This window comes from Staphylococcus sp. GW823-FHT05F06 (genome assembly GCF_058795495.1).
Map to the genome: position 1 here is coordinate 57672 of NZ_JBXAHW010000002.1, position 230268 is coordinate 287939.

The following is a 230268-nucleotide window of genomic DNA, read 5'->3' on the forward strand; positions in this document are numbered from 1 at the left end:
CACTTGCTATTACTGCTCTCATTGAATTAAATGAAAGACAAATCATAGAATTAGATTTTAATAAAATGATAGACGGTATAGAATCTGTGAATTGGACAGGTAGAATAGAACAAGTAAAAGAACAACCATTAATGGTTATTGATGGTGCTCATAATAATGAAAGTATTGATGCGTTAGTAGACACAATAAGACATTATTATGGAAGAGATAAAATTGATATTTTATTTTCTGCAATTAAAGGAAAGCCAATTCATAGTATGATTAACAAATTAAATGATATTGCATCAAAATTCTATATAGCAGATTTTGAGTTTCCAAAAGCATTAGCTAAAGAAGAAATTGCCGAAGAATTGAAATTAGATAATTTACATTTAATTGATGATTATGTTGATTTTATTGAAAATTACGAAGGTGATGGGCTGATTATTACTGGAAGTTTATACTTCATCAGCGAGGTAAAAGCAAAAATTAATTTTAATTAAATTCAAAAGAGTGACAACTGCAGTTAAAACTGTAAGTTTCACTCTTTCTTTGTATAATCTTCTTTAATAATTTATGTTTATAAAAGTCTAGAAAGAAGACATACTCATGAACGAATTGTAAAATTCTTCTCATATTTACTTTTGTTTAAGACTGTTTATAATAAATGTTGAGGAGTGTGATATATGCTATTACTTGCCTATACTTGTAGCATTATATTTAGTTTTCTTTATCAATTTTGCAATCAAAATATATTAAAACTTCAATATCTTTATTCTAGGTCTCACTGTGATTTTTGTCATACTATCATAAAACCCTTAGATTTACTGCCTATTATAAGTTTTTTAAAACTTCGTGGACAATCTCGTTGTTGTAATCAACCATTACAACGTTTATATTTAATCGGAGAACTCGTTTCGTTTGGTGCTATTTTCCTCTATTATCCTACTCATTTTAATATACACTTCACATTATTTTTAATAACTTTCCTGTTTCTACTGACGATGTGTCTTTACGATATTCACTCAATGCATATTGATATGAGACTCTTATTTGTATACACAGTCGTATCTGTTTTTACAACCCAAACCTATTTTGGTAATTTTATAATGATATTTTTGATTTCACATGTTATTTATCTATTCGCATCTAAATTTATAGGGTATGGAGACATATTGCTTTTTAATATATTGGGACTTATATTTCCGTTAAATTTTTTCTTTTTTATTGTTGTATTTACGTTTATCATTGGGGGGATTTTTGCCATAATTTTAAAAATTTTTTCTTTTAAAGATATTAAATATTTACCTTTAATACCATTTATATTCTTATCATTCGTAGTAACTTCATCAGTTTATCACCAACTTTTATTTCTTTTAGGGGGAGAATTTTATTGAGAATAAATGAAATGGCACTGCATGAAAAACCTAGAGAACGTTTAATTACATATGGCGCTAAAAGTCTATCCAATGTTGAACTTTTAGCAATTCTCTTAAACACTGGTAGAAAAGGATTTTCTAGTATTGACATTGCAAACGAATTACTGAAGCAACAATCCACTATTAGAGATTTAAAAAAATTGTCTATAAATGATCTACTGAAAATAAAGGGCATTGGACTTTATAAAGCTGTAATATTACAGGCTGCATTTGAACTAGGTGAACGTATTAATTCTACAAGCACTTTTGACAAAGTACAGATTACACATCCTAGTGATGTTGCTAGTCTGATGATGTCGACAATGAAAGATTTAGAGCAAGAACATTTTGTTGTACTTTTACTTAACTCAAAAAATATAGTCACAAAACAAGCTTGGGTATATAAAGGCACATTGAATAGTTCGATTATTCATCCAAGAGAAGTATTTAATATTGCAATAAGAGAGTCTTCTAATTCAATAATAGTTGTACATAATCATCCTTCAGGTGATGTAACACCTTCGAAAGAGGATATTACTACAACGTATAGACTTAAAGAGTGCGGAGATATATTAGGTATAAATTTACTTGATCATATTATTATTGGTGATAATAAATTTACGAGTTTAGTTGAAGCGGGGTATTTTGATAAATAAAAAAGCTAGCTAAATACATTAAAAATTTTAATTAAAAAATTTGTATAGCTAACTTATGATTTATTATTGAATAAAACCTGAAAAGTTTTGAAAATGTTCAAATAACCATAATACACCTTGATAACCTAAATAGATACATAACAAAACAATGCCTACTGAAATCAAAAAGCGTAATATAGATAATCCAACTTTAAATAAGAGGATGACTAGCAAAACAATTAAAATAATCGTTAAAATGCTCATTATGTTGAACCTCCTTAAATCACTTATATTGTATATGTAGTATTATATATTATATTAACTGATTTGCCATCGGTCTATAGATACATCATCTATACGGCTATAGTCTGATGTAATGAAAAATATTTTAAATTATACTAAATTTGATTTGTAAAAGGAGGGCTTATATGAGATATATCTTTAGTGTTATTAAAAATATTATTGCAGTATTAGCGATAATATTGATTATATATATAGCTCTTCAACATGCACCATTTCTCAAAAATCAAGAATGGAACCCACTTAATGATATGAACAATCATCATCAAAATATCACACAGAAAGTGAGTCAAAAAAATAATACACTCTATTCACAACCTAGTAACGATAAAAGTTACATTTTAAAAGAAAATGATATCATCAATAATGTTCCAGCAGGTCAAATTAAGACAGTTTTTAATATGATTGATAAGGCAGAATTTATGTCTGTTTCAGGTTTAGAACGTATGGGATTCAATGACGAATATCTTGCTGGCCAACAAGGTGACGAATTTATTATTTATAAATTCGGTGATGATTATATCCGAGTTTATAATACTGAATTCGAAATGAACGAAGACCTAAATCAATTAAAACAACCTATTAATTTGAAGCCAATTGAAGCCTATCAATAACAATAGGAATGATTCATTTGAAAACCAGTTTTAAATGCGTTAGGGTTTATATAGATTATTTATAAAGGTTGGTGTGATTCAAAATGGCTGAACAATCAAAAGAAAAACAAGCTAATGAACAAGCAAAAGCGCAAAATCTTTTTGCTCGCTGGAGAAAAGAAGAAACACTTTATAGTGAAGATGAAAAGAAAGATAAGTCTTCAAAGAAGAAAGATAAAGAATAACTTACCAAAATAAAGTGAATCAGTAAGCGTTATAAAGTAAGTAAAATTACTCAGTTTAGAATGATGTAAATATTTTATCATTTTAATTTAATATAATTTAATAGAAATAAAATTTTGATGATTTGTGTTAAGCCTGGGACAATGAATTTTGTTCCAGGCACTTTTATGTTCTGACAGTTAATGATTATATTAAAAATTTATTTGAAGTCTAGTTATATCAAGATTTAGTGAAGTTTTCCATAGCTCGTTTACTCTATCTATTTTATTAATCAGTTTGATTAATGTTAGCTCTATAGTCACAAATAATAAAATAGAATCAATTTCATAAAGTTAGTGCTTTATTTAACTGAATGAGTAATATAAAATATATTAAGATACTAATTTTAGTCATATAGAGGTGTTCTGGGTGCTTAAGTTTTTTAGAAATAACAAGCTCATTGTCGTTTTATGTGCAATGATTATTTTTATTGCATTAATAGGGTTATCGATACGTTCTCAGACCCAATCTCCAGCTGAACAATACGTAGGAGACTCTGTATCATTTGGACAAAGAGTAATCAGTTATCCAATTCAATTTGTTACTGGATCTATTGGTGATTTATTTGAAAAAGGAAGCTCAAAAAAGGATAAAAATAAAATCAAACAACTTGAAGCTAAAAATGAAGAGTTAGAATCAGAAAATAAGAAATATAAAAAAGAACTTGATATCAAAGATTTATCAAAATATGAACCTATTTCTACTTCAGTTATTGCGAGAAACCCAGATCAATGGATGAATACGATATTAATAGATAAGGGCTCCAAAGCAGGTATAAAAAATAATATGGCCGTCATGACAACAGAAGGATTAGTTGGAAGAGTAACCAAAGTTAATCAGTTTTCATCACAAGTAGACCTTATTTCCACTCATACTCGAGCAGGAAAATTATCTGTTAATATTCATCACGGTACTAAGAATATTTTTGGTTTAATCGATCGATACGACAATAAAAACGAAGAATTGATCATAAGTGATATTAATAACAAAGATAGCGTTAAAAAAGGCGATAAAGTAGTAACAAGTGGATTAGCAGATCAATTACCGAGTGGGTTATATATTGGTGAAGTAACAAAAGTCGAAAATGATCAATATGGGCTTGCTAAACAAGTACGGGTCAAAACTGGAGCTGATATGACAGATTTAACTCATGTGTATGTTGCTAAACGTGATGTCAGTACTATACCTGATGAAGGTAGTGATAATTAATGCGTACTTTTTATTACTTTCTAATAGGTATACTTCTATTTTATATTGATACCATTATAGGGCTTACCATCCCCATGCATTTCGGGAAAATTGATATTATTTTTGTACCACATTTAACTATCATGTACATTCTTATCATGACGGTTTACCGAGGTTTTGGCGTTGCTATGTCTTTAGCATTCTTTTTCGGAATAGTAACTGATTTATATTTTGGAAGTATATATGGTTTATATATGTTTGGTTATATCATTTTAGTTGTTATAGTTGATAAATTTTTTAAAATCTTTTATCGAGATTATTCTGTATTATTTTTTATCATTTTATTATCCACAATGTTTTTAGAAGTATATGTGGCTATGATCTATGGAGTAATAGGTTTCATTAAATTTAATTTAATAGAATTTGTATTATTAAGACTTATTCCAACTCTCATCATTAATTTTTTATTACTGATTATGTTATTTCCTATTATTATTAAATTTACTAAAAAAGTAAAAAACACAATTGACAGTAAGGCATAGTGATGGTAAGATGCAGTAGTTGAGTAGTTTCAAGCTACATACAACCGCTCGCATACAGGTTGAAGTACAATCATATTGTCACCTGTATATGGCGTGACTTATTATATAGGAGGTGCAAAGTATGTTTGCTATAATTGAAACAGGTGGAAAACAAATCAAAGTAGAAGAAGGTCAAGAAATCTACGTTGAAAAATTAAATGCTAACGAAGGTGACTCATTCACTTTTGATAAAGTTTTATTTGTAGGTGGCGACTCAGTTAAAGTTGGTGCTCCAACAGTTGAAGGTGCATCAGTAACTGCGACAGTTAATAAACAAGGACGCGGTAAAAAAATTACTGTCTTCACTTACAAACGTCGCAAAGACTCTAAACGTAAAAAAGGCCATCGTCAACCATATACTAAATTAACAATCGATAAAATCAACGCATAATCGTATGATTACTGTTGATATTACGGTTAATGACGAAGGTAAGGTCACAGATGTAGTCATGGATGGTCATGCTAATCATGGTGAATATGGTCATGATATTGTCTGTGCAGGAGCATCAGCAGTCTTATTTGGAAGTGTTAATGCTATAATGGGATTAACATCAGAGAAGCCAGATATCAACTACGAAGATGACGGCGGATATTTTCATATAAGAAGTGTTGATACGAATAACAAAGAAGCTCAATTAATTCTTCAAGCAATGTTAGTTTCTTTACAAACTATAGAAGAAGAATATAATGAAAATATCAAATTAAATTATAAGTGAGGTGTATCCCGATGTTAAAATTAAACTTACAATTCTTCGCATCTAAAAAAGGGGTAAGTTCTACAAAAAACGGACGTGACTCTGAGTCTAAACGTTTAGGTGCAAAACGTGCTGATGGTCAATATGTATCAGGTGGTTCTATCCTTTATCGCCAACGTGGTACTAAAATCTACCCTGGTGAAAATGTAGGTCGTGGTGGCGATGATACATTATTCGCTAAAATCGACGGCGTTGTTAAGTTTGAACGCAAAGGTCGCGACAAAAAGCAAGTTTCTGTATACGCAGTTGCTGAATAATTTTGTCTAGTAAACACCAGAAGTGAATACTTCTGGTGTTTTATTTTGTTTAGGTAAAAATACAAATTGACTATAGTTTTTATATCACTATATATAGTGATATAATTAAAAAGATTAAAATTTCGGAGTAAAAGAGGTGAGATATATGTTCGTCGATCAAGTGAAAATATCTCTAAAAGCTGGTGATGGAGGTAATGGCATCACTGCTTACAGAAGAGAAAAATATGTACCTTTTGGTGGTCCAGCTGGTGGCGACGGTGGTAAAGGTGCTTCTGTGGTATTTGAAGTGGATGAAGGATTGAGAACTTTATTAGATTTCAGATATCAAAGACATTTTAAAGCTAAAAAAGGCGAAAATGGTCAAAGTAGCAACATGCATGGTAGAAATGCGGAAGACTTAGTGTTAAAAGTACCACCAGGTACAATTATTAAAAGTGTTGAAAGTGAAGAAGTGCTTGCAGATTTGGTTGAAGATGGCCAACGTGCTATTGTAGCTAGAGGAGGACGCGGCGGGCGTGGTAACTCAAGATTTGCTACCCCTAGAAATCCTGCGCCAGATTTTAGTGAAAATGGTGAGCCAGGCGAAGAATTAGAAGTGACTTTAGAGTTGAAATTGTTAGCAGATGTTGGATTAGTTGGTTTTCCTAGTGTGGGTAAATCTACATTGCTTTCAATAGTTTCTAAAGCGAAACCTAAGATAGGTGCTTATCACTTTACGACAATAAAGCCTAATCTAGGTGTTGTTTCAACTCCTGATCATAGAAGTTTTGTTATGGCAGATTTACCAGGATTAATTGAGGGCGCTTCTGATGGTGTCGGCCTTGGACATCAATTCTTAAGACATGTTGAACGAACTAAAGTGATTGTTCATATGATTGATATGAGTGGGTCAGAAGGTCGAAACCCATTAGACGATTATAAAATTATTAATCAAGAATTAATCAATTATAAACAACGCTTAGAAGATCGTCCACAAATTATAGTCGCAAATAAAATGGATTTACCTGATTCACAAGGGAATTTATCGCATTTTAAGGAACAATTAGATAACGATGTGACAGTTGTTCCTGTTTCAACTATTACGAGAGACAATATTGATCAATTATTATATCAAATTGCCGATAAGCTCGAGGAAGTTAAAGATGTTGACTTCTCAGTTGAAGAAGATGAGAATTTAGGTGTTAATCGTGTATTATATAAACACACACCATCAGCAGATAAATTTACTATTTCTAGAGATGATGACGGCGCATATGTAGTGAGTGGCAATGCTATTGAAAGAATGTTTAAAATGACTGATTTTAATAGTGATCCAGCTGTAAGAAGATTCGCAAGACAAATGCGGTCAATGGGTATTGATGATGCTTTAAGAGAGAGAGGTTGTAGCAATGGTGATATTGTTAGAATCTTAGGCGGAGAATTTGAATTTGTCGAATAGGGGTGTCTAAATTGGACAATAAAGACAATCGAAAATTTTATTTAATTAGAGAAGATGTACTACCAGAATCTGTCATCAAAACTTTAAAAGTTAAGGATGCTTTAAAAAATAATTCGAATTTGTCCATTTATGATGCTGTAAAACAATTCAATCTCTCTAGAAGTGCATTTTACAAATATAGAGAGACAATATTTCCAGTAGATGAAAAAATATTAGATCAAAGAGAATTTACTTTGATTTTATATGTAAATGATATTGTTGGAATGTTAGCCCAAGTTCTTAATGCAATCTCTCAACTTCAATTATCAGTGTTGACAATTCATCAAAGTGTTCCAATTGAAGATAAAGCGACAATCACACTATCTTTAAATGCGAGAAATTCTAATTTATCCATTGATGAGGTCATTGAATCATTAAGAGAGATAAATCATGTAACTAAAGTAGACTTAATAAGTATGACTATGTAAAGGAGTACTGACATGTATGCATATATTAAAGGAACATTATCTCAGTTGTTCCCTACACATGTAGTGGTTGAGACATGTGGCATAGGTTATGAGATACAAACGCCTAATTCCTATCGTTTTCAAAAATATCTTGAAAAAGAAGTCCAAATTTATACTTCACTAATTGTACGAGAAGATGCTCAACTACTATATGGCTTTATTAATGAAGAGGAAAAAGAAATGTTTCTTAGCTTAATAAAAGTGACTGGGATAGGACCTAAATCAGCTTTAGCGATACTTGCTTCAAGTACACCACATGAAGTTAAATTGGCTATCGAAAATGAAAATGATGCTTATTTAACACAATTTCCTGGGATAGGAAAGAAAACTGCAAGACAAATTGTGTTAGATTTAAAAGGGAAGGTTACAATTACTGAAGAAAATAGTGACGATTTATTACAAACTCAAGTTAATGGTAATGAACAAAACCAAATAATATCTGAAGCACTATTAGCTTTACAAGCACTGGGCTATTCTAAACGAGAATTAACCAAAGTAGAAAAATCCTTAAACAAACATAATGTGAATAGTGTGGATGAAGCCGTTAAAATAGGACTACAAACACTAGTTTCTTAATGGAGGAAGTCAAATGGATAAAAGAATGGTCGATCAAGAATTTCATAATGAAGATACTGACTTGGAATTATCACTAAGACCAACACAATTAAAGCAGTATATAGGTCAATCCTCTATAAAAAGTAATTTAGAAGTCTTTATCAAGGCTGCCAAACTTAGACAAGAGCCACTCGATCATGTCTTGTTATTTGGTCCTCCAGGACTAGGTAAAACGACGCTATCAAATATCATTGCTAATGAGATGGAGGTAAATATTCGTACCATCTCAGGACCATCTTTAGAAAGACCAGGTGACTTAGCAGCGATATTATCTGGGTTACAGCCAGGTGATGTGTTATTTATCGATGAAATTCATAGATTAAGTAGTGTTGTTGAAGAAGTTCTGTATCCTGCTATGGAAGATTTTTTCTTAGACATCATCATCGGTAAAGGCGATGAAGCAAGAAGTATTCGAATAGATTTGCCGCCATTTACATTAGTTGGAGCAACGACAAGAGCCGGTAGTTTAACGGGGCCATTAAGAGATCGTTTTGGTGTGCATCTTAGATTAGAGTATTATAATGAAAATGATTTAAAGGAAATAATCACGCGAACTGCAGAGGTCTTAGGAACGGACATCGATAAGGAAAGCGCCTTAGAATTAGCTCGTCGTTCTAGAGGTACACCTAGGATAGCGAATAGGTTACTAAAACGTGTAAGAGACTTCCAACAAGTAAATGAAGACGATCAGATATATATTGAAACGACTAAACGAGCATTACAATTACTGCAGGTCGACCAACACGGTTTAGATTACATTGACCATAAAATGATGAATTGTATTATTAATCAGTACAATGGTGGTCCTGTTGGATTAGATACAATTGCAGTTTCAATAGGTGAAGAACGAGTGACTATAGAAGATGTATATGAACCTTTCTTAATCCAAAGAGGTTTCTTGGAAAGGACTCCACGTGGGAGAAAAGCAACTGCTTTAGCCTATGAACACTTTAATACTACTAACGAAAAGAGGGAATAATTTGAATATCGAAGATTTCGATTATCATTTGCCAGAGTCTCTCATTGCACAAACACCACTAAAAAACAGAGACCAAAGTAGATTGTTAGTTCTTAGCAAAGATACTGGTGAGCTGACACACTTACATTTTAGAGATGTCATCCATTATTTTGAGCCTGGTGATACATTGGTTCTTAATGATACACGTGTTATGCCTGCTAGATTATTTGGCCTAAAAGAAGAAACTGGTGCTAAAGTTGAAATGCTAATGCTCACCCAAATTGAAGGTAATGATTGGGAAGTTTTACTTAAACCTGCAAAGAGAATTAAAAAAGGTCATCGTCTAAATTTTGGAGATGGTAAAATCGTTGCTGAGTGTATTGAGGAACTTGAACAGGGCGGGCGTATTATGCGTCTACATTATGAGGGTATACTCCAAGAACGCTTAGATGAATTAGGCGAGATGCCATTACCTCCATATATTAAAGAAAGATTAGATGATCCTGATAGGTATCAAACGGTTTATGCTAAAGAGAGTGGATCAGCAGCTGCACCAACAGCGGGTTTACATTTTACTGATGATTTGCTAAATAAAATTAAACAAAAAGGGGTACATATCGCTTTTATTACATTGCATGTTGGATTAGGAACCTTTAGACCCGTAAGTGTTGAAAATATCGATGATCACGAAATGCATAGTGAGTATTATCAAATGACACAAGAAACGGCTGATTTATTAAATAAAACAAAAGAAAGTGGGAAGCGTGTGATATCAGTTGGAACAACATCAACGCGTACATTAGAAACGATACGTCGTGATCATCCTCAATTTGTTGCCACAAGTGGATGGACTGATATCTTTATTTATCCTGGCTTTGAGTTTAAAGCGATAGATGGGTTAATTACTAATTTCCACTTACCTAAATCAACGTTAGTCATGCTAGTATCAGCATTTAGCAATAAAAAATATATTTTAAACGCTTATCATAAAGCTGTTGAAATGGAGTATCGATTCTTTAGTTTTGGAGATGCAATGTTAATTATATAAAAGAATGTGAGGTTTAACATATGCCTGCAGTGACATATGAGCATATAAAAACATGTAAACAATCCGGTGCCAGATTAGGAATTGTACATACACCGCATGGATCTTTTGAAACACCAATGTTTATGCCGGTTGGGACAAAAGCAACAGTTAAAACAATGAGCCCGGAAGAATTAAGAAACATAGAAGCAAAGATTATATTAGGAAACACATATCATTTGTGGTTACAACCTGGAAATGATATTATCAAGCACGCTGGGGGATTACACAAATTCATGAATTGGGACGGTCCAATTTTAACAGATTCTGGTGGTTTCCAAGTATTTAGTTTAAGTAATTTGCGTAAAATTTCTGAAGAAGGTGTAGAATTTAGACATCATACCAATGGCTCAAAACTATTTTTGAGTCCCGAGAAGTCTATGCAAATACAAAATGATTTAGGTTCTGATATTATGATGGCATTTGATGAATGTCCACCAATGCCAGCTGAATATGATTACGTCAAAGATTCAATCGAACGTACAACTCGATGGGCAGCCAGATGTTTAAAAGCACATCAACGCCCTGGAGATCAAGCACTGTTCGGTATTATTCAAGGTGGAGAATACAAAGACTTAAGAGAACAAAGTGCTAAAGAGCTAGTCAGTCTTGATTTTCCAGGGTATGCAATAGGAGGGCTGTCTGTAGGTGAGCCAAAACCTGTTATGTATGACATGGTTGAACATACAGAACAATTTATGCCGAAAGATAAACCTAGATATTTAATGGGAGTAGGTTCTCCTGATGCTTTGATTGAATGTAGCATTAGGGGCATGGATATGTTTGATTGTGTATTACCTACTAGAATTGCTAGAAATGGTACTTGTATGACATCAAATGGTCGATTAGTTGTTAAAAATGCTAAATATGCAGATGATTTAAGACCACTTGATGAACAATGTGACTGTTATACATGTCAACATTACACAAGAGCTTATATTAGACATCTAGTTAAAGCGGAAGAGACTTTTGGTATCCGTCTTACTACTATTCATAATTTACATTTTCTGCTAAAATTAATGGAAGATATTAGACAAGCCATTCGAGAAGACCGTCTTTTAGATTTTAAAGATGAATTCTTTGAACAATATGGATTAAATGTAGAAAACCCTAAAAACTTTTAAAGAGGAGTAACTAAAATGGAATTAACTTCATTGATTATACCAATTTTATTATTGGTCGTAATGTATTTCTTATTAATAAGACCACAACAAAAACGTGCAAAAGAACATCGTGCAATGATTAACCGTGTTGAAGCGGGTCAAAAGATTACTACAATCGGTGGTATTAAAGGAACTATAAAAGCTGTAGATGAAACTTCTGTAATCATTACAGTAAATAGTAATGGAACAGAAATGACTTTTGAAAAACCAGCTATAAAACAAGTAGATCCTTCATAAATACAGATTGATATCTAAATGTAGGGGATAGAATGTTTTATCTTTCTACTGTAATAGAATTCTAATCTTAAATGATTAAAATAAATTTATTTTAACTTCTGTATTGATTGTTATAATGTTAAGAATGCCTGGGACAATTTCTGTCTCAGGTTTTTTTAGTATTTTTTAAACATAATAATTATTATAAAATTGTTGCATTTTTAGACAATAATTTCACTATTTCTATGAGTATGTTAATATAAGTAAGTCCGTTAAAGTGAACGTAATATCATTTTAACTTGCACGATAATTTATTCATCGAGTATTCTAGATACATAAGTAAATAATGAGGTGTTCATGTGAAGAAAACGAGTAGAATAATTGCATTCATACTCCTCATAGCTCTACTATTCACAGGAATGGGTATGACGTATAAGAATGTAGTTAAAAATGTTAATTTAGGTCTAGATTTGCAAGGTGGTTTTGAAGTCCTCTTCCAAGTAGATCCTTTAAATAAAGGAGATAAAATTGATAAAAAAGCACTTCAAGCTACATCTCAAACATTAGAAAATCGTGTAAATGTTCTAGGTGTATCAGAACCGAAAATACAAATCGAAGATCCAAATCGAATTCGTGTACAATTAGCAGGTATCAAGGATCAAGCACAAGCGCGTAAATTATTATCGACACAAGCTAATTTAACAATTAGAGATGCTGAAGATCATGTTTTAATGTCTGGTTCAGACATTAAACAAGGCTCTGCTAAACAAGAATTTAAACAAGAAACTAATCAACCAACAGTTACATTTAAAGTAAAAAGTAAAGATAAATTTAAGAAAGTAACTGAAAAGATTTCTAAAAAACGTGACAATGTCATGGTAGTTTGGTTAGATTTCGAAAAAGGCGATAGTTACAAGAAAGAAGCTAAAAAGCAACAAGAAGGTAAAAAGCCTAAATTTATATCTGCAGCGAGTGTAGACCAACCTATTAATTCTAGTAGTGTTGAAATTTCAGGTGGCTTCAATGGGAAAAAAGGTGTTGAAGAAGCGAAACAAATAGCTGAGTTATTAAATGCCGGCTCATTACCAGTTGATTTAAAAGAAATTTACTCTAACTCTGTTGGTGCACAATTTGGTCAAGATGCTCTTGATAAGACCATGTTTGCATCAATTGTAGGTATAGCATTAATTTATTTATTTATGCTTGGTTTCTATCGTTTGCCTGGTTTAGTTGCAATCATTGCCTTAACCACTTATATTTATTTAACTTTAGTCGCATTCAATTTCATATCAGGTGTATTAACTCTACCTGGATTGGCGGCATTAGTTTTAGGTGTAGGTATGGCTGTCGATGCCAATATCATAATGTATGAACGTATTAAAGATGAACTAAGAATTGGACGCACGCTTAAACAAGCGTATTCAAAAGCAAATAAAAGTTCATTCTTAACTATATTTGATTCCAACTTAACAACTGTCATCGCTGCAGCTGTGCTTTTCTTCTTTGGAGAAAGTTCAGTCAAAGGCTTCGCAACCATGTTACTCTTAGGTATTTTAATGATATTTGTAACCGCAGTATTCTTATCAAGAGGGTTGTTATCATTACTGGTATCTTCAAACTTCTTTAAAAAACAATACTGGTTATTTGGTGTTAAGAAGAAGGATAGACATGATATTAATGAAGGTAAAGATGTACATGATTTAAAAACATCATATGAAAGGTTAAACTTTGTTAAATTAGCTAAGCCACTTATTTCACTTAGTATTTTAATTGTAATTATTGGTTTGATTATCATTTCAATATTTAAATTAAACTTAGGTATTGATTTCTCATCCGGAACAAGAGCAGATATTCAATCTAAAAATGCTATAACACAAGCACAGGTTGAGAAAACTGTAAAATCAGTTGGATTGGAACCAGATCAAATACAGATTAATGGTAGTGGAAATAAAAATGCCACAGTTCAGTTTAAAAAAGATTTATCACGTGAGGAAGACAATAAATTAAGTGCTAAGGTGAAATCTGAATTTGGAGATAATCCACAAATTAATACCGTTTCACCTCTCATAGGCCAAGAGCTAGCTAAAAATGCTGTAACTGCATTAATACTTGCTTCTATAGGCATTATTATCTATGTTTCACTAAGATTTGAATGGCGTATGGGTCTATCTTCTGTACTTGCATTATTACATGACGTATTTATCATCATTGCAATCTTTAGTTTGTTTAGATTAGAAGTAGATTTAACATTTATTGCAGCAGTATTAACTATCGTTGGTTATTCAATCAATGATACAATCGTAACTTTCGACCGTGTTCGAGAAAATCTGCATAAAGTTAAAGTAATTACGCATACTGATCAAATTGATGATATAGTCAACCGCTCTATTAGACAAACTATGACACGTTCTATTAATACAGTGTTGACTGTAGTTGTAGTTGTAGTTGCAATATTAATATTAGGTGCACCAACAATATTTAATTTCTCTTTAGCATTACTAATTGGATTATTATCTGGTGTATTCTCGTCAATTTTCATTGCTGTACCATTATGGGGCATGCTTAAGAAACGACAGTTTAAAAAGACAAAAAATAATAAATTAGTAGTACACAAAGAGAAGAAATCTAACGATGAAAAAATCTTAGTTTAACTTCTTCACATTTTAATAATTTTAAAAATTTACAAGAGGCTGGAACAAAAAGGTCCAAGATAAGTAATTAAAGACAATTTCTATTGAAATAATATAGAAATTGTCTTTTTTATAATTTTTTGATTATTTTCAGCTCGTTGAGCTATTATTTTTTATATTAAGCCACGATGATGTCTGAATTCATCGAATTCTGTATCTGGAATTATTTCTACAATATCATTTACATGTCGTGAAATATCATGTGTGGGGATAAGAACTGAAATTTCCATTGGTAGAGTAAGTTAAGTCATATTATAATCTTTATACATAAGGCACCTCGTTAATTTAGTTTATTGCTATTTATTAAATTATACGAAAGACCTTATTTTTTAAAGTATTTCAATGTGAAATTACATATAAACACAAAGTATTTTGGCGAGACTCTTGAGGGAGCAGGACAAGTTGAAGACTACAGGCTGAAGCTGTCCCCTAAGAAAGCGAGCCAACAATACGAGGTATTGTAAATAAAGAAGCCAGTAAATGAATTTATAAAAAACTCATTTACTGTCTATTTTGCTAGGAATTATGCCCCTGCCTCTTGATTTTATATATTAGCGTTTAATCATAAAGATAGCAGTTAATGAACAAATTGAATGATAAAAGTTTTGTGAAGAATTGAAATGATATATTCTTTTAAAAAATGCAAGTACTTTTTATTTCAATAAAATTTCGGTATAATGACCTGTGGAAATGAGGACGATTATAATGATTAAATCAAAATATAATTGGGATATAACTCAACCGAATACCTTTATAAGTGAGAGTAGCAGTGATCAATTTAAACTTTCACCTATAGTAAAAAAGGTATTAGAGAGTAAAAATATTGTGGATAATCAGGAGATTCAAAATCTATTTGAAGGCACTAACATTAGTCATGATTATATGTTATTAAGTGATATGCAAAAAGCCATTGATCGTATTAAATTAGCTATCGATCAAAATGAACGAATACTAGTATATGGTGACTATGATGCAGATGGTGTTACATCTACTACAATTCTAGTGTCTACTTTACGTCTACTTGGCGCTCAGGTGGGGTGGTATATTCCCAATAGATTTACAGAAGGATATGGACCTAATGAATTAGCATTTAAAAATGCTTATGACGAAGGGATTTCCTTAATAATAACTGTAGATAATGGGATACAGGGACATCATGAAATAAGTACCATACAAGAATTAGGTGTAGATGTTATAGTGACAGATCATCATGAAATAGGAGAAACTTTACCTGATGCTTTTGCAATTGTACATCCGATGCATCCTAATTTTGAATATCCTTTTAAATATTTATGTGGTGCGGGTGTTGCTTATAAATTGGCCCAAGGATTGATAGAGCATCCACCTCAACATTTCATAGCATTAGCTGCCATAGGTACAATTGCAGATTTAGTATCATTGACAGATGAGAATAGATATATTGTAAAGCAAGGATTAAAGATATTAAACAATCATACACCATCGTCCATAAAGGCTATCTTAAATCAAGCGGGTTTTAATGATGAAATAACAGAAGAAACAATTGGTTTTATTATTGGACCTCGATTAAATGCGGTTGGTAGACTAGAAGATGCATCATTAGCTGCTGAACTTTTATTGTCCGATGAATTTGAAGAGGCGGAATTTTTAGCTGAACAAGTTGAACATTTTAATCATGAACGTAAAGATATAGTATCTAAAATTACTGATGAAGCATTGTTATTAGCAGAGGAACAAATCAAGCAAGGCCATTTGTTTCTTTTACTTGCCAAAGAGGGGTGGCATGAGGGTGTATTAGGTATTGTTGCATCTAAAATTGTAGAAACATATGCACTACCTACATTAATTTTAAATATTGATGAAAATCAAAATCATGCCAAGGGTTCTGCGAGGTCAATTGAACAAGTTTCCATGTTTGATATTTTAAATGACCATCAACAGTTAATTGATAAGTTTGGTGGTCATCACATGGCTGCAGGAATGACAATGTCTATCGATAATATTGAACATTTACATAAAGAGCTAGATATGTGGATGAAAGAACTAACTGTTACCACTTCATTAGAGCCTTCAATAAAGGTGGATGCACAACTTGAAGAAAAAGAAATTAACATTAAAAATATTAAAGATATATTTCAATTAAGGCCTTTTGGTACGGACTTTAATAGTCCTCTTTTTATGGTTAGAGATCTAATTGTCAAGTCAACAAAGGGAATTGGACAGGATAATAAGCATCTTAAGTTAACGCTTGGTCATTCAGGTTTAACTGCTTTATTTTGGAATCATGGACATTTGGCAAGTGAACTTGAACCAGGTCAACCGATTCATATAATAGGAACATTGCAAATTAATGAATGGAATGGTAATCAAACACCTCAATTTATCATCAAAGACATTGCTATAGACCAATTACAAATTTTAGATTATCGTAGTAAACGTAAAAATATACAATTTAAAGAATCTGAATCAAATGTTGCCTATGTCATTCATCCGAAACTTAAAAAAAGCAATTCACATTACTATCATTATGGTGAGGCTATTGATAGACCTTATGATAAAATAGTGTTTAGAGATTTACCTAATACTATGGTTGAAATTGAACAAACCTTAGAACATTCACAAATTTCTCAACTATATTTAGTTCTGCAGCATGAAAAGTCAATATATTTTGAAGGTATCCCTAGCAAGTCGCTTTTTAAAAAGTGTTACAAAGCTTTAATAAACAAAAAAGAAACTGACTTAATTAAAGAAGGTATGCTGCTTTGTGAGTACTTAAATATTAAGCCAGAAATATTAACATTCATGCTTAAAGTCTTTAAAGAATTGGAGTTTATTTACGACGAAAAGGGATTGATTAAGATAAATCCAGCGCCAAATAAACAAGATATAGAAAATAGTCGTATTTACCAAATGAGACGAGCACGTATGGAAGTAGAAGAACGTCTTCTCTATGATGATTTTTTAAATATAAAAGAATGGATAATATCAAAGTTAACATAGCTTTCAGGAGGAAAAACAATGGATTTAAAACAATATGTTTCAGAAGTAAAAGATTGGCCTTCAGCAGGTGTAAGCTTTAAGGATATAACAACTATAATGGATAATGGTGAAGCATATGGATATGCTACGGATCAAATTGTTGAATACGCAAAGGAAAAAAATATAGATATAGTAGTTGGTCCTGAAGCCAGAGGATTCATAATAGGGTGTCCAGTTGCTTACTCAATGGGTATTGGATTTGCTCCAGTACGTAAAGAAGGAAAACTACCTCGAGAAGTTATTCGTTATGAATATAATTTAGAATATGGAACTAACGTATTAACTATGCATAAAGATGCGATTAAACCAGGACAACGAGTTTTAATTACTGATGATTTACTAGCTACAGGTGGAACAATTGAAGCAGCAATAAAACTTGTTGAACAATTAGGTGGTATAGTAGTAGGTATTGCGTTTATTATTGAACTTAAATATTTGAATGGTATTGATAAAATAAAAGATTATGATGTGATGAGTTTGATTTCATATGATGAATAAAAATAATAAAATTTAGATTTTTATGAGCCTGAAAAATAATATCAGGCTCATTAATCTTTTTAAAAAGCTTAATGTCTTAGTGTATTAAAATGATTATCAATGTTATTATAGTTTACTTTATAACTGCTATGAATATCAGCTAAGTATTCATCTCTATTTATCTTTGACATTGCTTTAAAACGATATTAAATAAAAATATGTGTTTTAATTTTTTAATTGGAATCGACAACTTAAATGTAAAATTATATATGTGATTAAAGTTTAACATCATTTATTTATTTGTAAGTCATATTGTAGTATCATGAAACTATTATTTAGAAAGTTAATAAATGAGTTTCAATTATATAGTTGAACATGATAATTTGATATATGTAGAACCTTTCTACTTTCTTAAGCTATAAATGATTTATGGTAAAATGAATACAAAACAATGAATAAGTACTTTCATGTGGTATGTTAAACATCTTTGCAACATGAGTACTAAACGAAAGTAATGAATTGAGTGGGGTGTCATTAAAGTGAATAACGAGTATCCATATAGCGCGGATGAGGTGCTTTATAAAGCTAAATCATATTTATCAACAAGTGAATATGAATATGTTCTCAAAAGTTATCATATAGCTTATGAGGCACATAAGGGTCAATTTAGAAAAAATGGCTTACCTTATATTATGCATCCTATTCAAGTTGCAGGGATTTTAACAGAGATGCGTTTAGACGGACCCACTATTGTCGCTGGATTTCTACATGATGTGATTGAAGATACTTCTTATACATTTGAAGATGTTAAAGATATGTTTAATGAAGAAATTGCACGAATAGTAGACGGAGTAACTAAACTTAAAAAGGTTAAGTATCGCTCTAAGGAAGAACAACAAGCAGAAAATCATCGTAAACTATTTATTGCTATTGCTAAAGATGTACGCGTAATTTTAGTGAAGTTAGCAGATCGGCTTCATAATATGAGAACTTTAAAGGCAATGCCAAGAGAGAAGCAGGTAAGAATCTCTAAGGAAACCTTAGAAATCTATGCTCCTTTAGCACATCGTCTCGGAATCAACACGATAAAGTGGGAACTTGAAGATACAGCGCTGAGATATATTGACAGTGTGCAATATTTCCGCATCGTTAATCTTATGAAGAAAAAACGTAGTGAACGCGAAGCTTACATTACAAATGCAATCAATAAAATTAAAAACGAAATGACTAAAATGAATCTTTCGGGCGAAATTAACGGTAGACCAAAACATATTTACAGTATATACCGCAAAATGATAAAACAAAAAAAGCAATTCGATCAAATATTTGATTTGCTTGCTATACGTATTATAGTTAATTCGATAAATGATTGTTATGCGACACTTGGTTTAGTTCATACATTATGGAAACCGATGCCTGGACGTTTTAAAGATTATATAGCTATGCCTAAGCAAAATATGTATCAATCACTACATACCACTGTAGTTGGACCCAATGGCGATCCTTTAGAAATACAAATTAGAACGCACGAAATGCATGAAATCGCTGAACATGGTGTTGCTGCACATTGGGCTTATAAAGAAGGTAAGACAGTTAATCAAAAAACACAGGATTTTCAAAATAAGCTTAATTGGTTAAAAGAACTTGCTGAAACCGACCATACTTCTGCAGATGCGCAAGAATTTATGGAATCCTTAAAATATGATTTACAGAGCGATAAGGTATATGCATTTACTCCAGCTAGTGATGTTATAGAGTTACCTTATGGTGCAGTACCAATTGATTTTGCTTATGCAATACACAGTGAAGTAGGAAATAAAATGATTGGTGCTAAGGTTAATGGTAAAATCGTACCTATAGATTATGTTCTACAAACTGGTGATATTATAGAGATTCGTACAAGTAAACATTCTTACGGTCCAAGTAGAGACTGGTTGAAAATTGTAAAATCTTCTAGTGCCAAAAGTAAAATCAAAAGTTTCTTTAAAAAACAAGATCGTTCTTCTAATATTGAAAAAGGTAAATTTATGGTAGAAGCGGAGATTAAAGAACAAGGATTCCGTGTTGAAGATATTCTAACTGAGAAAAATTTAGAAGTCGTTAATGAAAAATATCATTTTGCTAATGATGAAGATTTGTACGCAGCTGTTGGATTCGGTGGTGTTACATCAATACAAATCGTCAATAAATTAACTGAACGACAAAGAATATTAGATAAACAAAAGGCATTAAATGAGGCGCAGGAAGTTACAAAATCTGTACCTATAAAAAAAGATATTACCACAGACAGTGGTGTATATGTTGAGGGATTAGAAAACGTCTTAATCAAGTTATCAAAATGTTGTAATCCTATACCAGGTGATGATATTGTTGGTTATATCACTAAAGGACACGGTATTAAAGTTCATCGTACAGATTGTCCAAATATAAAAAATGAGACAGATCGATTGATTTCGGTAGAGTGGGTAAAATCTAAAGATTCAACACAACAATATCAAGTTGATTTAGAAGTTACTGCATATGATAGAAATGGCTTGCTTAATGAAGTATTACAAGCTGTAAATTCTACTGCTGGAAGCTTGATTAAAGTATCTGGGCGTTCAGACATTGATAAAAATGCAGTAATTAATATTAGTGTGATGGTAAAAAATGTCAATGATGTGTACCGTGTCGTTGAAAAAATTAAACAACTAGGTGACGTTTATACAGTATCTAGAGTTTGGAACTAGAGGTGCAAAAGATATGAAGATAATTGTACAAAGAGTTAAAAATGCTAGAGTTACGAATGATACAATTGATAACCAAATTAATAAAGGCTATTGTTTACTTGTAGGAGTAGGTCAAAATTCTACTGAAGAGGATGTAAAAGTCATCGCAAGAAAGATTGCTCATGCACGTCTCTTTGAAGATGAAAATGACAAATTGAATTTAAATATTCAACAAGTTGAAGGAGAAATTCTTTCAGTTTCCCAATTTACTATATACGCTGATGTTAAAAAGGGGAATAGACCTGGATTCTCAAATTCTAAAGCTCCAGAACAAGCTAAAGACTTATATCAAAAATTTAATAAAGAATTAGAAGGTTATGGCTTAATTGTCAAAACAGGTGAGTTTGGAACACATATGAATGTTGAAATTAATAACGATGGACCTGTCACATTGATTTATGAATCGCAGGATGGGAAAATAATATGAAGAAAATAGATTCATGGCTAACTAAACATGGTCTAAAAAATCGACTTACGCTCGTAGTAATTGTAATTTTTATTATATTTTTAATTTTACTTTTTATGTTTGTTAATTTAAGTGATGAAGATACAGGTCAAATTACTATAACTGAGAATGCTGAGTTAAGAACAGGACCTAATGCCGCCTATCCTGTTATTTATAAAATAGAAAAAGGCGAAAGTTTTAAGAAAATAGATCGAAAAGGGAAATGGATTGAAGTTCAAAATCACGCTGGCACTGAGAAAGGCTGGGTTGCTGGTTGGCACACAAATTTGAACATTCCAGCTGATCAATCACTTTCGTCAAACCCTCTAAAAGGAAAAACAATTGTACTTGACCCTGGTCATGGTGGAAGTGATCAGGGCGCCTCAAGTAGTACACCATCTAAAAGTCTCGAAAAAAATTACACACTTAAAACTGCTAAAGAATTAAAAAAGTTATTAAATAAGGAAGGTGCTCATGTAAAAATGACTCGTTCCAATGATAAATATGTGTCCCTAGATGATAGAAATATAAAGGGTGACGCATTTATTAGTATACATAATGATGCGCTTGATTCTTCAAATGCCAATGGAGTGACTGTTTATTGGTTTAAAGACAAGCAAGAAACACTTGCACAAACTTTAAATTCTGCAATTCAAAAGAAGGCATTATTGACAAATCGAGGTTCTAGACAACAAAATTATCAAGTGTTGAGACAGACAGATATACCAGCAGTACTGTTAGAGTTAGGCTATATAAGTAATCCTACTGATGAATCAATGATTAATGATCAATTACATAGACAAGTGGTTGAACAAGCTATTGTTGATGGTTTAAAACAATATTTCTCGTCCTAGACCTTGCAAATTATTCTAAAAATCGTTATCATTATTGTTGAACTTTATAAATAAAACCGATATGATTCTTGAAATTTTAAATGAAGTAGGTAGCATTTAATGCGTAGAAATACAATCCTTGGCTGTAAGATTGTACTTAGTAATTTAAAAATTTGAACGCAAGAAGAGGTACTTTTAATTAAAAGTCGGATAGCGCACGTTAAGCGTTTTGAGTGGATTATGCTTTTATCAGTATAATCAAATAGGGTGGCAACACGGTGAATCGTCCCTTGTATAGTTTTGCACTATACAAGGGACTTTTTAATTTTTTATAACCCATATGAAAATAAAAGACTATTTTAATCTTTTTTAATAATAAAGGAGAGAGTTTTATGATTAAGATGCCAAGAGGTACCCAAGATATCTTGCCGCAAGATTCTGCTAAATGGCGTTACATTGAAAATCGATTACACACATTAATGGAATTGTATAATTATAAAGAAATAAGAACGCCAATTTTTGAAAGTACTGAACTTTTTGCAAGAGGCGTGGGGGATTCTACTGACGTTGTTCAAAAGGAAATGTATACATTTAAAGATAAAGGGGATCGTAGTTTAACATTACGTCCTGAAGGAACTGCAGCCGTTGTACGTTCATATATTGAACACAAAATGCAAGGTGAACCCAATCAACCTATCAAACTTTACTACAATGGTCCTATGTTTAGATACGAACGTAAACAAAAAGGAAGATATCGCCAATTTAACCAATTTGGTGTCGAAGCAATAGGAGCGGAAAATCCTAGTATTGATGCTGAAATACTCGCTATGGTTATGCATATATATGAGTCTTTCGGATTAAAGCATTTAAAGTTAGTTATCAATAGTATTGGTGATAGTGAATCACGTAAAGAATATAACGAAGCATTAGTAAAACATTTTGAACCTGTGATTGATACATTTTGTTCAGATTGTCAATCAAGATTACACACTAATCCTATGAGAATTTTAGATTGTAAAATCGATAGAGATAAAGAAGCAGTAAAAAATGCACCCCGTATCACAGATTATCTCAATAATGATTCTAAATCTTATTATGAACAAGTTAAATTACATCTTGATAATTTGAACATATCTTATGTTGAAGATCCTAACTTAGTTCGTGGGTTAGATTATTATACTCATACTGCCTTTGAATTAATGATTGATAATCCAGAGTATGATGGAGCTATCACTACATTATGTGGTGGTGGTCGATATAATGGGTTGTTACAATTATTAGATGGTCCAGATGAAACAGGTATTGGGTTTGCACTAAGTATTGAAAGATTATTGATGGCACTTGATGAAGAAGGTATTTCATTAGATGTAAGTGAAGATTTTGATTTATTTGTTGTGACAATGGGAGAAGATGCCGATCGTTATGCTGTTAAGTTAATCAATGATTTAAGAAGAAATGGAATAAAAGTAGATAAGGATTATCTAAACAGAAAAATTAAAGGACAAATGAAACAAGCTGACCGTCTTAATGCTAAATATACAGTAGTAATTGGAGATCAAGAGCTTGAAAATAATGAAATTGGTGTGAAAAACATGATTTCAGGCGAATCAGAAAATGTACAATTAGACGAATTGGTTAATTATTTTAAAAGTAGAAAGGAAGTCTAAAAATGAATAAAAGAACAACGTATTGTGGTTTAGTCACAGAAGAATTTTTAAACGAAAAAGTAACATTAAAAGGTTGGGTTCATAACAGACGAGATTTAGGTGGATTAATTTTTGTTGATTTAAGAGATCGTGAAGGTATTGTCCAAATAGTTTTTAATCCTGACTTTTCCGAAGAAGCATTGCAAGTTGCTGAAACAGTACGCTCAGAATATGTAGTCGAAGTTGAAGGTGTAGTAACAAAACGTGATGCTGAAACTATTAACCCAAAAATCAAAACAGGTCAAGTTGAGGTTCAAGTTTCAAATATTGAGATTATTAACAAATCAGAAACACCTCCATTTTCAATTAATGAAGAAAATGTAAACGTTGATGAAAATATTCGATTAAAATATAGATATTTAGATTTACGTAGACAAGAATTAGCGCAAACTTTTAAAATGAGACATCAAACTACGCGTTCTATCCGTCAATACTTAGATAATAATGGCTTCTTCGATATTGAAACACCAGTATTAACAAAATCAACACCTGAGGGTGCGCGAGATTATCTAGTACCTTCCCGTGTACACGAGGGTGAATTTTACGCGTTGCCACAATCACCACAATTATTTAAACAACTATTAATGATAAGTGGTTTTGATAAATATTATCAAATTGTTAAATGTTTCCGTGATGAAGACTTACGTGCAGATCGTCAACCAGAATTCACTCAAGTTGATATTGAAATGAGTTTTGTCGATCAAGAAGATATCATAGCCATGGGTGAAGATATGTTACGTAAGGTTGTAAAAGATGTAAAAGGAATAGACGTTAGTGGCCCATTCCCACGTATGACATATGCAGAGGCTATGGACCGTTTTGGTTCAGATAAACCTGACACTCGTTTCGGTATGGAACTTATCAATGTGTCACAGCTTGGTAAAGAAATGAATTTTAAAGTTTTTAAAGATACGGTAGATAACAACGGCGAAATTAAAGCAATTGTCGCAAAAGACGCTGCAAATAAATATACACGTAAAGACATGGATGCATTAACAGAGTTTGTAAATATATATGGTGCAAAAGGATTAGCTTGGGTTAAAGTTGTTGATGATGGTTTAAGTGGCCCAATTGCTAGATTTTTCGAAGATGTTAATGTTGAAACACTTAAACAGTTAACAGAAGCTAAACCTGGAGATTTAGTAATGTTTGTAGCTGATAAACCTAATGTTGTTGCTCAAAGTTTAGGGGCTTTAAGAATTAAATTAGCAAAAGAATTAGGTTTAATTGATGAATCAAAATTAAATTTCTTATGGGTAACTGATTGGCCGTTATTAGAGTATGATGAAGATGCAAAACGTTATGTAGCAGCACATCATCCATTTACTTCACCTAAAAGAGAAGATATCGAAAAGCTAGACACTGAACCTGAAAATGTACAAGCCAACGCTTATGATATTGTTCTAAATGGTTATGAACTTGGTGGTGGTTCTATAAGAATACACGATGGTGAATTGCAACAAAAAATGTTTGAAGTATTAGGATTTACTAATGAACAAGCTCAAGAACAATTTGGTTTCTTATTAGATGCTTTTAAATACGGTGCTCCACCTCATGGTGGCATCGCGTTAGGTTTAGATAGACTTGTGATGTTATTAACAAATAGAACAAACTTGAGAGATACAATTGCATTCCCTAAAACAGCATCAGCTACATGTCTTTTAACTGACGCTCCAGGAGAAGTATCTGATAAACAACTCCAAGAACTCTCACTAAGAATCAGACACTAGGGCCCCAACAAAGAGAATTTCACAAAGAAATTCAACAGGCAGAGCAAGTTGGGACTAGGGCCTTAATTTAATGTTTCTTAAGAAATTAGCACAGAGAGCTTAATTGTACGAATTGAATATAAAACATCGGTGTGTAATATAATTAATCAGACATTATATTATAATTTTGGTAACTAGTTTAGAATACACGAGAAAATAATACACATTTGAGTTAAATGATAAGTCTTTAAAATTTACTTCTCTTTTTAAATTGTGGTATGATATTTTCATAAGATAGTCATCTGTGGTGTTCGTAAGTTTGCTTTTTATTTGGGCCTAACACTCTTTGATCAGGGAGCCCAATAGGTTTTCTCGCAGCGCACACGCCTCTATAGGAGGACTTGCAAAACGAGAAACAGGGCACCCACCTGTATATAGCAGGCCGAATGATCAAGCTATTTATAACTACGGCATCAACGGACTCTATCGGTACGCAAGACTTTTGTCTTGCGTATTTTTATGTATATAATTATAAAGAAGCATAGATATAATGAATTGGAATCAAAGGAGCTAAAGATGAAACATCAATTTTCAAGGAATGAATTAGCAATAGGACAAGAAGGGCTGAACTTACTAAAAAATAAGACTGTTGCAGTTTTAGGTGTTGGTGGCGTCGGGTCATTTGCAGCTGAGGCATTGGCTCGGACTAATATAGGGCACATCATACTTATAGATAAAGATGATGTCGATATTACAAATGTGAACAGGCAAATTCATGCACTGACTTCAACTATTGGTCAAAGTAAAGTCACGCTAATGGAAGAAAGAATCAAATTAATAAATCCCGATTGTAAAGTAACTTCTTTGCATATGTTTTATACCGAGGAAACATACAAAGATATCTTCAATAATTATGATATTGATTATTTTATTGATGCAAGCGATACAATCATTTATAAAGTTCATCTCATGAAAGAGTGTTTAGAAAGAGGAATTGAGTTAATTTCAAGTATGGGTGCAGCAAATAAGACTGACCCGACACGTTTTGAAATTGCAGATATTTCAAAAACACATACTGATCCTATGGCTAAAGTAATTAGAAATCGTTTAAAACGCCTTGGTATTCGTAAAGGTGTTAAAGTAGTATTTTCTGATGAAAGTCCTATTGTTATTCGCGAGGACGTAAAAGAAACAGTAGGAGATAAAAATGCAATCAATAGAAAAGGGCAAATGCCTCCATCTTCTAATGCATTTGTTCCAAGTGTAGTAGGCCTTATTTGTGCAAGCTACGTTGTCAACGATATTTTAAAAGATATACCTGTAAGGCGAATTAAAGATAAAGGACAAAATTAAAGTTATCTATCTCATTGCAAGAAAATCATCATCTTCTATTTTTGTGAAATTTGATTCATAGTTTAAAAAAAACAAAATGTATTTTAAATAAATCTACAACAACTCATAGTAAAAAAACCTGAGGCATCAGTATTGTCCCAGGTTTTTTGCATCTAAGATATTAATTTCAACTACATATTTTCAATGAATAAAATTATGTTTTATTTCGTAAGTTATCGTAAATTGTTTTAAATTGTTGTTCACTTTTTGATGTGGTTTTTGGTTCATAATACACTCTGTTTTTTAATTTTTCTGGTAAGTACTGTTGTACAACATGACCATTTTCATAGTTATGAGGATATTTGTAACCTATAGCCCGTCCTAACTTTTTAGCACCTGAATAATGACCGTCTTTCAGATAATCCGGTATTTGACCTATATGTCCATTTCTTATATCGCCAAGAGCTTTATCTATTGCTGTGATACCAGAATTTGATTTAGGTGATAAGCATAATTCTATTACAGCTTGACTAAGGGGAATTCGTGCTTCTGGAAAACCTAGACGTTCAGCTGATTGTATTGCTGCTAAAGTCCTCTGACCAGCATTAGGTGATGCTAACCCAACATCTTCATAACTAATTACAAGTAATCGACGTACGATTGTAGGTAAGTCACCAGCTTCAATTAGACGTGCTAAGTAGTGGAGTGCTGCATTGACATCACTACCTCTAATTGATTTTTGAAAAGCGCTCATGACGTCATAATGCATGTCTCCATCTTTATCACTTACAAAAGCACCTTTTTGTAAGCAATCTTTTGCGTCATCTAATGTAATATGTCTTTCGTTTTCTTCACCAATATGAGCACTTAGTACAGCTAATTCCAAAGCGTTTAATGCACTCCTAACGTCGCCTTGGCTTTGCGTTGAAAAATATTCGATAGCATCTTCATCTACAATAGGATGATAAGTACTTAAACCTCTTTCCTTATCATTTATAGCTCTATCTAATGCCAATCTTATATCATCTTGATCTAATGGGTAAAGCTCAAATATTTGTGCTCTAGATCGTATCGCTGGATTTATCGCATGATAAGGATTTGAAGTTGTTGCACCTATTAATACAATTTTGCCATTTTCAAGATGTGGTAATAAAAAATCTTGTTTAGCTTTGTCTAAACGATGAATTTCATCTAATAGTAAGATAACTTGTCCTGACATCTTAGCTTCTTCGACAATTAGCTGCATATCTTTCTTTGTATTTGTTACGGCATTTAATTGTCTGAATTTAAATTGTGTACTGCCTGAAATTGCTTTTGCAATACTTGTTTTACCAATTCCAGGTGGACCATAAAAAATCATAGAAGAAAGACGTTTAGTATCTACCATCCTTCTTATTATACCTTTCGGACCAACCAGGTGTTGTTGAGATATAATTTCATCTATATTTTTCGGTCTCATTCGAGAGGCTAATGGTTCTGTACTCACATTTTTCACACCTTTCTAATATTATATTAACGTAAAAAATGATAGAATGGTATCAGATACTATTCGAATTAAGTGAGGTTATACAATGAAAATATCAACAAAAGGGAGATACGGATTAACATTGATGATATCTCTTGCTAAAAGAGAGGGTCAAGGTTGTGTATCACTAAAAACAATTGCTGAAGAAAATAAACTAAGTGATTTATATCTTGAACAATTAGTAGGCCCTTTAAGAAATGCTGGATTAATTCGAAGCGTTCGAGGTGCTAAAGGTGGTTATCAACTTAGAGTTCCATCAGAAGAAATTACTGCAGGAGATATTATCCGATTACTAGAAGGACCGATTACGTTTGTAGAAAGTATTGATTCAGAACCGCCTGCACAAAAGCAACTATGGATTAGAATGAGAGATGCTGTAAGAGATGTTTTAGATCATACTACATTAAAATATCTTGCAGATTACAAAGATACGAATGAAGACTTAGAGGGTTATATGTTCTATATTTAAATTTTATAGTGGTTAAATAGATACATAGATATCTCCATTCATTATTTACTCGTAAAAATTTTACCTGCAATGTTTAACTAACATTTTATAAGGTTATAACAAAGCATAGCAATCATGGATTCACATTTTTAATCCATTTTAATGTTGCTATAAATAAACTTTTATAACTGAGAGGAGTAAATTTTATGAGTTTTATGGATAAAGCTAAAGAAGCTGCTGAAAAATTTAAAGATAGTGATAACGAACAAGTTAACAAAGTAAAAGATAAAATAAATGAATATACAGGTGGCGAAGACAACAAAGATAAAAAGGACAAAAAGGATAAATAAAAAGTCTCTAATTATTTTAAAAGGTTAAATAGCTACCAACAAAGTTTCAAACTTTGTTGGTAGCTATTAATTTTTTAATACAAAATGACTTATAAATAAGTTATGAAAATCATATTTAATTTATTAAAATTCATCAAAAGAGTGAGACAATAATGATTGTCTAATCCCTTATAATCATTGGTAAGATGTTAACATTTTACTATGATTTAATTGCACGTTCTAATCTTCGATATGATTCTATTTGTTTGTCTTGATCATAGATATAACTAATTGCCATAAGTTCATCGATATCCCCGTACTCTTTTATGAACGATTCAAGTTTTTGTTTAACTGTATCTTCAGATCCTATAAGTGACCCTTTTAAACGTTGTTGTGCTAATTCATATTCGCGTGGTGTTAATAGGGCCTTTAAATCATCTGTTGGTGGTTGGACAGGTTGCATTTTTCCTCGTGTTATACTTACCATTATTTGAGACATCGTAGTTGCTAAATATTCTGCTTGTTCATCAGAATCTGACACAATTGTATTTAAACAAACAATTACATAAGGTTTATCAAGTACTTCTGAAGGTTCAAATAATTCTCTATAAATTTGTAGTGCTTCCTTCATTTGTTGTGGAGCAAAATGTCCTGCAAAAACATATGGTAACCCTTTACGTGCAGCTAAATGTGCAGAATCTGTAGATGAACCTAGAATATACATTGGGACATTTTTATCTACCGCAGGATAAGCACGTACATATGCTTGTTGATGACTCGGTCCAAAATATTGTTGCAGTTGTTCAACTTCTTCAGGGAATTGATAAACACCATTATGCTGATCTCTTCTTAATGCGCTCGCTGTCATCATATCTGTACCAGGAGCACGTCCTAATCCTAAGTCCACACGTTGAGGGAATAATGTTTCCAATGTCCCAAATTGTTCTGCTACGACTAGTGGTGCATGATTCGGTAACATTATGCCTCCAGAACCTACTTTGATAGAATGAGTATGTTCTAATGTATGTTGAATTAATAGAGAAGTAGCTGAACTAACTAAATTTGGAGCATTATGATGCTCTGCAATCCAGTAGCGCTCATAATCTAAATCATCTAATGCTTGAGCGAGTGTAACCATATCGTTAATTGCATCTTTATCTTCTTGACCTTCACGTATAGGTACTAAGTTTAACGCAGATAATTTTATATTTTTCATACATGATGCTTCCTTTCCATAATTAATAATAATTGAAGTATAACAATCATTTTTGATTTTCAATATTGAATTGCTCAAATTATTTTAATTTTATATACAAAAATGATATTCGATAAATTGGTAGGTTAGATGTTAAAATTTAAATGACATAAATTTTTTCATTGGTAAAACAGAAAAGTAGAAATAAACAAATAATGGTGCTATTATAGGAACATTGATAATTTGACAAGGAGTGTCCAAACATGGAAGTATACGCAGATTATGCTGCGACTACGCCAGTAAAACCAGAAGTAATAGATGCTATGATGGAAATATATCAATCTCATTTTGGTAATCCATCGTCAATACATTCTATTGGTAGAGATGCACGCAAATATCTTGATCAGTCACGTCGTACAGTTGCACAATTGTTGGGAGCGAATCCGAATGAAGTAATATTTACAAGTGGTGCAACAGAATCGAATAACACTGCTATTAAAGGATTAGTGAAAGCGAATGAACAATTAGGTAATCATATTATTACTACCAAAATTGAACACCATTCAGTATTACACGTATATGAGCAACTTGAAAAAGAAGGTTATGATGTTACGTATCTAGATGTAGATGATACTGGTGCAGTTGATTTAGACCAATTAAAAGAAACAATTAATGATAGAACAATTTTAGTATCAATTATGTTTGTAAATAATGAGATTGGAACAGTACAAAATATTTATGATATTGAAGATATTATTGGAGACACTCATGCGTTATTCCATGTTGATGCTGTTCAAGCAATTGGACATTTAGATTTAGATTTTCATAATTTTAAAATTGATACAATGAGTATTTCAGCACACAAATTTGGTGGTCCTAAAGGTGTTGGTCTACTATTAGTAAAAGAGCATACACCAATAGCATATAATCAACTTGGTGGTGAACAAGAAACCAAACGTCGAGCAGGTACAGAAAATTTACCTCAAATTGTTGGATTAACAAAGGCACTTGAATTAGCTATAACCAATCAAGATGTAAATAATGTTCATTTAATGAATTTAAAAGAATTATTTTTAGTTCAGTTACAGGAAAGGGCAATTCCATTTGAATTAAACGGTTCAATGACAGATTCAACGGGTCATATTTTAAATATTTATTTTCCATTTATAGATGTTGAAACAATGTTAACATTATTGGATTTAGCCCATGTATATGTATCTTCAGGTTCTGCTTGTACAGCAGGTTCAACGACTCCATCTCATGTACTTGCAGCTATGTTTGAAGATGAAGAACGAGCAAAACATTCAGTACGTTTTAGCTTTAATGAACAAACAACAACGCAAGAAATTAAATATATTGTAGCTGAAATTCATAAAATCTATCATAAATTTAAGGAGGAATCATAGTGTCTAACAAAGATATACGCGTAGTTGTGGGCATGTCTGGTGGAGTGGATAGCTCTGTTACTGCATACTTGTTAAAAGAACAAGGTTATGATGTAATAGGTATATTTATGAAAAATTGGGACGATACTGATGAAAATGGGGTGTGTACAGCCACTGAGGATTATAATGACGTGATTGCAGTATGTAATCAAATTGGCATCCCATACTACGCTGTTAATTTTGAAGAACAGTATTGGGATAAAGTATTTACTTATTTTCTTGATGAATATAAAAAAGGTCGTACACCTAACCCTGATGTGATGTGTAATAAAGAAATTAAATTTAAAGCATTTTTAGAACATGCTTTAAAATTAGGCGCTGATTATGTCGCTACAGGTCATTATGCTCGTATACGTCGTCATGATGATGGGCATGTTGAAATGCTAAGAGGTGTTGACAATAATAAAGACCAAACCTACTTTTTAAATCAATTATCCCAAGAACAACTATCCAAAGTCATGTTCCCAATTGGAGATATTGAAAAAAGTGAAGTAAGACGTATTGCAGAAGAGCAAAATTTAGCTACTGCCAAGAAAAAAGACTCAACAGGTATTTGTTTTATTGGTGAAAGAAACTTTAAAGAATTTTTATCACATTACCTACCAGCTCAATCTGGTGAAATGTTGACATTAAATGGAAAAAAAATGGGACAGCATAGTGGATTGATGTATTATACAATTGGTCAACGTCACGGCTTAGGCATCGGTGGAGATGGAGATCCATGGTTTGTTGTAGGTAAAAATTTAAATGATAACGTATTATATGTTGAACAGGGATTTCACCATGATGCACTTTATAGTGATTATCTCATAGCTTCTGATTATTCATTTGTTAATCCAAGTGAAATTGATTTGGAAAAAGGTTTTGAATGTACAGCTAAATTCCGTTATCGCCAAAAAGATACTAAAGTTTATGTTCAACGCGAAAACGAGAATTCTATTAGAGTAACTTTTGCTGAACCAGTTAGAGCGATTACACCTGGTCAAGCAGTTGTCTTCTATAATCAAGAAGTATGTTTAGGTGGCGCTACAATTGATGATGTTTATAAAAACGAAGGTCAATTAAGTTACGTTGTATAAATTGTTTATACCGTTAATTCATGAGAAATTCTTGTATTAACGGTTTTTTTATGACTTGTTTTTTCATGAAAATATATAAATAAAGAAAAATTAACTTAAATATCCTGAAAATACATATTTAAAATAATCATGTTATAATCGTGTAGAAATGAGGGAGAAAAGATGCACGAACAAAGTAAGATATACCAAAATATTAAAGATGGTAAATTAGATACCGCTTTGAAAGACTTGTTTGAAAATATAGAAGAAAATCCGGCCATTGTTGAAAATTATATTAACGCAGGTATTGTATTATCAGATGTTGGAGAAATTGAAAAAGCAGAACGTTTTTTCCAAAAGGCATTAACTATTGAACCTGAAAATGGTGCTGTTTATTATAACTTGGCAAATATTTATTATAATGAAGAACGTTATAACGAAGCGATAAAGCTATATCAAACTGCACTACAATATGAAGTAGCGAAAAAAGATTGTAATTATATGATTGGTATGTCGTTTAATCAACTAGGTGCTTTTAAAGAAGCTTTACCATTTTTAATGACTGCAGCTGAAATGGACGATGATAGAGATTTAGAAGTACAGTTTCAATATGGGTTAGTACTATGCCAACTCGAAATGTTTGATGAAGCTATTAAACAATTAAATAAGGTTCTTTCTATCGATTCACAGCACGTAGATGGTATATATAATCTTGGTTTAGCAACATATATGAAAAATGAAAATTTAGATGAAGCAATTGCATATTTTGAACAAGCAATATCAATTGATGAAAAACATTTACTTAGTCAACATGCATTAAAGACATTCAAAACAATGAAAGAGGAGGAATAATATGTCTGACCCTACACTTTTTGATTATTCAATGATCAAAGGTACAGTTGATGCTATTTTATTTCAAAATACGGATAATTTTTATACTGTTCTAAAAGTAGATACTATAGAATCAAATGAAAAATTTGATAGTATGCCAACTGTGGTAGGGTTTCTTCCCAATGTAGTTGAAGGCGATGTTTATACTTTTAAAGGGCAAGTCGTACAACATCCACGTTATGGTAAGCAATTAAAGGCTGAAACATTTGAAAAAGAATTACCTCAAACTAAAGAAGCCATTATTAGTTACTTATCAAGTGATTTATTTAAAGGCATCGGTAAAAAAACGGCTCAAAACATTGTAAATACACTAGGTGAAAATGCTATAAATGATATTTTAACTCGTCCAGAAATCTTAGAAAGTGTACCTAGTTTACCAAAGAAGAAACAAAAGCAAATTGCTGATCAGATTAATGCAAACCAAGAATCTGAGAAAATTATGATACGTTTACACGACCTAGGGTTTGGTCCGAAATTATCAATGGCTATATATCAGTTCTATATGGGTGATACTTTAAATGTCTTAGATAAAAATCCTTACCAATTAGTATATGACATTAAAGGTATTGGTTTTAATAAGGCTGACCAACTTGCTCGAAATGTCGGTATTGAGCCACATTCACCTGAAAGATTAAAAGCAGCATTATTATTTACGTTAGAAGAAGAATGTATCAAACAAGGACATACATATCTACCTCGTACAATTGTTATAGAAACAACACAAAATTTACTCAATGAAGATATTGAGAAACCAATTGAAACAGAGCAATTACTAGAAATCATTGACGTTTTATCAGAAGAGAAAAAATTAATATCTGAAGCTGATCAGGTATCAATTCCAAGTTTATACTATTCAGAATTGAAAAGTGTGCAAAACTTATACCGAATTAAAACAAACACATCTAAATTAAAAGAAATAGAACAGTCTGATTTACAAATACATATTGGTGATATTGAGTCACAAAATGAGGTTAATTACTCTGCCTCTCAAAAAGAAGCGCTTGAAACAGCAATAAATTCTAAAATTATGCTTTTAACTGGTGGTCCGGGTACCGGTAAAACCACAGTCATTAAAGGTATAGTTGAATTATATGCAGAAATACATGGGCTCTCGCTCGATTATGATGATTACAATGAAGATGATTATCCAGTAGTGTTAGCTGCACCCACTGGTCGTGCTTCTAAGCGCCTTCACGAATCGACAGGTTTAGAAGCAATGACAATTCATCGTTTAATCGGTTGGAACCAAGATACACAACCACAGGATATTTTAGAAAATGAGATCAATGCAAGACTCATTATCATCGATGAAATGTCAATGGTAGATACTTGGTTGTTCCATCAATTTTTAAGCGCTGTGCCTTTAGAAGCACAAATTGTATTTGTCGGAGATGAAGATCAGTTACCATCAGTAGGTCCAGGACAGGTATTTAAAGACCTTATTGATTCTGAAATAATACCGCGTGTTAATCTTACCGAAGTATATCGTCAGCAAGATGGTTCCAGTATTATTGACTTAGCTCACCGTATGAAATTAAATGAACCTATCGATATTACTAAACGTTATCATGATCGTAGTTTTATTCGTTGTGGTACGAATCAAATTCCAGACGTTGTTGATAAAGTAGTTAAAAGCGCTGTAGCTAAAGGCTATGATATGAGTGATATACAAGTTTTGGCTCCTATGTATAAAGGTAACGCTGGTATTAAGAGACTTAACCAAGTTCTACAATCTATTCTTAATCCGAAGCAACAAGATGATCGTGAAATAGAATTTGGTGAAGCTGTGTTTAGAAAAGGGGATAAAGTACTTCAGTTAGTTAATCGACCTAATGATAATATATTTAATGGGGATATAGGTATAATAGTAGGTATATTTTGGGCCAAAGAAAATGCTCTAAATAAGGATGTGTTAGTTGTAGATTTTGAAGGTAATGAAATTACATTTACTAAACAAGATTTAATGGAACTAACACATGCATATTGTACATCTATCCATAAATCACAAGGTTCAGAATTTCCTATTGTAATTATGCCTATTGTTAGACAATATTATAGGATGTTACAACGTCCCATTCTTTATACAGGATTAACTAGAGCTAAACAATCACTTGTTTTGCTTGGTGAACAAGAAGCATTTGATATAGGTTTAAAAACAAATGGACAAATACGATTAACGCAATTAAATGATTTGTTAAAATCGTATTTTGGACAAAACAAAAATAATTTAACTACAAATAAACAAACGATTAACGAACAAAAAGAAAATAACAATCATCTGGATTTGAAAAATGAAAAAGAAAATGATATCCAATTAAACGAGTCGACAATTTTCCAAATCGATCCAATGATTAATATGGGGGAAATGACGCCATATGACTTCGTTGAACGTTGACAAATCAATAAAAAGAAAATAAAATGAAATTAAGTAAGTATAGAGACGAGTAAATAACTTTTGAATTATAGAGATGTACTGGTTGGTGAAAAGTACAAACAAAATTATTGAATGCTACTCTATATTAGTTAAATAAAGTATACAAAGTGATAAGAAATAGTAGACAAACAAAATTCAAGTATGTAAATAGGTCACAATTCTTATAACTAGGGTGGTACCGCGATAACGTTCGTCCCTTTGTGGATGAACGTTTTTATATTCTTGAATAATACTCAACTATGACTATCTAACTGCGATAACAAAAACGTATGAAGGAGAGTTTTTATTTATGAAAAAAATGAAAGCTAGTGAAATTAGGCAAAAATATTTGGATTTCTTTGTAGAAAAAGGACATATGATTGAACCGTCTGCACCACTTGTACCTATCGATGATGATTCATTATTGTGGATCAATTCTGGTGTAGCTACCTTGAAAAAATACTTTGACGGACGCGAAACTCCTAAAAAACCAAGAATTGTCAATTCTCAAAAAGCTATACGAACAAACGATATAGAAAACGTCGGTTTTACTGCTCGCCATCATACTTTTTTTGAGATGCTAGGTAATTTTTCAATCGGTGACTACTTTAAACATGAAGCGATTGAATTTGCTTGGGAATTTCTAACAAGTGATAAATGGATGGGCATGGAACCTGAGAAGCTATATGTGACTATTCATCCTGAAGATACTGAAGCTTTTAGAATTTGGCATGAAGACATTGGTTTAGAGGAAAGTCGCATCATTCGAATAGAAGGCAATTTTTGGGATATCGGGGAAGGACCATCTGGACCAAATACAGAAATTTTCTATGATCGTGGATCGGCTTATGGAAAAGATGATCCTGCTGAAGAAATGTATCCTGGTGGTGAAAATGAAAGATATTTAGAAGTTTGGAATCTAGTGTTTAGTGAGTTTAATCACAATAAAGACAATACTTACACACCACTACCAAATAAAAATATTGATACTGGCATGGGATTAGAACGTATGACGTCTATCTCACAAAATGTAAGAACAAATTATGAAACAGACTTATTTATGCCTATAATTAAGGAAGTAGAACATGTTTCAGGAAAAAAATATTTAATTGATGATGCACAAGATGTTGCATTTAAAGTTATCGCAGACCACATTAGAACGATTTCTTTCGCAATTGCTGATGGCGCATTACCAGCTAATGAGGGTAGAGGATATGTATTAAGAAGATTATTACGCAGAGCAGTTCGCTTTAGCCAATCATTAGGAATTAATGAACCATTTATGTATAAACTTGTTGATATAGTCGCTGATATCATGGAACCATATTATCCAAATGTCAAAGACAAATCCAACTTTATTAAACGTGTCATTAAATCAGAGGAAGAACGCTTCCATGAAACGCTTGAGGAAGGTCTTACGATTTTAAATGAACTGATAAAAGAAGCGAAGAATAGTGATCAGGTTATTAAAGGTCATGATGCTTTTAAGTTATATGATACTTATGGATTCCCAATAGAATTAACTGAAGAATTAGCAACTCAAGAAAATTTGTCTGTTGATATGCCTACTTTTGAACAGGAAATGCAACAACAGAGAGATCGAGCTAGACAAGCTCGACAGAATTCTCAATCAATGCAAGTTCAAAGTGAAGTACTAAAAAATATTCAAGATGAAAGTCAATTTGTTGGCTATGAAACTACGGACTATCAATCATTAATAACTCATATCATATACAATGGTGAAGAAGTTAAACATGTTGAAGCAGGAGAAACAATTTACTTTATTTTAAGAGAAACGCCTTTCTATGCAGTAAGTGGTGGACAGGTCGCAGATAAGGGAACAGTTGGTAATGAGAGCTTTGAAATAAATGTAACTGACGTAACTAAAGCGCCTAATGGCCAAAACTTACACAAAGGTATTGTGCAATTTGGTGAAGCAACACAGAACGCGAAAGTAGAAGCACGTGTTAACAAAGAGGATAGACGACTTATTCAAAAAAATCATAGTGCTACACATTTATTACATGCTGCATTAAAAGAAGTATTAGGAGATCATGTTAATCAGGCTGGTTCGTTAGTAGAACCTGAAAGACTACGTTTTGATTTCTCACATTTTGGTCCTATGACACAAGAAGAAATTAATTTAGTAGAACGTAGAGTAAATGAAGAAATTTGGAGAGCTATCGACGTCCGTATTCAAGAAATGAGTATTGAAGAAGCTAAATCAATAGGCGCTATGGCTTTATTTGGTGAAAAATATGGAGATATTGTTCGCGTTGTCAATATGGCACCATTTTCAATAGAATTGTGCGGTGGAATACATGTGAATAATACTGCGGAAATTGGTCTCTTTAAGATTGTGAGTGAATCTGGAACAGGTGCCGGTGTTAGAAGAATTGAAGCTTTAACAGGTAAAGGTGCATTCTTACATCTTGAAGAAATTGAAACACAGTTTAATAATATTAAAAATCATTTAAAAGTTAAATCCGATAACCAAGTAGTTGAAAAAGTTAAACAACTTCAAGAAGAAGAAAAAGGACTGCTTAAACAATTAGAACAACGCAACAAAGAAATAACATCACTAAAGATGGGGAACATTGAAGAACAGGTTGAGTTGATTAATAATTTGAAAGTTTTAGCAACAGAAGTAGAAATTCCAAATCCAAAAGCGATACGTTCAACTATGGATGACTTTAAATCTAAACTTCAAGATACTATTATAGTGTTAGTCGGACAAGTTGATGGAAAGGTTTCTGTAATTGCTACAGTACCAAAATCACTTACAAATCAAGTAAAAGCTGGAGATCTTATCAAAAACATGACACCAATTATTGGTGGAAAAGGTGGAGGTCGTCCTGATATGGCTCAAGGTGGCGGAACTCAACCTGAAAAAATAACAGAAGCATTACGCTTTATTAAAGATTACATTAAAAATCTATAACTCCAATGAATAATGGTGTAGAATTAAAGTGAGTCAGAATACGCTTATTAAGGAGTGTCGTATATGGAAAATTTTGATAAAACAATGAAATTTAGTTATGAAGAAATTCCAAAGGAAGATGTCAAATCAGTTCTTCAGAATGTCCATCGTACATTAGAAGAACGTGGATATAATGCAGTTAATCAAATAGTGGGTTACTTATTATCTGGAGATCCTGCATATATTCCACGTCAAAATGAAGCAAGAAACCAAATACGTCATATAGACCGTGATGTAATTATGGAAGAACTCGTTTCAAACTATTTAAAAGAGTCTAAGAATTAATATGCTAAAGCATAAAATTTTAGGACTAGATGTTGGAAGTAAAACTGTTGGCATTGCTATAAGTGACCTTATGGGTTGGACTGCTCAAGGGTTAGACACACTCCGTATCAACGAAGAACAAGATGATTTAGGAATTGATCAACTCGTGAAGATTATTAAAGATAATCAAGTTGGAACTGTTGTTATTGGCTTGCCCAAGAATATGAACAATTCAATAGGTTTTCGGGGAGAGGCTTCAATAAAATATAAAGAAAAGTTACAAGAGTCTATCCCTTCTATTGATATTGTTATGTGGGACGAACGTTTAAGTACAATGGCTGCTGAAAGATCTTTACTTGAAGCAGATGTTTCAAGACAAAAAAGAAAAAAGGTAATAGATAAAATGGCAGCTGTATTTATTTTACAAGGCTATTTAGATTCTATTCAATAAAGGAGAAATTAAAAATGACAGAACATAATCACGATGCTGAGTTAACAATAAATAATGAAGAGGAATTACTTACGTTATATGATGAAAACGGAAATGAAGTTTTATACCGTAAAATGTTAGAATTTTATCATCCAGAATTCAAAAAAGAATATGTCGTTCTTGCAGAAGAAGGTGCACAATCAGATGACGAAGATATGATTGAACTTGTACCAATGATAAATGAACCTGATGAGTCTGGTGATGGTGGGAAATTAGTCCCTATTGAAACAGATGAAGAATGGGATATGATTGAAGAAGTTGTAAATACTGAGATTAACGAATAATCTTTAAAAGATGTTGTATGAGAAGTGTAATTGAGATTCTAGGTCTCTTACATCAAGGAATTATATTGAGAGGGAAAGTTTAATATTATTAAATTTTCAACTTAGTTACCATCTTAAATTACTTTCAAAATGCCTGAGACAATCAATGCTGTCCCAGGCATTTTAATATTAGAATTATTTAAATTTACCCTACTAATAATAATGCTTGGAGACATATTCGTATAATTGCCTCTTATAAAAATCTTTGAATTATGGTAAAATGTCTAAAGTTAATTTCTATGAATACTCATATTTACTTCTAATATAAAAGTATAGAAGAATTACTATTATAATCAGTCATTTTCATTGATTAACTATCAACATAATCAATACATGGGCTGATTTATTTTGTTTTTGTAATTGTTAATGATAAAGGAAGTTTTAATGATATGGATTCAAATCAAAAATATTTAGCACAATTACATCAATCAATTGATACTGAAATCGAAGAACTTAGAGTTTATGCTGAAGAAAATCAAGTTCCTATTGTAGATAAATTAACACTTGATTTGATAAGACAACTCATTCGAATGAATAGAACTAAAAATATTTTAGAAATTGGTACAGCCATTGGTTATAGTTCAATGCAATTCGCTAATATTTCGAAAGATATAAATGTAACAACAATTGAACGAAATGAAGACATGATTCATCTTGCAAAAAAGTTCATAAAAAAGTATCGATACCAGAATCAAATCCGTTTAATTGAATACGATGCTTTGAATGCATTTGAACAAGTCAATGACAAACAATATGATATGATATTTATCGACGCAGCTAAAGCACAATCAATGAAATTTTTCCAACTATATACACCGTTATTAAAAAAAGGTGGAATTGTGGTTACTGATAATGTTTTATATCATGGATTTGTTTCAAATATAGACGTTGTTCGTTCGAGAAATGTGAAACAAATGGTTAAGAAAGTGCAACAGTACAATGAATGGTTGATGGAGCAATCTCAATTTACAACAAACTTTATAAATATGGATGATGGATTAGCAATATCTATAAAAGGAGAATGACTATGGTTGAATTATTAGTTACTCCTAAGTCAATAACTCATATGGAAACACTAATAGATAAAGGTGCAGACGCATTTGTTATTGGTGAACAAAAATTTGGTTTAAGACTGCCGGGAGAATTTAATCGTGATGCTATGCAAGAAGCTGTAGCATTAGCCCATAAAAATAACAAAAAAGTATACGCTGCTGTGAATGGTATTTTCCATAATTACCACTTAGATGCCTTGGAAGACTATATTAACTTTTTACATGATATTCAAGTAGATCGCATTATATTTGGTGATCCAGCTGTCGTTATGTATGTTAAACAACACGAGCATCCAATTCCATTAAATTGGGATGCTGAAACTCTTGTAACGAATTATTTTCAGTGTAATTACTGGGGGAAAAAAGGTGCAAATAGAGCAGTTTTAGCTCGAGAACTTAGTTTAGATGAAATAATTCATATTAAAGAGCATGCTGATGTAGAGATAGAAGTTCAAGTTCATGGTATGACTTGTATGTTTCAATCCAAAAGAATGCTATTAGGAAATTATTATACTTTCCAAGAGCGACAAATGAAGATAGAACGCCAACATGATCATGGAGACTTATTATTATATGATGAAGAAAGAGATAATAAATATCCAGTTTTTGAAGATTATAATGGTACTCACATCATGTCTCCAAATGATATCTGTTTAATAGAAGAATTAGAGCCTTTTTTTGAGGCAGGAATAGATGCGTTTAAGATAGATGGTATTTTACAAAGTGAAGAATATATAAATGTAGTCACAGAGCAATATCGAGAAGCTATAGATTTATTTAATGAAGATCCGGATGCATATGAAGATGAAAAATTCATGCTCGTTGATCCTATAGAAGAAATACAACCTGAACATCGTCCATTCGACGAAGGTTTCTTGTATAAACAAACAGTATATTAAGGAGGCTTATCATTAAAATGAAAACTTTAGAAGAAGTTAAATCCAAAACCCAAAAGATAATGAAAAAGCCTGAACTACTTGCACCAGCTGGTAACTTAGAGAAACTTAAGATTGCTGTTCATTATGGTGCAGATGCAGTGTTTTTAGGTGGCCAAGAATATGGATTACGTTCTAATGCTGATAATTTTACTATGGAAGAAATTGCTGAAGGTGTAGACTTTGCTAATCGTTATGGCGCTAAAATTTATGTTACAACGAATATTATTGCACATGATGAAAATATGGAGGGACTAGAAGAGTACTTACAAAACCTTGAATCTACAGGTGCTACTGGTATCATAGTAGCGGATCCTCTTATCATAGAAACTTGTAAAAAAGTTGCGCCCAGATTAGAAATTCATTTATCAACACAACAATCACTTTCAAATTATAAAGCTGTTGAATTTTGGAAACAAGAAGGATTAGACCGTGTTGTACTTGCACGTGAAACTGGTGCAATGGAAATGAGTGAAATGAAAGAAAAAGTTGATATTGAAATAGAAGCGTTTATACATGGCGCAATGTGTATCGCATATTCTGGTCGTTGTACTTTAAGTAATCATATGACAGCTCGAGATTCTAATCGAGGTGGTTGTTGTCAGAGTTGTCGTTGGGACTATGATTTACTTGAAGTTGATAGTGATGGAGAATTAGATTTATATTACGACAATAGTGATGTTACTCCTTTTGCAATGAGTCCTAAAGATTTAAAATTAATAGAATCTATACCTCAAATGATGGAATTAGGCATCGATTCGTTAAAAATTGAGGGACGAATGAAATCTATACATTATATTGCCACAGTTGTTTCTGTATATCGTAAAGTCATTGATGCATATGCCGAGGACCCCGAAAACTTTAAAATAAAAACGGAATGGTTAATGGAATTAAATAAATGTGCCAATCGTGACACAGCACCAGCTTTCTTTCAAGGTACACCTGGTTATGAAGAGCAAATGTTTGGTGAAGAACAGTCTAAAAAATCATCTTATGATTTTTGTGGCCTCGTGCTAGATTATGACCATGAAACACAATTAGCAACAATACAGCAGAGAAATCATTTTAAACCAGGACAAGAAATTGAGTTCTTTGGTCCAGAAATTGATAGTTTTAAACAAGTTGTTGAAGCGATTTACGACGAAGAAGGTAATTCTTTAGATGCAGCACGTCATCCATTACAAATTGTACAAATTAAAGTAGATAAGCCTATTTATTCTAACAACATGATGAGAAAGGAAATTGGCTAATGAATCAGACAACGATTATTGGCATTGCAGGGGGTTCAGGCTCTGGGAAAACCACAGTTACTAATGCAATCATGAAGAATTTAGAAGGTCATAGTGTCGCACTCTTAGCACAAGATTATTACTATAAAGATCAATCACATTTAACTTTTGAAGAACGGCTTGAAACAAATTATGACCACCCATTTGCATTTGATAATGATTTACTTATTCATAATTTAAAAGATTTAAGAAATGGAAAACCAGTAGAGGTACCTACGTACGATTATTCTCAACATACACGTAGTAAAGAAACAATTGCATTTGATCCAAAAGATGTTATTATCGTAGAAGGTATCTTTGCTTTAGAAAACAACACATTACGAGACATGATGGATGTGAAAATTTATGTCGATACTGATGCTGATTTACGAATTTTACGTAGGCTTACAAGAGATACTAAAGAGCGTGGTCGTACAATGGAATCAGTAATTAATCAATATCTTAATGTAGTAAGACCTATGCATGAGCAATTTATTGAACCTACAAAAAAGCATGCTGACATCATAATTCCTGAAGGAGGCAGCAATAAAGTTGCCATAGATATTATGACTACTAAAATCCAGTCACTCGTAAGCAAAAAATAGTAATTTTTATAGTAAAGGAAGATGAGATTTATGGAAAACCAAAAACAATATCCTATGACTCAAGAAGGTTATGAGAAACTTGAACAAGAATTAGAAGAATTAAAAACGGTTAAAAGACCTGAGGTAGTTGAAAAAATAAAAGTAGCTCGTTCATTTGGAGACCTATCTGAGAACTCTGAATATGATGCTGCTAAAGATGAACAAGGCTTTATTGAACAAGATATACAACGTATTGAACATATGATTAGAAATGCGTTAATCATTGAAGATAACGGTGATAACAATGTAGTTCAAATTGGTAAAACAGTTACTTTTATTGAATTACCTGGAGATGAAGAAGAAAGTTATCAAATCGTTGGTTCTGCTGAAGCTGACGCATTTAAAGGAAAAATTTCTAACGAATCTCCAATGGCAAAAGCACTAATCGGTAAAGGATTAAATGATCAAGTACGTGTTCCACTTCCTAACGGTGGCGAAATGAATGTTAAAATCGTTGAAATTAAATAATTTACTAAATGGGGGAAATCGAACTTAAATATCATTGAAGTACTTTCCAAACTCGGTTCCGGATAGTAATATATATAAATTTTGAGTTCAATGAGTCTGGGATATAATTCCTAGCAAAATAGCCAGTAAATGAATTTTTTATAAATTCATTACTGGCTTCTTTATTGTATAAAGAAAACCATGCGCTATGCGTATGGTTCAGAAAAGGTTTTACCGTTATCTAAAAAAACATCTCATCATGCTAGAATATATATTGGTCAGCCAACCAAAATATTCAACACGAGGAGATGCTTTTTTATGTCATCTGACACAAACAGTTTAGCACATACAAAATGGAATTGTAAGTATCACATAGTCTTTGTACCAAAATATAGAAGACAAGTGATATACGGAAAAATCAAAAGAGATATTGGAGTTATTTTACGTCAACTATGTGAAAGAAAAGGCGTAGAAATAATAGAAGCAGAAGCATCTAAAGATCATATTCATATGTTAGTTAGTATTCCACCTAAATTAGGAGTATCCTCATTTGTTGGATATTTAAAAGGTAAAAGCAGTTTAATGATTTTTGATAGACATGCTAATTTAAAATATAGATATGGAAATAGAAAGTTTTGGTGTAAAGGATTTTATGTAGATACAGTAGGTAGAAATAAAAAGGTAATTGAAAATTACATTCGTAATCAATTACAAGAAGATATCGTTGCAGATCAAATTTCAATGGAAGAATACCTAGATCCCTTTACAGGAGAAGAAATTAAAAAAAGACGAAAAAAATAGTACCCCTTTAGGGGTGCTGGGAAAGTAGTGCAGTTGGCTGACCTATCAGTGCCCTTTTAGGGCTGGCCAGTAAGAAAGGCTTATAGCCGTAGAACAAACCACCCGTTCATACGGGTGGTTTTGATTTACTTATCCTGGAACTTTATGTCCCTGACTCATAAAAAGTGCATTATACTTGTAGTTTGATAGTTATGATTACACTTCAATGCACTTTAAAAGTTGAGACTATTTTCGATGTCTCAGGTATTTTGTGTAATTTGAGAATGGTTTAAATAAATGTTTGATGAGGTTTTATCCACCAAAATATGACAAACTGTTATCAATATGATTAAATGATAATAGAAATTTAATGTTTGGAAGTTTGCAATAATTAAGATAACCCAATAACTTTAATTCAATTTATTATTTGTTATTATTAGCTATTTGAATTAATTATTAAACAACATCTTTATTGCAATGGTACAATAAAATTGTTGTAACAAATAATTCCTTAGTATTTTTAAAAGGAGGGATTTTGTTTTGAGGACACAATTTATTAATGAACAAACAATGATGATTTACTTTGAAAATGAAATTAGTGAATCAACTTTCAAAAAGGTACAACAAACAATTCAATATATAAAATCGAAAAATTTATCTGAAATAACAAACATGATACCTTCATATCGTGCTATTCTAATTTACTTTGATAATTCGGGGATAAACGGAACTGAATTATTAGAAAATTTAGAACTCGATGAAAATTCGAACAGTAGAAAACAATCACATTTTAAACAGCGTATCATTCATATACCTGTATTATATGGTGGAGATTTTGGTCCAGATTTATCAGAAGTAGCTAACGTTAATAAATTAAGTCAGGAAGAAGTTATTCAAATACATACACAACAACCTTATCTAATCTATATGCTTGGGTTTATGCCGGGTTTCCCATACTTAGGTGGATTGGATGCTAAGTTGCACACACCTAGACGGTCTGAACCTAGAATCAAAATTAACGCTGGTTCTGTTGGAATAGCAAATAATCAAACAGGTTTATATCCTATGGACTCACCTGGTGGTTGGCAGATAATTGGTCGCACACCAATAAAAGTCTTTGATTTAAATAGGACACCAATGACGTTATATGAAGCTGGTGATTACATACAATTTTATAGTATAAATTATCAAGAGTTTGAAAAAATATCAAACGATATTAATAAAGGAAAATTTGATATAGATAAGTGGGTGACATATCAAGATGAGTATTAAAATTTTAAAGCCTGGCCTGTTTTCAACAATTCAAGATATAGGTAGATTAGGGTATCAGGATTTAGGATTTTCTGAAGCAGGTGCATTAGATTACTATAGTTTATCTATTGCCCAAAAACTTATCGGAAATCATGGACCAGCAATTGAATATACTTTAGTAGGTCCTAATATAGAATTTTTAACAGACAATACTTTTGCCATTGTCGGTGGTGATTCAGAACCGAAACTTAATGGTAACAAAATTGACTTATTAACTGTTTATCATGTAAGAAATGGAGACCAATTAGACATTGGTCAAATCACTGAAGGAGCAAGAGGATATATTGTTTTTGGACACCCACTTAAAATTAATAAAGTGGCTCAAAGCTATTCTACACATGTTAGAAGTGGAATGGGCGGATTTAAAGGTCGTGCATTAAAGAAATACGATGTTATTGCAACTCAAGTAAATCATAACTATAAAACTAATTTAGGAAAAACAATTGATTTCTCATCTATACCTGATAATAATTACATACACGTCATTGAAGGACCTCAGATCAATGAATTTGATGAAGAAACGATAGCTAAATTCGTAAATAGCGATTTCAAAATTTCTGATCAATCAGATCGAATGGGATACAGATTAAAAGGTAATACAGTAGCACCTAAAAATAGTGCTGATATCATTTCTGAACCTGTCGCTTTGGGAAGTATTCAAGTACCTAACGATGGTAATCCCATTATTCTTTTAAATGATAAGCAAACAATTGGTGGTTATACAAAAATTGCAACGGTAACACAATTAGATTTAAGAAAATTAGCACAGATGAAGCCTGGAGACATTATACAGTTTAAATGGATAACTGTTGAAGAAGCTTCAAAAAAGCTTAAAGAATTTAATACTAAATTTGAACAATTATTAAAGCGTTTTGATGAGCAACCATTGTTTAACCTAAATCAACTTAGACATACTTCTAATAAAATCGCAGAAATAATTAAGGAGGATAGATAAATGGATATTAAAAAAATTGAGGAAGTCATTAAATTGGTAAAAGCTAATGATGTAAAAAAATTTAAGTATAAGGACTCTCATAATGAAATAGAACTTGATTTTACTAATGGAGCATCTCAACAACATTCGCAACAATCATCTCAAGATATTCAACAAGAGAATATTAAATCCTTAGATGAAAAGCAAGAGTCCATATCAAATGACCAGCAAGAGATTAAATCTCCTATGGTTGGAACATTTTTCTTACAAGATAGTAAAGAACTAACAGAACCTAAGATTAAAGTTGGCGATACTGTAACTGAAGGAGATATTATCGGTTACATTGAAGCTATGAAAGTTATGAATGAAGTAACTACGGATGTTACTGGTGAGGTCACTGAAATATTAGTAGAACATGGAGACAATGTTGAATATGATCAGCTACTAGTCAGAGTTAAATAGGAGGAATTCAATGATGTATCGATGTTTGATTGCAAATAGAGGCGAAATAGCAGTAAGAATTATAAGAGCTTGTAGAGAGCTTAACATAGAGACAGTTGCCATTTATGCAAAAGGTGATGAAAATAGCTTACATGTAAGTTTAGCCGATCAAGCAATATGCATAGGTGAAGCAAATCCATTAGACAGTTATTTAAATATTGATCGTATTATATCTGCTGCAAAAGTTACAGAATCAAACGTAATTCACCCTGGCTATGGTTTCTTATCGGAATCTACGAATTTTGCGAAAGCCGTTGAAGACAATCATATACATTTTATTGGACCTAGTAAGACAACTATGGAAATGATGGGGGATAAAATTACTGCCAGACAAACTGTTAAACAAGCAGGAGTACCTGTTATACCAGGTTCTAATGATGCTGTTCAAAGTGTAGATGAAATTAAATTATTATCCAAAGAAATAGGATTTCCAGTTGTACTAAAAGCAGCTAGTGGTGGTGGTGGGAAAGGCATCAGAATTGTTAAAGAAGCATCTCATTTGGATCAGGCTTTGAAAGAAGCTAAAAGTGAAGGACAAAAATATTTTAATGATGATCGAGTGTATGTAGAGGCGTTCATACCAGTAGCAAAACATGTAGAAGTGCAGATTATCGGAGACGGTAAAAATAACTATGTTCACTTAGGTGAACGCGATTGTTCTGTTCAACGAAAGAATCAAAAATTAATAGAAGAAGCGCCTTGTGCTGCATTAACTGAAGAAAGAAGAACAAGAATATGTGGCGACGCAGTTAAAGTAGCTCAAGCTTCAAGATATCGTAGTGCTGGAACAATAGAATTTTTAGTTACAGAAGATGCACATTATTTTATTGAAATGAATGCTCGTATTCAAGTTGAACATACAGTTACAGAAATGCGTGCTGATAGAGACCTATTACAAGCTCAGTTATATTTATTAACACACGGTGAATTACCATTCACTCAGAAAGATATTTTATTTAATGGTCATGTAATTGAGGCGCGTATAAATGCTGAAAATCCTGAAAAAAACTTTTTACCCACTCCAGGAAAAGTTAATAAATTACACTTACCACAAGGATTTAATATACGTGTAGATTCTTTACTTTACACAGGTTATCAGGTTTCTCCTTATTATGATTCACTTGTAGCTAAAGTGATTGTAAAGGATTCTAATAGACAAACTGCTATTAATAAATTAAAAGTTGCGTTAGATGAAATGGTCATCGAAGGTTTTACTACTACAGCTGACTTTTTATATGCGGTTTTAAATTATCCAATATATGCAAAAGGCGATGCCAGTAAAGTAGATATAAAATTTCTTGAAAAACATCAAATCATTAAAGAGGTGAAATGAAGTTGAAAATTGATTTAAATTGTGATTTAGGAGAAGCTTTTGGTAACTATACATTCGGTGGAGATCAGCACATTTTACCATTAATAACTTCTGCTAATATTGCTTGTGGTTATCATGCAGGTGATGAAGATGTTATGAATGAAACTGTTCAATTAGCGAAAAAAAATAATATAAGTATTGGAGCACATCCGGGTCTTCCTGATTTGAAAGGCTTTGGTCGTCGTAAAATGGATCTTACTCCAAATGAAATTTATAACTTAGTTATATATCAATTAGGTGCGTTAAGTGGCTTTTGTAAAATCAATCATGTAAAAATGATGCATGTTAAACCTCATGGTGCCCTTTATCAAATGGGGGCTAGAAATAAAGAAATTGCACATGCAATTGCTCAAGCAGTTTTTGATTTCGACTCAAATCTAATTTTCGTCGGCTTAGCGAATACATTACTTATTTCGGAAGCTGAATTAGTGGGGCTTAAGGTAGCTTCGGAAGTATTTGCTGACCGTCGTTATGAAGATGACGGACAATTGGTAAGTAGAAAAAAAACCGATGCCACTATCACTAATACTGACGAAGCAATCCAACAAGCATTAAAAATGGTTTTGGAAAATAAAGTTGTAAGTAAAAATGGAAAAATCATCGATTTGAAAGCTGATACAATTTGTGTTCACGGAGATGGAAAACACGCATTAGAATTTGTTACGCAAATTAGAAATGAATTAATGAAAGAAGGCATTGATATTCAATCCTTATAGGGGGTCAAAAGATGGGGGAAAATACAAAACAAGATTTCAATCAAAAAGGACAAAATTTTAAATTCACAAAAAAACATAGACGATTATTATATGGTTCAGTTTTTTTAATGGCTACATCAGCTATTGGTCCAGCATTTCTGACTCAAACTGCAGTGTTTACTGCACAATTTTATGCTAGTTTTGCATTTGCAATATTAATTTCTATTATTATAGATATAGGCGCTCAAATAAATATTTGGAGAATATTAGTGGTAACTGGATTACGTGGACAAGAAATATCTAATAAAGTATTACCTGGACTTGGTACTATTATCTCCATACTAATTGCATTTGGTGGTCTCGCATTTAACATAGGTAATATTGCTGGTGCAGGTTTAGGTTTAAATGCAATGTTTGGTCTTGATGTAAAATGGGGTGCTGCAATAACAGCTATTTTTGCGATACTTATCTTTGTTAGTAGAAGTGGTCAGAAAATAATGGATGTTATTAGTATGATTCTAGGTATCGTAATGATTTTAGTAGTCGCTTATGTCATGGTTGTTTCAAATCCCCCTTATGGAGATGCATTAGTACATACATTTGCACCTGAACATCCTTTCAAACTTATATTACCTATAATTACATTAGTTGGTGGTACAGTAGGGGGTTATATTACTTTTGCAGGTGCACATAGAATTCTAGATTCTGGTATAAAAGGTAAGTCATACCTTCCTTTCGTAAATCGATCTGCTGTAGCAGGTATTTTAACAACTGGTGTCATGCGCACCTTATTGTTTTTAGCTGTACTAGGTGTTGTTGTAACTGGCGTTACGCTTAGTTCAGAAAATCCACCAGCATCAGTTTTCCAACATGCATTAGGTCCTATAGGTAAAAATATTTTTGGCGTAGTAATATTTGCAGCAGCAATGTCCTCAGTAATTGGTTCTGCATATACAAGCGCAACATTTTTAAAAACACTACACAAATCGTTACTCAATAAAAATAATCTTATCGTTATTACATTTATTGTAATTTCAACTTTTGTTTTCTTATTTATTGGTAAACCGGTGAGTTTACTTATAATAGCTGGTGCGATTAATGGTTGGATTCTACCAATCACATTAGGTGCAATTCTCATTGCAAGTAGGAAAAAATCTATCGTTGGTAATTACCAACACCCAACATGGATGCTTGTTTTTGGTATTATAGCCGTAATTGTCACAATAATGACTGGTATCTTTTCATTACAAGATTTAGCAAGTCTTTGGAAAGGTTAATTGTATAATAAAGTTCTATGACTACCCGCAACTGTTTTTAAATCAATTGCAGGGTAGTTTTTAATTATAAATAAGAAGAGATATTATTTAATCATAGTGATTTAAGCATTGATACTTTAAAACTAGCTATCGTGGAGATATTTAAAATGTGATAAAATACTTATGCTAATGCTTTATAAATGAGGTGTGAAAAGATATATGATAGGAATTATTGGAGCAATGGAAGAAGAAGTGACGATTTTAAAGCGTAAATTGAATGATATGAATGAAATAAATATTGCGCATGTTAAATTTTATGTTGGCAAGCTAAACCACAAAGAGGTGGTTTTAACACAAAGTGGTATAGGTAAAGTTAATGCTTCTATCTCAACGACTTTGTTAATAGAAAAATTTAATCCAGAAGTCGTCATTAATACTGGATCAGCAGGTGCACTAGATCAAACACTATCTATTGGAGATATATTAGTGAGTAATCATGTATTATATCATGATGCTAATGCTACAGCGTTTGGTTATGAATATGGACAAATACCTCAAATGCCTAAAACTTATACTACTGATCCTACTTTGTTGAAAAAAACAATGCATGTATTAGAACAACAACAACTGAATGGTAAAGTAGGTATGATTGTTAGTGGTGATAGTTTTATAGGTAGCTCAGAACAGCGACAAAAAATTAAGCAACAATTTCCAGAAGCTATGGCTGTCGAAATGGAGGCAACTGCAATTGCGCAAACATGTTATCAATTTAAAGTACCATTTATCGTAACTAGAGCTGTTTCTGATTTAGCAAACGGTAAAGCCGATATTTCTTTTGAAGAATTTTTAGATAAAGCAGCTTTATCATCTAGTGAGACAGTTTCATTATTAGTAGAATCATTATAAAGGTAAAGGTGAAAAGATAGTGGGAATCATAAAAAAATTATTTATGCCAAATGCATATGTGAAATCAATATTTGAAATTGATATAGAAAAACTTGCCGATAGTGGTGTTAAAGGTATCATAACTGATTTAGATAATACACTTGTTGGTTGGGATGTTAAAGAACCTACTAAGGGTGTTAAATCATGGTTTGCTAAGGCTAAAGATTTAGGAATAACTGTCACAATTGTGTCAAATAATAATAAAAGTCGAGTATCAAGTTTCTCAAGTAATTTAGGTGTAGATTATATATTCAAAGCACGTAAACCGATGGGGAAAGCCTTTAAGATGGCTATTAAAAAAATGAAAATTCAACCGAGAGAAACCGTTGTTGTAGGAGATCAAATGCTTACTGATGTGTTTGGTGGCAATTGTAATGGTTTATATACAATTATGGTAGTACCTGTTAAACGGACTGATGGATTAATTACAAAGTTTAATCGATTAATTGAAAGACGATTATTAAATCATTTTAGAAAAAAAGGTTATATTAAATGGGAGGAAAATTGATTGAATGAAATACTAAAATGTATTGGATGTGGTGCACCCCTACAGTCAGAAAATAAAGACGCACCCGGCTATGTTCCAGAACATAATATGTTTCGAGAAGATGTCATCTGTAGAAGATGTTTTAGATTGAAAAATTATAATGAAGTTCAAGATGTGGGTATGGAAAGTGAAGATTTTTTAAATCTACTTACTGGACTATCTGAAAAAAAAGGAATTATTGTCAATGTAGTAGATGTGTTTGATTTTGAAGGGTCATTCATCAATGCAATACAACGGATTGTTGGTAATAAAAAAATTATATTAGTGGCAAATAAAATAGATTTATTACCTAAACAAATTAATCATCGACGTGTAAAAGAATGGTTGAGAAAATCTGCTCGTAAATATGGATTAGAAGCAGAAGATGTCGTTCTTATTTCTGCAAATAAAGGTTGGGGGATTGATGAATTATTGCAATCTATAAACCATGTAAGAAATAAAGATGACGTATACATTGTAGGTACAACGAATGTTGGAAAATCTACATTAATTAATAAATTAATTGAACAGAGTGTGGGAGAAAAAGATGTAGTAACTACATCACGCTTTCCAGGAACAACTTTAGATATGATAGATATTCCATTAGACGAAAAATCATTTATGTTTGATACACCAGGTATCATTCAATCACATCAAATGACAAATTATGTATCTGAAAATGAGTTGAAAATCATTATACCTAAAAATGAAATAAAGCAACGTGTGTATCAACTTAATGAAAAACAGACATTATTTTTCGGAGGATTGGCACGCATTGATTATGTATCTGGTGGTAAAAGACCACTTGTTTGTTTCTTTTCAAATGATTTAAATATTCATAGAACTAAAACCGAGAAAGCTAATGATTTATGGAAATCCCAATTAGGCGCATTGCTTTCACCGCCTCAAGATGCACAACAATTTAATCTTAATGATGTAAAAGCAGTAAGACTGGAAACTGGTAAAACTAAACGTGACATCATGATATCTGGTTTAGGATTCATAACTATTGATGCTGGTGCAAAAGTGATAGTTCGTGTTCCAAAACATGTAGATGTTATTTTAAGAAATTCAATTCTTTAAAAAGAGGTGATAAAAGTGAAATTTGCAGTAATTGGAAACCCCATTTCTCATTCATTATCGCCATTGATGCATCATGCTAATTTTCAATCTTTAAATTTGGAAAACACGTATGAAGCGATAAATGTACCAGTTAATCAATTTCAAGACATTAAAAAAATAATTTCAGAAAAGAGCATTGATGGATTCAATGTTACTATTCCACATAAAGAACGTATTATTCCGTACCTAGATGATATTAATGAACAAGCGAAATCTGTTGGGGCGGTAAATACAGTTTTAGTTAAAGATGGTAAGTGGATTGGTTATAATACTGATGGAATTGGTTATGTTAATGGTTTAAAACAAATATATGAAGGTATAGAAGACGCTTATATATTAATTTTAGGTGCAGGTGGAGCAAGTAAAGGTATAGCAAATGAATTATATAAAATCGTTCGTCCGACTTTAACAGTTGCAAATAGAACGATGTCTCGTTTTAATAATTGGTCGTTAAATATTAACAAAATAAATTTAAGCCATGCAGAAAGCCATTTAGATGAATTTGATATTATAATAAACACTACACCTGCTGGTATGAACGGCAATACAGATTCTGTAATTTCTTTAAATCGTTTAGCTTCACATACTTTAGTAAGTGATATTGTTTATAATCCATATAAAACACCAATACTAATAGAAGCTGAACAAAGAGGTAATCCAATCTATAATGGTCTTGATATGTTCGTTCATCAAGGTGCTGAAAGTTTTAAAATTTGGACTAATCTAGAACCAGATATAAAAGCAATGAAAAACATAGTAATTCAAAAATTGAAAGGAGAATTATGATGTTAACTGGTAAGCAAAAAAGATATTTACGTAGTTTAGCTCATAACATTGATCCAACTTTCCAAATAGGTAAAGGTGGTATTAATGAAAATATGATTCAACAAATTTCTGAAACATTAGAAAAGAGAGAATTAATTAAGATTCATATATTACAAAATAATTTTGATGATAAAAAAGATTTAGCAGCAATAGTATCTCAACAAACGCAAAGTGAATTGGTACAAATAATCGGGTCAATGATTGTGTTATATAAAGAGTCTGAAGAAAATAAAGAAATCAAATTGCCACAATGAATAAAAAAATCGTTCTCTTTGGCGGTCAATTTAACCCGATTCACACTGCTCACTTAGCAGTAGCAAGTGAGGTTTATCATGCTATTAAACCAGATATATTTTTCTTTTTGCCTAGTTATATGGCTCCTTTAAAGCATCATAATACACAATTATATTCTGAACATCGAGTGAAAATGATACAGCTCGCTATTAAGGAGATTGGATTTGGTGAAATTTGCACTACTGATTTAGATAGAAAAGGTCCAAGCTATACGTATGAAACCATTTTGCATCTCAAAGAAATATATCATAATGCACAGTTATACTTTATTATTGGAACAGATCAGTATAATCAATTGGATAAGTGGTATAAAATTAATGAATTAAAAAAACTTGTAACCTTTATTGTAGTGAATAGAGAAACTGATAACCAAAATGTAAGTAAAGAGATGATTTCTATAAAGATACCTCGAATAGATATAAGCTCAACAATGATTAGAAATAGAGTGAGAATGAACCAATCTATAAAAGTTTTAGTACCTAAAAGGGTAGAGAATTATATTAAAGAGGAGGGGTTTTATGGAGATAAGTAGAGCTAAAGAACTGGTAAAAGAAAAACTGCCTGATAAACGTTATCAACATTCATTACGAGTGGCGGATACAGCAGTTAAGTTAGCAGAAATATACGATGGTGATATCAAAAAAGCTGAGTTGGCAGGTATATTACATGATTACTGTAAATACGAAGACTTAAGTACAATGTATCAAATTGTTAGACAATACGAACTTGAAAGTGATTTGCTTAGCTATGGTGGAGAGATTCTTCATGGACCAGTATGTGCGGCACTTATGAAGCATGAATTTGATGTAAATGATGAAGAAGTTTTACTTGCTATAAAATATCATACGACTGGGCGTCAACAAATGACTAAAACAGAGAAACTTGTTTTTATTGCAGACTATATAGAGCCTGGTAGAAAAACGCCTGGAGTTGAAGAAATTAGAGATATGGCATACAATCAAGGTAGCTTAGATAAGACAATTTATGAGATTTCTAAGCGTACTGTATTATTTTTAATAGAAAAGGATATTACTGTATATGGCGCCACAATTGCGTGTTTAAATTATTATAATTATAGCGATGAAAGAATAAAGGATGATTAAATGAATTCAGAAGAATTATTAAATATTGCTGTCGAAGCGACAGAGAATAAGAAAGCAGAAGATATTATTTCTCTCAATATGAATGAAATTAGTGATATGACAGATTATTTTGTAGTCTGTCACGGGAACAATGAACGTCAAGTTCAATCCATTGCTAGATCTGTTAAAGAAGTGGCACATAAACATGATATTGACGTTAAACGTATGGAAGGCTATCAAGAAGCTCGATGGATACTTATTGATTTAGCAAATGTAGTTGTTCATGTTTTTCATAAGGATGAAAGAAGCTATTACAATTTAGAGAAATTATATCAAGATGCACCTATTAAAGAATACGGTCAGGCAGTATTTTAGTCATGAATCAATATGAAGATATGAGTTTAGTATATGACAAACTTACTCAAGATCAACCGTATCATTCGTGGTTTAATATTGTTGAGCATTTCTTACCTTCTGATAGTCATGATTTGTTAGATATTGGTTGCGGTACTGGCAACTTAACACAATTACTAACGTCACTAGGTGAAGTCACTGGTATGGATATTAGTGTAGATATGTTATCAATAGCTAGACAAAAAACAAATCAAGTGAAGTGGATCGAAGGTAATATGACTCACTTTAATTTGAACAAAAAATTTAATATGATTACAATATTTTGTGATTCACTGAATTATTTAGAAACATTAAATGACGTAAAAATGACATTCAAAAGAGTGTATCAACATTTAAATAAAAATGGTGTTTTTATTTTTGATGTACATACTGTTCATAAAATGAAAACATTATTTAATAATAAAAGTTATATTGATGAATCTGATAATGTTTTTGTAGGTTGGGATGCAATATGTGGGGATGAACCATTAAGTGTTTATCATGAAATGACTTTCTTTGTATCACAGCAAAATGGATTGTATCAACGCTTTGACGAATCACATTATCAAAGAACATATGAGGAACAAATTTATCGAAATTTACTAAAAGATGTTGGGTATCATAGTGTTAAGACTTTTACAGACTTTAACATTCACAGTCATGAAGAAGATGCCCATCGCTTGTTTTTTGTTGCTAAAAAATAAATTTTTAAAAGTAAAATCACTTCTCAGTACGTTAATAATACTGAAGGAGTGATTTTTTGTGTTTAATATTAACAGACGATATATCGATTTTTTTATGAAATGGAAGTTGTACATCTTGATTATATTAATAATGTTAACAACATTCTTTTTTTACTTACTCAATGATAACAATAATGATTTGATACAGAATAGTCAGGAAAGACAATCTAAAATATCTGACCAGCAAATAAAAAATAGCAAAAAGTTAAATAAAAAAGAAGTGTCTATTCAAAAAGATAATACAAAAGAAACTAAAATATTTATCGATATTAAAGGTGCTGTTAAACATCCGAATGTATATGAAATGTCTTCTTCGAATAGAGTCATTGATGCTTTAAATAAAGCAGAGGTATTAAAGGATGCAGACTTATCACAATTAAATCTTTCTGAAAAATTAGTTGATCAAAAACTTATCTATGTTCCTAAAAAGGGTGAGAATAGTATGAAAATCAACTCACAGCAATCAACATTGAATTCGAGTGACGTAAAAATCAACACGAATCAACCTTTAAATTTAAACTCTGCTACTGAAGAACAATTGAAAAACATACCAGGAATAGGTCCAAGTAAAGCTAAAGAAATTTTAAATTACAGAGAACAAAATCATGGATTTAATAGTATCGATGACTTAATGAAAATAAAAGGATTCGGAAAGAAAACATTTGAAAAACTGAAAGAACATTTTACTATTTAAATTATCATTCATTGCAATATTAAGTCTAAATGATTAAGCTATAAATATTACAACTACTTAATTTAAGGAGGCATAGTTAATGGAACGAATTAAATGGGAAGAATACTTCATGGCTCAGAGTCATTTACTGGCATTAAGATCAACGTGTAAAAGATTATCAGTTGGTGCTACAATCGTAAAGGATAATAGAATAATAGCGGGTGGATATAACGGCTCAGTAGCTGGAGAAGTGCACTGTATTGATGAGGGGTGCTTAATTGAAGATGGACATTGTATACGTACTATACATGCAGAAATGAACGCACTACTACAATGTGCAAAACAGGGTGTATCAACAGAAGGAGCAACGATTTACGTTACTCATTTCCCTTGTTTAAACTGTACGAAATCAATAATACAAGCAGGTATCAAAACGATTTACTATGCACAAGATTATCATAATAATGACTATGCCATTAAATTATTGAAGCAATCAGGAATTGAATATAAAAAAATTCCGTTTTCACCTGAATATGTTGCTCAATATCTGACTCAAGAATAACCAATGTTTTACATTGCTCTTGCTTTTTTGGTAGGGGTACTTTGGATAAAATTCAAAGTAATCTCTATCTCCTTAATATTAACTCTTTTGTTACTAATTATGATAAAAAGGCTTAATATTATAATACTATTATTAATGTTTATTTCAGCTATAAGTTCATTTTTTTTAATAAGTTCCTATAACCAAACCGAAATTAAAAACATAAATAGTTTATATAATGAACCGTTTATTGATGATTTTGTTACTTTCAAATCTTTTACGCCTAAATCAACATACTATACTGGCATATTAAATTATAAAAATAAAGACTATAGATACTTTTACAAAATATTAAAGTCAAATTTCAAGCAAGATTTAACTCATAAAAGTTGTCGAGTTAAAGGAGAATTTAAATTCGAAAAAGAGTTGTCCTTGTTGAATATTTCAACAGTTCAATTTAAGTCTTGCCAAGAAAACAATATTTTCACTCCTATATATCATCATCAAAATTATATCACCAAAATAATTCATAAATCTGGGGTCACGCATCCTGAAAGAATATTAGCGTTGATAACAGGTGATACCTCTCTAATTGATGAATATTACAAATCTAACATCAAAGATATAGGTATTTACCATTTACTAGCTATAAGTGGTACACATGTTGGTACAATTATTGTCCTCGTTTATCAACTGTTAGTACGTTTAAATATACCTCTAGTTCTCATTAAAGGTGTAACTATTTTACTATTATTAATCTACGCTGTTTATACTGGATTTGTACCTAGTGCCATGCGTGCCATTTCAATTGCAATCATTATACTTATGTTGCCAATCCATTTTAGGAAAAGTTCTATACATGTGCTTTCATTTATATTTGTGTTAATGATTCTCTTAAATCCTCAATTTATAAATCACATTGGTTTTCAGTTCTCTTTTTTGATAAGTTTATTTATTATATTGGCAAAACCATATATAAGTGCTTTAAAACCACTTAAATGTTTGTTTATTATTAGTTTTTTGGCTCAATTAGGTTCAATTGTAATTAATACCTATCATTTTAATCAATTTCAATGGATAGGTTTGCTATCTAATTTTATATTTGTTCCATTCTATTCTTTTATATTATTTCCTTCGGTCATTATCTACTTTATTTTAATTCACTTTTTTCAACATAGCTTCCTATTAAATACTTATATAAATATGCTTTTTAAAATTCATGACTGGCTAGTTCAATTATTTTTAAATTTAAATCATTTAAAGTGGTACATTCCTAAATTAAACCAATATAGTTTACTTATTTTGATTATACTAACGTTAATTTTTCTTTACATACTTGTCTATAGAGGGTTTGTTACATCCGTACTAAGTTTTTTAATTGTTTTAATCATTTTTACACATTTAATTAGACCACATTATGCCGAGTTAACACTTTTTGATGTGGGTCAAGGAGATAGCATTTTATTCAAAACAAAGTCAAATAAAAGTGTTTTGATTGATACAGGAGGTAAAAGAAATGAAAATGTAAGTTTTAAACATAATAATATTGCCAAATATAAAATTTTACCAAGTATTAAGAAAAAGGGTATTACCACTATAAATTATTTAGTAATTACACATCCTCATGCCGATCATATGGGTGAATTAATATATTTTTTAAATAATATTAATGTGAATAATCTCGTTTTAAATATTGAAAGTTTCCCATTAGAATTACTTAAAGAGGTTACGACAAAATGCAAGGAAAAAAAGATAAATATCTTGGATGTAAATCAAGTTAAAAAAATAGATATTGATAATAGTAAGATAAGCTTTTTAAATAGTTTTATACCATTAAGTGATGATAAAAATGAACATTCCATTGTTACATTAATTGAATATAACGGCATTAATATTCTACTGATGGGAGATGCAACTGTTAATAATGAAGACATTCTATTGAAGAGATATAATTTACCAAAAATAGATATTCTAAAAGTTGGTCATCATGGAAGTAGGACAAGTAGTTCGAAATTATTTATTAAAGATATAGAACCTAAAATCAGTCTTATATCTAGTGGTAAAAATAATAAGTATCATTTACCTAATTTGGATGTTATTCAAAGATTAAAATATTATGGTAGTAAAGTTTTTGATACTCAAGACAACGGGGAATTAACTATAAATTTAGATGAAGAAGTTTACATAGTCTACCGTGATAATTTAAATCAAAAGAGTTTAGCTAGAGAAAGTGTATCGTAAAGTGATATAATTCATGAGTATGATATATAGAGGAAGGTGTACGTATGAGCAACAATATCTTCACTGTCTACGGTGAAGTACCAGAATTAGTCGAAAAGAAAACAAAAGAAATTGTAAATGATTATCTAGGACAAGAGATAGATGACTTTAATTATGTAAAATACAACTTGTATGAGAGTGACCTAACTCCGATTATTGAAGAGACACTTACTATGCCTTTTTTCTCAAATAAAAAAGCAATTGTTGTAAAGAACTCGTATGTTTTTACAGGGGAAAAATTTTCTAAAGATTTAAATCACAATTCTGACGAGCTTATAAAATTTTTAGAAAAATATGATGGTGAAAATCTCATTATCTTTGAAGTGTATCAGCCTAAACTAGATGAGCGCAAAAAACTCACGAAAACGTTGAAGAAAAATGCACAACTTAAGAAAATTGAACAAATGTCTGAAAAGGAATTAAAGCATTGGATTAAAAATACACTAAACAATAATTATAAAGATATTAAGCAAGATGCTCTTGAATTATTTATTGAATTAACTGGTGTTAACTATAATATTGTTTCTCAAGAATTAGAAAAATTAATTTTATTCATAGGTGAGAGACCTATAATTAATAAAGAAGATATCGATTTAATTATTAATAGAAGTTTAGAACAAAATGTATTTCTACTAACTGAATACATTCAAAAAGGTAATAAGAATAAAGCTATACAATTAGTCAATGATTTAATCATTATGAAAGAAGAACCTATAAAATTACTGGCATTAATTACTAGTAATTATAGATTATATTATCAATGTAAAATTCTTAGTCAAAAAGGCTATAGTGGGCAACAAATTGCAAAGACTGTAAATGCACACCCTTATAGAGTAAAACTAGCACTCAATCAATCCCGACATTATAAACTAGAAAGTTTGTTTAACATCATAAACGCTTGTGCAGAGACTGACTACAAACTAAAATCATCTTATATGGATAAACAACTCATTTTAGAATTATTCATACTATCTCTATAAAAAATTTGAGGTAGGAGATATAAAATAAATCCTATCGACAATAGAAATATTGGTTGTAAAGTAATAAAACAGAGCCTAGGACAATTCGTTTTGTCCTAAGCTCTGTTTTAATAATCATTATTTATTAGCTGACATAAGTTTAGATTTAATACGGTCAGCTTTATTAGAATGGATTAAATTACTTTGAGATGCTTTGTCAACTTGTTTGATAGCAAATCTTAATAATTCATCTTTGTTTTCAGCATCAGTAGAGATAGCTGTTTTAGCTCGTTTCACAGCTGTACGCATAGCGTTTTTCTTAGAAATATTTCTTTCTTCAGCTGTTTCAGTTGTTCTTACACGTTTGATTGCAGATTTAATATTTGGCATTACTGTCACCTCCTAAAAGTGATCATAACTTATCAAAATTTATTTGATTACAACAAGAAATATTTTATCAAATGTCTTATATTTGTGCAATCATTTATTTAAAAGTAACTTCATTTGAATTTATTACTTTTTAATTGTTGGAATGAACTACTGAACTAGATATAATAGTTATGTTAGAATTTACATTTAATTAATTATGTCAAAGATATATTGCATTAAAGTAATAAAAACGTTACTATATCAAAGATACATAGAAGTGACAGGTTATAAAGATGAAAGCGAGAAGGATAAAATGGATAAGCAAGAACGATACAATAGAAGAGAAAATATTAGAAATTTCTCCATTATTGCTCATATAGACCATGGTAAATCGACATTAGCTGATCGAATTTTAGAGAATACAAAATCAGTTGAAACTCGAGAAATGCAAGATCAATTACTTGACTCTATGGATTTGGAAAGAGAACGAGGCATCACTATTAAACTAAATGCTGTTCGATTAAAATACGAAGCTAAAGATGGAGAAACTTACACATTTCATTTGATAGATACACCAGGACATGTCGACTTTACATATGAGGTTTCTCGCTCATTAGCTGCATGTGAAGGTGCAATTCTTGTAGTTGATGCTGCCCAAGGTATAGAAGCACAAACCTTAGCAAACGTTTATTTAGCATTAGATAACGATTTGGAACTTTTGCCAGTTGTTAATAAAATAGACTTGCCTGCAGCTGAGCCCGATAGAGTTAAGCAAGAATTAGAAGATGTTATAGGTATAGATCAAGAAGATGTAGTACTTGCAAGTGCTAAGTCAAATATAGGTATTGAAGAAATTTTAGAGAAAATAGTTGATGTTGTACCAGCACCGGACGGTGATCCAGAAGCCCCACTTAAAGCACTTATCTTTGATTCAGAATATGATCCATACAGAGGAGTAATATCTTCAATTCGAATTATTGATGGTGTTGTTAAAGCTGGAGATAGGATTAAAATGATGGCTACCGGTAAAGAATTTGAAGTTACAGAAGTCGGAATCAATACACCTAAGCAACTACCGGTAGAAGAATTAACAGTTGGTGATGTGGGTTATATTATCGCAAGTATCAAAAATGTTGATGATTCTAGAGTAGGTGACACAATTACTTTAGCTGAAAGACCTGCTGACAAACCGTTACAAGGATATAAAAAGATGAATCCAATGGTATTTTGTGGTCTATTCCCTATTGACAATAAAGACTATAATGACCTAAGAGAAGCTTTAGAAAAATTACAACTTAATGACGCATCCTTAGAGTTTGAACCAGAGTCTTCACAAGCACTTGGTTTTGGATACAGAACTGGATTTTTAGGAATGTTACATATGGAGATTATTCAAGAAAGAATTGAAAGAGAATTTGGTATTGAACTCATTGCAACAGCGCCTTCTGTTATCTATCAATGTATCTTAAAAGATGGTTCTGAAGTTTCAGTTGATAATCCAGCACAAATGCCCGAAAGAGATAAAATAGAACATATTTATGAACCATTTGTCAAAGCTACGATGATGGTGCCGAATGATTATGTAGGTGCAGTGATGGAATTATGTCAACGTAAAAGAGGTCAATTTATAAACATGGATTATCTTGATGATATAAGAGTTAATATTGTTTATGAAATTCCATTATCAGAAGTAGTTTTCGATTTCTTTGATCAACTTAAATCTAACACAAAAGGGTATGCTTCTTTTGATTATGAATTTATTGAGAATAAAGAAAGTAATCTTGTTAAAATGGACATATTACTGAATGGAGATAAAGTTGATGCTCTAAGTTTTATTGTCCATAGAGATTTTGCATATGAAAGAGGGAAAGCGCTTGTCGAAAAATTAAAAACATTAATTCCACGACAACAATTTGAAGTGCCAGTTCAGGCGGCTATTGGTCAAAAAATTGTTGCACGAACAAACATTAAATCTATGGGTAAAAATGTTTTATCTAAATGTTATGGTGGAGATATCAGTCGTAAACGAAAACTTTTAGAAAAACAAAAAGCAGGTAAAGCTAAAATGAAAGCAGTAGGCAATGTAGAAATTCCGCAAGATGCATTTTTAGCAGTATTAAAAATGGACGATGAATAATGTAGATTAATGGGGTATAGACATTCTTAATGTCTTACCTCATTTTATAATGTCTAGAATGATATAAATATATAATGTAAAAACTATACTAAATGATTTAAAGATTGGTGGTTATAAAGTGAATGTAAAAAGTGCATATATTCATATTCCATTTTGCTATAGAATTTGTACTTATTGTGATTTCAACAAATACTTTATCGATAAACAGCCAGTTGATGAATACTTAGACGCACTTATTAGCGAGATGCAAGTTAAAAATAATAGAGACCTTGAAACAATGTATGTCGGAGGTGGTACACCGACAGCCTTGAATATGAGACAACTTGAGAAGCTACTTAGAGCAATTAATCAAACATTTACAATTAGCGGAGAATTTTCTTTTGAAGCTAATCCTGATGAGTTAACTTATGAAAAAGTTGCACTTTTAAAACAATATGGCGTAAATAGAATATCGATGGGTGTACAAACATTTAAACCTGAATTATTAAAAATTTTAGGCAGAACCCATAAAACTGAAGATATATATGATGCTGTTAGTCATGCCCGAAAGGCAGGTATTGAATCAATAAGTTTGGATTTAATGTATCATTTACCACAACAAACTATCGACGATTTTAAAGACAGCCTGGAGCGTGCCATTGCATTGGATATTGATCATATTTCAAGTTATGGATTAATTCTTGAACCTAAAACTCAGTTTTATAATTTGTATAGAAAGGGACATTTAAAATTACCAAATGAAGATTTAGGGGCAGAAATGTATCGGTTTTTAATGGAGCGTATGAAAAACTCACCATTTCATCAATATGAGATTTCTAATTTTGGTAAACTTAATCATGAATCAAACCATAATAAAGTATATTGGTTAAATGAAGAATACTATGGCTTTGGTGCTGGTGCAAGTGGTTATGTAAACGGTGTACGTTACACAAATCTTAATCCAGTAAATCATTATATTAAAGCGATAAATGAAGGGAAAAAACCAATACTATCTGAAACGTCTCCTACTTATAACGAAAGAATGGAAGAAGAAATGTTTCTTGGTTTAAGAATGAATCAAGGTGTGAGTAAAAGCCGTTTTAAGAAAAAGTTTAATAAATTAATCGATGAGGTGTTTGGTGAAACTATTAAAGATTTGAGGTGTAGGGGACTCATAAAAGAAGAAGGAGAATTTATATCTTTAACCGAACGCGGAAAAGTTATAGGTAACGAAGTTTTTGAAGCATTTTTACTAAACTCATAAAAAGTTAGAAATTTTAGTGCTTTAACATTGACTTACTTTGACCAATTTGATAGATTATAATTAGCACTTGAGATAAAAGAGTGCTAATGAGGTGAAAACATGATTACAAAAAGACAATTAAGCATCCTTAATGCTATTGTTGAAGATTATGTTGATTTTGGACAACCGATTGGATCTAAAACTCTAATTCATCGTCATCACTTGGATGTGAGTCCAGCTACCATTAGAAATGAAATGAAGCAACTTGAAGAAATGCATTTCATTGAGAAGACACACACATCTTCTGGAAGGGTGCCATCTGAATCAGGGATTAGATATTATGTCAATCGCCTTTTAGAACAAACATCTCATCAAAGTCAAAACAAAATTCAACGTTTAAATCAATTATTAATTGAGAATCATTATGATAGTTCGACTGCACTCACAAACTTTGCACACGAATTATCTATGAAATCTCAATATGCAACGTTGGTAGTCCGCCCTAATCATAAACAAGATGTTATAAATAATATACATCTTATTCGTGCTAACAACCATTTGATTATTTTAGTAATGGTATTTTCCTCTGGACATGTTGAAAATATACATTTTGTATCACATGCTCAACTAAATAATATTAATTTAAATAAAATAGCAAACTTTTTGACCGAACATTTCAGTTTTAATCGTAAAGTACTAACTCAAAACATTGAGTCTTACTTTAGTCAAAAAGAAGAGCTATTACTTGCAAATGAAGTAGTTGAGATGATAAATTTACAAATTGGTAATCAAAGTAATAGCATTTATATGGGTGGAAAGGTTAAACTTATTGATGCGTTAAATGAGTCCAACGTTTCATCTATTCAACCGATTCTTCAATATATAGAATCAAATAAAATAACTGAATTATTAGAAGATATATCAACATCTCAAATCAATGTCCGAATTGGTAAAGAGATTGATGATAGTTTAAGCGATATATCAATTGTGACTAGTCAGTATCATTTTGATGAGTCACTAAAAGGTCAAATTGCAGTAATCGGACCAACTGCAATGCATTATCAAAATGTAATTCAATTATTAAACCGTATATGGTAGTAATTGGAATTGTATTGGAGGTCAGACTATGTCAGAAAAAGATCAGTCAGTGAATAATACTGAGGAAGATTTCAATGTAGAAACTGAAGACAATCAGAATGATACAAATATTGAAAACTCAGTATCTAACACAGATAATAGTGAAGCTAATGCTAGCGATTCAGAAAATAATTCAGAAGAAAGTATCAAGGATGAAGAGTCAGAGTCTCAAGATACTAAAATTAAAGAATTAGAAAAGCTTGCAAATGACAATGAAGAAAAATATTTAAGATTATATGCTGAATTCGAAAATTATAAACGTCGAATTCAAAAAGAAAATCAAATTAATGCTACTTATAAAGCTCAAGGTGTTTTAACTGACATTTTACCGTCTATAGATAATATTGAGCGTGCACTACAAATTGAAGGTGATGATGAATCGTTCAAATCACTTCAAAAAGGAGTGCAGATGGTTCATGAAAGTTTACTAAGAGCTTTAAAAGACAATGGTCTTGAAGAAATTTTAGCTGAAGGTAAGGAATTCGATCCTAATTTACATCAAGCTGTCGTTCAAGATGACAATCCTGATTTTAAATCAGGAGAAGTTACTCAAGAATTACAAAAAGGATACAAACTTAAGGATCGTGTTTTAAGACCATCAATGGTAAAAGTAAATCAATAATTTGATTGAAAATACATTGAAATAAATAAAATGATTAAATTGGAGGAATTATATTATGGGTAAAGTAATTGGAATTGATTTAGGTACAACTAACTCTTGTGTTTCTATCTTAGAAGGAGATGAACCAAAAGTAATTCAAAACCCAGAAGGTGCACGTACTACACCATCAGTGGTTGCATTTAAAAATGGTGAAACTCAAGTGGGTGAAGTAGCAAAACGACAAGCTATCACAAACCCTAACACTGTACAATCTATTAAACGTCATATGGGTACAGATTATAAAGTAGATATTGAAGGTAAATCATATACACCACAAGAACTTTCAGCAATGATTTTACAAAATTTAAAAAGCACTGCAGAAAACTATTTAGGGGATACAGTAGACAAAGCTGTTATCACTGTCCCTGCTTATTTCAATGATGGTGAACGTCAAGCAACTAAAGATGCTGGTAAAATTGCAGGCTTAGAAGTTGAACGTATTATCAACGAACCTACAGCTGCTGCACTTGCTTATGGTTTAGATAAAACTGAAACAGATCAAAAGGTTCTCGTATTTGACTTAGGTGGGGGAACATTTGACGTATCTATTCTAGAGTTAGGCGACGGCGTATTTGAAGTATTATCAACTGCCGGAGATAATAAACTTGGTGGCGATGACTTCGACCAAGTGATTATTGATTATCTTGTTTCAGAATTCAAGAAAGAGAATGGTGTAGATTTATCACAAGATAAAATGGCATTACAAAGATTAAAAGATGCTGCCGAAAAAGCTAAAAAAGATTTATCAGGTGTTTCTCAAACTCAAATTTCATTACCATTCATTTCTGCTGGAGAAAATGGCCCATTACACTTAGAAATTAGTTTAACTCGTTCTAAATTTGAGGAATTAGCTGATTCATTAATCAAAAAAACTATGGAACCGACTCGTCAAGCATTAAAAGATGCTGGTTTATCTACTTCAGAAATAGATGAAGTTATTTTAGTTGGTGGTTCAACACGTATTCCGGCCGTTCAAGAAGCTGTTAAAAAAGAAATTGGGAAAGAACCACATAAAGGTGTTAACCCAGATGAAGTTGTAGCAATGGGTGCTGCTATTCAAGCTGGTGTAATCACAGGTGATGTTAAAGATGTAGTATTACTTGATGTTACGCCATTATCTTTAGGTATCGAAATTATGGGTGGACGTATGAACACATTAATTGAACGTAATACTACTATTCCAACTTCCAAATCACAAGTTTATTCTACAGCAGCTGACAATCAACCAGCAGTAGATATTCATGTATTACAAGGTGAACGTCCAATGGCATCTGACAACAAAACTTTAGGAAGATTCCAATTAACTGACATTCCACCTGCACCACGTGGTGTACCTCAAATCGAAGTAACATTTGATATCGATAAAAACGGTATTGTTAACGTTACAGCTAAAGATTTAGGTACTAATAAAGAACAAAACATTACAATACAATCAAGCTCATCTCTATCTGATGAAGAAATCGATCGCATGGTGAAAGATGCTGAAGAAAATGCTGAAGCAGATAAAAAACGTCGTGAAGAAGTAGACTTGCGAAACGAAGCAGATAGTCTAGTATTCCAAGTTGAAAAAACAGTTAAAGACTTAGGCGAAAATATTAGCGATGAAGATAAGAAAAATGCTGAAGAGAAAAAAGATGCACTTAAAACAGCATTAGAAGGTGAAGACATCGACGATATTAAAGCTAAAAAAGAAGAACTTGAAAAAGTAATTCAGGAATTATCTGCAAAAGTTTATGAACAAGCTCAACAAGCACAACAACAAGGCCAAGAAGAACAAGGTTCTCAAGATAGCACTGTTGAAGATGCAGACTTTAAAGAAGTTAAAGATGACGAAGATAAAAAATAAGTTTAGTATCTAACTTATAATTATCTATTAATTTTTAGTAAAAAAAGTCAAAGTCAATCGATCATTGACTTTGACTTTTTATTTGGATATTAAGAAACAATTAGATAAACTATTCTTGTTAAACGTATAAAAGGAGAGGTAATTATGGCCAAAAGAGACTATTATGAAGTCTTAGGCGTAAACAAAAGCGCTTCTAAAGACGAAATTAAAAAAGCTTATCGTAAATTATCAAAAAAATACCATCCAGATATAAATAAAGAAGAAGGCGCAGACGAAAAATTCAAAGAAATCTCCGAAGCATATGAAGTTTTAAGTGATGAAAACAAACGTGCAAATTATGATCAATTTGGTCATGACGGACCACAAGGCGGATTTGGAAGTCAAGGCTTTGGTGGCAGTGACTTTGGTGGATTTGAAGATATTTTCAGCTCATTCTTTGGTGGCGGTTCACGTCAAAGAGATCCTAATGCACCTCGCAAAGGTGATGACCTTCAATACACAATGACAATAACATTTGAAGAGGCTGTATTCGGGACAAAAAAAGAAATATCAATAAAAAAAGATGTAACATGTCATACATGTAACGGTGATGGGGCTAAACCTGGTACAAGTAAAAAAACTTGTAGCTATTGTAATGGCGCTGGTCGTGTTTCTGTTGAACAAAATACTATTTTGGGTAGAGTGAGAACTGAACAAGTTTGTCCTAAATGTGAAGGTAGTGGACAAGAATTTGAAGAACCATGTCCAACATGTAAAGGAAAAGGTACTGAAAATAAAACAGTTAAACTAGAAGTAACTGTTCCTGAAGGTGTAGATAACGAACAACAAGTTCGTTTAGCTGGAGAAGGTTCACCTGGTGTTAACGGAGGACCACATGGTGACCTATATGTGGTGTTCAGAGTTAAACCATCCAATACATTTGAACGTGATGGAGACGATATCTACTATAATCTAGATATTAGCTTTTCACAGGCTGCACTAGGTGATGAAATTAAGATACCTACATTAAAAAGTAATGTTGTTTTAACCATTCCGGCAGGTACACAAACGGGTAAACAATTCCGACTTAAAGATAAAGGTGTAAAGAATGTTCATGGTTATGGCTACGGGGACTTATTTGTCAACATAAAAGTGGTTACACCAACAAAATTAAATGACCGTCAAAAAGAATTATTAAAAGAATTTGCTGAAATTAATGGTGAAAATATAAATGAACAGTCCTCTAATTTCAAAGATAGAGCGAAAAGATTCTTTAAAGGAGAATAGTCAATGAATTGGATGGAACTCTCAATTGTAGTTAATCACGAAGTAGAATACGATGTTACAGAAATTCTTGAAAGTTATGGCTCTAATGGAGTTGTAATTGAAGATTCAAATATTTTAGAAGAACAACCTGTTGATAAGTTTGGAGAAATTTATGACTTAAACCCTGAAGACTATCCTGAAAAAGGAGTTCGATTAAAAGCTTACTTTAATGAGTTCACTTATAATGAAAACTTAAAATCTAACATCAATTATGAAATATTAAGTCTTCAGCAAATTGATAAAACAATTTATGATTACCAGGAAAAACTTATTGCCGAAGTAGATTGGGAAAATGAATGGAAGAATTATTTTCATCCATTTAGAGCTTCAAAACAATTTACGATAGTACCAAGTTGGGAATCATATGTTAAAGAAAATGATAACGAATTGTGCATTGAATTAGATCCAGGTATGGCTTTTGGAACAGGTGATCATCCAACGACAAGTATGTGTTTAAAAGCAATTGAAACTTTTGTAAAACCAACTGATTCAGTTATCGACGTTGGAACAGGGTCAGGCATTTTAAGTATTGCTAGTCATTTACTTGGAGTTCAAAGAATAAAGGCATTAGATATAGATGAAATGGCTGTAAATGTGGCAAAAGAAAACTTTAAGAAAAATCATTGTGATGATGCAATTGAAGCAGTTCCAGGTAATTTATTAAAAAATGAAAATGAGAAATTTAATATCGTTATTGCAAATATTCTTGCTCATATTATTGAAGAAATGATTGAAGATACTTATAATACTTTAATTGAAGATGGTTATTTTATCACATCAGGTATTATTGAAGAAAAGTATCAAGATATAGAATCACAAATGAAGCGTATTGGTTTCAAAATTATTTCAGTAGAACATGACAATGGCTGGGTTTGTATAGTTGGTCAGAAAGTGAGTGGATAATTTGCAAAGATATTTTATGAATCAAAGCGCTGATGAAAATCAGTGCTTTTTTATTGAAAACAAAGAAGACTATCATCATATCGTGAATGTTATGCGCTATAAAGAAGGACAAAATATTATTGTCACTTTTTCAGATGAAAATGTATTCAAATGTAAAATTATTTCAATAAACGATCAATCGATTGAAATTAAATTAGTAGAAAAGCAACAAATTAACACTGAACTACCTCAGAACATTACAATATGTAGTGGTTTAATCAAAGCAGACAAATATGAATGGATGATACAAAAAGCAACTGAAATGGGGGCAAATGAGTTTATAGCTGTAGCCATGGAACGTTCTGTGGTCAAGCTCAATGATTCTAAAGTAGAAAAGAAATTATCGAGATGGCAAAAAATTATAAAGGAAGCTGCAGAACAAAGTTATCGTTTAACAATACCAAATATAAAATTTAAGTCGAATTTAAAAGAAATTTATGGTATGATAAGTCAATATGACTATGTTCTTATAGCATATGAAGAACAAGCAAAGCACGGTGAATTAAGTCAATTTAAGCAAACAATTAAACAATTTAAGACACAGGATCGTGTTTTAATCATATTTGGACCTGAAGGTGGGCTATCAGATAGTGAAATTTCATTATTCGGTGATGTAAGTACTATAGTTGGATTAGGTCCACGTATCTTGCGTGCTGAAACTGCACCTCTTTACGCTTTAAGTGCAGTAAGTTATGAAAAAGAATTATTGGGGTGAAGATTATGTCAACAGTTGCGTTTCACACATTAGGTTGTAAAGTAAACCATTACGAAACTGAAGCAATTTGGCAATTATTTAAAGATGCAAATTATGAAAGAGTAGAATTTGAAACAAATGCTGATGTATTTGTTATTAATACATGTACGGTGACAAATACAGGGGATAAAAAAAGTCGTCAGATAATAAGAAGAGCTATTAGACAAAATCCTGATGCAGTCGTTTGTGTAACTGGGTGTTACGCACAAACATCATCTGCCGAAATTATGGAAATCCCTGGTGTTGACATCGTTGTAGGTACTCAAGACCGACATAAATTGTTAGACTATATACAACAATTTCAGGACGAGAGACAACCTATTAATGGTGTAGGCAATATCATGAAAAATAGAACTTATGAAGAATTAGAAGTTCCTTACTTTACTGATAGAACACGTGCTTCATTAAAAATACAGGAAGGCTGCAATAATTTTTGCACGTTCTGTATTATCCCGTGGGCACGTGGATTGATGCGTTCTAGAGATCCAGAAAAAGTAGTAGAACAAGCTACTCAACTTGTTAACTCTGGTTATAAGGAGATTGTATTAACAGGTATTCACACTGGTGGTTATGGGCAAGACCTTAAAAATTATAATCTAGCACAATTGCTAAGAGATTTAGATACTATTGAAGGGCTTGAACGTATACGTATTTCTTCTATTGAAGCAAGTCAACTTACTGATGAAGTTATTGATGTCATTGGAAACTCAAATAAGGTGGTACGTCATTTACATATACCGCTACAATCTGGGTCTGATGATGTGTTAAAACGTATGAGACGTAAATATACCATGGCACATTTTTCAGAAAGATTGACAAAATTACATCAAGCATTACCTGATTTAGCAGTTACTAGTGATGTAATCGTTGGTTTCCCTGGAGAATCTGAAGATGAATTCCAAGAAACTTACGATTTCATCGTAAATCATCATTTTTCAGAGTTACACGTATTCCCTTATTCTCCTAGAATAGGAACGCCTGCTGCAAGAATGGACAATCAAATTGATGAAGAAACAAAAAATGTTCGTGTACACAAACTAATTAGTCTAAGTAATCAATTAGCCAAAGAATATGCTTCTAAATTTGAAGATGAAGTTTTAGAAGTTATACCTGAAGAAATGGGTGAAGAACCACATACACTTGTTGGCTATGCTGACAATTATATGAAGGTAAGATTTGAAGGAGATGACTCATTAATAGGTCAAATAGTAAAGGTCAAGATAGTTAAAGCCAATTATCCAATTAATGAAGGCAAAGCAATACGTGTTGTTAAACATGCAACGAATCAATCTGAAAAAGAAGTACTTGTTTAATTAATAAAAAATTGTAAATTTTACTGATTGACCGTCATTTAGAGTTATATTATACTAATAACTGCATAGTTTTACTATGCAATGACTATAAAGTTCCGTTGATATTTGGAGGGAGGGAAATACAGATGTCTAAAACAGTAGTACGTAAAAATGAATCACTAGAAGATGCTTTACGTAGATTTAAACGTTCAGTATCAAAAAGTGGAACTATTCAAGAAGTACGTAAACGTGAATTTTACGAAAAACCAAGCGTAAAACGTAAAAAGAAATCTGAAGCTGCACGTAAACGTAAGTTCAAATAATTAATAGCTCTGTTGACTCCCTCAACAAGAATGTTAATTATATATTAGGACAGAATTTGAATTGAATTCACTGTTCTATCGAAAAATGAAGACTAGAACTGATTTATTTGTTTTTAACTTATTTCAGTTCTGGTCTTTAATTGTTAATAAGTAAAAAACTTGGGACAATGTCCCAAATATCGAAAAAAACACTTTCGTTGAATTCATATTAAAATTGATTCATGCGAAAGTGTTTTTCTATTAAAAGGAAATCTTATTCAATAGAAACAAAATATCAAGTAGTTGAAATGAAAGTAGATGAGTATAATTTAAAACAATTATGGAACCATTGAATATTCAAAATCATACACAAGTTAAGTATTGTTGGCGATGATATAAAAATATTATAAGCTACACATTTTCTCAACATACTAGAAAATATCAGAAAAGATATAGAATTGGAGATTAAAAGAGTATAAGGTAATGAAAAAACGGTATCAGCAAAAATGATTGAATTAGTGGAGCACTTAAAACTAAAATATCTATCCAAACTGATAATAAAAGTATTGTGCATATCTAAATTACCATAATACTATGATAGAAAGTTTCCATTCTTTTCAAGCGTGTGTTATTAATTATGCTCAGTTTTTTATTTTTATGCCCCGACTTCACGCTTGTACCTATAACAAACTGTTGTAACTAAATCTAAATGCGTTTGAGTAATAGTTAAAATGCTTTGATTTTATATTGTCTAATATTGCGTTTTTATTTTACTAAATTAACATACTATTTTTATTATAGATAAGTAAATGACTATATGATATGTTTCATTTCATGTATAATTATTTTGAGGGCGAGGTGAAAAAATGGATAACTTACATCTAATACATATGCTATTTATGGCAAAACCTTTAAATGGAATGAATTGGGTTGAAAACCTTGCACAGTTTATCACTCAACCTTTTGTTTCTCTTATTTTCACTTGTATTATATTTATTGGCTTTTTATACCAACTATATTCAAAGCGCATAAACTTAATGGGAATAATAGCATTACTTGCTTTACTACTTTTATTTTTAGCATTCCTAATTAATGGCGATGTCAATGTGATGTCAGTATTACTGTTTACAATTGGCCTCATACTACTGATTGTTGAATTATTTGTTATAGGCGCTGTAATAGGTATTATTGGTATTATTCTAATAACACTAAGTATTATTATACTTGGTGACAATATTTTATTAATGCTTGGAAATGTTATAGTTGCATTAATATTATCAATTGTAGAATGGGTGATTTTAGTGAAAATATTCAATAGAAAAATTCCATTTTTAGATAAAGTTATTTTAAAGGATTCAACAAATTCTGAAGCAGGTTATCGTTCACATGACGACCGCTCTCATCTTGTAGGAAAAACTGCACATACTGTTACCGATTTAAGACCAGCAGGAATTATAACTTGTGACAATGATCGAATAGACGCAGTATCTGATGGATCATTTATTTTACGTAATCGACAAGTTAAGATTCTTGAAGTTGAAGGTACACGTGTTGTTGTTAGAGAAATCGAAAAATAAAAAGGAGCGATTTAATGTTTAGTATTGGTTTTATAATCATTGCAGTCATTATAGTAGTTGCACTACTCATTCTGTTTTCATTTGTTCCGGTCGGATTATGGATTTCAGCACTAGCTGCTGGAGTACATGTTGGAATAGGCACACTTGTGGGGATGCGTTTAAGACGGGTTTCACCAAGAAAAGTTATCGCACCTCTGATCAAAGCGCATAAAGCTGGTTTAAACTTAACTACAAATCAACTTGAGTCTCATTACCTAGCAGGCGGTAATGTTGATCGTGTTGTAGATGCAAACATTGCAGCACAACGAGCAGATATCGACTTACCATTTGAGCGAGGCGCTGCCATTGATTTAGCAGGTAGAGATGTATTAGAAGCAGTACAAATGTCAGTTAATCCAAAAGTTATTGAAACGCCATTTATTGCAGGTGTAGCGATGAATGGTATCGAAGTTAAGGCGAAAGCTCGTATTACCGTACGCGCTAACATAGCAAGACTTGTTGGTGGTGCTGGTGAAGAAACAATCATTGCTAGGGTCGGAGAAGGTATAGTATCTACAATTGGTTCTAGTGAGCATCATACAGAAGTGCTCGAGAATCCAGATAATATCTCAAAAACAGTACTAAGTAAAGGTTTGGACTCTGGAACTGCATTCGAAATTCTATCTATCGATATTGCCGATGTTGATATTAGCAAAAACATCGGTGCTGATTTACAAACAGAACAAGCACTTGCTGATAAGAACATTGCACAAGCTAAAGCAGAAGAACGTCGCGCAATGGCTGTTGCTTCTGAACAAGAAATGAAAGCGCGTGTTCAAGAAATGAGAGCTAAAGTTGTTGAAGCTGAATCCGAAGTGCCTTTAGCTATGGCGGAAGCATTAAGATCAGGCAATATTGGAGTTAAAGATTATTATAACCTTAAAAATATTGAAGCGGATACAGGTATGAGAAATGCAATAAATAAGCGCACTGATCAAAACGATGATGAATCACCACAACAATAATGAAGAGGTGATAAGATGAATATTGGCATTATCATTTTCATCATATCTGTGATAATTACAGGTGTTAGCGCATTACGAGATAAAAGTCACGAGGACAGACAAAATCAAAGACCCAATCAAAAAACCTCAAACGAGCAACATCAAGAAGGTGGTTTCTTTGAAAAATTAGAAAAAACTTTTCAAGAAATTAGTGACGAATTAAATGATGAACCTGAAAAAAAACAGAGTAAACCTTTTGAAACTTCATTACCACCACTGAACGAAGATTGGAATGAAAATGAAAAGAAAAAAACATCACATCATAAAGAAAAACAAAATACTTCACAATCCAAACGTCAAACAACGTCTACTCATGAACATCAAAATATCCCTCAGCCAGATAAAACAACATCAAGAGATGATAATTATGAAAAACTTAAGCAAGAACTTGAACAAGATGTAACTAAAAATTTAATTGACGTACGTAAAGAAATTGATAAAGAAAAAGAAAAGCAACTTGTTATGATTGAGAGGAAAGCTCAAGACATTATCAACGATAAATATCTTTCAGAAAGAACAAAACGATATAGAATAAAACAACTACTAAATTCTAGGAATGTTGAGAAAAACATGTCGCGCTCTGCTTTTCAATATGATAGTGATGAAGTTATTAATGGTATTATTTGGTCAGAAATTTTAAATAAACCAAAACAGCTTTAATTATTTTTTTCAAACATTAATTTAAATATTTAAGCATATAAGAGAGTATATTGTAATTTATTACGGTATACTCTCTTTTTAGTTTGTCTAAAAACACGTATTTTAGTAAAATTTAATTAAGATTTAAAATGAATTTTAGCTATGAATGATAATAAGAGTTTAATTCAACATTTATTTATAGCAAGCATGATACAATATTGATGTATCAAGCTAAAATTTATATTATGAAATTTATCTCATGTTGATGAAACATTAAATTTACGTAACTTGAAAAGGAGCGCGTTTATGCCAGGAATAATTCAAATTGACGATATTAATCAATCTCAAGCTTTAATAGGAAATAACGATGAAAACCTAAAAGCGATTGAAGCACATTTTAATGTCGTAATACATGCTAGAGGTCAAGAAATTGCTGTTAAAGGTGAAAAAATAGAGCATGTTGAAAAAGCAGAATTAGTTCTAAAGAATTTACTTAAAGTAATTGAATTAGGTAATACAATTACGCTTAAAGATGTAGAAGCTGCTATAAAAATGGCCGACAATAATACAATTCATCATTTATTAGATTTATACGATGAAGAAATTACAAAAGATGCTTATGGTAAAACAATTCGTGCTAAGACTATGGGACAACGTATATATATTAATGCTATGAAACGTAATGATTTAGTATTTGGCATTGGTCCAGCTGGAACTGGTAAAACCTTTTTAGCAGTCGTATATGCGGCTAAACAACTACGTAAAGGATCTGTTAAGCGTATTGTTCTAACGAGACCTGCTGTTGAAGCAGGTGAATCTCTAGGATTTCTACCAGGCGATTTAAAAGAAAAAGTAGATCCATATTTAAGACCTCTTTACGATGGGTTAAATACTGTTTTAGGTAGAGAGCAAACTCAAAGACTCATCGAACGAGGTGTAATAGAAATTGCGCCATTAGCATATATGAGAGGTAGAACCCTAGATGATGCATTTGTTATATTAGATGAAGCTCAAAATACGACACATGCACAAATGAAAATGTTTCTTACCCGCTTAGGATTTGGATCAAAAATGGTTGTCACTGGTGATCAAACTCAAATCGATTTACCAAAAGGTGTAAAAAGTGGTTTGAAAGAAGCGGTAAAAAAACTAAGTGGTGTCAGCGGCATAAGTATCATGAAAATGGATCAAAGTGATGTAGTTAGACATCCACTTGTAAGTAAAATTATTAATCGTTATGAAGGAGTTGAATAAATGTTTACTATAGATTTTAGTGACCATACAGGTCTAGTAGAAACGTCTTGGTTTGACCAAATAGATCAATTATTAACATTCGCTAAGAAGAAAGAAAATATTCATAATGATGCCGAATTGTCAGTAACTTTTGTAGATAAAGATGAAATTCAAAATATAAATAAAGTATATCGCGACAAAGATAAAGTTACTGATGTCATCTCATTTGCTCTAGAAGAAGATGAACCAGAAATAGATTTCAATGACTTTGATATACCACGTGTTCTAGGTGATATTATTATATGTACAGATGTTGCCAAAGAACAATCAGAAAGCTACGGACACTCATTTGAGCGTGAATTAGGATTTTTAGCATTACATGGCTTTTTACATTTGCTAGGATATGATCATATGAATGATAATGATGAAAAAGAAATGTTTGGTCGACAAGATGCTATACTAAACGAATTTGGTCTAACTAGAAATTAATATGAAACGTTTTAAATATGCATATGAGGGTTTTTGCGCAATTTTAAAAAAAGACCAAAATTTCTTATTACACATTTTAGCGGCCATAATTATTATCATATTAGGATTTGTGTTAAATATTGATCGTATAGATTGGATATTAATCATCGTAGCTATAGGACTTGTTTTAAGTTTTGAAGCTATTAATACCTCAATTGAATTTGTTGTTGACCTAATTACAACTGACTATCATGAATATGCAAAATACGCTAAAGATATAGCTGCGTTTAGTGTTGTCATCGTTTCAATCGTTTCAATATGTATTGGGTTAATCGTTTTTTTACCATATATATTAGAAATATTTAAGGGAGGAATGTAATGAGTTATCAATCACACTACTTTAAAGAAGTCCGAGAGGCACAAAAAAATGCTTACGCACCATACAGTAACTTTAAAGTTGGTGCTTATTTAAAGACGAAAGATGGTCGATGTTTTTATGGAGCAAATGTTGAGAACGCTGCATATCCGATGGGAATATGTGCAGAAAGATCAAGTTTAGTAAGCGCTATATCAGAAGGTTATCAACCAGGTGATTTTGAATCCATTACAGTTACTGTCGATGCTGATAAACCATCATCCCCATGTGGCGCATGTCGCCAGGTGATGATGGAACTTTGTGATAAAGATATGCCTGTATATATGACCAATCAAAACGGAGATATGATAGAAGCTACAGTTGATGAATTATTACCATTAGGATTTTCTGGAAAGGATTTAAATTAATGACAGAACATAAATCAGGATTTGTTTCAATTATCGGTAGACCTAATGTAGGTAAATCTACCTTTGTAAACAGAGTAATAGGACATAAAATTGCTATTATGTCAGATAAAGCTCAGACGACTAGAAATAAAATACAAGGTGTGATGACAAGAGATGATGCTCAAATCATCTTTATCGATACACCTGGTATCCATAAGCCTAAACATAAATTGGGAGATTACATGATGAGAGTAGCTAAAAACACACTTTCTGAAATTGATGCTATTATGTTTATGGTTAATGTAAATGAAGATATAGGTAGAGGAGACGAGTATATAATGGAAATGCTAAAAAACGTCAAAACACCTATATTTTTAGTTTTAAATAAAATTGATTTGGTTCATCCAGATACATTGATGCCAAAAATTGAACAATATCAGTCATATATGGATTTTACAGACATAATTCCAATTTCTGCTTTAGAAGGGTTGAATGTTGATCATTTTATTGATGTATTAAAATCTTTTTTACCAGAAGGGCCTAAATATTATCCTGACAATCAAATTTCAGACCATCCTGAGCAATTTGTGGTGAGTGAAATCATTAGAGAAAAAATTCTACATTTGACTAGTGAAGAAATTCCACATGCAATTGGTGTCAATGTCGATCGTATGATTAAAGAGGATGAAGATAGAGTACGTATTGAGGCGACAATTTATGTTGAAAGAGATTCACAAAAAGGTATAGTAATAGGTAAAGGTGGTAAAAAGCTTAAAGAAGTGGGTAAACGTGCACGTAGAGATATCGAGATGTTACTTGGCTCGAAAGTTTATCTTGAATTATGGGTGAAAGTACAACGTGATTGGAGAAATAAGGTTAATTTTATAAGACAAATTGGATATGTTGAAGATCAAGATTAATCAATAGAAGGTTGGTGATCAACTGATGCTAATGAAACAAAAGGGCATCATTATCAAATCTGTTGATTATGGTGAATCAGACAAAATTATTACAATTTTAAATGAATACGGAGCTAAAATACCACTAATGGCCAGACGAGCAAAAAAAGTTAAGTCTGGACTTCAAGCAAATACACAGCTTTTCGTATATGGCTTATTTATATATAATAAATGGCGAGGCATGGGAACACTAAATTCTGTTGATGTGATTAATCAACATTATGAACTCCAACTCGACTTATTTGAAAGTAGCTATGCATCTTTATGTGCTGAAACAATTGACCGATCAATGGAAGAGAATGAGGTTTCAAAATATAATTATGACTTACTTCAATTTGTTCTTTCCAAAATTAACGAAGGAACCCCTGCACAATTAATGTCTGTAATCGTCTTATTAAAAAATATGTCTAAATTTGGATTCACAGCTTCATTTGATCACTGTGCAATTACCGGCATTCAAGATCAATCAAAACTTATAGCGTATAGTTTTAAATTTGACGGTGCTATTTCAGAATCTGCATTATATCAGGATCAACATGCTTTTCATCTCTCTAATCGCACCTTATATCTTCTTAATATCCTGCAGCAATTACCTATAAGTAAGATGAATCATTTAAATATTCAGCAAGACATATTAAATGAAATGTCTGAACTACTTATCATGCTTTATCGTGAGTATGCTGGTATGTTTTTTAAAAGTCAAAAATTAATAAATCAATTAAATAGATTAGAAAAAGATTCATTGTAAAAAGATTTCTATTATAATGAAAGATCTTAAAATAAATTTATCAATAAAAAGCTCCTATCTTTTGTTGTTAAAACTTAAGATAGGAGCTTTATTCGTATTCAAAATTTTTACTTATAACTAAATAGTAAACTAAAATTTAACTTTCTCAGCTAAAAATGTTTCAAGTTCTGATATTGGCATACGTACTTGTTCCATACTATCTCTGTCACGCACTGTTACTTGGTTGTCCTCTAATGAATCAAAATCAAAAGTAATACAATATGGTGTACCTATTTCATCTTGACGACGATAACGTTTACCAATAGATTGTGATTCATCAAAGTCTATTGCAAAGCTAGAGCTTAGTTGTTCAAAAATTTTAATAGCTTCACTTGATAATTTTTTACTTAATGGTAATACTGCCGCTTTATATGGTGCTAAAGCAGGGTGGAAGTGCATAACTGTACGTGCATCTTTACTACCTTCAACACCTTCTTCAGCATACGCGTCACATAAAAATGCTAAAGTCACACGATCTGCACCAAGAGATGGTTCAATACAATAAGGAATGTATTTTTCGTTTGTTTCAGGATCGTGATATTTAAAATCTTCACCTGAATGTTCACTATGTTGTCTTAAATCATAGTCTGTACGACTCGCAATACCCCATAATTCACCCCAACCAAATGGGAATTTATATTCAATATCAGTAGTAGCATTGGAATAGTGTGATAATTCATCTTCATCATGATCTCTAAGGCGCATATTGTCTTCTGAGATGTTTAAATCTGTTAACCATTCACTTGCAAAAGTTTTCCAATAATTTTGCCACTCAATTTCTTCGCCAGGTTTACAGAAGAATTCAAGTTCCATTTGTTCGAATTCTCTTGTTCTGAAAATAAAGTTTCCTGGTGTGATTTCATTACGGAATGATTTACCAATTTGACCAATACCAAAAGGTAATTTTTTACGCATAGAACGTTGAACATTTTTATAGTTCACAAAAATACCTTGAGCTGTTTCAGGTCGTAAAAATAATTCATTAGTAGAATCTTCAGTAACACCTTGGAAAGTCTTGAACATAAGATTAAATTGACGGATATCGGTCCAGTTTGCAGTCTTACTGACCGGACAAACAATTCCTTCATCATCTATAATTTTTTTCATCTCATCAAAACTTAAGCCATCTGCTATAAAGTTTTCGTCACCTTTTTCATTTTGCATATAATCTTCGATTAATTTATCTGCACGATAACGAATTTTACTGTCCTTATTATCAATCATAGGATCATTAAAATTTCCTAAATGTCCTGATGCTTCCCATGTTTTTGGATTCATAAGAATCGCAGCATCAATACCCACATTGTAAGGTGATTGCGTAATAAATTTTTGCCACCAAGCTTTTTTAATATTATTTTTTAATTCAACACCTAACGGACCATAATCCCATGTATTCGATAATCCACCATAAATATCACTACCAGGGAATACAAATCCTCTATGCTTCGCAAGTTGTACAATTGTATCCATATTTTTAACCATAAAAGCCTCTCCTTATACATAAAAACGCCCCAAGACAATACACATAGATTATGCAATATTATCTTGGGACGAGTTTAAATTATTTAAAACACATTGTTGTAATAACATGTGTTTATTTACTTTTCAACCCGCGGTTCCACCCAAATTAGTGTAAACACTCGCTTTTATAAAAATTTAATCATATGCCAAAATATATTTGTTAAGCTCACACCATCCTTAACTCGCTTATTAATAATTCTAATTGAAATAATTTTTAATAGCAAGTGTTTATATGTATTTGTAGCAATTGAAAATAAAAGTTATAATGAGTAAGTATTAAAAAGGGGTGAAGACCTATAGAATTAAGTCAAAGACAAGAACAAATAATAGAGATTGTTAAATCGGAAGGACCTATCACGGGCGAGCATATAGCTGAAAAAATCAATTTAACTCGTGCTACATTACGTCCTGACTTGGCTATACTCACGATGTCTGGTTTTATAGAGGCACGTCCTCGAGTAGGTTATTTCTATTCTGGTAAATCTAAAAATAAAATCATAAACGAAAAATTACGAAAATATGTTGTAAAAGATTATATGTCGCATCCTGTTGTCATAAAAGAAAACATGACTGTTTATGATGCTATATGTACCATCTTTTTAGAAGATGTCAGTACATTATTTATTACAAATGAGAATAACGATTTTGTAGGAGTATGTTCTAGGAAAGACTTACTTCGTGCCTCAATGATTGGTGAGGACATACATACAATGCCTATCAGTGTAAATATGACTAGAATGCCTCATGTTTCATATTTAAAAGAACAGGAACTCGTTATTTATGCTGCAAATCAAATGATTGATAAAGAGATAGATTCATTACCAATTGTTAGACCTAAAGAAAACGACAAATTTGAAGTAATAGGTCGCATCTCTAAAACAACAATCACTAAATTATTCGTTTCATTATTTAAAGAATAGGTGGTAAGTACATGGATAATATAAAGATAATTGTTGCCTCTGATTCAATTGGTGAAACTGCGGAACTCGTTGCAAGAGCAGGCGTTTCACAATTCAACCCTAAACAATGTAAGCATGAATTCCTTCGATATCCATATATCGAATCATTTGAAAATGTTGATGAAGTGATTCAGGTTGCTAAAGATACGAATGCAATCATTGTTTATACATTAATAAAACCCGAAATTAAAAAGTATATGATATCAAAAGTCAATGAACATGCATTGAAATCTGTTGACATCATGGGTCCACTAATGGAATTGTTATCGAATTCTATTGAAGAAACACCTTATTATGAACCAGGAATGGTTCACCGATTGGACGATGCTTATTTTAAAAAGATTGATGCAATCGAATTTGCTGTTAAATACGATGACGGAAAAGATCCTAAAGGATTGCCGAAAGCAGATATTGTGTTACTTGGCATTTCAAGAACATCAAAAACACCTTTATCTCAATATTTAGCACATAAAAGCTATAAAGTAATGAATATTCCAATAGTACCTGAAGTGACTCCACCAGACGGTTTATTTAATGTTGATCCATCAAAATGTATTGCGTTAAAAATTAGTGAAGAAAAATTAAATCGTATACGTAAAGAGAGATTAAAACAATTAGGATTAGGTGACAAAGCTAGATATGCAACTGAAGCAAGAATTCAGGAAGAATTAGATTACTTTGAAAAGTTAGTCGATAAGATTGGTTGTCCTGTTATTGACGTTTCAGATAAAGCCATTGAAGAAACAGCAAATGATATTATTCATTTTATCGAACAAAATAAATCGAAATGATTTCTTTTCCAATAAATTGAAGGTATAATAATAGAACTTTAATAAGATTGCTACCATAGAAATAAATGTATTTTATAGGTGGTATTTAATGTTTGAAATATATTCCTTCATTCTTTTAGCAACCACATAAAAATAAACAATTAGCAATTATGAATATTGATAGGTGATGTCTTTTGCGTATAGATCAATCCGTCATTGATGAAATAAAAAATAAAACTGATATATTAGATTTAGTTAGTGAATATGTAAAACTTGAAAAAAGAGGACGCAATTATATCGGTTTGTGTCCTTTTCATGATGAAAAAACACCCTCATTTACAGTTTCAGAAGATAAACAAATTTGTCATTGTTTTGGATGTAAAAAAGGTGGTAATGTTTTTCAATTTACGCAAGAAATTAAAGACGTATCATTTGTTGAAGCTGTAAAGGACTTGGGTGAACGAGTTAATATTCAAGTTGATATCGGGCAGAACCAAACAAATTCCTCGACAAAAATTGCGTCTGATGAGTTGAAAATGATTGAGATGCATGAACTCATTAAAGATTATTATCATTATGCTTTAATGAAAACAGTTGAAGGTGAGGAAGCCCTAAATTATTTACATGAACGCGGCTTTACGGATGACCTTATTAAAGAAAGAGAAATTGGATATGCACCTGATAACTCACATTTTTGTCATGATTTTCTTGAAAAAAAAGGATATGATATAGAACTAGCATTTGAAGCGGGTTTGTTATCTCGTAATGAAGAGAATTTCACATATTTTGATAGATTTAGAAATAGAATTATGTTTCCATTAAAGAATGGACAAGGACGAATTGTTGGGTATTCAGGACGGACATATACTGATCAAGAACCAAAATATTTAAATAGTCCAGAAACACCTATTTTCCAGAAGCGTAGAATTTTATATAATTTAAATAAAGCACGTAAATTTATTCGAAAGCAAGATGAAATTATTTTATTAGAAGGTTTCATGGATGTAATTAAATCAGATTATGCTGGTTTAAAACAAGTTGTCGCTAGTATGGGTACACAGTTATCACAAGAACATATTACTTTTTTACAAAAACTAACGCAAAATGTAACATTAATGTTTGATGGTGATTATGCTGGTAAAGAAGCTACTCTAAAAACTGGACAAGCACTGTTGAATCAAGGCTTAAATGTGTATGTGGTTCAACTACCTTCAGGTATGGATCCTGATGACTATATTAGAAAATATGATAACGAACAATTCTTAAAATTTGTTCAACAAGACAAACAATCATTTGTGCTATTTAAAGTTAAAATGTATCAAAATGAGATTAATCATAATGATCTTGCATACGAAAAACATTTTAAAGAAACTGTGCGAGACCTTTCTTTAGTCAATTCAGGTATCATTCGTAATAAACTTATTCAAAACATAGCTGATATATTTAAAGTTAATCCAGAAACCATTCAATATGAGTTAGATGCAACTTATCAACATCAGATGTCGTCGAACACTTATCCCACTTTTCAAGATGAGCCAAGCAAACAACAATTAATACTCGGTCGTCTGACTAAAAATGAGAAAGCAGAAAGAGCTTTAATTAAGCATTTAACGAAAGATAAAGATACTTTTTTGAATTATTATCAAAAAATTGTGCCAGAAGACTTTACAAATAGCTATTTAAAGCGTATATTTAGTTATTTGTACGACTATTATTCAAAAAATGATTATTATACAATTAGCGATATGATGCAATATATTGAATCTAATGAATTGAGAGAAGTTCTTATTGAATTAGATCAATATCATCTAAATGATGAACCTTATGAAAACGAAATAGAGGACTATATTCAAATTATTAAAAATAATAATAACGAAGATTCCTTAGAAAGTTTGAATTATAAATTAAGGGAAGCATCGCGTATTGGAGATTCAGAATTACAAAAATATTATTTGCAACTTATCGTTAACAAAAATAAAAATCGAATGTAAAAGCAATATTTAAAAGGATTTAATTTAAAATTCAAGAGTAGTTAATCGAATATGGTTACTTTAATTATTTATCGGGTAAATTTGTTATATCAGAACTTCAAAAGTGTATATTTATTCAATTGAACACCGCTTATTTAAGGTAATATCACTTGATTTTCACTTACTCAGTGTAATCTAGTGATTATTTAGAATATACAAATCATATTAAATTGATATAATATATAATTATTAATAGATTATCAGTATTTACTAAAATCGGGAGGCCTTTTCATGTCTGACAACCAAGTTAAAATTAAAAAGCAAACAATTGATCCGACTTTAACACTAGAAGATGTTAAAAAACAATTAATTGATAAAGGAAAAAAAGAAGGTCATTTAAGTCACGAAGAAATCGCTGAAAAACTGCAAAATTTTGAAATGGACTCAGATCAAATGGATGATTTCTTCGACCAATTGAATGACAATGACATTACACTTGTTAATGAAAAAGATAGTTCTGACACGGATGATAAAATCAATCCTAATGATTTGAGTGCCCCTCCTGGTGTCAAAATCAATGACCCAGTGCGTATGTATTTAAAGGAAATTGGTAGAGTTAATCTTTTAAGTGCTCAAGAAGAAATTGAGCTTGCAAAAAGAATTGAACAAGGTGATGAAATTGCTAAATCACGATTAGCTGAAGCAAACTTGCGTTTAGTTGTTAGTATTGCTAAACGATATGTTGGTCGTGGAATGTTATTCTTAGATTTGATTCAAGAAGGTAATATGGGCTTAATTAAAGCTGTGGAAAAGTTTGATTTTAGCAAAGGATTTAAATTTTCAACATATGCCACTTGGTGGATTAGACAAGCTATTACACGAGCAATTGCTGACCAAGCACGTACAATTCGAATACCAGTACACATGGTAGAAACGATTAATAAATTGATTCGTGTTCAACGTCAATTATTGCAAGATTTAGGAAGAGATCCAGCTCCTGAAGAAATTGGAGAAGAAATGGATTTACCACCAGAAAAAGTCAGAGAGATTTTAAAAATTGCACAAGAACCCGTTTCATTAGAGACGCCAATTGGTGAAGAAGATGATAGTCATTTAGGAGATTTCATTGAGGACCAAGAAGCTCAAAGTCCATCTGACCATGCAGCATACGAATTGTTAAAAGAACAATTAGAAGATGTTTTAGATACACTTACTGACAGAGAAGAAAATGTTTTACGTTTACGTTTTGGTTTAGATGATGGACGAACAAGAACACTAGAAGAAGTTGGAAAAGTATTCGGTGTAACACGTGAAAGAATTCGTCAGATTGAAGCAAAAGCTTTAAGAAAACTAAGACATCCTAGTCGAAGTAAACGTCTTAAAGATTTCATGGATTAAATTAAAGGAATAAGACATTGGCGTTTGAATTATTAATTAATAGTAATGTCGTTTAACTAAATCATCACACTAAAGAAGGGTGGGATAGTGAATTCAAATTTCTTATTACTGAATTCTATCCTACTCTTTTTTAATACATATAAGGAGTTTAAAAATGATTAACCTTAACCAAAGATTATCAATTGTATGCTCATTTATTAAAAGAGGAACATTGGCTGATATTGGCTCAGACCACGCATATCTACCTATATATGCAATTCAAAACGACTTATGCACAAAAGCAATAGCGGGAGAAGTGATTCAAGGACCTTATAAGGCTGCTAAAAGAAATATTGCAAATTATGAATTAAATCAACAGGTTGATGTACGTCTAGGCGATGGTCTAAGCGTTATAAACTCAGAAGACCAAATTGATAATATAACTGTTTGTGGTATGGGAGGGCCATTAATTGCAAAAATATTAAACGATGGAAAAGATAAATTAGTTAACCATCCAAGACTCATACTACAAAGCAACATACAAACTCAAGCATTAAGACAAACTCTTAATAAACTTTCATATGAAATCGTTGATGAAAGAATCATTGAGGAAAAGGGTCACATATATGAAATCGTGGTAGCTGAGTTTAATAATAACTTAGTTAAATTAAATATATTACAAGAAAAATTCGGACCATTTTTACTTAGAGAATGTAATAACATTTTTCAAAAAAAATGGCAAAGAGAGTTAGAAGCACTGCGTGATATAAAATCCCAATTGAATTCAACATCACATCATGAGAGACTAAAAGAAATAGAAGATGAAATTAACTTAATACAAGAGGTGTTAATTAATGAAAATTAGTGAACTGATGGAAGTTTTAAATAATCACGTTCCATTTCATCAAGCTGAATCATGGGATAATGTAGGATTATTAATTGGTAATGATAAGTTAGATATTACAGGTATTCTGACAACACTCGACTGCACCGATGATGTTGTTAACCAAGCAATTGAACTTAATACCAATACCATCATTGCTCATCATCCACTTATTTTCAAAGGAGTAAAACGTATCGTTGAAGATGGATATGGTAGTATAATTCGTAAACTTATCCAAAATAATATCAATCTTATAGCATTACACACTAATCTTGATGTAAATCCTAAAGGTGTCAATCGAATGTTAGCGGATCAAATAGGTTTAGAGAACATATCAATGATTAATACAAATAGCTCATATTATTACAAAGTTCAAACTTTTATACCTAAAAATTATATTGAAGATTTCAAAGACAGTTTAAACGAACTTGGATTAGCTAAAGAAGGTAATTACGAATATTGTTTCTTTGAAAGTGAAGGTAAAGGGCAATTTAAACCAGTAGGTGATGCAAGTCCTTATATAGGGAAGTTAGATAGTATCGAATATGTTGATGAAATAAAACTTGAGTTTATGATAAAAGACAATGAATTAGAAATAACTAAACGTGCTATTTTAGATAATCACCCATACGAAACACCAGTTTTTGATTTTATTAAAATGAACAAAGAAAGTGAGTATGGATTAGGGATTATTGGACAATTAAACCAAACTATGACTTTAGATGAATTTTCTGAATATGCCAAAAAACAGCTCAATATACCGAGCGTACGATATACAGGTCAACATGATAGTCCAATTAAGAAAGTAGCTATCATAGGTGGTTCAGGTATAGGATTTGAGTATAAAGCTAGCCAACTTGGAGCAGATGTTTTTGTTACTGGTGATATTAAACACCATGATGCTTTAGATGCTAAAATCCAAAATGTAAATTTATTAGACATCAATCATTATAGTGAGTATGTTATGAAAGAAGGATTAAAAGAATTATTAGAAAAATGGTTATTTAAATATGAAAATCAATTTCCAATATATGCTTCTGAAATCAACACAGATCCATTTAAATATAAATAAATGTTATTGATAAACATTTAAAGGAGAACAAATTATGTCAAAACATCCATTTGAACACTTTAATTTAGATGAGAATTTAATTGAAGCTGTTAAAAATCTCAATTTTGAAAAACCGACTGAAATCCAAAATAGAATCATACCGAGAATTCTTAAAGGAACAAATTTAATAGGACAATCTCAAACTGGAACTGGAAAGTCACACGCTTTTCTTTTACCATTAATTCAACTTATAGAAAGTGACATTCAAGAGCCACAAGCCATCGTAGTAGCTCCAACACGTGAACTTGCTCAGCAACTATATCAAGTTGCTATGCATTTAGTAAAATTCAAAAAAGGTATAAATGTAAAACTTTTCATTGGTGGTACCGATTTAGAAAAAGATAAACAACGATGTAGCCATCAACCACAACTCATTATTGGTACACCAACAAGAATTAATGATTTAGCACATTCAGGTTATCTTCATGCACATTTAGCGTCATATTTAATTATAGATGAAGCTGATTTAATGATTGACCTCGGTCTCATTGAAGATGTTGACCATATTGCAGCGAGATTAGATGATGAAAATGCTCATCTAGCGGTATTTAGTGCAACAATACCTAAATCATTACAACCATTTTTAAATAAATATTTAAGTCAACCAGAATTTGTAGAAGTTGATGGCAAAGCTCATAATAAAGAAAATATCGAATTTTATCTAATTCCTACAAAAGGTTCTGCTAAGGTAGATAAAACATTGGAATTGATAGATATATTGAATCCTTATCTATGTATTATTTTCTGTAACAGTCGTGAAAATGCCGATGAATTGGCAGACACTTTAAATAAAGAAGGAATTAAAATAGGTATGATTCATGGTGGTTTAACACCAAGAGAACGTAAACAACAAATGAAAAGAATAAGAAATTTAGATTTTCAATTTGTCATTGCAAGCGATCTTGCTTCTAGAGGAATAGATATTGAAGGCGTAAGTCATGTTATTAATTTCGATGTACCCAATGATATCGATTTCTTCACACATCGCGTAGGTCGAACAGGAAGAGGTAATTATAAAGGTGTAGCCATTACATTATATAGTCCTGATGAAGAAACTAATATTACTCTTATTGAAGACAGAGGTTATAAATTTGAAAATGTAGATATTAAGAATGGTGAATTAAAACCGATAAAGGCATACAATATGCGTAAATCAAGACAGCGCAAAGATGACCATTTAACAAATGAAGTTAAACACAAAGTAAGAAGTAAATCAAAACGTAAAGTTAAACCAGGCTATAAAAAGAAGTTTAAACAAGAAGTTGAAAAAATGAAACGTCAAGAAAGAAAGCAGTATAGTAAAAAGCAAAATAGACAAAAACGAAAAAATAATAAAGGATAGGTGAAATGAATGTTAATAGGATCACATGTTTCAATGAGTGGCAAAAAAATGCTGCAAGGGTCAGCAGAAGAAGCACATAAATATGGTGAATCTACATTTATGATTTATACAGGTGCGCCTCAAAATACAAGACGTAAAAATATTGAAGATTTAAATATCGAAAAAGGCCAGCAGGCAATGAAAACATATGGCTTATCAAATATCGTTGTACATGCACCATATATCATTAACATTGCAAATACAACCAAACCTGAAGTATTTAATTTAGGAGTCGACTTTCTACAAAAAGAAATCGAAAGAACTCAAGCGCTCGGAGCGAAAGATATTGTACTGCATCCTGGAGCGCATGTCGGAGCAGGTGTAGATAAAGGAATTCAAAAAATTATTGAAGGACTTAATGAAGTACTCACACATGATAATGATGTAAGAATAGCACTTGAAACTATGGCGGGTAAAGGAACAGAAGTAGGGAGATCTTTTGAAGAAATTGCTCAAATAATTGATGGTGTTACACATAATGATCGCTTATCAGTATGTTTTGATACGTGCCACACTCATGATGCCGGTTATAACGTCAAAGAAGATTTCGATGGTGTACTAGAAAAATTCGACAGCATAATTGGAGTAGATCGAATTAAAGTAGTACATGTTAATGACAGTAAAAACCTAAGAGGTGCTCAGAAGGATCGTCACGAAAATATCGGCTTTGGTCATATTGGCTTTGATGCACTTAATTACGTAGTACATCATGATACTTTTAAAAATATTCCCAAAATATTAGAAACTCCATATGTTGGTGAAGATAAAAAAAATAAAAAACCACCGTATAAATTAGAAATAGACATGTTAAAATCACAAAAATTTGATCCAGAACTCAAAAACAAAATTTTAACTCAATAAAATATTTATAAAATTAAGCCATTCATCGTCTTTTCATTCAGTGAATGGCTTAATTATTTCATCATGTTAAATAAAAATAACATCGTTTTAATTGCGACTATAAAGTCACTAGACTAATTATAGAACAAGCAAAACTATATGTAATTTAAAATAGTCGTAAACATTACTATTTACATAAAAATTAATAAGTTGTATAGTTATATGCGAGGTGAAAACCATGACAACACCAGTTTTTGAATTACGAAATTTAGATTATTATTTCGATAATAAGCATGTATTAGAGAACATAAATATCAAAATTAATCAGGGAGAATTTTTAGCAATTGTTGGTCCGAACGGGGCAGGCAAATCTACTTTACTAAAAGTTATACTAGGGCTATTGCCTATACAAAAGGGCGAGATAATTGTTGATGGAAAACCATTTAAAGGTAATAAATCTTCATTGAAAATTAGCTATGTTTCTCAAAAAGCTTCTGCCTTCAATGCAGGTTTCCCAGCTAGTGTAAAGGAAGTTGTTTTAAGTGGTCTGACTAAAACAAAAAAATTATTTCAAAGATTTAATAAAAATGACTATCAAAAAGTCACAAAGGTATTAGAGAGATTAAATATATCTCATTTAATAAATAAAAATATAGCTGAACTATCTGGTGGTCAACAACAACGTGTACTTATTGCTAGAGCACTTATTTCAGACCCAAGTGTGCTAGTGTTAGATGAACCTACAAACGGAATTGATGCAAAACATGTAAGCAAATTTTACGATACACTTGATAAATTAAAAAAACAGGGGATTACAATAATTTTAGTCACTCACGATATTGGCGTTGTAGCAGATACCGCTACTGAAGTAGCATGTTTAAATAAACATCTTCATTTCCACGGTTCCACAGAAGCATTTAAGTCTTTAGATGAAGTTGAAATTTCAAAAATTTATGGTCATCCTATTCAATTTGTTGATCATCAACACAACCGAACATGTTGTAATGAGGGAAATGAATAAATTTATATTAGAAACAAAGAGGAAGTGTAACTTTTGATAGATGCGTTATTAAATTTTGATTTTATTAGATATTCTTTGATTAGCGGTCTGCTTATTGGCTTTATCGCACCATTAATAGGTGCATTTATTGTAGTTCGGAGACTATCTTTAATTGCTGACGCTTTAAGCCACGTGACATTAGGTGGTATTTCCTTTGGTATGTTTTTGCTTACCATTATTCCAGTTTTCTCAGTAATAAACCCTATGTGGTTTGGTATTCTTTTTGCTGTTATTGGAGCGTTATTAATTGAAAAATTAAGGACTTCGTTTTCTAATTATCAAGAAATTGCAATTCCTATTATAATGAGCGCTGGTATTGCTCTAAGTGCTATTTTTATTTCTCTAGCAGATGGTTTTAATCAAGAAATCGTAGGCCTACTATTTGGATCAATTAGTGCAGTAAATATTAGTGATTTAACTACAATTATTATCATTACAATAATTGTTCTCATATTTATTGTTTTATTTTATAAAGAATTGTTTATTTTATCATTTGACGAAGAATATAGTAAGGTCATAGGTATACCAAAGTGGATTCAATTTTTATTTATAGTAATTGTTGCTATGGTAATATCTGCATCAATGAGAGTTGTAGGTATATTATTAGTAAGCGCGTTAATAACTCTTCCTATAGCAATTTCAATGAGAATAACTAAAGGATTTAAACAATTAATAGCATTAAGTGTTATATTAGGAGAATTATCTGTAATTCTAGGATTAATTATAGCTTTTTATATGAATATATCACCTGGTGGCGTCATTGTTGTACTATTGGTATTAATGCTCATACTAACGATGATTATTCAGAAGTTAAAAATTAAGTTTAAAAAGGGAGTCGTTTAAGAATGAATACAAATGATGCAATTAAAGTTTTAAAGGAAAACGGACTTAAATATACTGATAAACGTAAAGATATGCTAGATATCTTTGTTAAAGAGGATAAATATTTAAATGCTAAACATATTCAACAACAAATGGATAAAGACTATCCTGGAATATCATTTGATACTGTATACAGAAATCTTCATTTATTTAAAGATTTAGGCATTATAGAGAGTACCGAATTAGATGGAGAAATGAAATTCAGAATCGCATGCACAAATCATCACCATCATCATTTTATTTGCGAAAATTGCGGAGAAACTAAAGTGATTGATTTTTGTCCAATAGAAAAGATTAAAAGTCAATTACCCAATGTAAATATTCATACTCATAAATTAGAAGTGTATGGTATTTGTGAAGAATGTCAACGTAAAGCAAACTAAAATATCATTCGGATTATAATACTGGCACATTTCATCATTTAAATTTAAGATTTTCAATCATCGAATTTTAAATATTTAATTCTTAGCATAAAGTGAATACTCATGATTAGTAGGAAAAGAACCTAGTGACAATAACTGAGGTTCTTTTTATTAATTATAGGCCATTGGTCGTATTTATTAAAATTTATGCATTTTTATGTTTAATCTTCACAAATTTGAGATATATTTATAGTATATCAATTAGTAGGTTTAGAAAAATATTAACAAGATTCACATTAACAATTTTGTTTAATTGTCGTGTGAGTCGGGAAAATAATTTAATAATTAAAACTTTTTTGAAAGCATATTCTTTGTTGCTTATAAATCTACTTGTTATGATATAGTTATAGACAATTTAGGAGGATGATTATTTATGGCTTTTGAATTACCAAATTTACCTTATGCATATGATGCATTAGAACCACACATCGACAAACAAACTATGGAAATTCATCATGACAAACATCATAACACATATGTTACAAAATTAAATTCAGCAGTTGAAGGGACAGATTTAGAAGCTAAATCAATCGAAGAAATTGTTGCTAATTTAGATAGTGTGCCATCTAATATTCAAACAGCTGTTCGTAATAATGGCGGTGGTCACCTTAACCATTCATTGTTCTGGGAACTATTATCACCAAATTCTGAAGAAAAAGGTGAAGTAGTAGATAAAATTAAAGAACAATGGGGTTCTTTAGATGAATTTAAAAAAGAATTTGCAGATAAAGCTGCAGCACGCTTTGGTTCAGGATGGGCTTGGTTAGTTGTAAACAATGGACAATTAGAAATTGTTACAACACCAAATCAAGATAATCCAATTACTGAAGGAAAAACACCAATTTTAGGTTTAGATGTTTGGGAGCATGCTTATTATCTTAAATATCAAAATAAACGCCCAGATTATATCAATGCATTCTGGAATGTTGTTAACTGGGAAAAAGTTAATGAATTATATAATGCAACTAAATAATCAATATTAAATAACTTTAGAACATAAAAATTCTAAAAATCAGTTTGAACAATACCTTATATTTATTGTCATAGCCCTTAGATGATTTGCATCTAAGGGCTAATTACATATATAACTATATACTATCTACAACACGTGAGAAATGAGATTCATTACTTAATATCCATTTTTATTAAAATCTAAATGAACATAAAAGTATATACATTTAGTTTGAATTACAATACTGATGAAACCGATGTAAAAATTTTTGTTATTGATTATTGTTTAAAAGTATATTTATAAATTTGACTATCAATTGATAAAGGAATTTTTCTGCGCTTCTTTTTTGTTAAAATGATAGAAAAATAATCTAATATCATATATCATTTGTATGAGAGACTTTGAATAGAGGTAGGTTGTTTTGCTAAAAAGATTAAAAGAAAAATCAAATGATGAAAAAATGAGAAACACCATGAATAAAAGAATCAATTTCATATTTGGATTTATAGTATTTATCTTTGCTATAGTCGTATTGAGATTAGGTTATTTACAAATAGCACAAGGATCTCATTACAAACAATTAATCAAAAACGATGAAAACATAACTGTTAATGAATCAGTACCAAGAGGCCGAATACTAGATAGAAATGGCAAAGTACTAGTTGATAATGCTTCAAAGATGTCTATTACATACACTAGAAACCGTAAAACATCACAAAAGGAAATGTTAAATACTGCTAAGAAACTGACAGATTTAATTAAAATGGATACAGATAAAATTACTGAGAGAGATAAAAAGGATTTTTGGATTCAAATGTATCCGTCATCTGCTAAAAAGTTAATGAGAAAAGAACAATTAATGTTAGAGGATGGCAGTATTTCACAAGACCAATTTGATACCCAACTTAGAGATAAAATAGGAAAAAAACAATTAAAACAGTTAACTAAAAAAGATTTGCAAGTTTTAGCAATTTATCGGGAAATGAACGCTGGGTCAACTCTAGATCCTCAAACAATTAAAAATGAAGACGTAAGCGAGAAAGAATATGCAGCCGTATCACAACAGCTTTCTAAATTACCTGGTGTAAATACTACAATGGATTGGGATAGAAAATACCCATACGGTGATACTTTAAGAGGCATATTTGGAGATGTGTCGACTTCGACTGAAGGTATACCTAAAGAATTAACTGAACAATATTTATCAAAAGGTTATTCACGAAATGATCGGGTCGGTAAATCTTATCTTGAATATCAATACGAAGATGTTCTTAAAGGCACGAAGAAACAAATGAAATATACAACTGATAAATCTGGAAGAGTAATAAGTTCAGAAGTACTTAATCCTGGCTCAAGAGGTCATGATTTACAATTAACTATAGATATTGATTTACAGAAAAAAGTAGAATCTTTATTAGAAAAACAAATTTCTAAATTACGTAGTCAAGGTGCTAAGGATATGGACAATGCGTTAATGGTTGTCCAAAATCCTAAAAATGGAGACATTCTCGCTATTGCAGGAAAGCAAATTGATAAGCAAGGTAAACTCAAAGATTATGATATCGGCAACTTTACAGCTCAATACACAGTAGGTTCTTCAGTAAAAGGAGGAACATTATTAGCTGGATACCAAAATAAAGCTATTAATGTTGGAGAAACTATGGTAGATGAGCCATTAAAATTCCAAGGTGGTTTAACTAAGCGTTCTTATTTTAATAAAAATGGTCATGTATCTATCGATGATAAACAAGCACTTATGCATTCATCAAACGTATACATGTTTAAAACCGCACTTAAATTAGCAGGTGACCCCTATACTTCAGGTATGTCATTACCTAATAATATAGCAGATGCTGGTCGTAAATTGCGTAAAGGGTTAAATCAAGTAGGTCTTGGCTTAAAAACAGGTATTGACTTACCGAACGAAACGCCAGGCCAAATAGAACCCTTAACTAATAATCCTGGTAACTATTTAGACTTAGCTATTGGACAATACGACACATATACACCACTTCAGTTGTCCCAATACGTATCAACTATTGCTAATGATGGCTATAGAATTCAACCACATATTGGATTGTCTATTTATGAATCTACTAATAAAGATGAAACTGGTCCATTAAAACGTAAAATTAAGGGTAATGTTTTAAATAAGGTAAATAACTCAAATGACGAAATTAAAGAAGTTCAAGAAGGCTTCAAAATGGCTTTCAATGAAAAGCAAGGTACAGGTTATGCTAGTTTTAGAAATACTGTAGTACCTTCAGCTGGTAAAACAGGAACTGCTGAAGTTTTTCAAGACGGAGAACCTAGAGTTAACTCAACATATATCGGTTATGCACCCGTCGATGATCCTAAATTATCTTTTTCAATTGTCTATACAAATCAACCTGTTCCACCACCTTGGTTAAATGGTGGAGATTTAGGTAGAGACGTAATCAACTACTATTTTAAAGATAAGGATAATAAAAAAGATGACTCTCAATCTAATAACGAAGAGAAAGAAGATTAATTTAAATTGTCAACTCAACTAATCACGAAATTATACTTTGCAATTAGTTAAGTAATTGGTATAATAAAAAAGTCGTATTTTGAAAAGGTAAGGAGGAGAAACTCATGCGCGTAAACGTTACATTAGCTTGTACAGAATGTGGAGATAGAAACTATATCTCAACAAAAAACAAAAGAAATAATCCTGAACGTGTAGAAATGAAAAAATATTGTTCACGTGATAACAAACATACTTTACATCGTGAAACTAAATAATAAATTTTTTAAAATTTGTACATGACAATATAAAATCGATTTAATCCCTTTAAAGTAACCACTTATAAAAGTGAAAACTTTGAAGGGATTTTTCATTTACTTTTTTTATCATTAAATACCAACTTAATGACATTAGTAACTATAAACGTTATAATGTTAAGTGAACGAAATGGGTGAATAAAATGGATAAAAAAGGACTACGTAGAAATATAATTAAAAAGATGAAATCTTACGACAAAGAACAAAAATATTTGGCTGATGAATGGTTGGCTAAGAAATTATATCAAAGTGAAGCTTATCGCAAAGCTAACACAATTGGTTTTGTTTTATCGATGCCTCATGAAGTTAATACATATCCAATTATTACTCATTCGCTAAACAATAATAAGAAAATTTTTGTTCCTGAAACAAATTATCAACAGCAAGACATGACTTTTAAGCAACTATTATCAATTGAGGATATCGAGAAAGATAGCAAAGGTATTTATCATTCTATTTCCCCAGTCGGTACAACGAATAAAATGGACTTAGTTGTAGTACCGGGGGTTGCATTTGACAAATTGGGCTATCGAATAGGATATGGTGGTGGTTATTATGACCGATTCCTGAGCCAACATAAATGTAATACAGTTAGTTTACTATACGATTTTCAGTTAGCCCAATTCAATATAGAACCACACGATCAACCTGTAGAGCAATTAATTATTTATCACAATAAAGTGGTGGAGGAATAAATGAATATTAATAAACTTTATTGGAAGGCTTTATACTACTGGATTAGGTATCTTAATTATAATGTAATTTATCGTGATAAAGAGGACGATGAAATATGGTTGTCTCATAAGAGAAAACATTCAATTGTTGTATTTAGAAAAGATGTCACATCTACCCAAGAGATTAGGTTTGATAAATCAAAAATTATGGAACGACCTGAAGAAATACAACAATTCATCGGTTATATACCTGAATCTTATGAATTTTATTATTTTACGGATAAAGAGCTTTCAAAAGAAAATTTAAATGAAGAAAAACCAATTAAACTGAAATTTAAAATTATAAGCAATGAGCAAAGCTTAAATTCACTCCCTATAAACTTTTTACTTTTAAAAATGCTAATTAATAATGAAGATAAAAGGACTTACCTTCATTACAAAAGAAAAGTTTTAACACAAAATCTTGTTGATAAACATATGCAACGTTTTACCCCTATTACATATACACTTATCTTAATTAATATTGTGATATGGTTATGTATGATTTTATACTTAAATCGATTTTCTGATGTTAAACTATTAGAAGTAGGTGGACTTGTTCATTTTAATGTTGTTCACGGAGAATGGTATAGACTTATTTCGTCAATGTTTTTACATTTTAATTTCGAACACATTTTAATGAATATGCTCTCTCTATTTATTTTTGGTAAAATTGTCGAATCAATCATTGGATCATGGCGAATGCTAATAATTTATATAATATCCGGATTATATGGAAATTTTGTTTCTCTATCATTTAATACGACTACAATTTCAGTCGGTGCTAGTGGAGCAATATTTGGTCTAATTGGTTCTATTTTTGTGATTATGTATTTAAGCAAGAATTTTAATAAAAAAATGATTGGCCAGTTATTAATTGCTTTGGTTGTTTTAATCGTTTTTTCACTTTTTATGTCTAATATTAATATAATGGCACATTTAGGTGGATTTATCAGTGGTGTATTAATTACATTAATAGGCTATTATTTCAAAACACAACGCTCTTTATTTTGGTCATTTTTGATTGTATTTTTACTTATATTCATCATTTTACAAATTAGAATATTTACTATAAGTGAGGATAATATCTATGATAAATTAATTCGGGATGAAATGATTAAAGGTAATTATAGCGAAGCAAAAAATGTTGTAAAACAAACACTTAATAATAATTACGCCGATGATGAAACATATTACCTTAGTGGTTTGATTACTGCAACTAAGAGTTCGCAAGCAGAGGCCGTATCAGAATGGGAAAGAGGTTTAAGAAAATTTCCAAATTCAGGTGTACTTAATTATGAATTAGCTATAGCTAATCGTTCTTTAAGTGATGATAAAAAGGCTTTAAAATATATAAAAAAAGCTGTAGCAATTAATCCTAATAATAAAAAATATGTTAATTTAAAAAAAGAGTTGAGTAAATCTAATGACACGAAAAATTAAAAGTTTTTATGACGTGTTACAATTACTTAAAACATATGGTTTCATTATATATTTTAAAAATCCAGATGATATGTATGAAATGATGATACAAGAGATTAAATCCTTATATAGTTATCAATTGTTAACGAAGGATGAATATCTAAATTGTATACTGATAATTAATCAAAGAAGGAATGAAAAGTAATGACAGATATTATTTTAGCTGCTGATATAGGCGGAACAACTTGTAAATTGGGGATATTTGACAAGGATTTAGAACAATTGCATAAATGGTCTATTGATACTGATACAAGTGACCACACTGGTGAGTTACTTTTAAAAAACATTTATAATTCTTTTACTGAAAAGATTGCAGAATATAAATATGATTTTAACAATGTAGTTGGAGTCGGTATTGGTGTTCCTGGGCCTGTTGATTTTGATACTGGAGTTGTATACGGAGCTGTTAATTTACATTGGCCCGATAGTGTCAATGTAAGAGAAATTTTCAAACAATATGTTAATTGTCCAGTTTATGTTGATAATGATGCTAATGTTGCTGCTTTGGGAGAAAAACATAAAGGTGCCGGCGAAGGTGCTGATGATGTAGTAGCCATTACTTTAGGTACCGGCCTAGGTGGAGGTATAATTTCTAATGGAGAAATTGTACATGGACACAATGGGTCTGGCGCTGAGATTGGACATTTAAGAGCTGATTTTGATCAACGTTTTCAATGCAATTGTGGTAAATCAGGTTGTATAGAAACAGTTGCTTCTGCTACTGGTGTAGTAAATTTAGTTAATTTCTATTATCCTAAATTAACGTTTAAATCATCAATTTTACAACTTATTAAAGATAACCAAGTAACTGCAAAAGCTGTATTTGATGCGGCTAAAGCTGGCGATCAATTCTGTATATTTATAACTGAAAAAGTGGCAAATTATATCGGTTATTTATGCAGTATCATTAGCGTTACTAGTAATCCAAAATATATTGTTCTAGGAGGGGGCATGTCTACAGCGGGACTTATCCTTATAGAAAATATTAAAACTGAATACCGTAATTTAACTTTTACTCCAGCTCAAAATAATACTGAGATAGTACAAGCTAAGTTAGGGAATGACGCTGGTATTACTGGTGCAGCTGGGCTTATCAAAACATATATCATAGATAAAGAGGGTGCTAAATAATGGCAATTGTTGATGTAGTAGTTATTCCAGTAGGAACAGAGGGACCTAGTGTAAGTAAATATATAGCTGAAATCCAAACAAAGTTAAATGAATTTAAACAACAAGGGAAAATTGATTATCAATTGACACCAATGAATACATTAATCGAAGGTGATTTGAAAGACCTTTTTGAGGTGATTCAAGCGATTCATGAATTACCTTTTGATAAAGGGTTAGATAGGGTTTGTACAAATATTAGAATTGATGATCGTCGAGATAAATCAAGAAAAATGAATGATAAATTAAAATCAGTACAAAAACATCTAGACCATAGTGGTGAATTATAATGCGAATTTCAAATTTAACATTAGGAATAGTTGATACTAATACGTATTTCATTGAGAATGAAGAAAATGTAATATTAATCGATCCCTCAAGTGAAAGTCAAAAAATAATAAAAAAATTAAATCAAATCAATAAACCTTTAAAAGCAATTTTATTAACACATGCACACTATGATCATATCGGAGCATTAGATAATATTATTGAAAAATATCAGGTTCCAGTTTATATGAGTAAAGATGAGTTTGATTTTTTAACTGATCCAGATAAAAATGGCTCATCTAAATTTACACAATATGGTTTATCTAAAATAGAAAGTCACGCAAATCCCTTAAGTTTATCAGAAGGTCCTGCAGAGATTGAAGGATTTAAATTTAAAGTATTACATACGCCAGGTCATTCGCCAGGTAGTCTTAGTTTTGTTTTTAATGACTTTGCTGTTGTTGGCGATACTCTGTTCAAAAATGGTATCGGTCGTACAGACCTTTATAAGGGAGATTATGAAACATTAATTGATTCAATAAAAGATAAATTATTTGAATTAGAGGGTGATATGCCACTTTTCCCTGGACATGGGCCTTACACTACAGTTGACGATGAGCAACTCAATCCGTTTATAAATGGTTAAATATTATAGAGTAAAAAAATCACCTCCTACGTTTATATATGTAGGAGGTGATTTTTTTGAAAATTTTATTTGAACAGATTATCAATCATGCAATTAAGCAAGAAGCAAGTGACATACACTTTATACCATGTGAGGAACACACTATAATTAAGCTAAGAATTAAAGATGAGCTCACAATATATGATAGACTTTCATTTCCAATTTATAAAAAATTACTTATATACATGAAGTTTCAATCTGGCTTAGATGTATCAACACAGCATAGAGCACAAAGTGGTAGATATAGTTATAAGATGAAGCATTTATATTATTTAAGAATCTCTACATTACCTTTATCATTAGGCAATGAAAGTTGTGTAATTCGTATAGTACCTCAATACTTCCAAACTACACGAGAATCATATGAATTTAAAGATTTTAAACACTTTATGAAAAAGAAACAAGGTCTACTTTTGTTTAGTGGACCAACTGGCTCTGGCAAAAGTACTTTAATGTACCAAATGGTCCTTTATGCACATCAAAAATTGAATTTAAATGTAATATCAGTTGAAGATCCAGTTGAGCAAATACTTAATGGAATCACACAAATATCAGTCAATGAAAAGGCAGGTATAAATTATGAAAGCTCTTTCAAAGCCATTTTAAGGTGTGATCCAGATGTAATTTTAATTGGTGAAATCAGAGATTCTACCGTAGCTAAATACGTGATTCAAGCCAGTTTAAGCGGGCATTTAGTTTTGTCGACAATGCACGCGAATGATTGCAAGGGAGCACTATTACGATTATTAGAAATGGGTATTTCTGTCCAAGAGTTGTGCCAGGCAATCAATTTAATTTCTAATCAAAGATTAATCACTACTACTACAAATTATCGTCAACTAGTATCGGAATTAATGTTTCAAAGCCAAATAAATTATTTTTTTGAACATAATCATTCTTTACCTAAAAATTTCACAAAATTAGCTACACATTTAAACAAAATGTCTAAAGAAGGTGTTATATGTGAAGAAGTTGTCGATAAATACATTTAAATATAAGAGGAATAAATATCTTACTGAAATACAATCAATAGACTTACTACAGAGATTACAACAGCTTTTAAGTCACGGATTCACTTTATATCAAAGTTTTAAATTTTTAAACTCCTATTTTAAATATAAAGAGCGAACAATAAATAAAAAGATTATCCAACATCTACAAAACGGTGCTACATGTTATGATATTTTAAAAATAATAGGGTATCCAGAATTAGTTCTTCTTCAAATAAAATTTGCTGAAAACTACGGCAACATTGAGGAGGCTCTCGTTGATACTGTTCAATATATGAAAAGAAATCTGAAAGCTAAAAAACGACTCATCAAAACCTTACAATATCCTGTTGCATTAATTTCTATCTTCTTATTCATATTAACCATTTTAAATATAACTGTCATACCTCAATTTCAACAACTTTATGAGACTATGAATGTTAAATTATCAACATTTCAAAATCTACTAACTCTTATTATTACCCGTCTTCCCAAACTAACTTTCATTTTTATCTTTATTAGTGGTATAGCATTTTTTATCACTTATAAATTCTACTATTATCTACCAATTGAGAAAAAGTTAAAATCTATTTTAAAAATCCCAATGATTAATACGTATTATAAAATATATAGAACTTATCAACTTTCCAATCAACTTTCTTTATTTTACAGAAATGGTACAAGTCTTCAACAAATTGTCCGTATATATCGTAATGAGCAAGATAACGATTTTCTTAAATTTCTGGGTGATTATCTTTTTAAAGAAGCTAATAAAGGGCTCCCGTTACCTGTTATATTAATGAATTTAAAATGTTTTCAAAATGATTTGATTAAATTCATAGAACAAGGAGAGAAAAATGGGAAATTAGATATAGAATTAAAGTTATACAGTCAAATGCTATTACAGCAATTTGAAGAAAAAGTGTTAAAACAAACAAAATTTATACAACCTATCATCTTCTTTATCTTGGGAATTTTTATTGTATCTTTATACTTAGTCATTATGCTTCCTATGTTTGAACTTATGCAAACAATAAAATAATTTGAGGAGTGACATCAATGAAAACATTGAAATTATTGAAAAAAACACGAGCATTTACCTTGATAGAAATGCTTTTAGTATTACTAATAATAAGTTTATTGTTAATACTTATAATTCCAAATATTGCAAAACAAACATCTCATATTCAGTCAACTGGATGTGATGCTCAAGTTAAAATGGTAAACAGTCAAATAGAAGCCTACGCTTTAAAACATAATCGCAACCCTTCTAATATTGATGATTTGGTTTCAGATGGTTTTATAAAAGAAGGACAAAAAACATGTAAATCCGGTCAGACAATTAGTATTGCAAATGGAGAAGCAGTTGCCAATTAAAAACATTAAAGCATTTAGTTTAGTCGAGATGATTTTTAGTTTATTTATTATCAGTTGCTTGTTGATAACAACTTTATGGTCACGAAGCCTGTTCGACATTCAGCTAATTGATGAAGAATATGAAATTAAACAATTAATAACAAAATTTAATTACTATAAATCTAAAGCTATTAGCAACAACGAATCAATAACTTTATTATTTTTTAATAATTCAAATAGAGTACAAGTAATTGAAGAAAATGGAGATAAATATAGTTTTAAACTTAATAAAGGCAAAGTGATTAATATAGCTAAAATTCAAACATTAAATTTTGATAAAAATGGAAATATAAATCATTTTGGATCGCTCATTTTACAATATAATTCACATGCTTATAGATTAATCTTCCATATTGAAAAGGGGCGTTTGAGATTTGTCAAAATATAAATTTAAAGGGTCTTTAATTATTGATGCATTGCTAGCCTTTTTTATAGTTAGTACAATAACAATGATTTTAATACCTATGTTTTCAAACTTAAACAATCAGTATCTTATCAATTTAAATAATATAAAAATCAAGCAAATCATGATAACTAGCCTTCAACACTATAAAAAGAAAGAACTTTATCAAGGGGTTGTAATAGAAAATTATGAAATACAATTATTCAATAATAAAATATGTGGGGAGGATAAAGCATTTAATACGCGAACATGTATTTCAATTTAATATAAAAGCATTTACTTACATCGAAGCATTATTTGCTTTATTTGTGACTACTTTAATTCTCGCTTTATTACCTACTATACTTAAATTGACTTCGTTTTATCTTAATACTGCTCAAAATAACGAAGATATTCAATTTGAATTTTTTAGAAGAGATTTACTTAAAGAGAAAATGACGACTCAAAACAATTATGAGATAGAAAATGCATATACAATTAAACTTAAGAAAGATAAAGATGTTATTAGATATATTTATAAAAACCGTAAAATTTACAAAAACATTAATCAAAAAGGTAATATTACATTGTTAAATCACGTCTTGTCTACTCGTATATTAAAAACGAACGATAATATAGTAAAATTATTAATAACAACAGGAGAAACGAACGATGAACACAAAGAAATCCTGTTTATATAGCCGAAAAGCGTTCATTAGTTTATATTTAATAGTAATTTTTTCAATTTATTTATCAATTATATCTTTTTATATCTCTCAATATAGTTTAAAATTAAAGACAATACATAACTTAGATGTTTACTACAATAAAGTTATCGTTAATAAGTTAAAAGAGGTAGATTAATTTGAAGAGTATTCAAGTGCCTATTATTTTAGTTGGTTTCATGGGAACTGGTAAAACTACTGTTGGAAAATATCTTTCAGATTTATATAATTTAAGTTATGTGGATTTAGATAATTTTATTGAAGTAAATGAATGTAAATCTATACCTAATATATTTAATGATATCGGAGAAAAAGGATTTAGATCATTGGAGACTAGATACCTAAAATCTTGTCTCAATACTTTCGATATTATTTCAACTGGAGGAGGTATTATAGAAGATACGAATTCATTAAAGCTCTTAAAAAATCAAAAGCATGTAGTTTGGCTAGACTGTGACATTGAAATCATTTTCAAACGAGTTAAAAATGATTCACATAGACCCAATGCTAAAAGTAAAAATCTTAACCAACTTGATGCCTTGTATTCTTCAAGACTTTCAAGATATAATGAAATCGCATTCATGAAAGTTGATAGTGCACAGAGTGTTTCTGAAATTTGCACTTTAATTAAAACAAAATTATTAAGCGATTGATCAGTATTAGAGAGAATAGAGATCAAAACTTGAATCATTATAAGTTAAACGTTTTTAGTCTATTACAATTTTGACTCTCTATCGCCGAAGGTGCAAGTGAAATAACGAAACTCTCAGGCAAAAGGATAATACTGTAACGCATTCCTGAAATGTGTATTAAAACAGGGTAGCTTTATGCTATCCTGTTTTTTAAAAATTATTAATTGGGGGTACACGTATGACAACAGATTTGAAAAAAACACCTTTATATCAAAATTACGTTGATAGTGGTGCTAAAATTGTTGAGTTCGGAGGATGGGCAATGCCTGTTCAATTCTCAAGTATCAAAGAAGAACATAATGCAGTTAGATATAATGTTGGTCTTTTTGATGTAAGTCATATGGGAGAGATAGAAATTAGTGGTAAAGATGCAGAACAATTCATACAATACATCCTTTCTAATGATACAAATCTTCTAACAAATGATAAAGCAATGTATAGTGCGTTATGTAATGATGAGGGGGGCATCATTGATGATTTAGTTACATATAAACTTAATGAAAACCACTACTTGCTTATTGTAAATGCAGCCAATACCAATAAAGATTATCAATGGATTAAGAAACATAGCTCTAATTTTACTGTAGATGTGAGCAATACTTCAGACAAATACGGCCAATTAGCTATTCAAGGTCCTCATTCAAGAGCATTAATAAATGAATTAGTGGATATAGATGTAAGCCATATGGCAATGTTTGAATTCAAACAGAACGTACAAATCTTTGGTAAATCTATTATTCTTTCGCAGTCTGGTTATACTGGAGAAGATGGCTTTGAAATTTACTGTAAGCAAGAAGATACTAAGGATATATGGGAGCAATTATTAGAATACGATGTTACACCATGCGGTTTAGGTGCTCGTGATACGCTAAGACTTGAAGCAGGATTACCTTTACATGGTCAAGATTTATCTGAATCAATTACTCCTTATGAAGGAGGGATAGCCTTCGCTGCTAAACCGTTAATTGAAAATCATTTTATTGGCAAATCCGTACTCAAAGCTCAAAAAGAAAATGGTTCCGAGCGTAGAACAGTAGGTCTTGAACTATTAGGTAAAGGCATTGCTAGAACAGGTTATGACGTACTAGATGAAAATAGTAATGAAATTGGTTTCGTTACATCAGGAACACAATCCCCATCTTCTGGTAAATCTATAGCACTTGCAATAATAGATAGAGATGCATTTGAAATGGGCAAAAAAGTAATTGTGCAAATACGTAAGCGTCAAGTTGAGGCAAAAATAGTTAAAAAAAATCAAATTGAGAAATAAATATAAAGGGGTGTAAATATTGAGTCATCGTTATATACCATTAACAGAACAAGATAAAAATGAAATGCTAAATAGTATTGGGGCAAAATCTATTTCCGAATTATTTGATGATATACCTACAGATATTTTATTAAAAAGAAATTTAAATATTGCCGAAAGCGAAGCGGAGACGATATTACTTAGAAGGTTAAATCGTCTCGCAGCTAAAAATACAACTAAAGAAACACATGCAACATTTCTAGGTGCGGGCGTTTATGATCATTATACTCCAGCTGTTGTCGATGCAATGATTTCAAGATCTGAATTCTACACCGCATATACACCTTATCAACCTGAAATTTCTCAAGGTGAGTTACAAGCAATTTTTGAATTTCAAACACTCATTTGTGAATTAACAGATATGGATGTAGCAAATTCTTCTATGTATGATGGTATGACTAGTTTTGCTGAAGCATGTATATTGGCACTAAGTCATACGAAAAAAAATAAAATTGTAGTTTCAAGTGGACTACATTATCAAGCTTTACAAATTCTACACACATACGCCAAAACTCGTGATGAATTTGAAATAATTGAAGTTGATCTTAAAGGTACTATTACTGATTTAGAGAAATTAGAACAACTTATCGATGACAACACAGCAGCTGTCGCTGTCCAATATCCCAATTTTTATGGTTCTATTGAAGATTTAGAACAAATTAATAACTATATAAAGGATAAAAAAGCTTTATTTATCGTATATGCCAATCCACTTTCTTTAGGATTACTAACACCCCCAGGTACATTCGGGGCAGACATAGTAGTGGGAGATACACAGCCTTTTGGTATTCCTACACAATTTGGGGGTCCGCATTGTGGATACTTTGCTACAACAAAGAAATTAATGAGAAAAGTACCTGGTCGATTAGTTGGGCAAACTCAAGATGACGAAGGTAATCGTGGATTTGTTCTCACGTTACAAGCTAGAGAACAACATATCCGCCGTGATAAAGCAACTTCTAATATTTGTTCAAATCAAGCTTTAAATGCACTTGCATCTTCAATAGCAATGTCAGCTTTAGGTAAACAAGGTATTTATGAAATTGCAGTTCAAAATCTTAAAAATGCCAATTATGCCAAAAATAAGTTTGAAGAACATGGTTTTGAGGTACTAAAAGCACAATCTTTTAATGAATTTGTAGTCAAATTTAATCAACCAATAAAAAATATTAATCTTAAATTAGCAGAATATGGATATATTGGTGGTTTTGACTTAGGTGAAGTATCTGATGATTTTAAAAACCATATGTTAGTAGCAGTTACAGAGTTAAGATCTAAAGATGAAATCGATGATTTCGTTACGAAAGCAGGTGAGTTAAATGATTAGTAAATCAAGTCCTTTAATATTTGAAAGATCCAAAAAAGATAGATATGCGTATTCATTACCACAAAATGACATTGAGAATATCAGTATTGCTTCACTCTTAGATGATAAGTATATTCGTAAACATAAGGCTGAATTTCCCGAGGTTTCAGAATTAGATTTAGTTAGACATTATACCGAACTATCAAATAAAAATTTCGGGGTAGATACTGGATTTTACCCATTAGGTTCTTGTACGATGAAATATAATCCTAAAATCAATGAAAAGGTAGCGCGTATTTCTGGTTTTAGTGAATCTCATCCTTTACAAGAAGAAGAACACGTTCAAGGTTCTCTTGAAATTATATATAGTTTACAAGAAGAATTGAAGGAAATTACTGGTATGGATGAAGTTACCCTACAACCTGCTGCAGGTGCACATGGTGAGTGGACTGCTTTAATGATTTTCAAAGCTTATCATGAAAAAAATGGACAAAGCCATCGTGATGAAGTAATAGTGCCTGATTCAGCACATGGTACTAATCCTGCTTCTGCCTCATTTGCTGGATTTAAATCAGTAACTGTAAAATCTAATCAACGTGGGGAAGTTGACATAGAAGATTTAAAAAGAGTAGTAAACGATAATACAGCTGCAATCATGTTAACTAATCCAAATACATTAGGTATATTTGAACAGGATATTATTGAAATAGGGAAAATCGTTCATGAAGCAGGAGGTTTATTATATTACGATGGAGCAAATTTAAATGCTATTTTAGATAAAGTACGTCCTGGTGATATGGGCTTTGATGCGGTACATCTTAATTTGCACAAAACATTCACTGGTCCTCATGGCGGTGGTGGACCAGGATCAGGACCAGTTGGAGTAGTAGAGAAATTAGCCAGTTATCTACCTAAGCCTATGGTTATAAAAGATAACGATAGGTATAAATATGATAATGATATTCCAAATTCAATTGGACGAGTAAAACCGTTTTATGGAAATTTCGGCATTTATTTAAGAGCATATACTTATATCAGATCAATGGGAGCCAATGGTTTAAAAGAAGTATCTGAAGCTGCCGTTCTTAATGCGAATTATATAAAATCTCGCCTTAAAAATCACTTTGAAATTCCGTTCAATCAATATTGTAAACATGAATTTGTATTAAGTGGAACTTTACAAAAACAATATGGTGTCAGAACATTAGATATGGCTAAGCGACTGTTAGATTTTGGTGTGCATCCACCTACAATATATTTTCCTCTCAATGTCGAAGAAGGAATGATGATTGAGCCAACAGAAACTGAATCTAAAGAAACACTTGATTACTTTATTGATGCGATGATTCAAATCGCTGACGAAACAAAAAATGATCCAGATAAAGTTTTAGAAGCACCACATACGACTATAATTGATCGATTAGATGAGACCACTGCAGCACGAAAACCAATTCTTAAATTTGAAGAACTTAAGGACGAAAAGTATAAAGAACACACAAATATTGATTCTGAAGATAATTAAATCGCTAATTAGAAATCTATATACTAGCTAAAACTTCTAAAAGTAACAATAATCAAAAGTTAACTTATACTAATCTTTTACTAAATAAAAAATATCTTTTTTAAAACATTTAAAAATAAGATTATATGTTAATACGTAGTGTTTTTACGATATTTCTGTGAAAGGTGCGCGAATCCAAAATACAGGCTGAAACGGTAACTTTTGATGACGAGTCGTTCAATATGAAAGTTATATAAATAAAGAAAAAGCAGGGACATAATTACTGGCTTCTTTATTTACAATACTTCGTATTGTTGACTCGCATTCTTAGGAGGTAGCTTCAGCCTGTAGTCTTCAGCTATCCTGTTCTCTCAAGAGTCTCGCCAAAATATTTTTGTTGATATGTAATTTTACATTGAAATGTTTAAAAAATAATGAAGAATTTTAAATGGAAATATTTTATAAAACCCAAATTAATAAAACTTTCAGAACAAAAAGCAAAAACCATCTACAGTCAAAGAAAATTTGGTCTGGAAGCTTTTTTGGATTTGTGAAGTCTATTTTGAGTTTCACTCGAATGTCCGTTCGAGAGATAAATAAAGCCAAAAGAGAACTAGAATTTGTACTAATGGCACTTAATATAAGAAAAGTAACAGTTCAACGAGCTAAAAATAATCAAAAAAATTATAAAAAGACAATTTCTATATTTTTTCAATAGAAATTGTCTTTATTAACTTATCTTGGAACTTTATGTCCCAGCTTCTTCTTTGAAAGGTTTATATATCATCATCTAAAAAAACTCTTTGAAAGCATCTATTAACATAATCCTTTCAAAGAGTTTAATAACTTAAAGACATCATTTCGTAAAATTACTTTTTAGATTTTATTTTACCTGTCCATTTTTTGTAACCGCCTTTAAGCATGTAAATATTTTTATATCCATTTTTTCTTAATATACGTGCAGCACGATAACTTGCTATACCATTAGCATCACATAAATAAATAGGTTGGTCATTTCTTAGTCCTTGATATCGTTGCTTAAATACTGTGATAGGAATATTACGTGCACCATTAATATGTCCATAATCATAATCCACTTTTTCCCTCACATCAATAACTTGAGCTTTTCTTAAACCTTTATGGAATTCATTTTGGTCTAATTCATTTACAGCTCGCTTATTAAGAATTTGTTGGATAATCATATATGCAATGATAATAACAATAATACCAATTGCAATGTACAAAGAGATACTCATCTTGCATCCTCCCTAATTTACCGATATTATAATTATAAGACTGTTAGTACAATTTATCAAAATATTTTTTCGAGTTAGATTATGTTTATATCACATAATCTAAATATACAAAGAGATACATAATAGTTTTAATTTTAATATTTCGATAGGGGTATGATTATGACTGAAATATGGAATTTTATAAATACTGGAAGCAAAAATCCTTATTATAATATGGCAATGGACGAAGCGTTACTAAATTTTGTATCGCGTGGAGAAATCGATCCAGTTATAAGATTTTATACTTGGAATCCTGCAACACTCTCAATAGGCTACTTTCAGCGTCTCCAAAAAGAAATTGATATTGATAAAGTAAAAGAAAAGGGCTATGGCTTAGTAAGACGTCAAACGGGTGGTAGAGGCGTGTTACACGATAAAGAATTAACATATAGCGTTATTGTTCCTGAGTCTCATCCAAATATGCCTTCAACTGTAACTGAAGCTTATAAAATTATTTCACAAGGATTATTAGAAGGTTTTAAAAATTTAGGTTTTGAAACTTATTTCGCTATCCCCCGTTCTAAAGAAGAACGAGACAAATTAAAGCAACCACGAAGTTCAGTATGTTTTGATGCACCTAGTTGGTATGAGCTTGTAGTAGAAGGCAGAAAAATTGCAGGTAGCGCTCAAACCAGACAAAAAGGTGTCATTCTTCAACATGGTTCAATTTTACAAGATATAGATATCGATGATTTATTTGATATGTTTAAATTTAAAAATGAACGACTAAAAGCAAAAATGAAAGAAAATTTTGTTCAAAAAGCTGTAGCTATTAATGACATTTCAAATCAACATATTACATTAAATGAAATGGAGAACGCCTTTGAGGCAGGTTTTAAAAAAGGACTGAATATAGATTTTAAACCTCTAGAATTAACGGAAAAACAATTAGAGGAAGTACAAGAACTCGAAGATAAATACCGCTCTGAAGCATGGATGTACCGTAAATAATTATGAAGAGAGCAATAAGGCGACATCATTTGATATCGCCTTATTGCTTTCTTTTTTGTCTTTTATATTTACGAAGTGCTTTTTTATACTTTCTTTGATCTTCTGTTAAAAAGAAGAAATAGTATATAATATAAATAATTAAAGCTATAATTGCAAAACTAATAATGGCTTTCATAATCGAAAATAAAAACTCATCAAGATTCATCATTAAACCAAATGCAGCTATCGCTAATATTAAATAAAAGATGAATTTGCGCATCTCAAAACTCCTATTAATTTAAATTTGTATTTATTGTTGCAAGTTTTTTTTGACCTTTTTCTATTTTTTTATTATCTTTCGTTTCATATCCTTTTTTTATTGTATTGAATGCTGAAGATAAGTCTTTATTAAGTTGACGTATTTCTTTTTCTTTTTTCTTATCTTCTTCAGATTGTGATTCAGAGTCTACAGATTCTTTATATTTAATGAAAGTACCGTCAATATCATTTAAAATGTCATCTAATTTTCTTTGAATCGCTACTTTATTATTATTTTTATTAACTTTTGATTCAATATCTCTATAATCTTTAATGGTTTTTGCAATAGAGTCGTAATAATCAGATGATGCTTTTAAATTTTTTATTTTTAACTTATTAGATGAAGCCTCTTTAGTATTTTCTTTATCTTGTTTAAGGGCGGCTATTTTAGATTTATGTTCGCCAATTTCTTGATTAAGTTCTTGAATATCAAGTTTTAATTGATGATTATCATCACGTAACTCAGTCGTTTTATCTTCTAAAGGAGCTAAGTTCTGACTTCCACAACCCATAAGCAAACTGCTCGCACCAACTATTAATATTAACTTTTTCATTGTCTTCTCCCTAAACCAAAAACTATTATTATTATTACTAGTTATGCTATCATTTTAATGTATAAAATAAAAATGTACAAATGTAAACGTAGGAGGGAAAAAATGAATAAATTAAGAAAAGTTCTAGATATCATTGAACATAAGCACTTAGATGCAATCATAGTATTATCAGATTATAATAGACGTTATCTTTCAGATTTTACTGGTACAAGTGGTGCACTAATCATAACACCTAAAAAACAATATCTTATTACTGATTTTAGATATATAGACCAAGCTACAGAACAGGCACAGGATTTTGAAATTATAAATCGAAAATCAAGTTTGATTTCTGAAATTAAATCCATATTAGAAAGAGAAAATTTATCAAATATTGGTTTTGAAGGTCATTTAATCAGTTATGATACTTATGTTGAACTTAATAAAGGATTAATTACTTTAATAAGCATATCTAATGAAATTGATAAGATTAGAGAAATTAAAAATAAGGAAGAAATTCAGCTCATTCAAAAAGCGGCTAAGATAGTAGATCAAACATATGAATATATCCTCACTCAAGTAAGTATCGGAATGACAGAACGAGAAATTAAAGCTAAATTAGAAAGTAAGATGTTAGAATTAGGCGCAGATGGCCCTTCATTCGACACAATAGTGGCTTCAGGTTACCGAGGTGCGTTACCGCATGGTGTTGCAAGTGATAAGCGTATTGAAAAGGGTGATATGATTACATTAGATTTTGGTGCATACTATAGAGGATATTGTTCAGATATTACGCGCACGTTTGCAATAGGAGAACCGGATCCAAAACTCAAAGAAATATTTAATATAGTTCTAACTTCTCAAAAGAAAGCTATTGAACAAATCAAACCAGGTATGACTGCAAAAGAAGCAGATGCTATATCTAGAGAGTATATTTCATCTCACAACTATGGTGAGCAGTTTGGCCATTCACTTGGTCATGGTATCGGCCTTGATATTCATGAAGGTCCACTATTATCTCAAAATAGTTCAGATGAATTAAAAATAAATAACTGTGTTACTATAGAACCAGGCATATACATTGAGGGATTGGGTGGCGTTAGAATAGAAGATGACATTCTTATTACAGAAAATGGATGTCATGTCTTTACTAAATGCTCAAAAGACCTTATTATTTTAGAGTAAGCGCGTATAATTGAGGAGGAGACTGAATGATTTCAGTAAATGATTTTAAAACAGGTTTAACGATTTCTGTTGATAACGGAATCTGGAAAGTTATTGATTTCCAACATGTCAAACCAGGAAAAGGTTCAGCTTTTGTTCGTTCTAAATTACGTAATTTAAGAACAGGTGCTATTCAAGAAAAAACTTTCAGAGCTGGCGAAAAAGTTGAGCAAGCAATGATCGAGAATCGTCGTATGCAATATTTATATGCTGATGGCGATAACCATGTATTCATGGATAACGAGACATTTGATCAAATCGAATTACCTGGTGACTACTTAAAAGATGAATTAAATTACTTAAAAGCGAATATGGAAGTTCAAGTTCAATCTTATGAAAGTGAAGTTATTGGTGTTGAATTACCAAAAACTGTAGAACTTGAAGTTACTGAAACTGAACCTGGAATCAAAGGTGATACTGCCACTGGCGCAACAAAATCTGCGACTGTTGAAACAGGTTATACTCTAAATGTACCTTTATTTGTAAATGAAGGTGACACACTAGTGATAAATACTAGTGATGGAAGTTACATTTCTAGAGGATAAACACTAATTAACTAAACTCCAGAGTATACATCAATTAGATGTTATACTTTGGAGTTTTTGTTTTCAAAATGTAAAATTACATAATATAGTATTGTAATTATTAATAAATATGTATATAATTACATAATAATACAATAAGGAGTGTATATATGCATATTTCTATAGTAGGTATCACAGGCTATACAGGACTAGAATTGTTAAGATTAGCACTTAATCACCCTCATGTAACAGTTTCATCGATTCATGCTACAAAAGAAGTGGGAGTGCAAATTTCTGATATATTCCCTCATTTGAAAGGTATTTTTGATAAAGAAATTCAGGTTTTCGACAGTGAATTTATTATGACACATTCAGATTTGGTATTTTTTGCTACTCCGAGTGGCGTTGCAAAAGATTTATCCAAAAATTTCGTTAAAAATAATTTTCCTGTTATAGACTTATCAGGTGACCATCGTTTATCTCCAGATGTTTATCTCAAATGGTATAAAAAATCACCGTGTACTGTTGATATACAAAAGCGTTTTACATATGGTCTCTCAGAAGTAATGAATATTAGTCATCGCAATAGATTTATTGCTAACCCTGGTTGTTATGCAACTGCAACTGAATTAGCGCTATATCCCTTAATCAGCAATCATTTAATCCGTGTTGATTCTATAATTGTTGATGCTAAAAGTGGTCTTACTGGAGCTGGTAAAAAATTAAATCAGTCATCGCATTACGTAAATGTAAACAATAATTATGTGACGTATAAACTTAATAAACATCAACATATTCCTGAAATTGTACAAACGTTGCAGTTTTTTAACAAAAGTTTACAGAATATTCAGTTTTCGACATCGCTTATTCCGGTTAATAGAGGTATTGTTGCAACTATATACACACGGCTTGAAAACGGAGTTAAAATAAATCAAATAGAATCTACCTACAAGGATGTATATAAAAATAAGCCTTTCATAAGAATTAAAGATGGATTACCACAGTTAAATGAAGTAATAGGAACAAATTACACTGATATTGGTTTTGTTTATAACGAAACCACGGGTGTTTTAACAATTTCATCAGTTATTGATAATTTAATTAAAGGTGCCGCCGGACAAGCAATTCAAAACATGAATCTGATGTTTAATTACGACGAAACTGATGGTTTAATTTTGGCGCCTTTATATATCTAATATAGGGGGGACTAAATTATGAATATAATTAAGGGAAATATTGCAAGTCCTCTTGGATTTTCAGCTGATGGTCTGCACGCTGGCTTTAAAAAGAAAAAATTAGACTTTGGTTGGATTGTTTCAGAAGTACCTGCAAATGTAGCTGGTGTATTTACAACTAATAAGGTCATTGCTGCACCATTAAAATTAACAAAAAACAGCATCGAAAAAAGTGGTAAAATGCAAGCTATTGTTGTTAATTCAGGTGTTGCTAATTCTTGTACTGGTAAACAAGGGGAAAAAGATGCTTTTAAAATGCAACAACTGGCCGCAAATAAATTACAAATTCAACAAGAATATGTTGGTGTCGCATCTACTGGTGTTATTGGAAAGGTGATGCCAATGTCTATTCTAAAGAATGGCTTTTCCAAACTAGTTAAAAACGGTAATGCTGATGACTTTGCAAAAGCGATATTAACAACGGATACTCATACAAAAACATGCGTTGTAAACGAAGAATTTGGTAGCGATACAGTAACGATGGCAGGTGTAGCAAAAGGGTCAGGAATGATACATCCTAATTTGGCTACAATGCTAGCATTTATAACCTGTGACGCTAACATCTCATCACAAACATTACAACAGGCTTTAAAAGATGTGGTTGAAGTTACATTCAATCAAATCACTGTAGATGGTGACACTTCAACAAATGATATGGTGCTTGTGATGTCAAATGGATGTACAAATAATAACGAAATTAAAAAAGACAGCGAAGACTACTATAAATTTAAGCAGATGCTTCTATATATTATGACCGATTTAGCAAAAAGTATTGCAAGGGATGGCGAAGGTGCTTCTAAATTAATAGAAGTCACGGTTAAAGGTGCAAAAGAATCTAGTGCTGCAAGAATGATTGCTAAAAGTGTGGTGGGTTCAAGTTTAGTAAAAACCGCAATTTTTGGCGAAGATCCTAATTGGGGTAGAATTATTGCTGCTGCAGGTTATGCTAAAACATATTTTGATATTAATCAGGTAGACATTTTTATAGGTAGGATACCTGTATTAATAAGATCCTCACCAGTAAAGTACGATAAAGAAGAAATTCAAGAAATAATGAGTGCTGAAGAAATATCAATTCAGCTTGACCTTCATCAAGGGAATTGTGAAGGTCAAGCATGGGGATGTGATTTATCGTATGACTACGTTAAAATCAACGCACTATACACCACTTAGGAGGAACATATGAAAAACATCATCGTAATTAAGCTCGGTGGTATAGCTATAGAAAATTTAAACGACGCATTTATACAACAAATTAATGCTTGGCACCTTGAAAACAAAAAAATAATTATTGTTCACGGTGGCGGCCAAGTCATCAGTAATTTATTAACTAAAAACAATCATTCAACTATTAAAATTGATGGCATGAGAGTAACTGCTAAAAATGATTTACCTATCATATATGATGCTTTAATTAACATAGTTGGCCATCAACTTTTAGAAAGACTTAAAGAATCTAATTTAGAATTTTTTCAATTTAAAGAAAAGATAAAAGAACTTGTAAGCGCCGAATTTTTAAATAAAAATATCTATGGTTACGTTGGTAAAGTTAAAGAAATCAACACGATGCTATTAGAAAAAATGTTATCACGCGACATAATACCAATTATCACTAGTTTGGGTGTAAATGAGCAAGGGGAGTATCTTAATGTTAATGCTGATCATCTCGCCACCGCAATTGCTAAGAAACTAAAAGTCGAAAAATTAGTATATATGACTGATGTCCCTGGTGTAATTGAAAAAGATAAAACGCTTGCTACTCTTACAATTAATGAAGCAAAAACAAAAATTGAAAATAAAATAATTACAGGCGGAATGATACCTAAAATTGAGAGTGCAATCCAAACATTAGAATCTGGTGTTGAATCGATTTTAATTGCAAATAATTTACAAAAAGGAACAATCATAAGGGGTGATTAATGATGAGTTATCTTTTTAATAATTACAAGCGTGACAATATAGAGTTTGTTGATGCTAATCAAAATGAATTAATTGATAAAGATAATAATGTCTACCTAGATTTTTCGTCAGGTATAGGTGTGACAAATCTGGGTTTTAATATGGAAATTTACCAAGCAGTTTATAATCAACTGAATTTAATATGGCATTCACCCAATTTATACCTAAGTAGTATCCAAGAGGAAGTGGCTCAAAAATTAATTGGTCAACGAGATTATTTAGCTTTCTTTTGTAATAGCGGAACAGAAGCGAATGAGGCAGCTATCAAACTCGCACGTAAAGCTACTGGTAAGTCGGAAATTATTGCTTTTAAAAAGTCTTTTCACGGCAGAACGTACGGCGCAATGTCTGCAACAGGACAGAAGAAAATTACAGATCAATTTGGTCCGGTTGTTCCTGGATTCAAATTTGCTATTTTTAATGATTTTAATTCATTTAAATCATTAACTTCAAATAATACTGCTGCTGTAATTATAGAAATAATTCAAGGTGAATCAGGAGTACTACCTGCTGATTCTTTATTTATGAAGCAATTAAATGAGTATTGTAAACAAAAAGATATCCTTATAATTGTAGACGAGGTTCAAACGGGCATAGGTAGAACCGGTAAGTTATATGCTCATGAACATTATCAATTGTCTCCAGATATCATCACATTAGCTAAAGGATTAGGTAATGGCCTTCCTATTGGAGCAATGTTAGGCAAAAAAAATTTAGGTCATGCATTTGGCTACGGTTCTCATGGTACAACATTCGGTGGAAATAGATTATCATTGGCTGCTGCAAACCAAACGCTTTCTATCATTAATGATGCTGATTTGCTGAATGATGTTCAATCAAAGGGGCAATTTCTTATTGAAAACTTAAGAAAAAGTTTAGTAAATAAAAGAAATGTAATTGAAGTACGTGGTGTAGGTTTAATGGTAGGAATAGAGGTCACTAATGATCCTAGTCAAGTAGTGCGAGAAGCTAAACGTATGGGGTTAATCATTTTAACAGCTGGTAAAAATGTGATTAGGTTATTACCGCCATTGACCATCACTAAAAAACAATTAGAAAAAGGTATAGAAATATTAACTGAAATCATTTGATTTATAAATGGTAACTTATCTAAAATATCGAGTTGATATACAGAGTGTACAATTCAGCAAAGTAACTTTTAAAACACCGTTTCGTTAAAATACAAAAAATAAAACGAAACGAGTGTCTTTTTTATGCTTTTAGTCAATCTCTAAAATATTTAAATAAATACCGACGTTTTGATGTTTAATGAACATGCTTGAATTGAATCTTTTACTCAAGTAAAATAGATGGGTAGATGAAAACAAACCTAAGGAGTCAGTAAGAAATGAACTTTAAAGAAATAAAAGAATTAATCGAAATTCTTGATCAATCTAGTTTAACTGAAATAAATATTGAAGATAATAAAGGTAGCGTAGTTAATTTAAAAAAAGAAAAAGAGACTGAAATAGTTACACCGCAAGTTACTCAACAACCAACTCAACCGATAAATCATACGCATAATGAAACACAACAAAAGCCATCACATAGCTCTAAAGATGAACAAAGTAGTGATAATGAATACAATACCATTAATGCACCAATGGTTGGTACATTTTATAAATCACCTTCACCAGATGAAGAAGCATACGTTCAAGTTGGAGATAAAGTTACGAATGAAAGTACTGTTTGTATATTAGAAGCTATGAAATTATTTAATGAGATTCAAGCCGAAACAACAGGTGAAATCATAGAAATTTTAGTAGAAGACGGACAAATGGTAGAGTATGGCCAGCCGTTATTTAAGGTGAAATAATGAAAAAGATTTTAATCGCTAATCGTGGTGAAATCGCAGTAAGAATAATAAGAGCGGCACACGATTTAGGTATTCAAACAGTAGCTATATACTCAGAAGGTGACAAAGATGCACTACATACTCAAATTGCTGATGAAGCATACTGCGTCGGTCCTACTTTATCAAAAGATTCTTATTTAAATATACCAAATATTTTATCTATCGCTACTTCTACAGGATGTGATGGTGTTCATCCTGGATACGGCTTTTTGGCTGAAAATGGTGATTTTGCTGAATTGTGTGAAGCATGCCAATTAAAATTTATTGGGCCAAGCTATCAATCAATTCAGAAAATGGGAATAAAAGATATTGCTAAAGCTGAAATGATTAAAGCCAATGTACCTGTAGTACCAGGAAGTGAAGGACTTATTCAAAGTATAGATGACGCTAAAAAAATAGCTAAAAAAATCGGCTATCCAGTTATCATCAAAGCCACAGCAGGTGGTGGTGGAAAAGGTATTCGGGTTGCTCGTGATGAGAAAGAACTTGAAACTGGTTACCGTATGACACAACAAGAAGCTGAAACCGCGTTCGGAAATGGTGGTTTATACTTAGAAAAATTTATAGAAAACTTTAGACATATAGAGATTCAAATTATTGGCGATACTTATGGAAACGTTATACATTTAGGTGAACGTGATTGTACAATTCAAAGAAGAATGCAAAAGCTCGTTGAAGAAGCACCCTCACCAGTTTTAAGTGAAGATAAACGCCAAGAAATGGGTAATGCTGCAATTAGAGCCGCAAAAGCTGTAAATTATGAAAACGCAGGTACAATTGAATTTATATATGATTTAGATGATAACCAATTTTATTTCATGGAAATGAATACACGTATTCAAGTTGAACACCCAGTAACTGAAATGGTAACAGGAGTAGATTTAGTAAAATTACAACTCAAAGTTGCTATGGGTGAGGCGTTACCTTTTAAACAAGAAGATATTTCCATTAACGGTCACGCTATTGAATTTCGAATCAATGCTGAAAATCCTTACAAAAACTTTATGCCATCACCAGGCAAGATTACCCAATATCTTGCTCCAGGCGGTTTTGGAGTGAGAATTGAATCAGCATGTTATACTAATTATACGATACCACCTTACTATGACTCCATGGTGGCAAAACTTATAGTTCACGAACCTACACGTGAAGAATCAATTATGACAGGCATTCGTGCTTTAAGTGAATATCTTGTTTTAGGTATCGACACTACGATTCCATTCCACTTAAGACTTCTAAATAATCATATTTTTAGAAGTGGGGAATTTAATACAAAATTCCTAGAAAAGTATAATATTATAGACGATAATAACCAATAGGAGGATAAAGAATGGTCAATGTAGCAGATTATTCTCAATCTAATTTAGGAAAAATTGAAATAGCACCAGAAGTATTATCTGTTATCGCATCCATTGCGACATCAGAAGTAGAAGGTATTACAGGCCATTTTGCTGAACTAAAAAAAACAAATCTAGAGAAGATTAGTCGAAAAAATTTAAACAGAGATTTAAAAATCGAAGCTAAAGAAGACGGAATATACATTGATGTATTTTGTTCTTTAAAACATGGCGTAAATATTTCTAAAACTGCAAATCAAATTCAAGAAGCAATTTTCAATTCAATTACGACAATGACAGCTATTGAACCACAGCAAATTAATATTCACATCAGAAGTATCGTCGCAGAAAAATAAATAATTTAAATTATAGGTGCACTTTACTAGAAAGTTGTACCTATAATTTTATAAATACATTTGAAGGAGTAAAATATGAGTCGTAAAGATGCAAGAGTACAAGCTTTTCAAACTTTATTTCAACTTGAAATAAAAGAGACAGATTTAACAATTCAAGAAGCAATTGAATTTATTAAAGATGATCATTCTGATTTAGACTTTGATTTTATATACTGGTTAGTTACTGGAGTCAAAGATCATCAAATCGTTTTAGACGAAACAATTAAACCCCATTTAAAAGACTGGTCTATCGATCGTTTACTGAAATCAGATCGTATTATTTTAAGAATGGCAACTTTTGAAATATTGCACAGCGACACACCTAAAAAAGTAGTTGTTAATGAAGCTGTAGAACTCACAAAACAGTTTAGTGATGATGATCATTATAAATTTGTTAATGGTGTTTTAAGTAATATAAATGATTAAAATGAGTGATAACTATGACTGAATATTTAAGTGTTTCTGCACTAACTAAATATATAAAATATAAATTTGACCAAGATCCTCATCTACAGTCAGTTCTTATTAAAGGAGAATTATCTAACTTTAAAAAGCATTCAAGCGGACATTTATATTTTAATGTCAAGGACAAAGAAAGTGTCATCAGTGGAATGATGTTTAAAGGAAATGCTTCTAAGTTAGGCTTTGAGCCTAAAGAAGGTGATGAGGTTTTAATTGAAGCTCGCGTTTCTGTTTATGAAAGACGAGGAAATTATCAAATATATGTTAATAAGATGCAACTCGATGGTATTGGTAATTTATACCAAAAGCTTGAACTACTAAAAAAGAAATTGAAAAAAGAAGGCTATTTTGATCAAAGTAACAAAAAACTCATACCAAAGTATCCAAAGAAAATAGCGGTTTTAACAGCGAGCACAGGTGCAGCCATTAGAGACATACATAGTACGATTAACAATCGCTACCCTTTGGTCGAACAAATTCAAATCAGTACCCTTGTTCAAGGCACGCAAGCTAGACAAGATATAATAGAAAAGATTCAATATGCTGATTCATTAGATGTTGATACAATAATAGTTGGACGTGGTGGTGGTTCAATTGAAGATTTGTGGAACTTTAATGAAGAAGATGTTGTTAAAACCATCTTTAATTGTCAAACACCTATTATATCAGCTGTAGGTCATGAGACTGATTTTACATTGAGCGATTTTGTAGCAGATGTTAGAGCTGCGACACCTACTCAAGCTGCTGTTATAGCAACACCTGATCAATATGAGTTATTACAACAAATTAAACAGTATGAATATACATTATCAAGATATATAAAACAATATATCGAACATCAGAAGAAACAACTTAATCACATATCATCATATTACAAATTTAAGCAACCGAGTTTATTGTACGATCAACAAATTCAAAAACGAGATGAATTAGAAAGACAATTAAATCATCTATTAAATACTAAAGTTGAAAAGTCAAAACATCACCTCAAGTTACTTCAACAAAGTTTTAATTTTAAAAATTTAAATCAGCAGATTACTCAGGAAAAGCAATCTATTTATCAATTGCATTCTAGATTGTCCAAAATAATGTCCAATAACATTACTAATTTAAAAACAGTGCTAAAAAACAAATTAGAAAGTCTTAATAATTTAAGCCCCACCAATACGATGCTTAGAGGGTACGCAATTGTCAATAAAGACAATGAAGTGGTTACAAGCACACATAAATTGAATGAAAACGACCAAATATCTTTAACAATGAAAGACGGAAGTGTCGATGCAACGGTTAAGAAAGTAAGGTGTAATGATGAGTAAAGAAAAGCAAAGTTTCGAAGAAATGATGAAAGAACTTGAAAATATCGTTCAAAAATTGGATAATGAAGCAGTTTCTTTAGAAGAATCCCTCGATTTATACCAACGTGGTATGAAACTATCTGCTAATTGTGATTCAACTTTAAAAGAAGCAGAGAAAAAAGTGAATGAATTAATGCAAGAAGAAGTTGGTGATAAAGGAAATGAAGAAACTACAGATGAATAAATTAATAAATATAATTAATACATCACTGAATAAGTCAATACAATCATCACCATTAAAAACTAATTTAGAAGAAAGTATGAAATATTCATTAAATGCTGGTGGTAAAAGAATCAGACCAGTCATATTATTATTAACACTAAAAATGCTTAACAAAGATTATCAACAAGGACTAAATAGTGCTTTAGCATTGGAAATGATTCATACTTATTCTTTAATTCATGATGATTTACCAGCAATGGATAATGACGATTACCGTAGAGGAAAATTAACAAATCATAAAGTTTATGGTGAATGGAAAGCCATTCTTGCTGGTGATGCATTATTAACAAAAGCTTTTGAATTAGTTTCTAATGATACTACCATTGAAGATAGTGTGAAAGTAAGTATTATAAAAAGACTTTCAAAAGCAAGTGGACATTTGGGAATGGTGGGTGGCCAAGCGCTTGATATGGAAAGTGAAGGGAAGTCAATTCGTTTAGAAACTTTAGAATCAATTCATGAAACTAAGACAGGCGCTTTACTAAATTTTTCAGTTATGGCTGCGGTAGACATTGCTCAAGTAGAACAAAATATTGCTAAGAATTTAGATGAATTTAGTCATCATTTAGGAATGATGTTTCAAATTAAAGATGATTTACTGGATGTGTATGGTGATGAATCAAAACTTGGCAAAAAAGTAGGCAGTGATATAGTAAATCATAAAAGTACTTATGTTTCTTTACTTGGAAAAGAAGGAGCAGAAGAAAAGTTAAACAATCATCAATATCTTGCTATGAACTGCTTAAATCAAATTTCTGATCAATATGATACTTCTGAATTAAGTGATATTGTAGATTTATTCTATAACAGAGACCATTAATTTATAAAAAAATATACTATATTTAGAATGTCTATTTTAACGTTATAACGCATTTATATCTATAGGTTGTCTTCATAGCTTATCTATGAGGCAATCTTTTTTAATTCTTCAATTTATATACAAGAATTATTCACATTTTTATTTCTAAACACTTATTTTAGTATTATTAATTAGGAAAATGATTTTGTAATAAATACTGATATAGTGCTCGTTAGATATTTTAACTTTACAATTTCAAAATAGTGTTTAGTAGTAGTTCAGAACTCCATGTGTTAAAATCAATGTATAAATATTCGTAATTTGAGGTGTTAATTGTGCCAAAAAAGTCAGTGAGACATATAAAAATAAGAGAGATAATTTCAAATGAACAAATAGAAACACAAGATGAACTAGTTAAACGTTTGAATGAGTATGATTTAAATGTTACACAAGCTACTGTTTCACGAGATATTAAAGAATTGCAATTAATTAAAGTTCCTGCACCTACAGGGCAATATGTTTATAGTTTACCAAATGATCGTAGATATCATCCATTAGAGAAGTTGGGTAGATATTTAATGGATTCATTTGTAAACATTGAGGGTACTGGTAATCTACTAGTTCTTAAAACGCTTCCTGGTAATGCTCAATCCATTGGTGCTATACTTGATCAAATTGATTGGGATGAGGTACTTGGTACAATTTGTGGTGATGATACATGCTTACTTATTTGTCGAGACGAAGAAGCGAGTGAAGAAATCAAAACTCGAATTTTCAATTTATTATAAGGATGCGATGAATTTATGTTACAAACCTTATCAATAAAACAATTTGCCATTATTGACGAACTTGATATAAACTTTTCTGACGGTCTAACAGTTATGAGTGGTGAAACTGGCTCAGGAAAATCTATCATTATTGATGCCATTGGACAGTTAATCGGTATGAGAGCTTCTTCTGATTACGTCAGACATGGTGAAAAGAAAGCAATTATCGAAGGTATCTTTGATATAGACGAGAGTAAAGACGCAATTAATATACTAGAATCATTAGCTATAGATGTTGATGAAGATTTTTTATTAGTTAAAAGAGAAATTTTCAGTTCTGGTAAGAGTATTTGTCGTATTAATAACCAAACTGTCACTCTACAGGACTTAAGAAAAGTGATGCAAGAACTGCTTGATATTCATGGTCAACATGAAACGCAATCTTTACTTAAGCAAAAATATCATCTTCAACTATTAGATGATTATGCAGACAATCAGTATTCAGATTTACTTAATCAATATCAACTTTCTTATAACCAATATAAAAATAAACGTAAAGAATTAGAGGAATTAGAATCCGCGGACCAGGCTTTATTACAACGATTAGACTTAATGAAATTTCAATTAGAGGAACTAACCGAAGCTTCACTGAAAGAAGGCGAAGTGGACCAACTTGAATCCGATATTAAAAGAATTCAAAACTCCGAAAAATTAAATCTAGCTTTAAACAATGCACATCAAGTTCTAACTGATGAAAGTGCAATACCCGATAGGTTGTACGAATTAAGCAACTACTTGCAAACGATTAATGATATCGTTCCAGAAAAATTCGTAAGATTAAAAGAGGACATTGATCAATTTTACTATATGCTAGAAGATGCAAAGCATGAAATTTACGACGAAATGGCTAACACTGAATTCGATGAGCAAGTTTTAAATGAGTATGAATCCAGAATGAATTTACTTAATAATTTAAAACGTAAATATGGTAAGGATATTACTGAACTTATTGCTTATCAGAGTAAACTTGCAAATGAAATTGATAAAATAGAAAACTATGAACAAAGTACATCACAATTAAGGGAAGAAATTAAAACGCTTTATAACGAAGTGATAGATATAGGAAAAAAACTTTCTCAAGAACGTAGGCGTGTAGCGAGAGAGTTAAGGGACCATATTGTTTCTGAAATACAAAATTTACAAATGAAAGATGCTAACCTTGAAATTTCGTTTAAACCATTAGATGAACCTACAATTGAAGGTATTGAATTTGTGGAATTTTTAATTAGTCCAAATCGTGGTGAACCACTTAAAAGTCTTAATAAAATCGCTTCAGGTGGTGAACTTTCAAGAATTATGCTTGCTCTAAAAAGTATATTTGTTAAATCACGCGGCCAAACCGCGATTCTTTTTGATGAAGTTGACTCGGGTGTATCTGGTCAAGCAGCACAAAAAATGGCTGAAAAAATGCGAGATATTGCTCAATATATACAAGTTATTTGTATTTCACACTTACCTCAGGTAGCTTCAATGAGTGACCATCATCTTCTAATAAGCAAGGCATCCAATGCCGATAGAACTACAACTCAAGTCAAAGAATTGAAAGATGAAAACAAAATAGATGAAATAGCACGTATGATTTCAGGAGCAAGTGTGACTGAGCTCACGAGAGAAAATGCAAAAGAAATGATTAAGCAAAATCACAATATTTAATTATGATTACCAAATTCAAACATAATGATTTTGGTTTTGATTAAATTTACAAATGATGTAAAATAGTTAAGTATTATTTTAAATTGAAGAAAACAAGATTGTAATTAGAAATATCAATAATGTTGGTACAACTATTTCCATTTCTTGTTTATTCTTTTTATCTAATGAAAAGCGTGAACATTAAATAAACCATTAGAGGACTAAAATACAGAATTTATATTTGTATTTTTAGTCTTCTATAAATTTAAGGAGTTAGACCATGTCAGAAAAACAATACGATTTAGTCGTGTTAGGTGGTGGTACGGCAGGATATGTAGCCGCCATCAGAGCTTCTCAATTAGGAAAAAAAGTAGCGATAGTAGAAAAATCACTCTTAGGTGGTACGTGTTTACATAAAGGATGTATACCTACTAAAGCACTTTTAAAATCGGCTGAAGTCAATCATACTATTAAAAACGCGCATACATTTGGAATTGATGTCAATCATTTTAAAATTAATTTCCCTAAAATTTTAGAACGTAAAGATGCTATTGTTAAGCAATTGCATGAAGGCGTCAATCAACTGATGAAACATCATCATATAGATATTTATAACGGTATTGGACGAATTATGGGAACATCTATATTTTCTCCTCAAAGCGGTACAATTTCTGTGGAATATGAAGACGGCGAATCAGATATACTCCCTAATAAAAATGTGCTTATAGCTACTGGGTCATCACCACAGTCTCTTCCGTTCATTAAATTTGACCATAAACAAATACTATCGAGTGATGATATCCTAAGGTTAAATACACTACCACAAAGATTAGCAATCATAGGTGGAGGTGTTATTGGTTTAGAATTTGCATCTCTGATGAATGATTTAGGTGCTGATGTAGTAGTAATCGAAGCGAATGACAGAGTTCTTCCTACCGAGAGCACACAAGTTGCGTCATTGCTAAAAGAAGAATTAACTAATCGAGGCGTTACATTCTACGAAAATATTCAATTGACCAAAGATCATTTTAACCAAACTGATAAGGGTGTAACTATTAATATTTCAGATGAGCCCGTCCAATTCGATAAAGTACTTGTTGCAATTGGTAGAAAGCCTAATACAAATGATATTGGTTTAAATAACACTCAAATTAAGACTTCTGATGCTGGTCATATTATAACAAATGGTTATCAGCAAACTGAAGATAAACATATATACGCAGCAGGAGATTGTATAGGGCAATTACAATTGGCACACGTCGGTTCAAAAGAAGCTATAGTTGCAGTTGAACATATGTTTGATTGTTCTCCTATACCTATCAATTATGACCTGATACCAAAATGTGTTTATACAAACCCAGAAATTGCTTCAATTGGTAAAAATTTAGAACAAGCAAAAAAAGCAGGCATCAAAGCAAAAAGTATCAAAGTTCCTTTTAAAGCTATAGGAAAGGCAATAATTGAGGATGTAACCCAATCAAAAGGATTTTGCGAGATGGTAGTTAACAAAGATGACGATGAAATCATAGGTCTTAATATGATAGGGCCACATGTTACAGAATTAATAAATGAAATTTCATTGTTACAATTTATGAATGGCTCATCTTTAGAACTTGGTTTAACAACACATGCACATCCTTCATTATCCGAGGTAGTCATGGAATTAGGTTTAAAAGCTAATGGTCAAGCAATTCATGTATAGTTGGAGGTAAAAAAATGATAGATTACAAGTCAGCAGGCCTTACAGAAGAAGACCTCAAAAAAATATATAAATGGATGGACTTAGGAAGAAAAACAGACGAAAGGCTATGGTTACTCAATCGTGCAGGTAAAATTCCATTTGTTGTCAGTGGTCAAGGGCAGGAAGCAACTCAAATTGGTATGGCATATGCAATGCAAAAAGGTGATATCTCATCACCTTATTATCGTGATTTAGCATTTGTCACTTATATGGGAATTTCTCCATTGGATACTATGTTATCAGCTTTTGGAAAACGTGATGACATTAACTCAGGAGGTAAACAAATGCCTTCTCATTTTAGTCACAAAGAAAAAGGCATTTTATCTCAAAGTTCTCCAGTAGCCACTCAAATACCACATTCTGTCGGTGCTGCATTAGCACTTAAAATGGATAACAAGCCAAATATTGCTACCGCAACAGTTGGAGAAGGCAGTTCAAATCAAGGTGACTTTCACGAAGGTATGAACTTTGCTGCAGTTCACAAATTACCTTTCGTCTGTGTAATAATTAACAATAAATATGCGATATCTGTACCAGATTCACTACAATATGCTGCTGAAAAGTTATCAGATCGTGCATTAGGTTACGGTATGCATGGAATACAGGTAGATGGAAATGACCCAATTGCAGTATACAAAGCGATGAAAGAAGCAAGAGAACGAGCGCTAGCAGGTGAAGGTCCAACATTGATAGAAGCTGTCACTTCACGTATGACACCACATTCATCTGATGATGATGATACATATCGTACAAAAGAAGAAAGAGACCTATTGAAACAAGAGGATTGTAATATAAAATTTAAAACGGCCTTACTCGATCAAGGCATCATAAACGAAAATTGGTTGAGTCAATTGGAAAAAGAGCATAAAGAACTCATTAATGAAGCTACTAAATCTGCTGAAGCAGCACCATATCCTTCAGAAGAAGAAGCTTTGACATATGTTTATGAAGAGGGAGGTCAACGAAATGACTAAATTATCATACTTAGAAGCTATACAAAATGCACAAGACTTAGCACTAAATCATTTTAGTAATGCATTTATACTTGGCGAAGATGTAGGAAAAAAGGGTGGCGTTTTCGGCACAACCAAAGGATTACAAAGTAAGTATGGTGATGAACGTGTAATTGATACACCTCTTGCGGAATCGAATATTATTGGTACTGCTATTGGTGCAGCAATGCTAGGTAAGAGACCTATTGCCGAAATACAATTTGCAGATTTCATTTTGCCTGCTACAAATCAAATTATAAGTGAAGCAGCTAAAATGAGATACCGTTCAAATAATGACTGGAATTGCCCACTGACTATCAGAGCACCTTTTGGTGGTGGAGTTCATGGTGGATTATATCATTCACAAAGTGTTGAAAGCATTTTTGCTTCAACTCCTGGATTAACTATTGTTATTCCTTCATCACCTTATGATGCTAAAGGTCTTCTATTGTCCTCTATAGAGTCTAACGATCCAGTCTTATACTTTGAACATAAAAAAGCATATCGTTTTCTAAAAGAGGAAGTTCCCGAAACATATTATACTGTACCTCTAGGTAAAGCAGATGTTAAAAGGCCAGGCGAGGACATCACTGTATTTTGTTACGGATTGATGGTGAATTACTGTTTACAAGCTGCAGATATTTTGGCAAATGACGGCATCGATGTTGAAGTAGTCGACTTAAGAACAGTTTATCCACTAGATAAAGCAACTATCATTGAACGCTCTCAACGTACTGGTAAAGTTCTTCTTGTTACTGAAGATAATCTAGAGGGAAGCATTATGTCTGAAGTATCTGCAATTATAGCTGAAAACTGTCTGTTCGATTTAGATGCGCCAATCATGCGATTAGCTGCACCGGATGTCCCATCTATGCCATTTTCACCAACATTAGAAAATGAAATTATGATGAACCCAGAAAAGATACAGGACAAAATGCGTGAACTCGCACAATTTTAAGGAGGGTGTCAATTGGATATAAAAATGCCTAAGCTTGGTGAAAGTGTGCATGAAGGTACGATTGAACAATGGTTAGTATCAGTAGGAGATCATGTAGATGAGTATGAACCATTATGTGAAGTTATTACAGATAAAGTAACAGCTGAAGTGCCTTCAACAATTTCTGGAACAATAACAGAATTAGTGGTTGAAGAAGGACAAACTGTCAATATTAACACGGTGATTTGTAAAATCGATTCGGAAAATGGTCAAAATCAAACAGAATCGGCAAATGAGTTTAAGGAAGAACAAAATCAGCATTCTCAATCAAATATAAACGTGTCACAATTCGAAAATAATCCTAAAACTCATGAAAGTGAGGTGCATACAGCCTCTAGTCGCGCAAATAACAATGGACGATTTTCACCAGTTGTCTTTAAATTAGCTTCTGAACATGATATTGATTTAACACAAGTCAAAGGAACTGGTTTTGAAGGTCGTGTTACTAAGAAAGATATTCAAAATATTATTAACAATCCAAACGATCAAGAAAAAGAGAAAGAATTTAAACAAACAGATAAAAAAGATCATTCAACGAACCATGGTGACTTTTTACATCAATCCTCAACTAAAAACGAACACTCACCATTATCAAATGAACGTGTCGTACCAGTTAAAGGTATTAGAAAAGCTATCGCACAAAATATGGTTACTAGTGTCAGCGAAATACCACACGGTTGGATGATGGTTGAAGCTGATGCAACGAATTTGGTTCAGACTAGAAACTATCATAAAGCTCAATTTAAACAGAATGAGGGTTACAATTTAACTTTCTTTGCGTTTTTTGTAAAAGCTGTTGCAGAGGCTTTAAAAGTAAATCCATTACTCAATAGTACATGGCAAGGAGATGAAATTGTTATCCACAAAGATATTAATATCTCTATTGCTGTTGCAGACGATGATAAGTTGTATGTGCCAGTCATTAAAAATGCAGATGAAAAATCAATTAAAGGTATCGCGCGTGAAATCAATGATTTAGCTACTAAAGCAAGATTAGGAAAATTAGCACAAAGTGATATGCAAAACGGTACATTTACGGTTAATAATACTGGTTCTTTTGGTTCTGTTTCTTCAATGGGAATCATTAATCATCCACAAGCTGCCATTTTACAAGTAGAATCAGTCGTTAAGAAACCTGTAGTTATAGATGATATGATTGCAATTAGAAATATGGTTAATTTGTGTATTTCAATCGATCATCGTATTCTCGATGGTGTTCAAACGGGAAAATTTATGAATCTTGTTAAGAAAAAAATAGAACAATATTCTATTGAAAACACTTCTATTTATTAATTACAAACAATGATTACCAATTAAACTTCATATTAAAGTTGAACGCTTTAAGGAGGATAATTTCTTCTTAAAGCGTTCTTCAGTATTCGTTTTAAATTTCAACTAGAATTTTTCAATCATCATAAATTAATCCTGTTGAACAATGTGTTGTTAATTAGTAGAATTAAATAAGTAAAATTAACTTATTATGGAAGGTGACAAATCATGGATTTAAACTTTGATTTATATATGAATGATGTTGTTGAACAAGCACGAAACGAAATTGAGCATGCTGGTTATCAACAATTAACTTCTGCTGAGGATGTTGATCAAGTTTTACAACAAAAGGGGACATCTTTAGTCATGGTAAATTCCGTATGCGGATGCGCAGGTGGGATTGCACGTCCTGCAGCGGCACATGCATTACATTATGATAAATTACCTCAACGATTAGTTACAGTATTTGCAGGACAAGATAAAGAGGCAACACAACAAGCTAGAGAATATTTTGAAGGATATGCACCCTCAAGTCCATCTTTTGCTTTGATTAAAGATGGTAAAATCACCGAGATGATTGAACGACATCAGATTGAAGGTCATGATGTAATGGACGTAATCAATCAGTTGCAAGCATTGTTTGATAAATATTGTGAAGAAAGATAAAAGGTTAGTTCCATGCTTAAGTTAAATCCCTATAAAATAGGATTTAGAACTGTCAAAACTGCTGTGGGAATGACTTTAGGAGTAATCATATGTAAACTTCTAAGCTTAGATAATTATGCATCCAGTGCTATTTTAGTTGTATTGTGCATAAAGCACACTAAGATGCATTCAGTACAAGCAATTTTATCTCGACTAGTTTCATGTTTACTCATATTATTTTTAGGTTCAGCAATTTTTAGTCTTTTAGGACAACATGCATTTGTTTTAGGTTTAATTGTTTTGTTGTTTATTCCTTTGACAGTTGTTCTAAATGTGCAAGAAGGTGTTATCACTAGTTGTGTCATATTATTACATGTCTTTAACGCCAAAGCTATTAATGGGCACCTTATTTTAAATGAAATAATGCTATTAATAGTGGGCTTAGGTATAGCATTTCTAATGAACTTAATGATGCCTAGTTTAGATAAGAAATTGAATCATTTTAAGCAGGATATAGAAAATCAAATAACTGAAATATTTAATATTTTTAGTCAAGCCTGCTCAATGCATAATGATCATTTAAATATTAAATTTGATTCATTACTTTTAAATATTAAAAAAGCAAAATCACTTGCTTTTAGAGATGTTAAAAATCACTTTGTACGAAACGAAAATTCATTTTATCATTATTTTGATATGAGAGAAGAACAAGTTGAATTATTAAAACGTATGACATCGTTATTAGAAAGAATAAATACAGATGATCCTATACTCGAAAAGATTTCACAATTAATGTATGAAATTGGAAGTAACGTAAATAGCAATGATTATACGGCTCTAAGACTACATTCACTTTATGAAATACGTTTATCTCTCGATGATTTACCATTACCGACTACTCATAAGACTTTAAATTCCCGAGCACATATTATTCAAATTCTAAATGAACTAGAAGAATACTTAAATATTAAATCTCAATTTGGTTCTTTAAAATTGCATAGTGAAATATAAAAAAGCCGTTACGTGACGAAATATTAATTAACGCCATGTAACGGTTTTTTATTAGTTCATTAATGGTGCTATGCTAGTTAATAGCAATGCTAGTACTACTGCAATTAACATAACAACAATAATGACACGTAACACTTTATTATTCAATTTCAATCCTCCGCATCATTAGGTCATATATAACCATTGAGTAATTGACACTATAAACTATAATTCATTCACTCGTAAAATATCAACTTTATAATAATAAAATTATATACTTTATCTTGTAGGTTGTAAAATGTCATAGAATTAAATCATTAGTGAGTAGTTAAATTAGTTTTGACAATTCATAATGTCAGTTAAAATATATTTATACAAGTAAAAAAGGGGTACCATATATGATTAATCAAAAACGTTTATTAGATTGTTTTCTAGAATTAGTGCAAATTGATTCGGAAACAGGGCACGAAGAAACAATTCAACCTTATCTTAAAGATACGTTTGAAAAAATGGGGCTCCATGTTATTGAAGATGAAGCTTCAAAAAATAATAGATTAGGTGCTAACAATCTTATTTGTACGTTAAAAAGTAATATAAGTCATCAGAATGTGCCGAAAATTTATTTTACAAGCCACATGGATACTGTCGTTCCAGGAAAAAACATCCAACCTGTAGTAAAAGAAGATGGATACGTTTATAGCGATGGAACTACGATACTCGGGGCGGACGATAAAGCCGGTCTTGCGGCAATAATTGAAGCGATTAAACAAATTAAGGAATCAAATTTGCCACACGGACAGATTCAAATAATTATTACCGTGGGAGAGGAATCTGGATTAGTAGGTGCTAAAGCAATAGATACTCGCCTTCTTGATGCAGATTTCGGCTATGCTGTAGATGCAAGTAAAGATGTTGGAACTACTGTTATCGGTGCTCCAACTCAAGTAAAGATTTATACAACTATAAAAGGGAAAACCGCCCATGCAAGCACACCTAAAAAAGGTATTAGCGCAATAAATATTGCATCAAAAGCAATCAGTCGAATGAAATTGGGACAAGTCGATGCATTAACAACAGCCAATATAGGTAAATTTCACGGAGGTTGTGCCACTAATATTATAGCTGATGAAGTCACTTTAGAGGCAGAAGCACGGTCACATGATGATCAAAGCATTAATAAACAAGTGAAACATATGAAAGAGACTTTCGAAACGACAGCAAATGAATTAGGCGGTCAAGCTGAAGTGTTAGTTGAAAAAAGTTATCCGGGATTTGAAGTTAGTGAAGCTGACAAAGTAACACAATATGCTATATCTAGTGCATTAGCCCTCGGTCTAAAAGGTGATACTTGTATTGCTGGTGGTGGTTCAGACGGCAACATCATGAATCAATATGGCATTCCTTCTGTGATTTTAGGAGTAGGATATGAAAACATACATACTACTTCGGAAAGAATAGCAATAAAGGATATGTATATGCTCACAAGACAAATAATAAAAATTATTGAGCTAGTAGCTGAATAAAACATGCATATCGTAATTGTTAATTAGCGATTTATGTTACAATATTATTGAAAATTTTTGAACAAGAGAGGTAAGTAATATGACACAACAAATTGGAGTAGTGGGTTTAGCAGTAATGGGGAAAAACCTAGCTTGGAATATTGAATCACGTGGTTATAGTGTTTCTGTTTATAACCGATCAAGACAAAAAACTGATGAAATGGTTAAAGAATCGCCTGGAAGAGAAATTTACCCAACATACTCATTAGAAGAATTTGTAGAATCTTTAGAGAAACCTCGTAAGATTTTATTAATGGTAAAAGCTGGACCTGCAACAGATGCCACTATAGATGGTTTATTACCTTTATTAGACGATGATGATATTTTAATTGATGGTGGTAATACTAATTACCAAGATACGATTCGTCGAAATAAAGCTTTAGCTGAAAGTAGTATTAACTTTATTGGTATGGGAGTTTCTGGTGGAGAAATCGGCGCACTCACGGGCCCTTCTTTAATGCCAGGTGGTCAAAAAGATGCTTATAACAAAGTCAGCGATATCTTGGACGCAATTGCTGCTAAGGCACAAGATGGTGCTTCATGTGTAACTTACATTGGCCCTAATGGTGCAGGACATTATGTTAAGATGGTACACAATGGTATCGAATATGCAGATATGCAATTAATTGCTGAAAGTTATGCAATGATGAAAGATTTATTAGTCATGTCACATAAAGAAATTTCTCAAACTTTTAAAGAATGGAATGCTGGAGAACTTGAAAGTTATTTAATAGAAATTACAGGTGATATTTTCAATAAATTAGATGATGACAATGAAGCACTTGTAGAAAAAATATTAGATACTGCAGGTCAAAAAGGCACAGGTAAATGGACTTCAATTAACGCACTAGAATTAGGTGTTCCTTTAACAATCATTACAGAATCTGTATTTGCGAGATTCATCTCATCAATTAAAGAAGAACGTGTTACTGCTTCTAAATCTTTAAAAGGACCTAAAGCACATTTTGAAGGCGATAAAAAAACATTCTTAGAAAAAATACGTAAGGCACTTTATATGAGTAAAATATGCTCATATGCACAAGGTTTCGCTCAAATGAGAAAAGCCAGTGAAGATAATGAGTGGAATTTGAAATTAGGCGAATTAGCAATGATTTGGCGTGAAGGTTGTATTATTCGTGCACAATTCCTACAAAAAATTAAAGATGCCTACGATAATAATGAAAACTTACAAAACTTATTATTAGACCCTTACTTCAAAAACATTGTTATGGAATATCAAGATGCACTACGTGAAGTAGTAGCTACTAGCGTGTACAATGGCGTGCCAACACCTGGTTTTTCAGCAAGTATAAATTATTATGATAGTTATCGCTCAGAGGATTTACCTGCAAACTTAATTCAAGCACAACGTGATTACTTTGGCGCACATACTTATGAACGTAAAGACCGTGAAGGTATTTTCCATACACAATGGGTAGAAGAATAATTTACGCTATAAAATCTCACTCTAAATTGGGTGAGATTTTATAAAAATTTTAATGTAAACGTTTTCTCTTAGTATAGTTTTTATCAAAATTAATGAGTCCTTTTATTTAAACTTATTAATTTTGTTTATATAAATTATTTAGTTTTTTAATAACATAGGAGGAGATATTATGAAAAGAAATTGGTGGAAAGAAGCAGTTGCATATCAAGTATATCCACGAAGTTTTAATGATAGTAATGGAGATGGAATAGGTGATCTACCTGGATTAATTGAAAAATTAGATTATCTAGAAAATTTAGGAATAGATGTCATTTGGTTAAGCCCAATGTATCCATCACCAAACGATGATAATGGATATGATATTAGTGACTACAAAGGCATTATGAGTGAATTTGGTACAATGAACGATTTTGATCAATTGTTATCAAGCATACATCAAAGAGGGATGAAATTAATATTAGACTTAGTGGTTAATCACACATCAGATGAACACCCTTGGTTTATTGAATCAAAATCTAGTAAAACAAATGCAAAAAGAGATTGGTATATTTGGGCAGATCCTAAACCTGATGGATCTGAACCTAATAACTGGGAAAGTATCTTTAATGGTTCAACTTGGGAGTTTGACGAATCGACTAAGCAATACTATTTCCATTTATTTAGCAAAAAGCAGCCAGATTTAAATTGGGAAAATCCAGATGTAAGACAAGCTGTGTTTGAAATGATGAATTGGTGGTTTGAAAAAGGTATTGACGGATTTAGAGTTGATGCCATTACTCATATTAAAAAGAATTTTGAAGCAGGAGATTTACCTGTACCTGATGGCAAAAAATTTGCTCCAGCATTTGATGTAGATATGAATCAGCCAGGAATACAAGAATGGCTCCAAGAAATGAAAGATAAATCGTTAAGTCGGTATGACATTATGACTGTAGGCGAGGCTAATGGTGTTACTCCTAATGATGCTGAAGAATGGGTAGGAGAAGAAAATGGGAAATTTAATATGATATTCCAGTTTGAACATCTTGGTTTATGGAGTACTGGCGATACGAAATTCGATGTTAAATCCTATAAACAAGTCTTAAATCGTTGGCAAAAGCAACTAGAAAATGTAGGTTGGAATGCTTTATTTATCGAAAACCATGATCAACCACGTCGTGTTTCAACCTGGGGTGATGATAAAAATTATTGGTATGAATCAGCAACTAGTCACGCTACTGCCTACTTTTTACAACAGGGCACACCTTTTATTTACCAAGGTCAAGAAATAGGTATGACTAATTATCCATTTGAAAGCATTGAAAGTTTCAACGATGTCGCAGTGAAAACTGAATATCAAATAGTCAAAAAAGAAGGTAGAGATGTCAATCAATTACTAGATAAATATAAAATGGAAAACCGAGACAATGCAAGGACTCCAATGCAATGGAATAATTCTATCAATGCTGGATTCACTACTGGTAAGCCATGGTTTCATGTAAACCCTAACTATACAGAAATTAATGTTAAACAACAACTAAATGATAAGTTTTCGATACTTTCTTATTATAAAGCGTTAATTCAACTAAAAAAATCTGATTTGATTTACACCTACGGTAAGTTTAATATGGTCGATGCTGAAAATAAGCAGGTTTTTGCATATACACGCACATTTAAAAACAATACTGTATTAATTGTAGCCAATCTCACAAATGAAGTATCAGAACTAAACCTACCTTTTGAATTAGATATTTCATCTGTAGATATAAAATTGCATAATTATCACTTAAATGATATAAATTTAGACCATATTAAACCTTATGAATCATTCGTCGTTGAAATATAATACCATGACGATAATTCAAAAATTAAAAATAAACACGCCAGTGATTTTAAATACGTCACTGGCGTGTTTCACTATACATTGGTGGTATTGGTAGTCCATAACTTAATTAATTTGAAAAACTCATTTATATTAAGTTTGTCCCAACTAAATTTAGGTGAACACAACTCGAAGAATTTCATTCTAAAATTCAACAAATCTATCGAGTTGAAATTCGAAACACGATTCATATAATACTGATAATCTCATAACTCTATGTCACATCTTAATTTTGATAACCTTCATCTAAATCATAGATTTCTTGTTTAATAGGCAACCATAATTGAATCTTAGTGAATGGGTCATTAAATGAAATATCAAGTGGATAAATCTCAACATATAAACTATTTCGCTCATAAGGTAAAGTAAGTTGCAAGCTAGACTCAATATAATACCAAGCCTCGTTTGTAGCATAATCAATTTCACCTTGTAAATTAAACAATGCATAATGGCGACCAGGTAAAAATCTGCTTTCAAGATGTGAAGGGTAACGTTCACTCGGAACACCAACAAATATTTCTAAACCTTGTTCCAGAGGACAGCTGACTACAAATAATTCATACGGGCTCGTATCATTATAACGTTTAAGTTCTTTAATATAACCATCTACTAATAGATCCTCTAAAAAGTCTGGAATATTAAATGGATTTGATAATTGCTCAGTAGGAATAAATCTTGAATAGCCAACTAAAGAAATATCATCAGTCTCTTGAAGTCTGTATGTATAGGGTGCATTTTCAGTCGTTGATAATTTTATATACAGTCGTTGCTGTATTTTTAGTTCATCTTTTTTTGTTGTAGCTTGAATAGGTGAGATACCATGAAAATCGCTAAAATCATTTGCGAAATCATTAGAATTCGCATAACGATATTTCTTAGCAACATCCATTAATCGACTAGCTCCATTAACTACATCGTTTGCTGCTATTGTCATTTTACGTGCACGCGCATATTCCTCTGGGGACTGACCAACTATCATCTTAAAAGATTGATCCAAATGATACGGAGAAAGACCAACGTAATCACTTAATTCTTGCAAATTAAAAGGCTCTAACAAACGATCCTCAATATATACAATTGCCTGTTGTATTTGCTTGATAACGTCCAAAACTTTCACTCCAATTAAATTCAATCATAATCTTTATTGTACATTATTTTTAAATATTATACATCTTAAAGCCAGATTAATTTTTTGCAAAATATAAAAAATGTGAATGATTAAGTCCTAAATCACTACAAGTTCTTTTAAACGTTGCGTAATTTAAGATATCATCATTCACACTAATCTATATTTATATAAAATCCATATTAGTGGATATCATCCCACCAATGATTTCCATCACGACTTAATAAAAGATCACTTTCAAGAGGTCCATTCGTACCCGCTTCATAGTTAGGGAAACATGGTTCAACCATTGTCCATTGATCTTGGATTGCATCTACAAATTTCCAAGTAGATTTTAATTCTTCCCAATGTGTAAAATTAGTCGCATCACCTTTAAGACAATCAAACAATAAGTTTTCATATGCATCAACTGTATTCATTTTATCTTGAGCACTCATTGCGTATGATAATTGCACTGGCTCAGTATCAATTCCTTGAATGTTCTTTTTAGCATTTAAATGCAATGAAATTCCTTCATTTGGTTGAATATTAATGACTAGCAAATTAGAATCTAGTAAATTGTCAGTTTCATAATATAAATTCATAGGTACTTCTTTAAATTCTACTACGACTTGTATCGTTTTTGATTTCATACGTTTACCCGTTCTAATGTAGAAAGGAACTCCAGCCCATCTAAAGTTATCAATTGTTAATTTACCCGATACAAATGTCGGTGTAACCGAATCCTTTGCTACGCGATCTTCTTCTCGATATGACTTAACCTGTTTACCATCTATATTGCCTTGATCATATTGACCACGCACGAAATTCTTTTTAACTTCTTCTGGTTTTAATTGTCTAAGAGATTTAAGTACTTTGACTTTTTCTGCACGTATATCTTCACTATTCAAACTTATCGGTGCTTCCATTGCAAGTAAAGCAACCATCTGTAGCATGTGATTTTGTACCATGTCTTTAAGTGCACCACTAGATTCATAGTAGCCACCACGATCTTCGACACCTAATACTTCTGATGATGTAACTTGAATATTTGAAATGTATTTATTATTCCATAAAGGTTCAAACATCGCGTTTGCGAATCGCAAAACTTCTATATTTTGCACCATATCTTTGCCAAGATAGTGATCTATCCGATAAATTTCTTCTTCTTTAAACGAACGTCTTATTTGATTATTTAATGATTCAGCAGATTTAAGATCACTGCCAAATGGTTTCTCTATAACTAAGCGTTTAAATCCTGTAGTTTGAGTAAGACCAGAAGATTTAAGGTAATCTGAGATCACTCCAAAAAATTGTGGTGCCATCGCTAAGTAAAACAGACGATTCCCACCTAAAGCAAATTCTGAATCTAGTCGCTCACTAAATTGAAGTAATGACTGATAACTTTCTTTATCACTCACGTCAGTTTTATGATAAAAAACATGCGTCATAAACTCATCAATTCTATCTGTATCTTTAACATAAGTTTGAATTGACGCTTTAACTTGGTCGCGAAATTGTTCGTTATTATAATCGCGACGTCCTATACCAATAATAGCAATATGTTCATCTAAATTGTCTTGTTGATATAAATGGAATATAGAAGGAAATAGCTTTCTATGACTCAAATCTCCTGTGGCACCGAATATTGTAATCAAACAGGGAATGTGTTTTTGTTTAGTACTCAAGATTAAAACCTCAATTCTTAAATAAATATAATAAAAGATGATATTCTTTATGATTAAACATAATTTTAGTTACGATACTTTTATTGCGTAGTATTAAAAGTAACTCAATCGCATAGTCAAATATGTTTATGGATTTCATTTGATATGAATACAATTTTAATTCATATCAAAGCATACTAGATTAATTTATTATATGATAATCACAACCTAAGGTCATTATATTTGCTTAAAGTTAAGTAAAATAAATTGAAAAATACATTATGACTTAAAAATCAACTTTAACAAATATGAGACACAAGTTTGCGCTTAATAAAATAATATCAAAAATGATTATTCGATAATAGTTTATAATTATATTTTATTTCTTGATATAGAAATTATTCTTACGTATGATAAAATGAGTTAAGAAGAGGAGGATGAAGCATGGAAGTTACATTTTTCGGTACAAGTGCTGGGTTACCGACGAAAGAGAGAAACACACAATCCATTGCTTTAAATCTAGAACCATATTCAAATTCGATATGGTTATTTGATGTGGGCGAGGGAACACAACATCAAATTTTAAGACACTCTATTAAGTTAGGGAAGATAGATCATATTTTTATAACACACATGCATGGTGATCATATTTTTGGTCTCCCTGGACTTTTAACAAGTCGTTCGTTTCAAGGTGGAGAAAATAAACCCCTTACTATTATAGGGCCTAAAGGTATTCAAAATTACATAGAAACATCTTTACAACTTTCTGAATCGCATTTGAATTATCCGATTACCTATATCGAAATCAATCAACAATTAGCGTATCACCACAATGGTTTTACTGTACAAGCTGAAATGCTTAACCATGGCATACCTTCATTCGGATATCGTATTGAAGCCCCAATCACGCCTGGTACAATCAATGTAGAGGCCTTGAGAGGTATTGGACTAGAGCCTGGTCCAAAATATCAGGAAGTCAAATTACAAGAAACGTTCGAATATAAAGGATTAATTTACAATTCGGATGATTTTAAAGGTAAAGCTAAACCTGGTCCAATTATCAGTATATTTGGTGATACAAAACCGTGTGAAAATGAATATGAATTAGCAAAGAACTCAGATTTAATGATTCATGAAGCAACTTACATTGAAGGAGATAAGAAACTTGCTAATAATTACCATCATAGTCATATAGACGATGTATTTAATCTAATTAAGCAAGCTAATGTAAATAAAAGTCTTATCACTCATATCAGTAACAGATATAACATTGATGAAGTTACATCAATATACAATGAGTTATCCCTTGATCAAACTTCTCCACATTTTTATTTCGTTAAAGATTTTGATACTTTCAAAATATAATAAAACGCTTTTCTCTCAGAATACTATCTTAGGAGAAAAGCGTTTTTATTTATTCATCTTCTTTATGTGATAATTCCATACTTCTATTCACAGCTGCACCTAAACAATCTTCAAACATCGATACAATATCATATTGAGATAGTGCATCAAGTCCAGCTTGTGTAGTACCACCTTTAGATGTAATATTTTTCCTTAATTGAGACATACTTAAGTCTGAACGCTCAATCATTTTACTTGTTCCAATAATTAAATTGCGTATAGATTCTTCGACTTGATTTCGTTCTAAACCTAATTCTGTACCTGCTTTTACATATTGTTCAAATACATGATATAAAAATGCAGGCCCACTTCCTGTAATTGCAGTAACTTGATGTAGATGTTCTTCGGAGACTTCTATAACTGATCCAAATGCATTGATTAATTCATCCACTTCATTTTTAGATTTAGGATCAAAATTATTTGAAAAACTTATTCCAGTAACCGAATGTCCAACTTGAGCATTTGTATTTGGCATAATACGAGCTAATGGATTATTGGTATTAAGCTGCTGACGAATATAATCAATAGATAAACCTGCCATTATAGAAATAAACCTATTATCATTAGTAATGTGTTCTCTAATACGATTAGCTAAATTTTCAAAATCATGGGGCTTTGTACCTAAAAATACATAATCGGCATCTTTGAGTAATGCTTCATCATCATAACTATAATTAACCCCTAATTTTTCTGCAAAGCTTTTTAATGCTTGTTCATTGGATTTATTAGTTAAATAAATATCATTTGCATTTAAATTGTTGGAATTAATAATTCCAGTAAAAATTGCCTGCGCCATATTACCAGCACCATAAAATACAAGTTTCATATTCAACTCAACTCCTTCAATTTTGAATTCTATTCATTGACTTAAAGTTATGCATATATAGTATCATATATCATAGATAAGTAATATTACACATAAATAAAATTGAATGCTATCACACTTATTAAGCTTGTTATTAAAATATACATAAAGGAGGAGCGACGTGATAGGCAAACACTTTATTATAACTGGAGCAACGAGTGGGTTAGGTTTTGCAATAACCAATGAATTACTTCAAAGAGGGGCCCATGTTACTATACTTGCAAGAAATATAGATAAGTTCAATCGAATCAAAGAAAACTATTTTAAACCTGAACATATCAATGTGATTAAATGTGATTTAATGCAACGAAAAGATATTGAATCATTACAAAAATTTTTAAATACACCTATAAATGGTTTCATCTACAGTTCAGGTGTTGGATATTTTAAGTCTATAAGTGAGCATTCAACTCGTGAAGTAGTAGAAACTTACGAGGTTAATCTTACAAATTTTAATTTGTTATACAAAGTGATTCAACCACAATTAGTAAAAGCAGCATATATCGTTGGTATATCTAGTCAAGCTGCTCTTGTTTCACAGGCTAATGCGGCACATTACGGTGCATCGAAAGCAGGGTTTAGCGCCGTTCTTAATGCATTGAGATTAGAACAACCGGAATTAAAAGTGCTCAATGTACAGCCCGGTCCAATAGATACACCATTCCAAAAAAACGCAGATCCTACTCTAAAGTATTTTAAAAATTATAGACACATGATGATACAACCTCAACAACTTGCCAAGCAAATAGTGGAAGGAATAATACTAAATAAAATTGAAATTAATCAACCATCATGGATGCAAATAATGCTTAAATTTTATCAATTATGTCCACGTACACTAGAAAAATTATGTCCAAATCTATTTAAAAATAAAGTTTAAACACAGGTCAATTTTAAGGTAATCAAAAGTATTGACTGAATGAACATTTTATAAATGATTTTTTCAAAAACTCATCTTTGGCTTTTGTCAACGTTATCAATATGATTTTTGTATTGCCTTAAAGTAAAGAGATCCTACAGACGTCATTTAACCGTTTCATCTGTTGGATCTCTTTATTTAAGTATAGTCATCTAGGTATTTAACAAGTTGGTTAATATCCTTTTATTTCAAATGTTGTGTATATTCAATATCTTTAACTCTATTACGTGCAGATTTGATTTGATCTAAACTGATTTCTTTATAATAATTGCGGACATTCTCTTCAAGTTGTTCAACGCTACTAGCTCCTACAATAATTGACCCCATAGCATCATGAGAAGTTAAATATTTAAATGATAACGCGGTTAAATTACTTTCCAATTCTTTAATAGAAGCAATCGTGCTACCTAATTCGTCTTGAGTGTAATCTAACACACCGTTTTTAAATTTTTCATCTATAACATCAACACTTTTTGAAGTTAATAAACCTTTAAATACAGGGCCACGTGCTAGAATTTTAACTTGCTTATCATGAACGTCATTAATAAGACTTTCAGGGCGATTATCTATTAAATTAAACTGGGACATAAGTGTTTCAATTTGACTATTTTTAAGATAATAGTCTATCACGTTAGGCCGTATAGATGAAATTCCATATGCACGAATATATCCTTCTTGCTTTAATTCATCAAATGCACTAATAGTTTCGTCTAGAGGATCATCTATTGTTCCGCCATGTAATTGATATAAGTCTAAATGGTTTAATCCTAATCGTTTCAATGATCCCTTAACACTTTCTTTAATATGTTTTTTCGAAGGATCCCACGTCATATGTCCATCGTCAGTTAATCGATTTCCAACTTTAGTTCCGATAACGATGTCATCACGATTTTGATATTTTTTTAAGGCTTTACCAACAATTTCTTCATTAACTCCTTGATCGTAAATATCTGCAGTATCAAAATACGTAATACCATTATCAATTGCACTTTCAATAATTGGTTGCGCTTTTTTATAATCTGTGCCTAAACTCATGCAACCTAACCCAAGTTCAGAAATTTCGATGCCACTTTTTAGAATATTTTTTTGCATGTCCAGTCTCCTTTCGATACACTTTAACTGACGAATTCAGTTTATCAATTTATAAAACCAATTAAAAGGAACGTGTTTAAATATGAGATTAAACGAAAAAACAATCGATAGAACAGTTATATATAATGGTAGTATTATTGATTTAGAAGTACATGATGTTGAATTACCCGATGGTAGCACATCTAAACGTGAACTTGTATTTCATCATGGTGCGGTGGCAGTGTGTGCAATAACTCCTGAAAATGAAGTTTTATTAGTTAAACAATTTCGTAAGCCTGCAGATCAACCACTTTTGGAAATTCCCGCAGGCAAATTAGAAAAGGGTGAAGATCGTAAAGAAGCGGCTATTAGAGAACTACAAGAAGAAACAGGATATATTGCTTCAGATTTGCAATTTGTCACTAATATGTATGGGTCTCCTGGATTTTCAAGTGAAAAACTTTCTATATACTTCACAGACCAATTAACGGTTGGAGAAACCAATTTAGATGATGATGAATTTGTGGAGCTTCACAAAGTACCTTTAAGTCAAATCGATTCATTGTTAAAAGATAATAAAATTGAGGATGCCAAAACAATCATTGCATTGCAACATCTATTATTAAATTATAATCATTCTAAATAACAAGCAAATCTCCTTGCTTTTTACCGACAATATTGGTATTTTATTAAATGAATCATGGATTAAATTAAAATGATTATAATTCTTAGTAGAGGAGTGAGGCTTCCGTGGAAGAACGATTAAATCGCGTGAAGCAACAATTACAACAATCTTCATATAAATTGACTCCACAAAGAGAGGCAACTGTTAGAGTATTAATTGAAAATGAAAAAGATCATCTTAGCGCAGAAGATGTGTACTTAAAAGTCAAAGATAAGGCTCCAGAAATAGGATTAGCTACCGTTTATAGAACTTTAGAATTGCTAGCTGAAATAAAAGTGCTAGATAAAATAAATTTTGGTGATGGTGTAGCTCGTTTTGATTTAAGAAAAGAAGGAGCCAAGCATTTCCATCATCATCTTGTTTGTATGGAATGTGGTAAAGTTGAAGAAATTGAAGAAGATTTATTACCTGAGGTTGAAAATCGTGTTGAAAATGAGTTTAATTTCAAGATTTTAGATCACCGTTTAACGTTTCACGGTGTATGTTCTGAATGCCAAGCCAAAAATAAGCAATAACTTATCCAATAGACAAGTTACCGCTTCAATAGGGGTGCCAACATGAATACTATCATTGAAGAATATTTAAATTTCATTCAAATTGAAAAAGGATTAAGTAACAATACTATAGGAGCGTATCGAAGAGATTTAAAAAAATATAAAGATTATCTTGAAGATAACAAGATTTCACATATCGATTTTATTGATAGACAAATTATCCAAGAGTGTCTTGGACACCTTATAGATATGGGGCAATCTTCAAAATCTCTCGCAAGGTTTATTTCTACAATAAGAAGCTTTCATCAGTTTGCATTACGCGAAAAATATGCTGCTAAAGACCCAACTGTTTTAATTGAAACACCCAAATATGAAAAGAAATTACCAGATGTGCTTGAAATAGACGAAGTAATAGCATTACTGGAAACGCCTGATTTAACTAAGAATAATGGATATCGTGATCGTACGATGTTGGAGCTTTTATACGCCACAGGTATGCGTGTAACTGAAATTATTCAATTAGATGTTGAAGACGTAAACTTAATGATGGGATTTGTAAGAGTTTTCGGGAAAGGGAATAAGGAAAGAATCGTTCCCTTAGGAGATACCGTCATCGAATATTTAACTACATATATTGAAACCGTAAGACCTCAATTACTCAAACAAACCACAACTCAAGCGCTATTTCTTAACATGCATGGAAAGTCTTTATCAAGACAAGGCATTTGGAAAATCATTAAACAATATGGTTTGAAAGCTAATATCAATAAAACGCTTACACCACATACATTACGGCATTCATTTGCAACACATCTCTTAGAAAATGGTGCTGATTTAAGAGCCGTACAAGAAATGTTAGGTCACTCTGATATTTCTACAACTCAACTTTATACACATGTATCTAAATCACAAATTAGAAAAATGTATACGCAGTTTCATCCAAGAGCTTAGTAATATAGGAATATGTAACCAGTAAATTTATGTTTAATAGCCAACCATAAATTTACTGGTCTTTTTTATTGCTTTTGTTTCGATACTGTCTATGGAATAGAGCACGTTCTCTATTTTTTATCACTTCAGTTCTGTCACGTTTAATATGATGATCAACAATATAAGGTTCCTTAATTATTTGAGAGGTAAACAAATAATCCGGATATTTACGTTTAATAAGTGTCTGAAACTCTGGTTCAATAGGTAATTGTAACGGAGTAAATTGTTTTTGTAATTTTACTGCTTCAATCATTTTCACAATAAGTTGTTTAAATTCATTGATATTAAGGTGTAATTGAGTGTCATCTTTAGCGTGGTTAATAGTTAATAAAGCTTTTTCAAAAGATTTTAATGCGCCTTTTAAATTCCCACGACGATAGTGATAATTAGCTGTTGCAAACAAAATGAGACTTACTACTGCATCATGTTTTGAAAAAGTATTTTGTGATTTCCAAGCATCTTCTAAAATATCATGACATAGGAAGTAATGTTGATGCTTATGAAATTGATAATAATAATCCATTAATGATTGATCCATTAGATTTCACCCATAATTTAAAAGTTGTATGTATTCATGCTATAATAATTTAGTGAAATATGCATTAACGATGCAATTTGATATAGAGGTAGATGTAATGTATGAAGTAAAACTCGATGCATTTAATGGTCCATTAGACTTATTATTGCATCTAATTCAAAAATATGAAATTGATATTTATGATATCCCTATGAAAGCCTTAACTGAACAGTACATGCAATATGTTCATGCGATGAATCAGCTAGAAATTAATGTTGCTAGTGAATATTTAGTTATGGCATCAGAATTACTAATGATTAAAAGTAAATTACTATTGCCTCAAACGAGCATCGAAGAAGATATAGAAGAGGATCCTCGTGAGGATTTAGTAGGAAGACTTATTGAGTATCAAAACTATAAAGAATATACTGAAATATTAAATACTATGAAAGAAGAACGCGATCTTTATTTTACTAAACATCCGACGGACCTTACTCATTTAGAGACAAATGAATCGTGGGATCCTAATCAAACGATTGATTTAACTGAATTGATTGTAGCTTATCAAAGAGTAAAAAATCGAGTTGAACTTAACACTCCTAAATCTGTAGAAATTAAAAAAGAAACCTTTACGATTCAACAAGCTACAGCACAGGTTACCGAACGATTAAAACAACATGAATCGTTTAACTTTTTCAGTTTATTTACATTTCATGAACCGGTCGAACAAGTTGTTACTCATTTTTTGGCAATTTTAGAAATGTCAAAATCAGGAATAGTTAATATCAAACAAACTAAACAATTTGATGACATTGACATAATTAGAGGAGTGAACTATAGCATTGGATAATATTGCAATACTTGAGGCATTACTATATACTTCTGGCGATGAAGGATTAGAACAAAAACAAATTATTGACATATTAGACATCAACCTCAATCAATTAGAAGATTTAGTTAGTAAATATCATTCACATGGCTTAACAATTCAAAGATACGGCTCAACTTATGTACTTACAACAAAAAAAGAAACTTCTACATACATAGAACAATTAGTCAAAGAAAAGTCTAAAATGAAATTATCCCAAGCAGCAATGGAAACACTCTCTATTATTGCATATAATCAACCGCTGACTCGTGGAGATATAGAAATGATTAGAGGAATTAATTCGGATGGAGCTGTAAAGACTTTAATCGCTAGGGGATTAGTAGAAGCCAAAGATGTTGATCATTCTAGAAGCCATCATTTAATAACCACAGATTTATTTCTAAATGTATTTGGAATCGAAAACTTAGATGCATTACCTACTACAGAAGAAGATGAAGCAGAAATGGATGAATTCTTTAGTAATTTAGTTAACCAAAAAGGAGAGTCAAATGAGTAAAGAACAAGAGAGATTACAAAAAAGAATCGCTAATAGCGGATATACATCTCGTCGAAAAGCAGAAGTACTTATCACTGAAGGACGAGTTAAAGTCAATGGACAAACTGTAACAGAATTAGGTTCCAAAGTGATGCCATCAGATTTAGTTGAAGTTGATGGTATTAAAATCGAACAAGAAGACAAAATTTATATTTTATTTTATAAACCAACTCAAGTCATTACAAGTGTCTCTGATGATCGTGGACGTAGGGTGGTTACGGATTACTTTGATGATCTAGAATCACGTATTTATCCGGTTGGACGATTAGATTATGACACATCTGGAGTTTTATTATTAACTAATGATGGAGAATTTACTAATTTGATGACACATCCTCGATATCACATTAAAAAGAAATACGTTGCTAAATTAAAAGGTTATTTAATGAGAGAGGAAATTAAGCAACTTGAAAAAGGAATAGAATTAGAAGATGGTTACACACAACCAGCACAAGTTAAAATAAAAAAGCAAGATAAAGAAAAAAATACGACTTTAGTTGAAATTACAATTAGTGAAGGGCGAAATAGACAAGTTAGACGTATGTTTGAGTATTTCGGTCATCAAGTTAATAAGTTAACAAGAATTCAATTTGGCCCTATAGATTTAAAAGGTTTGAACGCCGGTGAAGGAAGAGTTCTTACACCACATGAAGTAAAAATATTAAGACATTTGGCAGAAAACGGTAAATAAACACCAAAAAGATGTAATTACCATTAAGATTGATATTTTTTTCACAAGGTTAACCTTTGAGTCACTCAATAACGTTAACCTATGATATAATGACAAATGTATTTAACAGCAAGTGTAGGAGGTAGTAGAAAGTATGACTAACGAAATTTTAATCGTTGATGATGAAGATAGAATTAGAAGATTACTTAAATTATATTTAGAAAGAGAATCTTTTGAAATTCATGAAGCAAGAGATGGTAAAGAAGCCTACGAGCTTGCTCTTGAAAACAACTATGCGTGCATCCTCTTAGATTTAATGCTTCCTGAAATGGATGGAATTGAAGTTGCCTCTAAACTTAGAGAACATAAAGATACACCTATCATCATGCTTACTGCAAAAGGTGAAGAAACAAATCGTGTTGAAGGATTTGAATCGGGAGCAGATGATTATATTGTTAAGCCTTTCTCACCTAGAGAAGTAGTATTGAGAGTAAAGGCGTTATTAAGACGTACACAAACTGCAAACACTGAGCAAAGCGAACCGCATGCACGCGATATTATTGAATTTAGTCATCTAGTGATTGATAATGACGCTCATCGAGTCCTTGCGGATGATCAACAAGTGAATCTAACACCTAAAGAGTATGAATTACTCATCTATTTAGCTAAAACTCCAAATAAAGTATTTGATCGAGAACAGTTACTTAAAGAGGTTTGGCATTACGAATTTTATGGGGACTTGCGTACAGTAGACACTCACGTCAAAAGACTTAGAGAAAAGTTAAATCGAGTATCAAGTGATGCTGCACAAATGATACAAACTGTGTGGGGTGTCGGTTATAAATTTGAGGTAAAACCTAGTGATGAACCGACTAAATAGTGTTGTTATAAAACTGTGGTTAACTATTATTTTAATAGTAGCGACAGTTTTAATTTTATTAAGTGTTTCATTAATCACTTTTATACAATATTACTTTACGCAAGAAACAGAAAATGCAATTAAAGAAGATGCCAAAAGAATTAGTTCACTTGTTGAGAAGTCTCATAACAAAACATTAGCTATCCAAAATAGCCAAACACTCATTGATGGTGATGGACCGGGTGGCCTCATTATTATGAAAGACATGAGCGAGAAACCAGACTCATCGTATAAAGACACTAAAAAACAAATGTTTAATGAAATAAAAAAGAGTACTAAATTTAAAAAAGTGTTTAAAGAAGGTGAGTATGAAACTCAAAATATTACAATAAAAAATAAAGGTAATTCTCAATCTTATCTTTTGCTAGGATACCCAATGAAAGCTCAAAAAGGTGCTCAAAGTCATTATAGTGGTGTTTTTATATATAAAGATTTGAAATCTATCGAAGATACAAATAATGCTATTACAATTATTATATTAATAACTGCTATTATATTTACTATAGCAAGCACAATATTTGCATTCTTTTTATCTAATAGAATAACGAAACCCTTACGTCAATTAAAAACACAAGCACAAAAAGTTTCTGAAGGGGATTATAGTCAAATTTCAACTGTCGCTACTAAAGATGAAATAGGTGATTTATCACGTGCATTTAACAACATGAACGTAGAAATTCAAGAACATATCAAAGCAATTTCTTCATCTAAGAATATAAGAGATACATTATTAAACTCTATGGTAGAAGGCGTTCTAGGCATTAATAATCAACGTGAAATCATATTGTCAAACAAGATGGCTGATGATATTATGCGTCACATTGATGATTTTTCAAAAGAATCTATTGAACAGCAAATTGAAGCAACATTTGAATCACAACAGAATGAGTATTTAGAATTAGAAATTAATACAAGGTACTATGTATTTATCTCCAGTTATATAGATAGAATTCAAACAAATGGTAGAAGTGGTATTGTCATGGTCATCCGTGATATGACAAATGAACATAATCTTGATCAAATGAAAAAAGATTTTATAGCAAATGTATCACATGAATTACGTACGCCAATCTCTTTATTACAGGGTTACACTGAGTCCATAGTAGACGGTATAGTTACCGAACCAGATGAAATACGTGACTCATTAGCAATCGTTTTAGATGAATCTAAGCGACTTAATCGTTTAGTCAATGAATTACTAAATGTAGCTCGTATGGATGCTGAAGGATTATCAGTTGAGAAGGAATTACAACCTATTCAACACCTTCTTGATAAAATGGAGTCTAAATATCGCATGCAAAGTGAAGAATTAGGTTTAACAATGACGTTTGATTCTAATAATGACGAACAATTATGGAACTATGATATGGATAGAATGGACCAAGTGTTAACTAATTTAATTGATAACGCAACAAGATATACACAAGCTGGTGATTCTATAAAGATTTCTATTGATGAAGATTCAGATTTCAATATTTTAACAATAACTGATACAGGCACTGGTATAGCACCGGAACATCTGAAACAAGTATTTGACCGTTTTTATAAAGTGGACGCTGCTCGAAAAAGAGGTAAGCAAGGCACCGGATTAGGACTTTTCATTTGTAAAATGATTATTGAAGAACACGGGGGACGTATTGATGTTGAGAGCGAATTAGGCAAAGGTACTTCATTTATTATTAGACTACCTAAATCAAAACAAATTAGTTAGAAACTGAAAAGTATCATAAATTGTCAGTTTCAATGATTCTTTTGAAAACAGAGAAATTATAACGCAATACATCAAAAATAATATATGAAAAACGCCTGCGACTCAGAGTGATGTCTCAGGCGTTTTTTTGTATATAATCAGTAGATAACTAAATTGAACATAAATTTAATTATCATTTTATTTGAATAACTTCTACAAGTTTAAAGACATAATTTCAGAATCAATAAAGCCTATTTATTTATTTGTAAATATTTTATGTGTTAAAACTTAAATTCATGTTATATATTGATTTCATATTTTGTTATTAATGTCAAAACATTATATTAACCGTAAGCAGAAATATTGAGTTTTTAAAACTAATCATGTAATATAAATTTAAAATAAAATTGATATATTCATCTTCGGGGTAGGGTGTAATTCCCAACCGGCAGTAATCTAAGCCTGCGACGACAACGTATTAATTTTTGCTTTGTCTTGATTCAGTGAGAGTCTGAAGCCGACAGTATAGTCTGGATGGGAGAAGATGGAGGTTTTTTGTTGTTCAAATTTCCTCCTTTTCTAAGTAAGATGAATGGAAGGAGAAAATTATATATGCAACAAAACAAACGTTTGATTACAATTAGTATGTTAAGTGCGGTAGCGTTTGTGTTAACTTTCATCAAGTTTCCATTGCCATTTATACCACCGTATCTAACTCTCGATTTTAGTGATGTACCGACGTTATTAGCAACATTCCTCTTAAGTCCTATTGCTGGGATTATCGTTGCACTCATCAAAAATATTTTAAATTTTCTATTCAATATAGGGGATCCTGTTGGACCAGTAGCTAACTTTTTAGCAGGCGTCAGCTTTTTGCTATCATCATACTATGTTTATAGAAAAAGAAAAAATAATCGTTCTTTAATTTATGGATTAATTACAGGTACAATCGTTATGACTATTGTTTTGAGCATCTTAAATTATTTTGTGTTACTTCCATTATATGGAATGATATTTAATTTAGGTGATGTGCTTAATAACGTAAAAATTGTTATTGTGTCTGGAGTCATACCTTTTAATTTAATTAAAGGCATAATCATTTCCATTATATTTGTGCTGTTATTTAGAAGATTAAGACATATCATCAAATAAAAAACATTTAAAACCTTTTTTATTTATCTATTATAAAGACAATGTTCATATTCAAAATTGGACATTGTCTTTATCTTTATACTATTACTGAAGATATAAAGAAAGTGTAACTCATAAAAAATTTAACAATAGTGAGCGTAACGTTTTAAGGTATTATGTTTTTAAATTTCTTATCAAATAGAACACTGGTTTTAAAGAGCCATATAAAATGTCATCATTAGTTCCTAATAAACAACCCCAAATGAATCATATTAAACAATTCATTTGGGGATCAATTCATCTAATAGCTGATTATTTTATTGTTTATGGCTAGTTACCTTAAAAATTAATTCTCATACAAATTGTATACTATAAATAGTAATAAATCATTTAGATTAATTTTTATGTATTCTAAGAATCATATATTATTCAAATTTCAGTGCGTCACCATCAAATGGTTCGTCTTCAATTTTGATTGAGTCAGTAGGACAACCTTCTAGCGCATCTTCCATATCTTCATATAACTCTTCAGGCACTTCAGCAGTACCTTGGTTATCGTCAAGGATTACGTATGCAATACCTTCATCATCGTAATCATATATATCTGGAGCAGCTGCACCGCAAGCACCGCATGCTATACATGTATCCATATCAACGATTGTATATTTTGCCATATTTATTCGCCTCCTTTGATAAAAATGCTACACTAGTATTATAAATACAATTGTAGACATCGATAGATTACATTTCAATTTATTCGTTTTATAGAGTGAGGGTTTAATTTGTACAATATACTATCATACGCTATGAGTCATGCATTTAACTACAAAACCAATAAAAGTATCTATAATATTTTAACAGGCAAGAAGTCACACCAAACGTTTTTCGATGCGTCAAGCCAACAACTTTTGTCATTATATCATAGTTTACCTAACTTAAAGTATTCAACTTTTGAGCAATTTATACTCCAAAAGGATGATTTTAAAAAATCAATTCAAGTAAAAATACATCCACAATACACTTATGATAGTCTCACTCAAACCTTTAGTTGCATACAATTACTTATCCAAACGTTATCTCATACACGCAAGGAGTCAAATACATTTATTCCAATCGTTCAAAATACCTATATCCAACAAAGGGTTAAACAACTTTATCATCAGGTCATTGAATCAAATCAAGTATCAAATACTATAGACGAAATATATTTATTATTTGAGAATTTAAATAATAAATATAACCATACATTTCTTCATTATTATTTACAAGGATATGAGGAATCCATGTATACTAGACAACAAATAAGTTTAATTGAGAGTATACCACAATCAGAATTATTTGAACGAGAAATGAATGAACTGATTGACATATTGAATCAATTAAAAGATTCAACGAAATATCCAATACTTTCTCAAGCTATCATTCTTTCACCATTACTAACAAATACATACTTAAGCTATCAAAAGTTAAAATCTGGTCTCAATTTAAAAGAAATTGCTCAATTACAAAATGTAAAACTTAACACAATTGAAGATCATATTCTAGAAATGTATATTAAAGGTTATTTGATAGACTATACATTATTTATAAATAAAAAAGATATTCTCGAATTTATAAACTACTATCAAAAACATCGCGGTGAACGATTAAAATTTTATAAAGAACATTTTACTGATTGGACTTACTTTCAAATTAAGTTAGTTATAGTAGGAATAGAAAGAGGTGATTTAATTGCTGAAAGATAATTTAAAGGAATGGTTTGGTTTTGATGAATTTAAAGAGGGGCAAGAAGAAATTATTGATAGTGTCCTTCATGGAAGGCATACACTTGGAATTTTACCAACTGGTAGCGGTAAAAGCTTATGTTATCAACTCCCTACATATATATTAGAAAAACCGACATTAATTATATCACCACTCATTTCGCTTATGGATGATCAAGTTATGCAAATGAAGTTAAAAGGTGAAACACATGTTGCATGTGTACATTCCGGCATGGACGAAGTAGAAAAAAGAGACAATATTAAACGACTAAGTAAAAGTCGATTTATTTATTTAAGTCCAGAATATATACTGCAACCTCATAATTTTAAGTACATCGCTCATATCAACTTTGGATTAATAGTATTAGATGAAGCGCACTGTTTATCAGAGTGGGGGTATGATTTTAGACCTCACTATGCTTTAGTTGGTAAAATTATTCATCATTTTAATTCAGCAACAGTGTTAGCACTAACAGCTACAGCACCACCTCAATTAGAAACTGATTTATCTCACATTTTATCACTCAAATTAAATGTAGTTCAAAAAAGTATGAATCGAGAAAATATTAGCTTACAACACTATAATTTTAATGATGATGAGGGGAAGATTGAATGGCTGTTACCATTTTTATCTAATTCTGGGCCTACAATTATATATGTTTCTTCTAAAAAAAGATGTTTAGAACTAGCTCAAATGATTTATGACTCAGGATATCTAACAGGTATATATCATGGAGATTTAAGTTATCAGGAACGCCAAACAGTTCAACAACAGTTTTTTAATAATGACATCCCCGTTATAGTAGCAACAAGTGCTTTTGGAATGGGAATAAATAAAAAAGATATTCGTACAGTCATACATTTTCATTTATCATCTTCACCATCTAACTATTTACAAGAAATTGGTCGTGCTGGTAGGGATGGTAAACAAAGTCAAGCCATTAGTTTATTTCAACCTGATGATAGTTTTATTCTAGAAACACTACTATTCACTGATATTATCACAGATGACGATATTACAATGTTTGAGACGGGAAACCACTTACCAGATGAAAAGGAAAAAATTTTAAGTACTTTAAATATACAATTCACATTTAGCCAACTTAAAGATATATTTCATCAATCATATCAACGTAAGCGACTAGGTTATATGAGAATGATGGGCTATACTAATTTAGATCAATGTCGACGTAAATACTTACTAGAATTTTTTGGCGAACATCCTCAAAGTCCAAAACAATGTTGTGATCAAGATTCAAGATTAGAGCCTATTCAGATATTGAATCGTAAAAAGGTGAAAAGAAAACTAAGTTTTAATGAAAAATTATATAATTTGTTCGAAACCTAGCTATCACTTTACTTACTGAAATTTAACAAGCTATAATCAATATGTAGACCCAATTAAGCAGTGTTAAATACTTTTAATTATTTTACATATTTAATTTCAACTTGGGTATAGAGTTATAACGTGATTGAATTAATTAAAATGGAAGGGATGATAGTTGTGTCTAATAATAATTTTAAAGATGATTTCGAAAAGAATCGTCAATCTATTAATCCAGACGAACATCAAACAGAATTAAAAGAAGATGATAAAACAAATGAAAATAAAAAAGAAGCTGACTCTCAAAACAGTTTATCTAATAACTCAAATCAACAATTTCCTCCGAGAAATGCCCAACGACGAAAAAGACGCAGAGAGACAGCAACTAATCAAAGCAAACAACAAGACGACAAACATCAAAAAAATAGTGACGCTAAAACTACAGAAGGTTCATTAGATGACCGTTATGACGAAGCACAGTTACAGCAACAACATGATAAATCGCAACAACAAAATAAAACTGAAAAACAATCACAAGATAATAGAATGAAAGATGGAAAAGATGCAGCTATTGTAAATGGAACATCTGAGTCACCAGAACATAAATCAAAATCAACACAAAATAGACCCGGCCCTAAAGCTCAACAACAAAAGCGTAAATCAGAAAGTACGCAATCAAAACCGTCAACAAACAAAGATAAAAAAGCAGCTACAGGTGCTGGAATAGCTGGTGCAGCTGGTGTTGCTGGTGCAGCAGAAACATCCAAACGTCATCATAATAAAAAAGATAAACAAGATTCTAAACACTCAAACCATGAGAATGACGAAAAATCTGTTAAAAATGATGACCAAAAGCAATCTAAAAAAGGCAAAAAAGCAGCAGTCGGTGCTGGCGCAGCTGCAGGAGTTGGTGCGGCTGGTGTTGCGCATCATAATAATCAAAATAAACATCATAATGAGGAAAAAAATTCTAATCAAAACAATCAGTACAATGACCAATCAGAAGGTAAGAAAAAAGGTGGTTTCATGAAAATCTTGTTACCACTTATAGCAGCCATTCTTATTCTAGGTGCAATAGCAATATTCGGTGGTATGGCTCTAAATAATCACAACGATAGTAAAAGTGATGACCAAAAAATAGCGAATCAAAGTAAGAAAGACTCAGATAAAAAAGATGGTGCGCAATCCGAAGATAACAAAGACAAAAAATCTGATAGTAACAAAGACAAAAAATCTGATTCTGATAAGAACGCAGATGATGACTCTGATAATAGTTCCTCAAATCCTAACGCTACTTCAACTAATAATAACGATAATGTAGCCAATAATAACTCAAATTATACAAACCAAAATCAACAAGATAATGCAAACCAAAATAGCAATAATCAACAGGCAACTCAAGGTCAACAATCACATACAGTATACGGTCAAGAAAACTTATATCGTATCGCCATACAATATTATGGAGAAGGAACTCAAGCTAACGTAGATAAAATTAAACGTGCGAATGGATTAAGCAGTAATAATATTCATAATGGTCAAACATTAGTTATTCCTCAATAACATTATTAATAGTCTCAGTATTGGTGATAAACACCAATATTGGGGCTATATTTTTATTTAATTCAAAATTCAGGTCTTAGCTAAAATAGAAAATAACTGATATAATAATTTGGTGATTAAAGGAGGATAAGTATGCAAACTATTGAAAGCATCATTATAGGTGGCGGTCCATGCGGATTAAGCGCGGCAATTGAACAAAAGAAAAAAGGTATTGAAACATTAGTAATTGAAAAAGGTAATGTTGTTGAATCAATCTATAATTATCCAACACATCAGACTTTTTTCTCATCAAGTGATAAATTAAGTATCGGCGATATTCCTTTTATTGTTGAAGATAGTAAGCCAAGACGTAATCAAGCGCTTGTATATTATAGGGAAGTCGTTAAACATCATCAACTTAACATACATCCATTCGAAGAAGTTTTAACAGTTAAAAAAATAAACAATAAATTTGCAATTACAACTACAAAAGGTGTATATGAATGTAAATATTTAACTGTTGCTACGGGTTATTATGGTCAACATAACACTTTAGAAGCGGAAGGGGCAGAATTACCAAAAGTATTCCATTACTTTAAAGAAGCACATCCGTATTTTAATCAAAATGTTGTTATTATTGGAGGCAAAAACTCTGCTGTTGATGCTGCCTTAGAATTAGAAAAAGCTGGTGCTAATGTAACTGTTTTATATCGTGGCGAACAGTACCCTAAAGCAATTAAACCATGGATATTACCCAATTTCGAATCATTAGTCAATCACGAAAAAATTACGATGGAATTTAATGCGACAGTAACCAAAATTACCGATCATTCAGTGACTTATGAAAAAGATGGTCAACTTATAGAAATTGATAATGACTACGTTTTTGCTATGATTGGTTATCATCCAGATTACGATTTCTTAAAAACAATAGGTATTGATATCCATACCAATGAATATGGAACTGCTCCTGTTTATAATCGAGAAACATTCGAAACAAACGTCGAAAATTGTTATATAGCTGGTGTTATTGCTGCGGGTAATGATGCAAATACTATTTTTATCGAAAATGGTAAATATCATGGTGGTGTCATTACACAAAGCATTTTGACAAAAAAACAAACACCTCTTGAAACATAGAGCTTACAAAAAGCTTGGGATACTAAACAATGTCCCAAGCTTTCTTAATGTATAGTCAATCAATGACTCAATTAAAATGCACATATTAATAATAGGTAATCCTTAATTATAGTATAATTGCACTAAAGAAGTTTCATAGACAATGCATACAACTAATAGAAATCGGAGTGTGACAATGAACTTGATACGAATTTTGTCCCACTCTTTTTAATTACTCTTCGAAATATCGCTCTAATTGATTTTGAGTCATGTCTTGACTCAAACCAACTAGTAATTTTAGCCTTGCCTTTGGTCCATTTAAACCGTTCGAAAAAATAACACCATTATTTTTCAAATCTGCGCCACCACCTTCATAAGCATATACAGGACTAACAATACCATTGAATGATCTAGATACGAGAACTAGAGGAATGTTTTTCTTTAGACATTGCTGTAGTCCATTAAGACAACTTTTTGGAAGGTTACCTTGTCCTAGTGCTTCGATGACTATACCATCAACGTGTTGTTGTGAATAAAATGATAGTACATCATCTTCCATACCCATGTATGCTTTTACAAGTGGAACACGTAAATTTACATCGATATATTGGTAGGTAGTTTGTCTGTAAGGATGATGATAAAATTGTACTCGATTCTTGGTAAGTACACCTAGAGGCCCCTGATTAGGACTTTGAAATGTATTAATATTCGAAGTATGTGTCTTTGTCACATTACGAGCAGTGTGAATCTCATCATTAAATACGACCATAACACCTTTATGATTAGCCTCAGATGAAGAAGCAACCCTTATAGCAGAAATAAAATTATAGAGACCATCGGAACCAATTTCATTGGATGATCTCATTGCTCCAGTAATTACTATAGGCTCTTGAATATCAATTAATAAATCTATTAAAAAAGCTGTTTCCTCAAGTGTATCTGTTCCATGAGTAATGACAAATCCATCATATATATTTTCTTTAGAATATGTAATGATTTCGTCTCTTAATCGCACAACATTCGAAATTGTCATATGCGGCGAGGGTATATTTAAAAGATTGATTTCGTCAACCTCTGCATATTGACTAATGATATTTTGATGTTGTGATATTGGATTTTCTTCATTCGTTATCACTTTATTAGTTTGATCTTGTGACATACTTATTGTGCCACCAGTATGTATGATAAGTAGACGTTTCATTACGTATTCCTCCTATTTATTCTTTACTTTTTTATGATAAAATAATATCTATAAAACAACAAGGAAGGTTATCAAATAATGAGTTCAATTAATATTGCACTAGATGGCCCAGCTGCTGCAGGTAAGAGTACAATTGCTAAACGTGTAGCCAGTCGTCTATCAATGATATATGTTGATACAGGAGCAATGTATCGTGCCATTACATATAAATATTTACAAAATGGCAAACCCGAAAATTTTGATTATCTGATTAATAACACTAAACTTGAGCTTACTTATGATGAAGTAAAAGGGCAAAGAATCTTACTAGATAATCAAGACGTCACTGATTATTTAAGAGAAAATGATGTAACACATCACGTATCTTATGTTGCTTCTAAAGAACCAGTGCGTTCATTTGCAGTGAAAATACAAAAAGAATTAGCTGCTAAAAAAGGTATCGTTATGGATGGCCGAGATATTGGTACAGTTGTATTACCAGATGCCGAATTAAAAGTTTATATGATTGCATCTGTTGCTGAACGTGCTGAACGTCGACAAAAAGAGAATGAGCAACGTGGCATTGAATCAAATTTAGAACAATTAAAGGAGGAAATTGAAGCACGAGATCATTATGATATGAATCGTGAAATTTCGCCATTACAAAAAGCCGAAGATGCTATTACACTTGATACAACTGGCAAATCTATAGAAGAGGTAACAAATGAAATATTATCTCTACTTTAAATGTTAAAATTAAACTTTTTATATTGTTTATTGTAAACATTTAAGCGGAGTAGAATTAATAATCAATGACTCGAAAATATTGAATATATTAGTATTGATTTATAGAAAAGCCACGGACGCTCTGTCTCTGGCTTTTATTTTTGACCATTGAGAACTATGTAAATAAACTTATTTTTAACCAAGTCCCCTCTATAGAGAAGTAATACTATGTTTATTACCAATTTTAATATATCTTTTTCATTTTTATTCCTCATATTATTATGAGCTTAGGGTTAATTGCCATAAAATTTATGTTACAATAAAAATAACAATGTTATTAAATATACTACAAACTAAATTGACCATCACTTAACTAGGTGCTCTGTTAAACTTTTGTTATAAATTAAAGATAGAAGCAACCTATTCATATAAAGTGGTATCTCTTGACAATTTTACTCGTTTATAAGATGTTATAATTATGTAGTGTATAAGGAGGCATACAAGATGACTGAAGAATTCAATGAATCAATGATTAATGATATTAAAGAAGGTGACAAAGTCACTGGTGAAGTTCAACAAGTAGAGGATAAACAAGTTGTTGTGCATATTAATGGTGGCAAATTTAATGGAATTATTCCTATTAGCCAGCTTTCAACACATCATATCGAAAACCCTAGTGAAGTTGTAAAAGTCGGTGATGAAGTCGAAGCATATGTCACTAAAATCGAGTTCGACGAAGAAAATGATACTGGGGCATACATTTTATCAAAAAGACAACTTGAAACTGAAAAATCTTATGAATATTTACAAGAAAAACTAGATAACGATGAAGTGATTGAAGCTGAAGTTACTGAAGTAGTTAAAGGTGGTTTAGTCGTTGACGTTGGTCAAAGAGGGTTTGTACCTGCTTCTCTAATTTCAACTGATTTCATTGAAGATTTTTCTGTATTCGATGGTCAAACAATCCGTATTAAAGTGGAAGAACTTGATCCTGAAAACAATAGAGTCATTTTAAGCCGTAAAGCTGTGGAACAGTTAGAAAACGACGCTAAAAAAGCTTCAATATTAGATTCTTTAAATGAAGGCGATGTTATTGATGGTAAAGTTGCTCGATTAACTAACTTTGGTGCTTTCATTGATATTGGTGGCGTAGATGGTTTAGTTCACGTTTCTGAATTATCTCATGAACATGTTCAAACACCAGAAGAAGTTGTGTCAGTAGGTGAAGCAGTCAAAGTTAAAGTTAAATCTGTAGAAAAAGATTCTGAACGTATTTCTTTATCTATTAAAGACACTTTACCAACACCATTTGAAAACATTAAAGGGAAATTTCACGAAGATGATGTTATTGAAGGTACTGTAGTACGTTTGGCGAACTTTGGCGCATTCGTAGAAATTGCTCCATCCGTCCAAGGTTTAGTGCATATTTCTGAAATCGATCATAAACATATCGGTTCTCCTAACGAAGTATTAGAACCTGGACAACAAGTTAATGTAAAAATATTAGGTATCGATGAAGATAATGAAAGAATTTCATTATCAATCAAAGCAACGTTACCTAAAGAAAATGTCATTGAAAGTGACGCATCCACAACTCAATCATATCTTGAAGATGATAATGATGAAGATAAACCAACATTAGGCGATGTTTTTGGTGATAAATTTAAAGACCTTAAGTTTTAATTAAACTAAAATCATTTGCGATATAAAATGTAATGACTCCAATTTACGTGTAAGCTTAAAATCAAATTTACGCGTGATAATTGGAGTCTTTTTTTAAATGATATACTGTACAAAATATATCTTTTCGAACATGTAAAATAAACATATTCAAGTTTTGAATAAATCTGCTCTTGTGATAAAATTATGTAGATTAAAAAAGAGAGGAAGTTTATCCTATGACTAAACCGATAGTAGCAATTGTAGGAAAACCAAATGTAGGAAAATCTACAATTTTTAATAGAGTTGTCGGCGAACGTATATCTATCGTAGAAGATACGCCAGGCGTTACTCGTGATCGTATTTATTCATCTGGCGAGTGGTTAACTCATGAATTTAACATCATTGATACAGGTGGTATTGAAATTGGAGATGCTCCTTTTCAAACTCAAATCCGTGCACAGGCAGAAATAGCAATTGAAGAAGCAGATGTCATCATTTTTATGGTCAATGTTAGAGAAGGACTTACACAAAGTGACGAAATGGTCGCACAAATGCTTTATAAATCTAAGAAACCTGTTGTATTAGCTGTGAATAAAGTTGATAATCTTGAAATGCGTAATGATATCTATGATTTCTATTCTTTAGGCTTTGGAGATCCATATCCTATTTCTGGTTCACATGGATTAGGACTTGGAGATTTGCTAGATGCAGTTGTTGAAAACTTTAATAAAGAATCAGAAGATCCTTATGACGAAGATACGATACGTCTTTCTATCATCGGTAGACCTAATGTTGGTAAATCTAGCTTGGTCAATGCTATTTTAGGCGAAGAACGTGTTATTGTGTCTAATGTTGCTGGTACAACTCGAGATGCCATTGATACCGAGTACTCTTATGATGGACAAGATTATGTATTGATTGATACTGCTGGAATGAGAAAAAAAGGTAAGGTGTATGAATCGACTGAAAAATATTCTGTATTACGTGCATTAAAAGCGATTGAGCGTTCAGAAGTAGTATTAGTAGTTATCGATGCTGAACAAGGTATAATTGAACAAGATAAACGTGTAGCTGGCTATGCACATGAGGAAGGTAAAGCTATTGTCATTGTAGTAAATAAATGGGATACAGTTGAAAAAGATAGTAAGACAATGAAAAAATTCACTGATGATGTTAGAAATGAATTTCAATTTTTAGATTATGCTCAAATCGCGTTCGTATCAGCAAAAGAAGGGCTAAGATTAAAAACATTATTCCCTTATATCAATCAAGCCAGTGAAAATCATAAAAAGCGTGTCCAAAGTTCTACACTAAATGAAGTTGTTACTGATGCCATCTCTATGAATCCAACACCTACTGACAAAGGTAGAAGACTTAATGTATTCTATACAACTCAGGTTGCAATTGAACCACCGACATTTGTAGTATTTGTCAATGATGTTGAATTAATGCATTTTTCTTATAGGAGATATTTAGAAAATCAAATACGTAATGCTTTTGGTTTTGAAGGAACACCTATTCATATTATTCCAAGAAAAAGAAATTAAAAACAAAGGGGAATTCAATAATGAGAAAAATTACAGTTTTTGGTATGGGTAGTTTTGGTACTGCATTAGCTAATGTATTAGCTCAAAATGGTCATGATGTTTTAATGTGGGGCAAAAATGTAGAGAATGTAGATGAACTTAACACACATCATATGAACAAAAATTATCTTAAAGATGCTAAATTAGATTCATCTATAAAAGCAACTGTAGATTTAAATAAGGCAGTGCAATTTTCAGATATCTATCTTATGGCACTACCTACAAAAGCAATTAGAGAAGTATCAAAAGATATCGATCAATTACTCACATCTAAAAAGACTTTTATTCATGTTGCTAAAGGCATTGAAAACGATACATTTAAGCGCGTATCTGAAATGATTGAGGACTCTATCTCTTCAGAACATAATGGAGGAATCGGCGTCTTATCAGGTCCAAGTCATGCTGAAGAAGTTGTTATAAAACAACCTACAACTGTAGCTGCATCATCTAAAGATAATAATGTGAGCAAACTTATTCAAGATTTATTTATGAACGACTATTTACGTGTTTACACAAATAATGATTTAGTAGGTGTAGAATTAGGTGGTGCTTTAAAAAATATTATAGCTATAGCTAGTGGTATCGTTGCCGGCATGGGTTACGGTGATAATGCAAAAGCAGCTTTAATGACACGAGGTTTAGCCGAAATCAGTCGACTTGGTGAGAAACTTGGTGCAGATCCAATGACTTTCTTAGGTCTAGGTGGCATAGGTGACTTGATCGTAACTTGTACGTCCACACATTCACGAAATTACACACTTGGGTTTAAATTAGGGCAAGGCAAAACAGCAGAAGAAGCTTTAAAAGAGATGAAAATGGTGGTTGAAGGTATTTATACAACTAAATCAGTATATCATCTTGCTCAACAAGAAGGAGTAGAGATGCCTATCACTAACGCATTATATGAAGTTTTATTTGAAGATGTCCCTGTAAGTAAAAGTGTTAGAACACTTATGGAAAGAGACAAAAAAGCAGAATAAAGAGTGTAATATTACTTTTTATGAGCGAATGTTAAAAAATTTCGTCATAAATCGCATAAAACCAACGTTTCTATTACATAAATCGTTGCGATGACAGTAACCCTTGTGTTAAAGTCAAAACATAATGATATAATGAATATCATTATAAAACCTCAGGAGGTGAATTCATAATGAATAAAACTGATTTAATTAATGCAGTTGCAGAACAAGCTGACTTAACTAAAAAAGAAGCTGGTTCAGCAGTAGATGCTGTATTTGAATCTATCCAAAACTCACTTGCTAAAGGTGAAAAAGTACAATTAATCGGTTTCGGTAACTTTGAAGTACGTGAACGCGCTGCTCGTAAAGGTCGTAACCCTCAAACAGGTAAAGAAATTGACATCCCTGCAAGTAAAGTACCAGCATTTAAAGCTGGTAAAGCATTAAAAGATGCTGTAAAATAATTTACTTAAAAAAGCCCCTTTGAGGGCTTTTTCTTTTTAACTTATACATCAATGGTCTATCGCTCTAAGTATTTTATTTTTAAGTAGATTCAACACTTCATAACTCATATCAATACTAAAATATTTATTATCGACTGTCTTGTTTTTAAAATTTTATAAATTACGTCATCCCAATCACTTACATATATTTAGAAATGATCTTGAGTTAATATACTCATTTACTATTTATTTAAAATCGTTTATCTAGCTATATTGGCTAATAATCATCTAGTTAAAAATTTTATAAAGCCATCTAGTAACTATTATCATATTAGTAATTACTAGATCTTTGGTAAAAATGAGTTTTATTCCTCAAATCGCAAACCACTTACATAGAATAACTATTTATTTTAAAAGACTTAATCCAATAGATTTTATTTTTTTACATATAATGTTAATATTGTTAATGATAATATCGTGAGGTGTGAACATGGAAACGACAATAAGCAAACTAAACAAACATGTAGAACAACTGCTTAAGGGCATTAATGAGTATGAGCCTATTGAAATCAATAGCTCTTTAAGTCATTTATTAGATATGTACTCTATCCCAGATAAAGCTAAGATTGCTTGCCTCACTATTGATACATCAATGCGTCATTTGGACGCTATTGGTGATAATCATCTATCTAAGAAAGCAATATTAATAGGGGACCTATTAAGCGCTCATTTCTATACTCTATTAGCAAATATTCAAGATTCCGCTTTTCAACTTGCAATGAGCAAGGCCATTGTTAAAATCAATGAAGATAAATCATCAATTAATCAAAATGATCTCACTGATAAAGAGTTGAAAGATGCGATTCTAGATATAGAAACACTATTTCCATATCTTACAATTAACCATTTTGGAAGTTCTGTTGATAAAATCAAATTATTCGCTGAATTGACTTCTAAATATAAAGATTACCATCCTGAGTATCTGGGTAAGTTTAACAGATATGAAATAGATAAATATATTCAAGAAATTAGCAAAAGTTATAAAAAAAGAGGTAATGAAAATGGCTGAAAATCAAGCTAAAAAAGAACAAGTTCATACAGTATTCCAAAATATTTCTCAAAAATACGATCGACTCAACAACATCATAAGTTTCGAACAGCATAAAGTATGGAGAAAACATGTTATGAGTACTATGAATGTACAAAAAGGCAGTAAAGCTTTAGATGTGTGTTGTGGTACTGCAGATTGGACTATTGCATTAAGCGAAGCAGTAGGCTCAAAAGGCCAAGTAACTGGTCTTGATTTTAGTGAAAATATGCTTGAGGTAGGTAAACAGAAAACTGCTTCATTGGAAAATATCCAGCTTGTTCATGGTGATGCTATGAATTTACCTTTTGATGATAACTCATTTGATTATGTTACTATTGGTTTTGGCTTACGCAATGTTCCGGATTATTTGTCAGCACTCAAAGAAATGCATCGAGTTTTAAAACCAGGAGGCATGGTGGTATGTCTTGAAACAAGCCAACCGACATTGCCATTATTCAAACAAATCTATAGTTTATACTTTAAATTTGTGATGCCAATTTTTGGTAAAATGTTTGCTAAGTCCAAAGAAGAATATGAATGGTTGCAACAATCAACATTTAATTTTCCTGACAAACAAACATTGAAAGGCTTATTCTTCGAAGCAGGATTTAACGATATCATTGTACGTAGCTTTACAGGTGGCGTTGCTGCAATGCACCTTGGCTATAAAGAAAACAGTTCTAGCAAAGGTGATTAACGTGGCAAAGTTAAACATTAACAACGAAATAAAGAAAGTAGAAAAGCGACTTGAAGAAGCAATTATAAGTTCTGATCAAACATTACAAGAAGCCTCATTCCATTTACTATCTTCAGGGGGAAAAAGAGTTAGACCCGCTTTTGTTATTTTAAGTGGTCAATTTGGCTCTAACAACAAACCTTCAGAAGACACGTATCGTGTAGCAGTAGCTTTAGAACTAATTCACATGGCTACCTTAGTCCACGATGATGTGATAGATAAAAGTGATAAACGTAGAGGCCGACTCACTATTTCAAAAAAATGGGACCAAAGTACAGCTATTTTAACAGGAAATTTCTTACTTGCTATGGGGCTCAAGCATTTATCTGAAATCAGTGATACTCGTGTCCATTCGACCATTTCTAAATCAATTGTTGATGTGTGTAGAGGAGAACTATTCCAATTTCAAGATCAATTTAATAGCAATCAAACAATTACTAATTACTTACGTCGTATCAACCGTAAAACAGCACTTCTTATTCAACTGTCTACACAAGTTGGTGCGATTACTTCCAATGCGTCAAATGACGTTATTCGTAAATTAAAAATGATCGGACATTATATAGGTATGAGTTTCCAAATAATAGATGATGTGCTAGATTTTACTAGTTCTGAAAAGAAACTTGGTAAGCCGGTTGGTAGTGACCTTATGAATGGTCATATTACATTACCTGTACTATTAGAAATGCGAAAAAATAAGACTTTTAAAGATAAAATTTCACAACTTAATCCTGACAGTCCTCAACATGCCTTTGAAACTTGTATAACAATAATTAGACAGTCCGAAAGCATAGAACAATCAAAACAAATAAGTGAAAAGTATTTAAATAAAGCAATCAATTTAATCGATGAATTAGAGGATGGTCCTAATAAAGAACTATTTAGAAAGCTTATTAAAAAAATGGGAAGTCGAAATAAGTAAGTTTTGTGACAAAAGTTGAAAGCGCTTCATTATCCTGTTACCATACTAAGTAGCAGGATATTTTTATAGCTTGCAATGTTTTAAGTTTTTTACATACTTATAAAAATGAATGAAACACATGCACAGGGGGACACACGAAGTGGAACGCACATTTTTGATGATTAAACCGGACGCTGTCCAAAGAAATTTAATTGGTGAGATTATATCTCGCATTGAAAAGAAAGGTCTTAAGCTTGTTGGCGGTAAGTTTATGCAAGTGCCTATGGAACTAGCTGAAAAACATTATAGTGAACATGAAGGAAAACCGTTCTACGACAAGTTAATTTCATTCATTACTTCTGCACCCGTTTTTGCTATGGTAGTAGAAGGTGAAAATGCTGTAGCTGTATCTCGTAAAATTATTGGAAGCACAAATCCAAGCGAAGCAGCTCCTGGTACAATCCGAGGCGACTATGGTTTAAATCTAGGTCGTAATATTATACATGGTTCAGATTCAACAGAATCAGCACAACGTGAAGTTAAATTATGGTTTACAAGTAGCGAAATTGCTGATTATAAAGAACCAAGAGAAGATTGGCTATACGAATAATAAAAATATCAAATAATGAAATTCATTTTATCCATTAATGTCTGTGACGCATATTTGTGTCTCAGGCATTTTTTATGATTAACCAAATTTTATTTGCTTAAAATAATACTTATTGAATTAGTCTATTTATTTTTTTATCTAGGGATTTAACGATGCAATACCGTATATTGTTCGATTATATAGCAATTTTATCTTTTGACAATTGAGCATTCATTATTAAGTAATGACCTACTTTTAATATATCAATCATGTATCTAATGATTTCGGTCTTTTGAGTTTTTTAATAGACTGATCTTTAATTGGTATAATGTCACTATGACATAACAATCATCTTGGTGCTATTCTTTTTTAAATATTTATAACTGCTAAAATAAAAATCTCCTTGTTTGTCTAACTGACTTATGTTGTGTGATTGAATATGATAATATATTAAACATATTACAATTTAATGTATTGAAGAATAGAAAGGGGCGTGCGATCATGAGATACCTTACATCCGGTGAATCACATGGACCACAACTTACAGTCATCATAGAAGGTGTACCAGCTAATTTAGAAATTAAGGCTGAAGATATTAATAAGGAAATGTTTAAACGTCAAGGGGGATATGGTCGGGGGCGTCGTATGAAAATTGAAAAAGATACTATAGAAATTGTGTCAGGCGTCAGAAATGGCTTTACTTTAGGAAGTCCAATAACTTTAGTAGTTACTAACGACGATTTCACTCATTGGAGAAAAATAATGGGCGTCGCACCAATTAGTGATGAAGAAAGAGAAAATATGAAACGTACCATTACAAAACCTAGACCGGGCCATGCTGATCTTATAGGTGGCATGAAATATAATCATCGTGATTTAAGAAATGTGCTTGAGCGTTCATCTGCTAGAGAAACAGCAGCAAGAGTTGCTGTGGGTGCTGTTTCAAAAATTCTTTTAGAACAATTAGATATCCACTTATATAGCCGTGTAGTCGAAATTGGTGGTATTAAAGACAAAGGTTTATATGATGTAGATATGTTCAAAAATAATGTAGATAAAAATGATGTACGTGTAATTGACGAAAATATTGCGCAACAAATGAGAGATAAAATAGATGAAGCGAAAAAAGACGGAGATTCAATCGGGGGCGTAGTTCAAGTAATGGCTGAAAACATGCCTATTGGAGTGGGAAGTTATGTACACTATGACCGTAAATTAGATGGACGCATTGCACAGGGTGTTGTGAGTATCAACGCCTTCAAAGGTGTAAGTTTTGGTGAGGGATTTAAAGCAGCTGAAAAACCTGGTAGCGAAATTCAAGATGAAATTCATTATAATCAAGATTCAGGCTATTTTAGAGCTACAAATCACTTAGGTGGATTTGAAGGAGGCATGAGTAATGGGATGCCTATAATTGTTAATGGTGTCATGAAGCCTATTCCTACTTTATATAAACCACTAAACTCAGTTGATATTAATACTAAAGAAGACTTCAAAGCTACTATAGAACGCTCAGATAGTTGTGCAGTGCCCGCAGCTAGCGTAGTATGTGAACACGTTGTCGCTTTTGAGTTAGCAAAAGCAGTACTCGAAGAGTTTCAATCTAACCACATGGACCAACTCGTAGCACAAATTAAAGAGCGTCGACAACTCAACATAGAATTTTAATTACCCTAGAATGATTGAGGTGAAAGCATGGAACTTAAAACATCATATGCAAGTGATAATTATCCCATCATCGTTAAACATCACGCAATTAACTCTTTAGAAAGATACATTAAAAATGAAGAACAACGATTTTTCATTATAGATAAGCAAGTCTATAATTTATTTGTAGATAAACTTGAAGCTTTGGCTCAAAAATTTGATGCTAAATGTATCGTAATCCCTTCTGGGGAAACGTCAAAATCATTCGAACATTATCATCGTACTATTGAATATTTACTAAGCCATCAATTAACACGTCAAACATGTATTGTTGCCATTGGTGGTGGTGCAACAGGAGATTTCGCAGGGTTTATTGCTGCAACTTTACTTAGAGGAGTATCATTTGTTCAAGTACCGACAACTATTTTAGCCCACGATTCAAGTGTAGGTGGTAAAGTTGGAATTAATTCTGAGCATGGTAAAAATTTAATTGGTGCTTTTTATCGACCCAAAGCTGTCATTTATGATTTAGATTTTTTAGAAACTCTACCATATTCTGAAATACTAAGTGGCTATGCTGAGGTCTATAAACACGCTTTATTAAACGGTGAGAAATCAACAAAAAATATCGAATCTAATTTTACCTCAAATAAAGTTTTACAAGCGTTAAAAAATCTAGATTATTATTTATTTGAGGGTATAAAAACAAAACTAAATATTGTTGTTGAAGATGAAAAAGAAAAAGGTAAAAGAAAGTTTCTTAATCTTGGTCATACATTCGGTCATGCAATTGAATATGAGCATAAAATACCTCATGGTCATGCAGTTATGATTGGTATTCTTTATCAATTTATTGTTGCGAACCATTTGTTCGAGACAAATTATAACATTCAACACTATATTAATTATATGAAAAAACTTAAATATCCATTATCTATCATCAAACAACTTCATTTTGAAGATACTTACCATTTTATGCTTCTAGATAAAAAAAATGATTACAATGGTATTCAAATGGTCTTACTTAAAAATTTAGGGAAACCAGTTGTCACTCATGTTGATAAGGATACACTTTTATCAGCTTTCGAGGAATTACAATCTTATTTTAAGTAGGTGAATCAAATGAATAACAGTGAAATAATTAATATTAATGGACCACTCAAAGGTGAAATAGAAGTACCCGGTGATAAATCGATGACACACCGCGCTATTATGTTAGCTTCATTAGCTAAAGGCATATCAACCATTTATGAACCCTTAATGGGCGAAGATTGTCGACGTACTATGGATATCTTTAAACTATTAGGTGTAACAATTGAAGAGCAGGACAATTCTATCATAATCAATTCACCAGGATATCAAAATTTCATAACGCCACACCAAGTGCTCTATACTGGTAATTCTGGTACTACTACACGGTTACTTGCAGGTCTTTTAAGCGGATTAGGCATTGAAAGTGTGTTATCTGGTGATGTATCTATAGGCAAAAGACCCATGGATAGAGTGATGAAACCTCTGTTAAAAATGAATGCTAATATATCTGGAATTGATAATAATTACACACCACTTATAATTAAGCCTTCAACTATTAAAGGTATAAATTATCAAATGGAAGTTGCAAGTGCACAAGTTAAAAGTGCTATTTTACTTGCTAGCCTATTTTCAAAAGAAGCCACGACACTTACAGAATTTGATGTAAGTAGAAATCATACAGAAACATTGTTTGCACACTTTAACATTCCTATATCAATTCAAGGTAAAACAATCCAAACCATACCTTATGCAATTGAACATATACAGCCTAGAGATTTTCATGTTCCAGGAGATATCTCATCTGCTGCATTTTTCATAGTCGCAGCCCTAATTACGCCCGGTAGTGACATTACAATTCATAATGTTGGCATTAATCCCACTCGTTCAGGTATCATAGATATCGTTAAACAAATGGGAGGAAACATTGAATTAAGTAATGTAAGCAAGGGTGCAGAACCAACTGCATCAATACATGTAAAATATACACCGAACTTGAATGCTGTTACAATTAAAGGCGACTTAGTTCCAAGGGCTATCGATGAATTACCAGTTATTGCACTACTTTGCACACAAGCTTCAAATTCTTGTATTATCAAAAACGCGGAAGAATTAAAAGTGAAGGAAACAAATCGTATAGATACTACTGCAGACATGCTAAATTTACTTGGTTTTAATTTACAACCCACACATGATGGACTTATTATACATCCATCAGAGTTTAGATCAAATGCAACTGTAGATAGTCAAACAGATCATCGTATAGGAATGATGTTAGCTGTAGCTTCACTACTTAGTTCAGAACCACTCAAAATAGAGCAATTTGACGCTGTTAATGTTTCCTTCCCAGGTTTTTTACCTAAACTAAAGCTTTTAGAAAATGAGGGAAAATAAACAATGGAAGATATCTACAAACTTATAGACGATATCAATCTACAAAAAATAGAAAACTTAGATTCTCGAGTAAATGAGGCATTGAGTTCAAACAATGATGATGCATTATTTATACTTGGTGAAACTTTATATAATTTCGGTCTTACACCTCAAGGGTTAGAAGTTTTTAGAACGTTGTATCATAAATACCCAGATGAAAGTGAATTACTCATTTACTTTATCGAAGGTCTCATGTCTGAAAACCAAACTGACGAAGCACTTGAATATTTAGCACAAGTAGAACCATCTACCGAAAAGTTGATGCTAGAAGCCGATTTATACCAACAAATAAATATGTTAGAAGTAGCAATTGACAAATTGCAAGAAGCATTAGATCTTGAACCTAATGATCCAATTATTCACTTCGCCTTAGCAGAGCTATTATACTACGATGGGCAATACTTACGAGCTACAAGAGAGTATGAAACAGTATTAGAAACTGGTGAATATGAAGTTAATGGAGTAAATATTTTTTCGCGAATGGCAGATTGTAGTTTACAAAGTGGTAATTATTCAGATGCTATTAGCTTATTTGATGAAATTAATGAAGAAGAGATGAATTCTGAAGATTACTTTAAAAAATCAATTGCTTATGAAAAAAACGATTTAACTCAAGAAGCAATTAAAATTATGCAAACATTACTTTCAAAAGATCCTGATTTTATACAAGGATATTTTTATCTTCAATCTCTATTTGAAAATGAAAAAAATTATCCTGATGCTATAGAAACTGGTAAGGAAGGATTACGTTTAAGTCAATTTTACAAAGAATTAATGGTTTCTACAGGTAGCTTAGAAATTGAGCATGGAGATGCAAATGAAGGTGTAGAATTGCTAAAACAAGCCTTAGAAGTCGATAATGCATATCATGAACCATTGTTGATTTTAAGTGATTTATATCGTAATGAAGAAGACTATGAATCAATTATACAATTGTTGACTTATGTAGATGAAGAAGATTTAGACCCTATTTTCATGTGGCATTTAGCATATGCATACGGTCAAGAAGAACGAGATAAAGAAGCGCAACATTTCTTTGAATTAGCATATCCAACATTACAAACCCAAGTTGAATTTTTAAGCGATTATTATTTCTATTTATTAGAAATTGGACAAAAAGAAAAAGCAATTTTGATTTTAAATCAATTATTAGAAATTGATCCAAGCAATGAAAATTGGCATGACGAGTCAATGAGATTGCAAATATAAGTTGGTGACTTAAATGAATGATTCTCTTATTCGTATCAAACAAAATTTTATAGAATATATTCTGTTTAACTATCGTTTTAAATCAAGAATCACTGTGTGGGTATTAAATTATTTAAAGGCAAATCAAGATAAGCTAAATAATGTACATTTCGTAAATAGTAAAATCAATAATCATTATACCTTAGAAATTGCAGAAGTGGATGCAACTGCTTCTGCAATTCAATTGAGCAAGGATAATAAATCTTATATTAATACAAATCAAATTTTTAATTATATTGCAAATCATACATTAAGATTAGATATACAAATACATTTTGCTAATTGTCACATCCGAGAATCTCGCTTAGATGATTTAATATTAATGCAGCTCATACATTCACCTAGTTATTCATCTTATGTACAAGACTTATATTCAATTTCTATGGATAAAAGAAAACAAACATTTATTATTCAAACCTTACAAAACAATATTGATTTAAGTTTACAAATGAATGAACCTGATTATTTTTATCAACTCACACAAATACTTAATGTATTAAAATCAAAAGATATTCAATCAACTTTACATGAAAGGTAGTTCATACTAAGATGTATCAATGGCTTTGGGAAACTTCACTTTATCAAAAATGGTTGATTTCTTTTATTTTAATTTGCAATATATTTGGTACGATATACGGTTATCATTGGTATAGTAGTCAATTAGCTAACACACCAAATTATTTTAAATTATTTGTTCCAGATAGTCCCACTGCTACATTATTTTTATGTTTATCATTATTATTCATACTATTTAATAAGCGTTATGCCCTGATTGACGCTTTAGCTTTTATAACTCTATTTAAATATGGTAGTTGGGCTGTAATTATGAATATTTTGATGTTTATAAAAATGAATGATATTGCCATAAACGGACTTATGTTGCTCATTTCTCACGCAATTATGATATTAGAAGCTATCTATTTTTATCCTCGTTTTAAAATATCTAAATTGGCTGGATTGATGAGTTTCATATGGGTGACGATCAATGACGTAATAGATTACATATACGGACAATATCCCTACTATGATTTTATCGCCAAACATTTAATTGAAGTAGGGGTATTGGCTTATAGTCTCACTATCATTTCGTATATTTTATTTTTAAAATTACAAAAGTGGTTGAAAGTTAAAACATTTGATTAAAGACAAATTTGACAGTAAAATGAAAATAAAGGAGAGTGAGTTTAATGTCTTTAATATCAATGATTATATATTTCGTAATATTAATGGTCATTCCAATGTGGGCTCAACACAAAGTTAAATCTAATTATGAAAAATACTCACAAGTGAGATCCACAAGCGGTAAAACTGGTCGTGAAGTTGCTGAAGAAATTTTACATGCTAATGGCATTTACGATGTTGACGTCGTTAAAGGCGAAGGTTTCTTAACTGATCACTATGACCCAAATAAAAAAGTTGTTTGTTTATCTCCTGCAAACTACGATAGACCATCAGTTGCTGGTACTGCAATTGCAGCCCATGAAGTAGGACATGCAATTCAACATCAGCAAGGATACGCACCATTAAGATTTAGAACAGCATTAGTACCATTAGCTAATATTGGTAGTTCTTTAAGCTACATTATTATTATGGTAGGTATTGTTTTAACAGCTCTCGGTAGTGTCTTTGGCTCTACAGTTCTATGGGTTGGTGCTGGTTTAATGTCACTTGCAGTTTTATTCTCTATCGTGACATTACCTGTTGAGTTTAACGCTAGTTCAAGAGCGATGAAACAAATAACAGCTTTAAATATCGTTAATGAGAAAGAATACAAACACGCGAAAAAAGTTTTATCTGCAGCAGCAATGACATATGTGGCATCTACTGCAGTTGCGTTAGCTGAACTTGCTCGTATTATATTAATTGCAAGATCAAGTGATTAATCATATATAACAACGCAGTTCCTGGTAATCATTACAATGGATTTGTAATGGTTACCTTTTTTTATTTGAATACGTGACAAAATCCTATCTTTTAATCCATATTAAACATTGCACTTGAAATGCAAGTCACTTTATTTTGTAATATACTATATAAGAATAGCGATAAAGGAGTACTTCTATATGAAATCTATGGAGCAAATGCAACAAGAAGTTGATGACTATATCAGTCAGTTTAAAGCTGGTTATTTTTCTCCACTTGCTAATCTAGCAAGAATGACAGAAGAAGTTGGAGAATTAGCACGCGAAATTAACCATCATTTTGGAGAGAAAAAAAAGAAAGATACAGAAGAAGATAATACAATTAAAGCTGAATTGGGAGACAATTTATTTGTTTTACTGTGTATTGCAAACTCTCTAAACATAGATATGACAGAAAGCTTTAATGACACGATGAATAAGTTTAATACAAGAGATAAAAATCGCTTTGAAAGAAAATAATTTAAGAAAGGATGGGCACAAATGAAAATCGGTATAACGTGTTACCCGTCCATGGGTGGTTCTGGCATTATTGCTACAGAACTCGGTATTAAAATGGCAGAACGTGGCCATGAAGTTCACTTTATTACCTCAAACATACCCTTTAGAATACGCAAACCTTTACCTAACATGACGTTCCACCAAGTTGAAGTCAATCAATATGCCGTATTCCAATATCCACCATACGATATTACATTAAGTACAAAAATTTCTGACGTTATACAAGAATATGATTTAGACATATTGCATATGCATTATGCTGTACCTCACGCTGTATGTGGTATATTAGCGAAACAAATGTCAGGTAAAAACGTCAAAATTATGACAACACTACATGGCACTGATATAACTGTGTTAGGTTATGACCATACTTTACAAAACGCGATAAAATTTGGCATAGAACAAAGTGATATTGTAACAAGTGTTAGCCATTCTCTAGCACAGCAAACTTATGAAATTATCAATACTAAAAAGGAAATCATCCCTATATATAATTTTGTAAGGGAAAATGAATTCCCAACTCGGCATAATGAAGAATTAAAAGATTGTTATGGTATTTCACCTGAAGAAAAGGTATTGATACATGTTTCTAATTTCAGAAAAGTAAAACGTATTGATACAGTGATTGAGACATTTGCAAAAGTTCATGAGAGTATACCATCCAAGTTGATACTTTTAGGAGATGGTCCAGAATTAATCGATATGCGACATAAAGCACGAGAACTTGATGTTGAAACACACGTACTCTTTTTAGGCAAACAAAATGACGTAAGCGCATTCTACCAACTATCTGATTTAGTACTACTCTTAAGTGAGAAAGAAAGTTTTGGATTAACTCTCTTAGAAGCAATGAAAACAGGCGTCTTACCTATAGGGAGTCATGCAGGTGGTATTAAAGAGGTCATCAGACATGAAGAAACTGGATTTATAGTAGATATAGGGGATAGTACACAAGCTGCAAAATATGCTATTAAACTTTTATCAAATCCAGAGTTATATCAAAAAATGCAATCACAAATGCTGAAAGATATTGAAGCAAGATTTAGTTCAGATTTAATTACTGACCAATATGAAAACTATTATCGAAAGATGCTAGAACAAGGTGAGAACAACAATGAGTCATGAGATATTTGAACAAGCAAAACCTATTTTAAAAAAGATTCAAAATAAAGGTTTTAAGGCTTATTTCGTTGGCGGATCAGTACGTGATTACATCATGCAACGACCTATACATGATGTTGATATTACCACCAGTGCAACGCCTGACGAAATAGAATCTATATTCGATAAAACCATACCAGTGGGGAAAGAACACGGTACGATCAACGTGGTCTTTCAAAATGACAATTATGAAATTACTACATTCAGATCTGAAGATGAATACATCGATCATCGTAGGCCAAGTGAAGTGTATTTTGTAAGAGACTTATATCAAGATGTTCAACGTAGAGATTTTACAATGAATGCTATAGCAATGGATTTAAATTACCGGTTGTATGATTATTTTAATGGTCAACAAGATATAAACAATCGAGTAATTCGTACTGTTGGTGTACCAAGTGAAAGGTTTTCAGAAGACGCGCTTCGTATCATTAGAGGATTACGTTTTCAATCACAACTTAATTTTCAAATTGATTCAGACACATTACATGCAATGTCTTCTCAGATTTCAGATATACAATATTTATCCGTTGAACGTGTAGTAGTAGAGCTTAAAAAACTTATCATGGGAAACAATGTTAAACAAAGTTTTGAAGTCATGCAAAACATGAAAGCATTTAATTATATACCTTTTTTCAAATCATTTGAGATGTCTCATCTTCATATAGATGAGCCCATCACATTTGAACTTTGGATTGCAATCTTAATCGTCCAACAACCAAAAGATATACAATTAAGCACCTTGAAAATCAGCAATCAAGAAAAAGCAACTATCAAAAAATGGGTTACACTCATCCAAACATTGCCTAAGATACAGTCAAAGCAATCTTTAATAACATTAGTATATGATTACAATTTAAATGATATTGAAATCCTATTATCATTACATCATTTGCTTAAACAAAATGGGCTTACAACAGCCAATCATTTAATCATTAATGAAATAAGTATTCGCGAAGCAAATGAAAAATTACCTATCCATTGCAGAAAAGAATTGGCAATAAATGGTAAAGATATACTCAATCATACGAATAAAAATTCAGGACCATGGCTAAAAGATACACTTAGAGAAATAGAAATCGCAGTCATATCAAATCAAATAGTCAACACTAAAGAAGAAATATTAGAATGGGTGGATGCACATGTCAAAATATAGTCAAGACGTCATTAGAATGTTGTATGAACATCAATCAAATTACATATCAGGGCAATATATTGCCGATCAACTCAATATTTCTAGAGCAGGTGTCAAAAAAGTTATTGACCTATTAAAAGAAGATGGTTGTGATATCAAGTCAATAAACCACAAAGGCCATCAACTGAATTCATTACCTGATCAGTGGTATAGCGGTATTGTAAAACCTATTCTCGATGAACTTGGCCTTTTTAATCATCTAGAAGTTTATCACACTGTAGATTCAACACAATTAAAAGCAAAGAGAGCACTCGTTGGAAATAAAGATACTTTTTTAATTTTGAGCGATGAACAAACCGAAGGTAGAGGTAGATTCAATCGTAATTGGGAATCATCTAAAGGAAAAGGCTTATGGATGTCACTAGTGCTAAGACCTGACGTACCTTTTTCTATGATACCTAAATTTAATTTATTTATTGCTTTAGGTATTAGAGATGCTATTCAACAATTTTCGAACGAACGTGTAACAATTAAATGGCCAAATGATATATATATTGGTAATAAAAAAATTTGCGGATTTTTAACTGAAATGGTTGCAAATTATGATGAAATAGAAGCAATAATTTGTGGTATAGGTATAAATATGAATCATGTTGAAAGTGATTTTGACGAGGATATTAAAGATAAAGCAACAAGTATACGCATGCATTCCGATAGTATAATTAATAGATATACTTTTTTAACTGCATTATTAACTCAAATTATACATCGCTTTGATCAATTTTTACATCAAACTTTTGAGTCAATTCGAGAAGAATATATTCACGCTACAAATATATGGCATCGTCAACTTAAATTCACTGAAAATAATCATCAATTTTTGGGGGAAGCCATAGATATTGATTCAGATGGATTCCTTATTGTTAAAGATGAAAAAGGTCAATTACATCGACTTATGAGTGCAGATATAGATTTATAAACACAAAAATGAGGAGCGGACATTATGGGAATAGCAACATTTGCAGTTGTTGATTTAGAAACAACTGGAAATCAACTGGATTATGATGAAATCATTCAAATTGGTATTACGTTTGTGCGTCAGAATCAAGTAATTGATACATACCATTCAATGATACGTACCGATTTAGAAATTCCACCGTTTATCCAAGCCTTAACTTCTATAGAAGAAGAAATGTTAGTACAGGCACCTTATTTTAATGAGGTCGCAGATGACATTTATCAACTTATCAAAGACTGTGTTTTTGTTGCACATAATATCTCATTTGATCTTAATTTTATAAAAAAAGCTTTTGAAAAATGTAATATTCAATTTAAACCTAAAAGAGTAATGGATACTTTAGAATTGTTTAAAATCGCATTCCCTACAGACAAAAGCTACCAGTTAAGTGCATTGGCTGAATCTCATCATATACCATTAAATAATGCACATAGAGCAGATGAAGATGCAACAACAACTGCTAAATTGATGATTAAAGCTTTTGAGAAGTTCGAGCAATTGCATTTAGATACACAAAAACAACTGTACTATTTAAGTAAAAATCTCAAGTATGATCTTTATCATATTTTGTTTGAAATGGTTAGAAATTATCAAACTAAACCGCCTAACAACCAATTTGAACAATTTGAACAAATTATTTACCGTAAACAAATTGATTTAAAAAAACCGGCTGTCAATTTTGATGGTACCTTAAAAGATTTATATAAAAATGTCACTCAATCATTAAATCTTACATATCGGCCACAACAGTTATACCTAGCCGAAATTATACTTGATCAGTTGATGCATAGTGATAAGGCAATGATTGAAGCTCCTTTGGGTAGTGGAAAGTCTCTTGCTTACCTGCTTGCAGCAACAATGTATAATATTGAGACCGGTCGTCATGTAATGATTTCAACAAATACAAAATTATTACAAAGTCAGCTATTAGAGAAAGACATACCATTACTCAATGATGTTTTAGATTTTAAAATTAACGCGTCATTAATCAAAAGTAAAAATGATTATATATCTCTTGGTCTTATCAGCCAAATTCTTAAAGACGATACAAATAATTATGAAGTAAGTATTCTTAAAATGCAGTTACTTATTTGGATAACTGAAACAAATACTGGGGACATACAGGAATTAAATCTTAAAGGTGGACAAAAAATGTATGTTGACCAAAAAATTGAAACATACGTTCCAGTTCGTCATGATATCCATTATTATAATTATATAAAAAGAAATGCTCAAAACATACAAATTGGTATCACTAATCATGCGCACTTAATTCATTCAGACAGTGAAAACACTATATATCAACTATTTGATGATTGCATCATCGATGAAGCACATAGATTGCCTGACTATGCGCTAAATCAAGTTACTAATGATTTAAATTATTCAGATGTTAAATATCAATTAGGACTTATTGGCAAAAATGAAAATGAAAAACTACTTAAAGCAGTAGACAAACTTGAGCAACAACGTATTTTAGAGAAACTAGATATTGCACCTATAGACGTTTTTGGACTGAAAATAAATATCAATGAGTTACATGATTTAAATGAGCAACTATTCACTACAATTTATAATATTATTCAAACATCAGACGTTTATGATGATGACATTCATAAGTATCATTACGTTTATGACTTTGAAACGGGTGAGATTTTAAAAGATTTACGTGCAATCATAGATAAATTAAATAAAACGATAGAAATTTTTAACGGAATGAATCACAAAACAATCAAGTCTGTACGGAAACAATTATTATACTTACATGACAAATTTAAACTTATCGAACAAAGTATAAAAGATCATCATACAAGCTTTATTTCAATTAAAAATTTAGCACAAAAATCAACAATCCGACTCTTAGTCAAGGATTATGATGTTAAAGATATCTTGACGAAACAAGTACTCGAAAAATTTAAGTCTCTTACATTTATATCTGGCACATTAACTTTCAATCACTCATTTAAAGCATTTCAAAATTGGTTTAATGAAGATATAGACTTTAATACATTTGAAATTTCAACACCTTTAACATCATCCAACCATACAAATGTTTTTGTGCCCAATGATGTTGAAACGTACAATTATAAAAATTTAGACGATTATGTAGCTTCAATTGTAGACTATATTGTTGAATACATCACAGTGACACAGTCGAAATGTCTTGTCTTATTTACAAGCTATAAAATGATGCATATGGTTCAAGATTTGTTAAATGAATTACCTGAGTTAGAAGATTATGTCATTTTAACCCAACAACAAAACCAAAATTATAAAATTGTTCAACAATTTAATAACTTTGATAAATCTATACTTCTTGGAACATCAACATTTTTTGAAGGTTTTGATTTTCAAGCCAATGGCCTTAAATGTGTAATGATAGCTAAATTACCATTTATGAATAAACATAATATTAAATACTGGCTTATGGATTCTGAATTCACATCAACTTTTAAAGATTATGTATTACCTGATGCTGTAACAAGGTTTAGACAAGGTCTTGGACGTCTTATTCGACACGAAGACGACAAAGGACTTATTGTGTCATTTGATGATCGACTAGTAAATAGCACATATAAAAGCTTTTTTGCTCAATCACTAGAACATTTTAAACAACGAAAAGGTAATATTAAACAGTTTAATAAATTACTGAATCAAATACAGAGGTCTATCGATAATGAGAGTAAAAGCTAACGTTTTAGAAATATATAATAAATAATATCGAATGATTCCAGTTACTCAACTTGTAGAAGTTAAAGACATATTTTGTTAAAATAAATAAGTATTTAAAAAGAAAAATATAGGAGTTTGGTTATGAAAACTACGATTAAACAAGCGAAAAAACATCTTAACCAAGAAGTAACAATTGGTGCTTGGTTAACTAATAAACGTTCAAGTGGTAAAATAGCGTTTTTACAATTACGCGATGGTACAGGATTTATGCAAGGAGTAGTAGTAAAATCTGAAGTAGATGAAGAAACATTTCAACTAGCAAAAGATATAACTCAAGAATCATCTTTATACATCACAGGAACGATTACAGAAGATAATCGTTCTGATTTAGGCTACGAAATGCAAGTTAAATCAATCGAAATTGTACATGAAGCACACGATTATCCTATTACACCAAAGAATCATGGAACAGAATTTTTAATGGATCATCGTCACTTATGGTTACGTTCAAAAAAACAACATGCTGTCATGAAAATAAGAAATGAAATTATCCGTGCAACATATGAGTTTTTCAATGAAAATGGCTTCACTAAAATTGATCCACCTATTTTAACAGCAAGTGCACCAGAGGGAACAAGTGAGTTATTCCATACAAAATATTTCGATGAAGATGCATTCTTATCACAAAGTGGGCAGTTGTATATGGAAGCAGCCGCAATGGCTCACGGACGTGTTTTTTCATTTGGCCCAACTTTTCGTGCAGAAAAATCTAAAACACGCCGTCATTTAATTGAATTCTGGATGATTGAACCAGAAATGGCCTTTACAAATCATGCAGAAAGCTTAGAAATACAAGAACAGTATGTGTCTCACATTGTTCAATCTGTTTTAAATCATTGCCAATTAGAACTCAAAGCTTTAGATAGAGATACAACTAAACTAGAAAAAGTTGCTACACCTTTCCCTAGAATTTCTTATGATGATGCTATCGAATTCTTGAAAAAAGAGGGATTCGATGATATTGAATGGGGTGAAGACTTTGGTGCACCTCATGAAACAGCCATCGCTAATCACTATGATTTACCAGTATTCATTACAAATTATCCAACTAAAATTAAACCATTCTATATGCAACCAAATCCAGACAATGAAGATACAGTATTATGTGCTGATTTAATTGCGCCTGAAGGTTACGGTGAAATTATTGGTGGTTCCGAACGTATTAATGATTTAGAATTATTAGAACAACGCATTAATGAGCACGAATTGGATGAGGAAAGTTATAGCTATTATTTAGATTTACGTCGCTATGGTAGCGTACCACATAGTGGTTTTGGCTTAGGCTTAGAGCGAACAGTAGCTTGGATTTCTGGAGTTGAACATGTTCGTGAAACATCCCCATTCCCACGTTTACTTAATCGCTTATATCCATAATTGATTATTCATATTTATGTTCAAAATGCCATTTTGAAACGTCCAGTCACTTTAAGGCTGGACGTTCATTTTAAATAGGAGGTAGTAATATTATGGATCTAATTCAATTAAAAACAAGACCTGTTGTTATAAGACGAGAATTGTTTGATCATTATTCAGAGTTAGGTTTGGATGAACAAGATTTAGTTATTTTGATAAAACTTTTATATGCATCTGAAACTTCTAATAAGCAACCTTCTATTGAATTTCTTCAAAAAGGATCAACTATGGAACCTCGTCAAATTACTTCCGTAATACAAAACTTAATTCAAAGAGAATTATTAGAACTCAATGTTAGTAAAGACGAAGAAGGTAAATTCACTGAATACATGAATTTGGATCCCTTCTATCACAAATTAAATCAATTATTAAAACATCAATACTTAAAACATGAGGAACAAGATAAAAAAGAGCAGTTTAAGCAATTGTTTCAGATAGTTGAGCAATCGTTCGGCAGACCACTATCGCCGTATGAAATTGAAACATTAAATCAGTGGATTGATGTCGATCACCATGACTTATCAGTTATACAAGCCGCTCTTGATGAGGCACTTAGCCAAAATAAACTTAGTTTTAAATATATTGATCGTATTTTATTAAATTGGAAAAAGAATAATGTGAAAACAGTTGACGATTCAAAGAAAATAAGAGAACAGTTTAACAAACCAAAAATGAAACATGTTGTTAAAAAGGTGCCTAAATTTGACTGGTTGAATGGAGAGAATCCTAATGATAAGTAAGAAAAAAGCATTACAAATGATTGACGTTATAGCAGATATGTTTCCTAATGCAGAATGCGAATTAAACCATAGAAATGCATTCGATCTTACAATAGCTGTATTATTATCAGCACAGTGTACTGATAATCTAGTCAATCGTGTCACTCAATCATTATTTAGAAAATATCGAACACCTGAAGATTATTTAAATGTGAGTGATGAAGAATTACAAAATGATATACGCTCTATTGGATTATATCGCAATAAAGCCAAAAATATAAAAAAATTATGCCACTCTTTAATTGAACAATTTAATGGTCAAATCCCACAAACACATAAAGAATTAGAGAGTCTAGCTGGAGTGGGGCGTAAAACAGCAAATGTTGTAATGAGTGTCGCATTTGGAGAACCTTCTTTAGCTGTCGATACTCATGTTGAGAGAGTTTCTAAACGTTTGGGAATTAATCGTTGGAAAGATAGTGTAAGACAAGTAGAAGATCGATTATGTGATATTATCCCAAGAGATAGATGGAATAAAAGCCATCATCAATTAATATTTTTTGGGAGATATCATTGTCTTGCTAGAAAACCTAAATGTGAGATATGTCCGCTGTTAAATGATTGTAGAGAAGGACAAAAACGACATAAAGCAAAGATAAAGGAGGCGTGATGATATGATTGAAAAACAGGATTTCAATCATATAGAGGACCAACTTGATCAACTAGCAAGTAATAAACAACTCAAAACACCAGAAGCTAGGGAACTTTTAGATAGTTATTTCGATTTAATTATTAATTATTTTAAACAAATAAATAACATAGATGAAATTCATTTTAATCAACTCGATACATATCCAGTAGTTCCAATGAATTTTGATGAACGCTATCATTATATGGTTGCACGTAAACACCATTTTATGGGCTATCGTCAAATGAAAACATTGAAATCAGAATTAATAAAAATGAATGCATCTTATCTAATTAGAAAGCAACGTCAACAAAAATAAATTATACTTAATTTTAATTATTCGATTTTATACCTATATCAACATTTACACTTCACATACAATGTAGTTAATCAAATTAATTAATAACTAGAGAACTTAGATTATTATTGCACATGCTAAATTTACTTTTCTAAGACAGAAAAAGCTCCAATTTCATTTTCTTGAAATTGGAGCTTTAAGTTTATTTATTTATGAAACTTTATAATCGAATATAGAGTTTAAATTGAACAGACGTGTAAATGCATTGCCTGAGTTACCTTGACTGGTACCATTCGAACTATTCGAGTTGTTTCCACTTGATGCTGAGTTAGAGCCACCATTTGATGAAGAAGATGTATCGCTACTTCCATGAACACTACGGTTAGTAGTATTATTATCAGAATGACCTGATACAGATAGACTGTCCGGTGAACTTCCTTGTACATCATTAGGCTTTTTGAAATCTTCACCATCTTTAGATGAGATACTAGACATCACATCTTCATACAAGTATTGTGGATAATCTTGTTCTGAATGACCGATAAATGAATTTGTTCCATATTGTTTAACCTTATTGAAGCCCATCCATACCGACATAGTATATTCTGGACTGAAACCATTAATCCAAACATCTTTGGCAGCATTATCAGGTAAATTATACTTTTCGTATATTTCTTGTCCATACGTACCAGTACCAGTTTTCGCACCCATGTTTACGCCTGACACACCATGTCCATAAGCCGAACCATATGCTTTAAATGTACCTTTAAGAATTTCAGCTAACATATATGATGTATAGTCTTTCATAGCTTTGTGACTCGTATGTTCATACTCAATTGTATCTCCTTCATGAGTAACAACTTTTTGTATTGAATGCGCGTTATTATAAGTACCACCATTTGCTATTGCTGCAAAAGCGGAAGCTAGTTGAGTAGGTGAGAATTCTGATGAAGATCCACCTAATACTTCAGAAGGTCCAATTTTGCCACTATAATCCAATCCTAATTTAGATGCAAATTTCTGAGGTGCATCATTACCAGCTTGACTTTTAACTTGTTGCCAAGTTTTTAAAGCTGGAATATTGAAACTTTGACGCAATGCATCATAGATAGAAACTGTTCCATGGCCTTTCGTATCATAGTTCTTGAATTGAGAACCATCTACCCAATATGATGATTCGTCTTGAATCGCATGATTTGTTGACCACTTCATATTTTCTATTGCAGGTCCATAAGCTAAGAAAGGTTTTAATGATGAACCAGTAGGGTGAGGGTCAGTAGCTTGGTTTCTTTCAACAACATTTTTATAATTACGTCCACCTGAGATCGCAACTAATCCACCAGTTTTACTATCTAGAATTGTTGCACCAACTTGTTGGTCTTCATTCTTGTAGAAAGAACCATTGTTAATTCGATCTTGTAACGTTTGTTGAACATCTTTATCCATATTAGTATAAATTTTTATACCACTTTGAAGAACTGAACCTAAATTTTTATCCTTAAAGTACTTGTTATTCATTAATTCAGATTGAACGAAATTAACGTAAGAATCATACTCAGGATTTTTTTCATTTCCAGTGACTTGACGTTCTTTTTTAGTACGTTCAACTAAGTTAGCTTTAAGATCAATCTTCTTCGCATCCGCATATTGTTTATCATTAATACGGTTATGTTTATGCATAAGATAAAGCACAGTATCTTTACGATTATTAGCTTCCTTAGGATTGTTGTAAATGTTGTAAAGGTTAGGAACTTGAGGTAAACCAGCTAGATAAGCTTCTTCAGCTAAATTTAAATCCTTCATATCTTTGTTGAAGTAATATTTAGCGGCGGCCTTAATTCCAGTAACGCCATCCGAATAATAAATCTTATTCATGTAAACTTGGAATATTTCATCTTTGCTGTACTCTTGTTCTAATCTATAAGAAAGATAAGCTTCTTGTGCTTTACGACCGATAGATTTTTGTTGTGTCAAGAATGAGTCTTTTACAACTTGTTGTGTAAGTGTAGACGCACCTTGCGAACCAAATCCACCTGTTAAGTTTTTACCAATGGCACCAAATAAACGTTTGTAATCTAATGCTCCATGTTGGTAGAAACGGTTATCTTCAGTAGCTAAAACAGCGTTTTTCATGTCTTTAGGAACATCTTTGATATTCACATGTTCATGTCGCTGTCCGTTATCAAGTGTTTTTACAAGTTCTCCGTTTTTATCGTAAATCTTTGCTGGAATTGGATCATCTAATTTTGATTCGCTAAATGCTGGAGCTTTCCACGCATAATAAGCAAACAACAAGATACCGAGTAGCAATAGAACGAAAAAGGCAATAATCATAAAACCTATAATCTTAATAATCGTTCTCTTTACATTCCTATTCTTTTTTCCATTGGACTTCCCATTGTTGTTCTTTTTAGGTTGGGAAGACCCTTTATTTTCCGTCATACGCGGTCCTCACTTTCATCTAATATCAACTTATCAACTGCCTTGAGGTAATTCAATCTTGGTTGATATTGATAAGGAATATGGTAACCATTTTTCCGAATTTCTTCAACAGTTATCGACTTTTTAATATTATTAATGTATCTTTGCCAATATTTTTCAAATTTTGAATAGGGTAAAAGATACACTTCATCAAGTGATTTAAAACGTATCATTAAAAAGACAATTCCTTTTTGATGATATGTATTTTTCATATGTTCTACTTGATGTGCATGAATATTATTGAGTGGAAATGAAGTTTTGTTCTTAGTTTCTTTAGCTTCAAAATCAATGTAATATCCATTATAGACACCATTATAATCAGTTGTTGAAGGAGTGCGAAAATAAGCCTCATTTATTACAGCCTTACTACGTTTCGGATAGTGAACATTAACTATTTGAACCGGAGTCGGCTTTTTATGAATAACTGCTATGCCACTTTTAAGATAGAAAGTATTCGATTGTTCAATATCTTTCTCTAGTGTCATACCTCGTCCACCATATTCAATATTACTTGAAAATGGCGAACTCTTACGTCCGTCCAAAGGCTTATTTTTAGAGTATGGTTTACCATTTGGATAATTCATCATAATTCACCACACAAGTTTGTTCCTATTTTATACTAAATGATTATTTAAAATTATAAAATTAAAACAAACTATCGTATTTGAATGTATATGTCACAAAGAAAACATACATCAATCACTATTTTAACTTGCTTATGCCAATCTGTCACGATTTCTTTCATAAATGAAAGATAAATGTAATCTTCAAGTTAATAAAATTCCATAAATTTCATATTTTTTTATTTAGTATTACTAATAGAATTTAACAAACCAAAAATATCATTTTCTAATTTTTTACTCTATGTATATTTCCATGACTTTCGGATTTATAATATGTTAAATTAATTAAGTAGGAGGCATCTAAATGTATCAAATCATTAAACAATTGTTAGAGGATATTGATGAAATGAATTATAGGTATCAACATGTAAAAATTAATGGCGGTTCATTCGATTTTTATAAAGATGTTGAACCCTATGTCAAAAATATTGATAATCATTTAGAGGCACTCAACTGTTACTCAAAAAGCATTACAGAAACACAATATATGAGCCAACAAAAGTTAGATATATTGATATTAAATATACAAAAGCTTTCTGTAGATTGTCATTTTCCTAGAACGAGCCGTAAATTATTTGTCGAAAAACTTAAAAGTGCCCAGTACGATTTAAAAAATATTTTATCGAATTATGTTTAGTGAGGAAAAAAATGGTTAAAACTGTTTATATTACTGGTTATAAATCTTTTGAACTGAATATCTATAAAGACGATGCGCCAGAAGTATATTATTTAAAGCAATTTATAGCTCATAAATTAAAACATCTTTTAGATGAAGGTTTAGAGTGGGTATTGATACAAGGACAAATGGGTATAGAATTATGGTCTGCTGAAGTAGTGATTGAACTAAAAAAAGACTTCCCAGATATTAAACTAGGTATAATTACGCCATTTATAGGTCATACACAACGATGGAATGATAAGAATCAAGCTAAGTATACAAATATTATACAACAAGCCGATTTTACTGAAAGCATTCATCACACTGAGTATATGGGTGCCTATCAATTTAAACAAGCAGATCAATTCATGCTTGATCATACCGATTACACTATTTTAATTTATGATGATGAACAAGAGGCAAGCCCTAAATACTTTAAGGCTATGTTAGTTGAATTTATGGAAAAAACAAACTATACTTGTGATATTGTGACGTTTGATGAACTCACTGACTTCATCAACGACTTGCAGTGGTCTCAAGATCAAAGTTTCGAATGAGGTGGAAAAAAAGATGTCAGATGTTTCATTAAAATTATCAGCGAAAGATATTTATGAAAAAGATTTCGAAAAAACTATGGCAAGAGGCTATAGAAGAGAAGAAGTAGACGCTTTTTTAGATGATATCATTACAGATTATCAAAAAATGGCGGATATGAACAATGAAGTAGTAAAGCTTTCTGAAGAAAATCACAAATTAAAAAAAGAACTTGAGGAATTAAGATTACGTGTTGCTACATCAAGACCACAAGACAATAAAAACTTTTCTTCAAATAATTCAAGCAGTGCTTCAAATAATGTAGATATTTTAAAACGTATTTCAAACCTTGAAAAAGCAGTATTCGGCAAATAAAATTTTTACTTATTTCGTATAAATTTTATGACTTTATACTTAAAATTATGTTATAATCTCAAAAGTGATATTTCGGGTAATCGCTATAGCAATATAGAGGAAAGTCCATGCTCACACAATCTGAGATGATTGTAGTGTTCGTGCTTGATGAAACAATAAATCAAGGCATTAATTTGACGGCAATGAAATAACCTAAGTCATTGGATATGGTTAGAATAGTTTGAAAGTGCCACAGTGACGTAGCTTTTATAGAAATATAAAAGGTGGAACGCGGTAAACCCCTCGAGTGAGCAATCCAAATTGGGTAGGAGCACTTGTTTAGCGGAATTCAACGTATAGACGAGACGATTTTTACGCGAAAGTAAAAATATGTAGACAGATGGTTACCACCGACGTACCAGTGTAACTAGTACACATTATGAGTACAACGGAACAGAACATGGCTTACAGAAATATCATCACTAGTTTAGCTCTCCCAATTATGGAGAGCTTTTTTAATTGAAATCATAATTGATTTAGAATAATTTATTACAATATACACTTTACATTTATGGTTTTCCGCTTCAAAATCAAATTAATTAATACTTATAAATATTAAAATTATACATATATTGATTCAATAAATTAAAAGGAGACTCGGTCATGTTTCAATTATTAGCAGTATGTCCAATGGGATTAGAAGCAGTTGTAGCTAAAGAAATACAAGAATTAGGTTACGATACACAAGTAGAAAACGGTCGTATCTTTTTTGAAGGTGATGAAAGTGCTATTGTTAGATGTAACTTATGGTTACGTACCGCAGACCGAATAAAAATTGTAATGGGTCGATTCAATGCTACTACTTTCGACGAATTATTTGAGCAAACAAAGTCATTACCATGGGAGACCGTAATTGACAAAGAAGGTAATTTCCCGGTTCAAGGGCGGAGTGTAAAATCAACATTATATAGTGTACCTGACTGCCAAGCAATTACTAAAAAGGCTATAGTAGAACGACTTAAGCATGCTCATCAAGAAAAAGGATGGCTAAGTGAAACAGGCGCCAAATATCCTGTAGAAGTAGCAATATTAAAAGATAATGTATTATTGACCATTGATACTGCTGGTTCTGGACTCAACAAGCGAGGTTATCGCATTGCTCAAGGTGAAGCACCCATTAAAGAAACATTGGCAGCAAGCCTCATTCGTTTAGCAAATTGGAATGGTAACACACCTTTAATTGATCCTTTCTGTGGTTCAGGCACCATTGCTATTGAAGCATGTCTTATTGCACAAAATATTGCACCTGGTTTTAATAGGGATTTTGTATCTGAACAATGGAATATGATGCCACCTAATATTTATGACAAATTTCGTGATGAAGCTGATCAATTGGCTGACTATGATAAAGACATACAAGTATATGCTTCTGATATTGATCCAGAAATGATTGAAATTGCAAAACGTAATGCAGAAGAAGTTGGTCTCGGAGATATCATACAGTTCAATGTTAAAGATGTGAATACTTTGTCTATTGATACCGACAAGCCTGTAGCACTTGTTGGCAATCCACCGTATGGTGAAAGAATTGGAGATCGTGAAGAAGTTGAAGAAATGTATCGTTATATAGGTACACTTTTGAAACAACATCCTCATTTATCGGCCTACATATTAACAAGTAACAAAGAATTTGAATACTTAGTTAATCGAAAAGCGACTAAAAGACGTAAGTTGTTCAACGGGTATATTGAATGTACGTACTATCAGTATTGGGGTAAAAAGCAAAGTAATAAAAATTAAATTTTACATTTTATAATACTTGTGTAATTATAGTAATTATTCAAGTACTATTTATTCGCACTCTTATCTTGACTGTAGTACAGTTAAATAGGAGTGTTTAATTTTATTAAAAAATAAGTCATATACTAAAAATGTATCATATTTTAATTAGAAAGGGGCTTTTAAATATGAAGACTGTTTTGATTGTAGGCGCAAATGGTAGAGTATCTATCGAAGCGACAAAAATTTTCCTAGAGAACTCAAGATTTAATGTTGATTTATTTTTGAGAAATGCGCATCGTATACCTGATTACGCCTCTAATAGAATTAAAGTTTATGAGGGAGACGCTAAAAATATTGAGGATTTAGAAAGTGCTTTAAACAATGTTGATGTTGTTTTTGCAAGTTTATCGGGATCACTTGATAAACAAGCTGAAACTATCGTAAAAGCCATGGATAACAAAAATGTTAAGAGACTGATTTTTGTAGCAGCTCCTGGTATTTATGATGAACTACCAGAACCATTCAATCAATGGAATAAAGAACAATTTGGCGAAAAATTGAATCGCTACCGCAAAGCATCTGATATTATAGAAAATTCAGATTTAGATTACACAATAATACGTCCAGGCTGGCTTACAGATAAAAATGAAAATGTATATGAGATCACAGCAAAGAACGAAACATTTAAAGGTACTGAAGTATCACGTAAAAGTGTAGCATCTTTAGCAGTACAAATTGCCAAAAACCCAGAACTACACTCTAAAGAAAATATTGGTGTGAATAAACCTAATACAGAAGGTAATAAACCTGCTTGGTTCAATTAGTATAAAGTTTGTATCTACATGCATGGGTTTTCAATCAATATTATGATAGAATTTGAAATAGATAAATAAGCTTAAATTTAGGGCAAGTCATCATGGCTGCCTTATTTTTTTGAATTTATTGCTAATTATCATAAAATAAATTGTACAATATTACTTAAATTCAAACAGGGGATTATCTTTCATTCAATTATAAAAACAAGATAGAATTCATTTATTATACTTCTAATATCTTTGATGAAAGTCACAATAATCATTTAGCTACAGATACTTTTCATTTAAATTTAATTTACCTTTCAAATAATTTTGAATTCTGATTTTGTTACTTTAATCGAGTAAAAATACTGTGATTTATCACTGAACTAAAGGGGTAATACTTATGGCAATAAATGAACAATTAGATACTTTATATAAATTAAAAAAAGAATTGGAAAAATCTAATAACAGACCTTTAATTAATACCATTAATCAAGTAATAAAAAAAGTTTATTTAAATCAATACACCGCAACATTTGTAGGACATTTCTCAGCTGGAAAATCAACGTTAATTAATTTGTTATTAGAACAAGATATACTACCAAGTTCTCCAGTACCAACAACGAGCAATACAGCTATCGTTTCAGTAGCCAAGGAAGACGAAATCATTGCCAATCTTACGCAACAACAATATACAAAATTAAAAACGTACAACGATGTTAAACAAATGAATCGACAAAATGTCGATGTAGAATCGATAGAAATTAATTTTCCATCAAACAAATTTAATCTAGGGTTTACATTTCAAGATACACCGGGTGTTGACTCTAACGTTGCAACGCATCAGTCGAGTACAGAGCAATTTATGTATACAAGTAACTTGTTGTTTTATACAGTAGACTATAATCATGTCCAATCAGCGTTGAACTTTAAATTTATGAAACGTATTAATGAAGTTGGTATACCAATTATTTTTGTGATTAATCAGATTGATAAACATAATGAAGAAGAAATTACATTTGAAACTTTTAAATCAAGAGTCGAAAAATCAATCAAAGACTGGGATATCAAACTTCAAGATACTTATTACGTTTCAAAGTTTGATCATCCACAGAATGAAATTGACAAACTTTCAAATTTTCTAGTATTTATGGATCAACATCGTGAATCAACAGAAGACTATGTTAATAGAACAATTCAATTCATTACCGACGCACAATACATATACATCCAAAATGAAATGCAATCTATTCTTGACACCCTTCAAATTAATGAAGAACAATTCGAGGAAGCATATATTCAATTTCAACAAAATCAAGAAGTCAGCGCAGAAGCACAATTGCTCAATGACTCTAATCAATTATTTAATTATTTAAAACAGAAGCGTAAAGATATATTAGATAATGCTTATATCATGACGTACGATATGCGTGAATCTTTACGGAATTATTTAGAAAGCATGGCAACTGATTTTAAAGTGAATGGATTTTTTAATAAAAGGAAGAAAAAAGAAGAAGAACAAATCAAACGACTTAATGAGGCGACCACTCAATTGCAAGAGAAAGTTAATCAACAAGTACGACAACCACTTCGTGAAGATATGTCATTTTTAACTAGATTCATAAATAAACATGCTGTGAATGAAAAAATACTAAATCAAGAATATGACGTCGTTCCGTCACTTATATCAGAGCTATATCAAACTCAAACGAGCATTAGCAACACATACGTTTTAACATTTTCAGATGAAGTTATAAAAGCTTTGAATAAAAAAATAGAAAATGAGTCAACACCACTATTTGAAGAAGCTGTCAATCATGTACAAGTTAATGAATTATCGAGTGATGAAAATGAAGATAGGTATGAATATGATAGATACATTGAACTTAACACATTAAAGGATTCGCTTACATCCCACAACTACAAACATTACTATATCCATTTAGACGATTCTTTAGATAAATTAATTGGAAGAACAGAGACTCATTTTGAACTTAAACAAGAAAATTCAACTGCTTATCATCGTAAACATGAGACACAACATCGTAACGAGTTTGTTACATCTAATCAAGATATTAAGCGTGCATTAGATATCGTTAAAGATGTACCATTATTTGATCGCACTAAACAAGATATCACCGATACCATTCTGAGACTCGATAATCAAATAACAAAAGTAGGTGTTTTTGGTACATTTAGCGCAGGTAAAAGCAGCTTAATCAACGCTCTACTAGGTGATAACTATTTAGTTAGTTCTCCTAATCCAACAACAGCGGCAACGACGGAATTATCATATGGTAAAGAGAGTCAAATCACATTAAAATCTAAAGAGCAATTACTAGAGGAAGTTAATCATGTACTAGAATTTTATGAAATATCGTTTAACACCTTAGACAACTTTATTAAGAGCGATTTAGAGAAGTTAAAATCGAAACTAGAAAAGAACCAACTTGCATTTATTAGTGCAATTGAGAAACATTATGAAATGTACACGTCAATGCTAGAACATTCACTTATACACACAGTATCGCTTGAAGAAATTAAAAAGTGGAGTGCCGAGGATGAGTATGCCACTTTCGTGAAAACTGTACACCTTAAGCTACCTTTAGATTGGCTTAAGGGTAAAATCATTATTGATTCACTGGGTTTACATTCCAATAATCAAAGACACACGAATGAAACTGAACAAATTCTCACTTCTTCTGACCTTATTTTGTATGTAACTTACTTCAATCATTCATTTACAGATAACGACAAAGCCTTTATCGAACATATGAAAGATATGAATCAATTAAATGAAAATCAAGCTTTTAAAATGATAATTAATGCGGTTGACCTAGCTGAAGATAAACAGGATATACAAGCCGTTGAGGATTATGTTGCAGATGCACTGGGGCAAGTTAACTTACACTCTGATATATATAGTGTTTCAAGTCGTCAAAGTTTAAATGGGAATAACATTGGCATAAATGAATTAAGAGAAAGTATACAATACTTTGCAAAGGTTGAATCTAGAACAATTTTAGAGCAGCAGATGACTTATCAATTGCAACAAATGAATAACTCCTTTAAAAAAATGATTAAAGATTTTCACGATGACAACGCAAAATTATCAGCTAGACAACATAAATTAAATCACTATAAAAACCAAACCCTATTAAATCAAGAGTTGATTGATACAACTGCACAACGTACTTTCAATGAAGTAGAAGAACAAGTATATCATCTAAATGAACGGTTAAAACTACAACTTTTAGATGAGGTTAAATCTGTGTTTAATAGTCAGATGACACAAAATAACGACTTTAATGAGGAAAAGAAAATTTCAACTAAAATATATTTAGATCAAATTCATCAACGCTTATTCTTAGAGCAATCACTTATCACAGAAAGGATTAAAAAATATTTTAATTCACAACTAGAAGAACAAATCCTACCAGTCATGAAAAAGTTAAATCAGATTCATGTTATTATAAATGCAAAATTTAATGTTGAGCCATCACTGGTTGATACGGCGTTACTTCAAATTGAACTTAATTCAATGTTGCAATCACTACCAAAACAGTTAACTAAACGTAAAATAGTTAATCCAAAGTCACAAAAGGATATACAAGTACACATAGCTAATCAAACTCTTGAATTATTACAAGATGATTTGAACTCATTGCGCCGACAATTAAATGATTATATCCATGAGATGACTCAACTTGCCGAACATCAATTTCAAATGTTGGAGACATCCATTCAACAACAAATTGATGAGTTACTTTCATTCACTATCGATGATACATTAATACAACAACTAGAATTGAAAACGACACAATTAGACAATATTTTATAGTAGAAAGAAGGATTAAAAATGCCTCAAAGAGTATTGCTCGTTGATGGAATGGCTTTATTATTTAGACATTTTTATGCAACAAGCTTACACAATCAATTTATGTACAATTCTAAAGGAATTCCTACAAATGGTATTCAAGGTTTTGTAAGACATATTTTTAGCGCTATCAAGGAAATCGAACCTACTCACGTAGCAGTTTGTTGGGATATGGGGCAAGAAACATTCAGAAATGAAATGTATGATGGCTATAAACAAAATCGCCCAGCACCTCCTGATGAACTTATTCCTCAATTCGATTATGTTAAAGAAATATCCCATCAGTTTGGTTTTGTAAATGTTGGTAAGCGTAATTATGAAGCTGATGATATTATTGGCAGTTTAGCGGAAACATATTCACAAGAACATGAAGTTTATATCATTACCGGAGACCGAGACTTACTCCAATGCATTAATCATAATGTAGAAGTTTGGCTTATAAAAAAAGGTTTTACAATCTATCAACGTTACACGCTTGATCGTTTCATTGATGAATACGGGCTTAATCCTCAACAATTAATAGATGTTAAAGCTTTTATGGGTGATACAGCAGATGGCTATTCTGGTGTAAAAGGGATAGGTGAAAAAACAGCAATTAAATTAATTCAAAATCATGGAACTGTCGAAAATGTAGTGAACAATTTATCATCATTAACTCCCGCTCAACAGAAAAAAATAACAAATAATTTAAATCATCTGCATTTATCAAAATCACTCGCAGAAATATATACCAAAGTTCCAATTGAAACAGACAAACTTTTTAAAGAGATGACATATGCTCATACACTAAATGAGATTTTATCCATTTGTAATGAACATGAACTATACGTTTCAAGTAAATATATTGCAACTCACCTCTAACCATAAACCAATGAACATTTCATTTAGATATTGTTCATTGGTTTTTTTAATATCAATTAGCATCTCCACTAAAAATATAAATATTTTATTAAAACTTCGTGAATTAATTTCACAAAGTTATCTTAAAGTGATATTATTGTTTAGAACAAATAAATTGTTGTTCAAAATGCTATTGTGATAAATGAAGAGCAAACCGAAATTAAACGGTCGGAACATCTGCTCTTTTTTATTGAGCAAATGTATGAGTTATTCATTGTCAAAATTATCAACATTAAAAACGTATAATTTTCAAATCACATCAAACAACAAAGAAAAAACATCAAGAATAGGAGTGGCAATAGCTTTGAATAATCGTGATAAATTACAAAAATTTAGTATTCGAAAATACGCAATTGGAACATTTTCTACTGTGATTGCAACACTTGTGTTCATGGGTATCAATACAAACCATGCAAGTGCCGACGAGTTGAATCAAAATCAAAAGTTAATTAAACAATTAAATCAAACAGATGATGATGATTCGAATACGCATAGTCAAGAAATCGAAAATAACAAACAAAATTCTAGTGGGAAGACTGAATCATTACGTTCATCAACTAGTCAAAATCAAGCAAATGCACGACTGTCGGATCAATTCAAAGACACTAATGAAACATCGCAACAATTACCTACAAATGTTTCGGATGATAGTATCAATCAATCGCATAGTGAAGCAAATATGAATAACGAACCATTGAAAGTTGATAATAGTACTATGCAAGCACATAGTAAAATAGTAAGCGATAGCGATGGGAATGCTTCTGAAAATAAACATCATAAACTAACAGAAAATGTACTTGCAGAAAGCCGAGCAAGTAAAAATGACAAAGAGAAAGAGAATCTACAAGAGAAAGATAAATCGCAGCAAGTACATCCACCATTAGATAAAAATGCATTACAAGCTTTTTTTGACGCATCATATCACAATTACAGAATGATTGATAGAGATCGTGCGGATGCAACAGAATATCAAAAAGTCAAATCTACTTTTGACTACGTCAATGACTTACTAGGTAATAATCAAAATATTCCTTCAGAACAGCTTGTTTCGGCATATCAACAATTAGAGAAAGCATTAGAACTTGCACGTACGTTACCACAACAATCTACTACAGAAAAACGTGGTAGAAGAAGTACGAGAAGTGTTGTTGAGAATCGTTCATCAAGAAGCGATTACTTAGATGCTAGAACTGAATATTATGTTTCAAAAGACGATGATGATTCTGGTTTCCCTCCTGGTACTTTCTTCCATGCTTCAAATAGAAGATGGCCTTATAATTTACCAAGATCTAGGAACATCTTACGTGCTTCTGATGTACAAGGTAATGCTTATATCACTACAAAACGACTTAAAGATGGATATCAATGGGATATTTTATTTAATAGTAATCATAAAGGGCATGAATATATGTACTATTGGTTTGGACTTCCAAGTGATCAAACACCAACTGGTCCAGTAACTTTCACTATTATCAACCGTGATGGTTCAAGTACATCTACTGGTGGCGTTGGATTTGGATCAGGTGCACCACTACCTCAATTTTGGAGATCAGCAGGTGCTATTAATTCTAGCGTAGCGAATGATTTTAAACATGGCTCCGCTACAAATTATGCATTTTATGATGGTGTTAATAATTTTTCTGACTTTGCTAGAGGGGGAGAATTATACTTCGACAGAGAAGGCGCTACACAAACTAATAAATATTATGGCGATGAAAACTTCGCATTGCTAAATAGTGAGAAACCAGATCAAATAAGAGGATTAGATACAATATATAGTTTTAAAGGTAGTGGTGATGTAAGTTATCGTATTTCATTTAAAACTCAAGGAGCTCCAACTGCAAGATTGTATTATGCTGCTGGCGCGCGTTCTGGTGAATATAAACAAGCAACGAACTATAACCAACTCTATGTCGAACCTTATAAGAATTATCGAAATCGAGTACAGTCAAATGTCCAAGTTAAAAATCGTACACTTCATTTAAAAAGAACAATCAGACAATTCGATCCTACATTACAGAGAACTACTGATGTTCCTATTTTGGATAGTGACGGTTCCGGAAGTATTGATTCGGTATACGACCCATTAAGTTATGTAAAGAATGTGACTGGTACAGTCCTAGGTATTTATCCATCTTATCTTCCTTATAATCAGGAAAGATGGCAGGGAGCTAATGCAATGAATGCCTATCAAATTGAAGAACTTTTTTCACAAGAAAATCTTCAAAATGCAGCACGTTCAGGCCGTCCAATTCAATTTCTTGTAGGTTTTGATGTTGAAGATAGCCATCATAACCCTGAAACTCTTTTACCAGTAAATTTATATGTAAAACCTGAGTTAAAACATACAATTGAGTTATATCACGATAATGAAAAACAAGATAGAAAGGAATTTTCAGTATCGAAACGAGCGGGCCATGGTGTTTTCCAAGTAATGAGTGGAACGCTTCATAACACTGTAGGATCAGGAATATTACCTTATCAACAAGAGATACGTATCAAACTTACTAGTAATGAACCAATTAAAGATAGTGAATGGTCTATTACAGGATATCCTAACACGCTTACATTACAAAACGCTGTGGGTAGAACAAATAATGCTACTGAAAAAAACTTAGCTCTTGTTGGTCATATTGATCCAGGAAATTATTTCATCACTGTTAAGTTTGGTGATAAAGTAGAACAATTTGAAATTAGATCAAAACCAACTCCACCAAGAATCATTACAACTGCTAATGAATTACGTGGAAATCCTAACCATAAGCCTGAAATAAGAGTAACAGATATACCAAATGATACTACTGCTAAAATCAAACTTGTGATGGGCGGAACCGATGGCGATCATGATCCAGAAATAAATCCATATACTGTCCCTGAAAACTACACAGTAGTTGCAGAAGCATACCATGATAATGATCCAAGTAAAAATGGGGTCTTAACATTCCGTTCATCAGACTACCTTAAAGATCTACCATTAAGCGGTGAATTAAAGGCAATTGTTTATTACAATCAATATGTACAATCAAACTTTAGTAATAGCGTTCCGTTTAGTAGCGATACAACACCACCTACAATTAATGAACCGGCAGGACTAGTTCATAAGTATTACAGGGGAGATCATGTAGAAATTACTCTTCCAGTCACTGATAATACTGGCGGTTCAGGTTTAAGAGATGTAAACGTCAATTTACCTCAAGGTTGGACAAAAACCTTTACAATCAATCCTAATAATAATACTGAGGGTACGCTTAAGTTAATTGGTAATATACCTAGTAATGAAGCATATAATACGACATATCATTTCAATATTACTGCAACCGATAATTCTGGAAATACAACAAATCCAGCTAAAACCTTTATTTTAAATGTTGGTAAGTTGGCTGATGATTTAAATCCAGTCGGATTATCTAGAGATCAACTACAATTAGTGACAGACCCTTCTTCATTATCTAATTCCGAACGAGAAGAGGTAAAAAGAAAAATAAGTGAAGCAAATGCTAATATAAGATCATATTTATTACAAAATAACCCAATACTCGCTGGAGTAAACGGCGATGTTACATTTTATTATAGAGATGGTTCTGTAGATGTTATTGATGCTGAAAATGTAATCACATATGAGCCCGAAAGAAAATCCATTTTCAGTGAAAATGGTAATACAAATAAAAAAGAAGCAGTAATCACTATTGCTAGAGGACAAAACTATACCATTGGTCCAAACTTAAGAAAATATTTCTCATTAAGTAATGGTTCGGATTTACCTAATAGAGATTTCACCTCTATATCAGCTATTGGATCTTTACCTTCATCGAGTGAAATTAGTCGACTCAATGTTGGAAATTATAACTATAGAGTTAATGCTAAAAATGCTTATCATAAGACTCAACAAGAACTTAATTTAAAACTTAAAATAGTAGAGGTTAATGCACCTACTGGTAATAATCGTGTATATAGAGTTAGTACTTATAATTTAACTAATGATGAAATCAATAAAATCAAACAAGCATTTAAAGCAGCTAATTCTGGACTTAATTTAAACGATAACGATATCACTGTTTCGAATAACTTTGACCATAGAAATGTTAGTAGTGTGACAGTAACTATACGTAAGGGCGATTTGATAAAAGAGTTTTCATCAAATCTCAATAATATGAATTTCTTACGTTGGGTTAATATAAGGGATGATTATACCATTTCGTGGACTTCTAGTAAGATTCAAGGTAGAAATACAGATGGTGGATTAGAATGGTCACCAGATCATAAATCACTTATTTATAAATATGATGCAACATTAGGTAGACAAATAAATACTAATGACGTGTTAACTTTACTTCAAGCAACAGCTAAAAACTCAAATTTACGTTCAAATATCAATAGTAATGAAAAACAGTTAGCAGAACGAGGGTCTAATGGGTATTCTAAATCTATAATTAGAGATGATGGCGAGAAATCTTATTTACTTAACTCAAATCCTATTCAAGTATTAGACTTAGTAGAACCAGATAATGGTTACGGTGGACGTCAAGTCAGTCATTCTAACGTTATATATAATGAAAAAAATTCTTCTATCGTAAATGGTCAAGTTCCAGAAGCTAATGGGGCATCCGCTTTTAATATTGATAAAGTTGTTAAAGCTAATGCGGCAAATAATGGTATTATGGGTGTTATCTATAAGGCACAATTATACTTAGCACCATACAGTCCAAAAGGTTACATTGAAAAATTAGGCCAAAATTTAAGCAATACCAATAACGTGATTAATGTTTATTTTGTGCCTTCTGATAAAATAAATCCTAGTATAACTGTAGGTAATTACGACCATCATACGGTATATTCTGGTGAAACATTTAAAAATACTATCAATGTAAATGATAATTATGGATTAAATACAGTAGCTTCTACAAGTGATAGTGCAATTACTATGACCAGAAACAACAACGAGTTAGTAGGTCAGGCTCCTAATGTTACTAATAGCATAAATAAAATTGTAAAAGTTAAAGCCACAGATAAAAGTGGAAATGAAAGTATTGTTTCTTTCACAGTAAATATAAAACCATTAAACGAGAAATATAGAATAACAACTTCATCAAGTAATCAAACACCAGTGAGAATTAGTAATATTCAAAACAATGCTAACCTTTCAATTGAAGATCAAAATAGAGTAAAATCTTCACTCAGCATGACTAAAATTTTAGGTACAAGAAATTATGTCAATGAGTCAAATAATGACGTTCGTAGTCAAGTTGTAAGTAAAGTAAATAGAAGTGGGAACAATGCTACAGTTAATGTTACAACTACATTTTCTGATGGTACAACTAATACAATAACCGTTCCAGTTAAACATGTGTTATTAGAAGTTGTACCTACTACTAGAACAACAGTAAGAGGACAACAATTTCCAACCGGCAAAGGAACTTCCCCAAATGATTTCTTTAGTTTAAGAACGGGAGGTCCAGTTGATGCGAGAATAGTTTGGGTTAATAATCAGGGACCCGATATAAATAGTAATCAAATTGGTAGAGATTTAACATTACACGCTGAAATATTCTTTGATGGTGAAACAACACCAATTAGAAAAGATACTACTTACAAACTTAGTCAATCTATTCCAAAGCAAATATATGAAACAACTATCAATGGTCGATTTAATTCATCAGGTGATGCATATCCAGGAAATTTTGTTCAAGCAGTAAATCAATATTGGCCAGAACATATGGACTTCAGATGGGCCCAAGGATCAGGCACACCAAGTTCTCGTAATGCAGGTTCATTTACTAAAACAGTTACGGTAGTTTATCAAAACGGCCAAACTGAAAACGTTAATGTACTATTCAAAGTCAAACCAAATAAACCTGTTATTGATAGTAATAGTGTGATTTCAAAAGGACAATTAAATGGTCAACAAATTTTAGTTCGAAATGTTCCACAAAATGCACAAGTCACTCTATATCAATCAAATGGAACTGTTATTCCTAATACAAATACAACTATAGATTCTAATGGTATAGCTACTGTAACAATTCAAGGCACTCTACCAACCGGAAATATTACTGCTAAAACCTCAATGACAAATAATGTAACGTACACTAAACAAAATAGTAGTGGAATTGCTTCAAATACAACTGAAGATATAAGTGTTTTTTCAGAAAACAGTGATCAAGTAAATGTTACCGCTGGCATGCAAGCTAAAAATGATGGTATTAAAATAATTAAAGGTACAAACTATAATTTTAATGACTTCAATAGTTTCATAAGTAATATACCAGCCCATTCTACTCTTACATGGAACGAGGAGCCTAATAGTTGGAAAAACAACATCGGTACTACAACAAAAACTGTTACAGTTACTCTACCTAATCATCAAGGTACGAGAACTGTAGATATTCCAATAACAATCTATCCAACAGTTACAGCTAAGAATCCAGTAAGAGATCAAAAAGGACGAAACTTAACCAATGGTACTGACGTTTATAATTATATTATTTTTGAAAATAATAACCGTCTTGGAGGAACAGCTTCTTGGAAAGACAATCGTCAACCTGATAAAAACATAGCCGGTGTACAAAATTTAATTGCACTTGTTAATTATCCTGGCATATCTACACCATTAGAAGTTCCTGTTAAAGTGTGGGTATATAATTTTGATTTCACTCAACCTATCTACAAAATTCAAGTAGGAGATACATTCCCTAAAGGAACATGGGCAGGCTATTACAAACATCTTGAAAATGGAGAGGGATTACCAATAGATGGTTGGAAATTTTATTGGAACCAGCAAAGTACAGGAACTACTAGTGATCAATGGCAATCATTAGCATATACTAGAACTCCTTTTGTTAAAACTGGTACTTATGATGTCGTTAATCCTAGCAACTGGGGTGTTTGGCAAACATCACAATCAGCTAAATTTATAGTTACAAATGCTAAACCTAATCAACCAACCATAACTCAGTCTAAAACTGGTGATGTAACAGTAACACCTGGTGCTGTGCGTAATATACTAATAAGTGGGACAAATGATTATATCCAAGCATCTGCAGATAAGATTGTTATTAATAAAAATGGAAATAAATTAACTACATTTGTTAAAAATAATGATGGTCGTTGGACTGTTGAAACTGGGTCACCTGACATAAATGGTATCGGACCAACAAATAACGGAACTGCTATATCTTTAAGTCGATTAGCAGTTAGACCTGGGGATTCAATAGAAGCAATAGCGACTGAAGGTTCCGGAGAAACTATAAGTACTTCAGCAACTAGTGAAATTTATATTGTCAAAGCTCCACAACCTGAACAAGTAGCAACTCATACTTATGATAATGGAACATTCGATATATTACCTGACAATTCACGTAATTCTTTAAATCCAACTGAACGTGTCGAAATTAATTACACTGAAAAATTAAATGGCAATGAAACACAAAAATCATTCACTATTACTAAAAATAACAACGGCAAATGGACGATAAATAATAAACCAAATTATGTCGAGTTCAATCAGGATAATGGTAAAGTTGTATTTTCGGCCAATACAATTAAACCTAATTCTCAAATTACAATAACTCCTAAAGCAGGTCAGGGTAACACTGAAAACACAAATCCTACTGTAATTCAAGCACCTGCGCAACATACTTTAACAATCAATGAAATTGTTAAAGAACAGGGTCAAAATGTGACTAATGATGATATTAATAATGCGGTTCAAGTGCCAAATAAAAATAGAGTTGCGATTAAACAAGGAAACGCTCTTCCAACAAATTTAGCTGGTGGTAGTACATCACATATTCCAGTAGTTATTTATTACAGTGATGGAAGTTCTGAAGAAGCTACTGAGACTGTTAGAACTAAAGTTAATAAAACCGAATTAATCAATGCTCGTCGTCGACTAGATGAAGAAATTAGTAAAGAGAACAAAACACCATCAAGTATCAGAAACTTTGATCAAGCTATGAATCGTGCTCAATCACAAATTAATACAGCTAAAAGTGATGCTGACCAAGTTATAGGCACAGAATTTGCAACACCTCAACAAGTAAATTCAGCTTTATCTAAAGTTCAAGCGGCACAAAATAAAATAAATGAAGCTAAAGCATTATTACAAAACAAGGCTGATAATAGTCAACTTGTGAGAGCAAAAGAACAATTACAACAATCGATTCAACCAGCCGCTTCAACTGATGGTATGACTCAAGATAGCACAAGGAACTACAAAAATAAACGCCAAGCAGCTGAACAAGCAATACAACATGCAAATAGCGTTATAAATAATGGAGATGCAACATCCCAACAAATTAATGATGCTAAAAACACAGTTGAACAGGCACAGAGAGATTATGTTGAAGCTAAAAGCAACTTACGTGCTGATAAGTCACAGTTACAAAGCGCTTATGATACGTTAAATAGAGATGTTTTAACAAATGATAAAAAGCCAGCATCTGTAAGACGCTATAATGAAGCCATTTCAAATATTAGAAAAGAATTAGATACAGCTAAAGCGGATGCAAGTAGTACTTTGCGAAACACCAATCCTTCCGTTGAACAAGTTAGAGACGCTTTAAATAAAATAAATACTGTTCAACCTAAAGTGAATCAAGCAATTGCTTTACTTCAACCAAAAGAAAATAATTCAGAACTTGTACAAGCTAAAAAACGTTTACAAGACGCTGTAAATGACATACCTCAAACACAAGGTATGACACAACAAACAATTAATAATTATAATGACAAACAACGTGAAGCTGAAAGAGCACTTACATCTGCACAAAGAGTGATTGATAATGGGGATGCTACAACTCAAGAAATTACTTCTGAAAAATCTAAAGTAGAGCAAGCAATGCAAGCTTTAACTAATGCTAAAAGTAATCTGAGAGCTGATAAGAATGAGTTACAGACTGCATATAACAAATTAATTGAGAACGTATCTACCAATGGTAAAAAACCGGCGAGTATACGTCAATACGAAACAGCCAAAGCCAGAATACAAAATCAAATTAATGATGCTAAAAATGAAGCGGAGCGAATTTTAGGTAATGATAATCCACAAGTATCACAAGTAACTCAAGCATTGAACAAAATCAAAGCTATTCAACCAAAATTAACAGAAGCTATCAACATGCTTCAAAACAAAGAAAATAATACAGAATTAGTCAATGCTAAAAACAGACTTGAAAATGCAGTAAATGATACAGATCCAACACACGGTATGACTCAAGAAACAATTAATAATTACAACGCTAAAAAGCGAGAAGCTCAAAATGAAATACAAAAAGCGAACATGATTATTAATAATGGAGATGCTACTGCTCAAGATATTTCTTCTGAAAAATCTAAAGTAGAGCAAGTATTACAAGCATTACAAAATGCTAAGAATGACTTAAGAGCTGATAAAAGAGAATTACAGACTGCATACAATAAACTTATACAAAATGTTAATACCAATGGTAAAAAACCATCTAGTATTCAAAACTATAAGTCTGCAAGACGAAATATCGAAAACCAATATAATACCGCTAAAAATGAAGCACATAATGTTCTTGAAAATACAAACCCTACTGTAAATGCAGTAGAAGATGCTTTACGTAAGATAAATGCAATTCAACCAGAGGTTACAAAAGCTATTAATATACTTCAAGATAAAGAAGATAATAGCGAACTTGTTAGAGCAAAAGAAAAATTAGATCAAGCGATTAATAGTCAACCATCACTAAATGGTATGACTCAAGAATCTATTAATAATTACACAACAAAACGTAGAGAAGCACAAAATATAGCAAGTTCTGCTGACACTATTATTAATAATGGGGATGCATCTATTGAACAAATAACAGAAAATAAAATTCGAGTTGAAGAGGCAACTAATGCACTTAACGAAGCAAAACAACATTTAACGGCAGATACAACTTCTTTAAAAACTGAAGTACGGAAATTAAGTAGGAGAGGCGACACAAACAACAAAAAGCCTAGCAGTGTTAGTGCTTATAACAATACTATTCATTCGCTACAATCTGAAATTACACAGACTGAAAATAGAGCAAATACTATCATCAATAAGCCTATTCGTTCTGTTGAAGAAGTAAATAATGCATTGCATGAAGTAAACCAATTGAACCAACGCTTAACAGATACAATTAACTTATTACAACCTTTAGCGAATAAAGAAAGCTTAAAAGAAGCTCGTAATCGACTTGAAAGTAAAATTAATGAAACCGTTCAAACAGACGGTATGACTCAACAATCTGTTGAGAATTATAAGCAAGCTAAAATAAAAGCTCAAAATGAATCTAGTATTGCACAAACTCTTATTAATAATGGTGATGCATCTGATCAAGAAGTTTCTACAGAAATAGAAAAATTAAATCAAAAGCTGTCTGAATTAACAAATTCAATCAATCACTTAACAGTTAATAAAGAACCTTTAGAAACTGCCAAAAATCAGTTACAAGCAAATATTGACCAAAAACCTAGCACTGATGGTATGACGCAACAATCTGTACAAAGCTATGAACGTAAACTACAAGAAGCCAAAGATAAAATAAACTCAATTAATAATGTCTTAGCTAACAATCCAGATGTTAATGCTATCAGAACAAACAAAGTTGAGACGGAACAAATCAATAATGAATTAACACAGGCGAAACAAGGTCTTACTGTTGATAAACAACCATTGATTAATGCAAAAACTGCTTTGCAACAAAGTCTAGATAATCAACCAAGTACTACTGGTATGACTGAAGCAACAATTCAAAATTATAACGCTAAACGTCAAAAAGCAGAGCAAGTTATACAAAATGCAAATAAAATTATTGAAAACGCTCAACCTAGTGTACAACAAGTGTCTGATGAGAAATCTAAGGTAGAGCAAGCACTCAGTGAATTGAACAACGCCAAATCAGCGCTTAGAGCTGATAAACAAGAATTACAGCAAGCATATAATCAGTTGATTCAACCAACGGATTTAAATAATAAGAAACCAGCTTCTATCACTGCGTACAATCAAAGATATCAACAATTTAGTAACGAATTGAACAGCACTAAAACAAATACAGATCGCATTTTAAAAGAGCAAAATCCAAGTGTAGCTGATGTCAACAATGCACTAAATAAAGTAAGAGAAGTACAACAAAAATTAAACGAAGCCAGAGCACTTTTACAAAATAAAGAAGATAATAGTGCACTAGTTCGAGCCAAAGAACAACTTCAACAGGCAGTTGACCAAGTCCCTTCAACAGAAGGTATGACGCAACAAACTAAAGATGATTACAATTCAAAACAACAAGCTGCTCAACAAGAAATATCAAAAGCACAACAAGTTATCGATAATGGCGATGCGACTACACAACAAATTTCTAACGCCAAAACAAATGTTGAACGCGCTTTAGAAGCATTAAATAATGCAAAAACTGGTTTAAGAGCAGATAAAGAGGAACTTCAAAATGCATATAATCAATTAACTCAAAATATTGATACGAGCGGTAAAACGCCTGCAAGTATCAGGAAATACAATGAAGCTAAGTCACGTATTCAAACTCAAATTGATTCAGCTAAAAATGAAGCAAACAGTATTTTAACAAATGACAATCCTCAAGTATCACAAGTGACTGCTGCGTTAAACAAAATAAAAGCTGTTCAACCTGAATTAGATAAAGCGATAGCAATGCTTAAAAATAAAGAGAATAATAATGCATTGGTTCAAGCGAAACAACAACTTCAACAAATTGTTAATGAAGTAGATCCAACACAAGGCATGACAACAGATACTGCTAATAACTATAAATCAAAAAAACGTGAAGCTGAAGATGAAATACAAAAAGCTCAACAAATCATTAACAATGGCGATGCCACTGAGCAACAAATTACTAACGAAACAAATAGAGTAAATCAAGCGATTAATGCAATAAACAAAGCCAAAAACGATTTACGTGCTGATAAGTCTCAATTGGAAAATGCTTATAACCAATTAATACAAAATGTTGATACAAATGGTAAAAAACCTGCTAGTATTCAACAATACCAAGCTGCTCGACAAGCTATTGAGACGCAATACAATAACGCTAAATCAGAAGCACATCAAATTCTTGAAAATAGTAACCCTTCAGTTAATGAAGTAGCACAAGCATTACAAAAAGTTGAAGCTGTACAACTTAAAGTTAATGACGCGATTCATATACTTCAAAATAAAGAGAATAATAGTGCACTTGTCACAGCTAAAAATCAACTTCAGCAATCAGTTAATGATCAACCATTAACAACAGGTATGACTCAAGATTCTATTAATAACTATGAAGCTAAGAGAAATGAGGCTCAAAGTGCTATCAGAAATGCAGAAGCTGTCATCAACAATGGCGATGCAACTGCAAAACAAATTTCAGACGAGAAATCTAAAGTTGAACAAGCACTAGCACATTTGAATGATGCTAAACAGCAATTAACTGCAGATACTACTGAATTACAAACAGCAGTTCAACAATTAAACAGAAGAGGCGATACAAATAATAAAAAGCCAAGAAGTATCAATGCATATAATAAAGCAATTCAATCATTAGAAACACAAATTACTTCTGCTAAAGATAATGCCAACGCTGTGATACAAAAACCTATACGTACTGTTCAAGAGGTAAATAATGCATTACAACAAGTAAATCAGTTGAATCAACAATTAACTGAAGCAATTAATCAACTTCAACCGCTATCAAATAATGATGCATTAAAAGCTGCAAGATTAAATTTAGAAAATAAAATTAATCAAACTGTACAAACTGATGGTATGACACAACAATCTATAGAGGCTTATCAAAACGCTAAACGCGTAGCCCAAAATGAATCTAACACTGCTTTAGCATTAATTAATAACGGCGATGCCGATGAACAACAAATTACAACTGAAACAGACCGAGTCAATCAGCAAACTACAAACTTAACTCAAGCAATTAACGGGTTAACAGTTAATAAAGAACCATTAGAAACCGCTAAAACAGCGTTACAAAATAACATCGACCAGGTACCTAGTACAGATGGTATGACTCAGCAATCTGTTGCAAATTATAATCAAAAACTACAAATAGCTAAAAACGAAATTAACACAATTAATAACGTTTTAGCGAACAATCCAGATGTTAATGCAATCAAAACGAATAAAGCAGAAGCGGAACGAATCAGTAACGATTTAACACAAGCTAAGAATAACTTACAAGTTGATACTCAACCTTTAGAAAAAATAAAAAGACAACTTCAAGATGAAATTGATCAAGGTACTAACACAGATGGAATGACTCAAGATTCAGTGGATAATTACAATGATAGCTTAAGTGCAGCAATTATAGAAAAAGGCAAAGTAAATAAATTACTTAAACGTAATCCGACAGTAGAACAAGTTAAAGAGAGCGTTGCTAATGCACAACAAGTCATACAAGATTTACAAAATGCTCGAACTTCACTTGTTCCAGACAAAACTCAACTTCAAGAAGCTAAAAATAGATTAGAAAACAGTATTAACCAACAAACAGATACTGACGGCATGACTCAAGATTCGCTTAACAATTATAATGATAAATTAGCAAAAGCTAGACAAAACCTTGAAAAAATATCTAAAGTTTTAGGTGGTCAACCTACTGTAGCTGAAATTAGACAAAATACAGATGAAGCAAATGCACATAAACAAGCATTAGACACTGCACGTTCTCAACTTACATTAAATAGAGAGCCATATATCAATCATATTAATAATGAAAGTCATTTAAATAACGCGCAAAAAGATAATTTTAAAGCTCAAGTTAACTCAGCACCTAATCATAATACTTTAGAAACGATTAAAAATAAGGCTGATACTTTAAATCAATCTATGACAGCATTAAGTGAAAGTATTGCAGATTACGAAAATCAAAAACAACAAGAAAATTATTTAGATGCATCTAACAATAAACGTCAAGACTATGACAATGCAGTCAATGCGGCTAAAGGTATTTTAAACCAAACTCAAAGTCCGACAATGAGTGCTGATGTGATTGATCAAAAAGCTGAAGATGTTAAACGTACGAAAACTGCGTTAGATGGAAATCAAAGATTAGAAGTTGCTAAACAACAAGCACTTAATCATTTAAATACCTTAAATGATTTAAACGATGCTCAGCGACAAACTTTAACTGATACTATAAATCACTCTCCAAACATCAATTCAGTGAATCAAGCTAAAGAAAAAGCTAATACTGTTAACACAGCAATGACTCAACTGAAACAAACTATTGCTAACTATGACGATGAATTGCATGACGGCAATTACATTAATGCAGATAAAGACAAAAAAGATGCTTATAATAACGCTGTTAACAATGCTAAACAACTGATTAATCAATCTGATGCTAATCAAGCACAACTTGATCCAGCTGAAATTAATAAAGTTACACAAAGAGTCAATACGACTAAAAATGATCTAAATGGTAATGACAAATTGGCTGAAGCTAAAAGAGATGCTAATACAACCATTGATGGTTTAACTTATCTAAATGAAGCTCAACGTAACAAAGCTAAAGAAAATGTAGGCAAAGCTTCTACAAAAACAAATATTACGAGTCAGTTACAAGATTACAATCAATTGAATATTGCTATGCAAGCATTACGTAACAGTGTGAACGACGTTAACAATGTTAAAGCAAATAGCAATTATATAAATGAAGATAATGGTCCAAAAGAAGCTTACAATCAAGCCGTTACTCATGCTCAAACATTGATAAATGCACAATCTAACCCTGAAATGAGCCGTGACGTAGTAAATCAAAAAACACAAGCAGTAAATACTGCCCATCAGAATTTACATGGACAACAAAAGTTAGAACAAGCACAAAGTAGTGCTAATACAGAAATCGGTAACTTACCAAACTTAACTAATACTCAAAAAGCTAAAGAAAAGGAACTGGTAAATAGTAAACAAACTCGTACGGAAGTACAAGAACAACTTAACCAAGCTAAGTCACTAGATAGTTCTATGGGCACGTTAAAATCATTAGTTGCTAAACAACCTACAGTACAAAAAACAAGTGTTTATATTAACGAAGATCAACCTGAGCAATCTGCCTACAATGATTCCATTACAATGGGACAAACTATAATTAATAAAACAGCTGATCCAGTACTTGATAAAACTTTAGTTGATAACGCAATCAGTAACATTTCAACTAAAGAGAATGCACTGCATGGTGAACAAAAATTAACAACTGCTAAAACGGAAGCAATTAATGCACTTAATACATTAGCTGATTTAAACACACCTCAGAAAGAGGCTATTAAAACAGCTATTAACACTGCTCATACAAGAACTGATGTAACTGCAGAGCAAAGTAAGGCTAATCAAATAAATAGTGCAATGCACACGTTGAGACAAAACATTTCTGACAACGAATCAGTAACAAACGAAAGTAATTATATTAACGCTGAACCCGAAAAACAACATGCCTTTACTGAGGCTCTAAATAATGCTAAAGAAATAGTTAATGAACAACAAGCCACTCTTGATGCCAATTCAATTAACCAAAAAGCACAAGCGATTCTTACTACTAAAAATGCTTTAGATGGTGAAGAACAATTACGTCGTGCTAAAGAAAATGCCGATCAAGAAATCAATACGTTAAATCAATTGACTGATGCGCAAAGAAATAGTGAAAAAGGTTTAGTCAACAGTTCTCAAACTAGAACAGAAGTTGCTTCTCAATTAGCAAAAGCTAAAGAACTAAATAAGGTGATGGAACAACTGAATCACCTTATCAATGGTAAAAACCAAATGATAAATAGCAGTAAATTTATCAATGAAGATGCGAACCAACAACAAGCATATTCAAATGCGATTGCAAGTGCAGAAGCGCTTAAAAACAAATCACAAAACCCTGAATTAGATAAAGTAACAATTGAACAAGCAATTAATAATATTAATTCTGCAATTAACAATCTAAACGGTGAAGCTAAACTGACTAAAGCTAAAGAAGATGCTGTTGCTTCAATAAACAACCTAAGCGGATTAACAAACGAGCAAAAAACAAAAGAAAATCAAGCCGTTAATGGCGCTCAAACTAGAGACCAAGTTGCTAATAAATTACGTGATGCTGAAGCATTAGATCAATCAATGCAAACATTACGTGACTTAGTTAACAATCAAAATGCAATACATTCAACAAGTAATTATTTTAACGAGGATTCAACTCAAAAGAATACTTATGATAATGCAATTGATAATGGCTCGACATATATAACTGGTCAACACAATCCAGAATTAAATAAATCTACTATTGATCAAACGATTAGCCGAATTAACACAGCTAAAAATGATTTACATGGTGTAGAAAAGTTACAAAGAGATAAGGGAACTGCTAATCAAGAAATTGGACAATTAGGTTATTTAAATGACCCTCAAAAATCTGGTGAGGAATCCTTAGTCAACGGTTCAAATACACGTTCTGAAGTAGAAGAGCATCTTAATGAAGCTAAATCATTAAATAATGCAATGAAACAATTAAGAGATAAAGTAGCTGAAAAGACTAATGTCAAACAAAGTAGCGATTACATTAATGATTCAACTGAACATCAACGTGGGTATGATCAAGCACTTCAAGAAGCAGAAAATATTATTAATGAAATCGGTAATCCAACATTAAATAAATCGGAAATTGAACAAAAGTTACAACAATTGACTGACGCTCAAAATGCGTTACAAGGTTCACATCTATTAGAAGAAGCTAAAAATAATGCGATTACTGGAATCAATAAACTTACAGCATTAAATGATGCACAACGTCAAAAAGCAATTGAAAATGTTCAAGCACAGCAGACAATCCCAGCAGTTAATCAACAATTAACTTTGGATAGAGAAATAAATACTGCAATGCAAGCTTTACGAGATAAAGTAGGCCAACAAAATAACGTTCACCAACAAAGTAATTATTTCAATGAAGATGAACAACCAAAACATAACTATGATAATTCTGTACAAGCCGGTCAAACTATTATTGATAAACTTCAAGATCCAATCATGAACAAAAATGAAATTGAGCAGGCTATTAATCAAATCAATACGACTCAAACAGCGTTAAGTGGAGAAAATAAATTACACACTGACCAAGAAAGCACAAATAGACAAATAGAAGGTTTATCTAGTTTGAACACAGCTCAAATCAACGCCGAAAAAGATTTAGTCAATCAAGCTAAAACAAGAACAGATGTTGCTCAAAAGTTAGCTGCAGCTAAAGAAATAAATTCTGCTATGAGTAATTTAAGAGATGGCATTCAAAATAAAGAGGACATCAAACGTAGCAGTGCATATATCAACGCAGATCCGACTAAAGTTACAGCTTACGATCAAGCACTACAGAACGCAGAAAATATCATCAATGCCACACCAAACGTAGAGCTTAATAAAGCTACAATTGAACAAGCGCTATCACGCGTTCAACAAGCACAACAAGATCTTGATGGTGTTCAACAATTAGCTAATGCTAAACAACAAGCTACACAAACTGTCAATGGGTTAAATAGCTTAAATGACGGTCAAAAGCGTGAATTAAATCTATTAATTAATTCAGCTAATACCCGTACAAAAGTACAAGAAGAATTAAACAAAGCAACTGAATTGAACCATGCGATGGAAGCTTTAAGAAACAGTGTTCAAAACGTTGATCAAGTAAAACAAAGTAGCAATTATGTCAATGAAGATCAACCTGAACAGCACAATTATGATAATGCTGTCAATGAAGCTCAAGCTACAATCAACAACAATGCTCAACCTGTTCTAGACAAATTAGCTATAGAACGTTTAACTCAAACTGTTAACACTACAAAAGATGCATTACATGGTGCTCAAAAACTGACACAAGACCAACAAGCTGCTGAAACTGGAATACGTGGTTTAACGAGTCTCAATGAACCTCAGAAAAATGCTGAAGTAGCTAAAGTAACTGCAGCAACAACACGTGATGAAGTGAGAAATATTCGTCAAGAAGCAACAACATTAGATACTGCAATGCTTGGTTTACGTAAAAGCATTAAAGATAAAAACGATACTAAAAATAGTAGTAAATATATTAATGAGGATCATGACCAACAACAAGCTTATGACAATGCTGTAAATAATGCTCAACAAGTTATCGATGAAACTCAAGCAACGTTAAGCTCAGATACAATCAATCAATTGGCAAATGCCGTAACTCAAGCTAAATCTAATCTTCATGGAGATACTAAACTACAACACGATAAAGATAGTGCTAAACAAACGATTGCTCAATTACAGAATTTGAATTCAGCTCAAAAACATATGGAAGATTCTTTAATTGATAATGAATCTACACGTACGCAAGTCCAACACGATTTAACAGAAGCTCAAGCTTTAGATGGTTTAATGGGTGCCTTAAAAGAAAGTATTAAAGATTATACTAATATTGTTTCAAACGGTAATTACATCAATGCGGAACCATCTAAGAAACAAGCATATGATGCAGCTGTACAAAATGCTCAAAATATAATAAATGGAACGAATCAACCAACAATTAATAAAGGTAATGTCACTACAGCAACACAAACCGTGAAAAATACTAAAGATGCCTTAGACGGTGATCATAGATTAGAGGAAGCTAAAAATAATGCCAATCAAACAATCAGAAATCTATCTAATTTGAACAATGCCCAAAAAGATGCAGAGAAAAATCTAGTTAATAGCGCATCAAGATTAGAACAAGTTCAACAAAACTTACAAACCGCTCAACAATTAGATAATGCTATGGGTGAGTTACGACAAAGTATTGCTAAAAAAGATCAAGTGAAAGCAGATAGTAAATATCTAAATGAAGATCCTCAAATTAAGCAAAACTATGATGATGCAGTTCAACGTGTTGAAACTATTATTAACGAAACTCAAAACCCTGAATTACTTAAAGCAAACATTGACCAAGCAACTCAATCCGTTCAAAATGCAGAACAAGCTTTACATGGTGCTGAAAAATTAAATCAAGACAAACAAACGTCTTCGACAGAACTAGATGGATTAACAGATTTAACAGATGCACAACGTGAAAAACTCAGAGAACAAATTAACACTTCTAATAGTAGAGATGATATTAAGCAAAAAATTGAGCAAGCAAAAGCACTAAATGACGCAATGAAAAAACTTAAAGAACAAGTTGCGCAAAAAGATGGTGTTCATGCTAACAGTGATTATACAAATGAAGATTCTGCACAAAAAGATGCGTATAATAATGCACTTAAACAAGCGGAAGACATTATTAATAACAGCTCAAATCCTAACTTAAATGCACAAGACATTACTAATGCTTTAAATAATATTAAACAAGCACAAGATAACCTTCATGGAGCTCAAAAATTACAGCAAGACAAAAATACAACTAATCAAGCCATTGGTAACTTAAATCATCTTAATCAACCTCAAAAAGATGCGCTTATACAAGCTATTAATGGAGCTACATCTAGGGACCAAGTTGCAGAAAAACTTAAAGAGGCCGAAGCGCTTGATGAAGCTATGAAACAACTTGAAGATCAAGTGAATCAAGATGATCAAATTTCAAATAGCAGCCCATTCATAAATGAAGACTCAGACAAACAAAAAACTTATAATGATAAAATCCAAGCTGCAAAAGAAATAATTAATCAAACATCTAATCCAACCTTAGATAAACAAAAAATTGCTGATACACTTCAAAATATTAAAGATGCAGTGAATAATTTACATGGTGATCAAAAATTAGCTCAATCTAAACAAGATGCTAATAATCAATTAAATCATTTAGATGACTTAACCGAAGAACAAAAAAACCATTTTAAACCGTTAATTAATAATGCTGATACTCGAGATGAGGTAAATAAACAACTAGAGATTGCTAAACAATTAAATGGTGATATGAGTACACTTCATAAAGTCATAAATGATAAAGATCAAATTCAACATTTAAGCAATTACATTAATGCTGATAATGATAAAAAACAAAATTATGATAATGCTATTAAAGAAGCTGAGGATTTAATTCATAATCATCCAGATACATTAGATCATAAAGCATTACAAGATTTATTAAACAAGATAGACCAAGCGCATAACGAATTAAATGGAGAATCCAGATTTAAACAGGCTTTAGACAATGCTTTAAACGACATAGATAGCTTAAACAGTCTCAATGTTCCACAACGCCAAACTGTTAAGGATAACATCAACCATGTGACAACTCTAGAAAGTTTAGCTCAAGAATTGCAGAAAGCAAAAGAGCTTAATGATGCTATGAAAGCAATGAGAGATAGCATTATGAATCAAGAGCAAATTCGTAAAAATAGCAATTATACTAATGAAGACTTAGCTCAACAAAATGCCTATAATCATGCAGTAGATAAAATAAATAACATTATTGGTGAAGACAATGCGACGATGGATCCTCAAATAATCAAACAAGCAACTCAAGATATAAATACAGCTATAAATGGATTAAATGGAGATCAAAAACTTCAAGATGCAAAGACAGATGCTAAACAACAAATTACTAACTTTACTGGTTTAACTGAACCACAAAAACAAGCATTGGAAAACATCATTAACCAACAAACAAGCAGAGCAAATGTTGCTAAACAGTTAAGTCATGCTAAATTCTTAAATGGAAAAATGGAAGAATTAAAAGTTGCAGTAGCCAAAGCGTCATTAGTAAGACAAAATAGTAACTATATTAATGAAGATGTCTCTGAAAAAGAAGCATATGAACAAGCTATCGCAAAAGGTCAGGAAATAATTAATTCAGAAAATAATCCAACAATAAGTAGTACTGATATCAATCGTACCATTCAAGAAATTAATGATGCTGAACAAAATCTTCATGGTGATAATAAATTAAGACAAGCACAGGAAATTGCAAAGAATGAAATACAAAATCTAGACGGATTAAATTCAGCTCAAATAACAAAATTAATCCAAGATATAGGCAGAACAACAACTAAACCTGCAGTAACTCAGAAACTAGAAGAAGCAAAAGCAATAAACCAAGCTATGCAACAACTTAAACAAAGTATAGCCGATAAGGATGCTACTCTAAATTCTAGTAACTATCTCAATGAAGATTCTGAGAAAAAGTTAGCGTACGATAATGCTGTAAGCCAAGCTGAACAACTCATAAATCAACTTAACGACCCAACTATGGATATAAGTAATATTCAAGCTATTACTCAAAAGGTCATTCAAGCAAAAGATTCATTGCACGGTGCGAATAAACTTGCACAAAATCAAGCAGATTCAAATTTAATAATAAATCAATCAACAAATTTAAATGATAAACAAAAGCAAGCATTAAATGACTTAATTAATCATGCTCAAACTAAACAGCAAGTGGCAGAAATAATTGCACAAGCTAATAAGTTAAATAACGAAATGGGCACACTAAAAACACTCGTAGAAGAACAGTCAAACGTTCATCAACAAAGTAAATATATTAATGAAGATCCGCAAGTTCAAAATATTTATAATGACTCCATTCAAAAAGGTCGAGAAATATTAAACGGCACTACAGATGATGTTTTAAACAACAATAAAATAGCAGATGCCATTCAAAACATTCATTTAACTAAAAACGATTTACATGGTGATCAAAAATTACAAAAAGCACAACAAGATGCAACCAATGAATTAAACTATTTAACAAATCTAAACAATTCTCAAAGACAAAGCGAGCATGATGAGATTAACTCTGCTCCTTCAAGAACTGAAGTTTCTAATGATTTAAATCATGCTAAAGCACTTAATGAAGCTATGCGTCAACTTGAGAATGAAGTTGCTCTTGAAAACAGTGTTAAAAAATTAAGCGACTTTATCAATGAAGATGAAGCGGCACAAAATGAATATAGTAATGCACTTCAAAAAGCTAAAGACATTATCAACGGCGTTCCAAGTAGCACTTTAGATAAAGCTACAATTGAAGATGCTTTATTAGAATTGCAAAATGCTAGAGAAAGTTTACATGGTGAGCAAAAACTTCAAGAGGCTAAAAATCAAGCTGTTGCTGAAATTGATAATTTACAAGCATTAAATCCTGGACAGGTTCTTGCTGAAAAAACATTAGTTAACCAAGCATCAACCAAACCAGAAGTTCAAGAAGCCTTACAAAAAGCAAAAGAACTTAATGAAGCTATGAAAGCACTGAAAACTGAAATAAATAAAAAAGAACAAATCAAGGCTGATAGTAGATATGTAAATGCTGACAGTGGTCTTCAAGCAAATTACAATTCTGCGTTAAATTATGGTTCTCAAATTATTGCAACTACCCAACCACCAGAGCTTAATAAAGATGTAATAAATAGAGCAACTCAAACGATTAAAACTGCTGAAAATAATTTAAATGGGCAATCTAAATTAGCAGAGGCTAAGTCAGACGGAAATCAAAGCATCGAACATTTGCAAGGATTAACACAATCACAAAAAGATAAACAACATGATTTAATTAATCAAGCTCAAACTAAACAACAGGTAGATGATATCGTAAATAACTCTAAACAATTAGATAACTCTATGAATCAACTACAACAAATTGTTAACAATGACAATACAGTAAAACAAAATAGTGATTTCATTAATGAAGATTCCAGCCAACAGGATGCTTATAATCATGCAATTCAAGCAGCAAAAGATTTGATAACTGCTCATCCAACTATCATGGATAAAAATCAAATAGATCAAGCTATTGAAAATATCAAACAAGCACTTAATGATTTACACGGTAGTAATAAACTATCAGAAGATAAAAAAGAAGCTTCAGAACAACTACAAAACCTTAATAGCTTGACGAACGGGCAAAAAGATACGATTTTAAATCATATTTTCAGTGCACCAACAAGAAGCCAAGTAGGAGAAAAAATTGCAAGTGCTAAACAATTAAATAATACAATGAAAGCACTTAGAGATTCTATTGCTGATAATAATGAAATTTTACAAAGTAGTAAGTACTTCAATGAAGATTCTGAACAACAAAATGCTTATAATCAAGCCGTAAATAAAGCTAAAAATATAATTAATGATCAACCAACACCAGTAATGGCAAATGATGAGATTCAAAGTGTCCTAAATGAAGTTAAACAAACTAAAGATAATTTACATGGTGATCAAAAACTTGCTAACGACAAGACAGATGCTCAAGCAACATTAAATGCGTTAAATTACTTAAATCAAGCGCAAAGAGGTAATCTTGAAACTAAAGTTCAAAACTCTAATTCTAGACCAGAAGTACAAAAAGTAGTTCAATTAGCAAATCAACTTAATGATGCGATGAAAAAATTAGATGATGCTTTAACTGGTAATGACGCAATAAAACAAACGAGTAATTATATTAATGAAGATACTTCTCAACAAGTTAACTTTGATGAGTATACAGATAGAGGTAAAAACATAGTTGCTGAACAAACAAATCCAAATATGTCTCCAACTAATATTAACACTATTGCTGATAAAATTACTGAAGCTAAAAACGATTTACATGGCGTACAAAAACTAAAACAAGCTCAACAACAGTCCATCAATACTATTAATCAAATGACTGGTCTAAACCAAGCTCAAAAAGAACAATTAAATCAAGAAATTCAACAAACTCAAACCCGTTCTGAAGTACATCAAGTAATTAATAAAGCACAAGCTTTAAATGATTCAATGAATACTTTACGTCAAAGTATTACTGATGAACATGAAGTTAAACAAACAAGTAACTACATCAATGAAACTGTTGGTAATCAAACTGCATATAACAATGCCGTTGATCGTGTAAAACAAATAATCAATCAAACATCTAATCCAACTATGAATCCTTTAGAGGTGGAACGTGCAACATCAAATGTAAAAATTTCTAAAGATGCACTTCATGGTGAACGTGAATTGAATGACAATAAAAATTCAAAAACTTTTGCAGTCAATCACTTAGATAACCTCAATCAAGCTCAAAAAGAAGCATTAACTCATGAAATTGAACAAGCAACTATAGTTTCACAAGTAAATAATATCTATAACAAAGCGAAAGCTTTAAATAATGATATGAAAAAACTTAAAGATATCGTTGCTCAACAAGATAATGTGAGACAATCAAACAATTATATAAACGAGGATAGTACACCTCAAAATATGTACAACGATACAATTAATCATGCACAATCAATCATTGATCAAGTAGCAAACCCTACGATGTCTCATGACGAAATAGAGAATGCAATCAATAACATAAAGCATGCCATCAATGCACTCGATGGAGAACATAAATTACAACAAGCAAAAGAAAATGCAAACTTATTGATTAATAGTTTAAACGATTTAAATGCACCACAAAGAGATGCCATAAATAGATTGGTTAATGAAGCTCAAACAAGAGAAAAAGTAGCTGAACAACTTCAAAGTGCTCAAGCTTTAAATGACGCTATGAAGCATTTAAGAAACAGCATTCAAAATCAATCATCCGTAAGACAAGAGAGCAAATATATTAATGCAAGTGATGCTAAAAAAGAGCAATATAATCACGCAGTTAGAGAAGTCGAAAATATTATCAATGAACAACATCCAACATTGGATAAAGAAATAATTAAGCAACTAACGGATGGTGTAAATCAAGCGAATAATGACTTAAATGGCGTTGAATTATTAGATGCTGATAAGCAAAACGCACATCAATCGATACCTACATTGATGCACTTAAATCAAGCACAACAAAACGCATTAAATGAAAAAATTAATAACGCAGTTACCAGAACTGAAGTTGCGGCTATTATTGGCCAAGCAAAACTACTCGATCATGCTATGGAGAATTTAGAAGAAAGTATCAAAGATAAAGAGCAAGTCAAACAGTCAAGTAACTATATTAATGAAGATTCTGATGTTCAAGAAACATACGATAACGCCGTTGATCATGTGACAGAAATACTTAATCAAACAGTAAATCCAACTTTATCTATTGAAGATATAGAGCATGCTATCAACGAAGTTAATCAAGCGAAAAAACAACTCAGAGGTAAACAAAAACTTTATCAAACTATCGATTTAGCTGATAAAGAATTAAGTAAATTGGATGATTTAACATCACAACAAAGCAGTTCAATATCTAATCAAATATATACTGCTAAAACGAGAACAGAAGTTGCCCAAGCAATTGAAAAAGCAAAATCATTAAATCATGCAATGAAAGCACTTAACAAAGTATATAAAAATGCAGATAAAGTGTTAGATAGTAGTCGATTCATTAACGAAGATCAACCTGAAAAAAAGGCGTATCAACAAGCTATAAATCATGTTGATTCAATCATTCATAGACAAACAAATCCTGAAATGGATCCAACAGTAATCAATAGCATAACTCATGAACTCGAAACAGCTCAAAATAACTTACATGGTGATCAGAAACTTGCTCATGCACAACAAGATGCCGCTAATGTAATTAATGGTCTAATTCATCTTAATGTTGCTCAACGTGAGGTAATGATAAATACGAATACAAATGCTACAACACGCGAAAAAGTTGCAAAGAACTTAGATAATGCTCAAGCTCTTGATAAAGCTATGGAAACACTACAACAAGTAGTTGCTCATAAAAATAATATATTGAACGATAGTAAATATTTAAATGAAGATTCAAAATATCAACAACAATACGATCGAGTTATTGCTGATGCCGAACAACTACTTAATCAGACAACAAATCCAACATTAGAACCTTATAAAGTCGATATTGTTAAGGATAATGTCCTAGCTAACGAAAAAATACTATTTGGCGCAGAAAAACTATCATATGACAAATCAAATGCAAATGATGAAATTAAACATATGAATTATCTTAATAATGCACAAAAGCAATCTATAAAAGATATGATTTCTCACGCAGCATTAAGAACTGAAGTTAAACAACTTCTGCAACAAGCTAAAATCCTTGATGAAGCCATGAAATCACTTGAAGATAAAACTCAAGTAGTGATTACAGATACTACTTTGCCTAATTACACTGAAGCTTCAGAGGATAAAAAGGAAAAAGTAGACCAAACTGTATCACATGCTCAAGCGATTATTGATAAAATAAATGGCTCAAATGTAAGTTTAGATCAAGTACGACAAGCACTAGAACAATTAACTCAAGCATCAGAAAACCTCGATGGTGATCAGCGAGTTGAAGAAGCTAAAGTTCATGCTAATCAAACAATTGATCAATTAACACATCTTAATTCATTACAACAACAAACTGCGAAAGAAAGTGTTAAAAACGCAACAAAACTAGAAGAAATCGCTACTGTTAGTAACAATGCTCAGGCATTAAACAAAGTAATGGGTAAATTAGAACAATTCATTAATCATGCTGATTCTGTTGAAAATAGTGATAATTATAGACAAGCCGACGACGACAAAATCATCGCTTATGATGAAGCACTTGAACATGGACAAGATATACAAAAAACTAACGCAACCCAAAATGAAACAAAACAAGCGTTACAACAATTAATATATGCAGAAACATCGTTAAATGGTTTCGAAAGATTAAATCATGCTAGACCACGAGCTTTAGAATATATCAAATCACTAGAAAAAATAAACAATGCTCAAAAGTCTGCTTTAGAGGATAAAGTAACGCAATCGCATGATTTATTAGAATTAGAACATATTGTCAACGAGGGCACAAACCTCAATGACATTATGGGTGAATTAGCTAACGCAATCGTTAATAACTATGCTCCAACCAAAGCAAGTATAAATTATATTAACGCCGATAACCTACGCAAAGATAACTTTACTCAAGCTATCAACAATGCACGTGATGCACTCAACAAAACTCAAGGTCAGAACTTAGATTTCAATGCAATTGATACATTTAAAGATGATATATTCAAAACTAAAGATGCACTTAACGGTATTGAACGTTTAACAGCTGCAAAATCAAAAGCAGAAAAACTAATTGATAGTTTAAAATTTATTAATAAAGCTCAATTCACACATGCAAATGATGAAATTATGAATACTAATTCTATTGCACAATTGTCTAGAATCGTGAATCAAGCATTTGATTTAAATGATGCAATGAAATCTTTAAGAGATGAACTTAATAATCAAGCTTTTCCTGTCCAAGCAAGCTCAAATTATATAAATTCAGATGAAGATTTAAAACAACAATTTGACCATGCTTTAAGTAATGCTCGAAAAGTTCTTGCAAAAGAAAATGGTAAAAATTTAGATGAAAAACAAATTCAGGGACTCAAACAAGTGATTGAGGATACTAAAGATGCTTTAAATGGTATCCAACGTTTATCAAAAGCTAAAGCTAAAGCAATTCAATACGTACAATCTTTATCTTATATCAATGATGCACAGCGTCATATTGCTGAAAATAATATTCACAACTCTGATGATTTATCATCTTTAGCAAATACATTATCTAAAGCTAGTGATTTAGATAATGCAATGAAAGACTTACGAGATACTATAGAAAGTAATTCAACTTCTGTTCCAAATAGTGTGAATTATATTAATGCTGATAAGAATTTACAAATTGAATTTGATGAGGCGCTACAACAAGCAAGTGCAACAAGTTCTAAAACTTCAGAAAATCCAGCAACGATTGAAGAAGTATTAGGTCTTAGTCAAGCCATTTACGATACAAAAAATGCATTAAATGGTGAACAACGACTTGCAACTGAGAAGAGCAAAGATCTAAAATTAATAAAAGGATTAAAAGATTTAAATAAAGCACAACTTGAAGATGTCACAAACAAGGTAAATTCAGCAAATACTTTAACAGAGTTATCTCAGCTCACTCAATCAACGTTAGAATTAAACGATAAAATGAAATTATTGAGAGATAAGCTTAAAACTTTAGTAAATCCTGTTAAAGCAAGTTTAAATTATAGAAACGCTGATTATAATTTAAAACGTCAATTTAACAAAGCTTTAAAAGAAGCTAAAGGCGTATTAAATAAAAATAGCGGTACAAATGTCAATATCAATGACATTCAACATCTTTTAACACAAATAGATAATGCTAAAGACCAATTAAATGGTGAACGACGTCTAAAAGAACATCAACAAAAATCTGAAGTATTTATTATTAAAGAATTAGATATACTTAATAATGCTCAAAAAGCTGCAATAATTAATCAGATTAGAGCGTCTAAAGACATTAAAATAATTAATCAAATCGTTGATAATGCAATAGAATTAAATGATGCTATGCAAGGTTTAAAAGAACATGTAGCTCAATTAACAGCAACTACAAAAGACAACATTGAATATTTAAATGCTGATGAAGACCATAAATTACAATATGATTACGCTATCAACTTAGCGAATAATGTTCTTGACAAAGAAAACGGTACAAATAAAGACGCTAATATCATAATTGGAATGATTCAAAACATGGATGATGCTAGAGCACTTCTAAATGGAATTGAAAGACTTAAAGATGCTCAAACAAAAGCACATAATGACATTAAAGATACGCTCAAACGTCAACTTGATGAAATTGAACACGCTAATGCAACATCAAATTCTAAAGCTCAAGCTAAACAAATGGTAAATGAGGAAGCTAGAAAAGCGCTTTCTAATATTAATGACGCAACATCAAATGATTTAGTTAATCAAGCAAAAGATGAAGGGCAATCTGCAATTGAACACATACATGCAGATGAATTACCTAAAGCAAAACTAGATGCTAATCAAATGATTGACCAAAAAGTTGAAGATATAAATCACTTAATTAGTCAAAATCCAAACTTATCAAATGAAGAAAAAAATAAACTAATATCTCAAATTAATAAGTTAGTAAATGGAATTAAGAATGAAATTCAACAAGCTATAAACAAACAACAAATAGAAAATGCTACAACAAAACTAGATGAAGTCATTGAAACTACTAAAAAATTAATTATCGCCAAAGCAGAAGCTAAACAAATGATAAAAGAGTTATCACAAAAGAAACGAGATGCAATAAATAACAACACTGATTTAACACCTTCTCAAAAGGCACATGCTTTAGCAGATATTGATAAAACAGAAAAAGATGCACTTCAACATATCGAAAATTCTAATTCAATTGATGATATCAATAACAATAAAGAGCATGCATTTAATACTTTAGCTCATATCATTATTTGGGATACTGATCAGCAACCATTAGTTTTTGAACTACCTGAATTGAGCCTTCAAAATGCTCTAGTAACAAGTGAGGTGGTTGTTCACAGAGATGAAACTATTTCATTAGAATCTATAATTGGAGCTATGACTTTAACTGATGAACTTAAAGTCAATATTGTTTCATTACCGAACACTGATAAAGTAGCTGATCACCTAACCGCTAAAGTTAAGGTTATTTTAGCTGATGGCTCATATGTCACTGTAAATGTTCCAGTCAAAGTTGTAGAAAAAGAATTACAAATAGCTAAAAAGGATGCTATAAAAACAATTGATGTTCTGGTAAAACAAAAAATCAAAGATATAGATTCTAATAACGAATTAACGTCTACTCAACGTGAAGATGCAAAAGCTGAAATTGAAAGATTGAAAAAGCAAGCCATCGATAAAGTGAATCATTCAAAATCGATTAAAGATATTGAAACAGTAAAACGAACTGATTTTGAAGAAATAGATCAGTTTGATCCTAAACGCTTTACGCTAAATAAAGCTAAAAAGGATATCATTACTGATGTTAATACTCAAATCCAAAATGGTTTCAAAGAAATTGAAACAATAAAAGGTTTAACTTCTAATGAAAAAACTCAGTTTGATAAACAATTAACTGCACTACAAAAAGAATTTTTAGAAAAAGTCGAGCATGCTCATAATTTAGTAGAATTAAATCAATTACAACAAGAGTTTAATAATAGATATAAACATATTTTAAACCAAGCACATTTACTAGGTGAAAAACATATAGCAGAACATAAATTAGGATATGTTGTAGTAAACAAAACTCAGCAAATACTAAATAATCAATCTGCTTCTTACTTTATAAAACAATGGGCACTTGATAGAATTAAACAAATTCAACTAGAAACGATGAATTCAATTCGTGGTGCGCATACCGTACAAGATGTACACAAAGCATTATTACAAGGTATAGAGCAAATCTTGAAAGTAAATGTAAGTATTATAAATCAATCTTTCAACGATTCCTTGCATAACTTTAATTATCTTCATTCAAAATTTGATGCTAGATTAAGAGAAAAGGATGTTGCAAACCATATCGTACAAACTGAAACATTCAAAGAAGTTCTAAAAGGAACGGGTGTTGAACCAGGTAAAATCAACAAAGAAACACAGCAACCAAAACTTCATAAGAATGATAATGATAGCCTATTCAAACATTTAGTTGATAATTTCGGCAAAACTGTAGGTGTTATTACATTAACTGGTTTACTTTCTAGTTTCTGGTTAGTTTTGGCTAAAAGACGTAAAAAAGAAGAAGAAGAAAAACAATCGATAAAAAATCATCACAAAGATATTCGTCTTTCAGATACTGATAAAATAGATCCAATTGTAATAACTAAGCGTAAAATAGATAAAGAAGAACAAATTCAAAACGATGACAAACATTCAATTCCAGTTGCTAAACATAAGAAATCTAAAGAAAAGCAATTGAGTGAAGAGGATATTCATTCAATCCCCGTCGTTAAGCGTAAACAAAACAGTGATAACAAAGATACAAAACAGAAGAAAGTTACTTCTAAAAAGAAGAAAACGCCTCAATCAACTAAAAAAGTTGTAAAAACCAAAAAGCGTTCTAAAAAGTAAAATATATCTTTAACACAGAACAAGAGGCTGGGACATAATTTCTAACAAATTAGCCAGTAAATGAGTTTATTATAAATTCATTTACTGGCTTCTTTATTTA

General features: G+C 31.6%; 200 protein-coding genes, 2 other RNA genes, 2 pseudogenes, 2 riboswitches and 1 other annotated feature (1 of these 207 cut by a window edge). Of the genes and pseudogenes, 186 read left to right on the forward strand and 18 right to left on the reverse strand.

From position 1 onward, the window contains the following. From AC1Q7N_RS01765 to radC, 3 genes are all read left to right on the forward strand, one after another. Nucleotides 1–482: the 3' end of a bifunctional folylpolyglutamate synthase/dihydrofolate synthase gene (locus tag AC1Q7N_RS01765; RefSeq protein WP_002440172.1), read on the forward strand. It extends 784 nt beyond the left edge of the window; 482 of the gene's 1266 nt are visible here — the last part of the coding sequence; its start codon lies beyond the left edge, outside the window; its stop codon occupies nucleotides 480–482. A 183-nt stretch (nucleotides 483–665) separates the two neighbouring features. Continuing rightward, nucleotides 666–1376: an A24 family peptidase gene (locus tag AC1Q7N_RS01770; protein WP_002440170.1), complete on the forward strand. Its 711-nt coding sequence runs from the start codon at nucleotides 666–668 to the stop codon at nucleotides 1374–1376. Continuing rightward, nucleotides 1373–2053, forward strand: coding sequence for a RadC family protein (radC, locus tag AC1Q7N_RS01775; RefSeq protein WP_001830861.1), 681 nt, complete (start codon nucleotides 1373–1375; stop codon nucleotides 2051–2053). Before AC1Q7N_RS01770 ends, radC begins: the two co-directional genes overlap by 4 nt. Before the next feature lie 63 nt (nucleotides 2054–2116). Here radC and AC1Q7N_RS01780 read toward each other — a convergent pair whose 3' ends face one another. Next, the gene (locus AC1Q7N_RS01780) at nucleotides 2117–2296 is read right to left on the reverse strand and encodes a hypothetical protein (protein ID WP_001830753.1); all 180 of its coding nucleotides are present in this window, start codon (nucleotides 2294–2296) and stop codon (nucleotides 2117–2119) included. A 164-nt stretch (nucleotides 2297–2460) separates the two neighbouring features. Between AC1Q7N_RS01780 and AC1Q7N_RS01785 the strand changes: the two genes are divergently transcribed. The 24 genes from AC1Q7N_RS01785 (at nucleotide 2461) to AC1Q7N_RS01900 (ending at nucleotide 26967) form a co-directional block, all read left to right on the forward strand. After that, complete coding sequence (locus AC1Q7N_RS01785) at nucleotides 2461–2946, forward strand: DUF4930 family protein (RefSeq protein WP_001832708.1); 486 nt, start codon at nucleotides 2461–2463, stop codon at nucleotides 2944–2946. An 83-nt stretch (nucleotides 2947–3029) separates the two neighbouring features. Further along, complete coding sequence (locus tag AC1Q7N_RS01790) at nucleotides 3030–3170, forward strand: hypothetical protein (RefSeq protein WP_001830756.1); 141 nt, start codon at nucleotides 3030–3032, stop codon at nucleotides 3168–3170. Nucleotides 3171–3576: 406 nt separating this feature from the next. After that, nucleotides 3577–4416: a rod shape-determining protein MreC gene (gene mreC, locus AC1Q7N_RS01795; protein WP_002440165.1), complete on the forward strand. Its 840-nt coding sequence runs from the start codon at nucleotides 3577–3579 to the stop codon at nucleotides 4414–4416. Continuing rightward, nucleotides 4416–4937, forward strand: coding sequence for a rod shape-determining protein MreD (gene mreD / locus AC1Q7N_RS01800; protein WP_001830764.1), 522 nt, complete (start codon nucleotides 4416–4418; stop codon nucleotides 4935–4937). The genes mreC and mreD overlap by 1 nt, the downstream gene beginning before the upstream one ends. 32 nt (nucleotides 4938–4969) lie before the next feature. After that, nucleotides 4970–5046 (forward strand) — a sequence feature (ribosomal protein L21 leader region). Between the two features lie 12 nt (nucleotides 5047–5058). Then, a complete protein-coding gene (gene rplU / locus AC1Q7N_RS01805) occupies nucleotides 5059–5367 on the forward strand; it encodes a 50S ribosomal protein L21 (RefSeq protein WP_001830820.1) in 309 nt (102 codons plus the stop codon). A 4-nt stretch (nucleotides 5368–5371) separates the two neighbouring features. Continuing rightward, on the forward strand, nucleotides 5372–5692 hold the full coding sequence (locus AC1Q7N_RS01810) for a ribosomal-processing cysteine protease Prp (RefSeq protein ID WP_001830797.1): 321 nt from the start codon (nucleotides 5372–5374) through the stop codon (nucleotides 5690–5692). Nucleotides 5693–5703: 11 nt separating this feature from the next. Further along, a complete protein-coding gene (gene rpmA, locus AC1Q7N_RS01815) occupies nucleotides 5704–5988 on the forward strand; it encodes a 50S ribosomal protein L27 (RefSeq protein WP_001830822.1) in 285 nt (94 codons plus the stop codon). Nucleotides 5989–6133: 145 nt separating this feature from the next. Further along, nucleotides 6134–7426: a GTPase ObgE gene (obgE, locus tag AC1Q7N_RS01820; protein ID WP_002440162.1), complete on the forward strand. Its 1293-nt coding sequence runs from the start codon at nucleotides 6134–6136 to the stop codon at nucleotides 7424–7426. A gap of 11 nt (nucleotides 7427–7437) precedes the next feature. Next, on the forward strand, nucleotides 7438–7893 hold the full coding sequence (locus AC1Q7N_RS01825) for an ACT domain-containing protein (protein WP_001830784.1): 456 nt from the start codon (nucleotides 7438–7440) through the stop codon (nucleotides 7891–7893). 12 nt (nucleotides 7894–7905) lie between these two features. Further along, complete coding sequence (gene ruvA / locus AC1Q7N_RS01830) at nucleotides 7906–8508, forward strand: Holliday junction branch migration protein RuvA (protein WP_001830895.1); 603 nt, start codon at nucleotides 7906–7908, stop codon at nucleotides 8506–8508. Between the two features lie 13 nt (nucleotides 8509–8521). After that, entirely contained in the window at nucleotides 8522–9526 is a 1005-nt protein-coding gene (ruvB, locus tag AC1Q7N_RS01835; RefSeq protein ID WP_001830787.1) for a Holliday junction branch migration DNA helicase RuvB, read from the forward strand. Between the two features lies 1 nt (nucleotide 9527). Further along, nucleotides 9528–10553, forward strand: coding sequence for a tRNA preQ1(34) S-adenosylmethionine ribosyltransferase-isomerase QueA (queA, locus tag AC1Q7N_RS01840; protein ID WP_001830755.1), 1026 nt, complete (start codon nucleotides 9528–9530; stop codon nucleotides 10551–10553). A 20-nt stretch (nucleotides 10554–10573) separates the two neighbouring features. Next, nucleotides 10574–11713: a tRNA guanosine(34) transglycosylase Tgt gene (gene tgt, locus AC1Q7N_RS01845; RefSeq protein ID WP_001830840.1), complete on the forward strand. Its 1140-nt coding sequence runs from the start codon at nucleotides 10574–10576 to the stop codon at nucleotides 11711–11713. Between the two features lie 15 nt (nucleotides 11714–11728). Next, nucleotides 11729–11989 carry a preprotein translocase subunit YajC gene (gene yajC / locus AC1Q7N_RS01850; RefSeq protein WP_001830800.1) on the forward strand — a complete coding sequence of 87 codons (261 nt, stop codon included), beginning with the start codon at nucleotides 11729–11731 and terminating at the stop codon, nucleotides 11987–11989. Between the two features lie 338 nt (nucleotides 11990–12327). Beyond that, nucleotides 12328–14619 carry a protein translocase subunit SecDF gene (secDF, locus tag AC1Q7N_RS01855; RefSeq protein ID WP_001830863.1) on the forward strand — a complete coding sequence of 764 codons (2292 nt, stop codon included), beginning with the start codon at nucleotides 12328–12330 and terminating at the stop codon, nucleotides 14617–14619. A gap of 744 nt (nucleotides 14620–15363) precedes the next feature. Further along, a complete protein-coding gene (gene recJ / locus AC1Q7N_RS01860; protein ID WP_002440152.1) occupies nucleotides 15364–17637 on the forward strand; it encodes a single-stranded-DNA-specific exonuclease RecJ in 2274 nt (757 codons plus the stop codon). Nucleotides 17638–17655: 18 nt separating this feature from the next. Continuing rightward, complete coding sequence (locus AC1Q7N_RS01865; RefSeq protein ID WP_001832698.1) at nucleotides 17656–18174, forward strand: adenine phosphoribosyltransferase; 519 nt, start codon at nucleotides 17656–17658, stop codon at nucleotides 18172–18174. A 518-nt stretch (nucleotides 18175–18692) separates the two neighbouring features. Further along, nucleotides 18693–20882, forward strand: coding sequence for a RelA/SpoT family protein (locus tag AC1Q7N_RS01870; RefSeq protein WP_001832683.1), 2190 nt, complete (start codon nucleotides 18693–18695; stop codon nucleotides 20880–20882). A 13-nt stretch (nucleotides 20883–20895) separates the two neighbouring features. Next, on the forward strand, nucleotides 20896–21348 hold the full coding sequence (gene dtd / locus AC1Q7N_RS01875) for a D-aminoacyl-tRNA deacylase (RefSeq protein ID WP_001830766.1): 453 nt from the start codon (nucleotides 20896–20898) through the stop codon (nucleotides 21346–21348). Continuing rightward, nucleotides 21345–22220, forward strand: coding sequence for an N-acetylmuramoyl-L-alanine amidase family protein (locus tag AC1Q7N_RS01880; RefSeq protein ID WP_002470411.1), 876 nt, complete (start codon nucleotides 21345–21347; stop codon nucleotides 22218–22220). The genes dtd and AC1Q7N_RS01880 overlap by 4 nt, the downstream gene beginning before the upstream one ends. Before the next feature lie 371 nt (nucleotides 22221–22591). Next, entirely contained in the window at nucleotides 22592–23866 is a 1275-nt protein-coding gene (gene hisS / locus AC1Q7N_RS01885; protein WP_001830876.1) for a histidine--tRNA ligase, read from the forward strand. A 2-nt stretch (nucleotides 23867–23868) separates the two neighbouring features. Then, on the forward strand, nucleotides 23869–25635 hold the full coding sequence (aspS, locus tag AC1Q7N_RS01890; protein WP_001830852.1) for an aspartate--tRNA ligase: 1767 nt from the start codon (nucleotides 23869–23871) through the stop codon (nucleotides 25633–25635). Nucleotides 25636–25910: 275 nt separating this feature from the next. Next, a non-coding RNA gene (gene ssrS / locus AC1Q7N_RS01895) (6S RNA) lies at nucleotides 25911–26101 on the forward strand. Nucleotides 26102–26190: 89 nt separating this feature from the next. Continuing rightward, the gene (locus tag AC1Q7N_RS01900; protein ID WP_001830777.1) at nucleotides 26191–26967 is read left to right on the forward strand and encodes a tRNA threonylcarbamoyladenosine dehydratase; all 777 of its coding nucleotides are present in this window, start codon (nucleotides 26191–26193) and stop codon (nucleotides 26965–26967) included. 193 nt (nucleotides 26968–27160) lie between these two features. On the opposite strand, the gene AC1Q7N_RS01905 is transcribed toward AC1Q7N_RS01900, so the two are convergent. Next, nucleotides 27161–28432, reverse strand: a complete 1272-nt coding sequence (locus AC1Q7N_RS01905; RefSeq protein ID WP_001830871.1) for a replication-associated recombination protein A — start codon at nucleotides 28430–28432, stop codon at nucleotides 27161–27163. An 85-nt stretch (nucleotides 28433–28517) separates the two neighbouring features. On the opposite strand from AC1Q7N_RS01905, the gene cymR reads away from it, so the two are divergent. Continuing rightward, on the forward strand, nucleotides 28518–28940 hold the full coding sequence (gene cymR / locus AC1Q7N_RS01910; protein ID WP_001830806.1) for a cysteine metabolism transcriptional regulator CymR: 423 nt from the start codon (nucleotides 28518–28520) through the stop codon (nucleotides 28938–28940). Between the two features lie 185 nt (nucleotides 28941–29125). Beyond that, entirely contained in the window at nucleotides 29126–29269 is a 144-nt protein-coding gene (locus tag AC1Q7N_RS01915; protein WP_001830746.1) for an SAS049 family protein, read from the forward strand. 199 nt (nucleotides 29270–29468) lie between these two features. On the opposite strand, the gene AC1Q7N_RS01920 is transcribed toward AC1Q7N_RS01915, so the two are convergent. Then, on the reverse strand, nucleotides 29469–30464 hold the full coding sequence (locus tag AC1Q7N_RS01920; protein ID WP_001830781.1) for an LLM class flavin-dependent oxidoreductase: 996 nt from the start codon (nucleotides 30462–30464) through the stop codon (nucleotides 29469–29471). A gap of 242 nt (nucleotides 30465–30706) precedes the next feature. Here AC1Q7N_RS01920 and AC1Q7N_RS01925 point away from each other — a divergent pair, with 242 nt between their 5' ends. The 33 genes from AC1Q7N_RS01925 (at nucleotide 30707) to holA (ending at nucleotide 61906) form a co-directional block, all read left to right on the forward strand. After that, on the forward strand, nucleotides 30707–31849 hold the full coding sequence (locus AC1Q7N_RS01925) for a cysteine desulfurase family protein (RefSeq protein WP_001830848.1): 1143 nt from the start codon (nucleotides 30707–30709) through the stop codon (nucleotides 31847–31849). Continuing rightward, a complete protein-coding gene (gene mnmA / locus AC1Q7N_RS01930; protein ID WP_001830892.1) occupies nucleotides 31849–32967 on the forward strand; it encodes a tRNA 2-thiouridine(34) synthase MnmA in 1119 nt (372 codons plus the stop codon). Before AC1Q7N_RS01925 ends, mnmA begins: the two co-directional genes overlap by 1 nt. Before the next feature lie 162 nt (nucleotides 32968–33129). Continuing rightward, nucleotides 33130–33798: a tetratricopeptide repeat protein gene (locus AC1Q7N_RS01935; protein WP_001832695.1), complete on the forward strand. Its 669-nt coding sequence runs from the start codon at nucleotides 33130–33132 to the stop codon at nucleotides 33796–33798. Nucleotide 33799: 1 nt separating this feature from the next. Continuing rightward, the gene (gene recD2 / locus AC1Q7N_RS01940) at nucleotides 33800–36232 is read left to right on the forward strand and encodes an SF1B family DNA helicase RecD2 (protein ID WP_002440136.1); all 2433 of its coding nucleotides are present in this window, start codon (nucleotides 33800–33802) and stop codon (nucleotides 36230–36232) included. Between the two features lie 328 nt (nucleotides 36233–36560). After that, nucleotides 36561–39191, forward strand: a complete 2631-nt coding sequence (gene alaS, locus AC1Q7N_RS01945) for an alanine--tRNA ligase (RefSeq protein WP_002440135.1) — start codon at nucleotides 36561–36563, stop codon at nucleotides 39189–39191. Between the two features lie 63 nt (nucleotides 39192–39254). Beyond that, nucleotides 39255–39515 carry an IreB family regulatory phosphoprotein gene (locus tag AC1Q7N_RS01950; RefSeq protein ID WP_001830883.1) on the forward strand — a complete coding sequence of 87 codons (261 nt, stop codon included), beginning with the start codon at nucleotides 39255–39257 and terminating at the stop codon, nucleotides 39513–39515. Between the two features lies 1 nt (nucleotide 39516). Next, nucleotides 39517–39945: a Holliday junction resolvase RuvX gene (gene ruvX / locus AC1Q7N_RS01955; RefSeq protein ID WP_001830837.1), complete on the forward strand. Its 429-nt coding sequence runs from the start codon at nucleotides 39517–39519 to the stop codon at nucleotides 39943–39945. Between the two features lie 14 nt (nucleotides 39946–39959). After that, nucleotides 39960–40268, forward strand: a complete 309-nt coding sequence (locus AC1Q7N_RS01960; protein ID WP_001830855.1) for a DUF1292 domain-containing protein — start codon at nucleotides 39960–39962, stop codon at nucleotides 40266–40268. A gap of 428 nt (nucleotides 40269–40696) precedes the next feature. Further along, nucleotides 40697–41332 carry an O-methyltransferase gene (locus AC1Q7N_RS01965; protein ID WP_001830827.1) on the forward strand — a complete coding sequence of 212 codons (636 nt, stop codon included), beginning with the start codon at nucleotides 40697–40699 and terminating at the stop codon, nucleotides 41330–41332. A 2-nt stretch (nucleotides 41333–41334) separates the two neighbouring features. Continuing rightward, nucleotides 41335–42258, forward strand: a complete 924-nt coding sequence (locus tag AC1Q7N_RS01970; RefSeq protein ID WP_002456168.1) for a peptidase U32 family protein — start codon at nucleotides 41335–41337, stop codon at nucleotides 42256–42258. Between the two features lie 17 nt (nucleotides 42259–42275). Beyond that, a complete protein-coding gene (locus AC1Q7N_RS01975; RefSeq protein ID WP_001830748.1) occupies nucleotides 42276–43544 on the forward strand; it encodes a peptidase U32 family protein in 1269 nt (422 codons plus the stop codon). Then, a complete protein-coding gene (udk, locus tag AC1Q7N_RS01980; protein ID WP_001830824.1) occupies nucleotides 43544–44167 on the forward strand; it encodes a uridine kinase in 624 nt (207 codons plus the stop codon). Before AC1Q7N_RS01975 ends, udk begins: the two co-directional genes overlap by 1 nt. A 30-nt stretch (nucleotides 44168–44197) precedes the next feature. After that, nucleotides 44198–44674, forward strand: coding sequence for a transcription elongation factor GreA (gene greA, locus AC1Q7N_RS01985; RefSeq protein ID WP_001830881.1), 477 nt, complete (start codon nucleotides 44198–44200; stop codon nucleotides 44672–44674). A 297-nt stretch (nucleotides 44675–44971) separates the two neighbouring features. Further along, the gene (gene tnpA, locus AC1Q7N_RS01990; protein ID WP_001832700.1) at nucleotides 44972–45454 is read left to right on the forward strand and encodes an IS200/IS605-like element ISSep3 family transposase; all 483 of its coding nucleotides are present in this window, start codon (nucleotides 44972–44974) and stop codon (nucleotides 45452–45454) included. 519 nt (nucleotides 45455–45973) lie between these two features. After that, nucleotides 45974–46705 carry a 5-oxoprolinase subunit PxpB gene (gene pxpB, locus AC1Q7N_RS01995; protein ID WP_001831296.1) on the forward strand — a complete coding sequence of 244 codons (732 nt, stop codon included), beginning with the start codon at nucleotides 45974–45976 and terminating at the stop codon, nucleotides 46703–46705. Continuing rightward, the gene (locus AC1Q7N_RS02000; RefSeq protein WP_001832780.1) at nucleotides 46695–47699 is read left to right on the forward strand and encodes a 5-oxoprolinase subunit C family protein; all 1005 of its coding nucleotides are present in this window, start codon (nucleotides 46695–46697) and stop codon (nucleotides 47697–47699) included. The genes pxpB and AC1Q7N_RS02000 overlap by 11 nt, the downstream gene beginning before the upstream one ends. Further along, complete coding sequence (locus AC1Q7N_RS02005) at nucleotides 47700–48140, forward strand: acetyl-CoA carboxylase biotin carboxyl carrier protein (protein ID WP_001832766.1); 441 nt, start codon at nucleotides 47700–47702, stop codon at nucleotides 48138–48140. A gap of 13 nt (nucleotides 48141–48153) precedes the next feature. Then, the gene (locus AC1Q7N_RS02010; RefSeq protein WP_002493556.1) at nucleotides 48154–49512 is read left to right on the forward strand and encodes an acetyl-CoA carboxylase biotin carboxylase subunit; all 1359 of its coding nucleotides are present in this window, start codon (nucleotides 48154–48156) and stop codon (nucleotides 49510–49512) included. A gap of 2 nt (nucleotides 49513–49514) precedes the next feature. After that, a complete protein-coding gene (gene pxpA, locus AC1Q7N_RS02015) occupies nucleotides 49515–50267 on the forward strand; it encodes a 5-oxoprolinase subunit PxpA (RefSeq protein WP_001830928.1) in 753 nt (250 codons plus the stop codon). 11 nt (nucleotides 50268–50278) lie between these two features. Continuing rightward, complete coding sequence (locus AC1Q7N_RS02020) at nucleotides 50279–51523, forward strand: NRAMP family divalent metal transporter (RefSeq protein ID WP_001831227.1); 1245 nt, start codon at nucleotides 50279–50281, stop codon at nucleotides 51521–51523. 198 nt (nucleotides 51524–51721) lie between these two features. Further along, complete coding sequence (locus AC1Q7N_RS02025) at nucleotides 51722–52408, forward strand: 5'-methylthioadenosine/adenosylhomocysteine nucleosidase (RefSeq protein WP_001831322.1); 687 nt, start codon at nucleotides 51722–51724, stop codon at nucleotides 52406–52408. A gap of 43 nt (nucleotides 52409–52451) precedes the next feature. Next, nucleotides 52452–52955: a YqeG family HAD IIIA-type phosphatase gene (locus AC1Q7N_RS02030; RefSeq protein ID WP_153647389.1), complete on the forward strand. Its 504-nt coding sequence runs from the start codon at nucleotides 52452–52454 to the stop codon at nucleotides 52953–52955. Next, a complete protein-coding gene (yqeH, locus tag AC1Q7N_RS02035) occupies nucleotides 52956–54056 on the forward strand; it encodes a ribosome biogenesis GTPase YqeH (protein ID WP_001832784.1) in 1101 nt (366 codons plus the stop codon). Nucleotides 54057–54071: 15 nt separating this feature from the next. Then, entirely contained in the window at nucleotides 54072–54881 is an 810-nt protein-coding gene (gene aroE / locus AC1Q7N_RS02040; protein ID WP_001831091.1) for a shikimate dehydrogenase, read from the forward strand. After that, complete coding sequence (gene yhbY / locus AC1Q7N_RS02045) at nucleotides 54881–55174, forward strand: ribosome assembly RNA-binding protein YhbY (protein ID WP_001830956.1); 294 nt, start codon at nucleotides 54881–54883, stop codon at nucleotides 55172–55174. Before aroE ends, yhbY begins: the two co-directional genes overlap by 1 nt. Then, nucleotides 55171–55746: a nicotinate-nucleotide adenylyltransferase gene (locus AC1Q7N_RS02050; RefSeq protein WP_001831250.1), complete on the forward strand. Its 576-nt coding sequence runs from the start codon at nucleotides 55171–55173 to the stop codon at nucleotides 55744–55746. Before yhbY ends, AC1Q7N_RS02050 begins: the two co-directional genes overlap by 4 nt. Then, entirely contained in the window at nucleotides 55733–56317 is a 585-nt protein-coding gene (gene yqeK / locus AC1Q7N_RS02055; RefSeq protein ID WP_001831144.1) for a bis(5'-nucleosyl)-tetraphosphatase (symmetrical) YqeK, read from the forward strand. The genes AC1Q7N_RS02050 and yqeK overlap by 14 nt, the downstream gene beginning before the upstream one ends. Next, nucleotides 56318–56671, forward strand: a complete 354-nt coding sequence (rsfS, locus tag AC1Q7N_RS02060; RefSeq protein WP_049387406.1) for a ribosome silencing factor — start codon at nucleotides 56318–56320, stop codon at nucleotides 56669–56671. It begins immediately after the preceding gene. A 2-nt stretch (nucleotides 56672–56673) separates the two neighbouring features. Next, the gene (locus AC1Q7N_RS02065; RefSeq protein WP_001831220.1) at nucleotides 56674–57393 is read left to right on the forward strand and encodes a class I SAM-dependent DNA methyltransferase; all 720 of its coding nucleotides are present in this window, start codon (nucleotides 56674–56676) and stop codon (nucleotides 57391–57393) included. A gap of 58 nt (nucleotides 57394–57451) precedes the next feature. Further along, nucleotides 57452–58126, forward strand: coding sequence for a helix-hairpin-helix domain-containing protein (locus tag AC1Q7N_RS02070; RefSeq protein WP_001830931.1), 675 nt, complete (start codon nucleotides 57452–57454; stop codon nucleotides 58124–58126). A 79-nt stretch (nucleotides 58127–58205) separates the two neighbouring features. Then, a complete protein-coding gene (locus AC1Q7N_RS02075) occupies nucleotides 58206–58667 on the forward strand; it encodes a ComE operon protein 2 (RefSeq protein WP_001831274.1) in 462 nt (153 codons plus the stop codon). Between the two features lie 3 nt (nucleotides 58668–58670). Next, nucleotides 58671–60887, forward strand: a complete 2217-nt coding sequence (locus AC1Q7N_RS02080; RefSeq protein WP_001831012.1) for a DNA internalization-related competence protein ComEC/Rec2 — start codon at nucleotides 58671–58673, stop codon at nucleotides 60885–60887. A gap of 44 nt (nucleotides 60888–60931) precedes the next feature. After that, entirely contained in the window at nucleotides 60932–61906 is a 975-nt protein-coding gene (holA, locus tag AC1Q7N_RS02085; protein WP_001831125.1) for a DNA polymerase III subunit delta, read from the forward strand. A gap of 117 nt (nucleotides 61907–62023) precedes the next feature. Here holA and rpsT read toward each other — a convergent pair whose 3' ends face one another. After that, entirely contained in the window at nucleotides 62024–62275 is a 252-nt protein-coding gene (gene rpsT, locus AC1Q7N_RS02090) for a 30S ribosomal protein S20 (RefSeq protein WP_001831221.1), read from the reverse strand. Nucleotides 62276–62567: 292 nt separating this feature from the next. Here rpsT and lepA point away from each other — a divergent pair, with 292 nt between their 5' ends. The 19 genes from lepA to recO all read left to right on the forward strand — a co-directional run bounded on the left by lepA (nucleotide 62568) and on the right by recO (nucleotide 81281). Then, complete coding sequence (gene lepA / locus AC1Q7N_RS02095) at nucleotides 62568–64391, forward strand: translation elongation factor 4 (protein ID WP_001831284.1); 1824 nt, start codon at nucleotides 62568–62570, stop codon at nucleotides 64389–64391. Nucleotides 64392–64509: 118 nt separating this feature from the next. Continuing rightward, nucleotides 64510–65634, forward strand: coding sequence for a radical SAM family heme chaperone HemW (gene hemW / locus AC1Q7N_RS02100; protein ID WP_001831094.1), 1125 nt, complete (start codon nucleotides 64510–64512; stop codon nucleotides 65632–65634). A 99-nt stretch (nucleotides 65635–65733) separates the two neighbouring features. After that, on the forward strand, nucleotides 65734–66711 hold the full coding sequence (gene hrcA, locus AC1Q7N_RS02105; protein WP_145376280.1) for a heat-inducible transcriptional repressor HrcA: 978 nt from the start codon (nucleotides 65734–65736) through the stop codon (nucleotides 66709–66711). Between the two features lie 28 nt (nucleotides 66712–66739). Continuing rightward, entirely contained in the window at nucleotides 66740–67372 is a 633-nt protein-coding gene (gene grpE, locus AC1Q7N_RS02110; RefSeq protein WP_001831117.1) for a nucleotide exchange factor GrpE, read from the forward strand. Nucleotides 67373–67427: 55 nt separating this feature from the next. Further along, nucleotides 67428–69257 carry a molecular chaperone DnaK gene (gene dnaK, locus AC1Q7N_RS02115; protein WP_001831007.1) on the forward strand — a complete coding sequence of 610 codons (1830 nt, stop codon included), beginning with the start codon at nucleotides 67428–67430 and terminating at the stop codon, nucleotides 69255–69257. Nucleotides 69258–69401: 144 nt separating this feature from the next. After that, nucleotides 69402–70523 (forward strand): molecular chaperone DnaJ, encoded by a 1122-nt coding sequence (gene dnaJ / locus AC1Q7N_RS02120; protein ID WP_001830934.1) that lies wholly within the window; start codon nucleotides 69402–69404, stop codon nucleotides 70521–70523. Between the two features lie 3 nt (nucleotides 70524–70526). Next, nucleotides 70527–71465 carry a 50S ribosomal protein L11 methyltransferase gene (gene prmA / locus AC1Q7N_RS02125; RefSeq protein ID WP_001831256.1) on the forward strand — a complete coding sequence of 313 codons (939 nt, stop codon included), beginning with the start codon at nucleotides 70527–70529 and terminating at the stop codon, nucleotides 71463–71465. Between the two features lies 1 nt (nucleotide 71466). After that, nucleotides 71467–72219 carry a 16S rRNA (uracil(1498)-N(3))-methyltransferase gene (locus AC1Q7N_RS02130; protein ID WP_002456176.1) on the forward strand — a complete coding sequence of 251 codons (753 nt, stop codon included), beginning with the start codon at nucleotides 71467–71469 and terminating at the stop codon, nucleotides 72217–72219. 5 nt (nucleotides 72220–72224) lie between these two features. Next, nucleotides 72225–73571, forward strand: a complete 1347-nt coding sequence (mtaB, locus tag AC1Q7N_RS02135; RefSeq protein ID WP_001831098.1) for a tRNA (N(6)-L-threonylcarbamoyladenosine(37)-C(2))-methylthiotransferase MtaB — start codon at nucleotides 72225–72227, stop codon at nucleotides 73569–73571. 125 nt (nucleotides 73572–73696) lie between these two features. Further along, nucleotides 73697–73873 (forward strand): 30S ribosomal protein S21, encoded by a 177-nt coding sequence (rpsU, locus tag AC1Q7N_RS02140; RefSeq protein WP_000048060.1) that lies wholly within the window; start codon nucleotides 73697–73699, stop codon nucleotides 73871–73873. 845 nt (nucleotides 73874–74718) lie between these two features. Continuing rightward, nucleotides 74719–75429, forward strand: coding sequence for an NfeD family protein (locus AC1Q7N_RS02145; protein ID WP_001831053.1), 711 nt, complete (start codon nucleotides 74719–74721; stop codon nucleotides 75427–75429). A 14-nt stretch (nucleotides 75430–75443) separates the two neighbouring features. After that, complete coding sequence (gene floA / locus AC1Q7N_RS02150) at nucleotides 75444–76433, forward strand: flotillin-like protein FloA (protein WP_001830989.1); 990 nt, start codon at nucleotides 75444–75446, stop codon at nucleotides 76431–76433. 15 nt (nucleotides 76434–76448) lie between these two features. After that, nucleotides 76449–77132 carry a hypothetical protein gene (locus AC1Q7N_RS02155; RefSeq protein WP_002456484.1) on the forward strand — a complete coding sequence of 228 codons (684 nt, stop codon included), beginning with the start codon at nucleotides 76449–76451 and terminating at the stop codon, nucleotides 77130–77132. A gap of 285 nt (nucleotides 77133–77417) precedes the next feature. After that, a complete protein-coding gene (locus AC1Q7N_RS02160) occupies nucleotides 77418–78365 on the forward strand; it encodes a PhoH family protein (RefSeq protein WP_001831049.1) in 948 nt (315 codons plus the stop codon). Then, nucleotides 78366–78833 (forward strand): rRNA maturation RNase YbeY, encoded by a 468-nt coding sequence (gene ybeY, locus AC1Q7N_RS02165; protein ID WP_001831142.1) that lies wholly within the window; start codon nucleotides 78366–78368, stop codon nucleotides 78831–78833. A gap of 1 nt (nucleotide 78834) precedes the next feature. Continuing rightward, nucleotides 78835–79191 (forward strand): diacylglycerol kinase family protein, encoded by a 357-nt coding sequence (locus AC1Q7N_RS02170; protein ID WP_001831257.1) that lies wholly within the window; start codon nucleotides 78835–78837, stop codon nucleotides 79189–79191. Next, nucleotides 79191–79595 (forward strand): cytidine deaminase, encoded by a 405-nt coding sequence (gene cdd, locus AC1Q7N_RS02175; RefSeq protein WP_001830967.1) that lies wholly within the window; start codon nucleotides 79191–79193, stop codon nucleotides 79593–79595. Before AC1Q7N_RS02170 ends, cdd begins: the two co-directional genes overlap by 1 nt. Beyond that, on the forward strand, nucleotides 79595–80494 hold the full coding sequence (gene era / locus AC1Q7N_RS02180) for a GTPase Era (RefSeq protein WP_001831081.1): 900 nt from the start codon (nucleotides 79595–79597) through the stop codon (nucleotides 80492–80494). The genes cdd and era overlap by 1 nt, the downstream gene beginning before the upstream one ends. Nucleotides 80495–80519: 25 nt before the next feature. After that, nucleotides 80520–81281 (forward strand): DNA repair protein RecO, encoded by a 762-nt coding sequence (gene recO / locus AC1Q7N_RS02185; RefSeq protein WP_001830983.1) that lies wholly within the window; start codon nucleotides 80520–80522, stop codon nucleotides 81279–81281. Between the two features lie 129 nt (nucleotides 81282–81410). Here recO and AC1Q7N_RS02190 read toward each other — a convergent pair whose 3' ends face one another. Next, nucleotides 81411–82802, reverse strand: a complete 1392-nt coding sequence (locus tag AC1Q7N_RS02190; protein WP_002456487.1) for a glycine--tRNA ligase — start codon at nucleotides 82800–82802, stop codon at nucleotides 81411–81413. A 335-nt stretch (nucleotides 82803–83137) separates the two neighbouring features. Between AC1Q7N_RS02190 and ccpN the strand changes: the two genes are divergently transcribed. The 31 genes and pseudogenes from ccpN to AC1Q7N_RS02345 all read left to right on the forward strand — a co-directional run. Further along, a complete protein-coding gene (gene ccpN, locus AC1Q7N_RS02195; protein ID WP_010959185.1) occupies nucleotides 83138–83761 on the forward strand; it encodes a transcriptional regulator CcpN in 624 nt (207 codons plus the stop codon). 11 nt (nucleotides 83762–83772) lie between these two features. Further along, nucleotides 83773–84591, forward strand: a complete 819-nt coding sequence (locus AC1Q7N_RS02200) for a pyruvate, water dikinase regulatory protein (protein WP_001831146.1) — start codon at nucleotides 83773–83775, stop codon at nucleotides 84589–84591. 173 nt (nucleotides 84592–84764) lie between these two features. Beyond that, the gene (gene dnaG, locus AC1Q7N_RS02205) at nucleotides 84765–86561 is read left to right on the forward strand and encodes a DNA primase (protein WP_001831005.1); all 1797 of its coding nucleotides are present in this window, start codon (nucleotides 84765–84767) and stop codon (nucleotides 86559–86561) included. 270 nt (nucleotides 86562–86831) lie between these two features. Then, nucleotides 86832–87938 (forward strand): RNA polymerase sigma factor RpoD, encoded by a 1107-nt coding sequence (rpoD, locus tag AC1Q7N_RS02210; RefSeq protein ID WP_002440071.1) that lies wholly within the window; start codon nucleotides 86832–86834, stop codon nucleotides 87936–87938. 154 nt (nucleotides 87939–88092) lie between these two features. Further along, nucleotides 88093–88782, forward strand: a complete 690-nt coding sequence (locus AC1Q7N_RS02215; protein ID WP_001831175.1) for a tRNA (adenine(22)-N(1))-methyltransferase — start codon at nucleotides 88093–88095, stop codon at nucleotides 88780–88782. Next, on the forward strand, nucleotides 88772–89872 hold the full coding sequence (locus AC1Q7N_RS02220; protein ID WP_001831093.1) for a Nif3-like dinuclear metal center hexameric protein: 1101 nt from the start codon (nucleotides 88772–88774) through the stop codon (nucleotides 89870–89872). The genes AC1Q7N_RS02215 and AC1Q7N_RS02220 overlap by 11 nt, the downstream gene beginning before the upstream one ends. 34 nt (nucleotides 89873–89906) lie before the next feature. Then, on the forward strand, nucleotides 89907–91253 hold the full coding sequence (locus AC1Q7N_RS02225; RefSeq protein WP_049388435.1) for a DEAD/DEAH box helicase: 1347 nt from the start codon (nucleotides 89907–89909) through the stop codon (nucleotides 91251–91253). 9 nt (nucleotides 91254–91262) lie between these two features. Further along, nucleotides 91263–92153 (forward strand): deoxyribonuclease IV, encoded by an 891-nt coding sequence (locus AC1Q7N_RS02230; protein ID WP_002456488.1) that lies wholly within the window; start codon nucleotides 91263–91265, stop codon nucleotides 92151–92153. A gap of 201 nt (nucleotides 92154–92354) precedes the next feature. Beyond that, a pseudogene (locus AC1Q7N_RS02235) lies at nucleotides 92355–93153 on the forward strand (metal ABC transporter ATP-binding protein). Between the two features lie 33 nt (nucleotides 93154–93186). Beyond that, nucleotides 93187–94035 (forward strand): metal ABC transporter permease, encoded by an 849-nt coding sequence (locus tag AC1Q7N_RS02240; protein WP_001831102.1) that lies wholly within the window; start codon nucleotides 93187–93189, stop codon nucleotides 94033–94035. Between the two features lie 2 nt (nucleotides 94036–94037). Further along, nucleotides 94038–94457, forward strand: a complete 420-nt coding sequence (locus tag AC1Q7N_RS02245) for a Fur family transcriptional regulator (protein ID WP_001831164.1) — start codon at nucleotides 94038–94040, stop codon at nucleotides 94455–94457. Between the two features lie 412 nt (nucleotides 94458–94869). Beyond that, complete coding sequence (locus AC1Q7N_RS02250; protein WP_001831217.1) at nucleotides 94870–95469, forward strand: superoxide dismutase; 600 nt, start codon at nucleotides 94870–94872, stop codon at nucleotides 95467–95469. Between the two features lie 400 nt (nucleotides 95470–95869). Then, on the forward strand, nucleotides 95870–97960 hold the full coding sequence (locus tag AC1Q7N_RS02255) for a peptidoglycan D,D-transpeptidase FtsI family protein (RefSeq protein WP_002456490.1): 2091 nt from the start codon (nucleotides 95870–95872) through the stop codon (nucleotides 97958–97960). Between the two features lie 104 nt (nucleotides 97961–98064). After that, nucleotides 98065–98214, forward strand: a complete 150-nt coding sequence (rpmG, locus tag AC1Q7N_RS02260; protein ID WP_001830957.1) for a 50S ribosomal protein L33 — start codon at nucleotides 98065–98067, stop codon at nucleotides 98212–98214. A gap of 182 nt (nucleotides 98215–98396) precedes the next feature. Continuing rightward, complete coding sequence (locus AC1Q7N_RS02265) at nucleotides 98397–98948, forward strand: 5-formyltetrahydrofolate cyclo-ligase (protein ID WP_001831001.1); 552 nt, start codon at nucleotides 98397–98399, stop codon at nucleotides 98946–98948. After that, nucleotides 98949–100409 carry a rhomboid family protein gene (locus AC1Q7N_RS02270; protein WP_001832757.1) on the forward strand — a complete coding sequence of 487 codons (1461 nt, stop codon included), beginning with the start codon at nucleotides 98949–98951 and terminating at the stop codon, nucleotides 100407–100409. It begins immediately after the preceding gene. Then, complete coding sequence (locus tag AC1Q7N_RS02275; RefSeq protein ID WP_001831138.1) at nucleotides 100393–100593, forward strand: YqgQ family protein; 201 nt, start codon at nucleotides 100393–100395, stop codon at nucleotides 100591–100593. Before AC1Q7N_RS02270 ends, AC1Q7N_RS02275 begins: the two co-directional genes overlap by 17 nt. Then, on the forward strand, nucleotides 100593–101579 hold the full coding sequence (locus AC1Q7N_RS02280; protein WP_001831113.1) for an ROK family glucokinase: 987 nt from the start codon (nucleotides 100593–100595) through the stop codon (nucleotides 101577–101579). Before AC1Q7N_RS02275 ends, AC1Q7N_RS02280 begins: the two co-directional genes overlap by 1 nt. Then, nucleotides 101579–101905: an MTH1187 family thiamine-binding protein gene (locus AC1Q7N_RS02285; RefSeq protein WP_001831234.1), complete on the forward strand. Its 327-nt coding sequence runs from the start codon at nucleotides 101579–101581 to the stop codon at nucleotides 101903–101905. The genes AC1Q7N_RS02280 and AC1Q7N_RS02285 overlap by 1 nt, the downstream gene beginning before the upstream one ends. Continuing rightward, on the forward strand, nucleotides 101905–102528 hold the full coding sequence (locus AC1Q7N_RS02290; protein ID WP_001831016.1) for an MBL fold metallo-hydrolase: 624 nt from the start codon (nucleotides 101905–101907) through the stop codon (nucleotides 102526–102528). The genes AC1Q7N_RS02285 and AC1Q7N_RS02290 overlap by 1 nt, the downstream gene beginning before the upstream one ends. Before the next feature lie 56 nt (nucleotides 102529–102584). Continuing rightward, nucleotides 102585–103559: a competence type IV pilus ATPase ComGA gene (gene comGA / locus AC1Q7N_RS02295; RefSeq protein ID WP_001831109.1), complete on the forward strand. Its 975-nt coding sequence runs from the start codon at nucleotides 102585–102587 to the stop codon at nucleotides 103557–103559. Continuing rightward, nucleotides 103531–104598 (forward strand): competence type IV pilus assembly protein ComGB, encoded by a 1068-nt coding sequence (gene comGB / locus AC1Q7N_RS02300; protein ID WP_001831131.1) that lies wholly within the window; start codon nucleotides 103531–103533, stop codon nucleotides 104596–104598. Before comGA ends, comGB begins: the two co-directional genes overlap by 29 nt. 17 nt (nucleotides 104599–104615) lie before the next feature. Further along, on the forward strand, nucleotides 104616–104933 hold the full coding sequence (comGC, locus tag AC1Q7N_RS02305) for a competence type IV pilus major pilin ComGC (protein WP_001831271.1): 318 nt from the start codon (nucleotides 104616–104618) through the stop codon (nucleotides 104931–104933). Beyond that, nucleotides 104923–105360 carry a competence type IV pilus minor pilin ComGD gene (comGD, locus tag AC1Q7N_RS02310; protein WP_186311559.1) on the forward strand — a complete coding sequence of 146 codons (438 nt, stop codon included), beginning with the start codon at nucleotides 104923–104925 and terminating at the stop codon, nucleotides 105358–105360. Before comGC ends, comGD begins: the two co-directional genes overlap by 11 nt. Continuing rightward, nucleotides 105347–105640, forward strand: a complete 294-nt coding sequence (locus AC1Q7N_RS02315) for a hypothetical protein (protein WP_001831116.1) — start codon at nucleotides 105347–105349, stop codon at nucleotides 105638–105640. The genes comGD and AC1Q7N_RS02315 overlap by 14 nt, the downstream gene beginning before the upstream one ends. Next, the gene (locus AC1Q7N_RS02320; protein WP_002440043.1) at nucleotides 105564–106055 is read left to right on the forward strand and encodes a competence type IV pilus minor pilin ComGF; all 492 of its coding nucleotides are present in this window, start codon (nucleotides 105564–105566) and stop codon (nucleotides 106053–106055) included. The genes AC1Q7N_RS02315 and AC1Q7N_RS02320 overlap by 77 nt, the downstream gene beginning before the upstream one ends. Nucleotides 106056–106219: 164 nt before the next feature. Continuing rightward, nucleotides 106220–106732, forward strand: coding sequence for a shikimate kinase (locus tag AC1Q7N_RS02325; RefSeq protein ID WP_002440040.1), 513 nt, complete (start codon nucleotides 106220–106222; stop codon nucleotides 106730–106732). After that, nucleotides 106729–106871: riboswitch (glycine riboswitch) on the forward strand. (Overlaps the previous gene by 4 nt.) A gap of 78 nt (nucleotides 106872–106949) precedes the next feature. Further along, entirely contained in the window at nucleotides 106950–108041 is a 1092-nt protein-coding gene (gcvT, locus tag AC1Q7N_RS02330) for a glycine cleavage system aminomethyltransferase GcvT (protein ID WP_001831107.1), read from the forward strand. A 19-nt stretch (nucleotides 108042–108060) separates the two neighbouring features. After that, on the forward strand, nucleotides 108061–109407 hold the full coding sequence (gene gcvPA, locus AC1Q7N_RS02335; protein ID WP_002456181.1) for an aminomethyl-transferring glycine dehydrogenase subunit GcvPA: 1347 nt from the start codon (nucleotides 108061–108063) through the stop codon (nucleotides 109405–109407). Then, entirely contained in the window at nucleotides 109400–110908 is a 1509-nt protein-coding gene (gcvPB, locus tag AC1Q7N_RS02340; protein WP_001831087.1) for an aminomethyl-transferring glycine dehydrogenase subunit GcvPB, read from the forward strand. Before gcvPA ends, gcvPB begins: the two co-directional genes overlap by 8 nt. 407 nt (nucleotides 110909–111315) lie before the next feature. Further along, nucleotides 111316–111658: pseudogene (locus tag AC1Q7N_RS02345) on the forward strand (IS5/IS1182 family transposase); the annotation flags it as partial. 98 nt (nucleotides 111659–111756) lie between these two features. Here AC1Q7N_RS02345 and AC1Q7N_RS02350 read toward each other — a convergent pair. Continuing rightward, nucleotides 111757–112143 (reverse strand): rhodanese-like domain-containing protein, encoded by a 387-nt coding sequence (locus AC1Q7N_RS02350; RefSeq protein ID WP_001831303.1) that lies wholly within the window; start codon nucleotides 112141–112143, stop codon nucleotides 111757–111759. A gap of 159 nt (nucleotides 112144–112302) precedes the next feature. On the opposite strand from AC1Q7N_RS02350, the gene AC1Q7N_RS02355 reads away from it, so the two are divergent. Next, nucleotides 112303–113133, forward strand: coding sequence for a lipoate--protein ligase family protein (locus AC1Q7N_RS02355; RefSeq protein ID WP_001830993.1), 831 nt, complete (start codon nucleotides 112303–112305; stop codon nucleotides 113131–113133). A gap of 40 nt (nucleotides 113134–113173) precedes the next feature. On the opposite strand, the gene AC1Q7N_RS02360 is transcribed toward AC1Q7N_RS02355, so the two are convergent. Continuing rightward, nucleotides 113174–113392, reverse strand: a complete 219-nt coding sequence (locus AC1Q7N_RS02360) for an SA1362 family protein (RefSeq protein WP_001831076.1) — start codon at nucleotides 113390–113392, stop codon at nucleotides 113174–113176. A gap of 13 nt (nucleotides 113393–113405) precedes the next feature. Further along, entirely contained in the window at nucleotides 113406–113984 is a 579-nt protein-coding gene (locus tag AC1Q7N_RS02365; protein ID WP_001831193.1) for a hypothetical protein, read from the reverse strand. A gap of 102 nt (nucleotides 113985–114086) precedes the next feature. Between AC1Q7N_RS02365 and AC1Q7N_RS02370 the strand changes: the two genes are divergently transcribed. The 21 genes from AC1Q7N_RS02370 to AC1Q7N_RS02470 all read left to right on the forward strand — a co-directional run bounded on the left by AC1Q7N_RS02370 (nucleotide 114087) and on the right by AC1Q7N_RS02470 (nucleotide 134445). Continuing rightward, nucleotides 114087–115148 (forward strand): M24 family metallopeptidase, encoded by a 1062-nt coding sequence (locus tag AC1Q7N_RS02370; RefSeq protein ID WP_001831174.1) that lies wholly within the window; start codon nucleotides 114087–114089, stop codon nucleotides 115146–115148. Nucleotides 115149–115174: 26 nt separating this feature from the next. Beyond that, a complete protein-coding gene (gene efp, locus AC1Q7N_RS02375) occupies nucleotides 115175–115732 on the forward strand; it encodes an elongation factor P (protein ID WP_001831269.1) in 558 nt (185 codons plus the stop codon). 149 nt (nucleotides 115733–115881) lie between these two features. Further along, nucleotides 115882–116907 (forward strand): N-acetyl-gamma-glutamyl-phosphate reductase, encoded by a 1026-nt coding sequence (gene argC / locus AC1Q7N_RS02380; RefSeq protein WP_002495440.1) that lies wholly within the window; start codon nucleotides 115882–115884, stop codon nucleotides 116905–116907. 18 nt (nucleotides 116908–116925) lie between these two features. Next, complete coding sequence (gene argJ, locus AC1Q7N_RS02385; RefSeq protein ID WP_002470619.1) at nucleotides 116926–118119, forward strand: bifunctional glutamate N-acetyltransferase/amino-acid acetyltransferase ArgJ; 1194 nt, start codon at nucleotides 116926–116928, stop codon at nucleotides 118117–118119. A 9-nt stretch (nucleotides 118120–118128) separates the two neighbouring features. Then, entirely contained in the window at nucleotides 118129–118866 is a 738-nt protein-coding gene (argB, locus tag AC1Q7N_RS02390; RefSeq protein WP_001830946.1) for an acetylglutamate kinase, read from the forward strand. After that, nucleotides 118866–119996: an acetylornithine transaminase gene (locus tag AC1Q7N_RS02395; protein WP_001831058.1), complete on the forward strand. Its 1131-nt coding sequence runs from the start codon at nucleotides 118866–118868 to the stop codon at nucleotides 119994–119996. Before argB ends, AC1Q7N_RS02395 begins: the two co-directional genes overlap by 1 nt. Before the next feature lie 257 nt (nucleotides 119997–120253). Beyond that, nucleotides 120254–120721 (forward strand): acetyl-CoA carboxylase biotin carboxyl carrier protein, encoded by a 468-nt coding sequence (accB, locus tag AC1Q7N_RS02400; protein WP_001831211.1) that lies wholly within the window; start codon nucleotides 120254–120256, stop codon nucleotides 120719–120721. Continuing rightward, on the forward strand, nucleotides 120721–122079 hold the full coding sequence (gene accC / locus AC1Q7N_RS02405; protein ID WP_001831301.1) for an acetyl-CoA carboxylase biotin carboxylase subunit: 1359 nt from the start codon (nucleotides 120721–120723) through the stop codon (nucleotides 122077–122079). Before accB ends, accC begins: the two co-directional genes overlap by 1 nt. Before the next feature lie 11 nt (nucleotides 122080–122090). After that, entirely contained in the window at nucleotides 122091–122453 is a 363-nt protein-coding gene (locus AC1Q7N_RS02410) for an Asp23/Gls24 family envelope stress response protein (protein ID WP_002456495.1), read from the forward strand. A 75-nt stretch (nucleotides 122454–122528) separates the two neighbouring features. Next, nucleotides 122529–122918 (forward strand): transcription antitermination factor NusB, encoded by a 390-nt coding sequence (nusB, locus tag AC1Q7N_RS02415; protein ID WP_001831090.1) that lies wholly within the window; start codon nucleotides 122529–122531, stop codon nucleotides 122916–122918. Between the two features lie 14 nt (nucleotides 122919–122932). Beyond that, entirely contained in the window at nucleotides 122933–124270 is a 1338-nt protein-coding gene (gene xseA / locus AC1Q7N_RS02420) for an exodeoxyribonuclease VII large subunit (RefSeq protein WP_001831186.1), read from the forward strand. Then, nucleotides 124263–124493 carry an exodeoxyribonuclease VII small subunit gene (locus AC1Q7N_RS02425; RefSeq protein ID WP_001830935.1) on the forward strand — a complete coding sequence of 77 codons (231 nt, stop codon included), beginning with the start codon at nucleotides 124263–124265 and terminating at the stop codon, nucleotides 124491–124493. The genes xseA and AC1Q7N_RS02425 overlap by 8 nt, the downstream gene beginning before the upstream one ends. Next, nucleotides 124471–125352: a polyprenyl synthetase family protein gene (locus AC1Q7N_RS02430; RefSeq protein WP_002456496.1), complete on the forward strand. Its 882-nt coding sequence runs from the start codon at nucleotides 124471–124473 to the stop codon at nucleotides 125350–125352. Before AC1Q7N_RS02425 ends, AC1Q7N_RS02430 begins: the two co-directional genes overlap by 23 nt. 314 nt (nucleotides 125353–125666) lie before the next feature. Continuing rightward, entirely contained in the window at nucleotides 125667–126119 is a 453-nt protein-coding gene (gene ahrC / locus AC1Q7N_RS02435; RefSeq protein ID WP_002456185.1) for a transcriptional regulator AhrC/ArgR, read from the forward strand. A 15-nt stretch (nucleotides 126120–126134) separates the two neighbouring features. After that, nucleotides 126135–127811, forward strand: a complete 1677-nt coding sequence (gene recN / locus AC1Q7N_RS02440; protein WP_001830981.1) for a DNA repair protein RecN — start codon at nucleotides 126135–126137, stop codon at nucleotides 127809–127811. Nucleotides 127812–128070: 259 nt separating this feature from the next. Continuing rightward, entirely contained in the window at nucleotides 128071–129492 is a 1422-nt protein-coding gene (lpdA, locus tag AC1Q7N_RS02445; RefSeq protein WP_001830939.1) for a dihydrolipoyl dehydrogenase, read from the forward strand. Nucleotides 129493–129506: 14 nt separating this feature from the next. Further along, a complete protein-coding gene (locus tag AC1Q7N_RS02450) occupies nucleotides 129507–130505 on the forward strand; it encodes a thiamine pyrophosphate-dependent dehydrogenase E1 component subunit alpha (RefSeq protein WP_001831036.1) in 999 nt (332 codons plus the stop codon). Next, nucleotides 130498–131481: an alpha-ketoacid dehydrogenase subunit beta gene (locus tag AC1Q7N_RS02455; RefSeq protein WP_001830933.1), complete on the forward strand. Its 984-nt coding sequence runs from the start codon at nucleotides 130498–130500 to the stop codon at nucleotides 131479–131481. Before AC1Q7N_RS02450 ends, AC1Q7N_RS02455 begins: the two co-directional genes overlap by 8 nt. A gap of 12 nt (nucleotides 131482–131493) precedes the next feature. Then, nucleotides 131494–132813, forward strand: coding sequence for a dihydrolipoamide acetyltransferase family protein (locus AC1Q7N_RS02460; RefSeq protein ID WP_001831238.1), 1320 nt, complete (start codon nucleotides 131494–131496; stop codon nucleotides 132811–132813). Between the two features lie 204 nt (nucleotides 132814–133017). Next, a complete protein-coding gene (brxB, locus tag AC1Q7N_RS02465) occupies nucleotides 133018–133455 on the forward strand; it encodes a bacilliredoxin BrxB (protein ID WP_001831204.1) in 438 nt (145 codons plus the stop codon). Nucleotides 133456–133467: 12 nt separating this feature from the next. Further along, nucleotides 133468–134445, forward strand: a complete 978-nt coding sequence (locus tag AC1Q7N_RS02470; protein ID WP_002456499.1) for an aromatic acid exporter family protein — start codon at nucleotides 133468–133470, stop codon at nucleotides 134443–134445. Between the two features lie 51 nt (nucleotides 134446–134496). Here AC1Q7N_RS02470 and prli42 read toward each other — a convergent pair whose 3' ends face one another. After that, nucleotides 134497–134592, reverse strand: a complete 96-nt coding sequence (gene prli42 / locus AC1Q7N_RS02475; RefSeq protein WP_002493579.1) for a stressosome-associated protein Prli42 — start codon at nucleotides 134590–134592, stop codon at nucleotides 134497–134499. A gap of 230 nt (nucleotides 134593–134822) precedes the next feature. Here prli42 and AC1Q7N_RS02480 point away from each other — a divergent pair, with 230 nt between their 5' ends. The 3 genes from AC1Q7N_RS02480 to AC1Q7N_RS02490 all read left to right on the forward strand — a co-directional run bounded on the left by AC1Q7N_RS02480 (nucleotide 134823) and on the right by AC1Q7N_RS02490 (nucleotide 139258). Beyond that, nucleotides 134823–135947, forward strand: a complete 1125-nt coding sequence (locus AC1Q7N_RS02480; protein ID WP_001831086.1) for a M20/M25/M40 family metallo-hydrolase — start codon at nucleotides 134823–134825, stop codon at nucleotides 135945–135947. Between the two features lie 79 nt (nucleotides 135948–136026). After that, nucleotides 136027–137433: an NADP-dependent phosphogluconate dehydrogenase gene (gene gnd, locus AC1Q7N_RS02485; protein ID WP_001831189.1), complete on the forward strand. Its 1407-nt coding sequence runs from the start codon at nucleotides 136027–136029 to the stop codon at nucleotides 137431–137433. A 169-nt stretch (nucleotides 137434–137602) separates the two neighbouring features. After that, nucleotides 137603–139258 (forward strand): glycoside hydrolase family 13 protein, encoded by a 1656-nt coding sequence (locus AC1Q7N_RS02490; protein ID WP_492712749.1) that lies wholly within the window; start codon nucleotides 137603–137605, stop codon nucleotides 139256–139258. 262 nt (nucleotides 139259–139520) lie between these two features. Here the strand turns inward: AC1Q7N_RS02490 and AC1Q7N_RS02495 are convergent, their stop codons facing one another. Further along, nucleotides 139521–140402, reverse strand: a complete 882-nt coding sequence (locus tag AC1Q7N_RS02495; RefSeq protein ID WP_001831085.1) for an AraC family transcriptional regulator — start codon at nucleotides 140400–140402, stop codon at nucleotides 139521–139523. A 200-nt stretch (nucleotides 140403–140602) separates the two neighbouring features. Then, nucleotides 140603–142087, reverse strand: a complete 1485-nt coding sequence (gene zwf, locus AC1Q7N_RS02500) for a glucose-6-phosphate dehydrogenase (RefSeq protein WP_001831167.1) — start codon at nucleotides 142085–142087, stop codon at nucleotides 140603–140605. 423 nt (nucleotides 142088–142510) lie between these two features. Here zwf and rnz point away from each other — a divergent pair, with 423 nt between their 5' ends. Next, nucleotides 142511–143431 (forward strand): ribonuclease Z, encoded by a 921-nt coding sequence (gene rnz / locus AC1Q7N_RS02505; RefSeq protein ID WP_001831008.1) that lies wholly within the window; start codon nucleotides 142511–142513, stop codon nucleotides 143429–143431. Nucleotides 143432–143480: 49 nt separating this feature from the next. Here rnz and proC read toward each other — a convergent pair whose 3' ends face one another. Then, nucleotides 143481–144296 (reverse strand): pyrroline-5-carboxylate reductase, encoded by an 816-nt coding sequence (proC, locus tag AC1Q7N_RS02510; protein ID WP_001831307.1) that lies wholly within the window; start codon nucleotides 144294–144296, stop codon nucleotides 143481–143483. Between the two features lie 160 nt (nucleotides 144297–144456). Here proC and AC1Q7N_RS02515 point away from each other — a divergent pair, with 160 nt between their 5' ends. After that, nucleotides 144457–145215, forward strand: a complete 759-nt coding sequence (locus tag AC1Q7N_RS02515) for an SDR family NAD(P)-dependent oxidoreductase (protein ID WP_001831231.1) — start codon at nucleotides 144457–144459, stop codon at nucleotides 145213–145215. Between the two features lie 222 nt (nucleotides 145216–145437). Here the strand turns inward: AC1Q7N_RS02515 and AC1Q7N_RS02520 are convergent, their stop codons facing one another. Further along, nucleotides 145438–146346 carry an aldo/keto reductase gene (locus tag AC1Q7N_RS02520; RefSeq protein ID WP_001831310.1) on the reverse strand — a complete coding sequence of 303 codons (909 nt, stop codon included), beginning with the start codon at nucleotides 146344–146346 and terminating at the stop codon, nucleotides 145438–145440. 82 nt (nucleotides 146347–146428) lie between these two features. Between AC1Q7N_RS02520 and AC1Q7N_RS02525 the strand changes: the two genes are divergently transcribed. The 3 genes from AC1Q7N_RS02525 to xerD all read left to right on the forward strand — a co-directional run bounded on the left by AC1Q7N_RS02525 (nucleotide 146429) and on the right by xerD (nucleotide 148455). Next, nucleotides 146429–146971, forward strand: coding sequence for an NUDIX hydrolase (locus AC1Q7N_RS02525; protein WP_001831173.1), 543 nt, complete (start codon nucleotides 146429–146431; stop codon nucleotides 146969–146971). Nucleotides 146972–147075: 104 nt separating this feature from the next. After that, entirely contained in the window at nucleotides 147076–147525 is a 450-nt protein-coding gene (fur, locus tag AC1Q7N_RS02530) for a ferric iron uptake transcriptional regulator (RefSeq protein WP_001831103.1), read from the forward strand. 42 nt (nucleotides 147526–147567) lie between these two features. Continuing rightward, entirely contained in the window at nucleotides 147568–148455 is an 888-nt protein-coding gene (gene xerD, locus AC1Q7N_RS02535) for a site-specific tyrosine recombinase XerD (protein WP_001831286.1), read from the forward strand. 52 nt (nucleotides 148456–148507) lie between these two features. Here xerD and AC1Q7N_RS02540 read toward each other — a convergent pair whose 3' ends face one another. Continuing rightward, the gene (locus tag AC1Q7N_RS02540) at nucleotides 148508–149032 is read right to left on the reverse strand and encodes a DUF309 domain-containing protein (RefSeq protein ID WP_001831156.1); all 525 of its coding nucleotides are present in this window, start codon (nucleotides 149030–149032) and stop codon (nucleotides 148508–148510) included. A gap of 97 nt (nucleotides 149033–149129) precedes the next feature. Between AC1Q7N_RS02540 and AC1Q7N_RS02545 the strand changes: the two genes are divergently transcribed. From AC1Q7N_RS02545 to AC1Q7N_RS02570, 6 genes are all read left to right on the forward strand, one after another. Further along, nucleotides 149130–149861, forward strand: a complete 732-nt coding sequence (locus AC1Q7N_RS02545) for a segregation and condensation protein A (protein WP_001831064.1) — start codon at nucleotides 149130–149132, stop codon at nucleotides 149859–149861. Beyond that, nucleotides 149854–150396 carry an SMC-Scp complex subunit ScpB gene (gene scpB, locus AC1Q7N_RS02550; protein WP_001830975.1) on the forward strand — a complete coding sequence of 181 codons (543 nt, stop codon included), beginning with the start codon at nucleotides 149854–149856 and terminating at the stop codon, nucleotides 150394–150396. Before AC1Q7N_RS02545 ends, scpB begins: the two co-directional genes overlap by 8 nt. Continuing rightward, on the forward strand, nucleotides 150389–151126 hold the full coding sequence (locus AC1Q7N_RS02555; protein WP_001830978.1) for a pseudouridine synthase: 738 nt from the start codon (nucleotides 150389–150391) through the stop codon (nucleotides 151124–151126). Before scpB ends, AC1Q7N_RS02555 begins: the two co-directional genes overlap by 8 nt. Before the next feature lie 133 nt (nucleotides 151127–151259). Continuing rightward, complete coding sequence (locus tag AC1Q7N_RS02560; RefSeq protein WP_001831066.1) at nucleotides 151260–151985, forward strand: response regulator transcription factor; 726 nt, start codon at nucleotides 151260–151262, stop codon at nucleotides 151983–151985. Continuing rightward, the gene (locus AC1Q7N_RS02565; RefSeq protein WP_001831150.1) at nucleotides 151969–153735 is read left to right on the forward strand and encodes an ATP-binding protein; all 1767 of its coding nucleotides are present in this window, start codon (nucleotides 151969–151971) and stop codon (nucleotides 153733–153735) included. The genes AC1Q7N_RS02560 and AC1Q7N_RS02565 overlap by 17 nt, the downstream gene beginning before the upstream one ends. 393 nt (nucleotides 153736–154128) lie before the next feature. Continuing rightward, nucleotides 154129–154264, forward strand: a riboswitch (FMN riboswitch). A 62-nt stretch (nucleotides 154265–154326) separates the two neighbouring features. Continuing rightward, entirely contained in the window at nucleotides 154327–154866 is a 540-nt protein-coding gene (locus tag AC1Q7N_RS02570; protein WP_001830988.1) for an ECF transporter S component, read from the forward strand. Between the two features lie 404 nt (nucleotides 154867–155270). On the opposite strand, the gene AC1Q7N_RS02575 is transcribed toward AC1Q7N_RS02570, so the two are convergent. Continuing rightward, the gene (locus AC1Q7N_RS02575) at nucleotides 155271–155519 is read right to left on the reverse strand and encodes a ferredoxin (RefSeq protein ID WP_001831262.1); all 249 of its coding nucleotides are present in this window, start codon (nucleotides 155517–155519) and stop codon (nucleotides 155271–155273) included. A gap of 108 nt (nucleotides 155520–155627) precedes the next feature. On the opposite strand from AC1Q7N_RS02575, the gene AC1Q7N_RS02580 reads away from it, so the two are divergent. From AC1Q7N_RS02580 to ypdA, 4 genes are all read left to right on the forward strand, one after another. Then, nucleotides 155628–156590 (forward strand): YpbB family protein, encoded by a 963-nt coding sequence (locus tag AC1Q7N_RS02580; RefSeq protein WP_001831191.1) that lies wholly within the window; start codon nucleotides 155628–155630, stop codon nucleotides 156588–156590. After that, on the forward strand, nucleotides 156577–157956 hold the full coding sequence (locus AC1Q7N_RS02585) for a RecQ family ATP-dependent DNA helicase (RefSeq protein WP_001831100.1): 1380 nt from the start codon (nucleotides 156577–156579) through the stop codon (nucleotides 157954–157956). The genes AC1Q7N_RS02580 and AC1Q7N_RS02585 overlap by 14 nt, the downstream gene beginning before the upstream one ends. A 156-nt stretch (nucleotides 157957–158112) precedes the next feature. Then, nucleotides 158113–159495: an elastin-binding protein EbpS gene (ebpS, locus tag AC1Q7N_RS02590; protein WP_010959181.1), complete on the forward strand. Its 1383-nt coding sequence runs from the start codon at nucleotides 158113–158115 to the stop codon at nucleotides 159493–159495. A gap of 132 nt (nucleotides 159496–159627) precedes the next feature. Beyond that, nucleotides 159628–160614 carry a bacillithiol disulfide reductase YpdA gene (gene ypdA / locus AC1Q7N_RS02595; protein WP_001831121.1) on the forward strand — a complete coding sequence of 329 codons (987 nt, stop codon included), beginning with the start codon at nucleotides 159628–159630 and terminating at the stop codon, nucleotides 160612–160614. Between the two features lie 211 nt (nucleotides 160615–160825). On the opposite strand, the gene AC1Q7N_RS02600 is transcribed toward ypdA, so the two are convergent. Then, nucleotides 160826–161794, reverse strand: a complete 969-nt coding sequence (locus AC1Q7N_RS02600; protein ID WP_001831213.1) for an asparaginase — start codon at nucleotides 161792–161794, stop codon at nucleotides 160826–160828. A 78-nt stretch (nucleotides 161795–161872) separates the two neighbouring features. On the opposite strand from AC1Q7N_RS02600, the gene cmk reads away from it, so the two are divergent. From cmk to AC1Q7N_RS02725, 25 genes are all read left to right on the forward strand, one after another. Beyond that, nucleotides 161873–162520 (forward strand): (d)CMP kinase, encoded by a 648-nt coding sequence (gene cmk, locus AC1Q7N_RS02605; RefSeq protein ID WP_001830943.1) that lies wholly within the window; start codon nucleotides 161873–161875, stop codon nucleotides 162518–162520. A 483-nt stretch (nucleotides 162521–163003) separates the two neighbouring features. After that, nucleotides 163004–164182, forward strand: coding sequence for a 30S ribosomal protein S1 (rpsA, locus tag AC1Q7N_RS02610; protein WP_001831057.1), 1179 nt, complete (start codon nucleotides 163004–163006; stop codon nucleotides 164180–164182). A gap of 215 nt (nucleotides 164183–164397) precedes the next feature. Then, the gene (gene der / locus AC1Q7N_RS02615; protein WP_001831042.1) at nucleotides 164398–165708 is read left to right on the forward strand and encodes a ribosome biogenesis GTPase Der; all 1311 of its coding nucleotides are present in this window, start codon (nucleotides 164398–164400) and stop codon (nucleotides 165706–165708) included. Between the two features lie 20 nt (nucleotides 165709–165728). After that, the gene (locus tag AC1Q7N_RS02620) at nucleotides 165729–166727 is read left to right on the forward strand and encodes an NAD(P)H-dependent glycerol-3-phosphate dehydrogenase (protein WP_001831154.1); all 999 of its coding nucleotides are present in this window, start codon (nucleotides 165729–165731) and stop codon (nucleotides 166725–166727) included. 170 nt (nucleotides 166728–166897) lie between these two features. Beyond that, nucleotides 166898–167170, forward strand: coding sequence for an HU family DNA-binding protein (locus tag AC1Q7N_RS02625; protein ID WP_001043863.1), 273 nt, complete (start codon nucleotides 166898–166900; stop codon nucleotides 167168–167170). Between the two features lie 469 nt (nucleotides 167171–167639). Beyond that, nucleotides 167640–168218, forward strand: a complete 579-nt coding sequence (locus AC1Q7N_RS02630; RefSeq protein WP_145376276.1) for a heptaprenyl pyrophosphate synthase subunit A — start codon at nucleotides 167640–167642, stop codon at nucleotides 168216–168218. Further along, nucleotides 168211–168936 carry a demethylmenaquinone methyltransferase gene (locus AC1Q7N_RS02635; protein ID WP_001831089.1) on the forward strand — a complete coding sequence of 242 codons (726 nt, stop codon included), beginning with the start codon at nucleotides 168211–168213 and terminating at the stop codon, nucleotides 168934–168936. Before AC1Q7N_RS02630 ends, AC1Q7N_RS02635 begins: the two co-directional genes overlap by 8 nt. 1 nt (nucleotide 168937) lies before the next feature. Then, nucleotides 168938–169897, forward strand: a complete 960-nt coding sequence (locus tag AC1Q7N_RS02640) for a polyprenyl synthetase family protein (RefSeq protein ID WP_001831120.1) — start codon at nucleotides 168938–168940, stop codon at nucleotides 169895–169897. A 139-nt stretch (nucleotides 169898–170036) separates the two neighbouring features. After that, nucleotides 170037–170486 (forward strand): nucleoside-diphosphate kinase, encoded by a 450-nt coding sequence (gene ndk, locus AC1Q7N_RS02645; protein WP_001831235.1) that lies wholly within the window; start codon nucleotides 170037–170039, stop codon nucleotides 170484–170486. 480 nt (nucleotides 170487–170966) lie between these two features. After that, nucleotides 170967–172133, forward strand: a complete 1167-nt coding sequence (aroC, locus tag AC1Q7N_RS02650) for a chorismate synthase (RefSeq protein ID WP_001831020.1) — start codon at nucleotides 170967–170969, stop codon at nucleotides 172131–172133. A gap of 27 nt (nucleotides 172134–172160) precedes the next feature. Continuing rightward, nucleotides 172161–173225 (forward strand): 3-dehydroquinate synthase, encoded by a 1065-nt coding sequence (aroB, locus tag AC1Q7N_RS02655; protein WP_001831320.1) that lies wholly within the window; start codon nucleotides 172161–172163, stop codon nucleotides 173223–173225. Nucleotides 173226–173234: 9 nt separating this feature from the next. Beyond that, nucleotides 173235–174536, forward strand: a complete 1302-nt coding sequence (aroA, locus tag AC1Q7N_RS02660; RefSeq protein ID WP_001831249.1) for a 3-phosphoshikimate 1-carboxyvinyltransferase — start codon at nucleotides 173235–173237, stop codon at nucleotides 174534–174536. Between the two features lie 3 nt (nucleotides 174537–174539). Next, entirely contained in the window at nucleotides 174540–175784 is a 1245-nt protein-coding gene (locus tag AC1Q7N_RS02665) for a tetratricopeptide repeat protein (protein ID WP_001831060.1), read from the forward strand. Nucleotides 175785–175797: 13 nt separating this feature from the next. After that, nucleotides 175798–176361, forward strand: a complete 564-nt coding sequence (locus AC1Q7N_RS02670) for a YpiB family protein (protein WP_001831161.1) — start codon at nucleotides 175798–175800, stop codon at nucleotides 176359–176361. Nucleotides 176362–176372: 11 nt separating this feature from the next. Then, the gene (locus AC1Q7N_RS02675; RefSeq protein WP_001831230.1) at nucleotides 176373–176966 is read left to right on the forward strand and encodes a DUF1405 domain-containing protein; all 594 of its coding nucleotides are present in this window, start codon (nucleotides 176373–176375) and stop codon (nucleotides 176964–176966) included. Between the two features lie 44 nt (nucleotides 176967–177010). Beyond that, on the forward strand, nucleotides 177011–177706 hold the full coding sequence (locus tag AC1Q7N_RS02680; RefSeq protein ID WP_001831045.1) for a zinc metallopeptidase: 696 nt from the start codon (nucleotides 177011–177013) through the stop codon (nucleotides 177704–177706). A gap of 180 nt (nucleotides 177707–177886) precedes the next feature. Then, nucleotides 177887–178204, forward strand: a complete 318-nt coding sequence (locus AC1Q7N_RS02685) for a nucleotide pyrophosphohydrolase (protein WP_001832769.1) — start codon at nucleotides 177887–177889, stop codon at nucleotides 178202–178204. A 21-nt stretch (nucleotides 178205–178225) separates the two neighbouring features. Continuing rightward, the gene (gene bshA, locus AC1Q7N_RS02690) at nucleotides 178226–179368 is read left to right on the forward strand and encodes an N-acetyl-alpha-D-glucosaminyl L-malate synthase BshA (RefSeq protein ID WP_001831222.1); all 1143 of its coding nucleotides are present in this window, start codon (nucleotides 178226–178228) and stop codon (nucleotides 179366–179368) included. Beyond that, nucleotides 179358–180560, forward strand: coding sequence for a CCA tRNA nucleotidyltransferase (locus tag AC1Q7N_RS02695; protein WP_001831104.1), 1203 nt, complete (start codon nucleotides 179358–179360; stop codon nucleotides 180558–180560). Before bshA ends, AC1Q7N_RS02695 begins: the two co-directional genes overlap by 11 nt. Then, the gene (locus AC1Q7N_RS02700) at nucleotides 180547–181518 is read left to right on the forward strand and encodes a biotin--[acetyl-CoA-carboxylase] ligase (RefSeq protein WP_001831050.1); all 972 of its coding nucleotides are present in this window, start codon (nucleotides 180547–180549) and stop codon (nucleotides 181516–181518) included. The genes AC1Q7N_RS02695 and AC1Q7N_RS02700 overlap by 14 nt, the downstream gene beginning before the upstream one ends. 24 nt (nucleotides 181519–181542) lie before the next feature. Continuing rightward, nucleotides 181543–184251 (forward strand): helicase C-terminal domain-containing protein, encoded by a 2709-nt coding sequence (locus AC1Q7N_RS02705; protein ID WP_001831318.1) that lies wholly within the window; start codon nucleotides 181543–181545, stop codon nucleotides 184249–184251. Between the two features lie 120 nt (nucleotides 184252–184371). Beyond that, a complete protein-coding gene (gene asnS / locus AC1Q7N_RS02710; RefSeq protein ID WP_002439780.1) occupies nucleotides 184372–185664 on the forward strand; it encodes an asparagine--tRNA ligase in 1293 nt (430 codons plus the stop codon). A gap of 92 nt (nucleotides 185665–185756) precedes the next feature. Then, nucleotides 185757–186443: a DnaD domain-containing protein gene (locus AC1Q7N_RS02715; RefSeq protein ID WP_001831014.1), complete on the forward strand. Its 687-nt coding sequence runs from the start codon at nucleotides 185757–185759 to the stop codon at nucleotides 186441–186443. Further along, nucleotides 186433–187092 carry an endonuclease III gene (nth, locus tag AC1Q7N_RS02720; protein WP_001831179.1) on the forward strand — a complete coding sequence of 220 codons (660 nt, stop codon included), beginning with the start codon at nucleotides 186433–186435 and terminating at the stop codon, nucleotides 187090–187092. The genes AC1Q7N_RS02715 and nth overlap by 11 nt, the downstream gene beginning before the upstream one ends. A 4-nt stretch (nucleotides 187093–187096) precedes the next feature. Next, nucleotides 187097–187429, forward strand: coding sequence for a YpoC family protein (locus AC1Q7N_RS02725; protein ID WP_001831277.1), 333 nt, complete (start codon nucleotides 187097–187099; stop codon nucleotides 187427–187429). Between the two features lie 189 nt (nucleotides 187430–187618). Here AC1Q7N_RS02725 and AC1Q7N_RS02730 read toward each other — a convergent pair whose 3' ends face one another. Further along, on the reverse strand, nucleotides 187619–189850 hold the full coding sequence (locus tag AC1Q7N_RS02730; protein WP_001831032.1) for a transglycosylase domain-containing protein: 2232 nt from the start codon (nucleotides 189848–189850) through the stop codon (nucleotides 187619–187621). Beyond that, the gene (recU, locus tag AC1Q7N_RS02735) at nucleotides 189847–190473 is read right to left on the reverse strand and encodes a Holliday junction resolvase RecU (protein ID WP_002476769.1); all 627 of its coding nucleotides are present in this window, start codon (nucleotides 190471–190473) and stop codon (nucleotides 189847–189849) included. The genes AC1Q7N_RS02730 and recU overlap by 4 nt, the downstream gene beginning before the upstream one ends. Nucleotides 190474–190816: 343 nt before the next feature. Between recU and AC1Q7N_RS02740 the strand changes: the two genes are divergently transcribed. The 9 genes from AC1Q7N_RS02740 to ebh all read left to right on the forward strand — a co-directional run bounded on the left by AC1Q7N_RS02740 (nucleotide 190817) and on the right by ebh (nucleotide 230168). Then, a complete protein-coding gene (locus tag AC1Q7N_RS02740; protein ID WP_001831244.1) occupies nucleotides 190817–191149 on the forward strand; it encodes a YppE family protein in 333 nt (110 codons plus the stop codon). An 11-nt stretch (nucleotides 191150–191160) separates the two neighbouring features. Continuing rightward, nucleotides 191161–191727 (forward strand): SLOG family protein, encoded by a 567-nt coding sequence (locus AC1Q7N_RS02745; RefSeq protein ID WP_001831285.1) that lies wholly within the window; start codon nucleotides 191161–191163, stop codon nucleotides 191725–191727. A 13-nt stretch (nucleotides 191728–191740) separates the two neighbouring features. Continuing rightward, complete coding sequence (gene gpsB / locus AC1Q7N_RS02750) at nucleotides 191741–192079, forward strand: cell division regulator GpsB (protein ID WP_001831034.1); 339 nt, start codon at nucleotides 191741–191743, stop codon at nucleotides 192077–192079. A 68-nt stretch (nucleotides 192080–192147) separates the two neighbouring features. Continuing rightward, an RNA gene (gene rnpB, locus AC1Q7N_RS02755) (RNase P RNA component class B) lies at nucleotides 192148–192531 on the forward strand. A gap of 190 nt (nucleotides 192532–192721) precedes the next feature. Then, a complete protein-coding gene (locus AC1Q7N_RS02760) occupies nucleotides 192722–193858 on the forward strand; it encodes a THUMP domain-containing class I SAM-dependent RNA methyltransferase (RefSeq protein ID WP_001831166.1) in 1137 nt (378 codons plus the stop codon). A gap of 167 nt (nucleotides 193859–194025) precedes the next feature. Beyond that, entirely contained in the window at nucleotides 194026–194664 is a 639-nt protein-coding gene (locus tag AC1Q7N_RS02765; protein WP_001831317.1) for an SDR family oxidoreductase, read from the forward strand. A 376-nt stretch (nucleotides 194665–195040) separates the two neighbouring features. Further along, on the forward strand, nucleotides 195041–198478 hold the full coding sequence (locus tag AC1Q7N_RS02770) for a dynamin family protein (protein WP_001830977.1): 3438 nt from the start codon (nucleotides 195041–195043) through the stop codon (nucleotides 198476–198478). A gap of 18 nt (nucleotides 198479–198496) precedes the next feature. Continuing rightward, a complete protein-coding gene (locus AC1Q7N_RS02775) occupies nucleotides 198497–199375 on the forward strand; it encodes a 5'-3' exonuclease (protein WP_001830929.1) in 879 nt (292 codons plus the stop codon). A 343-nt stretch (nucleotides 199376–199718) separates the two neighbouring features. Then, nucleotides 199719–230168 (forward strand): hyperosmolarity resistance protein Ebh, encoded by a 30450-nt coding sequence (gene ebh / locus AC1Q7N_RS02780; protein ID WP_145376282.1) that lies wholly within the window; start codon nucleotides 199719–199721, stop codon nucleotides 230166–230168. Nucleotides 230169–230268: the final 100 nt, after the last annotated feature.

Coding starts and splice junctions, on each gene's coding strand:
- AC1Q7N_RS01770 (WP_002440170.1), top strand. CDS start 666: ATGCTATTACTTGCCTATACTTGTAGCATTATATTTAGTTTTCTTTAT.
- AC1Q7N_RS01780 (WP_001830753.1), bottom strand. CDS start 2,296: ATGAGCATTTTAACGATTATTTTAATTGTTTTGCTAGTCATCCTCTTA.
- AC1Q7N_RS01785 (WP_001832708.1), top strand. CDS start 2,461: ATGAGATATATCTTTAGTGTTATTAAAAATATTATTGCAGTATTAGCG.
- AC1Q7N_RS01790 (WP_001830756.1), top strand. CDS start 3,030: ATGGCTGAACAATCAAAAGAAAAACAAGCTAATGAACAAGCAAAAGCG.
- mreD (WP_001830764.1), top strand. CDS start 4,416: ATGCGTACTTTTTATTACTTTCTAATAGGTATACTTCTATTTTATATT.
- rplU (WP_001830820.1), top strand. CDS start 5,059: ATGTTTGCTATAATTGAAACAGGTGGAAAACAAATCAAAGTAGAAGAA.
- AC1Q7N_RS01810 (WP_001830797.1), top strand. CDS start 5,372: ATGATTACTGTTGATATTACGGTTAATGACGAAGGTAAGGTCACAGAT.
- rpmA (WP_001830822.1), top strand. CDS start 5,704: ATGTTAAAATTAAACTTACAATTCTTCGCATCTAAAAAAGGGGTAAGT.
- obgE (WP_002440162.1), top strand. CDS start 6,134: ATGTTCGTCGATCAAGTGAAAATATCTCTAAAAGCTGGTGATGGAGGT.
- ruvA (WP_001830895.1), top strand. CDS start 7,906: ATGTATGCATATATTAAAGGAACATTATCTCAGTTGTTCCCTACACAT.
- ruvB (WP_001830787.1), top strand. CDS start 8,522: ATGGATAAAAGAATGGTCGATCAAGAATTTCATAATGAAGATACTGAC.
- tgt (WP_001830840.1), top strand. CDS start 10,574: ATGCCTGCAGTGACATATGAGCATATAAAAACATGTAAACAATCCGGT.
- yajC (WP_001830800.1), top strand. CDS start 11,729: ATGGAATTAACTTCATTGATTATACCAATTTTATTATTGGTCGTAATG.
- recJ (WP_002440152.1), top strand. CDS start 15,364: ATGATTAAATCAAAATATAATTGGGATATAACTCAACCGAATACCTTT.
- AC1Q7N_RS01865 (WP_001832698.1), top strand. CDS start 17,656: ATGGATTTAAAACAATATGTTTCAGAAGTAAAAGATTGGCCTTCAGCA.
- dtd (WP_001830766.1), top strand. CDS start 20,896: ATGAAGATAATTGTACAAAGAGTTAAAAATGCTAGAGTTACGAATGAT.
- AC1Q7N_RS01880 (WP_002470411.1), top strand. CDS start 21,345: ATGAAGAAAATAGATTCATGGCTAACTAAACATGGTCTAAAAAATCGA.
- hisS (WP_001830876.1), top strand. CDS start 22,592: ATGATTAAGATGCCAAGAGGTACCCAAGATATCTTGCCGCAAGATTCT.
- aspS (WP_001830852.1), top strand. CDS start 23,869: ATGAATAAAAGAACAACGTATTGTGGTTTAGTCACAGAAGAATTTTTA.
- AC1Q7N_RS01900 (WP_001830777.1), top strand. CDS start 26,191: ATGAAACATCAATTTTCAAGGAATGAATTAGCAATAGGACAAGAAGGG.
- cymR (WP_001830806.1), top strand. CDS start 28,518: ATGAAAATATCAACAAAAGGGAGATACGGATTAACATTGATGATATCT.
- AC1Q7N_RS01915 (WP_001830746.1), top strand. CDS start 29,126: ATGAGTTTTATGGATAAAGCTAAAGAAGCTGCTGAAAAATTTAAAGAT.
- AC1Q7N_RS01920 (WP_001830781.1), bottom strand. CDS start 30,464: ATGAAAAATATAAAATTATCTGCGTTAAACTTAGTACCTATACGTGAA.
- AC1Q7N_RS01925 (WP_001830848.1), top strand. CDS start 30,707: ATGGAAGTATACGCAGATTATGCTGCGACTACGCCAGTAAAACCAGAA.
- AC1Q7N_RS01935 (WP_001832695.1), top strand. CDS start 33,130: ATGCACGAACAAAGTAAGATATACCAAAATATTAAAGATGGTAAATTA.
- recD2 (WP_002440136.1), top strand. CDS start 33,800: ATGTCTGACCCTACACTTTTTGATTATTCAATGATCAAAGGTACAGTT.
- alaS (WP_002440135.1), top strand. CDS start 36,561: ATGAAAAAAATGAAAGCTAGTGAAATTAGGCAAAAATATTTGGATTTC.
- AC1Q7N_RS01950 (WP_001830883.1), top strand. CDS start 39,255: ATGGAAAATTTTGATAAAACAATGAAATTTAGTTATGAAGAAATTCCA.
- ruvX (WP_001830837.1), top strand. CDS start 39,517: ATGCTAAAGCATAAAATTTTAGGACTAGATGTTGGAAGTAAAACTGTT.
- AC1Q7N_RS01960 (WP_001830855.1), top strand. CDS start 39,960: ATGACAGAACATAATCACGATGCTGAGTTAACAATAAATAATGAAGAG.
- AC1Q7N_RS01965 (WP_001830827.1), top strand. CDS start 40,697: ATGGATTCAAATCAAAAATATTTAGCACAATTACATCAATCAATTGAT.
- AC1Q7N_RS01970 (WP_002456168.1), top strand. CDS start 41,335: ATGGTTGAATTATTAGTTACTCCTAAGTCAATAACTCATATGGAAACA.
- AC1Q7N_RS01975 (WP_001830748.1), top strand. CDS start 42,276: ATGAAAACTTTAGAAGAAGTTAAATCCAAAACCCAAAAGATAATGAAA.
- udk (WP_001830824.1), top strand. CDS start 43,544: ATGAATCAGACAACGATTATTGGCATTGCAGGGGGTTCAGGCTCTGGG.
- greA (WP_001830881.1), top strand. CDS start 44,198: ATGGAAAACCAAAAACAATATCCTATGACTCAAGAAGGTTATGAGAAA.
- tnpA (WP_001832700.1), top strand. CDS start 44,972: ATGTCATCTGACACAAACAGTTTAGCACATACAAAATGGAATTGTAAG.
- AC1Q7N_RS02000 (WP_001832780.1), top strand. CDS start 46,695: ATGAGTATTAAAATTTTAAAGCCTGGCCTGTTTTCAACAATTCAAGAT.
- AC1Q7N_RS02005 (WP_001832766.1), top strand. CDS start 47,700: ATGGATATTAAAAAAATTGAGGAAGTCATTAAATTGGTAAAAGCTAAT.
- AC1Q7N_RS02010 (WP_002493556.1), top strand. CDS start 48,154: ATGTATCGATGTTTGATTGCAAATAGAGGCGAAATAGCAGTAAGAATT.
- AC1Q7N_RS02020 (WP_001831227.1), top strand. CDS start 50,279: ATGGGGGAAAATACAAAACAAGATTTCAATCAAAAAGGACAAAATTTT.
- AC1Q7N_RS02025 (WP_001831322.1), top strand. CDS start 51,722: ATGATAGGAATTATTGGAGCAATGGAAGAAGAAGTGACGATTTTAAAG.
- AC1Q7N_RS02030 (WP_153647389.1), top strand. CDS start 52,452: ATGCCAAATGCATATGTGAAATCAATATTTGAAATTGATATAGAAAAA.
- yhbY (WP_001830956.1), top strand. CDS start 54,881: ATGTTAACTGGTAAGCAAAAAAGATATTTACGTAGTTTAGCTCATAAC.
- AC1Q7N_RS02050 (WP_001831250.1), top strand. CDS start 55,171: ATGAATAAAAAAATCGTTCTCTTTGGCGGTCAATTTAACCCGATTCAC.
- yqeK (WP_001831144.1), top strand. CDS start 55,733: ATGGAGATAAGTAGAGCTAAAGAACTGGTAAAAGAAAAACTGCCTGAT.
- rsfS (WP_049387406.1), top strand. CDS start 56,318: ATGAATTCAGAAGAATTATTAAATATTGCTGTCGAAGCGACAGAGAAT.
- AC1Q7N_RS02065 (WP_001831220.1), top strand. CDS start 56,674: ATGAATCAATATGAAGATATGAGTTTAGTATATGACAAACTTACTCAA.
- AC1Q7N_RS02075 (WP_001831274.1), top strand. CDS start 58,206: ATGGAACGAATTAAATGGGAAGAATACTTCATGGCTCAGAGTCATTTA.
- AC1Q7N_RS02080 (WP_001831012.1), top strand. CDS start 58,671: ATGTTTTACATTGCTCTTGCTTTTTTGGTAGGGGTACTTTGGATAAAA.
- holA (WP_001831125.1), top strand. CDS start 60,932: ATGAGCAACAATATCTTCACTGTCTACGGTGAAGTACCAGAATTAGTC.
- rpsT (WP_001831221.1), bottom strand. CDS start 62,275: ATGCCAAATATTAAATCTGCAATCAAACGTGTAAGAACAACTGAAACA.
- lepA (WP_001831284.1), top strand. CDS start 62,568: ATGGATAAGCAAGAACGATACAATAGAAGAGAAAATATTAGAAATTTC.
- hrcA (WP_145376280.1), top strand. CDS start 65,734: ATGATTACAAAAAGACAATTAAGCATCCTTAATGCTATTGTTGAAGAT.
- grpE (WP_001831117.1), top strand. CDS start 66,740: ATGTCAGAAAAAGATCAGTCAGTGAATAATACTGAGGAAGATTTCAAT.
- dnaK (WP_001831007.1), top strand. CDS start 67,428: ATGGGTAAAGTAATTGGAATTGATTTAGGTACAACTAACTCTTGTGTT.
- dnaJ (WP_001830934.1), top strand. CDS start 69,402: ATGGCCAAAAGAGACTATTATGAAGTCTTAGGCGTAAACAAAAGCGCT.
- prmA (WP_001831256.1), top strand. CDS start 70,527: ATGAATTGGATGGAACTCTCAATTGTAGTTAATCACGAAGTAGAATAC.
- mtaB (WP_001831098.1), top strand. CDS start 72,225: ATGTCAACAGTTGCGTTTCACACATTAGGTTGTAAAGTAAACCATTAC.
- rpsU (WP_000048060.1), top strand. CDS start 73,697: ATGTCTAAAACAGTAGTACGTAAAAATGAATCACTAGAAGATGCTTTA.
- AC1Q7N_RS02145 (WP_001831053.1), top strand. CDS start 74,719: ATGGATAACTTACATCTAATACATATGCTATTTATGGCAAAACCTTTA.
- floA (WP_001830989.1), top strand. CDS start 75,444: ATGTTTAGTATTGGTTTTATAATCATTGCAGTCATTATAGTAGTTGCA.
- AC1Q7N_RS02155 (WP_002456484.1), top strand. CDS start 76,449: ATGAATATTGGCATTATCATTTTCATCATATCTGTGATAATTACAGGT.
- AC1Q7N_RS02160 (WP_001831049.1), top strand. CDS start 77,418: ATGCCAGGAATAATTCAAATTGACGATATTAATCAATCTCAAGCTTTA.
- ybeY (WP_001831142.1), top strand. CDS start 78,366: ATGTTTACTATAGATTTTAGTGACCATACAGGTCTAGTAGAAACGTCT.
- AC1Q7N_RS02170 (WP_001831257.1), top strand. CDS start 78,835: ATGAAACGTTTTAAATATGCATATGAGGGTTTTTGCGCAATTTTAAAA.
- cdd (WP_001830967.1), top strand. CDS start 79,191: ATGAGTTATCAATCACACTACTTTAAAGAAGTCCGAGAGGCACAAAAA.
- era (WP_001831081.1), top strand. CDS start 79,595: ATGACAGAACATAAATCAGGATTTGTTTCAATTATCGGTAGACCTAAT.
- recO (WP_001830983.1), top strand. CDS start 80,520: ATGCTAATGAAACAAAAGGGCATCATTATCAAATCTGTTGATTATGGT.
- AC1Q7N_RS02190 (WP_002456487.1), bottom strand. CDS start 82,802: ATGGTTAAAAATATGGATACAATTGTACAACTTGCGAAGCATAGAGGA.
- AC1Q7N_RS02200 (WP_001831146.1), top strand. CDS start 83,773: ATGGATAATATAAAGATAATTGTTGCCTCTGATTCAATTGGTGAAACT.
- rpoD (WP_002440071.1), top strand. CDS start 86,832: ATGTCTGACAACCAAGTTAAAATTAAAAAGCAAACAATTGATCCGACT.
- AC1Q7N_RS02215 (WP_001831175.1), top strand. CDS start 88,093: ATGATTAACCTTAACCAAAGATTATCAATTGTATGCTCATTTATTAAA.
- AC1Q7N_RS02220 (WP_001831093.1), top strand. CDS start 88,772: ATGAAAATTAGTGAACTGATGGAAGTTTTAAATAATCACGTTCCATTT.
- AC1Q7N_RS02225 (WP_049388435.1), top strand. CDS start 89,907: ATGTCAAAACATCCATTTGAACACTTTAATTTAGATGAGAATTTAATT.
- AC1Q7N_RS02230 (WP_002456488.1), top strand. CDS start 91,263: ATGTTAATAGGATCACATGTTTCAATGAGTGGCAAAAAAATGCTGCAA.
- AC1Q7N_RS02245 (WP_001831164.1), top strand. CDS start 94,038: ATGAATACAAATGATGCAATTAAAGTTTTAAAGGAAAACGGACTTAAA.
- AC1Q7N_RS02250 (WP_001831217.1), top strand. CDS start 94,870: ATGGCTTTTGAATTACCAAATTTACCTTATGCATATGATGCATTAGAA.
- rpmG (WP_001830957.1), top strand. CDS start 98,065: ATGCGCGTAAACGTTACATTAGCTTGTACAGAATGTGGAGATAGAAAC.
- AC1Q7N_RS02265 (WP_001831001.1), top strand. CDS start 98,397: ATGGATAAAAAAGGACTACGTAGAAATATAATTAAAAAGATGAAATCT.
- AC1Q7N_RS02270 (WP_001832757.1), top strand. CDS start 98,949: ATGAATATTAATAAACTTTATTGGAAGGCTTTATACTACTGGATTAGG.
- AC1Q7N_RS02275 (WP_001831138.1), top strand. CDS start 100,393: ATGACACGAAAAATTAAAAGTTTTTATGACGTGTTACAATTACTTAAA.
- AC1Q7N_RS02280 (WP_001831113.1), top strand. CDS start 100,593: ATGACAGATATTATTTTAGCTGCTGATATAGGCGGAACAACTTGTAAA.
- AC1Q7N_RS02285 (WP_001831234.1), top strand. CDS start 101,579: ATGGCAATTGTTGATGTAGTAGTTATTCCAGTAGGAACAGAGGGACCT.
- AC1Q7N_RS02290 (WP_001831016.1), top strand. CDS start 101,905: ATGCGAATTTCAAATTTAACATTAGGAATAGTTGATACTAATACGTAT.
- comGC (WP_001831271.1), top strand. CDS start 104,616: ATGAAAACATTGAAATTATTGAAAAAAACACGAGCATTTACCTTGATA.
- AC1Q7N_RS02320 (WP_002440043.1), top strand. CDS start 105,564: ATGAAATACAATTATTCAATAATAAAATATGTGGGGAGGATAAAGCAT.
- gcvT (WP_001831107.1), top strand. CDS start 106,950: ATGACAACAGATTTGAAAAAAACACCTTTATATCAAAATTACGTTGAT.
- gcvPB (WP_001831087.1), top strand. CDS start 109,400: ATGATTAGTAAATCAAGTCCTTTAATATTTGAAAGATCCAAAAAAGAT.
- AC1Q7N_RS02350 (WP_001831303.1), bottom strand. CDS start 112,143: ATGAGTATCTCTTTGTACATTGCAATTGGTATTATTGTTATTATCATT.
- AC1Q7N_RS02355 (WP_001830993.1), top strand. CDS start 112,303: ATGACTGAAATATGGAATTTTATAAATACTGGAAGCAAAAATCCTTAT.
- AC1Q7N_RS02360 (WP_001831076.1), bottom strand. CDS start 113,392: ATGCGCAAATTCATCTTTTATTTAATATTAGCGATAGCTGCATTTGGT.
- AC1Q7N_RS02365 (WP_001831193.1), bottom strand. CDS start 113,984: ATGAAAAAGTTAATATTAATAGTTGGTGCGAGCAGTTTGCTTATGGGT.
- AC1Q7N_RS02370 (WP_001831174.1), top strand. CDS start 114,087: ATGAATAAATTAAGAAAAGTTCTAGATATCATTGAACATAAGCACTTA.
- efp (WP_001831269.1), top strand. CDS start 115,175: ATGATTTCAGTAAATGATTTTAAAACAGGTTTAACGATTTCTGTTGAT.
- argC (WP_002495440.1), top strand. CDS start 115,882: ATGCATATTTCTATAGTAGGTATCACAGGCTATACAGGACTAGAATTG.
- argJ (WP_002470619.1), top strand. CDS start 116,926: ATGAATATAATTAAGGGAAATATTGCAAGTCCTCTTGGATTTTCAGCT.
- argB (WP_001830946.1), top strand. CDS start 118,129: ATGAAAAACATCATCGTAATTAAGCTCGGTGGTATAGCTATAGAAAAT.
- AC1Q7N_RS02395 (WP_001831058.1), top strand. CDS start 118,866: ATGATGAGTTATCTTTTTAATAATTACAAGCGTGACAATATAGAGTTT.
- accB (WP_001831211.1), top strand. CDS start 120,254: ATGAACTTTAAAGAAATAAAAGAATTAATCGAAATTCTTGATCAATCT.
- accC (WP_001831301.1), top strand. CDS start 120,721: ATGAAAAAGATTTTAATCGCTAATCGTGGTGAAATCGCAGTAAGAATA.
- AC1Q7N_RS02410 (WP_002456495.1), top strand. CDS start 122,091: ATGGTCAATGTAGCAGATTATTCTCAATCTAATTTAGGAAAAATTGAA.
- nusB (WP_001831090.1), top strand. CDS start 122,529: ATGAGTCGTAAAGATGCAAGAGTACAAGCTTTTCAAACTTTATTTCAA.
- xseA (WP_001831186.1), top strand. CDS start 122,933: ATGACTGAATATTTAAGTGTTTCTGCACTAACTAAATATATAAAATAT.
- AC1Q7N_RS02425 (WP_001830935.1), top strand. CDS start 124,263: ATGAGTAAAGAAAAGCAAAGTTTCGAAGAAATGATGAAAGAACTTGAA.
- AC1Q7N_RS02430 (WP_002456496.1), top strand. CDS start 124,471: ATGAAGAAACTACAGATGAATAAATTAATAAATATAATTAATACATCA.
- recN (WP_001830981.1), top strand. CDS start 126,135: ATGTTACAAACCTTATCAATAAAACAATTTGCCATTATTGACGAACTT.
- lpdA (WP_001830939.1), top strand. CDS start 128,071: ATGTCAGAAAAACAATACGATTTAGTCGTGTTAGGTGGTGGTACGGCA.
- AC1Q7N_RS02450 (WP_001831036.1), top strand. CDS start 129,507: ATGATAGATTACAAGTCAGCAGGCCTTACAGAAGAAGACCTCAAAAAA.
- AC1Q7N_RS02455 (WP_001830933.1), top strand. CDS start 130,498: ATGACTAAATTATCATACTTAGAAGCTATACAAAATGCACAAGACTTA.
- brxB (WP_001831204.1), top strand. CDS start 133,018: ATGGATTTAAACTTTGATTTATATATGAATGATGTTGTTGAACAAGCA.
- AC1Q7N_RS02470 (WP_002456499.1), top strand. CDS start 133,468: ATGCTTAAGTTAAATCCCTATAAAATAGGATTTAGAACTGTCAAAACT.
- AC1Q7N_RS02480 (WP_001831086.1), top strand. CDS start 134,823: ATGATTAATCAAAAACGTTTATTAGATTGTTTTCTAGAATTAGTGCAA.
- gnd (WP_001831189.1), top strand. CDS start 136,027: ATGACACAACAAATTGGAGTAGTGGGTTTAGCAGTAATGGGGAAAAAC.
- AC1Q7N_RS02490 (WP_492712749.1), top strand. CDS start 137,603: ATGAAAAGAAATTGGTGGAAAGAAGCAGTTGCATATCAAGTATATCCA.
- rnz (WP_001831008.1), top strand. CDS start 142,511: ATGGAAGTTACATTTTTCGGTACAAGTGCTGGGTTACCGACGAAAGAG.
- proC (WP_001831307.1), bottom strand. CDS start 144,296: ATGAAACTTGTATTTTATGGTGCTGGTAATATGGCGCAGGCAATTTTT.
- AC1Q7N_RS02520 (WP_001831310.1), bottom strand. CDS start 146,346: ATGCAAAAAAATATTCTAAAAAGTGGCATCGAAATTTCTGAACTTGGG.
- AC1Q7N_RS02525 (WP_001831173.1), top strand. CDS start 146,429: ATGAGATTAAACGAAAAAACAATCGATAGAACAGTTATATATAATGGT.
- xerD (WP_001831286.1), top strand. CDS start 147,568: ATGAATACTATCATTGAAGAATATTTAAATTTCATTCAAATTGAAAAA.
- AC1Q7N_RS02540 (WP_001831156.1), bottom strand. CDS start 149,032: ATGGATCAATCATTAATGGATTATTATTATCAATTTCATAAGCATCAA.
- AC1Q7N_RS02545 (WP_001831064.1), top strand. CDS start 149,130: ATGTATGAAGTAAAACTCGATGCATTTAATGGTCCATTAGACTTATTA.
- AC1Q7N_RS02555 (WP_001830978.1), top strand. CDS start 150,389: ATGAGTAAAGAACAAGAGAGATTACAAAAAAGAATCGCTAATAGCGGA.
- AC1Q7N_RS02560 (WP_001831066.1), top strand. CDS start 151,260: ATGACTAACGAAATTTTAATCGTTGATGATGAAGATAGAATTAGAAGA.
- AC1Q7N_RS02565 (WP_001831150.1), top strand. CDS start 151,969: ATGAACCGACTAAATAGTGTTGTTATAAAACTGTGGTTAACTATTATT.
- AC1Q7N_RS02570 (WP_001830988.1), top strand. CDS start 154,327: ATGCAACAAAACAAACGTTTGATTACAATTAGTATGTTAAGTGCGGTA.
- AC1Q7N_RS02575 (WP_001831262.1), bottom strand. CDS start 155,519: ATGGCAAAATATACAATCGTTGATATGGATACATGTATAGCATGCGGT.
- ypdA (WP_001831121.1), top strand. CDS start 159,628: ATGCAAACTATTGAAAGCATCATTATAGGTGGCGGTCCATGCGGATTA.
- AC1Q7N_RS02600 (WP_001831213.1), bottom strand. CDS start 161,794: ATGAAACGTCTACTTATCATACATACTGGTGGCACAATAAGTATGTCA.
- cmk (WP_001830943.1), top strand. CDS start 161,873: ATGAGTTCAATTAATATTGCACTAGATGGCCCAGCTGCTGCAGGTAAG.
- rpsA (WP_001831057.1), top strand. CDS start 163,004: ATGACTGAAGAATTCAATGAATCAATGATTAATGATATTAAAGAAGGT.
- der (WP_001831042.1), top strand. CDS start 164,398: ATGACTAAACCGATAGTAGCAATTGTAGGAAAACCAAATGTAGGAAAA.
- AC1Q7N_RS02620 (WP_001831154.1), top strand. CDS start 165,729: ATGAGAAAAATTACAGTTTTTGGTATGGGTAGTTTTGGTACTGCATTA.
- AC1Q7N_RS02625 (WP_001043863.1), top strand. CDS start 166,898: ATGAATAAAACTGATTTAATTAATGCAGTTGCAGAACAAGCTGACTTA.
- AC1Q7N_RS02630 (WP_145376276.1), top strand. CDS start 167,640: ATGGAAACGACAATAAGCAAACTAAACAAACATGTAGAACAACTGCTT.
- AC1Q7N_RS02635 (WP_001831089.1), top strand. CDS start 168,211: ATGGCTGAAAATCAAGCTAAAAAAGAACAAGTTCATACAGTATTCCAA.
- aroC (WP_001831020.1), top strand. CDS start 170,967: ATGAGATACCTTACATCCGGTGAATCACATGGACCACAACTTACAGTC.
- aroB (WP_001831320.1), top strand. CDS start 172,161: ATGGAACTTAAAACATCATATGCAAGTGATAATTATCCCATCATCGTT.
- aroA (WP_001831249.1), top strand. CDS start 173,235: ATGAATAACAGTGAAATAATTAATATTAATGGACCACTCAAAGGTGAA.
- AC1Q7N_RS02665 (WP_001831060.1), top strand. CDS start 174,540: ATGGAAGATATCTACAAACTTATAGACGATATCAATCTACAAAAAATA.
- AC1Q7N_RS02670 (WP_001831161.1), top strand. CDS start 175,798: ATGAATGATTCTCTTATTCGTATCAAACAAAATTTTATAGAATATATT.
- AC1Q7N_RS02675 (WP_001831230.1), top strand. CDS start 176,373: ATGTATCAATGGCTTTGGGAAACTTCACTTTATCAAAAATGGTTGATT.
- AC1Q7N_RS02680 (WP_001831045.1), top strand. CDS start 177,011: ATGTCTTTAATATCAATGATTATATATTTCGTAATATTAATGGTCATT.
- AC1Q7N_RS02685 (WP_001832769.1), top strand. CDS start 177,887: ATGAAATCTATGGAGCAAATGCAACAAGAAGTTGATGACTATATCAGT.
- bshA (WP_001831222.1), top strand. CDS start 178,226: ATGAAAATCGGTATAACGTGTTACCCGTCCATGGGTGGTTCTGGCATT.
- AC1Q7N_RS02695 (WP_001831104.1), top strand. CDS start 179,358: ATGAGTCATGAGATATTTGAACAAGCAAAACCTATTTTAAAAAAGATT.
- AC1Q7N_RS02700 (WP_001831050.1), top strand. CDS start 180,547: ATGTCAAAATATAGTCAAGACGTCATTAGAATGTTGTATGAACATCAA.
- AC1Q7N_RS02705 (WP_001831318.1), top strand. CDS start 181,543: ATGGGAATAGCAACATTTGCAGTTGTTGATTTAGAAACAACTGGAAAT.
- asnS (WP_002439780.1), top strand. CDS start 184,372: ATGAAAACTACGATTAAACAAGCGAAAAAACATCTTAACCAAGAAGTA.
- AC1Q7N_RS02715 (WP_001831014.1), top strand. CDS start 185,757: ATGGATCTAATTCAATTAAAAACAAGACCTGTTGTTATAAGACGAGAA.
- nth (WP_001831179.1), top strand. CDS start 186,433: ATGATAAGTAAGAAAAAAGCATTACAAATGATTGACGTTATAGCAGAT.
- AC1Q7N_RS02725 (WP_001831277.1), top strand. CDS start 187,097: ATGATTGAAAAACAGGATTTCAATCATATAGAGGACCAACTTGATCAA.
- AC1Q7N_RS02730 (WP_001831032.1), bottom strand. CDS start 189,850: ATGACGGAAAATAAAGGGTCTTCCCAACCTAAAAAGAACAACAATGGG.
- recU (WP_002476769.1), bottom strand. CDS start 190,473: ATGAATTATCCAAATGGTAAACCATACTCTAAAAATAAGCCTTTGGAC.
- AC1Q7N_RS02740 (WP_001831244.1), top strand. CDS start 190,817: ATGTATCAAATCATTAAACAATTGTTAGAGGATATTGATGAAATGAAT.
- AC1Q7N_RS02745 (WP_001831285.1), top strand. CDS start 191,161: ATGGTTAAAACTGTTTATATTACTGGTTATAAATCTTTTGAACTGAAT.
- gpsB (WP_001831034.1), top strand. CDS start 191,741: ATGTCAGATGTTTCATTAAAATTATCAGCGAAAGATATTTATGAAAAA.
- AC1Q7N_RS02760 (WP_001831166.1), top strand. CDS start 192,722: ATGTTTCAATTATTAGCAGTATGTCCAATGGGATTAGAAGCAGTTGTA.
- AC1Q7N_RS02765 (WP_001831317.1), top strand. CDS start 194,026: ATGAAGACTGTTTTGATTGTAGGCGCAAATGGTAGAGTATCTATCGAA.
- AC1Q7N_RS02770 (WP_001830977.1), top strand. CDS start 195,041: ATGGCAATAAATGAACAATTAGATACTTTATATAAATTAAAAAAAGAA.
- AC1Q7N_RS02775 (WP_001830929.1), top strand. CDS start 198,497: ATGCCTCAAAGAGTATTGCTCGTTGATGGAATGGCTTTATTATTTAGA.